General features: G+C 61.8%; 173 protein-coding genes, 1 tRNA gene, 3 rRNA genes and 3 pseudogenes (2 of these 180 cut by a window edge). 85 read left to right on the forward strand and 95 right to left on the reverse strand.

The window, feature by feature from the left end; translation table 11 throughout:
• The 3 genes from K3F44_RS18265 to K3F44_RS18275 form a co-directional block, all read left to right on the forward strand.
• Positions 1 to 348, forward strand: partial view of a sigma-70 family RNA polymerase sigma factor gene (locus K3F44_RS18265; RefSeq protein ID WP_220632741.1) — the 3' portion only. It extends 153 nt beyond the left edge of the window; 348 of the gene's 501 nt are visible here — the last part of the coding sequence; its start codon lies off the left edge, out of view; its stop codon occupies positions 346 to 348.
• Positions 348 to 1,295 carry a FecR domain-containing protein gene (locus K3F44_RS18270; RefSeq protein WP_220632742.1) on the forward strand — a complete coding sequence of 316 codons (948 nt, stop codon included), beginning with the start codon at positions 348 to 350 and terminating at the stop codon, positions 1,293 to 1,295. The genes K3F44_RS18265 and K3F44_RS18270 overlap by 1 nt, the downstream gene beginning before the upstream one ends.
• Before the next feature lie 111 nt (positions 1,296 to 1,406).
• On the forward strand, positions 1,407 to 3,824 hold the full coding sequence (locus tag K3F44_RS18275; protein WP_220632743.1) for a TonB-dependent siderophore receptor: 2,418 nt from the start codon (positions 1,407 to 1,409) through the stop codon (positions 3,822 to 3,824).
• Between the two features lie 224 nt (positions 3,825 to 4,048).
• Here the strand turns inward: K3F44_RS18275 and K3F44_RS18280 are convergent, their stop codons facing one another.
• The 3 genes from K3F44_RS18280 to K3F44_RS18290 form a co-directional block, all read right to left on the reverse strand.
• Positions 4,049 to 6,478 carry a TonB-dependent siderophore receptor gene (locus tag K3F44_RS18280; protein WP_220632744.1) on the reverse strand — a complete coding sequence of 810 codons (2,430 nt, stop codon included), beginning with the start codon at positions 6,476 to 6,478 and terminating at the stop codon, positions 4,049 to 4,051.
• A gap of 105 nt (positions 6,479 to 6,583) precedes the next feature.
• Positions 6,584 to 7,549 carry a DUF4880 domain-containing protein gene (locus K3F44_RS18285; protein WP_220632745.1) on the reverse strand — a complete coding sequence of 322 codons (966 nt, stop codon included), beginning with the start codon at positions 7,547 to 7,549 and terminating at the stop codon, positions 6,584 to 6,586.
• Entirely contained in the window at positions 7,546 to 8,055 is a 510-nt protein-coding gene (locus K3F44_RS18290; RefSeq protein ID WP_150573246.1) for a sigma-70 family RNA polymerase sigma factor, read from the reverse strand. Before K3F44_RS18290 ends, K3F44_RS18285 begins: the two co-directional genes overlap by 4 nt.
• Positions 8,056 to 8,470: 415 nt before the next feature.
• Between K3F44_RS18290 and K3F44_RS18295 the strand changes: the two genes are divergently transcribed.
• The 3 genes from K3F44_RS18295 to K3F44_RS18305 all read left to right on the forward strand — a co-directional run bounded on the left by K3F44_RS18295 (position 8,471) and on the right by K3F44_RS18305 (position 9,388).
• Positions 8,471 to 8,740 (forward strand): hypothetical protein, encoded by a 270-nt coding sequence (locus K3F44_RS18295; RefSeq protein WP_220632746.1) that lies wholly within the window; start codon positions 8,471 to 8,473, stop codon positions 8,738 to 8,740.
• 1 nt (position 8,741) lies between these two features.
• Entirely contained in the window at positions 8,742 to 9,026 is a 285-nt protein-coding gene (locus tag K3F44_RS18300; RefSeq protein WP_150573244.1) for a DUF3077 domain-containing protein, read from the forward strand.
• A 143-nt stretch (positions 9,027 to 9,169) separates the two neighbouring features.
• Positions 9,170 to 9,388 carry a DUF3079 domain-containing protein gene (locus K3F44_RS18305; protein ID WP_103435299.1) on the forward strand — a complete coding sequence of 73 codons (219 nt, stop codon included), beginning with the start codon at positions 9,170 to 9,172 and terminating at the stop codon, positions 9,386 to 9,388.
• A gap of 9 nt (positions 9,389 to 9,397) precedes the next feature.
• Here the strand turns inward: K3F44_RS18305 and K3F44_RS18310 are convergent, their stop codons facing one another.
• From K3F44_RS18310 to K3F44_RS18325, 4 genes are all read right to left on the reverse strand, one after another.
• Complete coding sequence (locus tag K3F44_RS18310; RefSeq protein WP_220632747.1) at positions 9,398 to 10,597, reverse strand: type II toxin-antitoxin system HipA family toxin; 1,200 nt, start codon at positions 10,595 to 10,597, stop codon at positions 9,398 to 9,400.
• Entirely contained in the window at positions 10,594 to 10,845 is a 252-nt protein-coding gene (locus K3F44_RS18315; protein ID WP_101323130.1) for a helix-turn-helix transcriptional regulator, read from the reverse strand. Before K3F44_RS18315 ends, K3F44_RS18310 begins: the two co-directional genes overlap by 4 nt.
• Positions 10,846 to 11,077: 232 nt before the next feature.
• A complete protein-coding gene (locus tag K3F44_RS18320; protein WP_188036827.1) occupies positions 11,078 to 11,503 on the reverse strand; it encodes a hypothetical protein in 426 nt (141 codons plus the stop codon).
• Between the two features lie 100 nt (positions 11,504 to 11,603).
• Positions 11,604 to 12,923, reverse strand: coding sequence for an OprD family porin (locus K3F44_RS18325; protein WP_150573241.1), 1,320 nt, complete (start codon positions 12,921 to 12,923; stop codon positions 11,604 to 11,606).
• A 470-nt stretch (positions 12,924 to 13,393) separates the two neighbouring features.
• Here K3F44_RS18325 and K3F44_RS18330 point away from each other — a divergent pair, with 470 nt between their 5' ends.
• On the forward strand, positions 13,394 to 15,496 hold the full coding sequence (locus K3F44_RS18330) for a TonB-dependent siderophore receptor (RefSeq protein ID WP_220632748.1): 2,103 nt from the start codon (positions 13,394 to 13,396) through the stop codon (positions 15,494 to 15,496).
• A 456-nt stretch (positions 15,497 to 15,952) separates the two neighbouring features.
• Here the strand turns inward: K3F44_RS18330 and aguA are convergent, their stop codons facing one another.
• Both aguA and K3F44_RS18340 read right to left on the reverse strand, forming a co-directional pair.
• Positions 15,953 to 17,059, reverse strand: a complete 1,107-nt coding sequence (aguA, locus tag K3F44_RS18335; protein WP_220632749.1) for an agmatine deiminase — start codon at positions 17,057 to 17,059, stop codon at positions 15,953 to 15,955.
• Positions 17,060 to 17,235: 176 nt separating this feature from the next.
• Positions 17,236 to 20,136: an aminotransferase gene (locus K3F44_RS18340; RefSeq protein WP_220632750.1), complete on the reverse strand. Its 2,901-nt coding sequence runs from the start codon at positions 20,134 to 20,136 to the stop codon at positions 17,236 to 17,238.
• 178 nt (positions 20,137 to 20,314) lie between these two features.
• Here K3F44_RS18340 and rfbB point away from each other — a divergent pair, with 178 nt between their 5' ends.
• The 7 genes from rfbB to K3F44_RS18375 are packed head-to-tail and all read left to right on the forward strand — an operon-like array spanning position 20,315 to position 27,386.
• The gene (gene rfbB / locus K3F44_RS18345; protein WP_101322530.1) at positions 20,315 to 21,397 is read left to right on the forward strand and encodes a dTDP-glucose 4,6-dehydratase; all 1,083 of its coding nucleotides are present in this window, start codon (positions 20,315 to 20,317) and stop codon (positions 21,395 to 21,397) included.
• A complete protein-coding gene (gene rfbA / locus K3F44_RS18350) occupies positions 21,394 to 22,269 on the forward strand; it encodes a glucose-1-phosphate thymidylyltransferase RfbA (RefSeq protein WP_101322531.1) in 876 nt (291 codons plus the stop codon). The genes rfbB and rfbA overlap by 4 nt, the downstream gene beginning before the upstream one ends.
• On the forward strand, positions 22,266 to 22,805 hold the full coding sequence (gene rfbC, locus K3F44_RS18355; protein ID WP_150570501.1) for a dTDP-4-dehydrorhamnose 3,5-epimerase: 540 nt from the start codon (positions 22,266 to 22,268) through the stop codon (positions 22,803 to 22,805). The genes rfbA and rfbC overlap by 4 nt, the downstream gene beginning before the upstream one ends.
• A 5-nt stretch (positions 22,806 to 22,810) precedes the next feature.
• Positions 22,811 to 23,671, forward strand: a complete 861-nt coding sequence (gene rfbD, locus K3F44_RS18360; protein ID WP_220634206.1) for a dTDP-4-dehydrorhamnose reductase — start codon at positions 22,811 to 22,813, stop codon at positions 23,669 to 23,671.
• 39 nt (positions 23,672 to 23,710) lie between these two features.
• Positions 23,711 to 25,525 carry an ATP-binding protein gene (locus K3F44_RS18365; RefSeq protein ID WP_101322533.1) on the forward strand — a complete coding sequence of 605 codons (1,815 nt, stop codon included), beginning with the start codon at positions 23,711 to 23,713 and terminating at the stop codon, positions 25,523 to 25,525.
• Positions 25,522 to 26,934 carry a sigma-54 dependent transcriptional regulator gene (locus K3F44_RS18370; protein ID WP_150573328.1) on the forward strand — a complete coding sequence of 471 codons (1,413 nt, stop codon included), beginning with the start codon at positions 25,522 to 25,524 and terminating at the stop codon, positions 26,932 to 26,934. The genes K3F44_RS18365 and K3F44_RS18370 overlap by 4 nt, the downstream gene beginning before the upstream one ends.
• The gene (locus K3F44_RS18375; protein ID WP_220632751.1) at positions 26,931 to 27,386 is read left to right on the forward strand and encodes a YiiD C-terminal domain-containing protein; all 456 of its coding nucleotides are present in this window, start codon (positions 26,931 to 26,933) and stop codon (positions 27,384 to 27,386) included. The genes K3F44_RS18370 and K3F44_RS18375 overlap by 4 nt, the downstream gene beginning before the upstream one ends.
• Here the strand turns inward: K3F44_RS18375 and cysQ are convergent.
• Both cysQ and nudE read right to left on the reverse strand, forming a co-directional pair.
• A complete protein-coding gene (gene cysQ, locus K3F44_RS18380; RefSeq protein WP_220632752.1) occupies positions 27,375 to 28,202 on the reverse strand; it encodes a 3'(2'),5'-bisphosphate nucleotidase CysQ in 828 nt (275 codons plus the stop codon). The genes K3F44_RS18375 and cysQ overlap by 12 nt on opposite strands.
• Entirely contained in the window at positions 28,199 to 28,765 is a 567-nt protein-coding gene (gene nudE, locus K3F44_RS18385) for an ADP compounds hydrolase NudE (RefSeq protein ID WP_150570505.1), read from the reverse strand. The genes cysQ and nudE overlap by 4 nt, the downstream gene beginning before the upstream one ends.
• 64 nt (positions 28,766 to 28,829) lie before the next feature.
• On the opposite strand from nudE, the gene yrfG reads away from it, so the two are divergent.
• The 3 genes from yrfG (at position 28,830) to K3F44_RS18400 (ending at position 30,505) form a co-directional block, all read left to right on the forward strand.
• Positions 28,830 to 29,492, forward strand: coding sequence for a GMP/IMP nucleotidase (gene yrfG, locus K3F44_RS18390; RefSeq protein ID WP_101322538.1), 663 nt, complete (start codon positions 28,830 to 28,832; stop codon positions 29,490 to 29,492).
• 480 nt (positions 29,493 to 29,972) lie between these two features.
• Positions 29,973 to 30,236, forward strand: a complete 264-nt coding sequence (locus K3F44_RS18395; RefSeq protein ID WP_150570507.1) for a hypothetical protein — start codon at positions 29,973 to 29,975, stop codon at positions 30,234 to 30,236.
• The gene (locus K3F44_RS18400) at positions 30,233 to 30,505 is read left to right on the forward strand and encodes a DUF3077 domain-containing protein (RefSeq protein WP_181089032.1); all 273 of its coding nucleotides are present in this window, start codon (positions 30,233 to 30,235) and stop codon (positions 30,503 to 30,505) included. The genes K3F44_RS18395 and K3F44_RS18400 overlap by 4 nt, the downstream gene beginning before the upstream one ends.
• A 165-nt stretch (positions 30,506 to 30,670) precedes the next feature.
• On the opposite strand, the gene lysM is transcribed toward K3F44_RS18400, so the two are convergent.
• A complete protein-coding gene (lysM, locus tag K3F44_RS18405) occupies positions 30,671 to 31,111 on the reverse strand; it encodes a peptidoglycan-binding protein LysM (RefSeq protein ID WP_101322541.1) in 441 nt (146 codons plus the stop codon).
• 173 nt (positions 31,112 to 31,284) lie between these two features.
• Here lysM and fdhD point away from each other — a divergent pair, with 173 nt between their 5' ends.
• From fdhD to K3F44_RS18420, 3 genes are all read left to right on the forward strand, one after another.
• Positions 31,285 to 32,124, forward strand: a complete 840-nt coding sequence (gene fdhD, locus K3F44_RS18410) for a formate dehydrogenase accessory sulfurtransferase FdhD (protein WP_220632753.1) — start codon at positions 31,285 to 31,287, stop codon at positions 32,122 to 32,124.
• Positions 32,121 to 34,460: an FdhF/YdeP family oxidoreductase gene (locus K3F44_RS18415; protein ID WP_101322542.1), complete on the forward strand. Its 2,340-nt coding sequence runs from the start codon at positions 32,121 to 32,123 to the stop codon at positions 34,458 to 34,460. The genes fdhD and K3F44_RS18415 overlap by 4 nt, the downstream gene beginning before the upstream one ends.
• Before the next feature lie 222 nt (positions 34,461 to 34,682).
• On the forward strand, positions 34,683 to 35,165 hold the full coding sequence (locus K3F44_RS18420) for a glycine zipper domain-containing protein (protein WP_220632754.1): 483 nt from the start codon (positions 34,683 to 34,685) through the stop codon (positions 35,163 to 35,165).
• A gap of 69 nt (positions 35,166 to 35,234) precedes the next feature.
• Here the strand turns inward: K3F44_RS18420 and K3F44_RS18425 are convergent, their stop codons facing one another.
• Positions 35,235 to 35,669 (reverse strand): thioesterase family protein, encoded by a 435-nt coding sequence (locus tag K3F44_RS18425; RefSeq protein WP_101322544.1) that lies wholly within the window; start codon positions 35,667 to 35,669, stop codon positions 35,235 to 35,237.
• Positions 35,670 to 35,892: 223 nt separating this feature from the next.
• Here K3F44_RS18425 and K3F44_RS18430 point away from each other — a divergent pair, with 223 nt between their 5' ends.
• Together K3F44_RS18430 and K3F44_RS18435 are read left to right on the forward strand one after the other, a co-directional pair.
• Positions 35,893 to 36,237, forward strand: coding sequence for a hypothetical protein (locus K3F44_RS18430; protein ID WP_224785581.1), 345 nt, complete (start codon positions 35,893 to 35,895; stop codon positions 36,235 to 36,237).
• On the forward strand, positions 36,237 to 36,509 hold the full coding sequence (locus tag K3F44_RS18435; RefSeq protein WP_220632755.1) for a type II toxin-antitoxin system RelE/ParE family toxin: 273 nt from the start codon (positions 36,237 to 36,239) through the stop codon (positions 36,507 to 36,509). Before K3F44_RS18430 ends, K3F44_RS18435 begins: the two co-directional genes overlap by 1 nt.
• Positions 36,510 to 36,574: 65 nt before the next feature.
• Here K3F44_RS18435 and K3F44_RS18440 read toward each other — a convergent pair whose 3' ends face one another.
• The 3 genes from K3F44_RS18440 to K3F44_RS18450 form a co-directional block, all read right to left on the reverse strand.
• The gene (locus K3F44_RS18440) at positions 36,575 to 38,119 is read right to left on the reverse strand and encodes a phosphoenolpyruvate carboxykinase (RefSeq protein WP_150573324.1); all 1,545 of its coding nucleotides are present in this window, start codon (positions 38,117 to 38,119) and stop codon (positions 36,575 to 36,577) included.
• A 179-nt stretch (positions 38,120 to 38,298) separates the two neighbouring features.
• A complete protein-coding gene (gene hslO / locus K3F44_RS18445) occupies positions 38,299 to 39,201 on the reverse strand; it encodes an Hsp33 family molecular chaperone HslO (protein WP_101322546.1) in 903 nt (300 codons plus the stop codon).
• Between the two features lie 101 nt (positions 39,202 to 39,302).
• Positions 39,303 to 39,704 (reverse strand): RNA-binding S4 domain-containing protein, encoded by a 402-nt coding sequence (locus K3F44_RS18450; protein WP_101322547.1) that lies wholly within the window; start codon positions 39,702 to 39,704, stop codon positions 39,303 to 39,305.
• Between the two features lie 142 nt (positions 39,705 to 39,846).
• On the opposite strand from K3F44_RS18450, the gene K3F44_RS18455 reads away from it, so the two are divergent.
• Together K3F44_RS18455 and rimK are read left to right on the forward strand one after the other, a co-directional pair.
• Positions 39,847 to 40,296, forward strand: a complete 450-nt coding sequence (locus K3F44_RS18455; protein ID WP_224785582.1) for an ATP-dependent zinc protease — start codon at positions 39,847 to 39,849, stop codon at positions 40,294 to 40,296.
• Positions 40,293 to 41,198 carry a 30S ribosomal protein S6--L-glutamate ligase gene (rimK, locus tag K3F44_RS18460; protein WP_101322549.1) on the forward strand — a complete coding sequence of 302 codons (906 nt, stop codon included), beginning with the start codon at positions 40,293 to 40,295 and terminating at the stop codon, positions 41,196 to 41,198. Before K3F44_RS18455 ends, rimK begins: the two co-directional genes overlap by 4 nt.
• A gap of 31 nt (positions 41,199 to 41,229) precedes the next feature.
• Here rimK and K3F44_RS18465 read toward each other — a convergent pair whose 3' ends face one another.
• Positions 41,230 to 42,543 (reverse strand): ATP-binding protein, encoded by a 1,314-nt coding sequence (locus K3F44_RS18465; protein ID WP_178080802.1) that lies wholly within the window; start codon positions 42,541 to 42,543, stop codon positions 41,230 to 41,232.
• A 118-nt stretch (positions 42,544 to 42,661) separates the two neighbouring features.
• Positions 42,662 to 43,402 (reverse strand): two-component system response regulator OmpR, encoded by a 741-nt coding sequence (gene ompR / locus K3F44_RS18470; protein ID WP_101322551.1) that lies wholly within the window; start codon positions 43,400 to 43,402, stop codon positions 42,662 to 42,664.
• Positions 43,403 to 43,632: 230 nt separating this feature from the next.
• Between ompR and K3F44_RS18475 the strand changes: the two genes are divergently transcribed.
• The 4 genes from K3F44_RS18475 to K3F44_RS18490 all read left to right on the forward strand — a co-directional run bounded on the left by K3F44_RS18475 (position 43,633) and on the right by K3F44_RS18490 (position 48,696).
• On the forward strand, positions 43,633 to 45,957 hold the full coding sequence (locus K3F44_RS18475; protein WP_220632756.1) for a Tex family protein: 2,325 nt from the start codon (positions 43,633 to 43,635) through the stop codon (positions 45,955 to 45,957).
• On the forward strand, positions 45,954 to 46,340 hold the full coding sequence (locus K3F44_RS18480; protein WP_101322553.1) for a PaaI family thioesterase: 387 nt from the start codon (positions 45,954 to 45,956) through the stop codon (positions 46,338 to 46,340). The genes K3F44_RS18475 and K3F44_RS18480 overlap by 4 nt, the downstream gene beginning before the upstream one ends.
• Before the next feature lie 152 nt (positions 46,341 to 46,492).
• Positions 46,493 to 48,070, forward strand: a complete 1,578-nt coding sequence (gshA, locus tag K3F44_RS18485; RefSeq protein WP_409077653.1) for a glutamate--cysteine ligase — start codon at positions 46,493 to 46,495, stop codon at positions 48,068 to 48,070.
• On the forward strand, positions 48,070 to 48,696 hold the full coding sequence (locus K3F44_RS18490; protein WP_101322555.1) for a TetR/AcrR family transcriptional regulator: 627 nt from the start codon (positions 48,070 to 48,072) through the stop codon (positions 48,694 to 48,696). The genes gshA and K3F44_RS18490 overlap by 1 nt, the downstream gene beginning before the upstream one ends.
• A gap of 113 nt (positions 48,697 to 48,809) precedes the next feature.
• On the opposite strand, the gene K3F44_RS18495 is transcribed toward K3F44_RS18490, so the two are convergent.
• From K3F44_RS18495 to K3F44_RS18530, 8 genes are all read right to left on the reverse strand, one after another.
• Positions 48,810 to 49,025 (reverse strand): molybdopterin-binding protein, encoded by a 216-nt coding sequence (locus K3F44_RS18495; protein ID WP_101322556.1) that lies wholly within the window; start codon positions 49,023 to 49,025, stop codon positions 48,810 to 48,812.
• A 31-nt stretch (positions 49,026 to 49,056) separates the two neighbouring features.
• Entirely contained in the window at positions 49,057 to 49,869 is an 813-nt protein-coding gene (ssuB, locus tag K3F44_RS18500; RefSeq protein WP_181108090.1) for an aliphatic sulfonates ABC transporter ATP-binding protein, read from the reverse strand.
• Complete coding sequence (gene ssuC, locus K3F44_RS18505; RefSeq protein WP_101322558.1) at positions 49,866 to 50,663, reverse strand: aliphatic sulfonate ABC transporter permease SsuC; 798 nt, start codon at positions 50,661 to 50,663, stop codon at positions 49,866 to 49,868. The genes ssuB and ssuC overlap by 4 nt, the downstream gene beginning before the upstream one ends.
• A gap of 10 nt (positions 50,664 to 50,673) precedes the next feature.
• Complete coding sequence (gene ssuD / locus K3F44_RS18510; RefSeq protein ID WP_101322559.1) at positions 50,674 to 51,822, reverse strand: FMNH2-dependent alkanesulfonate monooxygenase; 1,149 nt, start codon at positions 51,820 to 51,822, stop codon at positions 50,674 to 50,676.
• Positions 51,823 to 51,882: 60 nt separating this feature from the next.
• The gene (locus K3F44_RS18515; RefSeq protein WP_101322560.1) at positions 51,883 to 52,848 is read right to left on the reverse strand and encodes a sulfonate ABC transporter substrate-binding protein; all 966 of its coding nucleotides are present in this window, start codon (positions 52,846 to 52,848) and stop codon (positions 51,883 to 51,885) included.
• Between the two features lie 81 nt (positions 52,849 to 52,929).
• Positions 52,930 to 53,523, reverse strand: coding sequence for an NADPH-dependent FMN reductase (gene ssuE / locus K3F44_RS18520; protein ID WP_101322561.1), 594 nt, complete (start codon positions 53,521 to 53,523; stop codon positions 52,930 to 52,932).
• A gap of 360 nt (positions 53,524 to 53,883) precedes the next feature.
• A complete protein-coding gene (locus tag K3F44_RS18525; protein WP_101322562.1) occupies positions 53,884 to 54,522 on the reverse strand; it encodes a peroxiredoxin in 639 nt (212 codons plus the stop codon).
• A 158-nt stretch (positions 54,523 to 54,680) separates the two neighbouring features.
• Complete coding sequence (locus tag K3F44_RS18530; RefSeq protein WP_220632758.1) at positions 54,681 to 56,027, reverse strand: OprD family porin; 1,347 nt, start codon at positions 56,025 to 56,027, stop codon at positions 54,681 to 54,683.
• A gap of 553 nt (positions 56,028 to 56,580) precedes the next feature.
• Here K3F44_RS18530 and tauA point away from each other — a divergent pair.
• Genes tauA through tauD form a run of 4 tightly spaced genes read left to right on the forward strand, consistent with a single transcriptional unit; the run spans position 56,581 to position 60,068 of the window.
• Positions 56,581 to 57,552: a taurine ABC transporter substrate-binding protein gene (gene tauA / locus K3F44_RS18535; protein ID WP_150573321.1), complete on the forward strand. Its 972-nt coding sequence runs from the start codon at positions 56,581 to 56,583 to the stop codon at positions 57,550 to 57,552.
• 13 nt (positions 57,553 to 57,565) lie between these two features.
• Positions 57,566 to 58,360, forward strand: a complete 795-nt coding sequence (gene tauB / locus K3F44_RS18540; RefSeq protein WP_220632759.1) for a taurine ABC transporter ATP-binding subunit — start codon at positions 57,566 to 57,568, stop codon at positions 58,358 to 58,360.
• Entirely contained in the window at positions 58,357 to 59,187 is an 831-nt protein-coding gene (gene tauC, locus K3F44_RS18545; protein WP_220632760.1) for a taurine ABC transporter permease TauC, read from the forward strand. Before tauB ends, tauC begins: the two co-directional genes overlap by 4 nt.
• A gap of 47 nt (positions 59,188 to 59,234) precedes the next feature.
• Positions 59,235 to 60,068 (forward strand): taurine dioxygenase, encoded by an 834-nt coding sequence (gene tauD, locus K3F44_RS18550; protein WP_220632761.1) that lies wholly within the window; start codon positions 59,235 to 59,237, stop codon positions 60,066 to 60,068.
• 36 nt (positions 60,069 to 60,104) lie between these two features.
• Here tauD and betT read toward each other — a convergent pair whose 3' ends face one another.
• Both betT and epsC read right to left on the reverse strand, forming a co-directional pair.
• On the reverse strand, positions 60,105 to 62,108 hold the full coding sequence (betT, locus tag K3F44_RS18555; protein ID WP_150570521.1) for a choline transporter BetT: 2,004 nt from the start codon (positions 62,106 to 62,108) through the stop codon (positions 60,105 to 60,107).
• Between the two features lie 207 nt (positions 62,109 to 62,315).
• A complete protein-coding gene (gene epsC / locus K3F44_RS18560; RefSeq protein ID WP_101322569.1) occupies positions 62,316 to 63,248 on the reverse strand; it encodes a serine O-acetyltransferase EpsC in 933 nt (310 codons plus the stop codon).
• Positions 63,249 to 63,495: 247 nt separating this feature from the next.
• Here epsC and tcyJ point away from each other — a divergent pair, with 247 nt between their 5' ends.
• From tcyJ to K3F44_RS18605, 9 genes are all read left to right on the forward strand, one after another.
• A complete protein-coding gene (gene tcyJ, locus K3F44_RS18565) occupies positions 63,496 to 64,290 on the forward strand; it encodes a cystine ABC transporter substrate-binding protein (RefSeq protein ID WP_101322570.1) in 795 nt (264 codons plus the stop codon).
• A complete protein-coding gene (tcyL, locus tag K3F44_RS18570) occupies positions 64,287 to 64,955 on the forward strand; it encodes a cystine ABC transporter permease (RefSeq protein ID WP_101322571.1) in 669 nt (222 codons plus the stop codon). The genes tcyJ and tcyL overlap by 4 nt, the downstream gene beginning before the upstream one ends.
• Before the next feature lie 2 nt (positions 64,956 to 64,957).
• Positions 64,958 to 65,713, forward strand: a complete 756-nt coding sequence (gene tcyN, locus K3F44_RS18575; protein ID WP_101322572.1) for an L-cystine ABC transporter ATP-binding protein TcyN — start codon at positions 64,958 to 64,960, stop codon at positions 65,711 to 65,713.
• Between the two features lie 403 nt (positions 65,714 to 66,116).
• Positions 66,117 to 67,358 (forward strand): SfnB family sulfur acquisition oxidoreductase, encoded by a 1,242-nt coding sequence (locus K3F44_RS18580; protein WP_220632762.1) that lies wholly within the window; start codon positions 66,117 to 66,119, stop codon positions 67,356 to 67,358.
• A gap of 128 nt (positions 67,359 to 67,486) precedes the next feature.
• A complete protein-coding gene (locus K3F44_RS18585; protein ID WP_220632763.1) occupies positions 67,487 to 68,677 on the forward strand; it encodes an SfnB family sulfur acquisition oxidoreductase in 1,191 nt (396 codons plus the stop codon).
• Complete coding sequence (locus K3F44_RS18590) at positions 68,677 to 70,071, forward strand: LLM class flavin-dependent oxidoreductase (RefSeq protein ID WP_220632764.1); 1,395 nt, start codon at positions 68,677 to 68,679, stop codon at positions 70,069 to 70,071. Before K3F44_RS18585 ends, K3F44_RS18590 begins: the two co-directional genes overlap by 1 nt.
• Positions 70,064 to 70,864, forward strand: a complete 801-nt coding sequence (locus K3F44_RS18595; RefSeq protein ID WP_181089013.1) for a MetQ/NlpA family ABC transporter substrate-binding protein — start codon at positions 70,064 to 70,066, stop codon at positions 70,862 to 70,864. Before K3F44_RS18590 ends, K3F44_RS18595 begins: the two co-directional genes overlap by 8 nt.
• 1 nt (position 70,865) lies before the next feature.
• Positions 70,866 to 71,975 (forward strand): methionine ABC transporter ATP-binding protein, encoded by a 1,110-nt coding sequence (locus K3F44_RS18600; RefSeq protein WP_220632765.1) that lies wholly within the window; start codon positions 70,866 to 70,868, stop codon positions 71,973 to 71,975.
• Positions 71,965 to 72,609, forward strand: coding sequence for a methionine ABC transporter permease (locus K3F44_RS18605; protein WP_101322578.1), 645 nt, complete (start codon positions 71,965 to 71,967; stop codon positions 72,607 to 72,609). The genes K3F44_RS18600 and K3F44_RS18605 overlap by 11 nt, the downstream gene beginning before the upstream one ends.
• Positions 72,610 to 72,744: 135 nt before the next feature.
• Here K3F44_RS18605 and dibA read toward each other — a convergent pair whose 3' ends face one another.
• Positions 72,745 to 74,640, reverse strand: coding sequence for a phosphodiesterase DibA (gene dibA, locus K3F44_RS18610; RefSeq protein ID WP_220632766.1), 1,896 nt, complete (start codon positions 74,638 to 74,640; stop codon positions 72,745 to 72,747).
• Between the two features lie 145 nt (positions 74,641 to 74,785).
• Between dibA and desA the strand changes: the two genes are divergently transcribed.
• Both desA and K3F44_RS18620 read left to right on the forward strand, forming a co-directional pair.
• Positions 74,786 to 75,967: a delta-9 fatty acid desaturase DesA gene (desA, locus tag K3F44_RS18615; protein WP_101322580.1), complete on the forward strand. Its 1,182-nt coding sequence runs from the start codon at positions 74,786 to 74,788 to the stop codon at positions 75,965 to 75,967.
• Positions 75,968 to 76,106: 139 nt separating this feature from the next.
• A complete protein-coding gene (locus tag K3F44_RS18620; RefSeq protein WP_101322581.1) occupies positions 76,107 to 77,084 on the forward strand; it encodes a sensor domain-containing diguanylate cyclase in 978 nt (325 codons plus the stop codon).
• Here K3F44_RS18620 and K3F44_RS18625 read toward each other — a convergent pair.
• From K3F44_RS18625 to K3F44_RS18715, 19 genes are all read right to left on the reverse strand, one after another.
• Positions 77,071 to 77,286 carry a DUF3077 domain-containing protein gene (locus K3F44_RS18625; RefSeq protein ID WP_150570550.1) on the reverse strand — a complete coding sequence of 72 codons (216 nt, stop codon included), beginning with the start codon at positions 77,284 to 77,286 and terminating at the stop codon, positions 77,071 to 77,073. The two genes, K3F44_RS18620 and K3F44_RS18625, sit on opposite strands and share 14 nt — an antisense overlap.
• A 188-nt stretch (positions 77,287 to 77,474) precedes the next feature.
• Positions 77,475 to 77,714: a hypothetical protein gene (locus tag K3F44_RS18630; protein ID WP_101322582.1), complete on the reverse strand. Its 240-nt coding sequence runs from the start codon at positions 77,712 to 77,714 to the stop codon at positions 77,475 to 77,477.
• A 524-nt stretch (positions 77,715 to 78,238) separates the two neighbouring features.
• The gene (locus K3F44_RS18635; RefSeq protein ID WP_220632767.1) at positions 78,239 to 78,856 is read right to left on the reverse strand and encodes a GAD-like domain-containing protein; all 618 of its coding nucleotides are present in this window, start codon (positions 78,854 to 78,856) and stop codon (positions 78,239 to 78,241) included.
• 256 nt (positions 78,857 to 79,112) lie between these two features.
• Positions 79,113 to 79,703 (reverse strand): GAD-like domain-containing protein, encoded by a 591-nt coding sequence (locus K3F44_RS18640; RefSeq protein WP_220632768.1) that lies wholly within the window; start codon positions 79,701 to 79,703, stop codon positions 79,113 to 79,115.
• 74 nt (positions 79,704 to 79,777) lie between these two features.
• Positions 79,778 to 80,110 (reverse strand): hypothetical protein, encoded by a 333-nt coding sequence (locus K3F44_RS18645; protein WP_150570532.1) that lies wholly within the window; start codon positions 80,108 to 80,110, stop codon positions 79,778 to 79,780.
• Positions 80,111 to 80,276: 166 nt separating this feature from the next.
• Positions 80,277 to 81,155, reverse strand: coding sequence for a PoNe immunity protein domain-containing protein (locus tag K3F44_RS18650; protein ID WP_220632769.1), 879 nt, complete (start codon positions 81,153 to 81,155; stop codon positions 80,277 to 80,279).
• A 139-nt stretch (positions 81,156 to 81,294) separates the two neighbouring features.
• Positions 81,295 to 81,672, reverse strand: coding sequence for a hypothetical protein (locus K3F44_RS18655; RefSeq protein ID WP_224785597.1), 378 nt, complete (start codon positions 81,670 to 81,672; stop codon positions 81,295 to 81,297).
• 17 nt (positions 81,673 to 81,689) lie between these two features.
• Positions 81,690 to 82,556 carry a hypothetical protein gene (locus tag K3F44_RS18660; protein WP_220632770.1) on the reverse strand — a complete coding sequence of 289 codons (867 nt, stop codon included), beginning with the start codon at positions 82,554 to 82,556 and terminating at the stop codon, positions 81,690 to 81,692.
• Between the two features lie 310 nt (positions 82,557 to 82,866).
• Positions 82,867 to 83,430: a hypothetical protein gene (locus tag K3F44_RS18665; RefSeq protein WP_310794576.1), complete on the reverse strand. Its 564-nt coding sequence runs from the start codon at positions 83,428 to 83,430 to the stop codon at positions 82,867 to 82,869.
• A 1,027-nt stretch (positions 83,431 to 84,457) separates the two neighbouring features.
• Positions 84,458 to 84,787: a hypothetical protein gene (locus K3F44_RS18670; protein WP_224785598.1), complete on the reverse strand. Its 330-nt coding sequence runs from the start codon at positions 84,785 to 84,787 to the stop codon at positions 84,458 to 84,460.
• A 143-nt stretch (positions 84,788 to 84,930) separates the two neighbouring features.
• The gene (locus K3F44_RS18675; RefSeq protein WP_150573684.1) at positions 84,931 to 85,242 is read right to left on the reverse strand and encodes a hypothetical protein; all 312 of its coding nucleotides are present in this window, start codon (positions 85,240 to 85,242) and stop codon (positions 84,931 to 84,933) included.
• Positions 85,242 to 94,370 (reverse strand): hemagglutinin repeat-containing protein, encoded by a 9,129-nt coding sequence (locus tag K3F44_RS18680; protein ID WP_220632771.1) that lies wholly within the window; start codon positions 94,368 to 94,370, stop codon positions 85,242 to 85,244. The genes K3F44_RS18675 and K3F44_RS18680 overlap by 1 nt, the downstream gene beginning before the upstream one ends.
• Positions 94,371 to 94,386: 16 nt before the next feature.
• Positions 94,387 to 94,905 carry a toxin-activating lysine-acyltransferase gene (locus tag K3F44_RS18685; protein ID WP_101322589.1) on the reverse strand — a complete coding sequence of 173 codons (519 nt, stop codon included), beginning with the start codon at positions 94,903 to 94,905 and terminating at the stop codon, positions 94,387 to 94,389.
• Between the two features lie 10 nt (positions 94,906 to 94,915).
• Positions 94,916 to 96,664 (reverse strand): ShlB/FhaC/HecB family hemolysin secretion/activation protein, encoded by a 1,749-nt coding sequence (locus K3F44_RS18690; RefSeq protein WP_181089001.1) that lies wholly within the window; start codon positions 96,662 to 96,664, stop codon positions 94,916 to 94,918.
• Positions 96,665 to 96,853: 189 nt separating this feature from the next.
• Complete coding sequence (locus K3F44_RS18695) at positions 96,854 to 98,137, reverse strand: response regulator (RefSeq protein WP_220632772.1); 1,284 nt, start codon at positions 98,135 to 98,137, stop codon at positions 96,854 to 96,856.
• A gap of 137 nt (positions 98,138 to 98,274) precedes the next feature.
• Complete coding sequence (gabT, locus tag K3F44_RS18700) at positions 98,275 to 99,555, reverse strand: 4-aminobutyrate--2-oxoglutarate transaminase (protein WP_101322592.1); 1,281 nt, start codon at positions 99,553 to 99,555, stop codon at positions 98,275 to 98,277.
• 177 nt (positions 99,556 to 99,732) lie between these two features.
• The gene (gabD, locus tag K3F44_RS18705) at positions 99,733 to 101,175 is read right to left on the reverse strand and encodes an NADP-dependent succinate-semialdehyde dehydrogenase (RefSeq protein ID WP_101322593.1); all 1,443 of its coding nucleotides are present in this window, start codon (positions 101,173 to 101,175) and stop codon (positions 99,733 to 99,735) included.
• 428 nt (positions 101,176 to 101,603) lie between these two features.
• Positions 101,604 to 103,280 (reverse strand): aryl-sulfate sulfotransferase, encoded by a 1,677-nt coding sequence (locus tag K3F44_RS18710; RefSeq protein ID WP_220632773.1) that lies wholly within the window; start codon positions 103,278 to 103,280, stop codon positions 101,604 to 101,606.
• Positions 103,281 to 103,297: 17 nt separating this feature from the next.
• Positions 103,298 to 105,670: a TonB-dependent receptor gene (locus K3F44_RS18715; RefSeq protein ID WP_409077654.1), complete on the reverse strand. Its 2,373-nt coding sequence runs from the start codon at positions 105,668 to 105,670 to the stop codon at positions 103,298 to 103,300.
• Between the two features lie 156 nt (positions 105,671 to 105,826).
• Between K3F44_RS18715 and K3F44_RS18720 the strand changes: the two genes are divergently transcribed.
• A complete protein-coding gene (locus K3F44_RS18720; protein WP_101322596.1) occupies positions 105,827 to 106,741 on the forward strand; it encodes a LysR family transcriptional regulator in 915 nt (304 codons plus the stop codon).
• 136 nt (positions 106,742 to 106,877) lie between these two features.
• On the opposite strand, the gene K3F44_RS18725 is transcribed toward K3F44_RS18720, so the two are convergent.
• Both K3F44_RS18725 and K3F44_RS18730 read right to left on the reverse strand, forming a co-directional pair.
• Complete coding sequence (locus K3F44_RS18725) at positions 106,878 to 107,783, reverse strand: TauD/TfdA family dioxygenase (RefSeq protein WP_150573567.1); 906 nt, start codon at positions 107,781 to 107,783, stop codon at positions 106,878 to 106,880.
• A 41-nt stretch (positions 107,784 to 107,824) separates the two neighbouring features.
• The gene (locus K3F44_RS18730) at positions 107,825 to 108,877 is read right to left on the reverse strand and encodes an ABC transporter substrate-binding protein (RefSeq protein WP_220632775.1); all 1,053 of its coding nucleotides are present in this window, start codon (positions 108,875 to 108,877) and stop codon (positions 107,825 to 107,827) included.
• Between the two features lie 364 nt (positions 108,878 to 109,241).
• On the opposite strand from K3F44_RS18730, the gene K3F44_RS18735 reads away from it, so the two are divergent.
• From K3F44_RS18735 to K3F44_RS18750, 4 genes are all read left to right on the forward strand, one after another.
• Positions 109,242 to 110,780 carry an ABC transporter permease gene (locus K3F44_RS18735; RefSeq protein WP_259407003.1) on the forward strand — a complete coding sequence of 513 codons (1,539 nt, stop codon included), beginning with the start codon at positions 109,242 to 109,244 and terminating at the stop codon, positions 110,778 to 110,780.
• The gene (locus tag K3F44_RS18740) at positions 110,777 to 111,640 is read left to right on the forward strand and encodes an ABC transporter ATP-binding protein (RefSeq protein ID WP_101322600.1); all 864 of its coding nucleotides are present in this window, start codon (positions 110,777 to 110,779) and stop codon (positions 111,638 to 111,640) included. The genes K3F44_RS18735 and K3F44_RS18740 overlap by 4 nt, the downstream gene beginning before the upstream one ends.
• A 119-nt stretch (positions 111,641 to 111,759) precedes the next feature.
• Positions 111,760 to 111,836, forward strand: a tRNA-Arg gene (locus tag K3F44_RS18745).
• Between the two features lie 97 nt (positions 111,837 to 111,933).
• Positions 111,934 to 112,161, forward strand: coding sequence for a hypothetical protein (locus tag K3F44_RS18750; protein WP_220632777.1), 228 nt, complete (start codon positions 111,934 to 111,936; stop codon positions 112,159 to 112,161).
• Between the two features lie 17 nt (positions 112,162 to 112,178).
• On the opposite strand, the gene K3F44_RS18755 is transcribed toward K3F44_RS18750, so the two are convergent.
• Together K3F44_RS18755 and K3F44_RS18760 are read right to left on the reverse strand one after the other, a co-directional pair.
• Positions 112,179 to 113,147, reverse strand: coding sequence for an LppP/LprE family lipoprotein (locus K3F44_RS18755; protein ID WP_220632778.1), 969 nt, complete (start codon positions 113,145 to 113,147; stop codon positions 112,179 to 112,181).
• Positions 113,148 to 113,192: 45 nt separating this feature from the next.
• Positions 113,193 to 114,098 carry a hypothetical protein gene (locus K3F44_RS18760; protein WP_150573571.1) on the reverse strand — a complete coding sequence of 302 codons (906 nt, stop codon included), beginning with the start codon at positions 114,096 to 114,098 and terminating at the stop codon, positions 113,193 to 113,195.
• A gap of 210 nt (positions 114,099 to 114,308) precedes the next feature.
• Between K3F44_RS18760 and K3F44_RS18765 the strand changes: the two genes are divergently transcribed.
• From K3F44_RS18765 to K3F44_RS18825, 13 genes are all read left to right on the forward strand, one after another.
• Positions 114,309 to 115,760 (forward strand): SrfA family protein, encoded by a 1,452-nt coding sequence (locus K3F44_RS18765; protein WP_220632779.1) that lies wholly within the window; start codon positions 114,309 to 114,311, stop codon positions 115,758 to 115,760.
• A gap of 15 nt (positions 115,761 to 115,775) precedes the next feature.
• On the forward strand, positions 115,776 to 118,856 hold the full coding sequence (locus K3F44_RS18770; protein WP_101322605.1) for a virulence factor SrfB: 3,081 nt from the start codon (positions 115,776 to 115,778) through the stop codon (positions 118,854 to 118,856).
• Positions 118,853 to 121,564, forward strand: a complete 2,712-nt coding sequence (locus tag K3F44_RS18775) for a virulence factor SrfC family protein (RefSeq protein ID WP_220632780.1) — start codon at positions 118,853 to 118,855, stop codon at positions 121,562 to 121,564. The genes K3F44_RS18770 and K3F44_RS18775 overlap by 4 nt, the downstream gene beginning before the upstream one ends.
• Positions 121,565 to 121,569: 5 nt before the next feature.
• Entirely contained in the window at positions 121,570 to 122,610 is a 1,041-nt protein-coding gene (locus K3F44_RS18780; protein ID WP_220632781.1) for a hypothetical protein, read from the forward strand.
• Entirely contained in the window at positions 122,607 to 124,565 is a 1,959-nt protein-coding gene (locus K3F44_RS18785; RefSeq protein WP_220632782.1) for a vWA domain-containing protein, read from the forward strand. The genes K3F44_RS18780 and K3F44_RS18785 overlap by 4 nt, the downstream gene beginning before the upstream one ends.
• 6 nt (positions 124,566 to 124,571) lie before the next feature.
• The gene (locus K3F44_RS18790; RefSeq protein WP_103435361.1) at positions 124,572 to 125,270 is read left to right on the forward strand and encodes an ABC transporter ATP-binding protein; all 699 of its coding nucleotides are present in this window, start codon (positions 124,572 to 124,574) and stop codon (positions 125,268 to 125,270) included.
• The gene (locus K3F44_RS18795; protein ID WP_101322610.1) at positions 125,254 to 126,477 is read left to right on the forward strand and encodes an ABC transporter permease; all 1,224 of its coding nucleotides are present in this window, start codon (positions 125,254 to 125,256) and stop codon (positions 126,475 to 126,477) included. Before K3F44_RS18790 ends, K3F44_RS18795 begins: the two co-directional genes overlap by 17 nt.
• A gap of 91 nt (positions 126,478 to 126,568) precedes the next feature.
• On the forward strand, positions 126,569 to 128,017 hold the full coding sequence (locus K3F44_RS18800) for a formylglycine-generating enzyme family protein (protein WP_262500185.1): 1,449 nt from the start codon (positions 126,569 to 126,571) through the stop codon (positions 128,015 to 128,017).
• 20 nt (positions 128,018 to 128,037) lie between these two features.
• Positions 128,038 to 128,778: a hypothetical protein gene (locus tag K3F44_RS18805; RefSeq protein WP_409035108.1), complete on the forward strand. Its 741-nt coding sequence runs from the start codon at positions 128,038 to 128,040 to the stop codon at positions 128,776 to 128,778.
• 10 nt (positions 128,779 to 128,788) lie between these two features.
• Complete coding sequence (locus K3F44_RS18810) at positions 128,789 to 129,292, forward strand: hypothetical protein (protein ID WP_101322613.1); 504 nt, start codon at positions 128,789 to 128,791, stop codon at positions 129,290 to 129,292.
• Positions 129,293 to 129,337: 45 nt separating this feature from the next.
• Positions 129,338 to 130,567: a hypothetical protein gene (locus K3F44_RS18815; RefSeq protein ID WP_220632783.1), complete on the forward strand. Its 1,230-nt coding sequence runs from the start codon at positions 129,338 to 129,340 to the stop codon at positions 130,565 to 130,567.
• Positions 130,568 to 130,575: 8 nt separating this feature from the next.
• Positions 130,576 to 131,868 carry a VWA domain-containing protein gene (locus K3F44_RS18820; RefSeq protein ID WP_220632784.1) on the forward strand — a complete coding sequence of 431 codons (1,293 nt, stop codon included), beginning with the start codon at positions 130,576 to 130,578 and terminating at the stop codon, positions 131,866 to 131,868.
• 146 nt (positions 131,869 to 132,014) lie between these two features.
• Positions 132,015 to 132,452, forward strand: coding sequence for a CBS domain-containing protein (locus K3F44_RS18825; RefSeq protein WP_101322616.1), 438 nt, complete (start codon positions 132,015 to 132,017; stop codon positions 132,450 to 132,452).
• A gap of 8 nt (positions 132,453 to 132,460) precedes the next feature.
• Here the strand turns inward: K3F44_RS18825 and K3F44_RS18830 are convergent, their stop codons facing one another.
• The 5 genes from K3F44_RS18830 to K3F44_RS18850 form a co-directional block, all read right to left on the reverse strand.
• Positions 132,461 to 133,099 carry an NADH:ubiquinone oxidoreductase subunit N gene (locus tag K3F44_RS18830; protein WP_188036872.1) on the reverse strand — a complete coding sequence of 213 codons (639 nt, stop codon included), beginning with the start codon at positions 133,097 to 133,099 and terminating at the stop codon, positions 132,461 to 132,463.
• A gap of 70 nt (positions 133,100 to 133,169) precedes the next feature.
• Complete coding sequence (locus K3F44_RS18835; protein WP_101322618.1) at positions 133,170 to 133,412, reverse strand: DUF2789 domain-containing protein; 243 nt, start codon at positions 133,410 to 133,412, stop codon at positions 133,170 to 133,172.
• 149 nt (positions 133,413 to 133,561) lie between these two features.
• Entirely contained in the window at positions 133,562 to 134,194 is a 633-nt protein-coding gene (locus K3F44_RS18840; RefSeq protein ID WP_150573204.1) for a LysE family transporter, read from the reverse strand.
• Between the two features lie 100 nt (positions 134,195 to 134,294).
• Positions 134,295 to 134,882 (reverse strand): mechanosensitive ion channel family protein, encoded by a 588-nt coding sequence (locus K3F44_RS18845; protein WP_101322620.1) that lies wholly within the window; start codon positions 134,880 to 134,882, stop codon positions 134,295 to 134,297.
• Entirely contained in the window at positions 134,882 to 136,792 is a 1,911-nt protein-coding gene (locus K3F44_RS18850; RefSeq protein WP_101322621.1) for an ATP-binding cassette domain-containing protein, read from the reverse strand. The genes K3F44_RS18845 and K3F44_RS18850 overlap by 1 nt, the downstream gene beginning before the upstream one ends.
• Before the next feature lie 50 nt (positions 136,793 to 136,842).
• On the opposite strand from K3F44_RS18850, the gene K3F44_RS18855 reads away from it, so the two are divergent.
• Positions 136,843 to 137,325 (forward strand): TIGR02444 family protein, encoded by a 483-nt coding sequence (locus K3F44_RS18855; protein ID WP_220632785.1) that lies wholly within the window; start codon positions 136,843 to 136,845, stop codon positions 137,323 to 137,325.
• Here the strand turns inward: K3F44_RS18855 and K3F44_RS18860 are convergent.
• Complete coding sequence (locus K3F44_RS18860) at positions 137,301 to 138,290, reverse strand: AlgP family protein (RefSeq protein WP_220632786.1); 990 nt, start codon at positions 138,288 to 138,290, stop codon at positions 137,301 to 137,303. The genes K3F44_RS18855 and K3F44_RS18860 overlap by 25 nt on opposite strands.
• 188 nt (positions 138,291 to 138,478) lie before the next feature.
• Here K3F44_RS18860 and K3F44_RS18865 point away from each other — a divergent pair, with 188 nt between their 5' ends.
• Positions 138,479 to 139,117 (forward strand): FKBP-type peptidyl-prolyl cis-trans isomerase, encoded by a 639-nt coding sequence (locus tag K3F44_RS18865; protein WP_150573208.1) that lies wholly within the window; start codon positions 138,479 to 138,481, stop codon positions 139,115 to 139,117.
• Positions 139,118 to 139,126: 9 nt separating this feature from the next.
• Here K3F44_RS18865 and rsd read toward each other — a convergent pair whose 3' ends face one another.
• The 7 genes from rsd to K3F44_RS18895 form a co-directional block, all read right to left on the reverse strand.
• Positions 139,127 to 139,597: a sigma D regulator gene (gene rsd / locus K3F44_RS18870; protein ID WP_101322625.1), complete on the reverse strand. Its 471-nt coding sequence runs from the start codon at positions 139,595 to 139,597 to the stop codon at positions 139,127 to 139,129.
• A gap of 228 nt (positions 139,598 to 139,825) precedes the next feature.
• Positions 139,826 to 140,332: a disulfide bond formation protein B gene (locus K3F44_RS18875; protein ID WP_188036877.1), complete on the reverse strand. Its 507-nt coding sequence runs from the start codon at positions 140,330 to 140,332 to the stop codon at positions 139,826 to 139,828.
• A 222-nt stretch (positions 140,333 to 140,554) separates the two neighbouring features.
• On the reverse strand, positions 140,555 to 141,793 hold the full coding sequence (locus tag K3F44_RS18880; RefSeq protein ID WP_188036878.1) for a heme biosynthesis HemY N-terminal domain-containing protein: 1,239 nt from the start codon (positions 141,791 to 141,793) through the stop codon (positions 140,555 to 140,557).
• The gene (locus tag K3F44_RS24880; RefSeq protein WP_224785570.1) at positions 141,790 to 142,890 is read right to left on the reverse strand and encodes a uroporphyrinogen-III C-methyltransferase; all 1,101 of its coding nucleotides are present in this window, start codon (positions 142,888 to 142,890) and stop codon (positions 141,790 to 141,792) included. The genes K3F44_RS18880 and K3F44_RS24880 overlap by 4 nt, the downstream gene beginning before the upstream one ends.
• A gap of 45 nt (positions 142,891 to 142,935) precedes the next feature.
• Positions 142,936 to 143,703 (reverse strand): uroporphyrinogen-III synthase, encoded by a 768-nt coding sequence (locus tag K3F44_RS24885; protein WP_224785571.1) that lies wholly within the window; start codon positions 143,701 to 143,703, stop codon positions 142,936 to 142,938.
• The gene (gene hemC, locus K3F44_RS18890; protein WP_101322628.1) at positions 143,700 to 144,641 is read right to left on the reverse strand and encodes a hydroxymethylbilane synthase; all 942 of its coding nucleotides are present in this window, start codon (positions 144,639 to 144,641) and stop codon (positions 143,700 to 143,702) included. The genes K3F44_RS24885 and hemC overlap by 4 nt, the downstream gene beginning before the upstream one ends.
• A 127-nt stretch (positions 144,642 to 144,768) precedes the next feature.
• Positions 144,769 to 145,518: a LytTR family DNA-binding domain-containing protein gene (locus tag K3F44_RS18895; protein ID WP_101322629.1), complete on the reverse strand. Its 750-nt coding sequence runs from the start codon at positions 145,516 to 145,518 to the stop codon at positions 144,769 to 144,771.
• A 313-nt stretch (positions 145,519 to 145,831) separates the two neighbouring features.
• Between K3F44_RS18895 and argH the strand changes: the two genes are divergently transcribed.
• Complete coding sequence (gene argH / locus K3F44_RS18900) at positions 145,832 to 147,226, forward strand: argininosuccinate lyase (protein WP_101322630.1); 1,395 nt, start codon at positions 145,832 to 145,834, stop codon at positions 147,224 to 147,226.
• Between the two features lie 39 nt (positions 147,227 to 147,265).
• On the opposite strand, the gene K3F44_RS18905 is transcribed toward argH, so the two are convergent.
• The gene (locus K3F44_RS18905) at positions 147,266 to 147,925 is read right to left on the reverse strand and encodes a glutathione S-transferase (protein WP_220632787.1); all 660 of its coding nucleotides are present in this window, start codon (positions 147,923 to 147,925) and stop codon (positions 147,266 to 147,268) included.
• Positions 147,926 to 148,070: 145 nt separating this feature from the next.
• Between K3F44_RS18905 and K3F44_RS18910 the strand changes: the two genes are divergently transcribed.
• The 3 genes from K3F44_RS18910 (at position 148,071) to K3F44_RS18920 (ending at position 151,696) form a co-directional block, all read left to right on the forward strand.
• Positions 148,071 to 148,370 (forward strand): hypothetical protein, encoded by a 300-nt coding sequence (locus K3F44_RS18910; protein WP_101322632.1) that lies wholly within the window; start codon positions 148,071 to 148,073, stop codon positions 148,368 to 148,370.
• A gap of 73 nt (positions 148,371 to 148,443) precedes the next feature.
• A complete protein-coding gene (locus K3F44_RS18915; RefSeq protein WP_101322633.1) occupies positions 148,444 to 148,689 on the forward strand; it encodes a TIGR02647 family protein in 246 nt (81 codons plus the stop codon).
• A 151-nt stretch (positions 148,690 to 148,840) separates the two neighbouring features.
• Positions 148,841 to 151,696, forward strand: coding sequence for a class I adenylate cyclase (locus tag K3F44_RS18920; RefSeq protein WP_220632788.1), 2,856 nt, complete (start codon positions 148,841 to 148,843; stop codon positions 151,694 to 151,696).
• A gap of 15 nt (positions 151,697 to 151,711) precedes the next feature.
• On the opposite strand, the gene rnk is transcribed toward K3F44_RS18920, so the two are convergent.
• The 3 genes from rnk to cyaY all read right to left on the reverse strand — a co-directional run bounded on the left by rnk (position 151,712) and on the right by cyaY (position 152,804).
• Positions 151,712 to 152,122 carry a nucleoside diphosphate kinase regulator gene (rnk, locus tag K3F44_RS18925; RefSeq protein WP_101322635.1) on the reverse strand — a complete coding sequence of 137 codons (411 nt, stop codon included), beginning with the start codon at positions 152,120 to 152,122 and terminating at the stop codon, positions 151,712 to 151,714.
• A gap of 135 nt (positions 152,123 to 152,257) precedes the next feature.
• On the reverse strand, positions 152,258 to 152,470 hold the full coding sequence (locus K3F44_RS18930; RefSeq protein ID WP_101322636.1) for a DUF1289 domain-containing protein: 213 nt from the start codon (positions 152,468 to 152,470) through the stop codon (positions 152,258 to 152,260).
• 1 nt (position 152,471) lies between these two features.
• Positions 152,472 to 152,804: an iron donor protein CyaY gene (gene cyaY / locus K3F44_RS18935; protein ID WP_101322637.1), complete on the reverse strand. Its 333-nt coding sequence runs from the start codon at positions 152,802 to 152,804 to the stop codon at positions 152,472 to 152,474.
• Between the two features lie 221 nt (positions 152,805 to 153,025).
• Between cyaY and lptM the strand changes: the two genes are divergently transcribed.
• Genes lptM through K3F44_RS18965 form a run of 6 tightly spaced genes read left to right on the forward strand, consistent with a single transcriptional unit; the run spans position 153,026 to position 157,645 of the window.
• Positions 153,026 to 153,238, forward strand: a complete 213-nt coding sequence (lptM, locus tag K3F44_RS18940) for an LPS translocon maturation chaperone LptM (protein WP_220632789.1) — start codon at positions 153,026 to 153,028, stop codon at positions 153,236 to 153,238.
• A 9-nt stretch (positions 153,239 to 153,247) separates the two neighbouring features.
• Complete coding sequence (gene lysA, locus K3F44_RS18945; RefSeq protein WP_150571421.1) at positions 153,248 to 154,495, forward strand: diaminopimelate decarboxylase; 1,248 nt, start codon at positions 153,248 to 153,250, stop codon at positions 154,493 to 154,495.
• A gap of 4 nt (positions 154,496 to 154,499) precedes the next feature.
• Positions 154,500 to 155,330 (forward strand): diaminopimelate epimerase, encoded by an 831-nt coding sequence (gene dapF, locus K3F44_RS18950; RefSeq protein ID WP_101322640.1) that lies wholly within the window; start codon positions 154,500 to 154,502, stop codon positions 155,328 to 155,330.
• Between the two features lie 13 nt (positions 155,331 to 155,343).
• Positions 155,344 to 156,054 (forward strand): DUF484 family protein, encoded by a 711-nt coding sequence (locus tag K3F44_RS18955; protein WP_101322641.1) that lies wholly within the window; start codon positions 155,344 to 155,346, stop codon positions 156,052 to 156,054.
• The gene (xerC, locus tag K3F44_RS18960; RefSeq protein ID WP_101322642.1) at positions 156,054 to 156,953 is read left to right on the forward strand and encodes a tyrosine recombinase XerC; all 900 of its coding nucleotides are present in this window, start codon (positions 156,054 to 156,056) and stop codon (positions 156,951 to 156,953) included. Before K3F44_RS18955 ends, xerC begins: the two co-directional genes overlap by 1 nt.
• A complete protein-coding gene (locus K3F44_RS18965; RefSeq protein ID WP_150571423.1) occupies positions 156,950 to 157,645 on the forward strand; it encodes an HAD family hydrolase in 696 nt (231 codons plus the stop codon). The genes xerC and K3F44_RS18965 overlap by 4 nt, the downstream gene beginning before the upstream one ends.
• Positions 157,646 to 157,699: 54 nt before the next feature.
• On the opposite strand, the gene sutA is transcribed toward K3F44_RS18965, so the two are convergent.
• The 3 genes from sutA to glnK form a co-directional block, all read right to left on the reverse strand.
• A complete protein-coding gene (gene sutA, locus K3F44_RS18970) occupies positions 157,700 to 158,023 on the reverse strand; it encodes a transcriptional regulator SutA (RefSeq protein ID WP_101322644.1) in 324 nt (107 codons plus the stop codon).
• Between the two features lie 428 nt (positions 158,024 to 158,451).
• A complete protein-coding gene (locus K3F44_RS18975) occupies positions 158,452 to 159,774 on the reverse strand; it encodes an ammonium transporter (protein ID WP_101322645.1) in 1,323 nt (440 codons plus the stop codon).
• Positions 159,775 to 159,822: 48 nt separating this feature from the next.
• A complete protein-coding gene (gene glnK / locus K3F44_RS18980; protein ID WP_002555808.1) occupies positions 159,823 to 160,161 on the reverse strand; it encodes a P-II family nitrogen regulator in 339 nt (112 codons plus the stop codon).
• 404 nt (positions 160,162 to 160,565) lie between these two features.
• Here glnK and K3F44_RS18985 point away from each other — a divergent pair, with 404 nt between their 5' ends.
• The 3 genes and pseudogenes from K3F44_RS18985 to K3F44_RS18990 form a co-directional block, all read left to right on the forward strand.
• Entirely contained in the window at positions 160,566 to 160,865 is a 300-nt protein-coding gene (locus K3F44_RS18985) for an accessory factor UbiK family protein (protein WP_150571425.1), read from the forward strand.
• 110 nt (positions 160,866 to 160,975) lie between these two features.
• Positions 160,976 to 161,623: pseudogene (locus K3F44_RS24890) on the forward strand (magnesium chelatase domain-containing protein); the annotation flags it as partial.
• A 63-nt stretch (positions 161,624 to 161,686) separates the two neighbouring features.
• Positions 161,687 to 163,378 (forward strand): annotated as a pseudogene (locus K3F44_RS18990) (recombinase family protein); the annotation flags it as partial.
• Positions 163,379 to 163,392: 14 nt separating this feature from the next.
• Here the strand turns inward: K3F44_RS18990 and K3F44_RS18995 are convergent.
• The 6 genes from K3F44_RS18995 to K3F44_RS19020 all read right to left on the reverse strand — a co-directional run bounded on the left by K3F44_RS18995 (position 163,393) and on the right by K3F44_RS19020 (position 171,307).
• Entirely contained in the window at positions 163,393 to 164,112 is a 720-nt protein-coding gene (locus K3F44_RS18995; protein WP_220632791.1) for a hypothetical protein, read from the reverse strand.
• Positions 164,113 to 164,613: 501 nt separating this feature from the next.
• Positions 164,614 to 165,186, reverse strand: coding sequence for a recombinase family protein (locus tag K3F44_RS19000; protein WP_220632792.1), 573 nt, complete (start codon positions 165,184 to 165,186; stop codon positions 164,614 to 164,616).
• Positions 165,187 to 166,116: 930 nt separating this feature from the next.
• Positions 166,117 to 167,964 carry an AAA family ATPase gene (locus tag K3F44_RS19005; RefSeq protein WP_220632793.1) on the reverse strand — a complete coding sequence of 616 codons (1,848 nt, stop codon included), beginning with the start codon at positions 167,962 to 167,964 and terminating at the stop codon, positions 166,117 to 166,119.
• A 471-nt stretch (positions 167,965 to 168,435) separates the two neighbouring features.
• Entirely contained in the window at positions 168,436 to 168,666 is a 231-nt protein-coding gene (locus tag K3F44_RS19010; protein ID WP_220632794.1) for a helix-turn-helix domain-containing protein, read from the reverse strand.
• A gap of 495 nt (positions 168,667 to 169,161) precedes the next feature.
• On the reverse strand, positions 169,162 to 170,703 hold the full coding sequence (locus K3F44_RS19015; RefSeq protein ID WP_220632795.1) for a hypothetical protein: 1,542 nt from the start codon (positions 170,701 to 170,703) through the stop codon (positions 169,162 to 169,164).
• 241 nt (positions 170,704 to 170,944) lie between these two features.
• Entirely contained in the window at positions 170,945 to 171,307 is a 363-nt protein-coding gene (locus K3F44_RS19020) for a hypothetical protein (protein WP_220632796.1), read from the reverse strand.
• A gap of 782 nt (positions 171,308 to 172,089) precedes the next feature.
• On the opposite strand from K3F44_RS19020, the pseudogene K3F44_RS19025 reads away from it, so the two are divergent.
• Positions 172,090 to 172,944 (forward strand): annotated as a pseudogene (locus K3F44_RS19025) (YifB family Mg chelatase-like AAA ATPase); the annotation flags it as partial.
• Positions 172,945 to 172,964: 20 nt separating this feature from the next.
• Here K3F44_RS19025 and K3F44_RS19030 read toward each other — a convergent pair.
• The 6 genes from K3F44_RS19030 to K3F44_RS19055 form a co-directional block, all read right to left on the reverse strand.
• The gene (locus K3F44_RS19030; RefSeq protein WP_220632797.1) at positions 172,965 to 174,383 is read right to left on the reverse strand and encodes an efflux transporter outer membrane subunit; all 1,419 of its coding nucleotides are present in this window, start codon (positions 174,381 to 174,383) and stop codon (positions 172,965 to 172,967) included.
• Positions 174,380 to 175,255, reverse strand: coding sequence for an HlyD family secretion protein (locus K3F44_RS19035; protein WP_150571428.1), 876 nt, complete (start codon positions 175,253 to 175,255; stop codon positions 174,380 to 174,382). The genes K3F44_RS19030 and K3F44_RS19035 overlap by 4 nt, the downstream gene beginning before the upstream one ends.
• Complete coding sequence (locus K3F44_RS19040) at positions 175,252 to 175,464, reverse strand: DUF1656 domain-containing protein (protein ID WP_101322650.1); 213 nt, start codon at positions 175,462 to 175,464, stop codon at positions 175,252 to 175,254. Before K3F44_RS19040 ends, K3F44_RS19035 begins: the two co-directional genes overlap by 4 nt.
• A complete protein-coding gene (locus K3F44_RS19045; RefSeq protein WP_220632798.1) occupies positions 175,461 to 177,548 on the reverse strand; it encodes an FUSC family protein in 2,088 nt (695 codons plus the stop codon). The genes K3F44_RS19040 and K3F44_RS19045 overlap by 4 nt, the downstream gene beginning before the upstream one ends.
• Positions 177,545 to 177,997 (reverse strand): MarR family winged helix-turn-helix transcriptional regulator, encoded by a 453-nt coding sequence (locus K3F44_RS19050; RefSeq protein WP_101322652.1) that lies wholly within the window; start codon positions 177,995 to 177,997, stop codon positions 177,545 to 177,547. The genes K3F44_RS19045 and K3F44_RS19050 overlap by 4 nt, the downstream gene beginning before the upstream one ends.
• 112 nt (positions 177,998 to 178,109) lie before the next feature.
• Positions 178,110 to 178,922 (reverse strand): tetratricopeptide repeat protein, encoded by an 813-nt coding sequence (locus tag K3F44_RS19055; protein ID WP_220632799.1) that lies wholly within the window; start codon positions 178,920 to 178,922, stop codon positions 178,110 to 178,112.
• Positions 178,923 to 179,127: 205 nt separating this feature from the next.
• Here K3F44_RS19055 and K3F44_RS19060 point away from each other — a divergent pair, with 205 nt between their 5' ends.
• A complete protein-coding gene (locus K3F44_RS19060; protein ID WP_101322654.1) occupies positions 179,128 to 179,685 on the forward strand; it encodes a WYL domain-containing protein in 558 nt (185 codons plus the stop codon).
• Positions 179,686 to 179,707: 22 nt separating this feature from the next.
• On the opposite strand, the gene K3F44_RS19065 is transcribed toward K3F44_RS19060, so the two are convergent.
• From K3F44_RS19065 to K3F44_RS19090, 6 genes are all read right to left on the reverse strand, one after another.
• The gene (locus K3F44_RS19065; RefSeq protein ID WP_220632800.1) at positions 179,708 to 180,571 is read right to left on the reverse strand and encodes an ABC transporter permease; all 864 of its coding nucleotides are present in this window, start codon (positions 180,569 to 180,571) and stop codon (positions 179,708 to 179,710) included.
• A gap of 13 nt (positions 180,572 to 180,584) precedes the next feature.
• Positions 180,585 to 181,448 carry an ABC transporter ATP-binding protein gene (locus K3F44_RS19070; protein WP_220632801.1) on the reverse strand — a complete coding sequence of 288 codons (864 nt, stop codon included), beginning with the start codon at positions 181,446 to 181,448 and terminating at the stop codon, positions 180,585 to 180,587.
• 6 nt (positions 181,449 to 181,454) lie between these two features.
• Positions 181,455 to 182,474, reverse strand: a complete 1,020-nt coding sequence (locus K3F44_RS19075) for an ABC transporter substrate-binding protein (protein WP_101322657.1) — start codon at positions 182,472 to 182,474, stop codon at positions 181,455 to 181,457.
• A gap of 18 nt (positions 182,475 to 182,492) precedes the next feature.
• Positions 182,493 to 183,392, reverse strand: coding sequence for a TauD/TfdA dioxygenase family protein (locus K3F44_RS19080; RefSeq protein ID WP_375140317.1), 900 nt, complete (start codon positions 183,390 to 183,392; stop codon positions 182,493 to 182,495).
• A 183-nt stretch (positions 183,393 to 183,575) separates the two neighbouring features.
• A complete protein-coding gene (locus K3F44_RS19085; protein WP_101323136.1) occupies positions 183,576 to 183,917 on the reverse strand; it encodes a tryptophan synthase subunit beta in 342 nt (113 codons plus the stop codon).
• Positions 183,918 to 184,081: 164 nt separating this feature from the next.
• Positions 184,082 to 200,296, reverse strand: coding sequence for a retention module-containing protein (locus tag K3F44_RS19090; RefSeq protein ID WP_220632802.1), 16,215 nt, complete (start codon positions 200,294 to 200,296; stop codon positions 184,082 to 184,084).
• 697 nt (positions 200,297 to 200,993) lie between these two features.
• Here K3F44_RS19090 and K3F44_RS19095 point away from each other — a divergent pair.
• From K3F44_RS19095 to K3F44_RS19105, 3 genes are all read left to right on the forward strand, one after another.
• Entirely contained in the window at positions 200,994 to 203,150 is a 2,157-nt protein-coding gene (locus K3F44_RS19095) for a type I secretion system permease/ATPase (RefSeq protein WP_101322660.1), read from the forward strand.
• Positions 203,140 to 204,516, forward strand: a complete 1,377-nt coding sequence (locus K3F44_RS19100; RefSeq protein ID WP_101322661.1) for an HlyD family type I secretion periplasmic adaptor subunit — start codon at positions 203,140 to 203,142, stop codon at positions 204,514 to 204,516. The genes K3F44_RS19095 and K3F44_RS19100 overlap by 11 nt, the downstream gene beginning before the upstream one ends.
• Positions 204,517 to 204,622: 106 nt before the next feature.
• Positions 204,623 to 204,964: a tryptophan synthase subunit beta gene (locus tag K3F44_RS19105; protein ID WP_220632803.1), complete on the forward strand. Its 342-nt coding sequence runs from the start codon at positions 204,623 to 204,625 to the stop codon at positions 204,962 to 204,964.
• A 25-nt stretch (positions 204,965 to 204,989) separates the two neighbouring features.
• Here the strand turns inward: K3F44_RS19105 and lapD are convergent, their stop codons facing one another.
• Both lapD and lapG read right to left on the reverse strand, forming a co-directional pair.
• Complete coding sequence (gene lapD, locus K3F44_RS19110) at positions 204,990 to 206,936, reverse strand: cyclic di-GMP receptor LapD (protein ID WP_220632804.1); 1,947 nt, start codon at positions 206,934 to 206,936, stop codon at positions 204,990 to 204,992.
• 10 nt (positions 206,937 to 206,946) lie between these two features.
• A complete protein-coding gene (gene lapG / locus K3F44_RS19115; protein ID WP_224785603.1) occupies positions 206,947 to 207,708 on the reverse strand; it encodes a cysteine protease LapG in 762 nt (253 codons plus the stop codon).
• A gap of 195 nt (positions 207,709 to 207,903) precedes the next feature.
• Here lapG and K3F44_RS19120 point away from each other — a divergent pair, with 195 nt between their 5' ends.
• From K3F44_RS19120 to K3F44_RS19135, 4 genes are all read left to right on the forward strand, one after another.
• The gene (locus tag K3F44_RS19120) at positions 207,904 to 208,593 is read left to right on the forward strand and encodes a GntR family transcriptional regulator (protein ID WP_220632805.1); all 690 of its coding nucleotides are present in this window, start codon (positions 207,904 to 207,906) and stop codon (positions 208,591 to 208,593) included.
• A gap of 81 nt (positions 208,594 to 208,674) precedes the next feature.
• A complete protein-coding gene (locus tag K3F44_RS19125) occupies positions 208,675 to 209,178 on the forward strand; it encodes a sigma-70 family RNA polymerase sigma factor (protein ID WP_220632806.1) in 504 nt (167 codons plus the stop codon).
• A 4-nt stretch (positions 209,179 to 209,182) separates the two neighbouring features.
• Positions 209,183 to 210,151 carry a FecR domain-containing protein gene (locus tag K3F44_RS19130; protein ID WP_220632807.1) on the forward strand — a complete coding sequence of 323 codons (969 nt, stop codon included), beginning with the start codon at positions 209,183 to 209,185 and terminating at the stop codon, positions 210,149 to 210,151.
• A gap of 201 nt (positions 210,152 to 210,352) precedes the next feature.
• Positions 210,353 to 212,722, forward strand: coding sequence for a TonB-dependent siderophore receptor (locus K3F44_RS19135; protein WP_259407005.1), 2,370 nt, complete (start codon positions 210,353 to 210,355; stop codon positions 212,720 to 212,722).
• A gap of 152 nt (positions 212,723 to 212,874) precedes the next feature.
• On the opposite strand, the gene rrf (K3F44_RS19140) is transcribed toward K3F44_RS19135, so the two are convergent.
• The 3 genes from rrf (K3F44_RS19140) to K3F44_RS19150 all read right to left on the reverse strand — a co-directional run.
• Positions 212,875 to 212,990 (reverse strand): 5S ribosomal RNA (gene rrf / locus K3F44_RS19140).
• Between the two features lie 108 nt (positions 212,991 to 213,098).
• Positions 213,099 to 213,214: ribosomal RNA gene (gene rrf / locus K3F44_RS19145) — 5S ribosomal RNA — on the reverse strand.
• A 126-nt stretch (positions 213,215 to 213,340) separates the two neighbouring features.
• Positions 213,341 to 215,392 (reverse strand): 23S ribosomal RNA (locus tag K3F44_RS19150); it runs 841 nt beyond the window's last position.

The raw sequence follows: 215,392 nt of genomic DNA on the forward strand, positions 1-215,392 counted from the left end.
GCACCCATTCGCGAACCTCGTGGCTACCTGAGCGCCATCGCCCGTTCGCTGCTGATCGATAAATGCCGTCGCCGCGCCATTGAGCAGGCTTACTTGCATGCGTTGGCCCAACGGCCAGAACCGGTGGATGTTTCGCCGGAGATTCGCTTGTCCATCATCGAGATGCTGGTGGCGGTCGATAGCCTGCTAGATGAGCTGGGCCAGCGCACGCGGGAGATTTTCCTGGCGGTGCAGCTCGAAGGTCTGAGCTACGTGGCGGCGGCCGAGCGGTTTGGGGTGTCGGTGACCACGGTGAAGAATCATCTGATTCGCGCCATGACGCGCTGCCTGTTGCTGGTGGATAACTGATGTCTGCGTCGCCCAACCTGGAGACGCTGGAGGCGGCCGCCACCTGGTATGTGCAGCTCAATGACGGCACCGCCAGCGAGGCGCGCACGCGGGCGTGGCAGGCGTGGGTACAGGCCAGCCCTGACCATGCGGCGGCATGGTCGCGGGTTGAAAAGCTTCAGCAGCAGTGGGCGACAATACCGCAGCAGGCGGCGTTGTCTGGCCTCGGTGCAGCGCAGGCACAACGCCGTGATGTACTGAAGATTCTCGGTATGCTGATAGCGGTCGGCGGTGGTACATGGATGGCCGTTGAGCAGGTGCCGTACCGCTCGATGCTAGCGCAACAGCGCACGGGCATCCGGGAACGTCGCTCGCTGCGCTTGGACGATGGCTCGCAACTGGAACTGAACGCCGACACCGCACTGGACATCCATTTCGACTCCAGACAGCGGCTAATCCAGCTACTCCGTGGCGAAATTATTGTGCAAACCGCCAAGGATCCCGCCCAGCGCCCCTTCATGGTTCAGACCGCGCAAGGGGGCGTGCGCGCGCTCGGCACCCGGTTCAGTGTGCGCCAACTGCCCGAGCAAACCCTTGTCGGTGTGCTAGAGGCGGCGGTTGAAGTCAGCCCGCAAAGGCATGCCGATCACCCGCTGCGCCTGGAAACCGGCCAGCAGGTCACGTTCGATCGTGATCGAGTAGGCAGCGTCCGCCCCCTGCCAGCGGGTTCGACCGCCTGGGTGCAGGGCATGCTCAGCGTCGATGATTGGCGGCTGGGCGACTTCATCGAGGAGTTGGGGCGCTATCGACCGGGCGTCCTGCGCTGTGCTGCCGAGGTTCGGGGGTTGAGCATTTCCGGCGCTTTTCGCATCGATGATACCGACACCGTGCTGGAGAACCTGGGCAAATCCTTGCCGGTGAAAGTGCGTTATCTGACGCGTTACTGGGCCAGCATTGAAGCGGCGTGAAGCCGCGTCGCAGAATCTTCAGCGGCAACCTTGCTGATTCAGATTCTCATCCGTCAATGACATAAGCCGCGATACAGCGGGTTTCTGCCAAGACAACGGAAGGATCATCGAATGCCCCCGCTTTCCCACAACACTCCGACGCTGCTGAGGCGCGCCGTGCGCCTGGCCGTTCTGGGCGCTTCCCTTGCCAGCCTGTCTGGCCTGGCGCTGATGCCGGCTCAGGTCATGGCGCAGAGCCTGACCGCTTACCAGGTCGCCCCCGGGCCGCTGAGTAGCGCCCTGGCCGAGTTCGGTGTGCAGGCGGGGGTTACCATTTCGTTCGACACCGAGCAGGCTCGGCATCTCACAACTGACGGGATCAAAGGCTCATACAGTGTCGAGGAAGGACTGTCGCGCCTGCTCGCCAACAGTGGCCTGCAAGCGCAACGTCAGAGCAATGGCGGGTACGTTCTGGTCGCGAACAGTACCGACGATGCCCTGGAACTGGGGGCTACGCAAATCACTGCCAACCAGTTGGGCACAGTGACTGAAGGCACCGGTTCGTACACCCCCGGCACTATCGCTACGGCGACGCGCATGGTGCTGACGCCTCGAGAAACACCGCAATCGATCTCGGTAGTAACCCGCCAGGCGATGGATGACTTCGGGCTTGTAGCCATCGATGACGTGATGCGCCATACCCCGGGCATCACCGTATCGACCTATGACACCGAGCGTACCAACTACTATTCCCGCGGGTTCTCCATCGTCAACTTCCAGTACGACGGTATCCCTACTCTGCGCGACGCCCAATATTCGGCGGGCCAGACCCTGACCGACATGGCGATCTATGATCGCGTCGAAGTTCTCAAGGGCGCTACAGGTCTGCTCACCGGGGCAGGCGGCCCAGGGGGTACCATCAACCTCATTCGCAAGAAACCGACCTCCGCGTTCAAGAGCAGCATCGAACTGGGCGCCGGCTCCTGGGACAACTATCGCTCCCAAGCCGACGTCAGCGGCCCCCTGACCGAAACCGGCAACGTCCGCGGCCGTGTCGTAGCGGCGTATCAGGACAAACAATCGTTCCTTGATCATTACTCGCGTAAGACCGGTGTGCTATACGGCATCCTGGAGGTCGACTTGGATGAAAACACTCTGCTGACCCTCGGTGCCGATTATCAGGACAGCGATCCGAAAGGCTCCAGTTGGACCGGTACACGCACCATCTTTGATGCGACCGGCAAAAAGCTGGACCTGCCGCGTTCGTTCAACAACGGCCCAAAATGGGGCTCTTGGGAACAGTACAGCCGCACGGCCTTCGCGAGCCTGGAACATACCTTTGATAATGGCTGGGTCACCAAAGGCCAATACAACCACCAGATCAACGGCTATGACGCTCCCCTGGGCTACATCTCCCAGGACTCCGCCACCGCCAGCTCCATCTACGCGCGCAAATACGTGGGCAAGACCACCAGCGACAGTCTCGATGTGTACGCCTCGGGGCCATTCGAGCTGTTCGGCCGCGACCACGAACTGGTGATCGGTCAGTCTCTGTCCATTTCCAAATGGAAAGCCAAGGACTACACCGCAACCACCTACTTCAACAACTCCTATGATTTCTACAACTGGGACGGCGATGCCGCCGAGCCGCTGTGGACCGCCACCAAGTTCAACGACGAAACGACCCGCCAGACCGGCACCTACGTCACCGGTCGCTTCAGCCTGACGGATGAACTGCACCTGTTGCTCGGCTCACGTATTGCCAACTACCAGGTGACTGGGACCAGCGACACTCAGGAAAGCGGTAAGGTGGTACCGTATGCAGGCCTGACATATGACCTGAACGACAATTTCACCGCATACGCCAGCTATACCGAAATCTTCCAGCCACAGACTCAGTACCGCACCCGCACCCGTGCCATGCTAGCCCCCAACGAAGGCAAGAACTATGAGTTCGGCCTCAAGGGTGAGTTCTTCGGTGGCCGCTTGAATTCCAGCCTCGCCTACTTCGAGGTGCACGAAGAAAACCGTCCGCTGGCCGACACGGCCTGGAACTCGCAGCCGGGCGTCGACTACTCGTACATCGGCACCAAGACCAAGACCAAGGGCTACGAAGCGGAAATCTCCGGCGAATTGGCCAAGGGCTGGCAGTTGCAAGCGGGGTATACCCATAAGATCGCCCGCAATAGCGATGGTGATAAAGTCGCCACCTGGGAACCGGAAGACCAGGTCAGCTTCTACAGCACCTACAAACTCCAGGGCAGCCTGGACAAGCTCACCGTCGGTGGCGGCGCGCGTTGGCAAAGCGCTGGCTGGCAGACCGTCAACAACTGGGGCTACCCCGGTGGTGGCCGCTACGAGAAATTCACCCAAGACCCCTACTGGCTGGTTGATCTAATGACCCGCTACCAAGTGACCGATAATCTTTCGGTCACCTTCAACGTCAACAACCTGTTCGACAAGCACTATTACACCAACATTGGTTTCTATGACTCGGCCTACCCTGGTGACCCACGCAACATGATGGTCACCACACGCTGGGATTTCTGATCTCTGCGATCAAACCGGTCTCCTTTCTGCTGCTCATGCAACACAGCCCTCGTATCGCTACGAGGGCTGTGTTTTTCCGCAGCCCGCGTGGAAAACCGGCATCAAGTACTCGATGGCTTTCTCTCCTTCGGGCGGCATGTTCTGGTTCAGCTCGACCGGCTTGAATACAGGCCACCTCGATAAAAGGGAGTCCCCTTATGTCGCGTACCTGCATCAACCCGCGGCTAGAAATTCCACCGAGTAGAGAGCATCACGTTCCGCGGATCGCCGTAATACACCGAGTTGTAGAAACCAATATTGGTGTAGTACTTCTTATCGAACACGTTATTGACGTTAAGCGTGGCCGAGACGTTGTCGGTGACTTGATAGCGGGCCATTGCATCCACCACCCAAAGCGGGTCTTGGGAGAACTTGTCGGTGGTCATGGTGGTGTAGTTATTGGTCAGCAGTTTCCAGCCGGTACTCTGCCAGCGTACGCCGCTGCCCAGGGTGAGCTTGTCCAGCGGGCCGGTCAGTTTGTAGGTGGTGTAGAGGTTGACCTGGTCTTCCGGTTCCCAGGTGGAGAGTTTCTCACCTTGATTGTCGCGCATGATCTTGTGGGTGTAGCCCGCCTGCAATTGCCAGCCGGGGGCCAGTTCGCCGGAGATTTCCGCTTCATAGCCCTTGGTCTTGGATTCAACGCCCTTATAGGCACCGTCCAGCCCGGGGATGCTGCCTCGCACGTAGCGGTCGTCGGTGACTGCGCGGTTGTCTTCGTGGACTTCAAAGTAGGCAATGCTGGCGTTGAGGCGGCCGTCAAAGAATTCACCCTTGAGGCCTAGCTCATAGTTCTTGCCTTCATCCGGCTCGACCGGTTTGTCATTGATGTCGCGATACTCACGCTGCGGCAGGTAGATATCGGAGTAGCTGGCATACGCCGAGAAATTCTCGTTGAGGTCGTAGGTGATGCCGGCATAAGGCAGTACCTTGCCAGTGTCCTTGACCTGGCTGGTGCCGGTGACTTCGAAGTTGTTCACGCGAGTGCCGAGCATCAGGTGCAGGTCATCCGTCACGTTGAAGCGCGCGGTCATGTAGCCGGCGCTCTGGCGCGTGGTTTCGTCGTTGTAGGCGGTTTCCGGACCTCGGCCCGGCTTGGCGGCGTCGCCGTCCCAGTTGAAATAGTCGTGGCTGTTGCCATCGCTGTAGACGGCGCTGGTGTAGTTGCTGCCGGTCCAGCGCGAGCGCGATACCGAGGTGCCGACCACCAATTCATGCTCGCGGCCAAACAGGCTGAACGGTCCGGTGGCGTACAAGTCGCCGGTGTCGCTGATGGTTTCGCCGTCGTAGGCACGGGTCAGCAGCGACGCTTTGCCGGTGGCGGCGTTTGGCGACAGCAGGGCAGAGAGCGGCGCATTGTAGCCGTTGATCTGGTGGTTGAACTGCGCCTTGCCGACCCAGCCATTGTCGAATGTGTGCTCCAACGTCGCGAAGCCGGTACGGGTGTACTGCTCCCATTTGCTGAACTTGGTGCCGTTGTTGAAGCCGCGGTGGGTGCTGATGCGATTGCCGTCCGAGTCATATAGCGAGGCCGAGCCAGACCAGCTGGAACCCTGCGGGTCGCTGTCCTGGTAGTCGGCGCCAATCGTCAGCAGCGTATCAGGCGCCAGATCGAACTCGAGGATGCCGTAGTACACGGCGGTCTGGCGTTGGTAGTGGTCGAGGAACGAGTGCTTGTCCTGATAGGCCGCGACGGCGCGACCACGGATGTTGCCGGAGTCGGTCAACGAGCCGCTGACATCGACTTCCGAGCGATAGTTGTCCCATGAGCCCGCGCCCAGGTCGATGTAACCCTTGAACTCGGACGTGGGCTTTTTGCGCACCATGTTGATGGTGCCGCCAGGGCCGCCGGCGCCGGTGAGCAGGCCGGTAGCGCCCTTGAGCACTTCGACACGGTCGTAGATCACCGTGTCAGTGAGGGTGTGACCAGAAGAATACTGCGCATCCTGCAGGATCGGGATGCCGTCGTACTGGAAGTTGCGAATGGCGAACCCGCGCGAATAATACGACGTACGCTCACTGTCATAGGCCGCGACCGTGATACCCGGCGTGTGACGCATCACGTCGTCGATCGACTTGAGGCTGAAGTCATCCATGGCCTGGCGCGTCACTACGGAAATCGACTGCGGCGTTTCCCGTGGCGTCAGTACCAGGCGCGTCGCGGTGGCGATGGTGCCGGGGGTATAGGAACCAGAGCCTTCGGTAATGGTGCCCAACTGGTTGGCACTCACCTGCGTCGCTTGCAACTCGACCTTGCCATCCTGGGACACGGGTTTGGCAACCACCCGATACCCGCCTTCTGCAGGTTCAGCCTGCAGCCCTACCGGGCCCAGCAAGCGCTCAAGGCCTTCTTCCACTGCGAAGCTACCTTGCAAACCGCTGCTTTGCACGCCGGAGGAAAGCGCTGAATCAATGCCAACCATCACACCGGCCTGCTGCCCGAACGCACCCAACACGCGGTCGAGGTTACCGGCGGGAATGTCAAAGGCCTGAGCCTGGGAGTGTTCCCCGGTGGTTACCGGGCTGGCGGCAATCGCGCTGTGACTGGCAGTAACCAACGATAAACCGAAGATCGCGGTGCGTAACGCGCTGGCGAGGGGTGTGACGCGGATGAGCATAAAGACTGTCCTGTCGAGAAGGTTGGCGGGCGCTTTTTCAGCGTCTTGCCTGTCTTGATGCTCGAGAACGGAAATACTGCCGGCCACCGTGAAAAATACTCAAAACTAAGCCGGCACCACGCTGGCCAGGTAACCCCACACCCGTTGCACACGCACCGGCAGTACCTTGGCCAGCAGGTCGAGACTGGCCTCGGGTTGGTCCAGCGAGAACGAACCCGACACCTGCAAGCCCGCCACAGCCGGGTCGCAGCGCAGCAGCCCGCGCCGGTAGCGATCAAGTTGCTCAAGCACCTCGCCCAGTGGCATGCGCTCGGCGATCAACAGGCCTTGGCTCCAGGCTTCGGCGGTGGCTGGCACGCGGGTCGGCTGCCCGCTCAGCAGGTTGTTGAAGCTCAGCTGCTGGCCGGCTTCCACCTGGGTGCGGGGGCCACGCGATGGCTCGACCTGCGCACTGCCGGAGAGCATTTGCACCTGCGTACCCGGCTGGCCTGGCAGGCCGTGGCTGATGATCAACCGCGACAGCGCGGCTGGCCGTATCCAACCATCCGCGGTCTTGATCGCCCGACTGTCGCTGGCACCGTTGGCCAGCAACAGCCTGCCCAGGTTAAGCGTCAGGCGAGCCCCCTCGACATCCATCGCGGTGCGGGTATCCAGCTGCAATGCAGCGCCATCGGCCAGCCGTACATGGCGCCGCTCCCCGGTGGCGGTGTGGTAATCGCTGAACAACTCCGGCAGCAACACCCGCTCGCGCACCCCCAAGCCGAGGGCGCTGGCCACACTCAGGCCGGCAAAGCCCTTGAGCAAGGTGCGTCGCGAAACAGCACTGCGCGCCTGCAGCAATTGCCGCGCACCGGGGGCCGTGAGCACCTGGTTGAGGCGCATGTCGCGGCTCAGCCCGACCAAACGCTGCCAGGCCAGTTCGTGCTGGGGGCTCTCGTTGCGCCAGTGCTGGCACGCCTGCTGCTCGGCAGCACTGCTGGTGCCCGACTGCAGGGCAACCATCCAGTTCAAGGCCTGGTCCAGCACGCTTTCGTCCAGGGGCTGATCGTTGGCGACCTTGAAGCGACTCATGGCGCGTACACCGCCAGGTAGCAATGGCGATAGGCCTTGAGCATGGCTTTTTGCACCACATTCACGCTGAGGCCCATGCGCGCTGCGATCTGTGGATAAGTCAGGCCATCGAGCTGCGACAGCAGGAATATCTCCCGCACCTTGCTGCCCAACCCGTCCAGTACCTGCCCTACCGCGTCCAGCGCTTCGAGCACCAGCAAGCGGGTTTCCGGCGACGGCATATGTTCCGGCTCCAGGATCGCCAGCGACTGTTCATACGCCCGCTCCAGGGCCTGGCGGCGGAAATACTGCACGCACAAGCGGCTGGCGACGGTGGTGAGGTAGGCGCGAGGCTCGCGGAAAACCGGCACGCTGCCGCTGCTCAAAATACGCAGGAAAGTGTCCTGCGCCAGATCCACGGCCTGCTCATGCCCGCCCAGCTTGCGCCGCAGTAACTGCACCACCCAGCTGTGATGCTGAGCATAGAGTTCGCCCACCATTTGATGGGTTGTCGAGGATGAGGCCATGAGTGCGATATCCGACGGGAGACTTGAATGAGTCGCACATGGTAATACTTCTCATTAGAAACGGGTTAGGCGTTTCTTCTCTGCTGCGCAGCAGCGCCGTAGGACATTTCCCAACCTGCAACCAAATGCTTCAGCCGAGGGCTCTTCGGAACTATCCTACGCACCTTGCCGAACCTTCGCTGTTGTCGGGGAAATGCCTCAGGGATAACGTCTCTGGGTCGCCAGTTTCCGGTGACCGGGTGTGAGAACCCGCATGAAATGCAGCGGCAAGTCGTTATGGCAGCCGTGCGCGGGCAGACTTCGGTCTGGCCGGGTTTTGCTCGTTTCCTCGGTTTCTCACCCTGCGTACGGCTGCCACCTTGATCCGTGAGAAAGGTCGAGCTGGTGGCTCCTGTCACGAAATGAGAGATCCACCATGAAGAAACTCGTCACCGACCCACCCCGCCAAGACTTCACCCAACGGTCCTCCTTCAGCCTCCATCCAAACGTCACTACTTCTGAAATCCTTGCCCATGCCAGCGAACTGCTGCTTGGCGTAGCCGAAACCATCGACCAACACCGCCGCGCCCATCCTTACCAGGCCGGGCTGAACATGCTGGCGAACGCCGCCCATACCGCCGATGCCTCACGCGCTCTGATTGACTACGCATTGACCTGCCTGCCCGCCAAGCCGGAGGAATGCTGAGATGAGCGACGATCAAAAAACCAACGTCACGGCCGGCGTCGAAACGTTTTTCGAATCGGGTGAAAGGTCCTCTCACATATTTCGGGTCATGCCCGGAGTGCCGTTCGAGCATGCCTATGAACACGTGTCAGTACTGCTGGGCTACATCAAGCATCTGGTCCGCGAGGGCGATATGGAGAATGACCACAAGCTGCTCGGCGCAGCGGATTACCTGAGCACCTTCGCCAAGGCGATCATGGACGACATCGAGATCGCGCGAAACCGAGCTCAACGCGCGACATCATAGGCGCAGCTAGGGTCGCTCGGCGGCCCTCACACTGCGCAGCAAGACGAGGCACAGGGTAAGCAGCATCAAGTTGATTCCGATCAAAATCCGCACTCACGGCAGCAGTAACCTAAGCGCAATGACCGCCACAACGAGGGCGCTGCATGGCCAAGAAATTCCCCCTCAACCCGAGCCATCCCGAACGCATTTGCTGGGGATGCGACCTGTACTGCCCGGCCAAAGCGCTGGCCTGCGGAAATGGTGCCGATCGGACGATGCACCCAGCTGAGTTGTTTGGTGAGGATTGGTACGAGCATGAAGCGTGGTCGCGAGAGACGGACGTTCACAGCGGTGAGAACCTGCCGCAAAATTCAAGCATCTGACCGTGCGTCTCAGCTGCCAAAGCTCCGAATAAACGGCCCTGCACTCTGCTTGATCGCCGCAACTACGTGCGGCGCCTGCTCGCATAGCTCCGGCGATTTCGCCAGTACTTGCTCAAGCGCCTGCAACTGCTTGCGGATAATTTCACCCGGTTGCGCTACACCACACGTCTCGGCAAAGTCCAGCAAGCCCTGACGGGATGCAAACATCGACTTATTGCCGGCGAGCGTAAGCGCGAGCACATCTTCGGGGATGTAAGCCGTGGTGTTGACGATATCGTAAGCGGGCGCCAGGCGGGCATCGCGCATCACGGGGTCAGAATAGAGCAGGCCAAAGTTTTTCAGATGGGCATCGCCGTTACCGACGATGCAGCTCAGCGTAACCATCTCGAACAGTTGCGTGAGCGAGGCATTGAGGTGCTCGGGTGCGCAGAACACGCGGATTGCCTTGGCAATCGCTGCATAGCTCTTGCTGTACTTCTGCTCTGCTGGCAGTCCCATCAACGCCGTCATGTCTTCAAAACCGATTGGGTTGTGCTGCTCGTCGCGGTCGAAGCGGCGCATGACGAACAACTTGGCGTTGTCCGAGAGGAAGAACGGCGGCACGGGCAGCCCTGAGGCCTGCGCGATGGTCATGCACAGGTACTCATTGATGGCCAGGCCGGGATATTCGTCGCGGCCACTTTTGATGATCAATTCCGAAGTCTTCGAGGTGAACCGCTGTGGTGTTGAATTTCGTTGTTCAGGCACCAGGACTTTAGGCTGCACACCCGAGATACCGGCACGCAGGATGTAGCGATCCACCAGGTCGGCGAAGATGTCGTGCGAGCCGTCCCAAGATAAAATTTCGTCCAGCTTTTCGCCAGGAAACTGCTCACGCTCAAGCAACGCATCAACCGTGCGCGAGCTGACGTACACCCGGCCTATGGGAGAGCTGCTGCCAGATAACGCCAGTAGCAACATGGGGTCGACTTTGGCGATCTTTGCCAGGCGGTTGCGTAGCTGCTCGAGCACATAACCTTCCGGCAGGTTCATCTGAAATACCGGATGCAAATCTCGATGGCGGTACTCTTCCGTGCGAGTAGGCATGAGCAGGCTGACTGCAGCGCGCGGCTCAGCCTCCGCAGCGTAACGAAACAGGTAATCAGCAGCGCTGGTAAGGATTGTTCCGCTGATACCTTGGGGTGTCGTTACAGTCAGTGAAGCGCTCATTCAAACATCCCCTGGATCTCTTCCAACGTAGGCATGGCTGCAGCAATCACTCGCAACTCGCAATCCATTGCGCCAAGAGCTTTAGCATAGGCGGCGATAGCAACGGATAGGCTACCTTTCTCCACAGCGATGATTTTCTGACGAGTAAGGTTTGCCAGCTCTGCAAGCTGTTGCTGGGTGAGCCCTCGATGAAGGCGCCGTGTGCGTATTTGTCGCCCTAAGCGCTGAGTTAGCAGTTCGTGGTCCATGTTTAGAATACGAGACAATTGGATTGACATGTAACGTATACGTGACCAGATAGAAAATCAATTGATATGTGGTGAACTGCTGGCCTCGGCCATATGCCGGACCGTTTTGGCAGTTTGCTGAGCCGGTGATCTTCGCTCAAAGCGCAGGTTCAGGGAGGCCGGGTTTGTATACCTCGAGAAGCGAGTAGAAGACGGGTTCTCGGCCCTCGCGGCGCTCATGCTCGTAGCTGAATCAGCGCAAACTACTGCTGATCGCCTCATCTTCAATCAGGTCAGTGAGCAAATACTGGAGGTGATTGCCCTCGCCAACCTTCGAGCCCATCAATTCCAGCTGACGTTTGGTTGTATGTCGGTCGCATTCTGCAACGGCCATATGCATGGCGGGCGTGTGCAGATAACAGCACTGATAAGCAGGCTCGCCGAGCATCAGCGTCGGGGTGAGTTGAACGCTTCTCGCACGTTTTATGAGAGACCAAGCCAATGTGGCATCCAGCCCAGCAGGAAGCCGAAACCGCCACTCGTCAAAGTGCAGGTAACTGCCTTTCGGATCGAACGGATGGGCCAGCGCGAAATATTGCGCTGCCTGATCCTGGTGCTGTGCGCTGATGAGCGCGAGCGGGTCCGTGATGACCTCGGGCGGGCGCTTGATGATGCTCATTCCAGATGTCCCTCGATTTGGAATGAGACTACAGCACTAATCCAACTCCCTAAAACGCAAAAAGGGCCGCTAAGCGGCCCTTTCCGTCACCCAACCAGAATCAGAAGATGCTGATCGGATACTCAACAAACACACGAACTTCGTTGCCGTCGTCGTTGTAGCCGTTCTGCTGTACCGCGTTGTTGGTACGCAGGAACGAGCCACGCAGTTTGACCGACAGGTCCTTGGCCGGGCCGTCTTGAACGACGTAACGGACCTGGCTGAAGATCTCGCGCTCTTTGCCTTCGCCGAAGCCTTGTGGGTTGGTGACGTTGCGGGTGTTGATGTTGTCGCCGACAACGTAGGCCAGCTTGTAGGTCAGGCCAGGCACGCCGAAGGTGCTGAAGTCCAGGCCGTAGCCGAGCTGCCAGGAGCGCTCGTCTTCAGCGTTGAAGTCAGACCAGTACGAGTTGGCCAGGTAGATGGTCGAACCACCGTCACCCACGCCGCCTTCGTTCTGGTACCAGCCGTAGTTGTAGCCGGTGCTGCCGGTGCTGCGCTGGTGCGCCAGGGTGAACGAGTGCGCGCCGTAGGCGTAGGTAGCGGCCAGGCTCCAGATGGTGTTGGAGTCGCCGTTCAGGCCTGCAGCCTGGACGAACTTCTTGTCGATGTCCGACTTGTAGCCGTTGAAATCGAGGGTCAGCGACTGGTCAGCAGCGATCGGGAAGACGTAGTTCAAACCCAGGTAGTGCTTCTTCATGACGTCTTCGTTGTCGGCTGTGTACAGCGACGCGGTGAAGTTGTCGGTGAACTTGTAGCTACCACCCAACACGTTGATCGACTTCAGGCCACCGCTGTCGCGGTGCTCGGCGCTCTTGCGCACTTCCTGAGTGAAGCGACCGGCGTTCAGCTCGAGGCCTTCGATCTCCTTGGAGGTGATCATGGTACCGGTGAAGCTTTCTGGCAGCAGGCGCGAGTCGTCGTACTGCAGCACTGGCAGGGCCGGCATCTGGTCACCGTACTTCAGCACGGTGTTGGAGATGCGGAACTTGACCGCAGCGCCAGCACGGGCGAGGTCGTTGGCAGCAGCGCTCTGGCCATCTGCGTCAACGGTGTTTTCCCGCTTGAAGAAGTCGATACCGCCGCCGCCGTTACGGCCTTTGCCGCCGTCCAGGCGCAGTGCGTACAGGCCGAAGGCGTCAACGCCTACGCCGACGGTGCCTTGGGTGAAGCCGGAGGAGAAGTTACCGATGAATGCCTGGCCCCATTGGGACTGGTCATTGGTGCCGTGTTTCTTGTCACGGTTGATGAAACCGTTGCGCAGCAGGATGTTGGCGTGGCTGTCTTCAACAAAGCCCTTGCTCTCGGCCTGGTCATTGGCCTGTGCCTGGGTCGCGGCAACGAGTGCCAGGGCGATCAGGCTGATCCTGGTTTTCAACATTTTCTTTTCCTTTATTTTTAATCAAAAACACTGTGCATTTTTACGCCCGGAAACCAACGCCCCTTCGTAGGTTCGACGTTATGCGGATCCAACTGACAAGCCGTGCCGATGCTCAACTGGCGGGCTTTCGCAGCCGCATGGCCATGTCATGGCCAGCAAGCGATGGCGAATCCTAGCCGCCCCTGCTTCTCAATGTCAAAAAATCGTGAAAGGCAGGTGTATATAACCAAAAAAACACCTCGCAATAGTGCATTTCAATGCGTATCTGCCCTTGCGTGGGGCATTTTTTCCCACAAGGCGGTGATTCAACCTACATACAGCGACAAATGTCTCTACGATCAGCGCCGCCGCCCCTGTTACATCGAGATACACATGTAAAGACAGGGCTTTACGAATTACCCGAGCAAGCGCTAATAGCAAGCATTACCATCCGCATCCATTTTTCATTAACTGCTTGTTTGGATGCCGTCATGCGTGTGCCTCGCCGCCTTTCGCCCCTGTCCCTGAGCCTGTCGCTGCTGTGCGGCGCGGGCGTTGCCACTGCCGCCACCACTACCCTGCCAGAGCTCTCGGTCACCGCCGATGGCGAGCGTGAACGGGACAACCCCCGGGTCAAGGAAGTCAGCACGGCGACTCGCACCTCCACAGCGGTGCGCGACGTACCGCAAGCCATCGACACAGTGAAGACCAGCAACCTGCTGGATTACGGCAGCAACAACCTGGGCAAGGCGCTGGAAGGCATCCCCAACGTCAGCAGCGGTGCCGATACGCGTTTCGACAGCGTGCGTATCCGCGGCTTCGAGAGCAGCAACGACTTCTATCTGGACGGCATTCGCGACGACAGCCAATACATACGCGATCTGCACAATATCGAGCGGGTCGAGGTGCTCAAGGGCCCGGCCGCGGTGCTGTATGGCCGTGGCGGCCAAGGCGGTATCGTCAACCGGGTGAGCAAGGCGCCAGAGCATGGCCGTCGCTCGAGCATCGAAGCCCAGGCGGGCAGCGAAGATATGCGCAGCCTTTACGCCGACCTCAGCGCCGACCCAAGCGACACCATCAGCCTGCGTTTGAACATGGGCAACCTCGACTACAACAGCTTTCGCGATGGCGTCGATGGCAACCGCCAGCTGTTCGCGCCGTCGATGAGCTGGCAACTGACGCCAGACCTGAACTGGCTGGTGCAGTACGAATACAGCCGCTTCAACCGCACCCCTGATCGCGGCATCCCGGGTGTGAATGGCCGCCCGGCCGACGTCGACCGGGGCACGACTTACAGCGATACCCAGCGCGACTTCATCGATGACCAGGCGCAGTCGCTGCGCTCGCGCTTGAACTATCAGCTCAGCGACAACTGGCAGTTGCGCCACACGCTGGGCCTGTTCCAGCTCGACAGCCAGTTCGACAATACCTACGCCACCGGCTACAACGCCGCCAGCAACACGGTGACTCGCCAGCGGTGGCAGCAGGATCTGAAAACTCGCAACCTGTTCAACAACCTTGAAGCCGAAGGCGAGTTCGCCACCTGGGGCCTGCACCACACCGTGCTGGTCGGCCTGGAGCTGGGCCACCAGCGCCGCGACCCGCTGTTGCGCAACGCCTTGCCGACCAACCAAGGCGGCACAGCGGTGCCGAGCCTTGACCTGGACAACCCTGATCGCAGCCTGCAACACAACGGCCGCATGCGCGTGTCGAGCAACAACCACACCGTGGTCGACAGCCGCGGCCTGTACCTGCAAGACCAGATCCGCCTGAACGAGCAATGGCAGATTCTGGCGGGACTGCGCTTTGACCGCTTCGAGGTCGAGACCACCAACCGCCTTAACAGCGCCAGCGAGCCGCAAACCAGCACCAGCACCAGCCCGCGCATCGGCGTGGTGTACTCACCGTGGCGCGAGCACTCGTTCTACGCCTCGTGGAGCAAGACCTTTTCGCCAGTCGGCGGTGGCCTGATCGGTATCACGCCGGGCGCCGCCGGCAATACCAACAAAACCGACCCTGAGCTGAGCCGGCAGAAGGAAATCGGGGTCAAGAGCGACTGGTTCGACGAGCGCCTGAGCACCACCCTGGCCATCTATGAACTGGAGCTGTACAACCGTCGTACCCGCGATGCCGATAACCCTGAACTGTTCCTGCTCAGCGGCCTGCAACGCTCACGCGGCATCGAGCTGACCGCGACCGGCAACATCGTTGGCAACTGGTATGTGCGCGGTGGCATCGGCCTTCAGGATGCGACCATCGTCAAGGACAACAGCAACCAGCAAGGCAACCGCATCAATGATGTGGCCAAGCGCAACGGCAGTCTGTTCATCAGCTGGAAACCGCAACTGGGCTGGTACGCCGAAACCGGCCTGACAATGGTTGGCGAGCGCTTTGCCGACAACCAGAACACCACCCTGCTGCCAGGCTATGGCCGCTGGGACGCACTGGTCGGCCTGCGCACCACGGACTGGGATGTGCGCGCCGCACTGAACAACCTGACCGACAAGACTTACTACGCCTCCGCCACCAGCGCCGCACAGATCCAGCTGGGCGACCCGCGCAGCCTGGTCGTGACCGGCACCTACAACTTCTGATTCACTCGCCCAATAAAAACGCCACCGCAATCAGCGGTGGCGTTCTTGTTCAACAGCTCGGGAGCACTGCCTGCTCAATGCCAGATGGCTACCAGCGCCTCAAGCTCAGCATCGCTGATCAGTCCTCGTGGATAGCGCTCATGCAACAGACGTCGGGTATCGGTCGTCCTGACCCGCTTGCTTCCATGGTGCTTCAACCACTGCGTCAGCATTTTGAGCGATTGGTGATTTACTGCCGATGGGTGCAAAACCGACTCACTTGCTGCATTCATTTCAACACGTACTCCCTGGGCCCGTGAGCGGCTAACTTACGTTGAGTTTGTGACAGATCGGTTTAAACCTATCTGCTTGAAACACAATGGGAAACGATACAAGAGGTGTGCCATTTACCGCGTCTGCCGTCGGCCGCGCATAAAAAAAGCCCGTCAATCGACGGGCTTCTTTTCTATCAGAGAGTTAGCGCTTGTGCGGCGCCGGTTGTTGCTGAGTCAGGCAGTGGATGTTACCGCCACCGAGCAGCAGCTCGCGTCCGGGGATCATCACCACCTCATGGTTGGGGAAGATCTTCGCCAGGATGGCTCTAGCTTCGGCATCTGCCGGGTCATCGAAGCTCGGCGCGATGATGCCGCCGTTGACGATCAGGAAGTTCACGTACGAGCCCGCCAGGCGCTCGGCAGGGCTACGCTCCTGGCTACCGGCCACCTGGTCGACGCCTGCGCACTCTTCTTCGGTTGCGTAAAGCGGGCCTGGGATCGGCATCTTGTGCACTACAAAGGTGCGGCCTTTGGCGTCACGGGTGTTTTCCAGCACTGCCAATGCGGCGTGGCAGCGCGCGTAGTTGGGGTCGTTGGAATCATCGGTCCAGGCCAGTAACACCTCACCTGGGGCGACGTAACAGCAGAAGTTGTCGACGTGGCCATCGGTCTCGTCGTTGAACAGGCCGTCAGGCAGCCAGACAATGGTGTCTACCGCCAACTGGTCGCGCAGGATCTGTTCGATCTGCTCGCGGCTCAGGTGCGGGTTGCGGTTACGGTTGAGCAGGCATTCTTCGGTGGTGATCAGCGTGCCTTCACCGTCGACGTGGATCGAGCCGCCTTCAAGCACGAAGCCTTCAGTCTGATACCGCTGGCAGCGTTCCATTTCGAGAATTTTGGTGGCGACGTCTTCGTCACGGTTCCACGGTGCATACAAGCCACCATCAAAACCGCCCCAGGCGTTGAAAGCCCAATCGACACCGCGCACTTCGCCGTGGTCGTTGATCACGAAGGTCGGGCCGGTGTCACGCACCCAGGCGTCGTCGTTGCTCAGCTCGACCACGCGGATGTTAGGCAGGTCGAGCTGGCGCCGGGCGTTCTGGTATTGAGCAGCAGACACCCCAACCGTCACCGGCTCAAAGCGGGCGATTGCCTTGGCCAGGGTCACGTGCGCCGCCTGCACCGGCTTGCCACCGAGGCGCCAGTTGTCCGGGCGCTCGGGCCAGATCATCCAGGCCTGGGTCTGTGGCGCCCACTCGGCAGGCATATGGAAGCCATCGGCGCGGGGAGTCGAGGTGAGGGTTTTCATCGGTGTCCTCTGCATTACAGTTGAGGTATGTGCGGGCGTACAGGGTAGCCCGGCATGCACTGAGAGCAGTTATAGCCGATAATTATCTGTAATTATAGTGACGAGGAAGAAAATACAGACGAAGGGCCGCCTCAATAACCGATAACAATCGAGTATTGAGACGACCCAGTTCGCTGCTAGAGGCCTTCTTGCAGGATGCGATCCACACAATCGACGAAGTAATCGACGCTGGCCCGGGTGGTGCACATCGGTGGTTTGATCTTGAGAATGTTCAGGTAATCGCCGGTTGGCTGCATGAAGATGCCCAGATCGCGCAGGCGATTGCACAAGGTAGTGGTTTCTTCAGTGGCCGGTTCAAGGGTGTGCCGATCACGTACCAGCTCCAGCCCCAGATAGAACCCTGAGCCATGGGTAGCACCCGCCAGCGGATGTTTATCGACCAATGCCTGCAAGCGCGCCTTGAAGTAGCCGCCGACCTTGCGGGTGTTGTCCCACAGGCCCTCCTCCTGCATCACGTCGAGCACGGCCAGGCCGATCCGGCAACTGACCGGGCTGCCGCCGGCGGAAGAGAAGAAGTACCCCTCGGCTTCCAGCGCCTCGGCGATCTCACGACGGGTGATCACCGCACCCAGCGGCTGGCCGTTGCCCATGCCTTTGGCCATGGTGATGATGTCCGGGGCAACACCCTGTTGCTCGAAGCCCCAGAAGTAATCACCGAGGCGGCCATAACCGACCTGCACCTCATCGGCGATGCACACCCCACCACGGGCACGGACCTTGGCGTAGGCCTCGCGCAGGTAGCCCGGCGGCAGCGAAATACCGCCGGCGTTGCCGTACACCGGCTCGCAGATCATTCCCGCCAGCTGACGGCCGCGGGCGTCGAGGTCGGCCAGCTTGGCATCGACGTCACGCAGGTAGTCAGCGGTGCTGTCATCGCCGCGATAGCGACCGCGGAAGGTGTTCGGCGCCTCGACCGGATGCACCCAGTCCGGGCGGGTTTGCAGCGCTTGCGGGTTGTCGGCGATCGAGGTGGAAATCGCATCGGTAGCCACCGACCAGCCGTGATAAGCCTCCAGCACGCTGATCAGGTCACGCCCGCCACTGTAAGCCCAGGCCAGACGGATGGCGAGGTCGTTGGCCTCGGTGCCGCTGTTGACCAGAAACACCCGATCAAAGCCTTCCGGCGCCAGCGCCAGCAAGCGCTCGGAGAACTCCGCGACAGCGGCGTAGTGGAAGCGCGAGTTGGTGTTGAGCAGCGACCACTGCCGTGCCGACTCGGCGGCCATGCGCGGGTGGCCGTGGCCAAGCACGGCGACGTTGTTGAGCATGTCCAGGTACGAGCGGCCCTGCATGTCGATCAGGTAGTTGCGCCAGCCGCGCTCGATATGCGGCGGCTGTGCGTAGTAGTGTTTCTGCGAGCGGGCGAAGCTGGCATCACGGCGCGCCAGCAGCGCTTGCGCATCGGGCAGCGGCTCGGCGTCGCAGGCAAACCCCAGCAAGGCTTGCGGTGACGGGCACAGCGCCAGCCAGGCGGCCGCCGCTGAAGGCGTGGCGAAGAACGGCGGCTGCACGCTGCTATCGCGGCACAGCTGCACGCTGAGCAGGCTGCCAGTAGTGCCGAGCGCCTCACCCAGATTCAGCGCTTGGCCATCCTCCGGCATGCTCTGCAAGCCTTGCAGCCACAGGCTGAAATGCTCGCTGCGCAGGCAGCCATGGTTGGCGCTCACACGCTGCCATACACCAGCATGCGGCGCTTGCAGCGGGCTGCCCTCAGGTAGCTTCAGCTCGACACCGAGGGCACAGGTGGCCGGCTCGTCGGGACGGTCGATGTGGGTTTGCGACAGCCGATATTGCCCATGCAGGCTGCAAGCAAGGCCAGGTTCGGCGGCCAGCACAGCCTGATCAAAACCAGGCTGCTGCCAGTTGCCCGCCTCGCAGTGCCTGCTGAGCACGCCGAGGTCGACGCGGGTGACTGCCTGGCCTGCCAGCGCCGGCAGTAAAGGTGCGCAGTCGGTCAATGCAAGCGCCGGCAATTGCTGGCCAGCGGCTTGCAGAATCGCCGCTTCCATCAATGCTGCTGGCACACGGGTGGCGGTCTCGAAGATCTGCCACTCGTGGGCGATGTTGTCGCGGATGTATTGATTGTCCGGATCGACCGTCAGTTGCTGCTCGCTGCTCAGCACCAGCACCGCAGCACGCATCAACACCAGCGGCCACAGCGCCAGCAGCTCGGCCTCGCTGAGCAGATTGACCTCGTGATAGGCGCTGACCACCGGCAGAATCCGCAGCGGATCACCTTCGGCATGGTGCAGTAGCGCAGCACAGGTCACCGACAAGTCAGCGATGCGCCAGGTGCGTACCAGGTCGCCAAAGTCGATCACACCTTGCAACTGCCACTCGCGCTGGGCATCGCGCTGCCAGACCACATTGTCATCGGTGATATCCAGATGCACCGCTTGGCTCGGCAGTTGCGCCTGCACCTTGGCCAACACCTCAACTGCCTGCGCAACCACCGCCTGCAGCTGGGCGCGGCGCGGCGTATCGCCCAGCACCGGCAACAGGTGCTCGATCAACGCCTGGGCATGTTGCGGGTCCCACTGCAGGGTGCGCGCAAGGCCCGGATGGTCGAAGTCGACCAGGGCCAGGTCAACCTTCGCGCACAAGGCGCCGAGCTCGGCCATCAAACTGGCCGGCATATGCTTGAGGCGGGTCAGCGATTGCCCTTCGATATACTCGAGCACGCGCACGCGCAGAGGCTGGCCGTCGACGTCCAGCGCCAGCAGCGTCTCGCCGTTGCGCGCAGCGCGCACACCCGGCACCGGCACGCCCTGCTCGGCCAGATAGGCCAGCGCCGCATGCTGCGCCTGCAGCTCGATCTCGGCATAGCTGCCGTGGCAGGCCTTGAGCACGAAGCGGCCTTGGTCGCTGTCCAGGCGCAGGTTCAGGTCCTGTTGGCTGCCCAGCGCCTGCAGGTTGCCGTCGAGGTCAAAATGCGCCCTGAGCAAAGCATGTGCCTGCGCTTCGCTGAGCGAAGGGCTGGGCTGGCTGGAACGCTGAATCAGGGTGCTGAGGGGCATTTTGCGTGTGACCTCGGTTTTTTGGTCGCTTATATCGCCACTGCTGCGGCCGATATACAAGGGGCAGCTGCAAACAAGCCGACAGAACAGCTGCGCAAATCAATGCGCTTGTCAGTACCGGCGGCAATCGACAAGCTACGCTCCATCCGACGTCAACCGGTTTTACAGAGGCAGACTGATGCGCATACTCGTCACCGGCGGTGCCGGCTTTATCGGCTCGGCGCTGATCCGCCACCTGATCACCCACACCGAACACGATGTGCTCAACCTCGACAAGCTGACCTACGCCGGCAACCTTGAGTCGTTGCAGCCGATCGCCAGCAACACCCGTTACGAGTTCGTCCAGGCCGATATCGCCGACCAGCCGCTGGTCAGCGCCGTGCTCGAGCGGTTCCAGCCAGACGCGATCATGCACCTGGCGGCCGAGTCGCACGTGGACCGTTCGATTGACGGCCCGGCAGCGTTCATCCAGACCAACATCGTTGGCACCTACGCCCTGCTCGAGGCCACCCGCGCCTGGTGGAGCAAGCTGCCGGCGGCGCGGCGCGAAGCGTTTCGCTTTCATCACATTTCTACCGACGAGGTCTACGGCGACCTGCACGGTGTCGATGACCTGTTCAGCGAAACCACCCCCTACGCGCCCAGCTCGCCCTATTCGGCCAGCAAGGCGGCGTCCGACCACCTGGTCCGCGCCTGGCAGCGTACCTATGGCCTGCCGGTGCTGCTGACCAACTGCTCGAACAACTACGGCCCGTATCACTTCCCGGAAAAACTGATTCCACTGGTGATCCTCAACGCCCTCGCCGGCAAGCCGCTGCCGGTATATGGCAACGGCCAGCAAGTGCGCGACTGGCTGTTTGTCGAGGATCATGCCCGCGCCTTGCTCACTGTGGTCAGCCAGGGTCAGGTCGGCGAGACCTACAACATCGGTGGCCACAACGAGCAGACCAACCTCGACGTGGTCCGCGCCATCTGCGCCCTGCTCGATGAGCTGGCACCCCAGCATCCGGCCGGGGTCAGCCAGTACGCTGACCTGATCACCTTCGTCCAGGACCGCCCAGGCCACGACCTGCGCTATGCCATCGACGCCAGCAAGATCGAGCGCGAACTCGGCTGGGTGCCGGCCGAGACCTTCGCCAGCGGCCTGCGCAAGACCGTGCAGTGGTACCTCGACAACCGCGAGTGGTGCCGTAACGTCCAGGATGGCAGTTACCAGGGCGAGCGGCTGGGCAACACCCAATTCAAGGATCTGATCTCATGACCAAAGGCATTGTCCTGGCGGGCGGCTCCGGCACCCGTCTGCACCCGATCACCCTCGGCGTGTCCAAGCAGCTGCTGCCGATCTACGACAAACCGATGATCTACTACCCGATCTCGGTACTGATGCTCGCCGGCATCCGCGACATCCTGCTGATTTCCACCCCGCAGGACTTGCCGCAGTACCGCCAGCTGTTCGGCGACGGCAGCCAGTTCGGCATCCACCTGAGCTATGCCGAGCAGCCTTCGCCGGATGGCCTCGCCCAGGCGTTCATTATCGGCGAAGAATTCATCGGAAAAGACCCGGTGTGCCTGATCCTCGGCGACAACATCTTCCACGGCCAAGGCTTCAGCGAGCAGCTGCTGCGCGCAGTCAGCCAGCCGTCCGGAGCAACGGTGTTCGGCTACCTGGTGAAAGATCCGGAGCGCTTTGGCGTGGTCGAGTTCGACGAGCAGGGCCGCGCCCTGTCGATCGAAGAAAAACCCGCTGTGGCCAAGTCCAACTACGCCGTCACCGGCCTGTATTTCTACGACAACGATGTGGTCGAGATCGCCAAGGCCGTGCGCCCCTCGGCACGCGGCGAGCTGGAAATCACCGACATCACCAATGCCTACCTGCAACGCGGCGACCTGCGCGTCGAGCGCTTTGGCCGTGGTTTCGCCTGGCTCGACACCGGCACCCACGAGAGCCTGCTGGAAGCGTCGCAATATGTGCAGACCATCGAAAACCGCCAAGGCCTGAAGGTCGCCTGCCTGGAAGAAATCGCCTTCCAGAAGGGCTGGATCTGCCGTGAGCAACTGCTGGCCAAGGCTGAAGGCTTGAAGAAAACCGGCTACGGCCAGTACCTGCGCAAACTGGCTGAAGAGTACCCATGAACGTCATCGCTACCGACATCCCTGATGTATTGATCATCGAGCCAAAGCTGTTTGGCGACAGCCGTGGCTTTTTCTTCGAAAGCTTCAATGAGCGCGCCTTCAAGGAGCAGACCGGGGTCAGCATCAACTTCGTTCAGGACAACCACTCGCGCTCGCAAAAAAACGTGCTGCGCGGCTTGCACTATCAAGTGGAAAACCCACAAGGCAAACTGGTGCGCGTGGTCCAGGGCGAAGTGCTCGACGTTGCGGTAGACGTGCGCGTTGATTCGCCGACCTTTGGCCGCTGGGTGGCCACCCGGTTGAGCGCCGAAAGCCATCGCCAGTTCTGGATTCCACCGGGCCTGGCCCACGGCTTTTTGGTGCTGAGCGAGTCGGCCGACTTCCTCTACAAGACCACCGACTACTTCAACCCGACTGCCGAGCGCTGCATCCGCTGGGACGACCCGGACCTGGCAATCGACTGGGGGCTGGTCGAAGCGCCGTTGCTGTCGGCCAAAGACCAGCAAGGGCTGAGCTTTCGTGAGCTGTTCCCATGAAGCCACTGAAGATTCTCATCTGCGGCCACAACGGTCAGGTCGCGCAGGCCCTACAGGCACAATTCAAAGGCCGAGCTGACGTGCACGCCCTGGGCCGCGATCGGCTCGATCTGGCCCGTCCCGAACAGCTGCGCACGCCGCTGCGCGAGCTGGCTCCGGACTTGATCATCAACGCCGCTGCCCACACTGCCGTCGACCAGGCCGAAAGCGAGCCGGAGCTGGCTTTCGCGATCAATGCCCAAGCCCCGCAGGTGCTGGCTGAAGAAGCCGCCCAGCTCGGTGTGCCGTTGATCCACTACTCCACCGATTACGTCTTCGACGGCAGCAAAGCCACGCCCTACACCGAGCACGACGCGCCCAACCCTTTGGGCGTGTACGGCAGCAGCAAGCTGGCCGGTGAACAGGCGATCACCGCCGTTGGCGGCCAGCACCTGATCCTGCGCACCAGCTGGGTCTACTCGCAGCACGGGCGCAACTTCCTCCTGACCATGCAACGCCTGTTGCAGGAGAAACCGCAACTGCGGGTGGTCGCCGACCAGATCGGCGCGCCCACCTGGGCCGGCACCATTGCCGCCAGCACCCTGGCCTTGTTCGAGCGCTGGCAGGCCGGCGATGCGGGGGCCTGGAGCACTTACCACCTGAGCGCCCAAGGTGAAACCTCGTGGTTCGGCTTTGCCGAGGCGATCGCCGCGCAGCTCAAGGCGCGCGGCCTGCCTTGCGCCGAGCTGATCCCGATCAGCTCCAGTGAGTACCCAACCCCTGCGCAGCGCCCAGCCAATTCGCGGCTGGACTGCTCGCTTCTGGCGCAACAGTGGCACGTCAGCCAGGCGCATTGGCGGGACGCGCTCAACGACTGCCTGAACTAGCGCATAATTGCGCCAGACTCTTTCTGGCGCAGTTGGCACATGATGCACACCCCGACCTCCCCGCGACGCCCCCGCTGGCGCAGCCTGGCCCTTCTGGCAGTGTGCCTGGCGCCGCTGCTGTGGCCGCTGCATCACCTGGCCGAACGCTATTACCAGGACCAGCTCGCCTCGCAGAATCGCCAGACCCTCGACCTGTACGTGGCCAACCTGCTCGGCACCCTGCACCGCTACGAAACCTTGCCGCAGATCCTCGGCGAGCTGCCGGCGCTACGCCAGGCGTTGGCCGATCCGTTCAAGATCGAAGCAATCACCAACGCCAACCGCCTGCTCAAGGACATCACCCGCCAGACCGGGGCCGAGGTGATGTACCTGATGGACGTCAGCGGCAACACCCTGGCCGGCTCCAACTGGGATAAACGCGACAGTTTCGTCGGTCGTAACTTCGCCTTCAGGCCGTATTTCATCGAAGCCATGGAAGGCCGCCTGGGGCGCTTCTTTGGCCAAGGCACGACCTCAGCCAAGCGCGGCTACTTCTTCGCGGCTGCGGTGCGCGATGGCGAGCGGGTGATCGGCGTGCTGGTGGTCAAGGTCGACCTCGACCACACCGAAACGCTCTGGGGCAATACCCCCGAGCAACTGCTGCTGACCGATCAGAACGGCGTAGTGGTGCTGACCTCGCGCCCGGACTGGCGCTTCCGTGCCACCCGCCCGCTGACTCCGGCGGAGCGCTCGGCGATGCTCGCCATCCAGCCCTACCCGACCCAGGCACCGCAGCCGCTGAACCTCAACCCCGAGGCCTGGCTGATCCAGACCCGCGACATCAAGGAAACCGGCTGGCAGGTGAGCATCCTTGCCCCGCACATCCTCATCGACCGCTCGGTGCAGACGGTCATGGCAATTGGCGCCGGCGCACTGCTGGTGTTGATCCTGCTGACCGGTTTGGTGATGCAGCGCCGGCGCCACTATATCGACCGCATCGACCTCGAAGCCCGCGGCCGGCAGGACCTGGAAAACCGCGTGGTGGCCCGGACCGCCGACCTCGAAGGCCTTAATACCCTGCTGAAAAGCGCCGTGCTCGAGCGCGAGAGCGCCCAGCAGGAACTGGTCCGCGCTCAGGACGAGTTGGTCCAGGCCGGCAAGCTGTCGGTGCTCGGCACCATGTCGGCAAGCATCAGCCACGAGCTCAACCAGCCGCTGGCGGCGATCCGCAGCTACGCCGAAAACGCCGAAGTGCTGCTCGACCATGAACGTACCGAAGACGCCCGCGGCAACCTCAAGCTGATCGGCGAGCTGACCGGGCGCATGGCCTCGATCATCGCCCACCTGCGTGCCTTTGCCCGGCGTGATCGCCATGCGCCGGAAAGCGTCGCCCTGCAACCGGCGCTGGACGACGCCCTGGCCCTGCTGGCCAAGCGTCGCCGGGCGATGGCGGTGGAGCTGGTTCGCGACCTGCCGGACGCGCCGCTGTGGGTTCAGGCCGGCGAAACGCGCCTGCGCCAGGTGCTCGGCAACCTGCTCGCCAACGCCCTCGATGCGCTCACCGAAAAAGCCAACCCGCGCAAGCTGTGGCTGAGTGCCGAACGGCGCGACGAGCACGTCTATCTGTACATTCGCGACAACGGCCCAGGCTTTACCCGCCAAGCGCTGGAGCGCGCCAAGGAGCCGTTCTTCACCACCAAGACCCGCACCCAAGGCCTCGGCCTGGGCCTGGCGATCTGCGAGAGCCTGATGCTCGCGCTGGACGGTGAACTGCTGCTCGGCAACCACCCTGAAGGTGGCGCCCTGCTGACCTTGCGCATGCGCGTGGCCAAGCCCGGCGCGACCCTGCCCACTTCGGAGGACCCCTCGGCATGACGCCCGAGACGACACTGATCGACAGCCGTACCCAGGTGATCCTGGTCGACGATGATCCGCACCTGCGTCAGGCCCTGGGCCAGACCCTCGACCTGGCCGGGCTCAAGGTAGTCACCCTGGCCGATGCCCAGGGCCTGGCCGAGCGCATCGAGCCAGACTGGCCGGGCGTCGTCGTCAGTGATATCCGCATGCCCGGGATCGACGGCCTGCAACTGCTCGAGCACCTGCGTGGCCGCGATCAGGAGCTGCCGGTGCTGCTGATCACCGGCCACGGCGACGTGCCGCTGGCGGTGCAGGCGATGCGCGCCGGCGCTTACGACTTCCTTGAAAAACCCTTCGCCAGCGACGCCCTGCTCGACAGCGTGCGCCGCGCCCTGGCTCTGCGCCGGTTGGTGCTGGACAACCGCAGCCTGCGTCTGGCCTTGAGTGATCGCCAGCAACTGTCGACCCGCCTGGTGGGCCAGTCGCCGTCGATGCAGCGCCTGCGCGACCAGATCGGCGCCCTCGCCGGCACCCGCGCCGATGTGCTGATTCTCGGTGAGACCGGTGCCGGCAAAGAGGTCGTCGCCCGCGCCCTGCATGATCTGTCGAGCCGCCGCGATGGCCCGTTTGTGGCAATCAACGCCGGCGCCCTGGCAGAGTCAGTGGTCGAGAGCGAGCTGTTCGGCCACGAGCCTGGCGCGTTCACCGGCGCGCAGAAGCGCCGCATCGGCAAGTTCGAATTCGCCAATGGCGGCACGCTGTTCCTCGACGAGATCGAGAGCATGAGCCTGGATGTGCAGGTGAAACTGCTACGCATGCTGCAGGAACGGGTGGTCGAACGCCTGGGCGGCAATCAGCTGATCCCGCTGGATATCCGCGTGATCGCCGCCACCAAGGAAGACCTGCGCCAGGCTGCTGACCAGGGCCGGTTCCGTGCTGACCTGTATTACCGCCTGAACGTCGCACCGCTGCGCATCCCTGCACTACGCGAGCGCGGCGACGATATCCTGGTGTTGTTCCAGCACTTCGCCGATGCCGCCAGCCAGCGCCACGGCCTCGCCCCGCACAGCCTGCAACCGGCGCAACGGGCACTGCTGCTGCGCCATGACTGGCCGGGTAACGTCCGCGAGCTGCAAAACGCCGCGGAACGCTTTGCCCTCGGCCTGGAACTGGCCCTCGACGGCCAGCAGCCGCCCGCCACGGCCAGCGCCGCGCCGCTGCTCAGCGGCAACCTCAGCGATCAGGTCGAGCAGTTCGAGCGCTCATTGATTGCTGCCGAACTGACCCAGCCACACAGCTCCATGCGCAGCCTCGCCGAAGCGCTGGGCGTGCCGCGCAAAACCCTGCACGACAAGTTGCGCAAGCACGGCCTGAGCTTTGCTGATCATGCCGGCGGCGCTGACGATCACGAGGACTCGCGCCCATGAGCGACGACCGCCAATATCTGCAAGAAGTACTGCACAGCGACATCCCGTTGACCCGCGAGATGGGCCTGCAAGTGCTCAGCTGGCAAGACCAGTGCCTGCAACTGCAGCTGCCGCTGGAGGCCAACGTCAATCACAAAAGCACCATGTTTGGCGGCAGCCTGTACTGCGCGGCGGTGCTGGTGGGTTGGGGCTGGCTGCACCTGCGCTTGCGCGAGGCGGGCATCGATGACGGCCATATCGTCATTCAGGAAGGCCAGATCAGCTATCCGCTGCCGGTCACCGGCGCCGCGGTCGCCCGGTGCCAGCCGCCGCAAGACAAGGCCTGGGAGCGCTTCGTGACGATGTACCAGCGCCGAGGGCGAGCGCGCCTGACGCTGGATACGGTGGTCAGCAACAGTGGCAGCACGGAGCCCGCCGTCACGTTCAGCGGGCAGTACGTGCTACATCGCTGAAGCGAGCTTGATCAGTGCCTGGCGCCACGGGGCGGCGCTGGGCAAGGCCAGGAAGAATGGGTTGAGCAGCGACTCCCGCGCCGGGTACCGGAACGGCTGGCCGTCCAGGCCGATCACCTCACCGCCAGCGCCTTCGAGCACGCCTTGTGCAGCAGCAGTGTCCCACTGCGAGGTCGGTGCCAGGCGCGGATAACAATCGGCTTCACCCTCTGCCAGCAGGCAGAACTTCAGCGAGCTGCCGACGCTGACCAAGTCCAGCTCACCCACTGCACCGCTCAAGCCAGCCAGCAGCGCTTCCTGCTGTGGGCTGGAATGACGGCGGCTGGCGACCACCGTGAATTGGGCGTCAGCAGGCGGCGCAGTGCGCACCCGGATTGGCGCAGCTGGCGCGTCCTGATCGGCGCGCCAGGCGCCCAGCTCGCGGCCACCGAAGTAGCAGCGGTTGTTGGTCGGCATGCTGACCACGCCAAACACCACTTCGCCCTGCTCGATCAGGGCGATGTTGACAGTGAACTCTTCGCTGCCGGCAATGAATTCCTTGGTCCCGTCCAGCGGATCGACCAGCCACCAGCGGCTCCAGCCGGCGCGTTCGGCGAGGGCAATGTCGCAGTCTTCTTCCGACAGCACCGGGATCTGCGGCGCCAGCGCCTGCAAGCATGCAGCGATGACGTGATGGGCCGCCAGATCGGCAGCGGTGACCGGCGAATCATCCGCCTTGGACATTACCGCCACATCAGCGCGCCAGTGCGGCAGGATCGCTTCGCCGGCAGCCAGCGCCAGCTTGACCACTTCGTGCATCAGTTGTTGATCGTTCATACGCTGAGCAACCCGCGCTGGGTGAGCATGTCCCGTACCAGGTACAGCGCCGCCAGTGCGCGGCCTTCGCTGAACTGCGGGTGCATCGCCAGGGCCGACAGCTCGCGCAGGTTTACCTTGTCGACACCCATCGGCTCCGGCTCGTCGCCTTCGAGGCGTTCCTCAAAGAGGTCGGTCGCCAGCACCACCTGGATCTTCTGGCTCATGTAGCCCGGCGACAGCGACAGCTCGGTCAAGTGTTCCAGCTGGCGTGCGCCAAAACCGGCTTCTTCCTTGAGCTCGCGGTTGGCCGCCGCCAGCACATCCTCGCCCGGCTCGATCAGGCCCTTGGGCAGCGACAGCTCGTATTCGTCGGTGCCGCCGCAGTATTCCTCGACCAGCACTGCATGCTCGGCGTCGAGCATCGCCACGATCATCACCGCGCCATAGCCATTACCGCGCCCGACCAACCGTTCGTAGGTCCGCTCGACACCGTTGGAAAAGCGCAGCTCGACGGATTCGACCCGGAACAAACGGCTATTGGCGACGATTTCGCGGCTGAGGACGGTGGGTTTCTGGCGCATGGGGCAGCTCCTTGGCGTGAACGGGTTACTATACCGTGGCTAGCCGACTGATCGAGAGTTTCCCATGCCTGTTCTTCCCTGGTCTGCCATCGACACCGTTCTGCTCGACATGGACGGCACCCTGCTCGACCTGCACTACGACAACCAGTTCTGGCTGCAACACCTGCCCCAGCGCTACGCCGAGCTGCACGGTATCAGCCGGGCGATGGCCGAGCTCGAGCTGCAGCCGCTGTTCGAGCGTAACGCCGGCACGCTGAACTGGTACTGCCTGGACTTCTGGAGCCAGGAGCTGAACCTGCCGATCCGCGAGCTGAAGCAAGAGATCGCCGACTTGATTGCCCTGCGCCCGGATGCCGATACGTTTTTGGCGGCGATTCGCAAAGCGGGCAAGCGTGTGGTGATGATCACCAATGCCCATCGTGATTCGTTGTCGTTGAAGTTGGAGCGGGTGGAGCTGGCGGGGTATTTCGAGCGTTTGATCAGCTCGCATGATTACGGCTATCCCAAGGAAAGCCCGCTGTTCTGGGATGCCTTGCAGGCCGATATCGGTTTCGATCCGGCGCGCAGCTTGTTCATTGATGACACCCTGGCGATTTTGCGCAGTGCGCAGCGGTATGGGGTCGGGCATTTGCTCGCGGTGCGGCAGCCGGACAGCAAGGCAGCGCCGCGGGATACTCAGGAGTTTGCGGCGGTTGATGATTATCGGGAGTTGTTGGCGGGGTTGTGAGCAAGGCGCGAGATTGCCGGGGGCGCTCTGCGCCCCTTTCGCGACACAAGGCCGCTCCTACAGGGGACCGCGCAGGTCGACACTACGCGGTCACTGTAGGAGCGGCCTTGTGTCGCGAAAGGGCCGCAAAGCGGCCCCAATCCACCGATCCAAAGCCGTAAGACATTTCCCAAACTGCAACCAAATGCTTCAAATCGACGTCGCTTCGGAACTATCCTACGCGCCTTGCCGAACCTTCGCTGTTGTCGGGGAAATGGCTCAGGGATAACGTCCTTGGGTTGCCGTTTTCCGGTGACCGGGTGTGAGAACCCGTTGAATGAATCACGCGGCAAGCCGTTATGGCGGCCGTGCGCGGGCGGACTTCGGTCCGGCCGAGTTTTCCTTGATTCCCTCGGTTTCTCACCCCGCGCACGGCTGCCACCCTCGATCCCTGAGAAAGTCGAGCGGCAGCCTCCGTCAATGGAATTGAGGAGTTTTGCCATGAAAAAAATCGTCCCCGACCCACCCACCGCCAGCGTCTTCTACGCCTCCATCCAACCCGACCTGTACCCACCCGACGCCCTCGCCCACGCCAGCGAACTATTGCGCGGAGTTTCAGCAACCCTGGAGCAACACTGCCGCACCCATACCGGTGAGCCAGGTACCCACTTGCTGATCAATGCCGGCCACTGTACCGATACCGCACGCGGGTTGGTCGAGCACGTATTCCATCGGCTACAGGCACGTCAGGAGGCAACGGCATGAGCGACCACCCACGTACAGACGTTACCGTTGGCGTCGAAACGTTTTTCGAGGCAGGCGACAAGCCCTGTCATATTTTCCGGGTAATGCCGGGGGTGCCGTTTGAACATGCCTATGAGCAGGTGTCGGTGTTGCTTGGCTATATCAAGCACCTGGTCCGCGAGGGCGACATGGAGAATGATCACAAGCTGTTGGGGGCAGCGGATTATCTGAGTGCGTTTGCCAAGGCGATCATGGATGACATCGAGATAGCGCGGAACAGGATGCACTGATAGAGGGTGTGATATTCGGGATTTTGGGGGCGCTCTGCGCCCCTTTCGCGACACAAGGCCGCTCCTACAGGGGACCGCGCAGGTCGACACGACGCGGTCACTGTAGGAGCGGCCTTGTGTCGCGAAAGGGCTGCAAAGCAGCCCCAATACGCGGACCTGAATTCCTTACTCAGGAATCCGCAAAACCTGCCCCACATAAATCTTGTCCGGATGCGACAACATCGGCTTGTTAGCCTCAAAAATCTTGTTGTACTTGTTCGCGTCACCATAAACCCGCTTGGAGATCGCGCTCAGCGTGTCACCCTTCACGACAGTGACGAAAACAGCCGCCTTAACCACCGGACCGGTCACGGTAATCTGGTCGTCAACGCTGGCCACACCTTCGATGTTTCCCGCCGCGAGAATGATCTTTTCCTTCTCCTCCTGGCTGGCCACGTCGCCCGTGAGGGTAATCTTGTCCCCATCAACCGTAGCGGTGATATTGGGGTTACCCAGCCCCACCTTGCTCACGTGCTCCTTGATCTGCTCTTCGGCCTTGGCATTGCCAGGCGTGAGCAGGTCGATCAACTTCTCGCCGGCTTCCTTCACGAAACTGAATAGGCTCATTGCGCGCTCCATGTTGATAAATCCTCGGAACGGCAAGTCTAGGACAGGTTTGCCCAAACCGCCCGGGTGCGACCAATCGACGCGCTCTATCACGGCATAGAACCTTGCGATTAGACGTCGCCGACGCACAAGCCTAGGCTTGTGCACTAATGAGCCAGACGGTACTGCGCCCGATGAACAGCAAACCTCCGGTCTGCGCGGCGTCCACTGCACTGTCCCTGCCTGCCGCCAGCAACACCTACGACTACGTCCAACTCAGCGATGCCGAGCGTGCCAGCACGCCGCTTGCCGAAGAAGTCGCGCTGGCGATCGCCTACAACGGCTTGAGCCAGGCCGTAATGCTGGTCAGCCCGACCGATCTGGAAGATTTTGCCGTCGGTTTCAGTGTCGGCAGCGGCATCGTCGAAAGCACCGATGAAATCTACGGCGTAAAGCTTTCTGGCAGTGGCTCGGCGCTGTATGCCGACCTGGAGATTGCCAGCCGGGCGTTCTGGAACCTGAAAAACCAGCGCCGCCAGTTGGCCGGTACCAGTGGCTGCGGCCTGTGCGGTGTCGAAGCGTTGGAGCAAGCGCTGCCAGAACTGGCCAGCCTGCCCGGCGCGCCGCTGCCGCCGGTCGAGTGGCTGCACGACCTGCGCCGGCGCATCGATCAGTTTCAACCGCTGGGCCAGCACTGCGGTGCAGTCCATGCGGCGTTGTTCATGAATAGCCAAGGTGAGCTGTTGCTGGGCCGTGAAGACATCGGCCGGCACAACGCGCTGGACAAGTTGATCGGCGCCTTGCTGCGCGAGCAGATCGACACCCAGGGCGGCCTGGCCATCGTCACCAGCCGCTGCAGCCTGGAACTGATCCAGAAGGTGCTGCGCGCAGGCATCCAGACCCTGGTCAGTTTGTCGGCGCCCACCGGCCTTGCCCTGCAATGGGCGCGCAAGCATCAGCTCAACCTTATTCATTTGCCCAAACACAGTGCACCACGGGTGTTCAGCCCCGTGGCGGAGTCGAAATCGCCGTGACCTCCCATCAGAAGCTTCCGCAAGAACAAACCCCACCTCGCTACAAGCCCTACAACGGCGCCGCCGGCGGCTGGGGTGCGCTGCGCAGTGTGGCCAAGGCTTGGGTTGGCAGCGACAACGCACTGAAGAACATCCGCGCTCTGCTCAAGACCAACCAGAACGGCGGTTTCGACTGCCCGGGCTGTGCCTGGGGCGACTCGCCTGAAAGCGGCATGGTCAAGTTCTGCGAGAACGGCGCCAAGGCAGTCAACTGGGAAGCCACCAAGCGCCGTGTCGATGCGGCCTTCTTCGCTCGCCACAGCGTGACCTCGCTGCTTGAGCAGAGCGATTACTGGCTCGAGTACCAGGGTCGCCTGACCGAGCCGATGCTGTACAACCCGGCCAGCGACCGTTACCAGCCGATCGACTGGGACAGCGCCTTCGCCCTGATCGCCCAGCACCTGAACGGCCTCACCAGCCCGGACCAGGCCGAGTTCTACACCTCGGGCCGGGCCAGCAACGAAGCGGCCTACCTGTATCAGCTGTTTGTCCGCGCGTTCGGCACCAACAACTTCCCGGACTGCTCGAACATGTGCCACGAAGCCAGCGGCGTGGCCCTGGGCCAGAGCGTCGGGGTCGGCAAGGGCACGGTGACCTTCGATGATTTCGAGCACGCCGATGCGATCTTCGTCTGGGGCCAGAACCCCGGCACCAACCACCCACGCATGCTCGACCCGCTGCGCGATGCGGTCAAACGCGGCGCACAGGTGATCTGCGTCAACCCGCTCAAGGAGCGTGGCCTGGAGCGCTTCCAGCACCCGCAGAACGCGCTGGAGATGCTCACCAACAGCGACCGCCCAACCAACTCGGCGTATTTCCGCCCGGCCCTGGGCGGCGACATGGCCCTGCTGCGCGGTATGGCCAAGTTCCTCCTGCAGTGGGAGCGCGAGGCCCAGGCCAAGGGCGAGCCGGCGATCTTCGATCATGTGTTCATTGCCGAGCACGGCCACGGCATCAACGAGTACCTGGCGGTGGTCGATGCCACCCCGTGGGATCAGCTGCAGGCCCAGTCGGGCCTGGAGCTGGCCGAGATCGAACAGGCTGCGCGCATGTACTGCAAGGGCAAGCGCGTGATCATGTGCTGGGCGATGGGCATCACCCAGCATCGCCACTCAGTGCCGACCATTCAGGAAATGGTCAACGTGATGCTGCTGCGCGGCAACATCGGCCAGCCCGGTGCCGGCCTGTGCCCGGTGCGCGGCCACAGTAACGTGCAGGGCGACCGCACCATGGGCATCAACGAGCGGCCGCCAGCAGCGCTGCTCAATGCCCTGCAACAACGCTTCGCCTTCCCGGTGCCGCGCGCCAACGGCCACAACACCGTCGAGGCGATCCACGCCATGCTCGATGGCCGTTCCAAGGTGTTCATCGGCCTGGGTGGCAACTTCGCCCAAGCCACGCCAGACACCGCGCGCACCGCTCAGGCGCTGCGCAACTGCGACCTGACCGTGCAGATCAGTACCAAGCTCAACCGCAGCCATCTGATGCATGGCAAGCAGGCGTTGATCCTGCCGTGCCTGGGCCGTACCGATATCGACATGCAGGCCGATGGCCCGCAGGCGGTCACGGTGGAAGACTCGTTCAGCATGGTCCACGCCTCCAATGGCCAGCTCAAGCCGCTGTCGAAACAGATGCGTTCCGAGCCTGCAGTGATTGCCGGTATTGCCGCCGCAACGCTGGGCAAGCGCCCGGTCGACTGGCACTGGCTGGTGGCTGACTACGACCGCATTCGCCAGCTGATCGCCGACACCATCCCCGGTTTTGCCGACTTCAATCAGCGCCTTAAACACCCGGGCGGTTTCTACCTGGGCAACAGCGCTGGCAGCCGCAAGTGGCAAACCGCGAACGGGCGCGCCAACTTCAAGGCCAATCTGCTGCCCGACTCGCTGCTCGATGAGCGCGTACGCGCCAGCGGCCAGTTGCCGGACCTGATCATGCAATCGATGCGCTCGCACGATCAGTACAACACCACCATCTATGGCCTGGATGACCGTTACCGCGGGGTCAAGGCGCAGCGCGACGTGCTGTTCGTCAACGAAGCCGACATCATTCGTCTGGGCTTCGCGCCTGGGCAGAAGGCCGATATCGTGTCGCTGTGGGACGATGGCATCGAGCGCCGGGTACGTGGCTTCACTCTGCTGGCCTACGATATTCCGGCTGGGCAGGCGGCGGCCTACTATCCAGAGGTGAACCCGCTGGTGCCGCTGGAGAGCATTGGCGACGGCAGCCACACGCCGACTTCCAAGTTCATCGCGATCAAGCTGGAACGTGCCAGCGACACCGGTCGAATCCTCTGACGGCATAGCCTCATCGGCTTTCTGGAGACCAAAAAAAGCCCTGTCCGCAATGGTCAGGGCTTTGTCTCAAGTAGCGTATGACAGGCAAAAAACGATTAAGTTTCATATTGAAAACAGTAACTTAGAGAATTGTGTACAACTCGTGTTACTCGTCGGATTTCAATTGCCAGAGTGCTCGCCGAGCCTCAAATTCGCCCTCGTCATCCCTCTGAGGTTCTCTTGATGAAGAAGTACTCCTCGATTCTGTTGTTGTCTTTTGGCTTGCTCAGCGGCGTTGCCATGGCAGGCGGCACGACTGAAGCAGGTATTGGCGGCGCACTGGGTGGGGTACTCGGCTCAGTGGTCGGCCAGCAGCTTGGCGGCAGCACCGGCGGCGCGATTGGCGCAGGCCTGGGCGGCGCAGCCGGCAGTGCGGTCGGTGCCGATAAACGTCAACGCGGTGAAGCCGCAATCGGTGGTGCCCTGGGCGCAGCCGGCGGTAACGTGATTGGTCGCAGCGTAGGCGGCACCAACGGCAGCTACATCGGTGCAGCCGCAGGCGGCGGCGCAGGTGGCGCGCTGGGTAACTACATGGGCAACAAGGCCGATGAAGACGAGCGCGACGAGCGTCGTTACCGTCGCGGCTACGATGACCGTCGTCACTACGACCGCGGCCACCACTATGGCCATCGCAAGCACAAGCCGAAACGCCACTGGCGTCACTGACAGCCAAGGGCTTAGCCCAGGCATCAAAAGGCCCCGCCCCTCCCGGTGGGGCCTTTGCATTTGCGCCCTTTAAAGGTTGGGCCGCAGGCCTGCGAGGGTCGCCTGCATGGCCTCAGGCAGCACGGCAGGCTGGCCTGAGCTGCGCTCGATGAACACCTGCACCAGGCTGCCCGCCGCACACGCCTGGGTCTCGCCTGGGCGGAACAGCGCCAAACGGTACTCAACGGTACTGCCAGCCAGCCGCGTCACGCCCAGGCCCACCTCGAGCACATCCGGAAACGCCGGCAAGGCGTAGAAGTCGGCTGCCGAGCTGATCACCAGGCCCGCCAGCGCGCCGTCGCGCAGGTCGAGCTCAGCCTGCTCTACCAGAAATGCCTGGATCGCGGTTTCAAAAAAGCCATGCACAGTAGCGCCAGCGATGTGACCGTTGACGTCGTTGTCTTGCGGACGGGTGAGGATTGGGTGGAAGTGGTTGAAGTCGGAGCGCAGGGGGGATTCGGTCATGGTTTGCCACGCGGGTTGGTTACATGAAGGCGAAGCTTCCCACAAAGGCTTGGGAAGTCATATAGTCGCAATCAATTGTAGATCGCATAGCATGGTCGCTCCTATGAAACCGAGACATACCCCCGTGCCTACACTACAACTCAATCATGCCGAGCTTCGGCGGATAGCAGAGACCGGCCGCGTCCATGCGACACATGTAGTAGGCCAGCCGGGTGGCTGGGCCGTGCAGATCAATGTCGATGAAAGCGAGCATCTGCTTACCGCCCAACGCAGCGGCAGTGTCAGGCTATTCAAGAAGCTGGAGACCTTGGTCGTTTATCTACATGAACTGGGCATTGATCACTTCGAGATCGACAGTTCCAATTACGATCCTCGCCAATTGAGCACTTATCAACGGCCTGATCGAGCTGAAGCGCTGAAGAGGGTGCATGATGCAGCCGCCTACGAGACTTGGTTTTTTGAACAAGTTGAGGCCAGCCTGAGTGATACAACGCCGGCGACGGATGACGAAGACGCCGAGAGCGCCTTCGCCGCCCGCCGGGCCGCGCTCAGGGCCAAACCGCACTGATGCGTCTGGTTTGGTTGAATATGGCTCTGGAAGACCGCTTGCGAATCATGAATATCATTGCCGAAAGCAACCCTGGCGCGGCCATCACGCTGGATACTGAATTCAGAGACAAAGCAAGGCAAGCGGCTCAGCAACCCAATCTATACAAGCAGGGGCGTTATCCCGGCACCAGAAAGATCGTGGTTCGCCCCAATTACGTGATGGTCTACCGCTGCGCAGGTGAAAAACTCGAGATTATTCGCATCCTGCATGCACGGCAGCAGTGGCCCTGAACAAAACCACAGTCAAAAAAAAGCCGCCCCTAAGGGCGGCTTCTATCCAGCGTACCGGTTAAAGCTTACAGCTTCGGCCCGGCAGCCTTGATTGCGTCGGAAACTTCAAACTTCTTGAAGTTCTCGATGAACAGCTTGGCCAGACCTTTGGCAGCCTCGTCGTAGGCAGCCTTGTCTTCCCAGTTGGTGCGTGGGTTGAGCAGGCTGGTATCAACACCTTCAACGGCTTTCGGCACGTCGAGGTTGATGATGTCCAGGTGTTCGGTTTCGGCACCCACCAGCGCGCCGCTCTGGATCGCAGCGATCACAGCACGGGTGGTCGGGATGCTGAAGCGCTTGCCAACGCCGTAGCCGCCGCCGGTCCAGCCGGTGTTGACCAGGTAGACCTTGGAGCCGAAGCCGTTGATGCGCTTGATCAGCAGCTCAGCGTATTCGCCAGCAGGACGCGGGAAGAACGGCGCGCCGAAGCAGGTGGAGAAGGTCGACTTGATGCCGCCGCCCGAACCCATCTCAGTCGAACCGACCAGCGCGGTGTAACCCGACAGGAAGTGGTAGGCCGCTTGCTCGTTGTTCAGGATCGACACTGGCGGCAGCACGCCGGTCAGGTCGCAGGTCAGGAAGATAACGGCATTTGGCTCGCCGCCCAGGTTCTTCTCGGAACGCTTGGCAACGTGCTCCAGCGGATAGGCCGCGCGGCTGTTCTGGGTCAGGCTGACATCGGCGTAGTCGGCGTGCTTGGAGGCGTCGTCGATGACCACGTTTTCCAGAACTGCGCCGTGCTTGATGGCTTTCCAGATGACCGGTTCGTTCTTCTCGGACAGGTCGATGCACTTGGCGTAGCAGCCGCCTTCGATGTTGAAGACAACGCCTTCGCCCCAGCCGTGTTCGTCGTCACCGATCAGGTAACGGCTTTCATCGGCCGACAGAGTGGTCTTGCCAGTGCCGGACAGGCCGAAGAACAAGGTGACATCGCCTTCTTCGCCGATGTTGGCTGCGCAGTGCATAGGCAGTACGTCAGCGGCCGGCAGCAGGAAGTTCTGCACCGAGAACATGGCTTTCTTCATTTCGCCGGCGTAACGCATGCCAGCGATCAGCACCTTCTTCTGGGCGAAGTTGATGATCACGCAACCGTCGGAGTTGGTGCCATCGCGCTCAGGCGAGCATTCGAAGTTGGCAACGTTGAGCACTTGCCACTCATCACGACCGGCCGGGTTGTACTGCTCCGGGTTGATGAACAGGCAACGACCGAACAGGTTCTGCCAGGCAGTCTGGGTGGTCATGCGCACTGGCAGGTAGTGCTCGGCGGCAGCACCTACATGAACGTAGGACACAAAATGGTCCTGGGCGTTGTTGAACGCTTCAACGCGAGCCCACAAGGCATCGAACTTGTCGGCCGGGAACTTGCGGTTGATCGGGCCCCAGGCAATTGCCTCGGTGGTGCTGGGTTCGTCGACGATGAAACGGTCAGCTGGCGAACGGCCGGTGCGGTGACCGGTTTTCACGACCAGCGCGCCAGTATCGGCCAGCTCGCCTTCACCGCGGGACAGCGCTTCTTTTACCAGCTCATCGACGCTCAGGTCGGTGTACACGGTGTTGTTGGCTTGCGTCATGAGATACCCCATCCGGCCCGAGGCCGAGTGCTCCAAACGTTTTGTAGTGGTCCGAAAAAAACGACTACAGCGAAAAAAGTGGCCGGATTATGCCAGAAAAGCCCAAAAAAAGTAGACCCCTCCTGTCAGAACTGCGGTTTATCGCAGAACGACAGGAGAATCCACTGCAATTAAACGTTTCAGTGACGTGTTTCTGCTGCGCCGCTTGTGCCGCCGCCAGCAAACAATTGCGTAACGTCGGTCGCATCAAACAGATAACGCTGATTGCAGAACTGGCAATCGACCTCGATTTGGCCACCATGTTCGACTACCAGCTGCTGAGCGTCTTCCTGACCGAGACTGACCAAGGCATTGCCTGAACGTTCCCGTGAGCAGCTGCAGCGGAACTGCAACGGCTGCAGGTCGAACAGGCGCACAGCCTCTTCGTGGTACAGGCGATGGAGCATGGTTTCGTTGTCCAGGCCCAGTAATTCCTCGGCTTTGACAGTGTTCGCCAAAGCCTTGACGTGGTTCCAGCTTTCATCGCGCTCATCGCTGTCTTTCTGACGGTCGGCAGGCAACTGCTGCACCAGCAAGCCACGGGCACGCGAGCCGTCGGCAGCCAGGGTGATGGTAGTGTTGATCTGCTGCGACATGACGAAGTAGTTGGTGAAGCACTCCGACAGGTCCTTGCCGTGCAGGTCGACCATGCCCTGGTAGCGCTGACCGTTGATCGGGTCGACGGTCAAGGCCAGCACGCCGTCTGGCATCAGGTCGGTGAGGGTTGCATCGGCGGCAATCTGGTCCGCCTCATAACGGGCCAGGCCACGGATGTCATGCTCGCTGGAGCATTCGATCATCAGCAACGGCACTGGGCCTTCAGAGCGCGCCTGCAGGATCAACAGGCCGTCGAACTTGAGGGTGCCCACCAGTAGCGCGGCGGCGGCCATCAACTCACCGAGCAGGAGCGCGACCGGCTGCGGGTAGGGGTGCTTGGCCAGCACTTCGGCATAACTGCGCTCCAGCCCGACCATCTCGCCACGCACGTCGCGGTCGTCGAACAGGAAACGTTGAGTGAAATCGGTAGCAGGGAGGTCGCTCATAAGGTTCTGGCTATCTGGAAAAATAATGTCCACATATTAACAGGCCTGGTACGGCCCACGCATGAGGCGCTCCCTGTCTCATCCTCTTACAACAGCACAGATCAGTCGAAGCTGCCGTGCAGCTGGTGGATCTGCCGGCGCTGTTTCTTGTTGGGCCGACCATCGGTCGTCATCCCCAGGGCGCCATCCTTGCGCTGCTGCGCGGCCTGCTCGCGGCGGCGGATGCTCTCTTCGGTTTCGCCATACAGCAGCTGCGCCTCAGGCGCGCCACGGCGTACCACCGACAGCGCCTTGACGACGATGGTGCGCTCGTCAAAGCCGGTACGCAGGACGAACTCGTCGCCCACCCGTGGCTCCTTGCCGGGCTTGCAGCGCTCGCCGCGGCAGTGCACCTTGCCGCTTTCGATGGCCGCCTTGGCCAGGGCGCGGGTCTTGTAGAACCGCGCGGCCCACAGCCATTTGTCCAGGCGTACCTTGTCGTCTTCTTCCGACTTTTGTGCCATCTCTTTACCTCGAATTCTGTCTTTAACCGAACTGTACTACCGTCACTGACGGATGCAAAAATTCTGCGCGGTGCTTAAAGTTCACCACCTTATCCCCAGGGTGTGATTAGTGAAGACATTTGACCATCTGAGTGTGATCGGCCTGCGCGAGTGGGTGGCGCTGCCCGAGCTCGGGCTGGCCGGCCTGCGCGCCAAGATCGACACCGGCGCCAGCACCTCGAGCCTGCACGCCACCGATGTCGAGCCGTTTGAACGCGACGGTGAGCAGTGGGTCCGATTTACTGCACACCTCGGCTCCGTGGTGCAGCTGCGCCATCGCCGCTGTGAAGCCCCGCTGGTGACCATGAAAAGCATCAAGAGCTCCAACGGCCATGCCCAGGTCCGCTATGTGATCCGCACGCCGCTGGCGCTGGGAGACCGGGTCTGGGAGGTCGAATTCACCCTGGCCTGTCGCAAGGCCATGCGCTACCGCTTGCTGCTCGGTTCCAAGGCATTGATCCACGGCCAACTGGTGGTGGACCCAAGCTCGAAATACGTTCAGGAAAAACCGGCCTTTCCGGTCAACCCTCTCCCTGTCACAGGTGCTGCATGAAGATCGCTGTGCTGTCGCGGAACCCGCGTCTGTATTCCACCCGCCGCCTGGTTGAAGCCGGTACCCAGCGTGGCCACGAGATGGTTGTGATCGATACCCTGCGTGCCTACATGAACATCGCCAGCCACAAGCCGCAGATCCACTACCGTGGGCGGCCGCTGGAGGGCTTTGATGCCGTGATCCCGCGGATCGGCGCGTCCGTTACCTTCTATGGCTGCGCAGTGCTGCGCCAGTTCGAGATGATGGGCGTGAATCCGCTCAACGAATCGGTGGCAATCGCCCGCTCGCGGGACAAGCTGCGCTCGTTGCAACTGCTGTCGCGGCGCGGTATCGGCTTGCCGATTACCGGCTTTGCCCACTCGCCGGACGATATCCCCGACCTGATCCAGATGGTCAACGGCGCGCCCCTGGTAATCAAAGTACTGGAAGGCACCCAGGGCATTGGCGTGGTGCTGTGCGAGACCACCCAGGCCGCCGAATCGGTGATCGAGGCGTTCATGGGCCTGAAGCAGAACATCATGGTCCAGGAATACATCAAGGAAGCCGGCGGCGCCGATATCCGCTGCTTCGTGGTTGGCGACAAGGTAATTGCCTCGATGAAGCGTCAGGCCAAGCCGGGTGAATTCCGTTCCAACCTGCATCGTGGCGGTGTTGCCAGCCTGATCAAGATCACCCCTGAAGAGCGCATCACCGCCATTCGCGCGGCGAAGGTCATGGGTTTGAGCGTGGCTGGCGTCGACATCCTGCGCTCCAACCACGGCCCACTGGTGATGGAGGTCAACTCATCGCCAGGCCTGGAAGGCATCGAGGTCACCACCAGCAAGGACGTTGCCGGGATGATCATCGAGCACCTGGAGAAGAACGGCGGGCCGAATCAGACCCGCACCAAGGGTAAGGGCTGACATTGTCGGGGCCGCTGAGCGGCCCCGACAATCACACTGCGTTGCGCGGTAGCAGCAAGCCCAACGGCAAACGCACCCGCGCTTCAATGCCGCCGCCAGAGCGGTTACGCAACTCGACATTGCCGCCATGCTGCGCCGCAATCCGTTTGACGATGGCCAGGCCCAGCCCCGTACCCTTGCCACCGCGCGCACGGTCGCCCCGGATGAACGGGTTGAAGATGGTTTCCAGCTCCGACTCGTCGATCCCCGCGCCGCGGTCGAGCACGCTCAACACCACATACGGCGCGCTGTCGTCGCCCGATACATAAGCTGCTACTTCAACGCCCTGGCCCGCATGGTGCAAGGCATTGCCGATCAGGTTGCCGAGCATACGCTTGAGCGAAACACGGCGCAGCGGGAACGGCGGAATAGGCTCCAGGCACAAGCGCACGCGTTCTTCCGGCTGGTTGTACGGCGCAACCACCTCACGCACCAGGTCGGAGAAGTCGATTTCTTCCAACGGCTCGTCACGGCCATCACGGATAAACGCCAGAAACTGATCGAGAATCGCGTCCATGTCTTCGATGTCGCGGACCATGTCGTCGGTCAGGTCGTTGTCGTTGTCCATCAGTGACAGCGACAGGCGCAAGCGCGTCAGCGGCGTGCGCAGGTCATGCGAAACCCCCGCCAGCATCAGCTCACGCTCGCGCCCGGCCTGTTCGACGTCTTCAGCCATCTGGTTGAACGAGCGGTACACCTCGGCCATCTCGCTTGGCGTGTCGCTGACCGGCAAGCGCACACTGCGCCCCTGGCCAAGCTGACGGGCGGCAAACACCAGGCGCTTGAGCGGCTGGTTGAGCTGACGGACGAAGATCCACGCCGACGCTGTCGACAGCAAACCAATGGCCAGGAACCAGCCGAGTACGTTCCAGATTTTTTGCCCGCGCAACGGGTGCGGGTACAGCGGCACCTTCAGCCAGCCCGGGCCCAGGCTCGGCGCATTGACCCACAGCGCCGGCGGCGCATGCACGCGCAGGCGCACTTCGGTGTCCTCGCCCAGCTCGGCCTGCATCTGCCGCTGATAAATTTCGCTGTACGGCCAGTGCTGTTCGCCTTCCGGCACGCCGGCCCCGGTTACCCGGATCAGGCCGGCCGCTTCGGCGATCTTCTCGCGGTTTTCTTCATCGGCTGCCCAATAGGCGCGCAAGGTCAGGGCCACGCCATGGCTGTACTGACGGTCGACCAGCACGTCTTCGTTCATCAGCAGGTAGACCAGGGTCAGCGCCTTGGAGAACAGCACGACGATAAGCACCAGCCACAGGGTGCGGGCGAAGAAGCTTTGCGGGAACCAAACAGGGGTTTTCATCGAGGACATCTACTGCAGAACAGGCGCGAGCAGAGCCCGCCAGATTGCCGGCTGGCCACAGACGCAAACAGGGCGGCCCGTTCGGGTCGCCCTGCAGCGTAGTGGCAAGCCTGCAGACTCATTTGCCGGAGTTTCCGTCCGGCACGAACACGTAGCCCACGCCCCAGACCGTCTGGATATAGCGCGGCTTGGACGGGTCCGGTTCAATCATGCGGCGCAAGCGCGAGATCTGCACATCGATGGAGCGCTCTAGCGCATCCCACTCGCGGCCACGGGCGAGGTTCATCAGCTTGTCGCGGGTGAGCGGCTCGCGGGCGTGCATCACCAGCGCCTTGAGCACGGCGAATTCGCCGGTGGTGAGCATGTGCACTTCATTGCCACGCTTGAGCTCGCGGGTGGCCAGCGACAGCTCGTAGTCACCGAAGGTCACGGTCTCGTCTTCGCTGCCAGGCGCACCAGGCACCGGCGCCGACTGGCGGCGCAGCACGGCCTTGACCCGCGCCATCAGCTCGTCGGGGTTGAACGGCTTGGCCAGGTAATCGTCGGCGCCCAGTTCCAGGCCCTTGATTCGGCTCAACTCGTCGCCCTTGGCGGTAAGCATGATGATCGGGATCTGGTTGTTCGCTGCGCGCAGGCGGCGGCAGGCAGACAAGCCATCTTCGCCAGGCAGCATCAGGTCGAGCACAACCAGGTTGAACACCTCACGGGCCAGCAGCCGGTCCATCTGTTCGACATTGGGTACTGCCCGGGTGCGGTAGCCCTTGCTGGTGAAAAAACGCTCCAGCAGGCTGCTGAGCCCCGGATCGTCGTCGACGATGAGAATCTTGTCACCTTCAACTGTGTTAGGCGTGCTGGTCATCAATAACTCCTCTGAGATCGCTGCGCATTATGGCGTAGCCATTGCAGCGCGTGCCGTGTGCATTGTTAGCAGATTTTTCCCCGGGCGCCACTTCCACGCGGCCGCCGATGGCGCGGCGCTATCACCGCAAGCCCGGCGCGATGGGTATAATGCGCGCCTTTCACCCAGCGCCGCCGGGCACGAATGCCCACCTGCGGCCTCCAGTATTCACATATTGTCAGGTGGTTTTCATGGACAGCATCAACAGCCGTATTGCCGCAGAACTCGGCGTTCGCCCGCAACAGGTCGAGGCGGCCGTGGCCCTGTTGGACGAAGGCTCGACGGTGCCCTTCATCGCCCGTTACCGCAAGGAAGTCACCGGCAGCCTCGACGACACCCAGCTGCGCCACCTGGATGAGCGCCTGCGCTACCTGCGCGAGCTGGATGACCGTCGCGCGAGCATCCTTGCCAGCATCGACGAGCAAGGCAAGCTGACCCCGGAGCTGGCCCGCGAGATCAAGCTGGCCGACACCAAGACCCGCCTCGAAGACCTGTACCTGCCATACAAGCAAAAGCGCCGCACCAAGGGCCAGATCGCCCTCGAAGCCGGCCTCGGCGAGCTGGCCGATGGCCTGTTCAACGACCCGCAACTGACCCCGGAAAGCGAAGCCGCGCGCTTCGTCGATGCCGACAAGGGCGTAGCTGACGTCAAGGCCGCGCTGGAAGGCGCCAAGTACATCCTCATGGAGCGCTTCGCCGAAGACGCCGGCCTGCTGGAAAAACTGCGCAACTTCCTCAAGCAGGAAGCCGTACTCAGTGCCCGCCTGGTACCAGGCAAGGAAGAGGAAGGCGCCAAGTTCCGCGATTACTTCGCCCATGACGAGCTGCTGCGCAGCGCGCCGTCGCACCGTGCGCTGGCAATCTTCCGTGGCCGCAACGAAGGCGTACTCAGCGCCGCGCTGAAAGTCGGCGAAGAGCTGCCGGGCACCCTGCACCCGTGCGAGCTGATGATCGGCCAGCACTTCGGCGTGGAAAACCGCGCCCGCCCGGCCGACAAATGGCTCGGCGAAGTGGTGCGCTGGACCTGGAAGGTCAAGCTCTACACCCACCTTGAAACCGACCTGTTCGGCGAGCTGCGTGAAGCCGCCGAGAGCGAAGCGATCAACGTCTTCGCGCATAACCTGCACGACCTGCTGCTCGCCGCCCCGGCAGGCCCACGCGCTACCCTGGGCCTCGACCCGGGCCTGCGTACCGGCTGCAAGGTTGCCGTGGTGGATGCCACCGGCAAACTGCTCGACACCGCCACGGTCTACCCGCACGTGCCGCGCAACGACTGGGACCGCACCATCGCCGTGCTGGCCGCACTGTGCGCCAAGCATTCGGTGGAGCTGATCGCGATCGGCAACGGCACCGCCAGCCGCGAAACCGACAAGCTTGCCGCTGAACTGATCAAAAAATACCCAGCATTGAAGATGACCAAGGTGATGGTCTCCGAAGCCGGCGCTTCGGTGTACTCCGCCTCGGAGTTGGCAGCACGCGAGTTCCCGGACCTGGACGTATCGATCCGTGGCGCGGTGTCGATTGCCCGACGCCTGCAGGACCCGCTCGCCGAGCTGGTCAAGATCGACCCGAAATCGATCGGCGTCGGCCAGTACCAGCATGATGTCTCCCAGTTGAAGCTGGCCCGCGGCCTGGACGCGGTAGTGGAAGACTGCGTGAACGCCGTTGGCGTCGACGTCAACACCGCCTCGGTGGCGCTGCTGACGCGCATCTCTGGGCTGAACGCGACCCTGGCGCAGAATATCGTTGCCCACCGCGACGCCAATGGCCCCTTCGCCACCCGCGCTGCACTGAAAAAGGTCAGCCGCCTCGGCGAAAAAACCTTCGAACAGGCCGCCGGCTTCCTCCGTGTGATGAACGGCGACAACCCGCTGGACGGCTCCGCCGTGCACCCGGAAGCCTACCCGCTGGTGCAGCGGATTGCCGCCGGCACCGACCGCGACATCCGCTCGCTGATCGGCGACAGCGCCTTCCTCAAGCGCCTCGACCCGAAAAACTTCACCGACGAGACCTTCGGCCTGCCGACCGTCACCGACATCCTGCAAGAGCTGGACAAGCCCGGCCGTGACCCGCGCCCGGAGTTCAAGACCGCCTCGTTCCAGGACGGCGTCGAAGAGCTCAAGGACCTTGAGCCTGGGATGATCCTCGAGGGTGTGGTCACCAACGTCACCAACTTCGGTGCCTTCGTTGATATCGGCGTGCATCAGGATGGCCTGGTGCACATCTCGTCGCTGTCGGAGAAGTTCATCAAGGACCCGCGTGAAGCGGTCAAGGCCGGCGATGTGATCAAGGTCAAGGTGATGGAGGTGGATATCCCGCGCAAACGTATCGCCCTGTCGATGCGCATGGGCGACACCCCGGGCGAGAAGGTCGAAGGCAACCGCGGTGGTGGCCGGGCCAATGGCGGCAACCGCCCGCAGCAGCCAGCGCGCCCGCGTGAAACTGCCACGGCCGCGCCAGCCAACAACGCCATGGCCTCGTTGTTCGCCAACGCCAAGCAGTTGAAGAAGAAATGACCAACCTGCCCAGCGAATACGTCGAAAGCGCCTTCAGCCAGTTGCTTGGCTGCCGCCTGCAGCGCCTTGAAGAGGGTGTTGCGACGGTGGCCCTGACACTGACGCCACAGCTGCGTAATCGCGGCCAGAAGCTGCACGGCGGGGCGATCTTCAGCCTGGTCGACATCGCCATGGGCCTGGCCTGCTCGGCCAGCCATGGCTTTGACCAGCAAAGCGTGACCATCGAATGCAAGATCAACTACATGCGCGCCGTCAGCGACGGCGAGGTGCTATGCACCGCGCGCGTGCTGCACGCGGGCCGGCGCACACTGGTGGTCGACGCCGACGTAGTCCAAGACGACAAGCTGGTTGCGAAAGCTCAGGGAACCTTCGCGGTTCTCTAGCTCACAAAGCGCTATCTGCGGTATTTTCGGCAGTGTGATGGCACTGCCGAAACCGCGTAACCAGGCGACAACGCCAGTTCCTTTGTCCCTACCCTTGTAGACCGTTATTTCTACCCCCATATTGGGGCGACTGACGCGTGAAGGAATACATCTTGAGCGAACTCCTCAACAGCCGCCTGAGCCTGCTCAGTGCCAATCTCCCCTTGCTCAAGCAGTGCCTGCACGGTATTGAGCGCGAATGCCTGCGCGTGACCGATCAAGGTCGCCTGGCCCAGACCCCGCATCCCGAGGCCCTGGGATCGGCGCTGACCAACGAGCAGATCACCACCGATTATTCAGAATCGCTGCTGGAGTTCATTACTCCGGCCCTGGCCGACCCGGCAGCGGTGCTGGATAACCTCGAAGAGGTGCATCGCTTCGTCCAGTCCAAGCTGGGTAACGAATACCTGTGGAGCCCGTCGATGCCCTGTGCATTGCCGGCCGAAGAGGATATTCCGATCGGCTATTACGGCACCTCCAATATCGGCCAGCTCAAGTATGTCTACCGCAAGGGCCTGGCCCTGCGTTACGGCCGTACCATGCAGTGCATTGCCGGTATTCACTACAACTTCTCGCTGCCCGAGGCCCTGTGGCCTCTGCTGCGCGAAAAGGAAGGCGGCGCCGATAGCGACCGTGACTTCCAGTCGGCGGCGTACATCGCCCTGATTCGTAACTTCCGCCGCTACAGCTGGCTGCTGATGTACCTGTTCGGCGCTTCTCCGGCGCTGGATGCAGGCTTCATGCGTGGCCGTGCGCACCAGCTCGAACAGCTCGACCCCGACACCCTTTACCTGCCCTACGCGACCAGCCTGCGCATGAGCGACCTGGGTTACCAGAGCAACGCCCAGGCCGGCCTGACGCCGTGCTACAACGACCTCGCCAGCTACACCGACAGCCTGCGCAAGGCGGTCGGCACGCCGTACCCGCCATACGTCGAGATCGGTACGCACAAGGATGGCGAGTGGGTTCAGCTCAACACCAATATCCTGCAGATCGAAAACGAGTACTACTCGAACATCCGCCCCAAGCGCGTGACCTACACCGGCGAGCGGCCGATCCAGGCGCTGGCCTCGCGCGGCGTGCAGTACGTCGAAGTGCGCTGCCTGGACATCAACCCGTTCCTGCCGGTCGGTATCGACCTGCAGCAGTCGCGCTTCCTCGATGCATTCCTGCTGCTGTGCGCGCTGGACGACAGCCCGCAGCTGAGCAACGGCGAATGCGGCCAGTGCACCAGCAACTTCCTCAGCGTGGTCAAGCAAGGCCGCAAGCCGGGCCTGGAGCTGCAGCGCAATGGCCAACCGGTGACGCTCAAGGAGTGGGCCGGCGAGCTGATCCAGCGTATCGCGCCGCTGGCCGCGTTGCTCGATCAAGCCAACGGCGGCGACGCCCACGCCAAAGCGGTTGAAGCGCAGCAGGCCAAGGTCGATGATCCCGAACTGACACCGTCGGCGCAGGTGCTGGCGCGCATGACCGAGCACGATGAGAGCTTTGTCGAATTCTCCATGCGTCAGAGCCGTCTGCATGCCGAAACCTTCCGTGAGCAGCCGTTGAGCCCCGAGCGCCAGCAAGCTTTCGAGACGCTGGCACGTGACTCGCTGGCCGAGCAGGCGCGCCTGGAGCAGGACGAGGTGGGTGACTTCGACCTGTTCGTCGGTGCCTACCAGGCCAGCATCCTGGCCATCAGCAACTGATGACCCGCACGCCTACACCACGCAAGCCGCGCGCCAGCAGCCAGGCCAGGATCGTCACGATCCTGGCGGCAGCCCGCGAGTTGCTTGCGGCGCACGGTGTGGCCGGGCTGTCGATCTACAGCGTGGCTGAACACGCGCAGATCCCGCCGTCGTCGGTGTACCACTTCTTTGCCAGCGTGCCGGCCCTGCTCGAAGCGCTGACGGCAGATGTGCACCGGGCCTTTCGTGAGGCACTGCGCGCGCCGATCGACAGCAGCGCGCTGACCACCTGGCATGACCTGTCGCGGCTGATCGAGCAACGTATGTTGGAGATCTATCAGGAGGATGCCGCAGCGCGGCAGTTGATTCTGGCCCAGCATGGCTTGAGCGAAGTGACCCAGGCGGATCGCAAGCATGATCTGGAGTTGGGCGAGCTGATGCACAAGCTGTTCGATCAGCATTTCCAGCTACCGGCAATGCCCCACGACGTCGATGTGTTTGCCCTGGCGATGGAACTGAGCGACCGGGTCTATGCCCGTTCGGTGCAGTTGCACGAGCAGATCACCCCGCGCATGGCCGAGGAAGGCAAGCGGGTGTGTGAGGCGTATCTGGGGTTGTATTTGCCGCTGTTCCTGCCTAAACGATGATAGTTTTGGGCGCTTTGCGATCCTTCGCGGGCAAGCCCGCTCCCACAACGATCCCTGTGGGAGCGGGCTTGCCCGCGAAGGGCCGCAAAACGGCCCCGACACACCAAACGCCATCACAGCTTGGCGATAGAGACTTCGGTCGATTTGACGAAGGCAATCACTTCACTGCCCACCTGCAATTCCAACTCTTTTACCGAACGCGTGGTGATCACCGAGGTGACCACACCGGAGGCGGTCTGCACGTCGATTTCCGACAATACCGGGCCTTCGAGGATTTCTTTCACAGTGCCTTTGAACTGGTTGCGGACGTTGATCGCTTTGATAGTCATGGTGTGATTCCTTTGTGCTGGTTTCAGGGGTTCAGTGAGCCCAACGCAACTGCGTGGGCAAAGGTGCTACAGGGTCCGGCTCGGGCGCAGCGCCCGGTACAGACAAAACTCGGTTGAGAACTTCGCTTTCCAGTGCGGCCAGACGGTGCGAGCCGCGCACCCGGGGCCGCGCCAGCTCGACGTTGAGGTCGAGGCCGACCGCACCGTCTTCGATCAGGATCACCCGGTCGGCCACGGCAACCGCCTCGCTGACGTCATGGGTGACCAGCAACACGGTGAAGCCATGCTGGCGCCACAGGCGTTCGATCAGTTGCTGCATCTCGATCCGGGTCAGCGCATCCAGCGCGCCAAGTGGCTCGTCGAGCAGCAGCAGGCGTGGCTGGTGAATCAGTGCGCGGGCCAGGGCCACACGCTGCTTCTGCCCGCCAGATAACGCCGCTGGCCACTCATTGGCGCGGTCGGCCAGGCCGACGGCTTCCAGTGCGTCCAGCGCCTTTTGCCGCCAGTCGCCCTTGAGGCCGAGGCCGACGTTGTCGATGACCTTTTTCCACGGCAGCAGGCGCGCGTCCTGGAACATCAAGCGGGTTTCTTCGCGGGCCTCGGCCAGCGGCGCAGCGCCGGCCAGCAACTGGCCGCCGGTGGGCTGGTCGAGGCCCGCCAGCAAGCGCAGCAAGGTGCTCTTGCCGCAGCCACTGCGGCCAACGATGGCGACGAACTGCCCGGCCGGGATGTGCAGATCAATGCCGCGCAGCACTTCGCGCTGGCCAAAGCTCTTGCGCACACCCTGGGTGGCCAGCGGGATGCCACGCAGCAAGCGCGGCGGTTGTTCCTTGAGCACGGTCATGCGCCCTCCTTCTTGGCCACTTGATAGGCCGGGTGCCAGCGCAGCCAGGCGCGTTCCAGGCCGCGGGCGGCGAGGTCAGCAAGCTTGCCGAGCACGGCGTAGAGCACGATTGCCAGCACCACCACGTCGGTCTGCAGAAACTCCCGAGCGTTCATCGCCAGGTAACCGATACCGGCGTTGGCCGAGATGGTTTCGGCGACGATCAAGGTCAGCCACATGAAGCCCAGAGCAAAGCGCACACCGACCAGAATCGATGGCAGCGCACCCGGCAGGATCACCTGGCGGAACAGGCTGAAGCCGGACAGGCCGTAGCTGCGGGCCATTTCCACCAGGGCCGGGTCAACGTTGCGGATACCGTGGTAGGTGTTCAGGTAGATCGGGAACAGCGTGCCCAGCGCGACCAGAAAGATCTTCGCCGACTCATCGATACCGAACCACAGGATCACCAGTGGGATCAGCGCCAGGTGCGGCACGTTACGAATCATCTGCACCGAGCTGTCGAGCAGGCGTTCACCCCAGTTCGACAGGCCGGTGATAAAACCCAGCACCAGGCCGATGCTGCCGCCGATGGCAAAACCCAGCCCCGCACGCCAGCCGCTGATGGCCAGGTGAGTCCAGATCTCGCCGCTGCGTACCAGCTCGACACCAGCGCTGACCACTGCGCTGGGGGCGGGCAGGATGCGCGTCGACAGCCAGCCAGCGCTGACCGCCAGTTGCCAGATCGCCAGCAGCAGTACCGGCAGTGCCCAGGGGGCCAGGCGCTGAGCCAGGGTGGATGAGGTTGCACGACTCATGGTCCGGTCCTCAGCTCTGCGACACGGACTTGGGCAGGATGTCGTTGGCGACCATCTCGCCAAACGGGCTGACGTAGCCACCCGCTTTCGGTTGCTCCGGGCGCTGTACATCCAGGTGCGGGAACAGCAGCTCGGCCACGCGGTATGACTCTTCCAGGTGCGGGTAGCCAGAGAAGATGAAGGTGTCGATGCCCAGCGCTGCGTATTCCTTGACCCGCGCTGCCACGGTCGGGCCATCGCCGACCAGCGCGGTGCCAGCACCGCCGCGCACCAGGCCAACCCCGGCCCACAGGTTTGGGCTGACTTCAAGGTTGTCGCGGCTGCCGCCGTGCAGAGCGGCCATGCGTTGCTGGCCAACCGAGTCGAAGCGCGCCAACGAGGCCTGGGCACGGGCAATGGTGGCGTCGTCCAGGTGCGAGATCAGCTTGTCGGCGGCGGCCCAGGCTTCTTCGTTGGTTTCCCGCACGATCACATGCAGGCGGATGCCAAAGCGTACTTCGCGGCCTTGCGCGGCGGCCTTCTCGCGCACCTGGGCGATCTTCTCGGCCACTGCTGCAGGCGGTTCGCCCCAGGTCAGGTACAGCTCGACCTGCTCGGCAGCCAGGTCCTGCGCGGCCTCCGAAGAGCCGCCGAAGTACAGCGGCGGACGTGGTTGCTGGATCGGTGGGTAGAGCAGCTTGGCGCCCTTGACCTGAATGTGTTTGCCTTCGTAGTCGACGTTTTCGCCTTCGAGCACTTTGCGCCAGATACGGGTGAACTCGACCGAGGCTTCGTAACGCTCCTGGTGGTTGAGGTGCAAGCCATCGCCGGCCAGCTCATCCGGATCACCACCAGTGACCAGGTTGAACAGCGCCCGGCCATTGGACAGCCGATCCAGCGTGGCTGCCTGACGCGCCGCCACGGTCGGCGAAATGATGCCGGGACGCAGCGCGACCAGAAACTTCAGGTTCTGCGTGACCGGGATCAGCGACGCGGCCACCAGCCAGGAGTCTTCGCAGGAGCGTCCGGTCGGGATCAGCACGCCGCCGAAACCAAGGCGGTCCGCCGCCTGGGCAATCTGTTGCAGGTAACCGTGGTCGACCGCACGGGCGCCATCGGAAGTACCCAGGTACTTGCCGTCACCGTGGGTTGGAAGGAACCAGAAAATATTAAGGCTCACTGGAGTTGTCTCCTCAAAGGTGGCTCAAGCCGGAGCGGCGCCCCGGCGCAGGCAGATCAATCAAGGCGCAGTTGCGACCTTGGCCGGGGGTGTCCAGATCACGTCCTTGATGCTCAGCGGCTTGGGGATCAGCTTGAGCGCCTGGAAGGTGTCGGCAATTTTCTGTTGTGCCGCGACCACTTCGGGGGTCAGCGGCGCTGCGCCGTAGCCCTGACGTTTGACCGAGGTCAGGGTGATGTCGGCCGGCAGGCCCAGCAGCGGTGCGACCTGATCGGTGACCTCCTGCGGATTGGCCTGGGACCACTGGCCAACCGCGCGGACTTCTTCGATCAAGGTGTTGATCACCGCGGGGTGCTGGGTCGCATAGTCGCGAGTCGCCAGGTAGAACTGGTGGTTGTCGACCAGGCCCTGGCCGTCACGCAGGGTACGCGCCTGCAGCTGCTTTTCGGCGGCGGCCTGGTACGGGTCCCAGATCACCCAGGCGTCGACGCTGCCACGCTCGAACGCGGCGCGGGCATCTGAGGGCGGCAGGTAAACCGGTTGGATATCGCTGTACTTGAGGCCGGCATCTTCCAGCGCACGCACCAGCAGGTAGTGCACGTTGGAGCCTTTGTTGAGGGCGACTTTCTTGCCCTTGAGGTCTTTTACCGACTGCACCGTGGAGCCCTTCGGCACCAGGATCGCTTCGCTGTGCGGCGCTGGCGGCTCGTAGGCGACGTAGAGCAGGTCGGCGCCGGCGGCCTGGGCAAACACCGGCGGCGTTTCGCCAGTGACGCCGAAGTCGATCGAGCCGACGTTGAGCCCTTCAAGCAGCTGCGGGCCGCCGGGGAATTCGGTCCACTGCACCTGAATGCCTTGCTCGGCCAGGCGCTTTTCCAACGTGCCCTTGGCCTTGAGCAGCACCAGCGTGCCGTATTTCTGATAACCGATGCGCAGGCTCTCGGCCTGGGCTTGAGTAATGGCGCCGAAGGATACAGCCGCCGCAAACAGGGCGACCAGACCGCGACGCAAGAAGACTGTGCGCATGGCGCTCTCCAAGACGTATAGGGTTCGGGTTGCACCTGCTTGCCTCGTTGACGGGCGAGTAAGGTGGAAAAACGTGTGGCTTCAGATGCTCCAGCGAGCACTGATCAAGCGTTCATTGAGCACGCCTGGGGCGACCGGTTGTGGCCGGCGAACCAAGGCGCTGTGAAACGTGTCGAGCGAGTCCAGCAGGCGCGCTTCGAGGCTGGCCGCGAGCTGCGCCGGGGCGCTGCCTTCGCCATAGGCGATCTGGCTGTCGTCGGCGAAGATCCCTTGCAGGGTCTCTTGCGCCTTGAGTGCCGACAGCACGGGCTTGAGGGCGTAGTCCACCGCCAGCATGTGGGCGATGCTGCCGCCGGTTGCGATTGGCAGCACCACCTTGTGTTCCAGAGCGCGCTCGGGCAGCAGATCGAGCAGGGTTTTCAGGGCGCCGGCAAACGACGCCTTGTACACCGGGGTGGCGACGATAAGGCCATCGGCCTGCGCTACCAACTGCTGAAAGTGCTGCACCTGCGGGCTGTCGAAGCGCGCATGGAGGAGGTCTTCGGCGGCAAACTCGCGGACCTGAAAGGTCACGACCTCGACCCCACGCTCTTGCAGCCACTGGCGTGAACGCTCCAGCAACACGCCGGAGCGGGAACGGGTACTTGGGCTACCACCTACCGAGACAACCAACATGAGCAACGCTTCCTTCGATTCGTGGCGGGGCCTGTTCAGTAGTGCTCCCGCTTGATGTAAGTGACCTTAACAGCAGTCTATATATATCTATAAATCATATTTTTTCATTTGTTTATTCTTTTAATGCATATAAAGCCAAGCCTCGCACAATCCTCTGTAGGAGCGGCCTTGTGTCGCGAAAGGGTCGCGTAGCGGCCCCAAGATTTATGCAGCAGCACAGATGGCTGGGGCCGCTACGCAGCCCTTTCGCGACACAAGGCCGCTCCTACAGGGGCCGGGAGGGGGCGAATAAAAAAGGGCCGCGTGAGCGGCCCGAATATCCCTGCTTGGCTAAGAGCATGTGCAACGAGGATTCTGTATTCAGCGGTTGGGCTGCGGTGTCAGGCGCAGGTAGGGCTTCACGGCGCGATAGCCTTTGGGGAAGCGTTCCTTGATCTCGGCTTCATCCTTGAGCGAGGGCACGATCACTACTTCGTCGCCGTCCTGCCAGTTGCCTGGCGTGGCGACCTTGTAGTTGTCGGTCAGCTGCAGCGAGTCGATCACCCGCAGGATTTCGTTGAAGTTGCGCCCGGTGCTGGCCGGATAGGTAATGGTCAGACGCACCTTCTTGTTCGGGTCGATGACGAACAGCGAGCGCACGGTGAGGGTGTCGTTGGCGTTGGGGTGGATCAGGTCGTACAGGTCGGAGACCTTGCGATCAGCATCGGCAATGATCGGGAAGTTGACCACGGTGTTCTGGGTTTCATTGATGTCATCGATCCACTTGTGGTGCGAATCGACCGGGTCGACCGACAGCGCGATGGCCTTGACCCCGCGCTTGGCGAAGTCGTCCTTGAGCTTGGCGGTCAGGCCCAGCTCGGTGGTGCACACCGGGGTGAAGTCGGCAGGGTGCGAGAACAGCACGCCCCAGCTATTGCCCAACCACTCGTGGAAACGAATCTTGCCTTCGCTGGAATCCTGTTCGAAATCGGGGGCGATGTCGCCGAGTTTGAGGCTCATGGTGCGGCTCCTGTGTCTGCGTTATGGGTCCAATGTGCCTGCAATCGAAAGAGATTAAAAAGAATAAATATCGATTTATTTATAACCATAATGCATTACGAATTGCAGGCATAAAAAAGCCTCGCACTAGGCGAGGCTTTTTGGCGTGCAGCTACGACTTACTTGAAAGCGTAAGTGTAGTTGACGATGAAGCGGGTCTGGTCCTGGTCAGCCAGCGAGCTGGTGCCAGTGCCGCGGTACATACCATGGCGCAGGGTAGCGCCCAGGCCTTTCAGGGTGCCTTGCTGGATCACGTAGTCGATCCGGGCGTCGCGTTCCCATTCAGAGAAGGTGCCGTTGCCGTTGGCGTTGCGGCCATCTTCACCGCGCAGGTACGAAACAGCCGCTTTCAGACCCGGCACGCCAACGCGCGCGAAGTCATAGGAGTACTGACCGAAGGTGGTGTTTTCACCGGCCTTGGCGAACTGGTTGATCATGCTGTCGGTGAACAGGTAGAAGCTCGCGCCGCCTGCGCCTTCCGGACGGCCATTGCCATCACGTACCGAACCTTGGTTCAACCAGACGAAACCGCCGTCATCGCTGACGCGTTGATGACCGAGCAAGAAGGCATGACCACCCAGGGTGTAGGTGAACATGGCAGACCAGGTCTTGTTGTCGACCTCGCCCAGGTTCTTGGCGTAGCCACCGTTGTTGTTGAAGTTGTAACCACCGCCGTTGCCGTTTTTGCCGTCGCTGCTGCTGTCGAAGTAGCGCAGGTCGGTTTTGAACGACTGGTCGTCAGCGATCTTGAAGACGTGAGTCGCGCCCAGGAAGTGCTGCTTGTAGAAGTCTTCCAGGTTCGAGTAGTAGTACTGCAGGGTCAGGTCTGGGGTGAGCTTGTAGTCCAGACCACCGTAGCGGAACTTGTTGCTGTCAGCGGTAGCACCGTTGACCGACAGACCAGTCCGGTTGCTGGACGCACGGCCCATGGCGTGAGTCATCTGACCGGCGTTGATGGTCAGGTTGTCGATTTCCTTGGAGGAAATGGTGGCACCTTCGAAGGTCTGCGGCAGCAGACGGCCATCGTTGGCAACCAGGATCGGCAAGGCTGGCGACAGCGCGCTACCGAAGTGAGCTTCGGTCTTGGAGAAACGAGCCTTGGCGTTGGCGCCAAAGCGTGCCCATTGCTTCTCGGACGAACCGTCGGAGTCGCTTGGGAAGAAGCTGCTGCCATCAGGGTGGTAGCCCTTGCCGCCGTCAAGGTGGATGCCCCACAGCGCCTGAGCATCTACACCAAAACCAACGGTGCCTTCGGTGAAGCCGGAAATGAAGTCAAGCTTGAAGCCCTGACCCGACTCGCGGTTGTCAGGACGTGGCTTGTTGCCGCCGGCTTCACGGTTATCGTTGTTGAAGTACATGGTACGCGAGCTTACGGACAGCTTGCTGTCCTCGACGAAGCCAGCAGCACCTGCTTGTTGGGCGAGAACCCCCAGTGCCACGGCCAGAGCCAGGCTTGACTTGTACATGTTTTGCTCCTCTACGTTCTAATTTTTGTATATCAGTGGCGGCGAGGTCTATTGCCTCACTCACCATGGACTGGCGATTTAGTCGCAGAGCGTGACCGTCCAGTCAATCATTTCCGAACGTTTCACGACTAAGGTCTAAGCCACCACCCTGGGCTACAGGATAATGACAATCCTATAAATCCAAAATGACTGTTTTATGAATTGCTAAGACTATTGCGGCATATCATAGGAACCTTTACTACCATTTGCGGTATCGGCAGGGCCCCTTAAGAGCTTTAGGTTATTTGCAAACGTTTGCTCATAACCTTATTTCCTTTTGCTCTAGGCCGGAGGAGCGTAGCAGTGAACGGTCATTACGCCAGCCCGCTCCTACGCCGACCGCGCAACGTGCAGGCAACGCGGTCCCTGTAGGAGCGGCCTTGTGTCGCGAAAGGGGCGCGCAGCGCCCCCAAAAGGCACCTAAGCTAATACCAAAAAGTTATTTATTTGAAGATTCTTAGATCATTTAGTCTCTCGCCATCAACTACCCAGATTGCTGACGAGAGGCAAACCCATGATCCCGCACGCTCCGCTGCGCCTGTTCGCCGCCCTGACCCTCGCCAGCAGCAGCTGGTTAGCCCAGGCCGCTGACCTTACCGTGGCCTACCAGACCACCGTCGACCCAGCCAAGGTTGCCCAAGTCGATGGCGCCTACGAAAAAGCCAGCAAGGCCGATATCGACTGGCGCAAATTCGATAACGGCGCCGACGTGATCACGGCCGTGGCCTCGGGCGATGTACAGATCGGCTACCTCGGCTCCAGCCCGCTGGCCGCAGCCGCGACCCGCAAGCTGCCGGTCGAAACCTTTTTGATCGCCACCCAGATCGGCGCCGGTGAAGCGCTGGTTGCCCGCGACAGCATCAAGACCCCGCAGGACCTGATCGGCAAAAAGGTCGCCGTACCGTTCGTTTCGACCGGCCACTACAGCCTGCTCGCTGCGCTCAAAGCGTGGAACATCGATGCGTCCAAGGTGCAGATCCTCAACCTCGCCCCGCCGGCCATCATCGCCGCCTGGAAGCGTGGCGATATCGACGCGACCTATGTCTGGGACCCAGCGCTGGGCGTCGCCAAGGAGAACGGCAAGGTGCTGATCACCTCCGGTGAGCTGGCACAAAAAGGCGCGCCGACCTTCGACGCCTGGATCGTGCGCAAAGACTTTGCCGCCAAACACCCGGACGTGGTCAAGGCCTTCGCCAAGGTCACCCTGGATGCCTACGCCGACTACCGCAAGGACCCGGCAGCCTGGCTGGCCAACCCGGACAACGTCGCCAAACTGGCCAAGCTCTCGGGCGCCAAGAGCAGCGATATCCCGGTGCTGCTGCAAGGCAACGTCTACCCGCTGGCCGCCGACCAGGCCAGCGCCCTCGGCGCGCCGACCACCCAGGCCCTGAGCAACACCGCAGCCTTCCTCAAGGAGCAAGGCAAGGTCGACGCCGTGCTGCCTGACTACGCCCCATACGTCACCGCCAAATACCTGCCCAACTGATCCGGAGCCCGTCATGGCCTTGCTCGAGCTGGAGCGCATCAGCGCACAGTACCCCGGTGCCGACACCCCGGTGCTGGCCGATATCAACCTGAGCCTGGGCCCGCGCCAGCTGCTGGTGGCCCTTGGGCCATCGGGCAGCGGCAAGACCTCGCTGCTCAACCTGATCGCCGGCTTCGTGCCTCCCAGTGCTGGCCGTATCAGCCTCGACGGCGTGCCGGTGCAAGGCCCGAGTGCCGAGCGCGGCGTGGTGTTTCAGGACGACGCCCTGCTGCCCTGGCAAAACGTGCTCGGCAACGTCGCCTTCGGCCTGGAGCTGGCCGGCGTAAGCCGCGTCGAGCGCGAAGCCAAGGCGCGCGAAATGCTCGCACTGGTCGACCTCGCAGGTTTCGCCGAGCGGCGCATCTGGCAGCTTTCGGGCGGCCAGAAGCAGCGCGTCGGCCTGGCCCGCGCCCTGGCCGCCAACCCGCGTGTGCTGTTGATGGACGAGCCGTTCGGCGCCCTCGATGCGTTTACCCGCGAGCAGATGCAGGAGTTGTTGCTGCAGGTGTGGCAACGCACAGCCAAACCAGTATTCCTGATTACCCATGACATCGAAGAAGCGGTGTTTCTCGCCAGCGAACTGGTGCTGCTTGCGCCCAACCCAGGGCGTGTCGTCGAACGGCTGCAACTGGACTTCGGCCAACGCTACGCCGCCGGCGAATCGGCGCGGGCGATCAAGTCCGACCCGCGCTTTATCGAAACCCGCGAACACGTGCTGGCGAGAGTCTTCTCGCAACGCGAAGACGCCCGCCGGGAGCACTCAGCATGAGCACTGTCGAACTGCCGCTGGCCGCCAAACCGGCCAACCTCAAACCGCTGCCGCGCAAACCACTGTCGACCCGCTGGATCAGCGCCCTGACCCTGGCCAGCCTGTTACTGCTGTGGTGGGCGGTGACCGCCGCCGAGCTGGTCGAACCGCTGTTTCTGCCACCACCGGCAGACATCCTCGGCAAAGCCTGGGTGCTGCTGACCCAGGGCTACATGGACGCCAGCCTGTGGCAGCACCTGGGCGCAAGCCTTGGGCGGAGTGGCCTGGCGCTCGGCGCAGCCATCCTCACGGCGATCCCGATCGGCATTGCCATCGGCTCCAACCGCATTGCCCGGGGCATTTTCGACCCACTGATCGAGTTCTACCGGCCAATTCCGCCGCTGGCCTACCTGCCGCTGATCGTGATCTGGTGCGGCATCGGTGAGCTGTCCAAGGTGCTGCTGATCTACCTGGCGATCTTCGCCCCGATTGCCATCGCCACCGCCACCGGCGTGCGCACCGTCGACCCGGCCAAACTGCGCGCCGCGCAGTCGCTGGGCGCCACCAAGGCCCAGCTGATTCGCCATGTGATATTGCCCAGCGCCCTGCCCGACATCCTCACCGGCGTGCGTATCGGCCTGGGCGTCGGCTGGTCGACCCTGGTTGCAGCGGAATTGATCGCCGCCACCAGCGGCCTCGGCTTCATGGTCCAGTCAGCGGCGCAGTTTCTGGTCACTGACGTGGTGGTGCTGGGGATCCTGCTGATTGCCCTGATCGCCTTCGCCCTGGAAATGGGCCTGCGCGCCCTGCAACGCAAGCTGGTGCCTTGGCACGGCCAGACCCACTAAGCACGACTGATCACGCCGGCACTCCGGCGCCCGACAAAGAGACTGCCATGAGCCTGACCATTACTCCGTTAAGCCCGGCCCTCGGCGCGCAGATCACTGGCGTCGACATCAGCCGTGAAATCACAGCCGAACAACGCGACGCCATCGAGCAGGCGCTGCTCAAGCATCAAGTGCTGTTCTTCCGCGAGCAGCCGCTCAACCCGCAGCAGCAAGCCCGCTTCGCCGCACGTTTTGGTGATCTGCATATCCACCCGATCTACCCCAATGTGCCGCAAACGCCACAAGTGCTGATCCTCGATACCGCCGTCACCGACGTGCGCGACAATGCCGTGTGGCACACCGACGTGACCTTTCTGCCGACCCCGGCGCTGGGCGCGGTACTGAGTGCCAAGCAGCTGCCGGCCTACGGCGGCGATACCTTGTGGGCCAGTGGCGTAGCGGCATTCGAAGGCTTGTCGGCGCCCCTGCGAACGATGCTCGACGGCCTCACCGCCACCCATGACTTCACCAAGTCATTCCCGCTGGAGCGCTTCGGCACCACCGCCGACGACCTCGCCCGCTGGGAAGCGACCCGGCGCAACAACCCGCCGCTGACGCACCCGGTGGTGCGTACGCATCCGGTCAGCGGGCGCAAGGCGTTGTTCGTCAATGAAGGGTTTACCACGCGCATCAACGAGCTCAACGAGCAGGAAAGCGAGGCCCTGCTCAAGCTGCTGTTTGCCCATGCGACGCGGCCGGAGTACAGCATCCGCTGGCGCTGGCAGGAAAACGACGTGGCCTTTTGGGACAACCGCGTCACCCAGCATTACGCCGTCGATGACTACCGCCCGCAGCGGCGGGTCATGCACCGCGCCACCATCCTTGGCGACGCGCCGTTCTAGCGCAGGCAAGGGGCTGCCCGGCAGCCCCTCACGCAACTACCTGACCATGTGCAGGAACTGCATGTGCCGTTCGTACTGGTCGAGGATGTCGTTGATGATCTGCTCCTTGCTGTAGCCGACCAGATCGTAATCCTGGCTGCCTTCTGACAGATGCACCTCGGCGCGGTAATAGCGACGGTTTTTCAGCTCTTGCGCGCCCAACCCACCCAAGGCGAATGACGGCGTGAAATAACCGCGCATCTGCACCTGGTAGATGAACGGCTGCTCTTCACCATGGCCGACTTTCAGGCTGACGTTGTCGTGGCTCGGGTCGTCCTGGGTGATCAGCACCAGGCCTTTCTGCTCGAACACCTCGCGCACGTCATTGATCGCCGGGCGCACCACGTCATCCATGAAGCGGTACACCTCATCGCGCGATGGGAAGTGCACAGCCTGGCTCAAGCGCTGACGCCAGCCGCCGCGACCACGGCGGCTCTGGGCGACCGGTGCCAGCGAGTGCAACTGGGCAATCCGCCGCTGCGACTCTAGGTAGAACGCCTTGTGCAGGCCCCACATCATGCACAGCAGGATCAGCGAGAACGGCAATGAGGTCAGCACCACCGCAGACTTCAGCGAATCGATGCTGCCAGCGAACAGCAAGGCACTGGTGATCAACGCAGTCATCGCTCCCCAGAAGATCCGCAGCCAGTTCGGGCCGTCTTCGTCAGGGCTGCCGCCCTTCGCCGACAAGGTCGACAGCACCACGGTGCCGGAGTCGGCCGAGGTGACGAAGAAGACGAAGCTGATGAACACCGTCACAGCGATTACCGCCTTGCTCCACGGATAGGTTTCGAGCAGCAGGTACAGGCTCATCGACGGGTTTTCCAGCGCCGACTGGCCGAGCGCGACCAGGCCGTGGTTGAGCACCTGGTCCATCGCGCTGTTGGCGAAGATCGACATCCACGCGAGGGTGAAACCAAGCGGGATCAACAGCACGCCGAAGACGAATTCACGAATGGTCCGGCCACGGGAAATCCGCGCGATGAACAGGCCCACGAACGGCGCCCAGGCAATCCACCAGGCCCAGTAGAACACTGTCCAGCCACCCAGCCAGTCGCGGTTCTCGCCGTAGGCATAGACGTCGAAGCTCTTGCCTGGCAAGGCGCCAAGGTAGTCACCGAGGTTCTGGATCAGGGTATTGAACAAGTGCTGGGTCGGCCCGGCAAACAGCACGAACAGCAGCAGCGCACAGGCTAGGAACAGGTTGATGTCGGACATCACCCGCACGCCCTTCTCGACCCCGGCCACGGCAACCGCGACTGCGGCGCCCATCATCAGCGTGATCAGCGCGACCTGCACCCACTGGCTGTGCGGGATGCCGAACAGGTAATCCAGACCGGAGTTGAGGTGCAGCACACCAAAGCCCATGTCGGCGCCCAGGCCGAACACAGTGGCAATGATGCCGAAGCCATCCACCGCGTAACCGATCGGGCCGTTGATACGCTTGCCGATCAGCGGGTACAGCGCCGAACGCAGCGCCAGCGGCAGGTTGTGCCGGTAAGCAAAGTAGGCCAGCGCCATGCCGACAAAGGCAAACACGCCCCAGCCATGCAGGCCCCAGTGCAGAAACAGCAGCTTCATCGCCTCGCGCCCGGCCTCGGCGGTGCCGCCCTCGCCCTGGGGCGGTTGCAGCATGTGCGTCAGCGGCTCGGAAACGCAGAAGAAGAACAGCGTGATGCTGATACCGGCGGCGAACAGCATGCCGGCCCAGGACAGGTAACTGAACTCGGGTTCGTCATGATCGGCACCGAGTTTGATCTTGCCGTAGCCCGACAAGGCGGTGACCACCACGAACACCAGGTACAGGGTCATGGCCAGCATGTAGTACCAGCCCACCGTGTTGGCAGCCCAGTTTTGCGCGGCCAGCAACCAGGCACCGGAGGCCTCGGGGTTGACGATCACCACCAGCCCGAAGAGCAGGATAAAACTGGCGGCGAAGTAGAACACCGGGGCGTTCATGCGCATCTTGCTGTCAGCAAGTTCAGGGGTGGGAGTACTCATGCAACCTGCACCCCGCTGTGGGAATCAGGCATAGGATTTAACGGGTTCAGCAAAGGCATATCCTCCTGTTGAACACCGGCAGCGACCAGCGTTTTTATGTTGAACAAGCGTTCAAGTTAAACATGGATCGGCCTTCGATGCGACCTGCCCCGCTGAGCGGGGCAGGTATATAGAGGAGCTGACAACGGCTTTTGCTCGGCGCTTTTGCTATTTTTTTGCCTGGCAGTCGAGCTGCAGATTGGCCTGGGTGATGTTGCTGTCGGCCGGCACGCTGCGGGTCAGCCAGACGTTGCCGCCGATGGTCGAGCCCTTGCCGATGGTGATCCGGCCGAGGATGGTTGCGCCGGCATAGATCACCACATCGTCTTCGACGATCGGGTGGCGCGGCTGGCCCTTGTGCAGGCTGCCGGTTTCGTCGGCGGTGAAGCGTTTGGCGCCCAGAGTCACGGCCTGATAGATGCGCACGCGCTCGCCGATGATCGCGGTTTCGCCGATCACCACGCCAGTACCGTGGTCGATGAAGAAGCTCGGGCCAATCCGTGCGCCGGGGTGGATATCGATACCGGTGGCCGAATGCGCCAGCTCCGAGCTGATCCGCGCCAGCAATGGCAGGCCGGCCAGGTACAGATGGTGAGCCAGGCGGTGGTGGATGATCGCCAGGATTCCTGGGTAGCACAGCAGCACTTCATCCACGCTGCGCGCGGCCGGGTCGCCGTGGTAGGCGGCGAGCACGTCGGTGTCGAGCAGCACGCGCATCTCTGGCAGGGCCGCAGCGAAGCCCTGGATCAGGCGCAAGGCCTCGCTGTCGGCGTTGGCCTGGTCAGTCTGGCTCTGCCGTGCGGCGTAGCGCAGCTCCAGCCGTGCTTGCGCGAGCAGTGCAGTGAGGGCGGTGTCGAGGGTGTGACCGACGTAGAAATCCTCGCTCTCTTCACGTAGGTCGACCGGGCCCAGGCGCATCGGGAACAAGGCCCCGCACAGTTGCTCGAGAATGCGCTGCATTGCTTCACGCGACGGCAGCTCGCGGCCTCCCTTCTCGCCGCTGCTGCGGCCATTTTGCGTGCGCCATTGCTCACGGGCGCCGCGCAGGCCGGTCACGATCGACTGCAACTGCCATTTGCCGGGGGATGATTGTTCGCTCACGATGTGCTCCTGACTGTCGTATAGATCCACTCTACGACAAATCCAGCCCTTGGAAAAAACAACGCTTTATTCCATCCTGCGCTAAGTCGGGCATAAGCCACGCTGACGGGCTACCCTCAACGCAGCCGGCCAACGGCTCAATGCACAAAAATGGAATAACAAAATACTTTTTTAGTATTTCATGAGCTAAACAGCCCACCCTTATAGTCGCCACCCACTACTTCCACCAAAAGCGCGGGGCCCTGCCATGTCGATCTTTGCCAAACCGCTACTCAATGCCAGCCTTGCCATCGTGCTTGGCACCGGTCTGTTCAGCCAGGCGTTTGCCGGCGAGCAGCTGCAGACTATCAAGGACAAGGGCGTGCTCAACGTCGGCGTCGAAGGCACTTACCCGCCGTTCAGCTTTGTCGATGACAGCGGCAAGCTGTCGGGCTTTGAGGTAGAGCTGTCGGAGCTGATCGCCAAAGAGCTTGGGGTCAAGGCCAAGGTCCAGCCGACCAAATGGGACGGCATCCTCGCGGCGCTGGAGTCCAAGCGCCTGGACGTGGTCGTCAACCAGGTGACCATCTCCGACGAGCGCAAGAAGAAGTACGACTTCTCCGAGCCGTACACCGTCTCCGGCATTCAGGCACTGGTGCTGAAGAAGAAAGAAAAAGATCTGAACATCAAGTCTGCAGCTGACCTGGCCGGCAAGAAGGTCGGTGTCGGTCTGGGCACCAACTACGAGCAATGGGTCAAAGCCAACGTGCCGACCGCCGACGTCCGCACCTATGAAGACGACCCGACCAAGTTCCAGGACCTGCGCGTGGGCCGCACCGACGCTATCCTGATCGACCGCCTGGCTGCGCTTGAGTACGCCAAAAAAGCCCAGGATACCGTTGCCGCTGGGGACGCCTTCTCGCGTCTCGAGTCGGGCATTGCCCTGCGCAAGGGTGAACCGGAACTGCTCGCGGCCATCAACCAGGCCCTGGACAAGCTGCGCGCCGACGGCAGCCTGGCCAAGCTGTCCGAGAAGTACTTCGGCGCTGACGTGACTAAATGATTGAAGAAAGCCTGCAACTGGTAGCCGACTCCGCGCCCTTTCTGCTCAAGGGCGCTGGCTACACCATCCTGCTCAGTGTCGGCGGTATGTTCTTTGGCTTGCTGCTGGGCTTTGCCCTGGCGTTGATGCGCTTGTCCAAGGTGCTGCCGCTGGACTGGCTGGCGCGTATTTACGTGTCGTTCTTCCGCGGCACGCCGCTGTTGGTGCAACTGTTCGTGATCTACTTCGGCCTGCCGCAGATCGGCCTTGAGCTTGACCCGATCCCGGCAGCGCTGATTGGCCTGTCGCTGAACATGGCAGCCTACGTTTGCGAAATCCTGCGGGCGGCGATCTCGTCGATCGAGCGCGGCCAGTGGGAAGCCTGCGCCAGCATCGGCATGACCCGCGCCCAGGCCATGCGCCGGGCGATCCTGCCGCAAGCCATGCGCACCGCCCTGCCGCCGCTGGGCAACAGTTTTATCTCGCTGGTCAAGGACACCGCGCTGGCGGCCACCATTCAGGTGCCGGAGCTGTTCCGCCAGGCGCAGCTGGTCACCGCGCGGACCTTCGAAGTGTTCACCATGTACCTGGCCGTTGCGGTTATCTACTGGATCCTGGCGAGCATCCTCGCCCACTTCCAGAACCGCCTGGAAGCACGGGTCAACCAGCATGACCAGGAGCGTTGAGCATGATCGTAGTTGAAGGCCTGACCAAGCGGTTCAACGGCCAGACCGTACTCGACGGCATCAACCTGACCGTCCAGCCCGGTGAAGTGATCGCCATCATCGGCCCCAGCGGCTCGGGCAAGACCACCTTTCTGCGCTGCCTCAACCTGCTCGAGACCCCCGACGCCGGACGCATCCAGATCGGCGACATCAGCATCGACGCCAACCGCTCGCTGGGTAACCAGCAGAGCGCCATCCGCCGCTTGCGCCAGCAGGCCGGGTTTGTCTTCCAGAACTTCAACCTGTTCCCCCATCGCACGGCGTTGGATAACGTCATCGAAGGGCCGCTGGTGGTCAAGAAGACCCCGCGCGCCACAGCCCTGGAGCTGGGCCGACGTTTGCTGGCCAAGGTCGGCCTGGCCGGCAAAGAAGACGCCTACCCACGACGCTTGTCCGGTGGCCAGCAACAGCGCGTGGCGATTGCTCGGGCGTTGGCCATGGAGCCGGATGTGATCCTGTTCGACGAGCCGACTTCAGCGCTGGACCCGGAACTGGTGGGTGAAGTGCTGGAGACCATTCGTGGCCTGGCCGAAGAGCAGCGCACGATGATCATCGTTACCCACGAGATGAGCTTTGCCCGGGATGTCGCCAATCGGGTGATCTTCTTCGACAAAGGGGTGATTGTTGAGCAGGGTGAGGCCAAGGCGTTGTTTGCCAATCCGAAGGAAGAGCGGACTCGGCAGTTTTTGCGCAAGTTTCTTGGGACTGCCGCCTCCTAGCGCCCTGCCTTTCGCGGCACTGGTCAGAATTGCTGGGGGCGCTACGCACCCCCGCCCCGGCAAGGCCGCTCCTACAGTGACCGCGCATGTCGATGGTACGCGGCCCCTGTAGGAGCGGCCTTGCGTCGCGAAAGGGCTGCAAAGCAGCCCCGATGTACTAAAACCAGCCGCAGTATTCAAACCCCCGCCGCCCGCCTAAGCACTTCTATCCATATTCCTAAATGATCGTTCTAAATTATTTGATAAGCCTTTAGGGTATATAAACCGGACCACCGGACCAGCACATGCGCAGCGCAACCACCAAGCGCCGCCGCCACTTTTTTGTGAGGTCAGGAATGGTCAGGAATGCAATCACCCCAGTGCATAACGCCAGGGCATTGAGTACAGCCAAGGAGCGGTACTAATGTCCAGCCAGGCACAAACCCTTCACGCCAGCGACCTCGACAGCCCGCCAGCACTGCTGCCGGCCAAGGTCCTGCGCAACGACGCCGAAGCCCTGCAAGCCGCCCATGAGCTGGCCGCAGTCGCTCGCGCAAACGCCTCCAAACGCGACCAGCAGCGCAAGCTGCCGTGGGCCGAGATCGAGCTGTTCACCCGCAGCGGACTGGGCAGCATCAGCATCCCCAAAGCCTTCGGTGGTGCCGACGTGTCCTTTGTCACGGTCGCCGAGGTGTTTCGCGTCATCAGCGCTGCCGACCCGGCGCTGGGGCAGATCCCGCAGAACCAGTTCGGCATGCTGCAACTGCTGCGCCTGACCGCCAGCGAAGCCCAGCAGGCGCTGATTTTCGGCTCGGTGTTGAACGGCTGGCGGATCGGCAATGCCGGCCCCGAGCGCGGCAGCAAAGACACCCTCACCCTGAAGGCGCGGATCAGCCGTGACGGCGACACCTATCGCATCAGCGGCGAGAAGTTCTATTCCACTGGCGCCCTGTTCGCCCACTGGGTTGCGGTCAAGGCGCTGGATGACGAAGGCCGCCAACGCCTGGCTTTTGTCCGCCGTGGCAGCCCGGGCCTGCGCATCGTTGACGACTGGTCAGGCTTTGGCCAGCGCACCACCGCTAGCGGCACCGTGCTGCTCGACCAAGTACCGGTGGAGGCTGAGCTGGTGATCGACAACTGGCGCCAGCGCGACCTGCCCAACATCCAGGGCGCGGCGTCGCAGTTGATTCAGGCAGCCATCGACGCCGGTATCGCCGAAGCAGCCATCGATGACGCGATCAGCTTTGTGCGCGAGAAGTCCCGGCCGTTTATCGACGCCAACGTCGAGCGCGCCAGCGATGACCCTTATGTGATCGCCGACATCGGCCGGCTCAAGCTCGAGCTGCACGCCGCCGAGGCGCTGCTGCGCAAGGCAGCGCGGGTGCTGGACGAGGTCAACGCTGGGGCCATCGATGCTGACGCCGCCGCGCGCGCTTCGATTGCCGTGGCCGAAGCCAAGGTGCTCACCACCGAGATCGCCCTGCAGGCCAGCGAGAAGCTGTTCGAACTGGCCGGCAGCCGCGCCACCCTCGCCGAGTTCAACCTCGACCGGCACTGGCGCAATGCCCGCGTGCACACCCTGCACGACCCGGTGCGCTGGAAATACCACGCTGTGGGCGCCTGGCATCTGAACGGCACCCGGCCTGCCCGACATTCCTGGATTTGAGGGCCTCTGGGGCTGTTTTGCAGCCCTTCGCGGGTAAACCCGCTCCCACAGGTGACTGAGCTGAACCTTGTGGGAGCGGGTTTACCCGCGAAGGGGCGCGAAGCGGCCCCAAGGCCCCGGAGAACACAATGAACGCAACTGTCATCCGCACTGACGGCGAGGCCCTGGCCGTCGCTGACGAACTCGCCAGGCAACTGCGCCGCGACAGCGCCCTGCGCGACCGCGAGCGGCGCCTGCCGCACGCCGAGCTGGAGCTGTTCAGCCGCTCCGGGCTGTGGGCCATCAGCGTGCCCAAGGCCTTTGGTGGCGCCGGCGTGTCGTATGTCACCCTGGCCAAGATCATCGCCCGGATTGCCCAGGCCGACGGCTCGCTGGGGCAGATCCCGCAGAACCACTTCTACGCCCTGGAAGTGCTGCGGGTAAACGGCACGCCCGAGCAACAGCAGCGGCTGTACGCCGAAGTGCTGGCCGGGCGGCGCTTCGGCAACGCCCTGGCCGAACTCGGTACCAAGACCGCCCACGACCGCACCACCCGGCTCAGCCGCGAGGGCGACGGTTATCGCATCAATGGCCGCAAGTTCTACTCCACCGGCGCGCTGTATGCGCAGCGCATCCCCACTTCGGTGATCGATGACGACGGCGTTCAGCGGCTGGCCTTCGTGCCGGCCGATGCGCCGGGCCTGCAAGTGATCGACGACTGGAGCGGCTTTGGCCAGCGCACCACCGGTAGCGGCTCGGTGGTGTTCGATAACGTCTGGGTAGCCGCTGCCGACGTGGTGGCGTTCCAGAGCGCATTCGAGCGGCCGACACCGGTCGGCCCACTGGCGCAGATCCTCCACGCTGCAATCGATACCGGCATCGCCCGCGCTGCTTTCGAAGACGCGCTGCACTTCGTGCGTACCCGCAGCCGGCCATGGGTCGATTCGGGCCACGACAAGGCCGTCGACGACCCGCTGACCCTGAAGAGCTTCGGCCAGCTGTCGATCCGCCTGCATGCCAGCGAAGCACTGCTGGAACGTGCTGGCGAATTCCTCGACCAGGCCGCGGCAGCCACGCCGGAGACTGCCGCCGAGCGGGTCGCCGCGGCCTCGATTGCGGTCGCCGAGGCTCGCGCCATCAGCACCGAAATCGCCCTCGCCGCCGGCACCACGCTGTTCGAGTTGGCCGGCAGCCAGGCCACCCTGGCCGAGCACAACCTCGACCGCCACTGGCGCAACGCCCGCGTGCATACCCTGCACGACCCGGTGCGCTGGAAGTATCACGCCATCGGCAACTACTACCTCAACGACGTCAACCCACCGCGGCGGGGGACGATCTGATGAGCAAGCAAATCCTCCTCAACGCCTTCAACATGAACTGCGTCGGCCACATCAACCATGGCCTGTGGACCCACCCACGCGACACCTCGACCCAGTACAAGACGCTGGACTACTGGACCGACCTGGCCAAGCTGCTTGAGCGCGGGTTGTTCGATGGCCTGTTCATCGCCGATATCGTCGGCACCTACGACGTCTATGGCCAGTCGGTCGATGTAACGCTGAAGGAGTCGATCCAGCTGCCGGTCAACGACCCGCTGCTGCTGGTCTCGGCCATGGCTGCCGTCACCCGCCACCTGGGTTTTGGCCTGACCGCCAACCTCACCTACGAGGCGCCGTATCTGTTCGCCCGCCGGCTGTCGACCCTTGACCACCTGAGCAACGGCCGGGTCGGCTGGAACATCGTCACCGGCTACCTCGACAGCGCCGCGCGCGCCATGGGCCTGGAGCAACAGCCCGAGCACGACCGCCGTTACGACCAGGCCGACGAATACCTGCAAGTGCTGTACAAGCTGCTCGAAGGCAGCTGGGATGACGACGCAGTGGTCGCCGACCGCGAGCAGCGGGTCTACGCCCGCCCCGACAAAGTGCGCAAGGTCGAGCACCACGGCGAGTTCTACAAGGTCGAGGGCTACCACCTCTGCGAACCCTCACCGCAGCGCACGCCGGTGCTATTCCAGGCTGGCAGCTCGCCACGCGGCCTGAGCTTTGCCGGCAACCACGCCGAATGCGTATTCATCAGCGGCCAGGACAAAGCCTCCACCCGTATTCAAGTCGACAAGGTGCGTGCCGCAGCCAAGGCGGCCGGGCGTGATCCGCAGGCAATCAAGGTATTCATGGGCATTACCGTGATCGTCGCCGCCAGCGAAGCCGAAGCCCAGGCCAAGCATGCCGAATATGTGCGCTACGCCAGCCCTGAGGCCGGCGTCGCCCACTTCGCCAGCTCGACCGGGATTGACTTCGCCGCCTTCGAGCTGGACGAGCCGATCGGCTTCGCCAAAGGCAACGCCATCCAGTCCGCGACCCGCCAGTTGCAGGACAGCGCCTGGACCCGCCGCCGCCTGCTCGACCAGCACAGCCTCGGCGGCCGCTACGTGACCCTGATCGGCACCGCCGCGCAGGTCGCCGATGAGCTGATCGGCTGGATCGACGAAACCGGACTCGACGGCTTCAACCTGACCCGCACCGTCACCCCGGAAAGCTTCGAAGACTTCATCGACCTGGTCGTCCCCGAACTGCAACGCCGCGGCCGCTACAAGACCGCTTACCAGGACGGCAGCCTGCGCGAGAAACTATTCGCCAGCGACCTGCCGCACCTGCCTGCCGACCATCCCGGTGCCCGCTACCGCAACAACACCCCAATCCCTGCCCCGACTGGAGCCCTGCACCATGCTTGATAAACTGTTCCGGCCCGTCGCGGCCGCCGTACTGTCACTGGCCATCAGCGCCAACGTGTTCGCTGCCGAGCCGCTTAAAGTCGGCACCACCGCAGCCTTTGCCATTCCCCTTGAAGCCGCTGTCGAAGAGGCGCACAAGCAGGGCCTGGAAGTGAAGCTGATCGAGTTCAGCGACTGGATCGCGCCGAACGTCAGCCTCAACAGCGGCGATATCGACGTCAATTACTTCCAGCACATCCCGTTCCTGGAAAACGCCAAGGCCGCTGCCGGCTTTGACCTGGTGCCGTACAAGCCGGGGATCATCAACAACGTTGGCCTGTACTCGAAAAAGTACAAGAGCTTTGCCGAGCTGCCGACCGGCGCCAGCGTGGCCATCGCCAACGACCCGATCAACAGCGGCCGTGGTTTGCAGCTGCTGGCCAAGGCCGGGCTGATCACGCTCAAACCCGGCGTTGGCTACAAGGCCACCGAAGACGACATCGTCGCCAACCCGAAAAAACTGAAGATTCTGCAGGTTGAAGCAGTGCAGCTGGTGCGCGCCTACGACGATGCCGATCTGGTCCAGGGCTACCCGGCCTATATCCGCCTGGCGAACACCTTCGATGCCACCTCGGCACTGCTGTTCGACGGCCTGGAAAACAAGGAATACGTGATCCAGTTCGTTATCCGCCCACAGGAAAAGGACGATCCTCGCCTGGCCAAGTTCGTCGACATCTACCAGCACTCGCCTGCGGTAAAGGCTGCGCTGGACAAGGCACACGGCAGCCTCTACCAGGCCGGTTGGGAAGGCTGACATGAGCAGCGCCAGCGCCCTCAGGGTGCCCACTGCCCTAGCCGTCCCGGCGCCCACCCGAGAGCAGGCGTTGCGGCCCGAGGTCAATCAGGCCCATGTGCGCTTCATCGGCCTGGGCAAGACCTACCCCGGCCAGGCCCAGCCTGCCCTGCAAGGTATCGACCTGAACATCCGCCGGGGCGAGATCTTTGGCATCATTGGCCGCAGCGGCGCCGGCAAGTCGTCGCTGCTGCGTACCATCAACCGCCTGGAACAGCCGAGCCAGGGCCGGGTGCTGATCGATCAGGTCGACATCGCCCCGTTCGACGAAGACCGCCTGGTGGGCCTGCGTCGGCGCATCGGCATGATCTTCCAGCACTTCAACCTGATGTCGGCGAAGACCGTGTGGGACAACGTCGAGCTGCCGCTCAAGGTTGCCGGCGTAGCCAAGGCCGAGCGCCAGCAAAAGGTTCGCGCACTGCTTGATCTGGTCGGCCTGGCCGACAAGCATCAGGTGTACCCGGCGCAACTGTCCGGCGGGCAGAAGCAGCGCGTCGGCATCGCCCGGGCGCTGGTGCATGACCCGGAAATTCTACTGTGTGATGAAGCCACCTCGGCCCTCGACCCGGAAACCACCGCGTCGATCCTCGAACTACTGCGCGACATCAACCAGCGCCTCGGCCTGACCGTGGTGCTGATCACCCATGAAATGGCGGTGATCCGCGATATCTGCCAGCGCGTGGTGGTGCTGGAGCGCGGTCAGGTGGTGGAGCAAGGCGAGGTCTGGCAGGTGTTCGGCAGCCCGCAGCATGCAGTGACCCGCACCTTGCTCGCGCCGTTGCAGGGCAAGTTGCCGGCAGCATTGCAGAGCAGTTTGCTGCCGACTGCAAGCAACCGCGGTGCGGCCCTGGTGCTCAAATTGGTGGTGTTTGGCGAGCCACAGTTATCCGGCTTGTTTGACGACCTTGGCGGTCAGGTCAGCCTGCTCCAGGGCGGCGTCGAAACCATCGGTGAACATGCGCTGGGGCGGTTGATCGTGTCAGTGCGGGGTTCAGCGCATGACACCCATGGCGTGCTCGAGCGCGCACGGCGTTGGGCAGATGATGTGGAGGTGTTGGGCTATGTGGACTGAGCGATTGCTGCAAGGCTTGTGGGACACCTTGCTGATGGTGGGCGTATCGTCGCTGGTGGCGTTGCTGCTCGGCATCCCGATGGCGGTGCTGCTGGTCACCAGCGACAAGGGCGGGATTTACCAGGCGCCGTTGCTCAACCGGGTGGTGGGCGCTTTCGTTAACCTGTTTCGCTCGATCCCGTTTCTGATTCTGATGGTGGCGCTGATCCCCTTCACCCGGTTGGTGGTTGGCACCACCTATGGCGTGTGGGCTGCCGTGGTGCCGCTGACCATCGCCGCCACACCGTTTTTTGCGCGGATAGCCGAGGTCAGTTTGCGCGAGGTTGACCATGGTTTGATCGAAGCGGCGCAGGCGATGGGGTGCCGGCGCTGGCATATCGTTTGGCATGTGTTGCTGCCCGAAGCGCTGCCGGGGATTGTTGGCGGGTTCACCATTACCGTGGTGGCGCTGATCAACTCATCGGCCATGGCAGGCGCGATTGGTGCTGGCGGCTTGGGCGATATTGCCTACCGCTATGGCTATCAGCGGTTTGACAGCCAGGTGATGTTGACTGTGATTGCCATGCTGGTGGTGTTGGTGGCGGTGATTCAGTTGGGCGGGGATCGGTTGGCGCGCGGGCTGAACAAGCGGTGACCGGATTGGGCCCGCTGCGCGCGCCTTTCGCGACACAAGGCCGCTCCTACAGGGACCGCGTATCCGGGTCGGACGCGGTCAACCTGTAGGAGCGGCCTTGTGTCGCGATAGGGCTGCAAAGCAGCCCCAAAAATCTCACCCCCACCCCAGATCCGCAGCGGGCACCGGCCGCCCAAACCAGTAGCCCTGCCCTAACTGACACTCCTGCGCCAACAAGAACAGCGCCTGCTCCGCCTGTTCGACCCCTTCGGCATGCACCTGCATGCCCATGCTCCGAGCCAGGGCGATGATCACCCGTACAATCGCCACATCATCCTCATCCTGCGGCAACCCCGAGACAAACCCCTTGTCGATCTTCAGCTTCTGCACCGGCAAGCGCTTGAGCCGCAGCAGCGACGAATAGCCCGTACCGAAATCATCGATGGCCAGGCGTAAGCCCAGCTCGCGCAAGCGATGCAGCTGCTCCAGCGCCACCTCGGGGTCTTCCATCACCGCGCTTTCGGTCACTTCCAACTCCAGCAGCGCCGGGTTCAAGCCGGTGTCGTGCAGCACCTTGGCCACCTGCAGATACAAATCCCGCTGAGCAAACAGCCGGCTGGAGATATTCACCGCAATGAAGTCCAGCAACTGCCCCGCGGCCTGCCATTCGACCATCTGCCGACACGCCTGGCGCAGCACCCAGCCATCGATCTCGGCAATCAGCCCGCTGGCCTCGGCAATCGGGATGAACTCACCCGGCGGCACCAGCCCGCGCTCGGGGTGCTGCCAGCGCACCAGCGCTTCAACTCCAACCATCTTGCCGCTGGCCAGGTCATGCACCGGCTGGAAGAACAGCCGCAGTTCCTCCTGCTCCAGTGCCCGGCGCAGCTCGGTGGCAATTTCCACCCGCTGCTGGGCATGCGCAGTCAGCTCTTCGGTGTACAACGCATAACCACCGCGACCGTTGCTCTTGGCCTTGAACAGCGCGGCATCGGCATTGCGCAGCAGCTGCGCGGCGCTGAGGGCATCGCTGGGGAACAGGCTGATGCCGACGCTGACCCCGATGAACAGGCTGTGCCCCTCGCAGCTGAACGGCTCGCGCATCTGCTCGATCAGCGTCTGCCCCAGGGTTGCCGCCTGGCCGACCTGCTGGCAGTTCTCCAGCAGCACGGCGAATTCGTCGCCGCCGAGCCGGGCCAAGGTCAAGCCCTTGTCCAAGGCCGCACGCAGGCGTTCGCCAACCAATTTGAGCAATTGGTCGCCAACCGGGTGGCCAAGGCCATCGTTGATGCTTTGAAAATGATCCAGGTCGAGCAGCAACAGCGCACAGCCGCGCTTGTGGCTCTGCGCCGCGGCCAGGGCCTGCTCGGCGCGATCATTGAACAGCAGCCGGTTGGGCAAGCCGGTCAGCGGGTCGTGGTGGGCGAGGTAAGCCAGCTCCTGCTCGGAATGCTTGATCGCACTGATGTCGCTGAATACCGCAACGTAATGGCTGAGCTCGCCGCTGTCGTCGCGTACGGCGCAAATCGTCTGCCATTGCGGGTAGATTTCGCCGCTTTTGCGCCGGTTCCAGATCTCGCCGCTCCACTGCCCCTGCTCGCGCAAGGTGGCGTAGATCTGCTGATAGAAGTCCGCCCCATGCCGCCCCGACTTGAACTTGCTCGGGCGCTGGCCGAGCACTTCGTCCTGCTGATAGCCGGTAATACGCATGAACGCGCGGTTAACGTGCACAATCAGGCCCTGCCGGTCCGTCACCAGCACGCCCTCCAGGGTGCTGTCGAACACCGCCGCTGCCATGCGCAGGCGCTCGCGGTCCTCACTGCGCAGGCGCGCGCCGATACCGATGAAGTTGAGCAGGCGCGCCCGTGAGATAAAGATCACCAGCGCACTGAGCAACACCCATACCAGCACATTGATGCAGCGCCCCAGGTACAACGCCAACGGATCCTCGGACAACTGTTGCAACAGCTGCTCACTGAGCACCAGCCACAGGATCGATAACACCACGTACAGCGCGGCCATGCGCAAGGCGTCGCGAACAGAACCAGTCATGTCGGGTACTAATGCCCTTAAAAAAAATTGGGGCATTATAGGGCCCGAAACATGTCTTGATGCATTCCCGCTCTGGTTTTATTTCCCGGTCAATGGATAATGCAAAGCGCAGTTCCCCCCCGCGTTTCCGAGGGCTTTTACATTTATGTGGTACTACGGCTTACTCGACCTGTCGGCCTGGCAACTGGTCGCGGTCACCCTGCTGATGACCCACGTGACCATCATCAGCGTCACGATCTACCTGCATCGCTATTCGGCGCACCGCTCGCTTGAGCTGAACGCCGGCCTCAAACACTTCTTCCGCTTCTGGCTGTGGTTGACCACGGCGCAGAACACCCGCGAGTGGACCGCCATCCACCGCAAACACCACGCCAAGTGCGAAACCGTCGATGACCCGCACAGCCCGGTCATCAAAGGCCTGAGCACCGTGCTGCGCAAAGGCGCCGAGCTCTACCGCGAAGAGGCGCAAAACCCCGAAACCCTGCGCATCTACGGCAAGAACTGCCCGGATGACTGGATCGAGCGCAACCTCTACTCGCGCTACAAGCTGGGCGGCATTGCCTTGATGGCAGTGCTCGACCTGCTGCTGTTCGGCACTATCGGTATTACCATCTGGGCGATCCAGATGATGTGGATCCCGTTCTGGGCCGCAGGCGTGGTCAACGGCCTTGGCCATGCCGTCGGCTACCGCAACTTCGAGTGCCGCGACGCCGCCACCAACCTGGTGCCGTGGGGCATCATCATTGGCGGCGAAGAGCTGCACAACAATCACCACACCTACCCCAACTCGGCCAAGCTGTCGGTCAAGCGCTGGGAGTTCGATATGGGCTGGGCGTGGATACGGGTGCTGAGCCTGCTGCGTCTAGCCAAGGTGCAGCGGGTCGCGCCAATCGCCCACCGCGTCGAGGGCAAGGCCAGCCTGGACATGGACACGGCCATGGCGATCCTCAACAACCGCTTCCAGATCATGGCCCAGTACCGCAAGCTGGTCATCGCCCCGCTGGTCAAGCAGGAGCTGGATGTGGTCGACGCCTCGCTGCGCCACCGCTTCCGCCGCGCCAAGCGCCTGCTCTCGCGGGAAACCAGCCTGCTGCAGGACCGCCACCACGTACGGATCGAGTCGATGCTCGCCCACAGCCAGGCGCTCAAGACCATCTACGAAAAGCGCCTGGCGCTGCAACAGATCTGGGCGCGAACCAGCGCCAATGGCCACGACATGCTCGCCGCCATGAAAGACTGGGTCCACGAAGCCGAGGCCAGCGGCATCCAATCGCTGCGCGATTTCGCCAGCCAGCTGAAAACCTACTCGCTGCGCCCAACCGCCTGATCCCCGTTGATCGGCATGCCCTGTTCTGGGGCATGCCGAGCGGAACTTCACCCCACCTCCTTACTCAAATCCGGCACATCGCCCGCGTGGCGGGCCGGATCGTGGCCGCACGCCCTCAGCCGAGAATCGCTCCGTGCACATGGCCAAACACATACAGCCCCGCGACCCGCCACCTGCCGCTGCGCAAACCCTGCTCGCGCTGTTTCATGCGCAAGGTGAAGTGGCGCGCCTGAGCGAGCGCGAGCAGCTGTTCAGTTCCCTGCTCGAAACCGTCAACGCAGTGCTCTGGGCGTTCGACTGGAAAACCCGCCAGGTGCTCTATGTCAGCCCCGCCTTCGAGCGCATCTTCGGCCGCCAGGTCAGCCGGGTGCTGGCTGACTTCAACGAATGGCGCGACAGCATCTACCCCGACGACCTCGAGTACGCCGAGCGCAGCCTGGCCCAGGTGCTGCTGCAGGGCGCTGTGGAAGACCGCGAGTACCGCATCATCAACGCCGCCGGCGAAATCCGCTGGTTGAGCGACAAGTGCTATATCAACCAGCAGCAGAACGGCGACCGCGTGATTGTGGTCGGCATCGCCGAAGACATCACCGAAAAGAAGCAGCTCGAAGGCGAACTGCAGCGTCTGGCCACCACCGACGTGCTGACCCAAAGCAGCAACCGCCGGCACTTCTTCGAGTGCGCCAACCAAGCCTTTACCGCCGCCCGCGAAGACGGCACGCCGTTGTCGTTTCTGCTGCTCGACATCGATGACTTCAAACTGATCAACGACACCTATGGCCACCAGCAAGGTGACGAGGTGCTGCAGCACATCGCCGACAGCGGCAAGGCCGTACTGCGCCGCGGCGATGTGTTCGGGCGGATTGGTGGTGAAGAGTTTGCTGCAGTGTTCCCCGGCTGCGAGGCCGAGGTCGCCGAGCAGATCGCCGAACGCCTGCAGCGCGAGATCCAGCGCCTGAGCTTCAGCCATGGTCAGGAACGTTTCGGCGTGACCATCAGCCAGGGCCTGACCAGCCTGCACGACGACGACCTCAGCCTGGACAGCCTGTTCGCCCGTGCTGACGCGGCGATGTATCAGGCCAAGCGTCTGGGCAAGAATCAGATTATTTGCGGCTGACCAGAGCCTTGCGCAGTCCCAACTCCATATCGTCGATCAGTGCTTTGGCCAAACCGCTGAGAATGCGCGCCGCACTCCCCGCCTGCCGGTCATTTTCCATCTCTGCCTCGGTGGTCAGATGGCGGATGCAGCCGAGCATGACCGACAACTCCGAGAAAGCCTGCTCGAACGGCACATCGCCCTGCACGGCAAACAACGCCAGACATTGATCTTGCGCGCCCTCCTGTAGGAGCGGCCTTGCGTCGCGAAAGGCCCGCGAAGCGGGCCCGGCAATATCAGCGGCGGAGCTGAAATCTGGGGCCGCTACGCGACCCTTTCGCGACACAAGGCCGCTCCTACACAGATCGCAGCACATGCTTTCAGCGTTGGTGGATTGAGTGGGTTCGTCCGTCATGGCGCCACCTGCTTGGCCACGGCGTGGTCGATCAAGGCCCGCATCAGTTGGTTGAGGATATCGACGTTTTCCAGCAGGTAACTGTCGACGCCGATGGGCTCGGTGCCGAGGTAAGCTTCGAGGGTGCGGTTCATGCAGTCCATCAACTTGGAAACCTGGGTGAGAGCCTCTTCGCGGCTCAGGTCGCTGATGACTGAGAAGTAGGAAATTGGGGGGTCGGGGACGATCTTTTTCATGGACAACCTCACGTCAACTTGAGGGCTGTCACCCGTCCTTTCTCACGGGAATTGGGTGGCAGCTGCGCGCGGGGTGAGAAACCGAGGACGTGAAAACCCGGCCAGACCGAAGTCTGCCCGCGCACAGCTACCATGACGGTTGCCGCATTCACGCTTTCGGGTTCTCACACCCGGTCACCAAACCTGGCGACCCCGTGACGTTATCCCTGAGACATTTCCCCGACAACAGAGCTGCTTCCGCAAGTCGCGTAGGATAATTCCCAAGCTACCCCGATTAGAAGCATTTGGTTTCAAGTTCGGAAACGTCTTACGCAAACACCCGCAAATCTATCGCCAAGCACCCTCCCTGTAGGAGCGGCCTTGTGTCGCGAAAGGCCCGCGAAGCGGGCCCAGCGATATCAGCGGTGAAGCTGAGATCTGGGGCCGCTGCGCAGCCCTTTCCGACCGGTCCGGCGCCCCGGCAAGGCCGCTCCTACAGAGACCGCACACTACCCGGTACCAACACTAGGCTGCATGCCACCAACTCAGCCATGACTAAGCTGATGCAAAATCATCAGATGAACACTCATGTCCATTTTTTGAAGGCTCTCAATCCGCGCTTGACCGCCCGCACTCAGCGCTGGCACGAATCCGTACATTTCGGATTCGCTGAGCGGCCCTAGCCTTTGCACCGCACGCTCGAAGAGATAGTTTTCTTCGATATCTTCGAAATCAAAATCATCAGGCTCGGCCATGGCAAAGAAAACACCCAAACTCCGATCTGGATCGGGATTCGGCGTGTGAACCTCACCTTTCATGGCCAGTACCCAATTGTCCGCGCAAGAGACGGTGACCTTGCGATGATAGCGCTGGCCCCACAGGTAGAACGTGCCAAAGCCCGTGCGGCCGATAACGTGATAATCATCGATATCTGCCAGCTCGCTACGTTTGATCCACTCGCGCAACAGCGGCGTGTACTCATCCGGATCAACCGTCCAGAAACGACCGCCGGCATAACCCGCCCAACCTTCCTGCTGCCAATAGGCCAGCAAACGATCAGGCAAAACGCCGCGATACTTGTCGATGCTCGAAGCCGGCACCTCACGCCGCGAGGTGGCCTCGCCCATATTGTCGATGAACAGCTCGAGGTATTCGTCTCTCATGATGTAAGCGTCCTTGGCCTTACCATCCGGGATCAAATTCTAGGTATTTGCACCCCGCGTACTGCACTGGTGCGCGGTCTGTGTAGGAGCGGCCTTGTGTCGCGAAAGGGGTGCGCAGCGCCCCCAAAAATTCCAGCTCCGCCGCTGCCATCGCCGGGCCAGCTACGCTGGCCTTTCGCGACACAAGGCCGCTCCTACAAAGGCCTTGCCGCCACTGATATCCGCACCCGACATCACAACGCTCGCAGCCATCACCTCACCAACGCAACTGATCCAGAATCATCAGCTGCTCAACCATCTTCACCTTCACCATATGCTCAAGGTCAGCCTTGCCGCCAATGCACAGCGCCGGTTCGAAAGCATACATCTCGTCCTCGGCAACCGGCCCCAGCTTGGCGAGTGCACGCTGGAACAGCGGCTTGCCGTGGCTATCGTCAAAGTCCAGGCTGTCACGTCGGGTAGAACCGAGAAAGATACCGAGGCTGCGGTCTGGTTGTGGGTTGGGTTTTTGCAGCTGGTTTTTCAGCGCGACAATGCCGCCAGCCAAACTCGATACAGTGATCTTGCGCTGATAACGCTCGCCCCAGGCATACAGCGAACCGAAGGCATCCCTGGCAATCACGTGGTAATTGTCGACCTCAGCCAGGCCGCTGCCTTGCAGCCACATATCCAGCGTGGCCTTGTATGCATCTGGGTCCACGATCCAGAACAAGCCATCAGCGAAAGAACACCAGCCTTCTTCGCGCCAGTAGCCCAGCAATGCAGGCGGCAGTTTTGACTGGTATTTGTCGATGCTCGCTGCAGGCACCTCACGACGTGAGGTGGCTTCACCAAGGTTGTCGATCATTGACTGGAAAAACTCATCCCGCACCGGTTAAGCCCCCTTGATCCGTTTGCAGATGACGTACCGGCCGCCACCCATCATTCGTATTTGAAGTCTGCCGCAAACTTGCCGGTCTGCAGATCCAGCTTGATCATGCAGCGTGTCCAAGGTTTGCCTTGCTCGAACAAATTGTTGCCAGCGAAATACGCCCGCAACTTTATCAACAAGAGGCGGATGTCGTGATCAACCCGCGCAGGTTCAGGCACGAACCACTGCGGCTCACTCCCCTCGGTCTGATAGTCATAAAACAGCTTGGCGTGGTCGCCGGTCGGCGACAGCTCTACCTCAACAGAAACCCACTGAGCCTGCTGGGGCGCGATCGCCGAGAGTATTTCACCCAAGCCCTGGTAAATTCCCTGATCTGTACTCATAAGCCCCCAGAGTGTTCGCTACGTTTCGACCCACTGCCTGCTGGCAAAGTCCGGATGACTCTTCTCCCTAGTCACCAATTCGACTCTGACAAAGACGGCACCTAACCGTAGTCCGGTCTTCCCTTGCGCGTTTGAGCGCACCTTGCAACCAGGCGTGGACCGGTCCTTACCTATCCTCAGCGCCGAAAAACCTGGTCCAAAGGCCGCGCCTTTGGCTGCTATCCTTGGCCACTACCATCACCTCTGCAGCGGGCTCCAGCAGGTCGCGCGGGTAATGCTCGTGGCCACGGCACAGCGAATCGTCCAGACCGAACGCCTTGACGGCAGCAGCCGCCTCAATACACCAGCGGCCAAAGTAAGCACCACCTGCGAAATTCTCGTCGCCATAACGGTACCAGTAAGGATGCTTGAAGGGCGCTGCTTGCTTCTTAGTCCCCGAACGAGCACCGCTGCCAACTTCGGCATACCAATGCGCGACAAATCCCTTAAGGAGCGCGCCTTGCTGGCCAGGAGGCGCATCGACAGCTGCAAGCAACCGAGCATACGGTTTGGGGTAAAGCAGCACAGTACCGATCCGACGTTGCGGGGACCGGGTAGCGATAACGCGGTCGAGCAAAATGTCCTCGCCCTCATTGTCGATCAGCGCCAACAGACGCAGCCACTGCTCGTCGGGGATATCGAGCGTCAACGCCAAGCCGACGAGCCAGAAACACACAATGTAATGATCGTAGTTGACCGCCCACATGGTGCGGCTTGTCACCTGCTGCGCAGTCCACTGCTCCGCGCCCAAGTGCTGTGATCGCTCCCAGGCGTCAAGCAAACCCGGAAAGTACCCTGCCAGCTCTGCCACCGGCAGGCCCGCAGAATAGCGACGCAGCATCTGATGCCAATGATCCTGGGCCAACTCGAACAGATACTGGGGCGCATAACTCGGGTCGCCGAATGGACGACTTGCAGTGTCCCAGCCGAGGGTGATGGATTCGTCACCAAAAGCGACCCATTCTGACCAATAGGCCGGATCACCCAACGGCGCGCGCTTGCTCATCATTTGCTCCCTAATAATCTGGAAGTGGCCGTCGGGTCCTTTCGCTCCCAGCCATCACCTCACCGACGCAACTGCTCCAGAATCATCAGGTGCGCATCCATGTTCTACTTAAATCGCCTAGAGCTTGTTTCGACCCAGCTTAAAATTTGATAAAGGTAAAGACCTCTCTGAATAAATTTTCAATGTGCGGAGAAGCGCCGAGGTGGGTAAGCGCTTCGCGGGTGGTAATAGGCATGTCATAAGGTTTGAAACCTCGACGAACAGCGATACCGTATAGAGCGTATTCGTCGCTATCTGAATGTTCCCAATGAGGCACGTAGCCAATCACCTTATAGACCTTAAAAATCTCATCTTGAAAACCCATCAGATCATATAGGTAACTTGGCGCATTATTTAGCGACAATGCTTGAGCGCACCATATGTTGAGCTCATCTTTGCTGATAGCAGTGCAGAACAAACATGCAATCACAAAAGCCAGCAGAACATCATTGAAACCATCAACTTTAATAGCATTCACACCCCACCCCATGGCCTTTAGCCGAAGAACTTTCTGTAGGCCGCCTCAACCTTTACAGAGACTTCATCAGGCTTGAAAGTAAGATTCTCCAATGCAGCCACATCAACAGATAACAAGGGATGAGCAACTGCAGGCGACTTCAACCAGCACTGTTGGCGAACCTTAAAAATTGCAAAAACCTCCAAAGGCAGCAAATCAAATGGTGGGTTTTTGAACTCCGGGTCCCAAGCCCCGCCCTTATCTTCGGAGTTAGCCAAGTGATATTGGCACACCGCGTCCAGTACACCGGCAAGCCTTTGCTCATCTGCCCAACTGTCTATCACTTCCTGGTAAATGCCGAGATCCATAGACTCAATCAGGGCAGGTGTGCTCCCACCCGAATAGACGGAATAGAGCCACAGCATGAAAGGCTCGAATCGACGCTCTTTCAGATAGGCGGGATCAACAGCTCCATCAACAGTTAACATGCCGACAAGCACGTCGGCAACCGACTCCGCTAGATCATGCCTATCCGCAGCAATGAAACCTGCAAGTAAGCAACCTGCATTGCTCAACTGATTGGTCAGATTCGGGGCGTTTCTAATGCCTTGAAGAAAGCTCGTATTAGAAAAGTTCTTGGCTCTGAGCATGAGCACCCAATAGCGGTACACCATCGCGCGGGATACTTCCTCCCAGCCAGAAATATCACCGGCATAAATGGAAACCTCTCCCTGTATACCGTGACAAACTGCAAGCATCCCCAATGAATCAGACACATTGCCCAAACCCTCCAAGGAGTCACGGGCAAGATCTTCTTCAAGGTACTCAAGCTCTTGAGCCACCATCCCATCAGACTGAGACAGCCAGTGGCGATGCTGCTCAAGGATTCTTCCTATTTTTTTCATTCTGGCACGCTCTATCAGTCAATTACGCGCCCAAGGTGAGACCCGCAATACTTCACCCTGCCGCAGCTCTGGCTGCTGGCGGCCGCACCGGCGCAGGCGAGGATGCCGTGTAGGGCGGCGTGCACTGGCGTGTCTTCGACCAAGGTGCCGTCGGCTTGTCATTGAACCCGTGCTGAACATCAGAAAGTTGATATGCGCTCCCTACTCTTTTCTTGGCGTTGGCTGAGTTAGCAGATATCTTGAGTCTTACAGGCCGGTGTAGAGGGTGCCAGATCAGGTCTGAGACTTTTACATTATGTACCTGCAGGCCTCATTCATGAATTACACAAATAGCTGTAATGAGCTGGTTCGGCTGGTCCTCCAGAGGTGTCCCCCACCCCGTAACTTCAATGACTCCATAATCACGGCCGGTATAAAACCACTCCTCGGCCTCATCAAACTCCAGGCTAGTGAATGGCAAAATGTCAGACACATGACTTCCTAGGCCTATATACCCTGACAAAAGCCCCTTGTAAACAAATTTGTGTGCAGGCTCGCATGGAAAGCTAAAATCATAAACCTTAATTGCGCAAATCCTGTCGTTACGTATAAGAATAGATAATGCAGGAACCCCTTGCCTTAACTCGCCGACGACTTCATCCTCAAAAACTGAAAAAGAATAACCACCATTACCGCACTCATCCAAACCATACCCGCTCAAACGAAGATCTGGCGACCCTTCAAAGCTATACCGCGAAGAGTTCTCATCAGTCAAATATCTCGAAAGCATCGCCTCCAAACCAACAACACTGGCATGCAACGGTATTCCTGCAAGTGATACACCAGGAATAATGGGAGCATCCCAAACTACAGAAAAACTATCGAGCGATATCATTTGGAAATCCACGCATTGGTGGCAGGGTTAAATTTCACTTCCTGACCCTGCGGATTAAAGTATGTCGTATTTGCATCATACATGGACTGAGAGGGCCCCTGAAATGTCGATCTGTAGCTCGCAGATTCAATAACCTTAGCCTTACCACTATCAACGCACGTAATTTTATAGCACTTACCCAAATATGTTTATTTAACCGTGGCACCAACAACACCGGGCTATATTGAACCTCTCTAATGCAAGTTGTGCCACATCCAACTTTGTACACATGCGCATTGCCAGACGATCCAGCTTTCGGCGGCGTATATGTCAGCGCGGCACCATCCATTTTGAACGACTGCTCAATATCATCTGTGGATTCCCCCCAGACATTCGCCGGAGCTTCCACCATATGTCGAGAAATTCAGCCCTGCGCGGCAAGGTATTCCCGCAGTCCTACCGTTACTGGTATGGAATCCGCGCCAGCGATGGGCATAGACAGATTTGAACTGAGCGTACCGCATTGCTTTTTTCTTAAGGAGGCTTGTGATCTTTTTCACCAACCCATCAACTATCGTTCTGATCCAAAACCTTCACCTCGCGCCAATAAGCACTTTCTGGTAAAGGCCGACCCTGATGGAATCGCGAGAAAACCTCGATTACATCGTCAATATTAAACCACTCATCTTTTTTAATTGAACTCGCCCTGCCCCAAATGACAGTCAACTCCCATCTTCAAAATTTGTACTGGAATTCGAATGACATCCCCTAAACAGAGGTTTACTTTTTGCGTCATACATCTCAATAAAGCAAGCGAATCTGCCTCCTGCCACTTGCACATAATTACCGTCGTCGTCAGTTAAGCAGGCGTATGAGCTAGGACCATAGCTTTTTAATTTCTTTAATATGTTTACAAGCTGGGACTGATTGACGTCAATGATTGCGGGACTATTTTCGACTTCGAACTTCATATAGCCCACCTTCATCGCACCTAATGTGCCGCAGCAATATAGAGAATTTCCGCCGGCACGCGTTCCAGGTGCCAGTCCTAATTGAAGTCATAGGAATTCTTCTGGCTCTCTTTACCGGTTTGCCAAGTGTGGCGGTCGCACGCGGCCAACAGGCAGGGCATCAGGTCGTCGGAGCTAGACGCGCGCCACTTGGCCAACAAGGCTTCGTAGATGGGTTCGTCATAAGCATAAGCAGGCCATTGATGCGAGACATCGCCCACCCAATCGGCAAACACACGCAGCATGAAAGGCTGAGCGCGGCGGTGCCGCTCTTCGTACTCGATTACCAACTGATGCCTGCGAATAAGCGCCGCATGGGTGAGATAGCCCTGATGGATGACGGCAGGCTTCCAACCCAAAATCGCCAATTGCGCCCATCATGTTAGTATCGGTTTGGATGCTGTAATTTTGTTGGCATCTGTCATTACCTACGGCTTTAGCCAAACCGTCAAATTGCCCCGCCCAAAAAAACAACTGCCCAATGCCTACTGAGCTAGTAGTATTCCGCCAATTATTTCTCGCCATACGTGAACTTTGTTTTTACTTGCTCACCCTTTTTGTAAGACAACACAAAGGATTTCCAAGGTTCACCTCTGGACTCGGCGTTTGCCCGAAGCCTCCTTATTAGATCAGACAATAAATCTTCATCAACTTCCATTTTGGCGTTTTTGATAGTGGCGCCATCTTTATGCAAGACCACCCCGTAATCAACATAACCATCACCAACCTCTACATCAAAGCCAAACGAATCATACTCCTCAAATATATTGGAACTAATATTCGAAAAAATCTGTTTAATTAACTCAAAGTCATCAGCAATCATCAAATGTCCTCTGGCACACTATGGGCTTCATTTTTGAACTCCCTACGCCTAGGAGCTCCGTCGATTGTATACGTAACACGTAGCATATCAGGTCGTGGCGAGTCTGGACTAGACCTGACGAATTTGATAGTGGTCGGCCCTACTATTTGCTTGGGATCATCAAGCGCCTTTTTAATAACGTTTTCGTAGAATTTCCGATAAGCAGATACATTGAAATTTTTGTCCTGTGGAAAAAGATTGTATCCGTCACATGTGCCACCTTGGCTACATGCTTGCGCATGGCCACCGACGTCGGTATCGCGCCCCTGCTTTCCTGCCTCCGTTTGCCTTGAATCACGCTTTACCTTGACGTCGACTGGGGTAAACGTAAGCTCGTCGACCTGACCCGCGCTATTGGTTGTAAAGGAGTTACCATTATCGAGTTCATAGCGAGTATTCGCTGCCCTAGCGCTTGGATTGTTTAGAATCTCGAACTCCGGCGTACCTTTTACGGCGCCAGCTGAGTTTACCTTGACTACAGGAAGCTCGCCGTGAGGGTTGATCACCTTCGGATCAGCCCCCCCTTCCACCTTGCCAGCAGGCTTGGGCAGCGAAGCTGAGAAGTCTCCTGCATTCTCGACCGCCTGACCATTGTGGGTCACGGTCGACGGCGAGCCGTAGCCCCCACCAGGTTTAGCGCTGTAATCGCCTTTGCCCGCCTTCCACTCGAGATTCTTCACAACCTGCCGTTCAGCCATCTGCTCAAGCTTTTCAGTACTCAGCTTGATCCCGACCGTAGCCAGCTTGACGCTGCCTTTGGCAACCCCGCCAACCCCGGTGACAAGGCCGCCAACGTCCCACACCAGTTCGCCAATGTCGTATCCCAACTGCTCGGCATTGGCGTCACCGCCGACAGTAAGCGCGTTCTCGATGCGGGCGACCTTGGCTTTGATGTTCTGTTTGAACTCTTCCGGATACCCGGCCAGCACGCTCGGATCGTCGATCAAGCCACCGATAGCCTTGACCGTCTCGACCGGATGCAGAAGCATCTGCGCCAGCCCCGAGATATCGTCAAATCCGGCCTTGATCAAGCCTTGGCCAACGCCACTCTGGGTCAGCAGGTCCTGCTTCTTGCTGATATAGGCCCACTTGGCCAGCACCTTGAGTTCATCCAGGCGGCCTTCGGCTTCCTTCAGCTCCTTGCGTGCCTGCACGTACTGCTGAGTCGCCAGCCAGTTGTTATCCACAGCCCCCGAGGCCGCCGCGGTAGCGGTGGCGGCATCGAGGCTGGTGGTGGCGGCGATGCCGGTGACCAGGCTGACGATGAGGTTGCGCTTGGCTTCGCGCTGGCTTTCAGTTTCGGTCGGGCTGGCTTCGGAGAACAGCCCGGTGAGCAGGCTCGACGCCGCCGCGCCGGCCGCACCACTGCCGCAGCTCTGGCTGCTGGCGGCCGCACCGGCGCAGGCGAGGATGCCGTGCAGGGCAGCGTGCATCGGCGTGCCTTCGACCAGGGTGCCGTCGGCGACCAGGTCACCGAGGTAACCGGCGCCTTGCTGCTGCACGTAGTTGACGACCATGCCTTGCATGAACGCGCCGTTGCCGGCACTGATGTTGCCGCTTGCTGCGGCAACCAGCGCGGTAGTGATCTGCCGGTAGGTGCCGCCGGCGCCCCAGTTGCCGGCCACGCCATCCGCTTCGTTGCGCAGCCTGATGGCCTGGTCGCGCAGGGCCTGGCTGAGCTCGGCGTCGCTGGTTTCGAGGGCCTTGGCGTCGGCTGCATCGGCCGCGTTGCGCTTGGCGTCGACTTCCTTGGCCTTGTTGGCGAGCAGGGTGCCGGCCTCGTTGGCGAAGGCGTTGACGATTTCGAAGCCGGCGCGGATCTGCTCTTCGTCGAAGATCGGCTTGAGCGCGTTGGTGTTGTCGCGGTCACTGGAGACATCGCGATTGAGCCCGGCGAGGGTCTCGTCGACGCTCTGGCCGGTGCGCTCGCGCTGGGCAGCGGCGTCGGTGATGAGGATGCTGCCGCCACTGATGCCGCTGCGGGTCACGCTGCTGGCGCTGTCGCTGGCACTGATGGCAATCGGCAGGCTGGCGCCGATCTGTTTGTCGTTGGTGGGGATCTCGGTGCCGGGGGTAATCGCGCCGCCGGTCTGCACCTTGCCGTCCTGGGACTTGCCGATCTCGCTGTAGCCGCCGCCGATGCTGAAGGTGCTGGCGTCGTACTCGGCTTTGTTGCGGATGTCGCTGGTGGTCAGGCTGGCGGTTTCGAGGCGGTTCTTGCCGTCAGCCACAGCCTTGTCGCTGCTGGCGATGACCGCGCCTTTGAGGTCGGTGTTGCCGCCGACCCGGATGTCGAAGCCGCCGTCGCCGGCCTTGATCCCGGACTGCTCGGTAACGCTGGCAAAGTCCGAGTCCATGTCGGTGCCGCCGAGGTTGGCGCTGCCGCCGCTGACCGTGCTCATGCCGTAGCAGAACGGCGGGATGCACAGGCTGATGCCGACACCCATGCTCTTCTCGTCGACCTTGAAGGTGTCGGTGTCTTGCAGGCTCTCGATGTTGAGGTCGCCGCCAACGTCTGCCAGCACCTGACGGCCACTGACCACGGCGCCGCGCAGGTTGGTGTCACCGCCGGAAACCAGCGTGGTGGTGTTGCCTGCGGCGATCTGGGTGTTGGTGTGGGTCAGGGTGTCGCCATCGGCGTCGCCGCGGTTGCCGCTGACGCCCAGGTCGAGGGTGAAGCCGTTGCGCGAGCCGCCCAGCGACAGGCCGATGCCGACGCTGGCGCTCATGCCTTTGCTGTCGCTGTCCTGCTTGCTGGTGTTCTGCGCGGCGAGCAGGTCGATGTTGCCGTCGGCGGCGAGGGTGGCGTTGTTGCCGGCGCGCACCTCGCTGCCCTGGACGAGAATGTTGCTGTCGCTGCCCGCACCGGTGGCGCGCAGACGCACGTCGTTGCCGGCAATGATGGTCGAGCCGGCAGCGGCGTCGCTTTGCTGCACGGTGGTGCTCTGTTGCTGCTTGGTGCCCAGCGACAGGCTGATGTTGATCCCGCCGGCAGCGCCCGGGTCCTGGGCGACTGCAGTGGCGGCGTTGTTGACCGCCAGTGCGGTGGTGGCCGCAGCCAGCGCCTGCATGCGGCCGTCTTCGGTCTTGCTCGACGCCTGCTGCATCTGCTGGGTAGTCTGGATCGCGCTGATCACCGGGTTGGTGATGGTCACGGTGAAGCCGGTCTGCTTGAACAGCGTCTCGCGGGTGCGCTCGCTGGTCTCGCGAGCTTCGGTGATGGCGATCTGTTGAGCGAGGATGTCGACGTCGCCTTTCGGCGCGACCACATCGCTGCCGACCTGGCGGTACTGGCGCCCGGCTTCGATCATGACATCGCCTTCGGTGCTGCCGATGGTGCTGGCGCGGGCGGTTTCACGGGTGGTGAGGTCTTTGACGCTCTGCTGCTGGGTACCCATGGTCAGGGCGATGCCGCCGCCGCTGAACAGGCCGCTCTTTTTCTCCGACTTGTCGTGGCGTTCGCTACTGCTTTCGGTGGCCGCCTCGATGTTCACATCGCGCTCGGCGACCAGCACCGTTTGCTGGGTCGAGACCACGTCGCTGCCGCGCACGCTGATATCGCGGCCGGCCTGCAGGTAGGTCTGCTCGCCGCTCAAGGTGGTGCCGCTGGCCTGGGTCTGGCTGACGGTGTCGCGCAAGGTGGTGGTCTTGCTCGACAGCATGCCGTTGCTGCCCTTGAACTTGTGCGCTTCGTCGGCGAACTGGTACTGCTCGGCGGCCGTCAGGTTGATGTCGCGGCGCGCTTCGGCAAGGACCATGCCTTGGTCGCTGGTGACCGTGGCGCCGCGGGCGTTGAGGTCCTGGCCGGCGGTGATGCGCAGGTCACCGTTGGTTTGCACGGTGCTGCCGACTTCGCCGCGGCTGGCTTCGTTGCGCCAGTTGCTGGCATCCCAGCGGATCGCCTGCTGCGAACTTTCGCTGACGGTGCCGAGGTTGACGTCGCGCCCGGCCTGCAACTGGGTAGCGCCGCCCTGGCCGGCGTTGACCACCTGGCTGCCTTGCAGGTTGAGGTCATTGCCGGCGGCGACTTTCATGCTGCCGCCATCACCGCTGACAAACAGCCCGGCGACCCGCGACAGGTTGCTGCGGGTGCCTTGCTCGCTGCTGCTGTCGCGGCTCAGCGAGCGGCTGTTGATGTCCTGCCCGGCGTCGATGGCGAGGCTGTCGGTGGCGCCGATCAGGCCGCCAAGGTTGTTCAGGTTGTCGCGGGTCTGCAAGGCGACGTTGTTGCCCTGGATGCGGCCACCGAGGTTGTCGATGTTCTGCGCGGTCAGCGCGACCACGCTGCGCCCGCCGAGGCTGCCGCTGTTGATCAGGTCACCAGACAGGTCGAGCTTGAGCTGCTGGCCGGCGATCAGCGCGCCATTGCCGTTGATGTCGCCCTCTTGCACGCGCACGTAGACCTGCGGCACCAGCACCTTGCGCGATTCGCCGTTGGCCAGGGTGACGTTGCGCTCGACCAGCCAGACGATGTCGCTGGTCAGCTGGGCCATCTGCTCGGCGCTCAAAGCAACACCCGGCACCAGGTTCCAGTCGCTGGCCAGGGTCACGGCGTTGTCGATCAGGGCGCGGTACTGCGCTTCGTCGTTGGCAAAGCCGTCGAGGAAGCGCCGGCCGGTGAGCTGGGCGATCTGTTCGCGGATCAGCTTCTGCTCGTAGAAGCCGTCGCCAAGGCGTTGCTGAGTCTGCGCCGGGTCGAACTGCAGGCGCTCGAGCATGTAGTCCGACGACAGCCATTTGCGGTAGCTGGTAAAGCGCGCGTCGGTCTCGATCAGGTAGTTACTGGTGCCTGCGGGGTTGGTCTGGAACAGGCTGTTGTTGGGCAGCGCCAGGTTCAGGCCGCCGGTGCGCACCTGGTCGGCAATGCCCTGGCCGTCGTTGAGCTTGACCTCAACTACGGCGCCGACCCGGTACTGCTCGCCAACCTCGGCGTTGACTGCACCAACCGTAGCCACCTGCTGGCCGACCTGGAGCAGCTCGCGACCGCTCAGCTGAGTGCCGCTGCCGTTGACCACGGCGTACTGGCCGTACTCAGTGGGGGTCAGGTCGATGTCCTGGATCAGCGGCGCCGGGCGGTAATCGGTGATTCTGCGGCCCTGGCTGTCACGGCCCTTGCGCTGGATGCGGTAGAAGTTGGTCGCGGTGCCGGCATCGGTGGTCACCCGCTGGCCGTCCACCTCGGTGTTGATCACTTGCGCGGCGCCGGCCTGGAGCAAGCCACCGGCTAGAATCCGGCTCTTGTCGTTGAGTATGGTGTCGCCGCTGAAGGTCAGGTTGCCGCCGGCCAGAATCTGCCCAGGCGCTGAGCTGGCGATACGGGTTTCGACCACGCTGCGGGTGTAGTCGTAGCGATTGAAGTTGTCGCGCACGCCATCCGGGGCGACCAGATGATCGACTTCGTCGCGGTAGACCGAGACCTGATCAGGGCGGTAGCGGTTGGGCGAGCCGGTGATCTGGAATTCCTGCAACTGCTCGCGGCTGACTTCTACGTCGACGGTGCTGAAGTGTTCGTTGGTGTTGCGCAGCTCGCGGATGTTCAGGCTCATGGCGCCCAGCGATTCGACCGTGGCGCTGGCGTTGGCCAGCAGGTCGGCGCGGCCGCTGGCCTGATCGTTGCCATCCAGCGTGCCGCCGATGGCGAGGTCGCCGGCACTGAAGATCAGCGCCTGCTCGCGGTTGTCGATGCGCTGGCTGCCGATGTCCAGCCGCTCACGGGCGGCGATGACCGCCGCCGGGCCTGCTTCGTCGAGGTTGGCCAGGGTGCGGCTGGCGATGGCCAGACGGTCGCCGTAAATGCGCCCGGTGCCAAGGTTGAACAGCTCATCGGCTTGCAGACGCACCTGCTGACCGTCGATCAGGCCGCGGTTGTGCAGTTGGCCGTTGACCCGCAGGTCGACCTGGGTGGCGGCCATTTCGCCGCTGGCGGCGTTGTCCAGCGCCTGGCCGCGCACGATAAGCGCTTGCCCGGCGAGCAGTTTGCCGCTGTTGTACAGGGCCCCGCCGATATCGATATCGACCTTGCCGTTGGCTTGCACCTGGCCGCCGAGGCTGAGGTTGCCCTGCTGGCGCAGGATCAGGTCACCGAGGCTGAGCAGGCGGCCACTGCCGCTGAAGTACGCCGCATTGAGCGACAGCAGGCTGCCGCCGAGCAAGGTGCCACTGCCGTTGTCGACGGCCAGGCGGTTCTGCGCCGGGTCGCGATCGGCCAGGCGCAATTCGCTGCCAGCCGAGATCAGGCCGGCGTCGTTGTACAGCGCCTGGGCCAGGCCGAGGTCGATGCCGGCGTCAGCGCGCAGGGCGCCTTGCTGGTTTTCCAGAGTGTCAGCGCGCAGCAGCAGCGACTGGCCTTCGATGCCTTGCTCGTTGCCCTGGCTGGTGCGGTTGTCGAGCTGCGCGGTGGTCAGCCGGGTTTGCCCAGCGCTGCGCAGCAGGCCGCCGCGGTTGTCGATGCGCTCGTTCTGTTCAACGATCAACGCACCTTTGGCCTGCACCTTGCCGCCCTGGTTGTCGAGGCGGTTACCGAGCAACTGCACCTGGCTTTCGCCGGCGATCTGGCCCTGATTGTTGAGGGTGGTGGCTGCCAGCAGCAGGTTGCCCTTGGCGCCGATAAAGCCCTGCTGGTTATCCAGTTGCGCGCTGCGCAGCTCGACTTCGGCCTGGCCGACGATGCCTCTGTCAGCGCCTGAGGCGCTGTTGTGCAGGGCGGCGCTGCCGGTGTCGACGAACAGCCGGCCACCGGCCTGGATCAGCCCGCCGCTGTTGTGCAGCTCGCCGCTGCGCAGGTCGAGCCTGGCCTGTGCATCGAGGGTGCCGCCGTTGTTGTTGACGCTTTGCCCACGGCTGTCGAGCAGCAGCTCGCGGCCACTGATCACGCCCTGGCTGTTGTTGAGGCCAAGTGCGCCGAGTTGAATATCGCCAGCCGCTTCGAGGCGCCCGCCCTGGTTCTGCAGCTGACCCTTGCTGACTTCCACGAATAACCCCGCCTCGACCGAGCCGAGGGTGCCGCCGCTGTTGTCGAGCTGGCCGGCAATCACTTGCATGGCCTGGGTCGCGGCGAGGGTGCCGGCGAGGTTGCTGAGGCTGTCGGCGTTCAGGTTGAGGGTATTGCCGGCGCTGAGCGTGCCGCCGTCGTTGAGCACTTCGCCGGCAGTGACGGTCATGGCGCCGCCAGCAGCCAGGGTGCCGCCACGGTTGTCCAGGCGCTGCGCGTCGCGCACTTGCAAAGTGCCGCCGTGGGTGGCGATCACGGTGCCGCCGCTGGTATCAAGGTCACGGCTGTCGAGCAACACTTGCCGGCCTTGGGTCTGGCCGTTGGCAAGCTGGGCCTTTTGCGCGCTGATCTGCAGGGCGCCATTACTGGCCAGGGTGCCGCCGTTACCGTCGATTTCGCTGGCGCGGACGTCGAGTTTGCCGCTGCCAGCGTGCTCGACCTTGCCTTTGCGGTTGGCCAGGGTGCCTGCGTCGAGGCTGAGCTCGCGGGCGTTGCTGGCGATGCGGCCGTCGCTGTTGTCGAGCTGGCCGGCGACTTTGATGAGGCTTGCTGCGGTGCCGGTCTGGACCAGTTCGCCGCCGTTGTTCGAGAGCTTGTCGGCGTTGACCTGCAGGTTGCCGACATTGACCTTGGCGCTGTCGCTGCGCACGGTTGCGCTGGCTTTGGCGTCGAGGCGGCCAGCGCTGTCGATGGTGCTCGAGCTGAGGTCAAGGTCGCCGTTGTTGGCGGTCAGGTTGAGGTTGCCGGCGTAGCTGCGGCTGTGGCTGAGGTCGACCGTATCGCCTTGCAGATCAAGGGCGCCGCTGGCGTGGTTCTGGCCGTGGGCGGCAATCTGCTTAGCCTTGACCGTGAGCGTGGCGTTGCCGCTGGAGGTACCTTGGGCGTCAACGCCGGCTGCCAGCAGCGAGTCGCGGCTGCTGTCGAGTTTGGCCGCGTCGATGTTCAGATTGCCCTGAGCGGCCAGCTCGCCGGTGTTGGTGACAGTGCCCTGGCTGCTGGCGTGCAGGTCGCCTTTGGCGTACAGGCTGCCGCTGTTGTCCACTGCCGTGGCACTGGCTACGCGGGTCGCCCCAGCACTGCTGATGGCGCCCTGGTTGAGCAGCTTGCCGTCGGCGCTGATCACCACGTCACCGGCCATGGCGCCGATCTGCCCGGCGTTGCGTACGCCAACCCCGGCCTCGGTGCCGACCAGCTTGATCTTGCCGGCGTACATGCCGCCCAGCTCGGCGACGTCGATGGCCACCTCGGGCTGGGCGCTGTCGTCCTTGGCCAGGGCGGTGGCCTGGGTATTGTCGGCGTTGACCTGATTACGCCCGGTGGTGACCTTGAGGTCGTTGGCCCAGATCCCGGCGTTGACCTCGACGCTGCGCGCGATCAGGTCGGTGTAGTCGCTGCCGCGGGCATCCAGGCCCTTGCCGGTAATGCTCAGGGTGCCGCCTTCGACGCGGTAGCCAGTGATGCGGCCGTTCTCCATCTGCGCGCGGCCGGTGGTCAGGGTCGAGCGGTCGGCATTGATGAAGCCGCAGCCGTCACACGTGATCCCGGCCGGGTTGGCGATGACCACTTCGGCGCGCTGGCCGGCGACTTCGACGTAGCCACGCAACTGGCTCGGGTTGCTCGAATTGACTTCGTTGAGGATGACCTTGGCACTGCCCCGGCCAAGGTACGGGTTGCCCTCGATCCAGCCGCCCAACTGGGTTTTGCTGTTGCCGACCGCGTTGTTGAGGATCGCGCCACGGCCGTCGACGTCGAACTGGCTGTAGTTGTTGCGCGACACCCCGCCAGCGCTCGGCGCGCGGATGTTGACCTGCGGCGTGCCGTTGGCGCTGTTGATCACCATCGGCTGCTGCCCGCTGGGCGCGCCACGGTCGGCGACGATGCCAGCGGCCCAGGCCGGGGCCACGCTGAGGCTGATCAGCCCAAGCGCGCCCATCAGGGCGTAGCGCAGGCCGTTGAGGCTGGCGACGCAGGGCTTGGCCACCACGCCGCTGCCACTGCTGACGCCGGGCGCCTTGCCGGCGCTGCTGACGGTTTCGGCGACGACCATGAGCAGGCCGCGCGCCTTGTTGAAGATGATGCGATACAGATGCTTGTTCATTGCAAATCCCTTTGCGTCAGGCGTCGGTGGCCAATGGGTGAGCGGCAAACCAGGCGCGCGCCTGCTCCGGGATCACCCCGATGCCATGAAAAGTGTTGACCCTGAGCCCTTGCTCTTCGCCGCGGTGGTGCAACGCACGCGCGCAACGGTCAGTGAACAGGCGCCGCGCCAGCAGGCGGCTGAGGGCGACGCTGTGGCCGAACGGGGTGACCCAGTCGTTGATCCACATGCGCTCGCCGCTGCACCAGTCGGCTTCGTCCAGCTCGATCGGTGAGCGGGTCAGGTAGCGCTGTTCGGCGGCCTCGCTGAGGTTCAGCCAGGAGACGAAAAACACCGGGCGACCGCCCTCGCTGCCCAGCACGAACTGGCGGTGCTTGAGCGCCGGCAACAGCAGGCTGGCGAGGCTGTGCAACGGGGCGTCGCGGTGGGCCGTGGAGTGCATCCACAGCCAGGTCGCAGCGCCCAGCGCGGTGGCTTCGTTCCACGGTTCGTCGATCAGGCCTGGGGCGGTGATGTCGAAGGTGTCGATGCGCATGGCAGCCTCCTCAGAACGACAGCGCGACGGTAAACGCGCTGGTGAAGTTGGCGGTTTCGAAGCCATCGGGCTTTTTCAACGGCGTACCCCACGACCAGTCGTAGGAGAGGTTGCGATAACCGCCGCGCACACCGACCACGGCACCGGCCAGGCGTCGGCCGATCAGGTAGTCGGCGGAGTTGCCGCCGACTTCGCCGTAGTCGACCCCGGCGTACAGCTCCTGGCCGCTGCTGCCCAGGGCCAGGCCGAGTTCGTTGCTCAAGGTCCAGCCGCGGTCGGCCGAGAGGATGTTCTCGCCATCGAAACCACGCACCGAATAGCGCGTGCCGATGCTGAAGCGGTCTTGCGGGACCAGTTCGGTGCGGTTCCACTGCGCGCGCCAGCCGCCGATGTAGCGCAGGCGCTGGCCATAGGCGTCGAACGGCACTTGCAGCTGGGCGTCGGCCTGGATGATTTTCGAGCGGGCGGTGCCGTCGCCGAAGGCTTCTTCCGGCGCCTCCAAGGCGCTGTGGGCGCCGGTGCCACGGCGGTAGCTCAGGCCAAGATCAAGGGTTGAAGCGCCGATGAACTCACGATGACCAATGCCCGCCTGCCAACCGGCCATGCGCCGGTGTTGCTGGAGCAGTTCGGTGTCGTCGATGAAGTTTTCCGAAGAGCGCGTCCACAGGCTGCCCCACATCGTGGTCTTGCGCACCGCATCGCGGTACACCAGGCGCGACAGGCGCAGCTCGTTGTTGCGGCTTTCGCCGCGGTAGAGGAAGTCCTGGTTAACCCCGGCCACCGTCTGGTGGTAGTCGTACTCGCTGCTGGTGAACGCCAGTTGCCAGTACCCGAACGGCAGCGAGTAATGCAGGGTGTGCCCTTTCGAGCCTTTGTCGCCGGAGGTGCCGCCGCCCAGGTCGTGGTTGAAGCTGGCGTAGAACAGGTCATTGAGCGACAGCGGGTTGTCCAGCGACAGCGCCACGGCGCCCTGGTATTTGCCGGTGGTCTTGCTGCCGCTGTTGTCCACCGACAGGCTCAGGCGCGCCGGGAAGCGCTGGCGCCAGGCAATGATCACGTCGCTCTCGCCCGGCTTGGCGGTGCTGCTGGCGGCAGGCGCGATGCGGATATCGGCTTCGGCAGTGGGCACCCGCTTGAAGTTTTCCAGCGCTTGTTCGATGTCGCGCAGGTTGAGCAGATCGCCAGGCTTGGCCGGCATCGCGTTCCAGGCGTTGGCGCGCCCGCTGGTGCCCTCGGCAAAGCGCACCTGGCCGATGCGGCCGGGCAGCAGGGTCAGCACCAGAATGCCGCTGTTGAGGTCTTGCGCTTCGGCCAGGACACGGGTGGTGACGTAGCCCTTGGCGATGATCGCGTTCTGCATGCGCTTCATCGTCAGGTTGATGCCGGCACCGCCCAGGCACTGGCCCAGCGCTGGGTCGTCGCTGGGGTTGGCGGCCTGCAGCGCCCACTGGAACTGCTCGGCAGCCTCGCCGATCAGGCGGATATCGTTGATCTTGAAGCAGGGTTTTTCATCACGCGGCAGGCGTGCCTGGGCCTCGGCCACAGGTGCAGCTTCCAGGCGCACGTCGGGGCGGGTGTCGAGTTGCTCGCGCAGGATTCGCTCGCGCTCGCGTTGGCGCAATTCTTCATCGGCAACGGCTGCCGAAGCTGACTGGCTGACCACCAGACCTGCCAGCAGCAGGCATAGTGGAGGGACAAGCGAGGCGAATGAGCGGGCGACAGCAACAGTCACCGCGCCGCGTTGCGCGAGTGGAGGCATGACACGTCCTTGTGAACCGGAAACGGGTAAAGGCTTGGGACAGGGGATGTCCTGCAGGCCTGAAATCGAACGGTCTGACGTGTCATTCGCAGAAAAGTTGCGTGGTGAAGTAGGAAAAATCAGCACAGCTGAGCGATTTGTGAAACAAATCGCACTCTGAGCGTCGGGTTTTGTCGCGCGGCCCTGTAGTTACTCTTTGCTGACCGTGGGTGATTCATCGGTCGAAGGCGGCTCGCTGGCGGCAGCCTCCTGGCCTGGCGCGGCGTCGACTCTGCGCAGCCGATTCAGCTCTGGCAGGCCGAGTTTCAACAACCGTGCAGTCTTGTTGCTGGCGACCTTTTCCAGGCCTTGATCTGCCGGCACCCGCGCCAGCTGCCCGGCCAGGCTCATGGCCAGAATCTCCCGCGAGTAGACCCCGCCACCCAGGGCATACACCGCCGCAATCAGCTCGCGCAGCGGCAGTGGCAAGCGCCAGCGGGTGCGCAGCGCCGAGCCGAATGGGGCGCCGAATTCGTTGAGCGACAGTTGCACCTGATCTTCATCCAGCTCACCGCCGGCCAGGCGCCACTCCTGCAGGCAACGCAACACCGCTAGGTCGCCCAGACAATGCAGCAGGCCGGCGCAGTAGCAACGACCTTCATCAACTTCAAGCATGCGCGCCAGGGTGCGGCCGTACTCTGCGGTGTGCAGCGACAAGTCCCAGTAGTGCGCGGCATGCCGGGCCAGCAGTGGGTCGCTCAGCCGCGCGCTGCGCTTGAGGGTCAGGCCGAGCACCAGGTTCATGCTCTGGGTGCTGCCGAGTTTGTTCAGCGCCTGCAGCAAAGTCTGCGCCGGGGCATCGCTGTGCATCGCCGCGCTGTTGGCGGCGGCGATCAACACCGCAGTGATCTGCGGGTCGCTGCGCACCTCTTCTTCAAGCACGCGCAGGTCCAGCCCTTGCGGATTGAGCGCGCGCTTGATGGCTTGCTCGACGTCGGCCAAAAGCGGCCCACCGTCGGCACTGGCGCGGCGCTGCTCAAGATACGCCGGCAGCTTGGCTCCGGGGCTGAGCGGCGGCACCGGGCAGGCGATCTCCTCGCCGGCGCTGGTCAGCAGCACTTCGAGGCGCTTGCGCAGTTTGTCGATGTTGAGCGGTTTGCTCAGGTATTCGGTGGGTTGCAACGGCAGCACTTCACGCACGCTGGCGCTGTCGCTGCGGTTGCTCAGCAAAATGAACGGCAGGCTCGGCGTCTGGCTCTTGCCACGCACTCTGCGCAGCAAGTCGAGGCCGTCAATGTCACCCACCAACTCACGGTCGGCGATGATCAGGTCAGGCTTGCTGGCCAGTGCCGCCAGCGCCTGGGCACCATCGGCGCAGATCTGCAGGCGGGCGTCGCAGCGCACGCTTAGCAGGGTTTCGCGCAGCATGTCGCGCACCCATGGGTCGCCTTCGGCAATCAAAACGCAAGGCGCGGTGGGGTTTGCAACGCTCATGGGCTACTCCTGAGTAATCGTGTCACGCAATCCGTTGCAGCTTCCAAAACAGGTCCGTGGGCTAACCATAGCGTCTAGCCCGCTCGACAGGCATAAAAAAACCCGCCTAGGCGGGTTTTTTTCTGACGCGGGTCACATTACGCGAGTTCAGCGAAGCACTCTTCGATGATCGCCAGGCCCTTGTCGAGCAGCGCGTCTTCGGCGGTCAGCGGCACCAGGATGCGCAGGACGTTGCCGTAAGTACCGCACGACAGCAGGATCAGGCCCTTGTCGCGCGCCTTGGCCACGACCTGGTTGACTGCTGCAGCGTTTGGCGTGTGCGAGCCAGCGGCGTCGAACACTTCAACTGCAATCATCGAACCCAGTGCACGCACATCACCGATGATCGGGTGCTTGGCCTGGATCTGGCGCAGGCCAGCGACCAGGTGCTCGCCAACAGCCTTGCTGCGGTCGAGCAGTTTTTCTTCTTCGAACACCTGGATCACGGCCAGGGCCGCGGCGCAGGCGATCGGCGAACCGGCGTAGGTGCCGCCCAGGCCGCCTGGAGCGATGGCGTCCATGTACTCGGCCTTGCCGCACACACCGGCCAGCGGGAAGCCGCCAGCGATGGATTTGGCGAAGGTGGTCAGGTCAGGCGCAACGCCCATCTGTTCCATGGCGAAGAAGGTGCCAGTACGGCCAGCGCCGGTCTGCACTTCGTCGGCGATCAGCAGGATGCCGTGCTGGTCGCACAGGGCGCGCAGGCGCTGCATGAACGGCTTGGTCACCGGGATGAAACCACCTTCGCCCTGAACTGGCTCGATGATGATTGCAGCGATGTCTTTTGGCTCGGCGTCGTTCTTGAAGATGCGTTCGATGGAAGCGATCGAGTCGTCGATGCTCACGCCGTGCAGCTCGTTCGGGAAGATCGCGCGGAAGATGCCGCCTGGCATCAGGCCCATGCCGGCCGAGTATGGTACGACTTTACCGGTCAGACCCAGGGTCATCATGGTACGGCCGTGGTAGCCGCCGGTGAAGGCGATCACGCCAGCACGGCCAGTGGCAGCGCGGGCGATCTTGACGGCGTTTTCAACCGCTTCGGAGCCGGTGGTGACCAGCAGGGTCTTCTTGTCGAAGTCGCCTGGGACCAGCTCGTTGATTTTTTCGCACAGCTCGACGTAAGGCTCGTAGGCCAGCACCTGGAAGCAGGTGTGGCTGACCTTGGTCAGCTGGTGCTGAACAGCGGCAACCACTTTCGGGTGCAGGTGGCCGGTGTTGAGTACGGCGATGCCGCCGGCGAAGTCGATCAGTTCGCGGCCTTCAACGTCGATCACGGTAGCGTTCTTCGCGGTGTCGACGAAGATCGGGTGGATCTGGCCAACGCCACGTGGGACGGCGGCGACACGACGTTGCATCAAGGATTCGTTGGTCTTGCTCATAGTGCCCTCAATTGCGCCGACTGATAGCGGCGCTTGGGGGTGGCTGGGTCTGTTCGCGATCAGTATTCGTTGATCGACTGGCGCGAGCGCCCGGGCCACCAGGTCCTGCAATATAAAAAGACCAGCGAGACGTCGCTCTCGCGCCCCGCTGGCAGAGGTAAAAACCTTGCTACTGGATCAGACGCTGATGCACAGGTACTTGATCTCGAGGTAGTCCTCGATACCGTACTTGGAACCTTCGCGGCCCAGGCCCGAAGCCTTGATGCCGCCGAATGGCGCAACTTCGTTGGAGATCAAGCCGGTGTTGATGCCGACCATGCCGTATTCCAGCGCTTCGGCAACACGGAACACACGGCTCATGTCGCGGGCGTAGAAGTACGAGGCCAGGCCGAATTCGGTGTCGTTGGACATGGCGATGACTTCGGCTTCGTCTTTGAAGCGGAACAGCGGCGCCAGTGGGCCGAAGGTCTCTTCCTTGGCTACGGCTGCAGTTTTCGGCACGTCGACGAGGATGGTCGGTTCGAAGAAGTTGCCTTCGATCAGCTTGCCGCCGGAAAGGATCTTGGCGCCTTTGCTGACTGCGTCCTGGATGTGCTCCTGGACCTTGGCTACAGCCTTGCCGTCGATCAGCGGGCCGGTGGTGGTGCCGTCTTCCAGACCGTTACCGATCTTGAGCTTGGCCACAGCGGCCTTGAGCTTCTCGGCGAACGCGTCGTAGACGCCGTCCTGCACGTAGATACGGTTGGCGCAGACGCAGGTCTGGCCGTTGTTGCGGTACTTGGAGATGATCGCGCCTTCGACTGCCTTGTCCAGGTCAGCGTCGTCGAACACGATGAACGGAGCGTTGCCACCCAGCTCCAGCGAGACTTTTTTGATGTCCTTGGCGCATTCCTGCATCAGCTGGCGGCCGATTTCGGTCGAGCCGGTGAAGGACAGCTTGCGCACGATCGAGTTGCCGGTCAGCTCGGTGCCGATGTCGCCGGCGCTGCCGGTGACAACGCTGAACACGCCAGCCGGGATGCCGGCGCGGGTGGCCAGCTCGGCCAGGGCCAGAGCGGAATACGGGGTCTGCGAAGCAGGCTTGAGCACCATGGTGCAGCCAGCGGCCAGGGCCGGGCCGGCTTTACGGGTGATCATCGCGGCCGGGAAGTTCCACGGGGTGATGGCCGCGGTAACGCCGATTGGCTGCTTGATGACGATCAGGCGCTTGTCTGGCTGATGGCCCGGGATGGTGTCGCCATAGACGCGCTTGGCTTCTTCGGCGAACCACTCGATGAACGAGGCGGCGTAGGCGATTTCGCCCTTGGCTTCAGCCAGCGGCTTGCCTTGCTCGGTGGTCATCAGGCGAGCCAGGTCGTCCTGGTTCTCGATCATCAGCTCGAACCAGCGACGCAGCTTGTTCGAACGCTCTTTGGCAGTCAGGGCACGCCAGGCCGGCAGGGCCTTGTCGGCAGCTTCGATGGCGCGGCGGGTTTCAGCGGCGCCCATCTTTGGCACGGTGCCGATGACTTCACCGGTAGCCGGGTTGGTCACCTGGATGGTCTGGCCGTTGTCCGCATCCAGCCATTCACCGTTGACGAAGGCTTGCTGGCGGAACAACTGAGCGTCTTTGAGCTGCATGTCGGCTTCCCTTGAGCACCGTGAGCGCACGGAGCGAATTATTGATTGTTGAACACGCACCCCAACACGGAAAACGGCCGTTACGGGGCTTGAGCGTTTGAAATCTCAAACGAATCGTAAGGGTCTGTTGGGTCTTGGACAATAGGCTGTTCGAAAAAAAGAACGAGTGGTTGAACACCTCGTCCGATTTTCGCCAGCGTTGCGTGGCCCGCGCAGGGCCCGACAACAGTAGCCCCGTGCGTCGTGAAAGGCCAGCGACGCTGGCGCGGCGGATATTTGGGGAATGGCGCAGTCTTGATGTAGGAGCGGCCTTGTGTCGCGAAAGGCCCGCAAAGCGGGCCCGGCGATGTCAGCGGCAAAGCTGATAATGTGGGGCCGCTGCGCAGCCCTTCGCGGGTGAACCCGCTCCCACAGGTACTTGTACGCTTTTAGAATGCCTTGTCGAGTTCGATGACCAGCGCGCGGTAGCCGACGCTGCCTGGCTGGCGGCTGAGCACTTTGAGCTCGACCAGCACTTCTTGGGTGCCGCGGCGCACTTCGTTGAGGGTGGTGGTGGTGAGTTTGTCTTTGGTGAGGAAGCCGACCGAGGCCGAATAGATGAACTGGGTGTCGGTTTCCGGGCGGTAGGCGACCACCGAGGTGACCGGGCTGTACCACTCGTCTCCGCGCTCCTTGCCGTATTCCCAGACCTGCTCGACAGTGCCTTTGGCTTCATCGATACGGTATTCGACGGCGCGGCTGTAGTTGCCGCTGAGCTTGGTCGCGGCAAAGTCGCGGCCCCAGCCGTTATCGAACACAGTCAGCGTGCCTTTGCCGGTGAGCCAGGCGGTGTGCTGGGTCCACGACCAGTCGAAGCCTTCGCTGGCGATCGGCGTCAGCACCTTGTCGCGCAGGCGCTGCGGCCAGCCCTGCGGTGAGGCCAGAATCCACTTCACCTGCTTGTCGCGACCGATCTTAACCACGCCTTGGTGGCGTGCTGAAATGATAATGCTGTCGTCATCTGCGTCGTAGTCGATGGCATTGACGTGGGCCCAGTTGCGCCCGGTGCCGACTCCGGGGATGTCGCCGAACGGCAGGTCGCCCTCGGCCAGTTCATTGGCCAGGTTGCTGTCCTGCCGAGCCACGCCGGCGGGTAATTGCACGGCGGCCTTGCCGAGGGTTTCCAGTAGGTCGCCGCGATACGGGTCGAGGATCTGGTTGAGGTCCCAGAACTCCAGCACATCGCCGGCTTCGTTGACCTCGATGATGTGGTCGCGCACCGAGCGCACGCGCTTGCCGTCAGGGCGGCGATAGTCGCTGGTGCCGACCCGCAGCAGGTAGGTGCCATGGGGTGTTTCGCGAATCTCGTGGGAGAAGTCGGCGAACTTGTCCGGCAGGTTGCGCTGCCACACCTGGCGGCCGAGCAGGTCGTACTTGGAGTAGGTCTGGCCCTGGCCCCAGATCAGTTTGCCGTCGCGGGTCTGCTGGAAGCCCATGGTCCCACCAAGGCCATCGCGGCGGTTAGAGTCGTGGATCTGTTCGATGTCCAGATACCAGCGCACGTCGCCATTGCTGTCGGAAATCCAGTTGTTGCCGACCTGGTCCCACTCGGCAGCGCCGCCCAGGGCATTCCACTTCAGGGCACGACCACCGGGGATATCGCCGAGCAGGTGGTTGAACAAGTAGAGGCGCTGCTCGAAGCCCGGCGCGACCTTGACCGGTACTACTTCAGGCAGGGCGGCGGTCTGCTTGGCCACCACCGGCAGGCGCACGGCCGGGGCGTAGATCTGGTACTGCTCGCGGATGCGCTCGCCGTCGAGCTTGTAACTGACCTCGACCTGGTTGACGTGGTCCGGGTACAGGCCAAACACTGGGATGCCGCCGTAGGTCCACAGCGAGCGGTCGCTGACGTCGTAGCTGATATCCACCCCGCGCTCGCCACGGCCGCGCACGCGCACATGGGCGGCGCTGATCGCGCGGCCGCCATCGCGGATGATCGCGGTCAGCGGCGCCAGCCGGTACGGGTTGACCACCACGTCGCCGAGCAGCGCTTCGTCACGGTCGGGGACCTTGGCAGTCAGGCAAGCGCCTTCGGGCAGGTCGAGGGTTTCGGTCTTGGCATTCATGGCAAAGCTCCTTGTACTTAGAAGTCGTAACGGGCGGTGGCACCGAAGGTGCGTGGGGTGCCGAGCACGCCGGCATAACCGCCGTTGGCGGAGTTCCACAGGCTGGTGAAGTAGGTTTTGTCGCCGGCGTTTTTCACCCACAGCGACAGGTCGACGACGCCGTCACCTTGGTCCAGGCGCACGCCGGTAGAGAGGTTGACCAGCGCGTAGCTGGGGATCTGGCCGAAGTCGGAGTCATCGATGGTGCCCACCGCCCGCGAGCGGAAGGCGTAGCTGGCGGTGACGTAGGGCTCGATGCGATCCGTCAGCTGCCATTTGTACTGGCCGTTGAAGTTGGCGATGTACTTGGAGGCGCCGACCACTTGATGGCCAGACAAGTCGCAGGTGGCGGTGGCATTGGCCAGGCTCACTTCCGGCGGGCATGGCGCGTCCTTGTAGTCGGTGTAGCGCACGTCGTTCCACGAGCCGTTGAAATTCAGGGTCAGCCCCTGGATCGGCAGCGCCGTGGCTTCGAACTCGACCCCGCGCGAACGCACGCTGCCGGCGTTGGCCAGGTACTGCACGCGGTTGACCTGGTCGTAGACGTTGGCCTGGTAGCCGTGCACCTGGGCCCAGAACAGGTTGCTGTTGAGCTGCAGGCGGTTGTCGAACAGGGTGGTCTTGAGCCCGACTTCGGCGTTGTTGACCCGCTCGGTACCGACCAGCAACGAGTCGGTGCCCAGCCTTGGCGCGGCGCCGACGGTAAGGTTGACCCCGCCGGATTTCTCGCCGTGGGTGAGGCTGGCGTAGCCGAGCACGGCATCGCTGAAGCGGTAGCTCAGGCTGAGCAGGCCGGTCGGGCTGAAGCTGTACTGGTTGAGGTCGCCCGAGTCGTAGGCGCCGACCCGGCCATTGCGCGCCGCAGCGGCCGCACCGGTAACCGCCGCGCCACCGCTGGGCGCAGCGCGGTCGACCCAGGCGCTTTTCTCTTCATAGGTGCCGCGTACGCCGGCGGTGAAGTCGAGGCGGTCGGTCAGGTGCCAGGTGCCCTGGGCGAACAGCGCGTAACTGTCGGTATCGATGTGGCCGTTGCCGATCGTGGTGACGTTGGCCAGCGCGCCCGCTGGGGTGGCGTTCCAGATGTCCGCCTGCGGGCCGTAATAGTTGAACGATTTGTTGTCCAGGTCCTGCTTGAAGTAGTAGGCACCGAGCACGTAATCGAAGAAGCCGCCGGTCGGCGAGGCCAGGCGAATTTCCTGCGAGTACTGCTTGTCGCGCACCGACACGCCGGCGTTGTAGCTGGCCGCCACGTTGAGGCCGTCGTCGTTGCGCGGGGTGAAGTCCCACCAGCGGTAAGCGCTGATCGAGGTCAGGGTGAAATCGTTGGGCAGGGTCCAGTTGGCCTCGACCGAGGTGCCGCCCTGGAACACCGTTACCTGCTGATCCGAGTCGAAGTTGACCTTGCGGTCCTTGCCCGACACCAGCGTCGCACCGGCCTGGTTGGCCAGGCTTTCATAGCGGTTGACCCCATTGATGGTCGGGCCGGTGCTGTACAGGCTGAGGATGCCGTTGTTGGAGTCCTCTTCGTTGTACTCGCCGATCCAGCGCAGGTTGAACGCCTCGTTGGGCTTGAACAGCAACTGGGTACGAAAGCCCTGACGCTTGCCGCCATTGAGGTCGTCGCCGTTGTAGACGTTCTTCACATAGCCGTCGTCTTCGGTGCGGTAAGCGCTGATGCGCCCGGCCAGGGTGTCGCTGAGCGGGCCGGAGTAGCTGGCCTGGGTCTGCCAGTAGCCATCTTCGGCCAGCGAGGTCTGCACGCTGCCCTCTGTATGGAAGGTAGGTTTGCGCGTGGTGATGTTGAGCACGCCAGCGGTGGTGTTCTTGCCGAACAAGGTACCTTGCGGGCCGCGCAGCACTTCCAGTTGCTCGACGTCGAGCAGGTCGAATACGGCCATGCCCGGGCGGCCGAGGTAGACGTTGTCCAGATAGATGCCGACGCTGCCTTCGAGGCCATCGCTGGCCGGGTTGTTGCCCAGGCCTCGGATGGAAATGCTCGACTGGCGTGCATGCACGTAGGAGACGTTGGTACTCGGTACCAGCTGTTGCAGATCCTGCACGCGGTAGATGCGCTGGGTTTCGAGGGTTTCGCTGCTGAGCACACTGATCGGGGTCGGCACGCTTTGCGCTGTTTCTACGCGGCGGCGGGCGTTGACCGTGACCGTACCGAGTTGGGCACCCGCCTCCACCGCGGGCGTGGCGCCGACGGGTTGGTCAGCAAAACTGCTGTTGGCCGCCGCAAGCAACACCCCGGCGGCAAGCGGCTGCAGGGCAAACAGTGTGGCCCGGGCGGGCCAGCGGGAAAGTCGAGACATACGGGTGCTCCTAGAGGCGTGGGCCTTGGCGAGCATTTCCGTTGGCGGAACCGAATCGCGGTCTGGCAGGCTTATATTCTTATTTGATCTATAAATATGTTTAATTCATATTTTGTGGAATAAGTAACACCCTTTATAAGGTTCACAACCCTTCCTGCCAATTGCATTTCACCGAAAGTTTCCATGTAGAAAATGCATATAGATCTGCGCCAACTGCGCCACTTCATCGCCCTGGTCGAGCACCGCAGCTTCGTTGCTGCGGCCGTTGCCGTGAGCCTGTCGCAATCGGCCTTCAGCCGGAGCATTCAGACCCTCGAGCACAACGTCGGCTGTCGCCTGATCGACCGCGCCAGCAAGGAGCTGGCACCGACCCGGCAGGGTTTGCTGGTGCTGGAGCACGCGCGTCGGCTGGTGCATGGCGCGCACAACCTGGCCAACGAGATCAACCAGTTCAACGGCGCGACGACCGGCCTGGTGCGCTTCGGCTCAGGGCCGGCGCCGGCCGGCGGGTTGGTACCGCGGGCGGTGGCGCGGTTCGTTGCCGAATACCCGGCGGCGCGCACCTGTTTTCAGGTGGATAACTGGCAGGCGCTGAACCGCCGGTTGATGGCCGAAGAGATCGAGTTCTTTGTCGCCGACACGCGTCAGTTCGAAGCCGACCCGGACTACCGCGTGCACAAGCTGACGCCGCAGCGCTGGCACTTCTGCTGCCGCGCCGGGCATCCGCTCACGGCTCAAGCCGAGGTGCGCGCGCGGGACCTGTTCGACTATCCGCTGGCGACCACCTTCCGCCCGCCGAACATCCGCAAGATCCTCAGCGACCTCAGTGGCCGGCAAGATTTTTTGCCCAGCGTCGAGTGTGAGCATGGTTACGCGCTGCTCAATGTGGTCGCGCACTCGGACACCATCGGCATCGCCTGCAGCGCCAATCTGCGGCCGTATCAGGGGGAAGGTGGGCTGGTGGCGCTGGAGCTGGTTGACCTCAGCCAGGAGCAGGAAGATGAGTGCTATACACGGTATGGCGTGGTTAGCCGAGTGGGGTATGGTTTGTCGCCGTTGGCGCAGGGGTTGGTCAGGCAGTTGCTTGCCTGTGATAGCGAGACTTGAGTGTTTCAGGTCGATCTTGGGGCCGCTTTGCGGCCCTTCGCGGGGCAAGCCCGCTCCCACAGGAATTTGCAGCGCCGCCGTAATCCTGTGGGAGCGGGTTCACCCGCGAAGGGCCGCAAAGCGGCCCCCGGCCATATCAGCCCTTGCGAGTAGTGCGGCTCAACTGGCCATCCACCCCCACCGGCACTTCGCCGGCCAAGGTCACCCGGCGCACGATGCGCGGCTGGGTGCCGTAGTCGTCCAGCGCGTAATGCTGGGTGGCGCGGTTGTCCCAGATCGCCACATCGCCGACCTGCCAACGCCAGCGCACAGTGTTTTCCAGGCGAGTGACATGCCCTTGCAACACAGCGAACAGGTGCGCCGAATCGGCCTGTGAATAACCTTTGATGCGTTTGACGAACTGGCCCAGTTGCAGCACGCGCTCGCCACTGATGGGGTGCACACGCACCACCGGGTGTTCGGTCTCGTAAACGGTCGAGGTGAACACCTTGCGGTGGCGCTCGAGCTTCTCCGGGCTGACATCCGGTTTGGCCGTGGCGTAGTCGTATTCGTTGCTGTGCACGGCCCAGAGCTTGTCGGCCAGCTCGCGCAGCGGCTCAGGCAGCTCGCGGTAGGCGGCTGCGGTATTGGCCCAGACGGTGTCGCCGCCCGAGGCGGGAGCGACCACGCTGCGCAGGATCGAAGCTTTCGGGTAGGCATCGACGAAGGTCACGTCGGTGTGCCAGGCATTGGCCCGCTGGCCTTCCGCGCCGTCGAGCTGGAACAGGTAATGGCTGCCGTCGAGTACCGGCACGGTCGGGTGTGCGACTGGTTCGCCGAGGCGCTTGGCAAAGGCTTCCTGGGCAGCATCGTCGAGGTGATGCTGGGCGCGGAAGAAGATCACCTTGTGTTCCACCAGGGCAGCCTGGATGGCATCGATGCTGGCGGCGTCCAGCTCGGCCGACAGCGCGATGCCGCGAATCTCGGCGCCGATACGGCCGCCAATCGGCAGGATTTCCAGTGCAGCGGTGTGTGGCGCGGTAGCCAGTGCGGCGTTGCTCATAGCGGTGGTCCTCACGGTCATATGACGGGCGTTGTGATGATTCAGCGGGCGGCCTGGGTGGCCTGGGTCTGTTGCAGGGCAGCGTCGAGGAAGCGTGGCTCGATCCATTCGGAGACTTGGAAGCCGCGGCGGATCAGGCGCTCTTTGGCAGCCAGATCGACGCCTTGCTGGAGCAAGCCGACAAACTCGGCGTCCAGCCGTGGATCGAAGTACTCGGCGAGGTTTTCCTCAGCCAGGTCGCCTTCGAGAATCACCCGCGGGTAATTGGCGGTGGTGGCCACCAGCTCGATGTAGGCCTGGCGGTTGTGCTCGTCGCGCAGCCATTGGCTGGCCTGCTCCTGGGCCTTGACCAAACGTGCAGTCAGCTCGGGGTGCTGACGGATGAATTCGCCGGTGCCCAGCAGCACCGCCTGGGTGCTGCCGGCGCCCTTGAGGTCGCGCGAACTGACCGGCAGCTCGACCAGCCCGCGCTCACGCAGCGAGAGCAGGTTGGACAGGCCCCAGGTGGCGTCGATCTGCTTGGCGGCGATGGCGGCATTGGCGGCGTTGAAATCCAGGTTGATGACTTTCAGGTCGCGTTCGGACAAGCCCTGGCTGGCCAACGCGCTGGCGAACGACAGCTGGTTGGCCGTGCCGCGGAACACCGCCACGCGCTTGCCCTTGAGGTCGGCCAGGGTCTTGATGCCTGAGCCCGGCACCACGCCGAGGTAACTCTTGACCCCCCGCACACCAGCCGACAGCACCCGCGTATCGAGGCCATTGGCCTTGCCGATGATCGCTGCCAGGTCGCCGAGGTAGGCGAAGTCAGCCTGGCCGTTGGCCAGCGCTTCGTTGATCACCGGGCCGGCGCCCTTGAAGAAGTGCCAGTCGATTTTGATGCCGTCTTTGGCGAATTCCTTTTCCAGCAGTTGCTGGCTGCGCAGCACGTCGACCACGCCACCGGCGCTGGGCTTGCTGCCGGCGCTGAGGTCGGGCACGGCGATACGGATGCTGTCGACTTCGGCAGCCTGAGTAGTCAGGGCGAGGCCGCTCAGCAGGCCGGCCAGCACGGTCGGGGCGAAGCGGGTGAGTAGGTGACGTAGCGGGGTTTTCATGGCACGGCTCCTTGGCAGGCTGCCACCGGCAAGGGCCGGCGCTTTGGGCAGAAGCTAGGCAAGGATGGTTAGAAGTAACAAAGACTGAATGTGCATGCTTTAGTAACTAAAAGGCATAAATCAGGGTTGGCGGGGTGTGTCGCCGGGGTTGCGGAACGTGCATTTGAAATATGAGTAGAACGCATTGCCTGGGGGGTTCTCGATGCGTGGCCTGCATGCTCTTATGTCTTGAAATTATCTATGCGTAATTTTTTATTCTTTTATTGAATATGTTAATTGCGGTTTGTTGGAGGGCGCGATGGGCGACATTTTGCGACAGGGACGGGGATTGCTGGGGCAGCTGCGCAGCCCTGTTGCGTCCGGCATGGCGCCCCGTCATGACCGTTCCGGCCAAGGGTGGCTGGCCTGGATAGTGCCAGTGGGTTTGGCGTTGTTGTGGGTGGTGGCCAGCCGTTGGCATTGGATGAGCGAGCAGATTCTGCCGGGGCCGGCGCTGGTTTGGCAGAGTGCGCTGGAGTTTGGCAGTGCCGAGCTTTGGGGGCACCTGTGGATAAGTTTGCAGCGGCTGCTTTACGGGTTGCTCGCGGGGATTGCCGGCGGATTGCTGCTGGGGACTTGGCTGGGCGCTTCGCGCAGGGCGCAGACGTTGGTGATGCCGACGTTCATCGCACTGGCACAGATCCCGACGCTGGCCTGGATCCCGCTGTTCATGCTGTTTTTCGGCATCGGCGAGCTGCTCAAGCTGGTGGTGCTGATCAAGGCGGTAGTGGTGCCGGTGACCTTGCACACGCTAGTGGGCGTGCGCGATGCACAACCCAAACTGCGGGAAGCCGCAGCGACCTTGCGCCTGCCGGCACATTTGCTGTTCCGTCGGCTGCTGTTGCCGGCTGCCCTGCCGTTGTTTCTGGCGGGAGTGCGGCTGGCGCTGGCGACAGGCTGGACCTCGCTGCTGGCCGTCGAGCTGCTGGCCTCCAGCGAGGGCATCGGCTACCTGATGGTGTGGGGTCGGCAGCTGTTCATGCTCGATCTGGTATTCCTCTGCATCGTACTGATCGGCGCGGTCGGGTTCTTGATGGACCGCGGTTTCAGCAGCCTGGAGCGGCGCCTGTTGTTCTGGCCGCAAGCGGCTACCGGCGAGCAAGGCCGGGCGCAGTTACCACGGGCCTGGCAAGGATTGTTGTTGCCGCTGGGCCTGCTGGCGCTGTGGCAGGCCGCCAGCAGCTTTGGCTGGGTCGACGACAATATTCTTACTTCGCCACTGGGCGTGCTGGCCAGCCTGCAGGCAGGCATCGCCGATGGCTCGCTGCTGGAGGCGCTGCGCTTGAGTCTGCAGCGGGCACTGAGCGGCTTGCTGCTGGGCGGCGGTGCAGGCTTTGCGCTGGGGGTACTGCTGGGCTTGTCGAAACCCGCCGAACGAACCCTCGGGCCGACCCTGTCAGCCCTGCGCCAGGTGGCGATCTTTGCCTGGGTGCCATTGCTCACCGCGTGGTTCGGCCTGGGCGAAGCGGCCAAGCTGGTGTTTGTCAGCCTGGCGGCGTTCTTCCCGCTGTTCATTGCAACCCAGCGCGGCATCGCCAGCCTGTCGCCGCAGTTGGGAGAGGCTGCCCAAGTGATGGGCCTGAACCTGCCCAAGCGCTTGCGCTTGCTGATTTTGCCCGGCGCTGCCCCCGCAATATTTGCCGGCCTGCGCCTGTCGCTGATCTACGCCTGGCTGGGCACCATCGGCGCGGAATACTTCATGCCGTCCGATGGCGGTATCGCCAGCCTGATGCTCGGCGCACAGCAGCTGTTCCGCATGGACCAGGTGATGGCGGCGATGGTCCTGATCGGCCTGATCGGCGCCCTGCTCGGCAACCTTGGACAACGCCTCGAATCGCGCGCCACGCGCTGGAGAACTGCATGAACGCCTTCAACACCTCGACCCTGCACGCCGCCAATCAAGCCGACACCACGCCAGCGCTGGTGAGCTTCGAGCAAGTCGGCAAAACCTTTACGGTCGATGGCCAGGCCTTCGAGGCCATCAACAACTTCAATCTGGCCATCAACGAAGGCGAGTTCATTGCCATCGTCGGCGCCTCCGGGTGCGGTAAGTCGACTTTGCTGCGGCTGTTGGTGGGCCTGGATACCGACTACAGCGGCAGCATTCACGTCGATGGCAAGCCGGTGCAGGGCATCGGCGGCGAACGCGGCATTGTCTTTCAGGAGCACCGGCTGTTCCCGTGGCTGACGGTCGAGCAGAACATCGGCCTGGGGCTGGTCAACGAGAAACTGAGCCAGGGCGAACGCGCCCGCCGCGTGCATGAGTTCGTGCAGTTGGTGGGTCTGGTTGGCTTCGAGACGGCGTATCCGCACCAGCTGTCTGGCGGCATGGCCCAGCGTGTGGCAATCGCCCGAGGGCTGGTCGCCAGCCCGCGCATCCTGCTGTTGGACGAGCCGTTTGGCGCGCTCGACGCCTTGACCCGACAGCAGTTGCAGGACGAACTGCTGGCGATCCGCGAGCGCTCCGGCATCACCACCTTGCTGGTCACCCACGATGCCGAAGAGGCCACCTATCTGGCGGATCGGGTGGTGGTGCTGGAGCCGCGCCCGGGGCGGATCAAGGCGGTGGTCGAGATAGACCTGCCGCACCCGCGCCAGCGCACCGGGGTGGCGCTGCATGGTTTGCGCGAGCGGGTGCTGCATCAGATCACCGGCGACGGCGGTTACTTCAAGCCCGCGTCGCAGCGGGTGGAGGGCTTGCGCCCGGAGTTGATTGCCTTGTGAGGTAAGCACCGCTCCGACATTCGTGCCCGTAGTGCCGCTGGGCATGTTTCACAACGAAAACGGCTACAGATCAAGGCGATGGACGCGCTAGGCCAAGATGGGTATCATTGCGCCGCGTTGCACTCGTAGCTCAGCTGGATAGAGTACTGCCCTCCGAAGGCAGGGGTCGTGGGTTCGAATCCCGCCGAGTGCGCCATATCAAGAAAAAGCCCTGGGACTTGTCCCGGGGCTTTTTCGTTTGTGCGGACCTCACCTGCCAAGCAGCGACAAGCCCATTGCAGGGGCGAACCTGGTTGATGTGGCCTGAGGGCTGCCCGTACCGGCAGTCGCTGCAACGCTGGCTGACGCCGCACGGGCTAGAGGTGAACATCACCAGCATTGCCAGCTACGGCATCAGCGGCTTCAGCTTCGCCGACCTGGCGCCAGTGCAGAACTACTTCATCTGCAACAAGCACACTGGCAGCCACCCTGCCAAAGACAGCTTTGCGGCGCTGCTTGGCGCTGAATATCACTTAGCTTGAGCGAAGCGCACCAAGCGTCAACCCGCTGACTTAACCGTATCCGGCAGCTCGGCAAAGGCTGCACCATTCCACTGATACTTGACCACACTCTCCTGGCTCGGGCAGCAGCGTGGATCTTCGTCGCTGTGAGTCAACACGGTCACGCCGATCAGGTTCGGGCCGAGCAGCTGTAGGTCGGTGGCGCCGCCGAGGATGGTCTTGCCTTTGGCGCTCCAGCTGTTGCCATCACGGTACAGCGCCGCAAGGGTCTGGAACGAGCCATTGCCACCGCCCTGGCCTTCGATGGTGTAAAGCACCACGGCATCTTCGACGCCATCTCCATCGAGATCCACTTCCAGCACCTGACGGCCTTCGTCGTATTCACTGCCGCCATCGGTTGCAATTTCGTCCGCAACCATCTGGTCGATGGCGACCTTGAGCAGCGCATCAGTTGCGCCTGGCGGCTGCACGGCTGGCTGCTGTTCTGGAGCAATAACGGTGCTGGTGGCCGGTTGGCTGGCTGCGCTGTAGTGCGCCATTGCCTGGGCATTCGGGGTCAGGCCAGCAGCTTTGATCCTGGCGATGTATACCTCGCTTATGCGCTTGCGAATAGGCTCCAGTTCGCTCTGGGAAAACTCCATCACCCCTTTGCCATCGAACGGCTGTGCATCGCCAAGAATCCAGCGTGAAAACATCCCGGGGCGGCTCGCTTCGAGCGCACTGACGACGTCATCCTTGACCTCACGCACTGCCTGTTCATAGAGGTCCCAGCCGGCATCGCCAAACATCGCGAGAATGGCCTGCTTGTCTTCCGGCCCGGCGAACGGCACTGCTTCAACCAGACCAATGTTGTAATCAATGGTCTTGCTGACACAGCTGTTGGTGAAATTGCCAAAACACTCCTGGCGCAGCTCCTGCAGCGCTCGCGCCTGCTGGAACTGGCTGACTGCATCGCAACCGGCCAGCCCCAGTACCCCACCCATCGCTACGGCCCATTTCAACTTCATGTTGCTTTCCTTGTGTGACGGGCCGCTCAAGCGACCCGCAGTCGATCAATCCTGTTCTGCCTCGATCACTTGCCCATTACGGCGGTCGCCGTGCACTGCCATGTAGCGCACCAGTTGACCAATCCGCAGGTCGAGTGCCTGCAACAGCCGGTGGCGGGTGTCGTTGACTTCACGCTGATTGAAGAACCCCGGCGCCTGGGTGTAGAGGTCGAACGCCTGGTTGATCTGCGCCGGGGTGAGGACGGTGAAGTTTTCCCCGGCATTGTGGTTGTACAGCGCGACCAGGGTGCCGTTCTGGTTGCCGGCGTTATGCACGAACAGCAGGCTGACGTGCTGGCCGGGGCGGATGCGCACCTGGGTATTGTTGAGCTGGAAGCACGACTCTTTGCCATTTTCCAGGCGCACCCAGAACTCATGCTCCTGCACGTTGTGGGTGCTCACCTGCATGCTCGACGAACTGCTGCCAGTCGAGCCGGTGCCCTGCCACATCGTGCCGCCAGTGGTGCGGTGCGAGTGGTAGGCGTCGAGGTGGGTCTGGTTGCGCTTCTGGCTGTCGAGCACTTCGCCATTGAAGACAAAGAACCCCAACTGGCGCTCGAAGTGGTTGAACGGCTCTTCGATGAAGTTGACGTCGTCGGGCGCCAGGGTGATGTCGTACATGGTGCGGATCATTTCGGCGCGAGCGGCCTTGTCGCGCTTGGCCTGCTCTTGCAACTGGGCGCGGCGCAGCTTGGCGTCGTCGATGGCCTTGAGCGCCTGGGCCTTGAGAATCGGGGTTTTCTCCTGGGCGTAGACGGTGGCCTTGTCGCTGGCCTGCTTGAGGATCGGCGCAGCTTTTTGCCCGGCCTCGACAGCCAGGTCACGGGCTTTGTCCAGCGCCTGGGCGGCTTTGGCAGCCAGCTCGGGGTTGGCGTCGTAGGCCTTTTTCTTCAGGTCATCCCAGAGACTCATCGTGGTCACGCTCCATTGTGCAAGGGCAGATCAGCCGGTACCGCTGACCGGGTGCGGGCAGTTTAACCGCAAGCCGGGGCAATGACGTCAAAAAGCCATCTAACTTAAATTGACGGCTAAATGACTTTGCAAGTAGTGTTGCGCGGCTATTCAGTATCAAGGTGTGATTACTGAAACGGATCGATACAAGACTAGGTAGGGTCTACAAGGATGCGCGGAGTATTGCTACGCAGTGGTAAGAGTGAAAACTTTACCGCTTTGGGAGAGACTGGCCAGCCGGTCTATCGTGCCGCTTTGCAGCTGCGCGAGGCGATCCGCCGCAAGTACCCGGAGCATCCGCACCTGGTCGAGCACCTGGCCATCCCGCAGCCGGATGCGCTGGGCAGCACCCTTGACTGGTACAGCGAGCGCCCGGGCGATGTGATCCCTTGGAGCAGCGCTACCGAAGAAGAGCGAGCGCCTGCCCGAGCCCAGCTCGAAGTACTGCAGCTGCGCATCAATGACCTGAGCAACAGCATGCTCGGCCTGGATGCCAACGGCGCGCCGTTGCCCGGCGCCCGCAATGCCGTGCAGGGCGACAACACAGTGTTCGGCAAGCTGCTGACCTGTGTGGTGCCGTTTCCCGACGAAAACTTCGTGTATCTGGTGGATGGCCGCCCGGTCCTGACCTTCTGGGGCTTTATCCATGCCGGCGCCGAGCGCAGCCGCCAGCCCTTGCATTGCCTGTATCCGCGTGCTGCCAAAGCCGCCGAGCCAGTGATCGCACCGCCACCCGTGCCACCGATTGCTCCTGCGCCAGTACCGCCGGTTGCGCCGCCAGTGCCGGTTGCCGCCGCGCCGTGGTGGCGTCGGCTGGGTTGGTGGTGGCTGCTGCCATTTTTGCTGCTGTTGCTGCTGTTGTTCGGCCTGCGCAGCTGCTGGCCGGGCCTGAATGTGCCGGGCCTGCAGCTGCCTGACCCGAATCCGAAAGCGCCGGTGATCGACACTGGAACGCATAGCGGCAGCGGCACTGGCAACCTGGGTACTGGCACCGGTCAAGTGCCGGGCACCGGTGCTGGCCTGCCAGACGCTGGCGGCACTGGCCCAGGGGCCGGCAACCCAGATGCAACGCCACCTGCACCCGAGCCAACACCTGAACCGCCAGTGTCGGGCGAGACCACCGCGCCTGAGCCTGCGCCTGAGCCTGAACCCGCCCCAGCGCCAGCGCCGGAACCCGCGCCTGCACCCGAGCCAGGCCCGAGCACGACGCCACCCGAACTGCCAACAGAACCCCCTGCGCCCGCTCCCCAGGCGAACCTGCTCAGCATTCCGCCTGACGCCGCCGAAGGCACCGCCAGCTTCCTCAATGGCGACTGGGCCGGTGCCGGCATCCAGGAAGTCGGCACCAGCAAGCCGCTGCGCCTGAAGTACGACTTCAAGGACGGCAAAGGCAATGCCACCGTCAGCCGCTCCGATGGCGTGCGCTGCCAGGCACCGGTTTCGGCGGCCATGAATCAAGGTCAGCTGTCGATCACCAGTGCCGGCCAAGCCGCCTGTGCTGACGGCAGCAGCTACGACCTGCCCCAGGTCAATTGCAAGCCAGGCGCATCCGGCCCGGCTGACTGCGCCGGCAACTATGGCGCCGACGCCTTCCCGATGCTGATGAAACAAGCCGGCCAATAATACGAGACGCAGAAGATGTTGCCCGAAATCACCCAGTTCGAAGAAACGGTCACGCTGGTCAGCGATACCGGCATTCAATTCATGGATTTCGCCCTGCGTCTCGGCCCGGACGGCGAGCAAGCGGGCAAGTTCGTCCAGCTCAACAACGGCATGGTGCCGACGCGCCTGCTGTGGTCGCGCGAGTACAAGGACTTCTACGAGCCGGAGCCGGACAAGGTCGTCCAGGTCGAATTCGACAGCAGCGACGACAACCACTTCCGCGTCGCCATGGAAGAAAGCCTGAAGCTGTTCGATGGCGTCTGGCTGCCATTGCCGTTCCTGCGCTTCATGGCGCCGCATCGGTTTGACGAAGGCCCCAACAACTGGTCGCGGATGCGCCTGGTCAAGCTGGCCGAGCCGGACCTGGACGGCAATACCCATCGCCTGACGCTGGCCTTCGATACGCGCATCATGGCCGCAGTGGCCGGTGCTCATTACCTGGCGCCGAACGAAGAAGACGTGCGCTCCGGGGTCGATTTCAAGCTGGCCTGCAGCGCCCGTGAATACGGCTGGTTCCTGACCCACGGCTGGATCCGCGAGTGGCTTGCCGAGCTGTATGGCGAAGCCCGCGCCGAGTGGACCCGCGAGCGCCTCGAACGTGATCTGCAGGGCAACCGTCACCTGGCCCACTACCTCAACCTGCTGAGCCTGTTGCGTCGGCCAGTGCCGGCTGAGCAGAGCGTCGAGAAGCCCAAGGTCGAAATCCCGGAAATCAAGGTTGTCGCCAACGAGATTCAGGGTGTGGTGCAGCCAATCCCGGTCGACCTGGTACTCGATGTGGGCAACTCGCGCACCTGCGGCATCCTCATCGAGGACCACGGCCAGGCAGGCTCCGGTATGCGCCACAACTACGTGCTCGAACTGCGCGACCTGAGCGAGCCGGAGAAGGTCTACAACGAAGCCTTCGAAAGCCGCGTCGAGTTCACCCAGGCCTACTTCGGCAAGGATAATTTCTCGGTCAAGAGCGGCCGCCACAATGCCTTCCAGTGGCCGACCATCGCCCGCGTCGGTGGCGAAGCCGGACGCCTGGCCAGCCGTCGCCGCGGTACCGAAGGCTCGACCGGGCTGTCCAGCCCCAAGCGTTACCTGTGGGATGAAAAGGCCTACGGCCATGGCTGGCGCTTCAATACCTCCTACGTCAAGAGCGACAAGGAGCCGCTGGCCACCGCCGCACCGTTCGCGCACCTGATCAACGACCTCGGCCAGGCCCTGTACCTGCCGCCGAAGAACGACATGCCGGTGTTCACCCCGCGCTATTCGCGCAGCAACCTGATGACCTTCATGCTGGCCGAAGTGGTCACCCAGGCGCTGGCCCAGATCAACAGCCCGGCGCAGCGTTCGCGCCAGGGCCACGCGCGCGTGCCGCGCCGCCTCAACAGCATCACCCTGACCGTGCCGCCAGGCATGCCTCAAGCCGAGCGCAGCATCCTCAGCAACCGCATGTACGAAGCCGTCGGCCTGGTCTGGAAGAGCTTTGGCTGGCATGCCGGCGAGAGCAACCCGTTCAAAGACAAGAGCATCGTCCCGCGCACGCCGCTGCCAAGCATCCGCGTCGATTGGGATGAAGCCAGCTGCGGCCAGCTGGTGTACCTGTACAACGAGGTCAACGAGAACTTCGCCGGTCATCCGGAAGAATTCTTCGCCGCCCTCGCCCGCCCGGACAAGCAGGAAGCCGAGCAGATCACCCTGGCCACCATCGATATCGGCGGCGGCACCACTGACCTGGTGATCACCGACTACCGCCTCGACCGTGGCAACAACGGCGGCGCCGGGGCCAACGCGCACATCGTGCCGAACCAGCGTTTCCGCGATGGCTTCAAGGTGGCTGGCGACGACATCCTCCTCGACGTGATCCAGGAGTTCATCCTGCCGTCGTTCCGCAAGGCCCTGCAGGGCGCTGGCGTGAGTGCGCCGGACGCGATGATGTCGCGCCTGTGCGGCAACGGTGATGCCTCGGCGCAAGAGCGCATCCTGCGTCAGCAGCTCAACCTGCAGATCTTCGTGCCGCTGGGTCTGGCCCTGCTCAAGGCGTACGAGAACTACGACCCGGCGCAGCCGCAGGACGTCGTCGAGCAGACCTGGCAAGAGGTGTTGGGCACTGCCGTGATCAACGACAGCGTGCTCGAGTTCGTCAATGCCGCAGTGCGCCGCGAAGTCGGCCGCGAAGGCACGCTGGAGCTGCTGCAGACGCCGATCACGTTTGACCTTGAGCAGGTCCATGCGGCCTTCATCGGCGGCCAGATCAACATCACCCGGATCCTCGCCGAGCTGTGCGAAGTGATCTCGCACTACCCTTGCGACATGCTCCTGCTGACCGGCCGACCGTCGCGCCTGCCGGGCATTCAGGCGTTCATCCGCCAGCGCCTGCCGCTGCCGCCAGGGCGCATCCTGCCGCTGCAGAACTACCGCACCGGCGGCTGGTACCCGTTCCACCGCAACGGCCTGATCGATGACCCGAAGAGCACCGCTTCGGTCGGCGCGATGATCTGCCTGCTGTGCTCCAAGCACAGCGTGCCGAACTTCTATTTCCGCACCGTCGAGCTCAAGCCGTACTCGATCATCAAGCACTTCGGCCAGATCGACACCGCCGGCACCATCAAGCATGCCGACGTGCTCTACCACAACCTGCAGTCGGCCAAAGGCCGGATCGAACTGCCGATTGTTGGCGAAGGCGAGCAGCGCGGCACGCCGTGGCTGGAAATGCGCGGCGACATGCACCTGGGCTATCGGCAGTTGTCGGCCGAGCGCTGGTCGGCCTCGCCGCTGTACACCTTGCGCTTCACCCCGCGCGGCAGCAGCGCGTTCTCCAAGGCACTCGGCAAGGGCGGCGAAGCGCCGGTACTGCGCGTGCGCCTGGAGGTCGAGGAGCCGTCGGACCAACTGCTGGAGCAGGGTTTGATCAGCGACAAGCTGATCATCTGCGACCTGCAATCGAATATTCAGGATGCCGATTTCGATTACGACCGGGATCTGGAGCTTGCCCTCAATACCATGCCAACCATGAGCTTGAGTGACAGCGACTATTGGCTCGACAGCGGGAACGTCAAAGGAAAATGAGCGACCTTACGCCGAAGCAACAACAGTTGATGAACGCCTGGGGCGCTGTCCATGAAGGCGCCGGCCAGGCCCTGTCGTGGATCGACCAGGTGCGTGGCAACGCCGCCAGCGTGGAAGCCGAGGCCGATGGCCTGAGCCTGCGTCTGCGCCAGGCGCGCAACCGCGCCAAGGACCTGCGCAAGGCCGCGTCGACGCCAATGGTGATCGGCTTCTTCGGCCTGTCCCAGGCGGGCAAGTCGTACCTGATCTCGGCCCTGGCGGCAGATCAGCGCGGCCGGCTTGAAACCGACTTTGGTGGCAAGACCCTGGACTTCATCGAGCACATCAACCCGACCGGGTTGGGCAAGGAAGCCACCGGCCTGGTTACCCGCTTCAGCCGCCTGGCCAAGCCCAGCCCGGATGCCAACTACCCGGTCGAGCTGAAGCTGTTCAGCGAAGTTGAAGTGGCGAAGATTCTCGCCAACGCCTGGTTCGAGGATTTCGATCAGGAGAAGCTCGACTACAGCCTCACCGACGATAGCCTGCAAGCGCTGCTCAAAAGCTTCGAAGGCCGCGAGCAGGAGCAACTGCATCCCGGCGTCAACGGTGACGACGTGGTCGCCTTGTGGGACTACCTCAAGGGCAACTACGAAAAATCGGTACGCAAGCTCGATGACCACTACTGGCCACGAGCAATCAAGCTCGCGCCGCACCTGAGCTATCGCCAGCGCGCCAAGCTGTTCTCGGTGCTGTGGGGCGAGCAGCCAGCGCTCACCGAAGTGTATGAACTGCTGGTCGGCGGCCTGCACAAGCTGGGCTTCCCCGACACCGTATATGCGCCTTTGAGCGTGTTGGTGAAGGACGACAACGGCAGCTACACGCCGACCAACAGCATCATGAACGTGGATATTCTTGGCCGTCTCGGCACCAGCCGCGATTTGCCGGTAAGCGTGCTGCCACTGCACGGCGACAAGGTTCAGAGCAGTGTCGGCCTGACCGTCGCCCAGCTCGCCGCGCTGACTGCCGAGATGACCTTCCGCCTGATCAACAGCCCCAAGGACCCGGTGGTCGAAGCGGTCGATCTGCTCGACTTCCCTGGCTACCGGACCCGGCAAAAGCTGCTGCGCCTGGAAGACGCTGCCAGCCCGGACGCAGTCGAAGAGGTCAACCCGGCCTCCAGCCTGATCCTGCGCGGCAAGGTCGCCTACCTGTTCGAGCGCTACACCGACGCCCAGCAGATGAATGGCCTGGTGCTGTGCACCAGTTCGTTCAAGCAGAGTGAAGTGGTCAGCGTCGGCCCGGTGCTGACCCGCTGGATCCACAAGACCCAGGGCGCCACGCCAAAAGAACGCGGCCAGCGCACTCCGGGCCTGATCTGGGCGCTGACCATGCTCGACGGTTTCATCGGCAACACCCTCGGCCTCAGCGAAGGGCAGCTGCCTGAAGGCTGCGAGAACATGATGAAGCTGACCATGATCGAGCGCTTCGGCGCTCAGGAATGGATGAAAGAGTGGGCCGACAGGCCGTTCAACAACACCTACCTGGTGCGCAAGCCGCGCCTGGACACCGCGTTCATCGAGCGCGACAGCGGCAGCGGCGAAGAAACCCACTTCAACGAGCGCCACGAGTTGCGCCTGCAGCAGCTGCAGCAGTGCTTTGCGCAAAGCCCCTCGGTACAGCGCCATATCAAAGACCCGGCCGATGCCTGGCAAGCCATGCTCGCCCTCAACGACGGTGGCATCAGCCGCTTCAGCGCCAGCTTCCAAGGCATCAGCGACATCGACTTCAAGCTGACGCGCATCGACGAACAGCTGCGCCAGTGCCGCGCCGATCTGCTCGAACACGGCCTGCATGCATGGCGCGAAGAGGACTTCGAGCAGCTGCTGAACAAGAAGCGCGAGAAGACCCAATATCTGGTCGACAACCTCGGTGCCGATCCGGACGCGATCAGCGAGCTGATCAACGCCCTGCAATTGCCCGATGAAGAACTGCGCGAGCTGTACCTGGGCGGCGTGTATGACATCGACGGTATCGATGGCGAGGCAGAGCCCGAGCCGGAAAGTGCCGCCAAGGCGCCGGCCAACAAAGCCCCGGCGATCAATTTCGGCAACCTGTTTGCCAGCCCCGCAGCCGCGCCCGCTGCAGTCACCGCGGCCAAACCGCTGGCCCAGCGCTTGAACTCGGAACAACGCTTTGCCCGCGCCGCACTTAAAGCGTGGATCCGCCACATGCGCGAGCTGGGCACGCAGACCTTGCGCCTGAACAGCATGCGCATCAGCCGCGATCTGGCCGATGCCTTGACCGAAGAGCTGATCAGCGCCGTGCGCCGACCGGCCTTCCTCGCACAGCTCGACCAGGCCGTGACCCGGCGCATCCTCGGTGGCGCCCGGCGCGACCAATTGGTGCAGCGCCAGGTGATGAACGTGCAGCTGTTGATGCGCGACTTCCTGTCCTGGTTCGGCCTGCTTGCGCAGCCACTCAGCCAGCGCCCGAATTGTCTGATCGGCGAGCGCCAGCCAGTGTTCGGCTTCTACCAGAACGTGGCCCTAGGCGAACTGCCGGAGCTGCCGGCGCAGCCGTCACACCAGGAGCAGCGCTTCCTCGTCGACTGGCTGTCGGGCCTGGCCTGGCTGACCCAGGAAAATGCCAAGAACGGCGCCGACCCCGAAATCACCACCGAGCAACGTCGCCAGTTGGCGGTGTTGCTGAACACCTTTGAAGCGAGCTGACTGTAATGGGTATCAGAGTTGATGTGCTGCCACTGACCGTGAACACGCCGGGCCATGCCGTGCTGCGGATCACCGGCTGGGAGGGCGCGAGTGACGGCCTGGAGCTGTCCCTGCAGAGCAGCCAGACCCACGAGTTCCTCCACCCTGGCGCACGCTGGGGCAACGTCGCCCATGGTTTCAAGCTCGATGCCTTGCAGCCGGTGGACGGCGCGCCGGGCCTGGAAACGCGCATTGGTCCTGAGCTGATCGACCCCTTGCTGGAAGCCAGCGGCACCGCCAACTTCCGCGTGGAGCTGAGCGATCCGCAGCAAGGCCAGAGCGACATGGGCATGCTGCGCATCAACAACGAGGTACTGCCGTCGACTTCAGGTGCACCACAGCAGACGCCGCCCCCGCTGCCGGTTCCACCCGCACCTGAGCCGGTCGCGCCAGCGCCAGTCAGCGTGCCTGAAGAACCTGTAACCACAGCCGTTGAACCGGAGCCGACCCCAGAGCCGGTAATCAATATAAGCAAGCCGATCTCCCCTGCTCCGGCCAAGACCGGCAACCGCTGGCTGCTGCCGCTGTTGCTGGTGGTTTTGTTGCTGCTCGCCGCAGGCGGCGCCTGGTGGTGGTTCAACAAACAACCAACCGCATCGGTCGAAGCACCGAAGCCCGAGCCCAAGACCGAACAGCCAGCGCCCCCTGCGCCCACTGCCGCCCTGCCCTGCACCCTGGAAAGCATGCAGAGCGAAGGCGAGATCCCGTTCGTCCAGGCCTGCATCCAGAACGCCCCAGGCTCGGCCGCGCTGCTGGAAGTGATCAACCAGGCCAAGGCCAGCAACCACTGCGGCGTTGCCCAGCGGCTTTACGCCAACCGCGCCCAGGGCGGCGACATCGAAATCGCCAGTGCCTATGCCCGCGAGTACGACCCCAAGTACCACCAGCCCAGCGAATGCTTCAAGGCGCCAGACAACGCCACCGCAGCCTACTGGTACGAGACCATTCTCGGTTTCGATGAGAACAACGCCGAAGCCAAGCAACGCTTCGAGGAGCTCAAGCCATGAGCCTGCGCAGCCTTGGCGCCGCCCTGCTGGCCTTGAGCCTGAGCCCGGTGCTGCACGCGGCCGACAAGCCGCTGCTGCAAGAGGGCAAGAAAACCCTGTTCCAGCGCGTGCTGACCACCCCCGGCTGCAAGCTCAGCGATGCCGCCGGCGCGGCGCCGGGCAGCGCCCAGCCGACCTTCAGCCGCTTTTATGTGTACGAGCGCGCGGCGGTGGACAACCGCCAGTGGCTGCGCGTCGGCCCGGATACCCAGGGCAAGAGCATCGGCTGGCTGCCGGGTGACTGCACTGTCGAATGGAAAATGCAGCTGACCCTGGCCTTCACCAACCCGGCCAACCGCGACCGGCTGATGTTCTTCAAAGACCGCAGCCAGCTCGAAGGCATCCTCGATGCGCCCGACCCGGTCAGCAAGGTGGCGCCATTGCGCGCCCAGCTCAAGAACGGCAAGGAAGCGCCTGGGGTATTGGCCCAGGAGCCGGAGTACTTCGTCGACCTGCAGAAAAACTTCTACCTGCTGCCGGTCCTGAGCGGCGAAGAAGTGATGACTGAAGAAGGCTTCCGCACGCGCATCCTCAACGTCGCCTCGGTGAGCAAGGCCGACGTGGCCAGCAGCGCGGCACCTGCGGCCGGCAGTGCTGCCAGCCAGGCCGCCGCCAACACCCAGATGAAAGCGTTCAGCGCGGCGGTAGTATTCGTCATCGACTCGACCATTTCGATGGACCCGTACATCGACCGCACCCGCGAAGCGATCAAGCGTGTCTACGCCCAGATCGAGAAGGAGAACCTCGGCCAGCAGGTCAAGTTCGGCCTGATCGCCTACCGTTCCAGCACCCAGGCAGTGCCGGGGCTGGAGTACGTCAGCAAGATGTACGCCGACCCGAACACGGTCAAGGACGGTGCCGACTTCCTCAGCAAGGTGGCGGATCTGAAGCAGGCCAAGGTCTCCAGCAAGGTCTTCGATGAAGACGCCTATGCCGGGGTCATGCATGCGGTCGACAAGGTCGACTGGAGCCAGTTTGGCGCGCGCTACGTGGTGCTGATCACCGATGCCGGCGCGCTGGATGGCAGCGACAAACTGTCCAGCACCGGCCTTGGCGCCGAGCAGGTCAAGATCGAAGCCAGCAACCCTGGCGTTGCTCTGTACACCTTGCACCTGAAGACCCCAAGCGGGGCCAAGAACCACGGCAGCGCCGAAGCGCAGTACCGCGCCCTGTCGACCTACCCCGGCACCAACACCTCGCTGTACTACCCGGTCAATGCCGGTGATGTCGACGAGTTCGGCCGCAAGGTCGACAGCCTCGCTGGCGCCATCACCCAGCAGGTCCGTTCGGCGTACATGGGCGAAGACGCCGTTGGCAGCGCCACCAATGCCAAGGCCAGCCCCGCCGAGCAGAAGATGCTCGAAGACGCCGCGCTGATTGGCCACGCGATGCAGCTGGCGTACCTGGGCAAGGCCAGCGGCACCCAGGCGCCGCCGGTGTTCGAGGCGTGGATCAGCGACCGTGACCCGATCAAGCAGAACGTGCCCACCACCGATGTGCGGGTGCTGCTGACCAAGGCGCAGCTGAGCGACCTCAGCGACGTGCTCAAGCAGATCCTCGACGCCGCCAACGAAGGCATGATCTCGCCCAGCGAGATGTTCACCCGCCTGCGCGCCGTGGCTGCGACCATGGGCGCCGACCCTAACCAGCTCAAGCAAGACGCCCGCGTGGCCGACCTCGGTGTGCTCGGCGAGTACCTCGATGGCCTGCCGTACCAGAGCGAAGTGCTCAACCTCGATGAAGAAACCTGGAAAGGCTGGGACGGCCTGGCCCAGGAGAAATTCATCCGCAACCTGAGCACCAAGCTGCGCCACTACCAGCGTTACAACGCCGATGTTGACCGCTGGGTGGCGCTGGCCCCGGGCGCCGACAGCCGCGACAACGTCTACCCGGTTCCTCTGGAAATGATGCCCTGACCACTTATGCTCGAGATCAAGGGATTGCGTGTGGTCCGCGGCCAGGGACCACAGTCACACGCCGTGCGCCTGGATGCGCTGCAGTTGCGCGCGGGCGAGGTGTGGGCGGTAACCGGCGAGAGCGGCTGCGGCAAGAGCACACTGCTCGAAGCCATCGGCCTGCTGCTCAAGCCTGAGCGACTGGACTGTTACCTCCTCGGCAGCGAGCAGCACGACGTTGCCCGGCTGCTGGCCGGCGAGCAGCATGCGGCCTTGGCTGCACTGCGCTCGCGCGAGCTGGGTTTCGTCCTGCAGAGCGGCGGCTTGCTGCCGTTTCTCAGCGTGCGCGACAACATCCTCTTGCCGCGCCGTCTGCTCGGTCTGGACGCGCACAGCCATGCGGTCGACAAAGCCGTCGCAGCGCTGAGCCTGACGCCATTGCTGGACAAACTGCCGCAGGCACTGTCGATCGGTGAGCGCCAGCGGGTCGCCTGCGTGCGCGCCATCGCCCACGAACCGCGGGTGCTGCTGGCCGACGAACCAACCGCCGCGCTTGACCCACACAACGCGCAGCGGCTGTTCGAGTTGCTGCTGGAGCTGGTTGCCGAACTGGGCCTGAGCGCCTTGCTGGTGTCGCACGACTGGGCGCTGGTCGAGCGCTTTGGCCTGCCGCGTCTGGGCGCGATCAATGGCCAGGGGGAGACCCGTTTTGAACCCTTGGTATAAGCGCCTGGCGCTGCTGGTCAGGCTGTCGCTGGCAGACCTCTGGCATGACCGCAACGTGTCGCTTTGCATGGCCGCGTCGCTGGTGGCGGTGATCGCGCCGTTGCTGTTGCTGTTCGGCCTCAAGCATGGGGTAGTCAGCCAATTGCAGCAGGAGCTGCTCAGCGACCCGCGCAACCTCGAAGTGAAGATGCTCAGCAGCGGCCATTACGACCAGGCCTGGCTGCAACGCCTGCAACAACGGCCCGAGGTTGGCTTTGCGATTGGCCAGACCCGCTCGCTGAATACCCAGGCCGACCTGCTTGGCGAGCGTGGGCGCTTTGTCGACAACGTCGAAGTGATCCCGACCGCGGCCAACGACCCGCTGCTGGCCAGCGAATTCAGCGCACTGCAAGCCGATCAACTGATCCTCAGCGAGCGCGCGGCACAGCGCCTCGAAGCCAAGGTCGGCGACAGCGTGCGACTGCGCGTCAGCCGCCGCCTCAACGAAGTCAATGAACGTGGCGAGCGCACTCTGCGCGTGCAGGCGATTGTCGCCGCTGTGCGCTTTGCCCGCCCGGCGGCGTTCGTCAGCCCTGAGCTGCTGCTGGATCTTGAGCATTACCGCGACGGCTATCTGGTGCCTGCGTTGGGCGCCGGCAGCGGCCAGTCGCTGGAGGCGGTCGGAGTCGGCTATGCCCGTGCGCGGGTCTATGCACGCGATATCGACAGCGTCGCGCCGCTGGAGCAGTGGCTCAATCAACAGCGCATCGAGACCAGCAGCCGGCTGGCTGAAATCGACAGCGTCAAAGCCATCAACCATGTGCTGGGGCTGATCTTCGGAGTCATCGCCGGCGCTGCCCTGATCGGCTGCATTGCCTCGTTGGTGGGGGCGTTTCTGGCCAACATAGACCGCAAACGCCGCGACCTGGCGGTGCTGCGCCTGCTCGGTTTCACCAGCAGCGCGGTGGCCGTCTACGTGGTGCTGCAAGCGCTGCTGCTGAGCCTGACCGGGTTTGTCGGCGGGCTGGCCTGTTATTACCTGGGCAGTCTGCTGTTCGACCAGTTGCTCGGCAGCAGCCAGGCGACCGGCGCCTTTATTTGCCATATCACTGTCTGGCATGGCCTGGTGGCCCTGCTGCTGGCCTTGCTGGTCGCTGGCCTGGTTGCCTTGATCGGCGCCGTGCGGGCGATACGGATCCAACCTGCGGAGAGTCTGCGTGAACTGTAAAACCTTTGCTCGCCTGGCCCTGGCGCCCCTCGCGCTTGGCTTCGCCCTGGACGCCGCGGCAGCGAGCTGGGACGAAAAATTCTACAACCCCATGGCCGATGCCGACGATGTCGTGCTACCGATGCCGTGTGACGGCGCGATGGTGTTTCGCAAGGTGCTGATCCCGGTGGTCGGGCCGCTCGACGACTACCCGATCAACATCGGCGCCGACAGTGCCGAGTACGGCTATGTCGAGCAGACCCGACCAGCCTTCATCGCCGGCAGCTTCACCAGCGCCAAAGGCGACAAGTCGCGCTATTACCTGCTGGCCAAGTACGAAATGACCCAGCTGCAATACCGCGCCCTGACCGACGAAACCTGCCCGACGCCATCCAACAAACAGCGCCTGCCGGTGGTTTCGATCAGCTGGCTGGACGCCTTGCAGGCCGCCGACAAGTACAACCGCTGGTTGCGCGCCAATGCTGCCGACAAGCTGCCCCGCGAAGACGGCGCGCAGGGCTTCGTGCGCCTGCCGACCGAAGTCGAGTGGGAGTTCGCCGCACGCGGCGGGTTGCAGGTCAGCACTGCCGAATTCCGCGACATTCGCTACCCGATGGCTGACGGCCTGAACGCCCACGAATGGTTTGCCGGTGCGCAATCGGCCAACGGCCAGTTGCAGTTGAGCGGCCTGCTCAAGCCCAATCCACTGGGCCTGCATGACATGCTCGGCAACGCCAGCGAGATGATGTTCGAACCGTTCCGCCTGAACAAACTCGACCGCCAGCACGGCCAGGCCGGCGGCTATGTCGTGCGTGGCGGCAACTACCTGACCAGCGAAGCCGAGCTGCGCACTGCCCTGCGTCAGGAAGAGCCCTACTACAACGCCGAAGGCGCGGTGACCAAGAAAACCAACGGCATGCGCCTGGCGCTGGTGTCGCCGACCCTGACCTCACGCGAACGGGTCAAGGCCATCGAGAAGAGCTGGAGCAGCCTGGGTAACGACCAGCCGGCCGCCGACAGCAAGGACAAAGGCACGGTCAAGGCCCTCGAAGCGCTGGCCTCGAGCGTGCAGGACGAGGCCCTCAAGGGTCAGTTGAAAACCGTCGAAAACCAGCTGCGCGCGAGCAACCAGCAGCAACAGGAAGCCCGCGACCAGGCCATCCGCGCCAGCCTCAACCTGGGTGCGTTCCTTTGCACCAAGATGCTCGACGACGGCCAGTACCTGGACTTCCTGCAGAAAAACTACGCCGCCAACTGCAAGGCCGGCGAAGAAGACCCAACCTGCGGCATGCGCAAGAGCAAGCTCGACGAGCAAAGCGCGCGCCTGCACAAGCTCAGCCGTTACTACGCAAGCTCGCTGGTCGAATCCGGCTCGCTGTATGGCAAGAGCCTGCTCGAAGCGCAGGTGCCGGTGCTCGAAGGGGTGCTTACCGCCAACAACAATCTCAAGGAACTGACGCCGTACCTGCGCGCCCATTGGGCCAACCAGGTGTCGTTCCTCAAGTCGCAGAAAATTGATACCAACGCCTGGCTGAACAGCTGCAAAGCCGTCGCCCACTGACACCACAAGGAAGCGTAATCGTGATGCACAGCAAAACCGCTCGTAGCAGCTCCTGGATGAGCCTGATGATGGCCGCCTGCCTGGTCCTGACCGGCTGCGCCAGCACCGGCAGCTCGATGCTTGGCGACAGCGGCGGCGGCAAGGCCGACCCGCGCCTGACCTCGGGCGCCGACGCCAAGTTCTTCAGCACTTCGGGATACCAGGCCTGCGCCATGGCCGCCGGTGCCGGCGTGCTCGCCTGCGTACTGTCCAACTCGGGCAACAAGGCTGCCTGCGCGGTGATCGCCGGGGTTGCCGCCTGCGGTGTGGCCATGGGCGCCAACTACTACCTCGACCAGCGCCGCACGCAGTACGCCGACACTACCCAGCGGCTGAACGCGATGACCGGCGAAGTGCAGAAAGAAAACGCCAAGGTGGTCGAGCGCAGCAACACCCTGCAGCGGGTGATTGCCGACGACAAACAGCAGATTGCCGACATCCAGAAGAGCATCAAGGCCAAGACTGTCGACAAGGCCAAGGCGCAGCAGGAGATCGCCAATGTCGATACCAACATCGGCCTGATGCGCAAAGACCTGGGCAACATGAAAAGCCGCGTCACCGAGTTCGAGAAGGTCGCCAAACTCGAGCGTGACGGTGGTGCCAGCCCGGCCGAAGTGCAAAAGGTCGAGGCCGAGATCGCCAAGATGAACAACAAAGTCGTCGCCCTGCAGCAGGAAGTCGACGGCCTCTACAACCAGCGCTCCGCGATCACCCTCGGTTAAGGAACAGCCCATGTCACTTCGTCATTGCCTGGGCCTTGCCCTGCTCGCCAGCCTCGGCGGTTGCGCCACCACTGCCTCGCAGTGCAACGCTACCGACAATAGCGCCAGCCTGGTCAGCAAGCTCAATTGCGACTACGGCGGCGGCTATGCCGAAGGCGTGCGCAACAGCGAGCAGCAGTTGGTCACCGCGCAGGAGCAGAACCGCCAGTTCAATCAGGTGTTCAGCGAGCTCAGCGCCCTGCAGAGCTCCACCCGCCAGGACCTGGCCGGCCAGCAACGCCAGCAGGCCAACCTGGAGAAATCCCTGAACGGGCTGCTGGCCACGCTCAAGAGCCGCCATGGCAACAAGCAGGAGGTGCAGCAGCAGATCGCCAGCCTCGAGCAACAGCTGAAGAACCGCCAGGCAGCGCCAATGCAGAACGCCAGCAGCGCGCAGGTCGAAGCGCGCAAGCAGGAGCTCAAGGCCCTGCAGCAACAGGTCAGCCGTTTGCAGCTGAGCCTGGGTTACGAGTAAGCCCTTCGGCAGCTACGGCTGCCGATCCTTTTTCAGGATATCCACATGCAGCGGGTCACCCGCGATACCCGACCCGCGCAGGACGATCCGCGGGTGTTGGAACAGGCCATGGCGATCATCGTCAGGCACTTCCCGGCCAGCATCGCTCATCTCTACGCCACCCCGCGCACCGGCCAGGACGGTGTGCGTGAATGGTGGTCGCCGCTGGAAGGCCAGCCGCAGCGCTATCACGACCTCACAGGCGAACAGCAGACGACCTTGCTGCGCGTCTATGACCAGCGCCAGGACGCCCTGCGCCAGTTGGTCGGCGAGCTGAAGGAACGCGGCCAGGAGCAGGAGGCGAGCGTGCTGCGCGCGCTGATCGGCCCGGCCAACCTTGAGCACCTGTACAGCGTCAATGGCGAGCCACTGCTGGTGCGCTGGGCACAGCCGGCGCCGGTCAAGCCAGCACCGGTGGCGGCAGCGCCAGTGCCCGCACCGCGCCCGCGCCGCTGGATCTGGTTGCCGTGGTTCCTGCTGCCCCTGCTTGGCCTGTTGCTGCTGGCCCTGGCCTTGTGGTTTGGCTGGCCGTACCTGCAACGCTGGTATGAACAGCGCGAGCCGGCCAAATTTGCCTGCATGAAAGACGATCAGGCGCTGCCTCCGGAGTTCTCGGTGGTGCTGGATACCTCCGGTTCGATGCTACTGAGCGTCGCAGCGACGGCGGAGGACGAGCAGTGGTTCTTCCAGAACATCGCCGACCCCGCCATCGATCAGGCGCGAGTCGCCGAGGTTACCCGCGCGCCGGTACGCATCGATGTCGCCAAGCAGAGCCTCAAGCAGATGGTCGATGATCTGCACCCGGCCATCGACACGCGCTTCATCACCTTCGACGGCTGCCGAGCGCCGCTCGACCATGGCCTGTTCACCCCGGCCCAGCGCCCGGCGCTGATCAGCGGCATAGAGGGCCTGGTGCCGAACGACGGCACCGCCTTGAGCGCCAGCCTCGACCTTGCCGCAAAAAGCATGAACGGCCGCGACCGCGATGGCGTGATCGTGATGTTCGTCGACGGCGCCGATGGCTGTGGCGAGGATGTCTGTGCAGTCGCTCAGCGCATCGCCCAGGAGCAGCCGCGGCTGCGGGTCAATCTGGTCAACATCAGCAACAACAGCCTGGCCAACTGCATTGCCGACAGCACCGGCGGCCGGGTCTACAGCGGCGATAACGCCGTGCAAGTGGCGGCCGCGCTGAAACAGGCGAGCCAGGAAGTTTCCAGCAGCAACAACTGCAACTAGGACGATCGATGCAACGGGTAATCCGCGACAGCCACGCCAGCCAGGACGCCGCCGCTGCACTCGAGCAGCGGGTAGCGTTGATCCGCCAGCACTTCCCGCCGGCCATTGCTCACCTATATGCCATTCCCCGCCAGGGGCGTGATGGTGTGCTGGAGTGGTGGTCGCCGCTGGAAGGCCAGCCGCATGTGTATGCCGAGCTGGGCCGCGACCAGCAGGCAGCGCTGCTACAACGCTATGAAGAGCGCCAGGCCGCAGTCGGTCAGTTGGCCAACGAGCTGCAGCAGCGTGGTCAGACCCAGGCAGCAGGCGCCTTGCGCAGCCTGATCGCGCCGCCTGATCTGGGCAACCTCTACAGCATCAACGGCGAACCGCTGGTGATCCGCTGGGGGCAGACCGTGCCGGTGGCCGCGCCACCGCCGCCACCGCCACCGCCACCGCCTGCATCAGCACCCAAGCCGGCGCCGCCCGCAGCCAGGCCGGCACCGCAGCCCAGGCCTGCGCCACCGCCCAGGGCCGTACCTGCGCGGCGCCTGCGGCTGTGGCCATGGCTGCTGTTCGGCCTGCTGCTGGCGTTGCTCTATGCGCTGTGGTTGAACTGGCCAATGCTGTGGGCACGCTGGCAGGCCGATCACAGCGCCATGTGCACGCCGGGCGCTGGCTTTCAGGCTTCGGAGTTCGCCGTGGTGCTGGACACCTCCGGCTCGATGAACGAACGCATCCGCGTCAAGCGCGCAGACGACCCGTGGTACATCAGCCTGCTGGCGAAGATCCCGGTGGTCGAGCAGTTTCTGCCGTCGGGCAAGGCCCCGCCGACGACCCGCCTGAACGTGGCCAAGACGGCCCTGGGCGCGGTCATCGAAGACCTCGACCCGAAGGTGGCGATGCGCCTGGTGACCTTCAATGGCTGCAAGTCGCCCGTCGATCATGGCGTGTTCGCACGTGACCAGCGCGCAGATCTGATCGACCGTATCGCCACGCTCAACGCACGCGGCGGCACGGCGCTCGGGGTCAGCCTGGAGGCGGCAGCGGCCAGCATGGACGGGCGTGAGCGCGACGGCGTCATCGTGATGTTCGTCGACGGCCGCGACAGCTGTGGCACCAGCATCTGCAAGGTCTCCGAGCAGATCGCCCAGAACCAGCCACGGCTGCGGATCAACATCGTCAACATCAGTGCCAGCACCGGTTCCAACTGCGCTGCCAGCAATACCGGTGGCCGGGTGTATACCGCTGATGATGCAGCTGCGGTGGCCGCCGCGTTGGAACAAGCCAGCCGCGAAGTCTCGCAGGGCAACGGCTGCTGAAGCGCAAACGGGCGCACGCCGTGCGCCCGTTTGCAGCCATGACGTTTTTCAATCGACTCCATGCCGTTTTCCGCGTTGCCGTGCAAGGCGCCTTGGCGGATGCTTTATTTACCTGAGCATCCCCCCATTCGCGCACCGAGGCCTGCATGAAAACCGTCGACGAAATCCTCAAGAGCAAGGCACAACACCAGACCGTCTACACCATCGGCCCAACCGAGTCGGTGCTGGCGGCGCTGAAGCTGCTCGCGGAAAAAAACATCGGTGCCTTGCCGGTGGTTGAAGACGGGCGCGTGGTGGGCATCGTCAGCGAACGTGACTATGCGCGCAAGCTGATGCTCAAAGGCCGCTCGTCGCCGTTCACTACAGTGGCCGAGATCATGACCGCAGCGGTGATCACGGTTGAGCCCAAAACCAAGCTCGATGAGTGCATGCAACTGATGACCGACCGCCATCTGCGCCACCTGCCGGTGGTCAGCGAGGGCAAGCTACTCGGCTTGCTGTCGATCGGCGACCTGGTCAAGGAAACCATTACCGAGCAGGCCAACCTGATCAGCCAGCTGCAACAGTACATTCGCGGCGAGTGAAGGTTGTTTCAGTGATAGGCGCTTTCCAGCTCGTCCAGCTGATGGTCGAAGCTGCGCAGGCGCGCTGACCAGGTGTACACCAGCACTTCCAGATCACGGTTGAGCACTGCCGTGCCGCCCTTGCCGGCCACCGGCCCGTCGCCCAGATCCAGCTGGTAGCGCTCACGGGCCATGGCCGTAGCCACGCTGGAAAGGTCGCGGGCAAATGCCAGCCAGTGCTGGTGAGGGTCGTGGATTTCACGGTCGAGCTCGCGGCATTGGCACTTCAGCGCATCCAGGCTTTGTTCAAGCGGCGTGCCCTTGAGCTCGCCCATGACCTCTTCGAAGGTGCGCCCAGAGTGCCAGTAACTGCCCCAGAAATAGCGGTCGAACACGGTTTCGACCCGGCGCAGGGCAACTTTGGTGTTCCAGATGGTGACCAGGGTATGGCCCTGGCTGAGTTCGCGCCTGTTCAGCTGCAAGTGCTGCCAGGCGATCCAGGCCAGCCCGCAGAGCGCCGCTGCCGCGGTGACCGCAGCAGCGGCGTACAGAAACTGCACGGCCTGGTTCAGCTGATGGGTGTGCCGGATACCGTAGAAGTAGCCGGTGGTCAGGGTGCCGAGGATTGCCACGATGCACCAGAAACCGGCTGCATAGGGATCTTTCATCACGCTATCCCCTTGTTGTTTTACCTCAGCATAGCAACGCCACTTCACCCATCAGGTGCCGCTCGGCGCTTTATTTGCGGGGGCGACGCAGGGCTTCGTTGAGTTGATCAAAGGGGATTGCCCAGTCGGCGTCCTCAAGCACCGCTTCTTTGAGGAATGCGCGCTGCGAGTCGCTCCAGAACGGCGCATCGACCAGCTTGATTTCGTTTTTCAGCGGCGAGTGCGAGGTGATGAACTGATCGATGCTCTGCGCATCGTGGTCCAGCCCCAGTTGCATGAACAGTTCGGCAAACTGATGAGTCGGTGCTTCCATGGGTGCCTCCTCGCCAAGCTGGCCGTCGACGACGCCGGCCCGGCGCTGGTTGAGTGAGAGATGAGGTGGCCGCAGCCACCTTGCTCAAAGATAGACACCAGCCAGGCCACTCAAGGTCGAAGCAATTTGCACTTTTTATCCGACAAGCGTCACAGCGGCGCCCGGCGCAGGGTGGCGAGGAAAGCTGCAGCGCCGACAAACAACCCGGCAAAGGTACGGTTCAGGCGCTTCTGCTGTTTAGGCGTGCGCAGCATCCGCAGCACCCGCGAGGCCAGCCCGGTGTAACCAGCCATCACCAGCAGGTCGACGCAGACCATGGTCGCGGCAATCGTCAGATACTGCGGCAGCAGCGCCTGATGCGGGTCGATGAACTGCGGCAGCACGGCGAGCATGAACACCAGCGCCTTGGGGTTGCTGACATTGACCAGCAAACCACGGAACACCAGGCTCAGCGGCTTGCCGATCGGGCGTATCGGCGACTCGGCACTCATATCCATTGGCAGCGCGCGCCATTGCTTGTAGGCGAGGTACACGAGGTAGAACACGCCGAACCACTTGATCACCTGAAACGCCGTAGACGAGGCGGCGAGGATGGCGCCGACGCCGGCTGCAATGATCGCGATCTGCAGCAACAGACCGAGTTGCAGGCCCAGGGCGTTCCAGTAACCGCGCCAGAAACCGTACTGCAGGCCGCTGGACATCGAGGCAATCGCCCCCGCCCCCGGCGACAGGCTGATCACCCAGCACGCGGCAAAGAACGCCAACCACGTTTCCATCGACATGTAGCACCTCATAGCGGATATGTTGCAAAACATTAAGCTAAGAGGTTAGCGGCGAAATCACCAGCGTTTTTTTGTGGGTTTGCAGCAGGTGCGGCTAACGTCAGTCAGCCTGGACAGCAACATCCTTGGCCACACCCGGCACCTCGCTGCCACGCCAGCGCCGTACGCACTTCTGGAAGAACTGGCTATTCGGCACCTGCACCAGCGCGCCGCCGGCATCGGGCATTTCCATCAGGGTGGTGAACAGCAGGTTGATCGCAATCACTCGGCCCTTCACGCCCGGCTTGTCGAGGGTTTCCACCAGCTCGACGACGTCACCGATACGAAACGGGCCGACAGTAAAGATCAGCACGGCGCAGAGCAGGTTGGACAACACGCTCCACATGGCGAAGAACGCCACCGCCGCTACGGCGACAAAGCCTGAAAGCGCGGTCCAGAGCACGGTGGCCGAGACGCCAAGACGCTCCAGCACAAACAGCAGAGCACTGCCCATGATCAGCCAGCGCAGGCCGCCACGTACCGGTACCAGCAATTCTGGTGGCAGTGGATAGCGTTCGCCCAGCCGGCTCAGGCAACGGCCGACAAAACGTTGCAGGATGAACGCTGCGGCGAGGATCAGCAGAATCTGCGCGCCTAGCCACAGCGAGTCCATCCATTGCCCCGGCAGCAGGCCGTGCAGGTCTTCCATCAGGACAACGCCTCAAGTTCGGCCTGCATGCTTTCGAGCAGCTCAAGTGCCTCCATCCAGGCTTCTTCAAGCTCGGCTTCGCGCTGCTTGAGTTTGCTCTGACGCCCGAGCAGATCACGCAGAGCATCCTTGCGCGATTGCTCGTAGAGGCCGCTATCGGCCAGGGCCGTGTCGATCTCGGCCAGCTGACTGTGCACCTGGCCCAGCTCGGCTTCGAGCTTGTCGGCAGCGCGCTTGTGCGGCGCCAGTTGCTGGCGCAGGGCTGCGGCGGCCTGACGCTGGGCCTTTTTGTCGGTCTTGTCCGGGTTGACCGGGGTGCTGCTGACCGGCGCGTTGCGCTGGCGGTAGTCGATCAGCCAGCGGCTGTAGTCATCGAGGTCACCGTCGAAGGTGTCGACCTTGCCGTCGGCAACCAGCAGGAAGTCGTCGGTGGTGCTCTTGAGCAGGTGACGATCGTGAGAGACCACCACCACTGCCCCGCTGAACTCCTGCAAAGCCATGGTCAGCGCCAGGCGCATTTCCAGGTCGAGGTGGTTGGTCGGTTCGTCGAGCAGCAGCAGGTTGGGCCGTTCCCAGGCGATCAGGGCCAGGGCCAGCCGGGCTTTTTCACCACCGGAGAAGTTCACCACCGGCTCCTCGGCACGCGGGCCGTGGAAGTCGAAGCCGCCGAGGAAGTCGCGCAGGGTTTGCTCGCGCTCGGTCGGGGCAATCCGCTGCAGGTGCAGCAGCGGGCTGGCCTTGTCGTCCAGCGAGTCCAGCTGATGCTGGGCGAAATAGCCAACCGAAAGGTTCTCACCGCGCACCAGGCGCCCGCCCAGCGGCTGCAGTTCGCCGGCAAGGTTCTTGATCAGGGTCGACTTGCCGGCGCCGTTGGGCCCGAGCAGGCCGATCCGCGCACCCGGCGTGAGCTGCAGCTTGACCTTCTCCAGCACGGCGGTGTCGCCGTAGCCCAGACGGCCTTCGGAAAGATCGAGCAATGGGCTGGAGATTTTTTGCGATTCGCGGAAGACGAAGTCGAACGGCGAGTCGACGTGCGCTGCCGACAGTTCTTCCATGCGTTCCAGGGCCTTGATCCGGCTCTGCGCCTGACGGGCCTTGGTCGCTTGCGCCTTGAAGCGGGCGATGTACTTTTCCATGTGCGCGCGCTGCGCCTGCTGCTTCTCGTAGGCCTGTTGCTGCTGGGCCAGACGTTCGGCGCGGGTGCGTTCGAAGGCGCTGTAGCCACCCTTGTACAGGGTCAGCTTGCGCTGCTCGACGTGGAGCACGTGGTCGACCACCGAATCGAGGAAGTCGCGATCGTGGGAGATCAGCAGCAGCGTGCCCGGGTAGCCCTTGAGCCAGTCTTCCAGCCAGAGGATGGCGTCCAGGTCCAAGTGGTTGGTCGGCTCGTCGAGCAGCAGCAGGTCGGACGGGCACATCAGGGCCTGCGCCAGGTTCAGGCGCATCCGCCAGCCACCGGAGAAGTCGCCGACGCGGCGGTCCATCTGCTCGTTGCTGAAGCCAAGGCCGGCCAGCAACTTCCGTGCACGGGCATCGGCGGTATAACCGTCGGCGCCCTCCAGCTCGCTGTGCAAGCGGGCCAGCGCAGTGCCGTCGTGGGCTTGCTCGGCCACTGCCAGCTCGGCCTGGACCTGACGCAGGCGCAGGTCGCCATCGAGCACATAGTCGACTGCCACGCGCTCGAGGGTATCGACCTCCTGACGCATGTGCGCGATGCGCCAGTCGCCGGGCAGCTGGCAGTCGCCGCCGTCGGGCGTGAGCTCGCCGCGCAGCAAGGCGAACAGGCTGGATTTGCCGGCGCCGTTGGCACCGATGAGGCCGGCTTTATGACCGGCGTGCAGCGTCATCTCGGCGCTATCTAGCAGGCGCTGCGGACCACGCTGTAAAGTGAGGTTGGTTAGTCTGATCATGATGGTCGCGGAGTCTACCAGCTTCCTCGGCCGCTAGCGCGAGTGGAACCATGCACACCGACCTGTGGAATTACGCCCTGGCCCTGTACGCCCGGCCCGGAGTTGAAGCGGCTTGCCTGCAACTGCAGGAGGACGGCGCCGACGTGTGCCTGCTGCTCTGCGCAAGCTGGCTGCAAGCGCGCCGGGCACGCGTCAGCGATGAGCGCGTGTGCGCCCTGCTGGGGTTAGCTGAGCCGTGGCGAATCGAGGTTGTCCAACCACTGCGCACGCTGCGTCAGCAATGGCGTATGGCAGCGCAGGGCGATGCCGCGCTGGCACTGTTGCGGGAGCAGTTGAAGGGCTTGGAACTACAGGCTGAAAGAACCTTGCTCGAGCGTTTGCAGGCGTGCTCGCAGCAATGGCCCGCAGGCTCGGACGAGACCGCGGACGATTGGCTGGTCCGGGTGGCGCCGGACCTGTGCCGCGACCACGGCGCGCTGGATCAATTGCGCGCCGCAGCGTCAGCCCTTCAGGACGCCGAAGACGGCGACTGAGCTGGGGTGTTGGCCGCTCCAGCAGGCGTTGCCGCTGGTGCTGCCGAGTTGGTGCTGGTTGCTGCGGTGCTGGCTTTGGCGTCGTCTGTTTTCGCAGCGGCTGGCTTGGCGGCAGCTGGCTTGGCAGCCGGTTTGGTTGCTGCGGCCTTGGCCGGTGCTTTGGCAACGGCGGGTTTGGCTGCAGCGGCTTTAGCTGGCGCCTTGCTGGCTGCAGGCTTGGCAGCAGCAGGTTTGGCTGCAGCCTTGGCGGCAACGGGTTTGGCAGCGGCAGGTTTGGCTGGCGCTTTGGCAGCCGCCGGTTTGGCAGCGGCAGTCCTCGCTGGGGCTTTGCTGGCAGTGGGCTTGGCAGCTACCTTGGCCGGTGCTTTGGCAACGGCAGGCTTGGCTGCAGCGGCCTTGGCTGGTGCCTTGCTGGCAGCCGGCTTGGCGACAGCTTTAACAGGCGCTTTGGCAGCAGCTGGCTTGGCGGCGGGTTTGACCGCAGCGACTTTGGCTGGAGCTTTGCTGGCAGTGGTCTTGCCGGCTGCCTTGGCTGGCGCCTTGTTGGCAGCAGGTTCGGCAACAGTGCGTTGCTCGAGGGCCTTGGCGGCTGCTTCACGGACCTTGCCTACGCCTTGAGCGATTTTCAGGCTCTGCTGCGCATCGCGCTTGAGCTGCTGGATGTAGATGCGGGTCTGCGATTGACGCTCTTTGAGCGAGTCGAGCACTTCTTCAAGTTCGCTGGCAGCCTTGTGCGCCTTGTTCTGCGCCTTGGCTTTTCCAGCCTGGGCAGCGTCTTGCAGTTTCAGCCGCGAACCGTGCAGTTTTTCCTGCGCCTTGCCGCGTTGTTTTTCCAACTTTGCCAACAGTTTCTCTGCATCCGCCAGCGCTTGCGAGCAGGCATCTTCCAGATGTTCGAGCAGGCTACCGGAAAGTTGCTGGAGCAGGTGCAACGGCGTACTTACTGGCTTCTTCTTGGCCGACATGGTTTACCTCCTGGCTGATGAGATTGCGGCTCATACTATGCTTCTGCTGCTACCGCCGCTAGGGCATCTTGACAGTATTGCTGGGGCCGCGTTGCATGCCTGGGCAAAGTTGTTATGGTGCAGCTCGAGCAAGTGTAGTTGGCCCTTGTTCGGCTGTTGCTACTTGGCCATCGCGTCCGGAGTCGATCGTGTCCCGTTATCTTCTGCTCAGCCTCTGCCTGCTCGCGCCACTGAGTGTTGCCGCGCCGGCCAGCAATACCGATCAGGATATGGCCTACAGCCTGGGCGCGAGCCTCGGTGAGCGGCTGCGTCAGGAGGTCCCTGACCTGCAACTGGAAGCCCTGGTCGAAGGCCTGCGCCAGGCCTACCAAGGCAAGCCGCTGCGGCTCGATCAAGCACAGATGCAAAGCCTGCTCGAGCAGCATGAAACCGAGGCCCAGGGCAGCCAGGCACAAGCGGCTGAAATCCGCTTCATGGCCAATGAACGCGGCCGAGTCGGCACCCATGAGTTACCTGAAGGAATTCTTTACAGCGAGTTACAGGCAGGCACTGGCGCGCAGCCCAAGCCCGGCGGCAAGGTGCAAGTGCGCTACGTAGGACGTCTGCCGGATGGCTCGGTGTTCGACCAGAACCAGCAACCGCAGTGGTTCAGTCTGGACTCGGTGATCGAAGGCTGGCAGGCGGCGCTGCCAAAAATGAAGGCGGGAGCCAAATGGCGTTTGGTGATCCCTTCGGCGCAGGCTTACGGCGCCGACGGGGCGGGCGACCTGATCGCACCCTATACCCCGTTGGTATTTGAAATCGAATTGCTGGCAGTGGCCGACTGATCGAGAAGATCAGGCCTGCAGTGCAGCTTCCTGTTTGTGTGCGGTGTGCAGCACTTCGATCAGGCAGTCTTCCAGCTCGAAGCGTTCGCGCAGATGGCCGCCCAGTGCTTGCAGGGTCTGGGCGAAGCGCTCAGGGTCGTTGCACTCGGCCTTGTCACAGTGATCGTTGAAGTCCAGCGCGATCTGGGTGATGTCGGTGATGCGTGGGGTCATGTCTTCGGCCAGCGCCAGGGCGCGCTTGTCGTCGAAGGCCTTGGCCTCGCTGAGCAGCTGCTCGAACACTTCGAAATGCCAAGCCGATACATAGTCGACCAACACGCCACAGAAATCACGGCTCTGCGCCTTGTCAGCGAAGGCTGGCTTGGCGTCGCGCAGTGCGCGGAAAGCCACCACCAGCTCCTGGCGTTCCAGCAGCCAGCGATCGATCAGCTTGTGGACCCCGCCCCAGCGTTCCTGGGCATTCTGGCAACTATCGAGCATGGCAGTTCTTCCCTTCTGGGTAGATGCCGCTGCACCTCGTTGCGCAAAGGTGCGCGACAAAGGGACGTCAGCAGTACGGCATCGAGCAGTTGTGTTTTCAGTGTCCGTGCTGGGAGATTATTCCCGCACGTGCTACCCATCAAGGTACGCATCGGACAAAGTTCATACAAGCGTTTCATCCCTTGATAGCGCGCCGCCGGTCGAACCATGCGCCAAGCTTGCGCTGGATCAATGTTGGGCGAGGCGGCGCAAACGATCAGCCACCAGCCGCGACAGCGGCAGCGCTGCCAGCAGCAGGAAGGCCAGCAGGCTCCACTCGGGCAAGGTCAGGTCGAGAAAGCTCCAGGACAACGCGCCGCAGTCAGGGCCACCCTTGAGCAGGGTTTCCAACGCTTGCCGCCACGGCTGCTCAAACACCGTCGGCAGCGGCTGCAGGCAGGCGCCATGAGCAAACTCCGAGCCCTGCAGCCAGACCTGCCGCGCCGCCAACAGCGCGCCGCTGGCGGAGCAGGCCAATGCCAGCATCGTGTAGACCAGCCAACCGAGACGCTGCGGGGCATGCACCAGCGCAACCAGGCAGACCAGCGCATACAGGCCCAGCAGCAGGCGCTGGCCGGAACACAGCGAGCAAGGCAGCAACCCCAGGTTTCTTTCGAGGGCGAAAGCGGCAAACAGGATCGCCAGCGAGGCCAGCAAGCCTGGGGAAAATAGAGTACGAAAACGGGCCAGCGGCATGGCGATGGGGTCCCGGAGGAGTCAATGACGTGGCTTGAGACGGTAGAGGAAATGGGTACTTTGTTTCAAGGCAATACAGTCGGGACAAGTCTCTGATTGCTGAGGAAAGTTTACCGATTGCTGTGGGAAATTTCCGAAGGGGGTCATCGCAAATTGACTTCACCGCTTCAGATTAGATACCAGCCCTTGGGCCTGCGCGGCTTGCGCAGACCCAAGGGTCGGTCAAGCTCGGGCGCCGTCTGGCAACGGCAGCGCCAGCAGGCGCTCGTCGAGCAGGCCAAGGCCTTCCTGGAACAATTGGTTGCTGCGTTCGGTTTCACCCAGGCTCGCCAGCAACCGCGCCAGCTCGGCACAGGTTTCCGGGTTGCGCTCAAAACGCAGGCTGCTCTCAAGATAATCGCGCGCCTTGCCCCACAGGCGGTTCTGCAGGCTCAAGCGGCCTAGGGTCAACAGCAGGCTCGGGTCCTGAGCGTGCTCTTTGAGCCAGCCTTCGGCGGTTTGCAGCTGGCGCGCTGGGTCATCACCACGGATCAGCCCGTACAGCCGGGCCAGATGGCTTTCGTACTGGCGTTTGAGTGCCGCACGCAAGACCTGCTCGGCTTCGCCCTGAGCGCCGACCTGACGCAGCTGTTCAGCGTAGGCGAGCACCAACTGCGGCTCCTGGCGCTGCGCGGCGGTCAGCTGCTGCCAGGCGCGTTCCAGCGCCTGCCGGGCGGCTACCGCATCATCACCACGTGTCGCGGCGATGCTCAGGTTCTGGCCCCAGGCACGCTGCTCCAGTGCAGCCAACTCAGTGGCTGGCAATACCTTGCCCTTGCGCAGGTCAGGCAGCAGCCGAATCAGCGCCGGCCAGTCGCCACGCTGCAGGTGCAACTGCTGCAGCAGGCGCAGCACCTGGCCGTTATGCGGGTGGCGCTGTTGCATCGCCAGCAGGGTTTCGAGGGCACCGTCGCTGTCGCCGCGATCCATCTGCAGTTGGGCGTGGGTCAATGCCACCGCCAGTTCGGCCTGGGGCTGACGCTCGAGCGCGCGCTCCAGCAGGTTGTCGCTTTCTTCAGTGCGGCCCAGCTCGTTCGCCGCGCGGGCGGCGCCGAGGTAATACAACAGCGGCTGGCGCTCGGCTTCAGCGGCGCGGTGCAGGTGACGCTGCGCGCTGGCCCAACGACCTTCGGCCAGGTCCAGTTGGCCCTGTTCGATGGCGATGCGCGTGCGCCGGCGGCGATTGCGCCGCGACCATGGGTTGACCACCCCGGTCGAACTCAGGATCAGGCCAAGCAAGTAGCGCAACAGCCACAGCACTACGATCAGGCCGATCAAGCCACCCAAGGCGGCCCACAGACCGGACTGATAGCGGAAGCTGCCGTAGGACACCATCACGTAGCCGCTGTGCTTGGCCACGGCGATGCCCAGCGCTGCGGCAACCACGATTGCCAGCACCGCGAGCAGATAGACTCGCTTCATGGCTTGCCCCCTTCGGCGTTGGCCGGCAGGTGGCGGCGCTGAATGTAGGCCTGTACCGCCGCCAGGCTTTCGCTGAGGTCAGGGGTGACCACCGACACTGGCTGCTCGGCCAGGGCGTTGAGACTGTCGAGCATGGCCTTGCTTTGCGGGTTGTCGGCGTTGAAGTTGGCCAGCAGTACGCTGCGAGCATCATCCAGCGCCTGGGTATAAACCTTGGCTTCGCCATTCAGGGCCGCCCATTGGGCCTGCTCGATGGTCAGGCTCAGGGCCAGGCGCAGTTGATTCAGCGACTGCCCAGCCAGCAGTGGGCGAACATTGTTGTCGGCATCGAATTCGATCTGGAAGTACTTGGAGATCTCGGCCCACCAGCGCGACCAGCGACTGCTGGCATCGCCATCCGCAGTCAGCGCGCCCATGGCGTCTGCGCTGCTGTCGAATTCAGGCGACTGGGCACTGAGCTGCTGCACCTGCTCACGCTGCGCCGCCAGCTTGAGGAACAGGCCAGTGCGGTCTGGCTGCTGTGTGCTGTTGAGTGTGGCCAGGCTGCGGGCCAGCTGCTCGCGGGCGGCGAATGAACCTGGGTCGCTCTGTTCGCGGAGAATCTCGTCGGCACCTTCTACCAGCGCTTTGGCGCTGGTCACATCCTGCAGTGCAGACAAGCGCAAGGTCGCCAGGCGCAGCAGGTGCTCGGCTTCGGCCAGGCGCCATTCCTTGCGGCTTTCGCCCATTACCGTATCGAGCCGCTGGCTCAAGCGCTGCTGGTCGCCCTGCAACTGTGCCACCAGGCGCCGGCGGTCTTCCAGCTCGCTGGCCGGCGGCAAGCTGGCAAGTTGTGCGCTGATCTGCTGATCTCGCTGTTGCAACGCTGCGGTCTGCTCGCTGAAGGTTTCCATGCGCTGGCTTTGACCCAGCTCATTGCCCTGCAGTTGGCGCACTTGCCAGACACCCCAGCCGCCTACCGCAACACCGGCTGCGCCGAGCAGCAGGGCAACGACGGCAATGCCATTGCCTGAGCGCTTGGCCGGCGGGCTGACAGGGGTTTGCGGCGCGTCGAGCACCGAAGGCTGTTCATTCTGCGACAAGACAGTTTCGCTCACGTATCCATCCTTTGCATGGGGGCGCGTCGCTCTGAGCTTAGCGCCTTAAGAGGCAGGTGCAGCGCTGCGCTGCACAGCTGCCAGCAAGGCCGCGGCACTGGCGCCACGGCAATCCACAATCTGTTGTGCACCCAGCGCGCGGGCCTGCTCGGCTACGCGCGGGCTCGGCACGAACAACGGCAAGCGCGCCAGGCGCGGCCAATCGGCGTCTGCCAACTGGCGCAAATGTTCAAGACCCTGCCCACTGCTGACCACCAAGCCGTTTAAGCGTTCCCGATCGACCCGCTCGCGCAGGGTATCGGGCGGGTAATCCGGCAGGCAGCGACGATACAGTTGCAGATAATCGACACTAGCACCTAGCTCGGCAAGACGCTCTGCCAGCAGTTCACGACCCCCTACCCCGCGGACAATCAGGACACGCGGCGTAGGAACGGCGACAGCCTTGCGCAACTCGGGCAAGCCAAGCAAGGCCTCACTGTCGTCTCCCTGGGAAGGGAATGTCACCAAAAGCCCGGCGTTCTGCAATACCTGCGCGGTCGCCTCACCGACGCTGAACCAGGCGTTGGACGGCGGCACCAGGCCGGCTTTGGCCAAGTTGGCCAGCAGCAAGCGCGCAGCGGGCTTGCTCACCACGATGAATGCCTGGTAATTCGCCAGCTGGCTCAGCAGCTGGCGTTGCGCGTCATCCACAGTGACCGGCTCGATCGCCAGCAAGGGCAGGCTGCTGCTGGCGATGCCGGCGGCCGCCAAGGTCTGCGCCAGTGCCGCACAGTCCTCTTCAGGCCGGGTCAGCAGCAGGCGCCAGCCGCTCACGGATGGCCGGCCTCGCCGTAGACTTCCTTGAGGATCGCCTCGGCGCCCTGCTCAAGCAGGTCTTTGGCAACCTGAACGCCAAGCGCTTCGGCATGCAGCCGCGGCGCCCGTGCTTCGGCTGCCAGCAGCAGCCCGCCGCTGGGTTGGCCAACCAGCCCGCGCAGCCACAACTGCTCGCCTTCAAGCACGGCGTAGCAGGCGATCGGCACCTGGCAACCGCCGTTGAGGTGCTTGTTCAAGGCACGTTCGGCCACCACCCGGTCGGCGGTGTCGACATGGTGCAGCGGCGCAAGCAGGGCGTGGATTTCGCTGTCGGCGCTGCGGCACTCGATGCCGACTGCGCCCTGGCCACCGGCCGGCAGGCTGTCGTCGACACTGATGCTGGCGCTGATGCGGTCTTCGAAGCCGAGGCGGATCAGGCCCGCCGCGGCCAGAATGATCGCGTCATATTCACCGGCATCAAGCTTGGCCAGACGGGTATTGACGTTACCGCGCAGGAAGCGAATTTGCAGATCCGGTCGGCGCGCCAGCAACTGCGCCTGGCGGCGCAGGCTGGAGGTGCCGACGATGCTGCCTGCAGGCAATGCGTCAAGGCTTGCGTAGGTATTGGAAACGAAGGCATCGCGCGGGTCTTCACGCTCACAGATGCAGTACAGGCCCAGGCCTTCAGGAAAGTCCATGGGCACGTCTTTCATCGAATGCACGGCGATGTCGGCTTCGTTCTCGAGCAGGGCGGTTTCCAGCTCTTTGACGAACAGGCCCTTGCCGCCGATCTTCGCCAGCGGCGCGTCGAGCAGCTTGTCGCCACGGCTGACCATCGGCACCAGGCTGACGATCAGGCCTGGATGAGCCTGCTCCAGACGTGCTTTGACGTACTCGGCCTGCCACAGGGCAAGGGCACTTTTACGGGTGGCAATGCGGATTTCGCGAGTGGACATGAAACGCCCCGATGCAGAGAAATGCTGCCGATGATAACAGCTACTCGGGACCTGCCTGCAGACTCAGGTCAGCAATCGGTGGTGCCGCGCCAGTGCGCGCGAGCGCAGCGGCGCCGAGGGCGAGCGATCAGTGCAAGCCCTGCATCATCTTGCGCACGCCTGCTACATGGCGGCGGCTGACGATCAATGCATCCTCGCCCATGCCCTTGAGGTAGAGCTGGAAATGCCCCAGCGGCGTACGCTGCAGCTTCTCGATACGTTCCCGGGCAACCAGCGCGTTGCGGTGGATGCGCACGAAACGCTCGCCGAACTCGTCTTCCAGCGCTTTGAGCGGCTCATCCAGCAGCACTTCACCGGCCTCATGGCGCAAGGTCACGTATTTGTGGTCGGCAATGAAATAGATCACCTGTGACAGCGGGATCAGCTCGATGCCTTTGCGGGTGCGCGCACTGATGTGGTTGCGCGGGTTGCCGCCGTCTTCAGTGGCTGGCCGGGTCAGCGCCGCCAGCAGCGCGCGGTTGGGTTTTTCTGCCTTGCGCAGGGCATCGCGCAGGGCCTGCGGCTGCACCGGCTTGCTGACATGGCTGAGGGTGCTGTCCTTGAACGCTTCGCTGCCGTATTCGTCATCACCGGTACAGAACACCACCGCTGGCGGCGCTTCGCGCTCGCACAGGCGAGCAGCAACCTGCAGGCCGTCCAGGCCGGGCATGCCGATATCAAGCAGGACCACGTCAGGCTTGAGGCTGTCGATCAAGGCAAGAGCTTCCTCGCCATTGGTGGCGCTGGGCTCCAGTACCGTGTAGCCCTCCTGCCCGCCGAGCAAGCGGCTGAGGTCTTCGCGGGCTTTGGGTTCGTCATCAACGATCAGGACATTCATAGTTGCGCTGGATTCCTGAATGAGTCTCGCACAAGTAATAAGCGTAAACCGGGCTCGGTAGCCCGACGCCGCAGTCACGCTCTAGACCCATGCAATGGCCAAAGATTCACTGGTCTGACAGATTCAGCGCCAGCCTATTGTCAAACTGTAGACGCTTCGTGGAACGCTGCCGTTCAATCGGTAAATATCCTTTGCAGTAACTTCGCCGGTTGATTTCCTGCTGTTTCTAGCGACCGATGCCCTGCGGCGGGCAGTGCAACCCTGTTATTATCGGCGCCACTTTTTATCGTTCACGCCTTCAACGAGTGAATCCATGAGCACTGACAAGACCAATCAGTCCTGGGGCGGCCGCTTCAGTGAACCCGTCGACGCCTTCGTCGCCCGCTTCACCGCTTCGGTAGACTTCGACAAGCGCCTGTACCGCCACGACATCATGGGTTCGATTGCCCACGCGACCATGCTGGCGCAGGTCGGCGTACTCAGCGACGCCGAGCGCGACACCATCATCGACGGCCTGAAGACCATTCAGACCGAGATCGAGGCCGGCAACTTCGACTGGCGCGTCGACCTTGAAGACGTGCACATGAACATCGAAGCGCGCCTGACTGATCGCATCGGTGTCACCGGCAAAAAACTGCACACCGGACGCAGCCGCAACGACCAGGTCGCCACCGACATCCGCCTGTGGCTGCGTGACGAAATCGACCTGATCCTAGGCGAAATCACACGCCTGCAGAAGGGCCTGCTGGAGCAGGCAGAGCGTGAAGCCGAGACCATCATGCCCGGCTTCACCCACCTGCAGACCGCGCAGCCAGTGACCTTCGGCCACCACCTGCTGGCCTGGTTCGAAATGCTCAGCCGTGACTACGAGCGCCTGGTCGACTGCCGCAAGCGCACCAACCGCATGCCTCTGGGCAGCGCCGCGCTGGCTGGCACCACCTACCCGATCGACCGCGAGCTGACCTGCAAGCTGCTGGGCTTCGAAGCGGTTGCCGGCAACTCGCTGGACGGCGTTTCCGATCGCGACTTCGCCATCGAATTCTGCGCCGCGGCCAGCGTGGCGATGATGCACCTGTCGCGCTTCTCCGAAGAGCTGGTGCTGTGGACCAGCGCCCAGTTCCAGTTCATTGATCTGCCGGATCGCTTCTGCACCGGCAGCTCGATCATGCCGCAAAAGAAAAACCCCGACGTACCTGAGCTGGTGCGTGGCAAGAGCGGCCGTGTGTTCGGCGCCCTGATGGGCCTGCTGACCTTGATGAAAGGCCAGCCACTGGCCTACAACAAGGACAACCAGGAAGACAAGGAACCGTTGTTCGACGCCGCCGACACCCTGCGCGATTCGCTGCGGGCGTTTGCCGACATGATCCCGGCAATCAAACCGCGTCACGCGATCATGCGCGAAGCGGCCCTGCGCGGTTTCTCCACCGCGACCGACCTGGCCGATTACCTGGTACGCCGTGGCCTGCCGTTCCGTGATTGCCACGAGATCGTCGGCCATGCCGTGAAATACGGCGTCGACAGCGGCAAAGACCTGGCCGAAATGAGCCTTGAAGAGCTGCGCCGCTTCAGCGATCAGATCGAACAGGATGTGTTTGCCGTGCTGACCCTGGAAGGCTCGGTAAATGCACGTAATCACATTGGTGGGACTGCACCTGCCCAGGTGCGTGCGGCCGTGGTCCGTGGCCAGGCGTTGTTGGCTTCGCGCTAAGCGTCATGGCGGGCTGCCCGGCAGCCCGCCTTTTCACCCTCATTTGCGTTTGCTGATCATCTCCAGGAATGCCGGCATCGCCGCTTCCTTGTCTGCACGAATTTTCGCCATGTGCGGGTTCTCGCCAAGCAACTCCAGCAGCGCCCTCGCCTGCGGGAAGTCCTCGAGAAAGTCCAGGTTCAATACCTTCTTGCCGACCGCGCAGGCAAGGTCGACCGAAAACACGAACATCAAGTCAGCCAGGGTCATCTGCTCACCGGCAACGTACGGCGCGAACTTGCCATTGCGCTTGAGCGTGGCAAAGCCTGCCAGCAGCTCGGTGCGGGCGCGCTCCTTGATCAGCGGCTCGACGGCCTGGCCGAAGAACGCTTCGGCGTAGCAGGTACGCGCCGGCAACTCGATGTACAGCTCGATTTCCTTGAACAGCTCGCGCACCTTGGCCTGGCCGAAGGCATCAGCCGGCAGCAGGGCTTTGCCCGGCTGAGTCTGCTCGATGTAGTCGAGCATCACGCTGGTTTCGCTGATAAAGCCATGCTCGGTCTCCAGCACCGGCACCTTGCCGCGCGGGCTGATGGCCAGCACTTGTGGGGTCTGGCCGGAAACGAACGGCACCTCTTCGAACGGCAGGGCTTTTTCCAGCAACGCCAGCTTGACCATGTTGTAGTAGTTGCTGACAGGGAATCCGTAGAGCTTGAGCATTGCGACAGCCTCCAGGCCGTGAGGGGATGGCCCGGCTGTTATAACCACTCCCTTACGCCATGACCAGCGTCATGCATGGCATAGATGGCCAGGCATTGCCGGCGCGGGCATGGCAAACTAGCCCCCTCACTACAGGAGCACTGCCATGAGCGAACCCCAAGACATCGACAACGAAGATGAAGAAGCCTTCGCCGAAGCTACCCTGACCCAGGCCATCGAAAACCAGATCGAAAGCGGCGAGCCGCCGGCGGCCCTGGCGACTTTCAACAAGCTGAAGCTGGTTGGCTATGAGCGCGAAGATATTCTCAACCTGATGGCCCATGTACTGGCCTTCGAGATTGACGCCATGCTCGATGCCGACCGCCCGTTCGATACCGAGTGGTATGAAACGGCACTGCGCGCCCTGCCGGAGCTGCCACCTGAGGCGGATCAAGGCAACGCTTGAAAAGTCTGTCTACACTCCATGATCAAGCACCCGCAGTGGTGCCTAAATCCTTGTCTGGAAGTCAGGAGTTGCCATGTCGCTTACCCCCGAACTGATCGCCGAGCTGGAAGTTCTTGCGCTGTTCAATCTCGATAGCAGCCAGGAAGGCATCCAGGTCCACCAATCCGCTTCGCCAGATAAAGTCGCTGCTGCCAAGCGCCTCTTTGACAAGCAACTGACCGACCAGCCCGATGGTGGTTATCTGACCAGCCTGGGCCGTGACGCGGCGCAGAGCGTGCAGATTGTGCTGAACATTCTCAAAGCCCCAGAAACCGCCTGAAGCCTTCGCGCCTGTTCGCGGGCCAGGTTGCTGGTCGCGAACAGGCCAACCGCCTTGCTATTAATTTGGCGTCAAAAAACCATAAATTACCCTCTATTGCCCCTTGCTCAGGCTAAACTCGGCACTGCCCTGGCCTGCCCCTGAGTGCGCAATGAACCACCCTCATGAAATCCGCCCAGACCTGGACGACGGTATCGACCGCAAAGTCCTGGCCACGCTGCGCGCGCGCTTCATGCAGATCAATCAGGGCCGCCTCGGGCGTGCACGGGAGGGCTTGTCAACGCGCCAGCAGCAGGTGCTGACGCTGTTGCCGCTGTTGTTTCATGTCAATCACCCGCTGCTGCCCGGGTATGTCTCCGGCACCACTCCAGCCGGGGTGTGCAGGTATGAGCCGGATGCCGAGCTGATTGCCGAGGGCCAGCGCCTGGCGCGCTCGTTCAGCTACAAACCGCGGCTGGGCAATGCGCCGCTACCGATTCAGGGCCTGTACCTGATGGGCAGCCTGGGCACCCTGGCCCAGGCCGAACAGAGCGACATGGATGTGTGGGTCTGCCACGCCGCCGGCCTGGCCGAGTGGGCGCTGGCCGAGCTCAGGCGCAAATGCCAGTTGCTCGAAGCGTGGGCGGCGAGCCTCGGCGCCGAGGCGCATTTCTTTCTGATCGAACCGCAGGCCTTTACCGTCGGTGAGCGCGATGGCCAGCTCAGCTCTGACGACTGCGGTACTACCCAGCACTATCTGCTGCTCGACGAGTTCTACCGCACCGCGATCTGGCTGGCCGGGCGCACGCCACTGTGGTGGCTGGTGCCGGTGTATGAAGAGCACAACTATCAGGCCTACACGCAAACCCTGCTGAGCAAGCGCTTTATCCGCACCGACCATGACCTCGACCTCGGCCACCTGGCGCATATCCCGGTCGGCGAGTTTGTCGGCGCCGGCCTGTGGCAGTTGTTCAAAGGCATCGACTCACCTTACAAATCGCTGCTCAAGCTGCTGTTGACCGAGGCCTACGCCAGCGAGCATCCACAGGTGCGCTGCCTGAGTCTGGAGTTCAAGCAGGCGGTGTTTGCCAACCAGCTCGACCTCGATGCGCTGGACCCGTACGTGATGGTCTATCGGCGCATCGAGCAGTATTTGCTACGCCGCGGCGATGTCGCGCGGCTGGAGCTGGTACGGCGCAGCTTGTATCTGAAGGTCAACAAAAAGCTCAGCGGCCGCTCGCGCAACGGCGGCTGGCAACGCCAGCTATTGGCTCGCCTGGTTCGCGAATGGGGCTGGGACGAGCGCCAGCTGACGCTGCTCGACAGCCGCAGCCAGTGGAAGGTGCGCCAGGTCGCGCTCCAGCGCCGGGCGCTGGTGGCCGAGCTCAATCACAGCTATCGCTTCCTCAATCAGTTCGCCCGTGAACAGCAGGCCAGCAGCCGCGCCGACCAACGCGACCTGAACGTGCTCGGCCGACGCCTTTACGCCGCCTTCGAGCGCCGTGCCGGCAAGATCGAAGTGATCAACCCGGGGATTGCCCCGGACCTTGCCGAAGACACTCTGACGTTGGTCCATGCGAGCAATCGCAAGGAGCCTGGCGCGTTCCACTGGAGCCTGTACCAGGGCAACCTGAGCGTGGATGAGCTGGACCACTCCAGCCCGCTCAAGCGCTGCCGCGAACTGCTCGAGCTGCTGACCTGGGCGCACCGCAACGGCGTGATCGACAGCAGCACACGGCTGGCCCTGCATCCGGGCGCCAGCGACCTGAGCGAGTTCGAGCTGTTCAACCTGCTCGGCAGCCTGCAACAGAGTATTGCCCTGCCCTTGGAGCCCGTCAGCGAGTTGCGCCTACTGCAGCCAAGTGTGGCGGACGAGGTCCTGTTGCTGGTCAATGTCGGCGTCGACCCGCTGCGCCATCAGCGTGAACTGAACATCCTCATGACCACCGCCCGCACCGACTCGCTGAGTTACGCCGGCGTGCGCGAGAACCTGGTGCTGACCCTCGATCAGATCACCTTGAACAGCTGGAACGAGGTGCTGGTCCAGCGCTATGACGGCGAGCATGCGCTGATGCGTTGCCTGCGTGACTTTCTCAACACCCCGGGCCAGCGCCAGCAACCGCCACGGCTGCAGGTGCGCAGCTTCTGTCACAACCGCGCCCAGGCCATTGCGCAGCGGGTCGAGGATGTGTTCGCCACGGCTCGCACGTTGCTCCAACAGCGGCTGAACTACCGATACCTGGTGCAGATCGCACAGGACACCCATGTGCTTGAGCTACAGCCTGGTGAAGTCAAGCTGGTCACCTTGACCAACCACGAGCAACTGCTGGCTTATCTGGGCGAGGAGCGCAGCGAGTACAGCCCGCTGCACCTGGACGACAACGCGCTGGACGATGAAGATCTGGTATGGGTTCTGCCCCAAGGCCAGCCGCAGTGCATCCAGGTGTTCTACCGCCTGCTCGACGGCTGGGCCGACCTGTACGTGCTGGATGAATTCAATGCGCTGTGGCAGCAGCGCCTGCCGCTGGAAGATGAGGCGCACCTGTTGCTGCCGTTGCAGCGTTTTCTGCAATCGCTGGGCATGCGCCGCGATGCCCGGCTGCCGCTGACCAGTCTGCAACAGGGCTCATTGGATATTCTCTACTACCAGCTGCTGCCTGCAGGCCTGGGCAAGGTGCGCAGCCTGGAGTCACGCCGGGCACCGAGCGACAATGGCAGCCAGCCCTATTACGAGGTGCAGGCGATCGTACAGAGCGGGATCGGCGATGAGGTGCATATCACCCTGTACTGCGATCAGCAGGAATATTCGCAGCTTGAATACGGCGATCAGTTGTACGCCGTGGTGGCGCGGCAGATCCTCGGCCAGCGGCGCAGTGCCGGGCGTTATCGCTGCTATATCACCGATCTGGATTTGTCCGAGCTGCTCGCCGACGAGCAGGGCTCGACGTGCCTGCATCTGAGGTACAAGCGCGAGCTGGAGCAGGCGCTGAATGACGGCGTCGAGCAGTTGCAGGCCTCACTGCAGTGAGGCCTGCGTGACACCTCAGAGGTCGAAGTCGCCTGCAGCTTCTGGCTGATACTCGACCGCCAGCAAGGTCAGCTTGAGGGTCTTGCCACCCGGCGCCGGCCAGTCGATCTGGTCACCTACCGACAGGCCGAGCAAAGCGCAGCCAATCGGCGCCAGGATCGAGACCTTGCCTTCACCGCTGACGTCTTTCGGATAGACCAGAGTCAGGTGGTAGTCCTTGCCGCTGGCCTCTTCGCGGCAGTGCACCCGCGAATTCATGGTCACCACACCGGCCGGGACCTCCTCGTGACCGACTACCTTCTCGGCGCGGTCTAGCTCGTCCTGCAAGGCGGCGACACCCGGCGCGTTCTCATCGAGGCTATCGATCAGGCGCTCGAGACGTTGCACGTCCAGGCGGGTGAGGATGAGGGAAGGTTTGCGGCTCATGTTCCAGTCAGACTCCATGTTCAACAGACAATTTGCGGCGCACGAATAAAGCAAAACCCCGCCCAAGGGCGGGGTTTGTGCAGGCATTCGGCAGCGCCGACGCAGAGTCCGACAGTATCACAGCCGGGCGAATACTCAAGCCCGGGCGCGCAGGGCCTCGGCTTCCCGGCAGATCTGCCGGCGGCGTTCGTCGTCGGCAGAGCGCCACTCGCGGATGTGCTCGACATGGCGCTGGCAACCGGTGCAGACCCGTTCGGCGTCCAGTCGGCAAACATTGATGCAGGGCGATTTCACCGCTGGGCTGACGTTACTGTAAAGCGGCTTGGGCGGCCGCGGCTGCTCGCTCATGTCAGATCTCGTCGAAGTCCAGCTTCTCGCCAACGTGCCCCCAGACGATGCGCTCAAGCATCTCGCCGAGCAGCTCCTCAGTCTTTTCGCAGGTCCATTTACCGCTTTCTTCGTCATAGTCGAAGTGGAAACCGCCAGACTTGTCTGCCAGCCACAACTGGCGCAGCGGCTCCTGCCGGCTGAAGATCAGCTGGCTGCCGTTTTCGAACTTGATGGTGAGTACGCCGGCGGAGTTTTCCATGTCCAGATCAAGATCGGCTTCATCGAACAGGTCTTCCAGCGCCTGTTGGGTGGCATCGACCAGGTCGTGAAAACGCGCTTCGCTCAAACTCATTGCAAGAACCTCGAAATTGGCTGCATACAGGCAAGCCGGGGAAGATACGGACGCTGGCGCAAGAATGCAAAGCCTCAGACCATCTGCCAATGTTGCAAGGATAACGCAGCAGCGGCCCCGCCAGCGTTGCTTACCGCCAGGCGGACCGGCCCTTGCATAGGCAATCAGGCAGGCGCTGGGTATACTCGGGCGCAATACTGCTTATTTCAAGGATTTCACCAATGAAGCGCCTGATTTCCTCCCTCGCGGCGCTGGTCGCGGTTGCCTGCCTCGTTTCGGCCTGCGGTCAGAAAGGCCCCCTGTTCCTGCCTGAAGACGGCAAGGACGGCAAGGACGGCAAGGCCAACAAGTCGCACCAGCACCAGCACGCTCAGCCCTCGCCGCAGCCAGCGCCGCAGCAAGAGCAAGACCCAGAGCAGCCGCCAGCGCAGTAAGGAAATCCAATGGACGCTTTCAACTACCGCGACGGCCAGCTGTTCGCGGAAGGCGTGGCCCTGTCGGCCATTGCTGAACAGTTCGGCACCCCGACCTACGTCTACTCGCGTGCCCACATCGAGGCGCAGTACCGCAGCTATGCCGATGCCCTGCAAGGCGTCGAGCACCTGGTGTGCTTTGCGGTCAAGGCCAACTCCAACATTGGTGTGCTGAATGTGCTGGCCCGTCTGGGCGCAGGTTTCGACATCGTCTCCGGCGGCGAGCTGGAGCGCGTGCTGGCCGCTGGCGGGCGCGCCGACCGCGTGGTCTTCTCCGGCGTCGGCAAGACCCGCGAAGACATGCGCCGTGCGCTGGAAGTGGGCGTGCACTGCTTCAACGTCGAGTCCACCGATGAGCTCGAGCGCCTGCAGGTCGTGGCTGCCGAGATGGGCAAAGTGGCGCCGGTGTCGCTGCGGGTCAACCCGGATGTCGATGCTGGCACCCACCCGTACATCTCCACCGGCCTCAAGGAAAACAAGTTTGGTATCGCCATTGCCGATGCCGAAGAAGTCTATGTGCGCGCCGCACAGTTGCCGAACCTGGAAGTGGTCGGCGTCGACTGCCATATCGGCTCGCAGCTGACCACGCTGGAGCCGTTCCTCGATGCCCTCGACCGCCTGCTGGTACTGGTCGACCGCCTCGGCGAGTGTGGGATCCTGTTGCGCCACCTGGACCTGGGCGGCGGTATCGGTGTGCGTTACTGCGACGAACAGCCGCCATCGGCCGGTGAATACGTCAAGGCCATCCGCGAGCGCGTTGGCGATCGCGACCTGGCCCTGGTGTTCGAGCCCGGCCGCTACATCGTGGCCAACGCCGGCGTCCTGCTGACCCGCGTCGAGTACCTCAAGCACACCGAGCACAAAGACTTCGCTGTGGTCGATGCAGCCATGAACGACCTGATCCGCCCGGCCCTGTACCAGGCCTGGATGGGTGTCAGTGCCGTGCAGCCGCGTGCCGGTGATGGTCGTGCCTACGATATCGTCGGGCCGATCTGCGAGACCGGCGACTTCCTCGCCAAGGACCGCACGCTGAACCTGGCCGAGGGCGATCTGCTGGCCGTCGAGTCGGCGGGCGCCTATGGTTTTGTCATGAGCTCGAACTACAACACCCGCGGTCGTTGCGCCGAGGTGCTGGTCGACGCTGACCAGGCCTTCGAAGTGCGCCGTCGCGAGACCGTCGCCGAACTGTTCGCCGGCGAAAGCCTGCTGCCGGAGTGAACCCATGCTGCTGCGTTTTACCAAAATGCACGGCCTGGGCAACGACTTCATGGTCCTCGACCTGGTCAGCCAGCACGCGCACATCCAGCCCAAGCACGCCAAGCAATGGGGTGATCGGCACACCGGGATCGGTTTCGACCAGTTGCTGATCGTCGAAGCACCGAACAATCCGGACGTGGACTTCCGCTACCGGATCTTCAATGCCGATGGCTCCGAGGTCGAGCAGTGCGGCAACGGTGCGCGCTGCTTTGCGCGCTTCGTGCTGGACAAGCGCCTGACCGCGAAAAAGCTCATCCGCGTCGAAACCAAAGGCGGCATCATCGAGCTGGACGTGCGCAACGACGGCCAGATCTGCGTCGACATGGGCCCGCCGCGGCTGGACCCGGAGCAGATCCCGTTCCAGGCTGCCGAGCAGGCGCTGAGCTACGCGCTGGAAGTCGACGGCCAGAACTACTCGATTGCCGCCGTTTCGATGGGCAACCCTCACTCCGTGCTGCGCGTCGACGATGTCCTGACCGCACCGGTGCACGAGCTGGGGCCGAAGATCGAACACCACCCGCGCTTCCCGCAGCGGGTCAACGCCGGCTTTATCCAGATTGTCGACCGCCACCGCGCCAACCTGCGAGTATGGGAACGTGGCGCCGGTGAAACCCAAGCCTGCGGTACCGGCGCCTGCGCCGCTGCCGTGGCCGCTATCAGCCAGGGCTGGATGGATTCGCCCGTGTCCATCGACCTGCCAGGCGGGCGCCTGAGCATCGAGTGGGCAGGCCCCGGCCAACCGGTATTGATGACCGGCCCTGCCGTGCGCGTCTATGAAGGACAGGTTCGCCTCTAACCGAGTAAGCGCCATGACCGATCAGCCACAGGTTTTACCCGAACAGGCCACCGACCTCGATGCCGAGGCGGTGGTTGCCTACCTGCGTGCGCACCCGGCGTTTTTTGCCGAGCACGACGAACTGCTGCTCGAACAGCAGATCCCGCACCAGCGCGGCGACAGCGTGTCGCTGGTGGAGCGCCAGCTGAAGCTGTTGCGCGACCGCAACATCGAGATGCGCCATCGCTTGTCGCAACTGATGGACGTCGCCCGCGACAACGACCGGCTGTTCGACAAGACCCGCCGGCTGATCCTCGACCTGCTCGATGCCAGCAGCCTGGAAGAAGTGGTGATGGCCGTCGAAGACAGCCTGCGCCAGGAATTCAAAGTGCCCTTCGTCAGCCTGATCCTGTTTGGTGAAAACGCCACACCGGTCGGCCGCTGGGTCAGCAATGCCGAGGCGCAACAAGCCATCGGCGCCCTGCTGGGCAGCGGCAAGACGGTCAGCGGCAACCTGCGTGAGCACGAGCTGGCGTTCCTGTTTGGCGAAGAGCAACGCAAGGACGTCGGCTCCAGCGCGGTGGCCACCCTGGAATATCAGGGCCTGCATGGCGTGCTGGCGATCGGCAGCCACGACCCGCAGCACTACAAGAGCAGCGTCGGTACATTGTTCCTCAGCTACATCGCTGAAGTGCTTGGCCGGGTGGTTCCACGGCTCACCCAGACCCTGCGACCGGTGCGCTGATGGAGCGCCAGCTGGAGGCTTATTGCGCGCATCTGCGCAATGAGCGCCAGGTATCGCCGCACACCCAGCAAGCGTACCGTCGCGACCTGGAGAAAGTCCTCGAATACTGCGGTGCCCAAGGCATTACCAACTGGGGCGCACTGCACATCCAGCAACTGCGCCAGTTGGTTGCCCGCCAGCATCATCACGGGCAGTCCTCGCGCAGCATCGCCCGGCTGCTCTCGGCGGTGCGCGGGCTGTACCGCTACCTGAACCGCGAAGGCCTCTGCGAGCACGACCCGGCCAATGGCCTGGCGCCGCCCAAGGGCGAGCGCCGCCTGCCCAAGGCGTTGGATGCCGACCGCGCTTTGCAACTGTTGGACGGTGGCGTCGACGACGACTTCATTGCCCGCCGCGACCAGGCCATTCTCGAGCTGTTCTATTCCTCTGGTTTGCGCTTGTCCGAGCTGACCAACCTCGATCTCGAGCACCTCGACCTCGCCGACGGCCTGGTGCAGGTGCAGGGCAAGGGCAGCAAGACCCGCGTGCTGCCGGTCGGCCGCAAGGCCCGCGAGGCGCTGCAGGAGTGGCTCAAGCTACGCGGCATCAGCGCGCCGCAGGACAACGCGGTGTTTGTCAGCCGCCAGGGCCGGCGACTCGGCCCGCGGGCCATTCAGTTACGGGTCAAGGCGGCCGGCGAGCGCGAGCTGGGCCAGCACCTGCACCCGCACATGCTTCGCCATTCCTTCGCCAGCCATATGCTGGAATCGTCCCAGGACCTGCGGGCGGTGCAGGAGATGCTCGGCCATGCCGACATCAGCACCACGCAGATCTATACCCACCTGGACTTCCAGCACCTGGCAGCGGTCTACGACAGCGCCCATCCCCGGGCCAAACGCAGCAAGGGCAACGACTCATGAGCATCCAGCTGATCACCTTCGACCTCGACGATACCTTGTGGGACACCGCGCCAGTGATCCTCAGCGCCGAGACCGTGCTGCGCGACTGGCTCGAAGCCAACGCCCCGCGCCTGGGCGGCGTGGCAGTCGAGCACCTGTACGCCATCCGTGAACGCCTGGTGCAAGCCGAGCCCGGCCTGAAGCACCGCATCAGCGCCCTGCGTCGGCGCGTACTCAACCACGCCCTGCGTGACGTCGGCTACAGCGACCAGCAAGCGCAGCAATTGGCCAACGAAGGCTTCGAGGTGTTTTTACACGCGCGTAATCAGGTCGAGGTGTTCCCTGAAGTGCAGCCGGTGCTGGAGATCCTGCGCCAGCGCTACACCCTGGGTGTGGTCACCAATGGCAACGCCGACGTCGCCCGCATTGGCCTGGCCGATTACTTCAAGTTTGCCCTGTGCGCCGAGGACCTTGGCATCGGCAAGCCGGACCCGGCGCCGTTTCTTGAGGCCTTGAAGCGCGGTGATGCGCCGGCTGAAGCCGCAGTGCACGTTGGCGATCACCCTGGCGACGATATCGCCGGGGCCCAGCGGGCCGGCCTGCGCGCGGTATGGTTCAACCCGCAGGGTAAGGCCTGGACCGGCGATAAAGCGCCTGATGCGCAGATTCAGCGGCTGTCGCAGCTGCCTGAAGTACTCGCCCGCTGGCGCTGAACAGCAGCCACAAAAAAGCCCGCAGCGACGGCGGGCTTTCTTGCAGACAACCACTCAGATAGGGCGGCTGCCGTACTTGTTGTCGGGCTTCTTGGGCGGATCGGCCACCACATTGGCCTCCACTTCCTGCACCTTGCCACCGCGATTCAAGAACTCTTCCATGGCACGGGCCAGGGCGTCGCGCTCTTTCTGCTTGGCCTCCATGCTCGGCATGTCGTCTACCGTCACGGCAGCCTTGGACTTGCCTTTGGCAGCAGGTACCGGGGTGTCGTCGCCAGCGTCTTCGACGCCGTCATCGGCAGCAGCCTCAAGACCTTCATCAGCCTCGTCTTCGTCGCCTACTTCGAGGTCGTCAGTTTCCAGATCGTCGTCGCTCATGTTCTACCTCATGGCTTGCGAAAAGCAGGTTGGTTATAGACCAGTGTTGCCGTAGACCGGCAGCCACCAGTGAAAATTCAACTGGCCGTGGGTTTGGCCACTGCCCTTGAGCATGCGCTGCTGGATGAGCAGCGCTACCCTGCAGGCCCTGCTGCTGGCAGAGCCTGACGAAATCCCTGAGCCGGTGCTGGCCATACGATATTGGCAAGCCTAGCAAAGGCTGGAAGAAGCGCGAGATTAACTCTTCAGCACTCTCCGGCGCGCATTCTAGCGTGCTCGCAGAAAAAGCAAAGCTCCATAAACGCACTGCAGGTTGTAAGTTTTTGGCATCCGTCGCGAACGTAACGGATAAACCGTTTGCTCTGCACGAAACTGCGAAATTCAGACAAAAAAATGCCCGGCGAACCGGGCAATTTTTTTCGTCGTGATTACAGGTTGTAACCACGCTCGTTGTGTTGCGCCAGGTCGAGGCCGACCGACTCTTCTTCTTCGGTGACCCGCAGGCCCATCACCATATCCAGCACCTTTAGGATGATGTAGGTGACGATAGCGGTGTAGACCACGGTGAAGATCACGCCCTTGGCCTGAATCCAGAACTGCGCGCCGATGTCGTCCACCGCGCCGAAGCCGCCCAGAGCCGGTGCCGCGAAGATACCGGTGAGCAAGGCGCCGACGATGCCGCCGATACCGTGTACACCGAATGCATCCAGCGAGTCGTCATAGCCCAGCTTGCGCTTGAGGCTGGTGGCGCAGAAGTAGCAGATCACACCCGAGGCCAGGCCGATCACCAGAGCGCCCATCGGGCCCACGGTGCCGGCTGCCGGGGTAATTGCCACCAGGCCTGCCACTACACCCGAAGCGATGCCCAGTGCGCTTGGTTTGCCGTGGAAGATCCACTCGGCGAACATCCAGCCCAGCGCCGCAGCGGCGGTGGCGATCTGGGTGACCAGCATGGCCATGCCGGCGGTGCCGTTGGCAGCTGCGGCGGAGCCTGCGTTGAAGCCGAACCAGCCGATCCACAGCATGGCTGCGCCGATCAGGGTGTAGCCCAGGTTGTGCGGTGCCATTGGCGTGGTTGGGTAGCCTTTACGCTTGCCCAGCACCAGGCAGCAGACCAGGCCCGCGATACCGGCGTTGATGTGCACCACAGTGCCACCAGCGAAGTCGAGTACGCCCCAGTCCCACATCAATGCGCCGTCGCCGCTCCAGACCATGTGCGCGATAGGCGCATAGACCAGGGTGAACCACACTGCCATGAAGATCAGCATCGCCGAAAACTTCATCCGCTCGGCGAAGGCACCGACGATCAGCGCGGGAGTGATGATGGCGAAGGTCATCTGGAAGGTGATGAACACTGCTTCCGGGAAGGCCGCCGTCAGGCTGGCTGGGGTCACGCCGTTGAGGAAGGCTTTGGAGAAGCCGCCCACGAACGAGCTGAAGTTGAGCACGCCTTTTTCCATACCGGTGGTATCGAAGGCCAGGCTATAGCCGTACACCATCCACAGGATGCTGATCAGGCCGGTGATGGCGAAGCACTGCATCATCACCGAAAGCACGTTCTTGGAGCGGACCATGCCGCCGTAGAACAGGGCCAGACCTGGAATGGTCATGAACAGTACCAACGCCGTCGCAGTGAGCATCCATGCGGTGTCGCCGGAGTTCAGCGTAGGGACAGCTTCCTCGGCCAGCGCGAGGCCTGGCATTGCGAGGGACAATAGGGCGCCTAGCCCTGCGATCTGACGCAGAGTCATGTTGTTTTCTCCTGGGGCGTTGGGTTTGGTGAGGCTTTGTTGTGTCGCTTAGATCGCGTCGGTATCGGTTTCGCCGGTACGGATGCGGATCGCCTGCTCCAGATTGACTACGAAAATCTTGCCATCACCGATCTTGCCGGTGTTGGCGGCCTTGGTGATGGCCTCGATTACCCGGTCCAGATCCTTGTCGTCGATGGCGACGTCGATCTTCACTTTGGGCAGGAAGTCGACCACGTATTCAGCACCGCGATACAGCTCGGTGTGGCCCTTCTGCCGACCGAAGCCTTTGACTTCAGTGACGGTGATGCCCTGCACGCCGATTTCCGACAGCGACTCGCGAACGTCGTCCAGTTTGAACGGCTTGATGATGGCAGTGACTAGCTTCATGAAACTCTCCCGATTTGGTGGACTTGCCCCAGGAAAACAAACCCGTCTCAAGTCTAAGCGCAGTGCTCGGCTTTGTAACGCATCGTTGGCATGGCTCGGCGTCGATCTCGCAAGTGACGCTGAACAAACGCCTCGCGGCGCGGCCTGCGCACTGCCTGGTCACAAGGACCCGCATCAGTGCATGGCTCGTAAAGGTCATTGCAGAAACCTTGCCAAAACCTGGAAATGCTCGGGAAACAGCGAGTTGCGTGGAATGTTCAGATTGGGCCAGTCGCCATCAGTGAAAACCTGCACGGTTTTGGTGCGCAGGTTATCTCCTGAATGCGCGAAAAGCGTGCGGCAAAGGGCCTTTATACCGGCGTGCTACACTTGGGCTCTTTTTTCGATCAAGCGGACAGCCCACCATGCTCGCGCCCAAAGCATTCCTAGACGCCCTTAGCGACCAGGCCTCGCGCCTGTTCAACGGTGACACTGCCCAGCCCCGCGCTGAACTGGAAAGCCAGTTCAAGGTGCTTATGCAGGGCGCCTTCAGCAAGCTCGACCTGGTCAGCCGGGAAGAATTCGACAGCCAGATGGTTGTGCTTGCACGCACCCGTGCGCGGCTCGAGGCGCTGGAGAAGCAGGTTGCTGAGCTGGATGCACGGATGAGTGCGGCGCCAGCGGCGCAGGCGGCTGAACCGGCGGCGGATCAAGCGGTTTCCTAAAGGCCCCCTGCAAAACCCCGAAGCACTCTTCCCGAAGCAGCCACCCAACACCCCGCTACGCTGATGACGTGCCGCAGGACGCGGCTTTCATCAGCGACTACGGAGTGTCCATGTCCCTCGCCCTTGTTCACAGCCGCGCCCAGGTCGGCGTCGAGGCGCCTGCCGTCAGTGTCGAGACCCATCTCGCCAATGGCCTGCCCACGCTGACGCTGGTCGGCCTGCCGGAAACCACCGTCAAAGAGAGCAAGGACCGGGTGCGCAGCGCCATCGTCAACTCGGGCCTGAACTACCCCGCCAGGCGCATTACCCAGAGCCTCGCCCCTGCCGACCTGCCCAAGGACGGCGGGCGCTACGACCTGGCCATTGCCCTGGGCATTCTGGCGGCCGATGCGCAGGTGCCGGTTGCCCAGCTAAGCGAGATCGAGTGCCTGGGCGAGTTGGCCTTGTCCGGTGCCGTGCGTGCGGTGCAGGGCGTCCTGCCTGCAGCGCTGGCGGCACGCGATGCCGGCCGGGCACTGGTGGTGCCGCGGGACAATGCCGAGGAGGCGAGCCTGGCCAGTGGATTGGTGGTGTATGCGGTTGCCCATCTACAGGAGCTGGTCGCCCACCTCAACGGCCAGGTGCCGTTGGCGCCTTACGCGGCCAATGGGTTGGTGCTGCAGAGCAAGCCTTACCCGGATTTGAGCGAAGTGCAGGGCCAGGTGGCGGCCAAACGGGCGCTGCTGCTGGCGGCGGCGGGTGCCCACAATCTGCTTGTGTTGTGTGATAATACACCAACACGAATCAGGACCAGCCCGATGAAGCCGAAAGCGTACAGTTATATTCGTTTCAGCAGCCCTGACCAGGCTAAGGGCGATAGTTACAGGCGGCAGCGAGTCGAAGCGGAAGAATATTGTGCAGCCGAGGGCATTGACCTGGCCAAAGAGAAAGAGTACCTGTTCTTCGATCATGGCAAGTCTGCGTACACGAAAGAACACGTCGGTGACAAAGGGCAGCTCAGACGATTTATCGACCTTGTCGATAGCGGCGAAATCAAGCCGGGGTCCTACTTGCTAGTTGAGTCACTGGACCGCTTGAGCCGTGACAAGGTGATGGCGGCATTAAGCCAGTTCACTGATCTGCTCCGCAAAGGCATCAAGATTGTTACGCTCTCTGACAAGCGAATTTACTCGGAAGATTCGCCCAGCATTGCCATGGAGCTAATCGTTAGCATTACGGTAATGATGCGAGCACATGAAGAGAGCGCCACCAAGGGTAAGCGGGTGGCCGCCGCTTGGAAAAATAAGCGTACGCTTGCTCGCTCCAATGGTATACCACTTGGTGCTGCCTGCCCGTACTGGCTGAAACTTGTTGACGGCGACTACGCCGAAGTCAAGGACCGTACTGATGTGATCCGCAGAATCTTCGACATGACGATTCAAGGGTACGGGCAAGCTGCCATCTCACGGCGACTAAACGAAGATGGCGTTCCCGTATTCGGCAGCACGCGAGCAACGCAAGAGAAGCCGAGAAACAAGAGCGGCTTATGGGGTACTAGCTCCGTGCAGAAAATCCTACACAACAGAGCATTGCTGGGCGAATACCAACCAACGCACCTTGTAGGCCGTGTACGAGAAAACGATGGCGAACCTGTAACAGGCTTCTACCCGGAAATCATCACCTTGGATGTGTTCCTGCAAGCTAAGGCTGCACGAGCACAACGGCAAACCAGCGGCTCTACCAAGCAGTCGAAGCACTTCAACATCTGGCAGGGCATTGCTAAGTGCCGACTCTGCGGCGATGCCATGCACTTGATTAACAAGGGCCGACCACCCAAGGGCTACACCTACCTTCAGTGCTACTCGGCCAAGAAGGGCAATTGTCGTAACGGCAGTATTCGAATCGAACAGACCGAAGCCGTCTTCAAGGAAACCCTAACCAATGTGGACAGCATGTCGCTGATTCATGGGCGAAGTGCCGGAGTTCGCAAGCACCTAGAGGTCGAAGAAGGCAAGTTGGCCACGATAGCCAGCAAGCTTGAGCAGGCTACCGAAGCTCAAATCGCATACCCATCCATCAAAGGTGCCAAGCTCCTCCACGACTTGGAGAACGAACACATCCAGACACTGGCGGCACGAGATGAACTAAGAGGGCAGCTCGCATCGCACCGCGTCATCAACAAAGAAGACTACTTCAAACAACTGGACCTTGTGACCTACGAAGGGAGGGCGGCTGCCAACAGCCTGCTAAAACGGCTGGGCATTCAGGTGCAGTTCAAACGCGATAACCCGAGCCGGTTCCAATGCTGGATACTCGACAAGTCTGACGAAGCCGTGACCGAAGAAATCCAGCAGATGCTATTCGGTGTTCTATATGACGATGGGACGGTTGCCACCCAAGCCCTAGACGCTGATATCCATGGCAGACAAGTCGAGCAGGGTTTAATCACTAATGCCATTGCCTTCCGCGAACTGGAAGATGATGGTATCGGCTGGCAGTGGTTCGGCGGCAAGCTGAGGAAGTCATGGAGCTAAGCACCTCATGTATCTCAGCCCCCCAAAGCAGCAAAGTTCACTTCCCACCAACGCCACAAGGCGATGCCTGTGCTGAAGCCGCCCAGTACCAGTGGTGCAACGTAGTCAGTGAACCAGGGGGTGATGAAAGCGCCCTTCAAAACTGCGAAGCCCTTAGCCGCCCAAGCCAGCGCTAGGTTAGGTTGGTAAGGAGTACTAGATTGCCCGGTGCTTGGGTGCCATTTACCATCTGTAGCGAATCTAAAGTCAACCAAGAGGCGCATTTGGGTGCGGTATTTCCGACTTATCTGATGTAGCTCTGCGGCTTCATCACCATTACGGCGCTGATCTTCAGCTAGGGATTGCCTTCCCATCGCCTCAGCATAGAAGCAACCCACCTGTATCTGATCCGGTCGCTTGGGAAAATCCGCGATCCTAGTTTCTACCAGAGCGTTCGCCTGACGATAATTCCATTTTACGGCGAGCCAGACCAAAGCTTTGTCATAGAGGTCGTTCATCGCATCGTCGAAATAGAGCGCGTTGCTGGGCAAGCGTTGGTAGAAGCGGAACCAGAAGTAAGCGTTGACGACAGCGACCACCAGCCAGATGCTTTCTTTGCGATGGGCGAACGCAAGGGTGACGCCCATCAGGTTGAACTGGGTTAGTTCAGCCTTGAAGTACCACAAGCCAATCACAAGGCACGAATATGTGAACAGGAAGCCTCTGGCCTTCTTGAAATCACCTTCATCATCCATCGCCAATCCCCTACCCAGTGAAGGCGATATGCTAGCACGATGGCCAGCCCTTCCATCTAACGCTGCTGCCGGCCAAAACGTCTCAACTGAACGCTGTCCCAGACGAATATCACTGTGCTTACTGGGGCCGAAATATCACTGGGCTGAGTTTTCAGCCCAGTGGGTGCCGGTGCCTGACCCCTAAGCCGATTTCCAGACTACCTACCTACCAGAACCCTGAAATATCTGACACGAAAAAGCCGCCCGTAGGCGGCTATGTGCGAAGTATCTCAATGGCTGAAGCAATGGAGCCGGCGTTAGCATCAAGGGCCTGAAGGCAGGACATTGTGTTTTCGTGGGCATTGACAGACCCACGCTGCCTGATCCATGTACTGACTTCTTCGATGGCTGCCCTCAAAGCAGTCTGATTCATATGCAGCAGCTCTAGGATGTCCGCTATTGCCGCGTTCCGATCTTCCATGTGGGTGTTCTCGCTATAGGCAGATACCGCAGAGTAGGGCCTTACAGGACCTTGTTCCAGTGCCGTTTGACCGTGGCGATGCCGATGTCCAGTTCGGCTGCCACTTCCGCCTGTGTCATATTCTTGGCCTTGGCCTCCTGTACAGCCTTGGTGGTATCAACGGCTTCTGGGCGACCCAGCTTCTTGCCATTTGCTTTGGCACGCTTCAGGCCGGACTGTGTACGTTCGATCAGCAAATCCCGCTCAAACTCTGCGACAGCGCCTAGCACCTGCATAGTCATCTTGCCTGCTGCACTGGTCAAGTCTACGCCGCCAAGGGCGAGGCAGTGAACGCGGATGTCGGTGGCTGACAGTTGCTCGACCGTCTGCCGTACATCCATAGCGTTGCGTCCAAGGCGGTCCAGCTTGGTGACGATCAGCACATCACCTGATTCTATCCGCTCAAGCAGCTTCTGGAAGCCGGGACGTTCACTGGCAGGGACGCTACCGGATATCGTCTCTTCAATTACCCGGCTGGCCTGTACATCGAAGCCGGCGTTCTTTACGTCCTGTACTTGGTTCTCAGTGAACTGGTTGGACGTGCTGACGCGGCAGTAAAGGAAGGTACGGGACATCGGCATTACCCAAGGGATCATTTAACGTGGGATCATTGTATCGGTATCACAATAGCTAGTAAAGCCTATTTTGTTGATACCAAAACGAGCTGGATTCTATGGCATCGTTTAACGGTCGTTTGTTGATCCCACGGGGAGTGCCAACCGATCCAACCTAGTAACAAGAGCAGGTAGTCACCTTTAGTTACCGCTTCGATACGACAGCAATCGACCCATTGCGGACACTAACGTCCGACTACAGCGGTATGCCGTAGGCATGTCCTTTTCAAGGAATTGTCAGGGCGTATTCATTAGTAGAAGCGAACATTCATCCCATAGTTCTCGGTCTTGCTCATAGCGCTGTGCAATCTGGCGCGGTGTGTTGTCTCCGCCTGAAGTGCCCTGCCCCATCGGATACGCACCGTAGTGAAGCAAGTGACAGTTCAGAAGTACTCGCTCGGCGCTTTTCGTTGTACGACCATCAGTGACCCGAAAAACTTGGAGTCGGAGTGAAACACCCGAATGGTAATAGACGGAGAGCGTGTGGTTGATTAGCGTGCTCAAGCCCTCAGTCAGGCTGCTAGAAACATGGTGCCCAAAGCGCTTTCCAGCCCCGGTCTCGCGTTGCGTTTCGCCGATATAGACGACTCGACCGCCTCTGCGGGGATAGGGGATTTCGTGGCTAGAGTCGGTTAGGGAGTAGATGTATACGAGCTGCGCTCGGCTTCCCATTTCGGCGTGTTTAGCGAGCGCTTGGAGAGCCTTCCTATCTTTTACTGTGTCCCGCGCAATTGTCTCGGAGTAAATCTCGACTAGCATAGGCGGCCTAAAGTTCTGGTTAAGGACCGCGGAGCGCGGTCCCGGTGACATTGAGCAGGATGAAATACTTGAACCGCATAGGAGGCAGAATCGACCCAAAGTTTTCTCTTGAGAAGCTACAAGAATCTCAAATTACTGAGGAAGAAACGCTTCACTCCAACCCTGCGCTCGGAGCTGGCCCGTCACGGTGTATATTCTATTGTCCGATGCCTGCGAAGATCCTCCAACGTGGTGATGGATTTTCGGCCGAAGCCCATCCATAAGCATCTTGCCGTGAGAATGCTGGAACGAGACTGGTATCAGTCCGTTTGCGGGAATGAAAGCATTGTCCTGCGGAGGATTGTTGGGCATTCCTGATGCGGCCCACTCTGGCTTCCCGCGCTTGCGCGGAACATCGTAAAGAGATGAGAAAATCTGTCCGCGGGCGACGCGGGCAGCATTCACTAGATTGTCACGCTTGAACACGGTCACGTCCGTAATCGCGGCGTCGATTAGTTCAGGAGCAAGGTCGTTGAAGACCTCTTTCAGATGTGCCGCCTGAGCAAACGAATGTTCGACGTCGTTCAGAGGCGTGAAAACCTCCGTGACACGGGTCACGCCGTTGCGTTGGCGTTCCGAAGCAGCAGTTAATAACTCGAATTGCATTTCTTGTTCAGTCCGGAAGTCTCGATCTCGGTGCAAGATGATTCGGGCGTCTGGGCGCATATCAGTGATCATGTTTGCAAGTAACCTTGCTGCCGGAAGATTTCCGCACCCGTTGTAGGAGAGTACAACGAGGTTATCAGGTGCGCCGTTCGCCTTCGCCAGCACTGTAACTGGTCGTGACAGTTTGTCCTCTGTCATCAAGATAACGGGTCTTGCAGGATCGAATGCTTCGGCGCCGGCTGATAGCGCTCCGAGGGTCATCAAAATGGGAATGGCGGGACGTTGAGAATCGTCGACTGGAACCTGTGCGCCTTCGCTCATCCATGCAACACCAGCGTCTGGATCATACATAAGGCGCTGGATCAGTTGGGGTGAATGGCTGGCGAACAAAATACGGGTTTGAGTCTCGGTGGCGACGCTTTTGAGCGCATCATAGAGTCGCGCCTGGCTATCGGCATGCAAGTGCGCGTCTGGCTCGTCCAGCAGGATCAGAGGCGGCGCATAGAAGCAGGCGTAAGCGATGATCTGAATAACTTGCAACATCCCTGTCGACGCCATGTCAAGGGTGACAGTAGCGTCAAGTGTTTCGATTTCGACATTGACGTAGCGATCTCTTTGCTGATCATGACTTACTATGACGCGTGCACCGGCGTAGCAGCGCTCAAGAAGCTTGGAAAAGGTCTTCCAACCGCAGTCCGGTAATAGGGCAATGTTGCGGTCCTGGCACCAGGCAGTCCTCGCCATTCCATCCAGGTCTCGTGTGAAGAGATGATCAAGTACGGTGCGTAGATAGAGATTGGCGTCGCCATGCATGACTGCGGCGTCCATTGCCCCCTTAGATCGCCATTCTTCTCGGATCGGGATTCCAGATAAACCAGGTGTAAATATTGAGAAAGGGCGGGTGCTACTAGCAAGGACGGCAGCCAAGTCGTCATCCCCCCGGCGGGTGATGGCAATATTCGCGTTCTTTCCGCGGCGGATCTCAATCGTTACAGCCTTATCCGCATTTGTCTCGAGATCTACGCCGCAGTAGGTGATCGAATAGCCTAGATTCTGTGTCGCGCTATCCCCGCGCCTTAAATCTAGCAGTCGCTCGGTGGGCCGGAACAGCACCGCATCGTTGGCGACCGTGCCAGCGAAATCAGGGGCGCCATTAGCGCGAATACCGCGAAAGGCCGCCTGCAAGAGTGATACGCCGAGTTGCGCCGCCTGCAATGCGCTGCTTTTACCACTCGTGTTACCGCCTACAAGAGCAGTAAGTGGTCGTAAGTCGATTTCGAGTGACTCTATCCGCTTGAAGTCATTGATGACTATTTTATCGAGCCGAACTTGCATGTTTCTTCCCTAGACCCTGCCGACTAACCGCGCTCGTTGATGAGCGCCTGTTTTTACACAAACAGTCGCAGAAGATCAAACATTGACGGCGATCCAGTGGCCTCTCATGGTCCAAAACTAATGATTGAGGATGGCAGCTATTGGCCGGTTCCGGCCCTCCTTGATCATCACCAATTGGACCGCCGCTGTCCATGGTGAAGGGCTACTTAGTGTCGATAGCAGCCAGTCCTGCTGCGAACTGTGCAAGGTTTCACGGCGGTAATAGGACCGCAGCAACGCCTCGTACCGCATAGCCATGTTTTTAGTATGGTTTTAGCAGCGATGGCGCTGCCTGCTTAACCTCTCAGCTGCGAATGCCAATGTTTCCGGGGCTCAGTAGTAGAGCAACGGCTGGGAGGCTGCTGCGGCGACGGGCTGGCGGCTAGTTGTGTATTAGTTCGAGCAATAGATATCCGAGCCAGAGCATTCCGCTCACATTCCCTCAAACAGTGCTGAGATGCTCACCCCCAAGGCATCTGCTAAGACCTTGACGGCGTTGATTGAAGGGTTGGCACCGCCCGTCTCAATGCGGGACATGTACGTCCTGGCGAAGCCACACCGATCCGCGAACGCCTCTTGGCTCATGCCCATAGCCACACGCAGCTCCCTGACTCGGGTGCCGAACTGGTGTTGAAGCGCAGGGGACGGGGGTGGCGCGGGCATTCCCCAATGCTCCGGGGATGTGATCTAATCGGACACACACTAATCGTGACATTCGTTGAAGGGTCAGCCCTCGCGGATGCCTAAGGATCGAGTCGATGACCGAGGTAGCTTCAAATCCCCCTGCATCCCAGGGCTCCGTGTACTTCACGCCTGAAGCCATGAGGTGCGCCCTTAAGCTGGTGCTTTCACACCGTACTTGTGGTGCCATCCTTCTTGCCCTTTGGTCGAACGTGGGAGACGGCGGAGTAGTGCGGGTGTCACAGGCTGCTATCGCCCATGAGTGCGACGTTACCCTCCGTAAGCTCACCAAGGAACTCGCTCACCTTGTCGATGGGGGCTGGATCGATTTGGTAAATGTGAGTATCGAGCCGGGCGGTTCGCTTGAGTGCGTCATTAGCCCTCTTGTTCTTCAGACGATCAGGCCCTAAGAACGGGGTTGAAGGGGCCTTTGAGACTTAGGCTTATACGAACGCGTTGAGCGCCCGCAGTTACGCACTATGCGGCGCGGGCTACCGGCTCTATGGCTAGTGGCGGAAACTCAAGGTGTGCCGGGTAGCGGGTGAACGGCCTTCGGTAAACCGTGAACTGACGTTGTTCGCGATAGTGCTTTCGGGACTGCTCGACGGCCCTATCAAGGTTCACCAGCACGGCATCGTGTGCATCAAGCACCTGACTCTCAGTGCAAAGGCCGACATCCAGCAGGGCTTGCCACGTTGGTTCAAGCGATGCGTACAAGTTGTCTATGTAGGCCAGCCAGTCTGACCCGTTGGCTTCCCAGCTCCACTGCTCGGGGGCGGCAACTACCGGGTTCAAGGTGTTGATGACAAGGCGCTTCAACAACCGGTTGCTGATGTAATCATGATCAATGTCCAACCCCTGTAGTGCAGCTTGGGCCATCGGAACCATGCCCGGTTTCAGCTCCCGGCCCTTGGCATCATATTCGCCATTGAGCAACCCGTCTAAGTCGTCGGCAAGCAGGTGGGCTGGTGTACGCCACGGCTGGACCTGATATAGATGCGACAGTGGTGCCCAAGTGGCATTGTCCTGGGCAAGGAATCGGCTGTGGGCCTTGCCTTCTGTACGGCCAATCTGGGCAAGGTAGATGCCCATGACCTGTACCAGCTTTAACATGAACAGGCAGTTGTCTCGATGCGACCCTTCCGACAATACAGCAGAGAACCGCACTAGCTCGTCATGAAGCACGCCCAGTTTTGAGTCTGCTTTACCGCCAGCGCCAGCATAACTGCTGATACCAGTGGTGCCCTGCTGGATGGCATTAAGCAGCTGTAGTTCTTCTGCCTTCAGCGACTCAAGTTCAGCTAGCGTATACGAGCGGTCCAGCGGTTCGCACAGTTCGTTGCTCTGCTGGTTGAAGACTGTCTTGGCAAGACGAAGCCGGAATGTCCGCTGGGGTATCTTGTCCAGCTCATCCAGAAAGGTGTCCAGCTCTGGGCCGATGAAGTCAGCCAACTTCTGTAGCACCTGATCGCGGGTCATCTCTTTGGTGATGTTCCACTTCCGCTTGAGGGCGGTGACAGGGAGCGAGGCACCAGCCCAAGTGTTCACTGGTTTGTTACCCTGCTTCTGGTTCAGCTCTGCGATGCCAGTAAACAGGTTCTGTGGGGTGGTCAGGCCGATGCTGCCATCACGGCCCTTCAAAGGCTGGACGTGGCAAAGGTGATATACATCTTTACCGTGTCCGCTATCCAGCCAGCCTAACCGCATCTTGCGGTAGTTGTGTTGGTCGTATAGCTGATGAAGGCCAGCCGCGCTGATGCCGTGGTAAGTCTGGACTGTGCCCGCTCGGACGGCCTGTTCAAGTAGCCAGTAGCCAAAGGCGCATTCAAGTAACCGCTGTTTACGCCGTTCTACTTTCCGTTGCTTAGCTGTGAGCTTGGGGGCCTTCTGCTTCCGCTCCGCTGCTTTGGCACAAGTACGAGTGCATGTATCTCGTCCACCCGGCCTGCGTTTGAACGTCGTCCCGCAGTGGGTGCAGGGGTACTCAAGTTGGTTGTTGCTGTTCTCGGCTACTGCCATTGTTGTCCACGCTTGTTGGGATCAATTTGTTAAGGCTGGCTAGTGTGATAAGCACGTTCAGGCCGTGGGTTGGGTTGCTAATGCCACGCAAGGCCATGAAGGCAAGCAGGCGGGCACTAGCAGTTTCATTCAGTGAAATCCGCATGTTGGTAGTTCCTAGAAAGGAGAATTCCGTAAAGGTGGAAAGGAGTGAGGCCGCGTGGCACAAGGGCTACAGCCACATATTGCGACAAGAATGTACCTACTTCACGCGGGTTTCTTCCTCGTAATCCGTATCGGCTAGCATGTCACTAATAGTCTGCTCCGACACTCGCCACTTGTAAGCCATCCGCTCAACGCTCTCCCAGCGATGGTTATTGGCGACATACTCTCTAAGGTCTTCTTCCAACTTGGATGTGAGTGGCAGAACATCTGGAATCACTGGCGGGGGAAGAATGGAATAGATACTGACAGGTGCATCATGATTAAGCCGTGCCAGGTATTGGTTCACTTGATTCCTGGGTGCGGGATAGAATGCCAGCTCGTCAGTATCGGCTGGCGGAGCAGCGGAATGAATGACGCGTAGAATGATGCTGGACTGCTTACTTACTGCATGGTAGTTCAAAGTTACTTCCTAGTATGGGTGTGGAGCGATCAATTCGTTCCGTTGTTTGTGAATAGGTCCTAACGAGATCAGCCAAGACCGCTTCGTTGTGCATGATGAGTCTGATAACGTTCCCATCGTGTTTATGCTTGATGTCTTTCATTGTGGAGTAGCTTCCTGTGGTGTTGCGTTACTTACGGCTTCCTGGGTGGCACAGAGTTGCCCTGCCTGTTCCTGGGTTGCCTTACCACTTTCTCTAAAGTTCCTTGACTGGCACGAGCGACTGCACCAGCGGGAACGATACGAGCGGCTAAAATAAGTCGTATTGCAGAGGTCGCAAGACTTCCGCTGCAATAGACGTCCCTTTTGCATATATGTGTTCTCTTTTTACGTCGATACTTCTTTGAGGCAATAGAATGCCCGCAACCCATTACCGGTCTCGGGCTGGAACTCTATCGATTTGTTTAACCGCGTACTGTTTTAGGTAAGTACTTATCGCCCACGCTGAACAGAAACACGAATACGAGCACGTGCAGGACCTGGGCGGCCTAACGGTGTATTGAGATTTAAGAAGTGGCGGATGATATTGCGGGGAGTTGGCCATACCGCCCAACTGACAAGAATCGTCTCACGGAATCCCATCCTGTCAAGTGTTTTTTGCGATTCTCTCTAAAATAAAGTTTCTGCCACCTTGAGGCAAGTCGGTAAGCACTGGGCCTACGCCTTATTGAAGAGAGTACCGACCTGTCACGCCTAGTGGGCCGGGACGCGGGAATGCACCCAGGAATTTTGGTGTATATGGTTACAATCTGCTGTTCACCGGCCCGCCAGGCACCGGCAAGACCTTGCTTGCGAGCCGCCTGCCTGGCTTGCTGCCGCCGCTGGATGAGCATGAGGCGCTGGAGGTGGCGGCGATTCAATCGGTGAGCGGGCGCACGCCGTTGAGCAGTTGGCCGCAGCGGCCGTTCCGACATCCGCATCACTCGGCCTCCGGGCCGGCCCTGGTCGGTGGCGGCAGTCGGCCACAGCCGGGGGAGATCACCCTCGCCCACCACGGTGTGCTGTTTCTTGATGAACTACCGGAGTTCGAGCGGCGCGTGCTGGAGGTGCTGCGCGAGCCACTGGAGAGCGGCGAGATCGTGGTGGCGCGGGCTAAGGACAAAGTGCGCTTCCCTGCCCGCTTTCAGTTGGTGGCAGCGATGAACCCGTGCCCCTGCGGCTATCTGGGCGACCCCACCGGCCGCTGCCGCTGCAGTACCGAGCTGATCCAGCGTTACCGCAACAAGTTGTCCGGGCCGCTGCTAGATAGGATTGACCTGCATCTGACCGTAGCCCGCGAGAGCACGGTGCTGACCAACCAGCCCAGCGGCGAAACCAGTGCCGGCGTCGCTGCTGTGGTGGCCGAGGCCCGCGAGCGCCAACAACGCCGGCAGGGCTGTGCCAATGCGTTTCTCGACCTCAATGGCCTGCGCCGTTATTGCGGTTTGAGTGCAGAGGACCAGAGCTGGCTGGAGAACGCCTGCGAGCGCCTGACCTTGTCGCTGCGCGCGGCCCATCGGCTGCTCAAGGTAGCGCGGACCTTGGCTGATCTGGAGCAGTTGGACAGCATAGGCCGCGCCCATCTGGCTGAGGCGTTGCAGTACCGGCCAGGTTCGTAGATCAGCCCAGCGTGCCGGCATCACTTGCCGGCTGGGTCTTTCCAGCCACCACCCAACGCCAGAAACACGCTGATCTGCCCCATCGCCACCTGGCTGTTGGCCGCAGCCAGTTGCCCGCGCATGTCGGTGTAGGTGCGGGTCGCCTGCAGGTCCGCCAGGAACGACTCGCGCCCGGCCTGGAAGTAGCGGTGAGTCTGCTCGGCCGCTTGCTGGGCCGAACGTTCGGCCTCGGCCAACGCATCACGGCGGTCGAGCAGTGCGCTGTACTGCGCCAGCCGGGTCTGGGTTTCGCGGATGGCGTTGAGCACCACCCCGTCGAAGTGCGCCAGCGCTGCTTGCGTCGAGGCCTCGGCCTCGCGAATGCGGGCACGGGTGCCGTTGGTGGGGATGGTCCAGCTGACCAGCGGGCCAAAGCCCCAGCGGTTGGTAGACGGCTCGCCGAGGTTGTCGAGGATGCCGATGGTGCCGACCTGAGCGCCGATGCTGATATTCGGGTACAACGCGCCCGTAGCGACACCGATGCTCGCTGTAGCGGCTGCCAACTGGCGTTCGGCCTGGCGCACGTCGGGGCGGCGCTTGAGCAGCGCAGCGCCATCACCGACTGGGATCAACTGGGCCAGATGCGGCAGCTCGGCGCAATCGGCAGTGCCTGCCGGCAGTTGCTCGACAGGTTTCGCCAGCAGCGCCGCCAGGGTGTACAGGCCGGTCTCGCGTTCAGCCTGAAAACGCGGTAACTCAGCGCTCAACGACTTGAGCTGGGTTTGCGAGCGAGTGACCTGGGTTTCATCACCACGGCCGGCATCACGCAGGCGCTGGGTCAGTTGCACGCCTTGCTGTTGCAGGTCCAGCGACTGGCGAGCGATGTGCAGCTCTTCGTTGGCCGAGCACACCTGCGTGTAAGCCTTGACCACGTCGGCCACCAAAGTGATGCGGGCAGTGTCGGCGGCGGCCTGGACGGCGTCGGCGTTGGCCTGGGCGGCTTCGGTGCCGCGCTTGAAGGTGCCCCACAGGTCGAACTGGTAGGAGGCGCTGATGATCGCTTCGCCGATGTTTGCGACCGGGACTTTTTCCGGTTGCAGGAAGGCTTCGCCAGACTCCTGCAGGCGTTGCGCAGCAAGCTTGCCGGAACCCCCAAAGCCGCCCTGCGATTCAGCGACCTCAAGCTGGGCGCGGGCCTTGGCGATGTTGGCTGCCGCCACGCGCAGTTCGCTGTTGCTGGCCAGGGCCTGGCGTACCAGCTGGTTCAGACGCGGGTCCTGGTACAGCTGCCACCAGTCCTCCGGCACCGGTGCCGAGACCACGCTGTCGGCGTCCTGGCGCAGGGCGCCGTTAAGGTCGCTGCGCTGGACCGCAGCGTCCTCTGGTAACTGATAGTCGGGGCCGACCATCTGGCAGGCGCCGAGTGACAGGCTCAGGCCAAGCAGCAACAGGCGTTTCATGGGCGCTGGCCCTCGAGGATAGTCACTGTGGCCGTGCGCCCGGCGATCATGCGGAAGTCGGCTGGCACCTGATCGAAGGCAATCCGCACCGGGATGCGCTGGGCCAGGCGTACCCAGCTGAACGCCGGGTTGACGTTGGGCAGCAGGTTGGCGCCGCTGCTACGGTCACGGTCTTCGATGCCGGCGGCAAAGCTTTCGACGTGGCCACGCAGGCGGGTGTCGTCACCCATCACGCGGATGTCGACGGCATCGCCGATATGGATGCCGCCGAGCTTGGTCTCTTCGAAATAACCATCGACGTGGTACGAGCCGCTATCGACCACCGACAGCACTGCACGGCCGGCGGTAACGAACTCATGGGCACGCGGGGCGCGGTCGTTGAGGTAGCCGTCGACCGGGCTGCGCACTACCGATCGATCAAGGTTGAGTTGCGCGCTGTCGACCGCGACCTGAGCCTGATTGACCGCCGAGCGGGCGCGGGCTTCGCGCGATTGGCTTTCTTCCAGTTGCTCGGCCGCGACCAGATTGCCCAGCTTTTTATTGCGCCGGGTTTCGCGGGTGGCCTGGGCGAGGGTTTCCTGACGCTCGCTCAGGGTCGCCTGGGCGTGGCGCAGGGCCAGGCTGAAGCGGTCCTGGTCGATGCTGAAGAGCACGTCGCCGCGCTTGATCACCTGGTTGTCGCGCACCTCGACGCGCTGGATCAGCCCGGACACATCGGGAGCGATCTGGATCACGTCGGCGCGGATGTGGCCGTCGCGGGTCCACGGGGCGAACATGTAGTACACCACCATCTGCCAGATCAGCACGGCGGCAAAGGTCACTACCAGCAGGGTCAGGACCACACGGCCCAAGGTCAACAAAGGTTTTTTCATGGCAGCATCAGGCTTCGGCAAAAGTGGTCTACCGCGCCAAGCAGCACGGCATACAGGGCAACGTTGAACAACGCCCGGTGCCAGACCAGGCGGTAGAAATGCAGGCGCACCAGCACAGCGTGCACGCCAAGAAACAGCAGGTAGGTGCCGATCATCATCACCAGTAGCGTGGGCAGGAACACCCCGCTGATATCCAGTTCACCAATCACAGCGGGGCTCCATCGATGCCATCAGGCAGTTGCGCGGGGGCACTGGGCTCAAGCATCACCTCGACACCCGGCAGCAAGGCCAGGCGCAGGCCGCTCAAGGCGTGCAGCAAATGCACGCGGGCATCGCCACGGTCGTGCAGATCGTCCAGCGCCAGGCTTTGCCGGGCACGTTCCATGTTGCGCAGCAGGGCTGGCGGCGCATGCAGGCGTTCGCCGGCGCGCAGGCACTGGGCGTAGTGGGCGCCGACTTCTTCGATCACCGTTTGCAGTGCCTTGCGTGCTTGCAGGCCAGTCCGCGGCAGGTAGGCCTGTAAGTCCAGCAGGTTCAGGCCCACGCGCAGGTCACGCAGGGCCACGCCGCTGTCCTGGCCAGTCTGCGACAGCCGCGGCAGGTGTTGCATGAGGCGGTCGAGCATCTGCACACCGACTTTGCGCTGCTCAGCCAGCGGCGCTGGCTGGGTGATTTCGACGATGTCGCGCCAGGCAAAACGGGTCAGCCGTTTGGCCGCCAGCTCGACGCCGAACGGGCGCATCAGCAAGGTCCAGATAAACGCGAACAGCAAGCCCACCGGGCCTGCCAGGTTGGCATTGAGGAAGGTGAAGAAGTCGGCATCGTAGGCACCCTGGATGCTGACAAAGGTCGCGGTGTTGACGATGGTCAGCAAGGTGCCGAGGTAGAAGCGCGGCTGCACGGTGAGGGTGCCGACGCAGATGAACGGCACGGCGAAGGCCAGCACCAGCATCGGAAAGTCGTGCAGGTTGGGCAGGACCAGGAACAAGTACAGGCTGGAGAAGATCACCGACAGCATAGTCCAGAAGAAGAACCGGTAGATCTGCGGCGCGGGGTCGTCCATGGCGGCGAAGAAGCTGCAGGCGACCGCGGCGAGGATCACTGCGCTGGCGCCGTCGTGCCAGCCCAGGCCAATCCACAATGCGCAGGCGACGATGATCGCTGTAACCGTAGAGAACACCGAGTAGAGCATCAGCCCACGGTCGAAAAACGGCGTCAGGCGGCCCAGCCGCCAATGCCGGTAGACCGCCCGCCAGGGCGTAGCGTCATCGGTGCGCAAAGCATGTTGCAGGGCGCAGCAGTCCTGCCACAGGTCGACCCATTCGGTCAGTCGGTAAAGCGCGTTGGAGAGCAGCAGTTCGGGCCGCTGATCGAGCGCGGCAGCGCTTGGTTGCCGAGATTCGAGTTTGTCTCTGAGGGTGCGCCAGCGCAGCACCGAAGCATCCTCGGCGCTGCCTTGCAGCCAATCGCGAGCATCGGCCAGCAGCGGCTGAATCAGGTTGAACTGCGCTGGCGCGCGGCCTTCGAGGGCGTGCAGGGCGTCGTCGAGGGCATCAATGACCGGCAGCAGGTGGATCATCCGGCCACGCAGTTCGCGGGCATTCTTCAAGGTATGCGGGCCGGCGCCTTCGTGACCGAGCTGGCCGATCATCAGCTCGAGGCTGTTGAAGGTGGCAACCATCGAGGCGCGCAGGGCGGCGACATTGTCGACCGCGACATCACGGGCCAGGTAGCTGTCGCTGTAGCGGATCGCTTCGGCGAACCAATTGCCGGTAGAACCGACCACCACCGGCGCCAGCCGCCGCGGCCAGAAGATCGCGCCCACCACCGCTGCGCAAACGATGCCCAGGCAGATCTCCTGGGCCCGCGACGAGGCGACGTCGAACACCGCCAGCGGGTCGTCGACTACCGCCAGAGCAATCATCGGCAAGGTATAGCCCGCCAGCATCAGCACGTAGTTGTTGGCGGTGCGCAGGTTCAGCGAGAGGAACAGCAAGGTCCCTGTCCACAGGGCGATGGCCCCCGACAGCAACAACGGCGACTGGACCAGCGGCGGTACCAGCAGGATCGCCCCGCCTGCGCCGAGCAGCGTGCCGAGGGCGCGATACAGGGCCTTGGAGCTGGTGGGGCCAACGAAAGGGCTGGAGACGATGTACACCGTAGCCATCGCCCAGTACGGGCGCGGCAGCTGCATCAGCAGGGCGATGTACAGGGCGATCATCGACGCGGCAAAGGTGCGCACGCCGTAGAACCAGTCGCGGGCGGGCGGCATCGAGCTGAAGAAGCCGTTCATGCCAGGCCCTCAATGGGCCCTTGAGCGGCGGCTTCGAAGGCCCGGATCACTCGCAGCGAGGCCTCCAGATCAGCCTGGCTGATGCCCTTGAGGATGTCACGCCGCAGACGCACCAACTCGCCTTCGATCGACTCGGCGAGTACCCGGCCCTCGGCAGACAGGCTCAGCGCCTTGGCCCGGCGATCGAGCGGATCTTCACTGCGACAGACCAGCCCGGCTCGGCACAGCTGATCGAGCAGGCGCACCAGTGACGGGCTCTCCAGGCCGGCAGCGTTGGCCACCGCAACCTGATGCACGCCATCGCCCAGGCGCACGATCATCAGCAGCGGCACCGCGCAGGCTTCGGAAATACCATAGCTGGTCAGGGCTGTATGGCAGATACGCCGCCAGTGGCGTGCGCCAACCACCATGCCGCTGCTGACTTGCAGGTGCAGTGAATCGAGTGTCATGGAGTAACCGGAAATATATTCATAGTTTGCTAACTATCAATATACGCCCTGCCCCACCCCCCGCGTCAACCGCCGGCGATGAACTGCGAGGATGAAAGGTTATTCATGCACTTCAGCGCTGAACCTGGTCTTCAAGCTTCATGGTCAAGGCCAGGTTGCTGCCCATCTGGATCGCCTGATCACGCCAACCCTTGTAGCGGGCCATGTTGCGGCTGCTGAAATGCACCGCCAGCTCTTCTGCTGCCTGCATCACCCCGGCGGCTGCCGCCAGCTCCAGCCAGTACAGTGCGGCCTTGATATCGGCCTCGACATACAACCCATGCAGAAAACGATGGCCGACCTCAAACCGACAGCGTGCCTCGCCCAGTTTGGCCCCGCGCATGAACCAGCGCAGCGCCTCGACCGGGTCAACCATCCATTCCTGCTCAGCGTCGCAGACTTCCTCTTCGAACAGGTCGCCCAACGCTGCGGCAGCGTGCAGCAGGCCGCCCTCGAATGCCTGGCGATAGCATTCGGCGGCTTGCTCGTAACACACCGCCACGCCTTTGCCGAAGTAGTGCTGCTGGCCAAGATTGAACCAGGCGGCAGCATTGCCCTGCAGCGCGGCCATGCGCAGCAGATGCCCAGCCAGGAGCGTATCTGCCAGCCAGTACTTGCCGTTGAGCCAGATCCAGCCAAGGTCGTTCAGTGCAGCGATGTTGCCCGCCAGCGCGAGCCGGCGCAGGTCGGCATACACCGCCTGCAGGTCGACGGCTTCATCCAGGCGATTGACCAGACCAGGGCGCTCGCCCAACTGCCCGCAGTAGCTGGGTAGACCGACACCGGTGAACAGCTGCTGACGCTGGCGCGGAGGAATCGGCACAGGGATTATCCGCGCCGGTAAAAGACGCGCGAGCAGCGAATGGATATTGCTGGCAGCAGACATGTTCATCCTCATTGAACGCTTCACAACCCAACCACAGCCGTGGTGAGGCGTGATTCTGCGGCATGCTACGACGAAACCTGTCGCGAACGATCCGAACCCAGGCAACCAAATGCAGGTTCATTGATCTGAGCGAGGTGTGGCTAATTGCCATGCGCGCCCTGTGCCGCCATTCTGGTGCGGCAAGCCTAGACAAGGACGTTTACCTTTGCCGTTCGCCACTACTCGCGCCACCCTCAGCCGTCAATGGGCCCTGCTACGTCAGCTGCCTAGCCGCTCGCCCGGCATTACCAGCGCCGAGTTGGTCTGGGGATTGCGTGACGTCGGCTTTATCGTCAGCAAGCGCACGGTCGAGCGCGATCTCAACGAGCTTGCGTTGATCTTCCCGCTTGAGCGCAATGACAAGAGCATCCCGTTTGGCTGGCACTGGTCAGCGGCAGCGGTAAGCGAGCTGCGCGGCAATTTCGATTTGCAGGCGTACCTGCGCGGGGATGCGCTGCAGCCGGTGCAGGGTGATGGCATTGAGCTGCAGGCGTGGATCAGCGATCTGCTCGCTCGGCAGTTGCGTGACGCGCCGTTGACCCCGGACATGCAGTTGACCGCGCTGGAACACGGCCACCGCCTGCGCGCGACGGTCAGCGACGGCTGGCCGCTGCGCTGGTGGCTGCTGAGTCAGGGCGACAGCCTGGTGGTCGAGCTGCCGCAGTCACTGCGTGAGGAAATCGGGCGTACCTTGAGCAGCGCTGCGGCTCAATATCAGGACTGAGCCACAGCGCCTGGCGCAGCCCTTAGCGTTGCATCCCCCAGCGACGCACGGTAACGCGCTCCAGCGTGTTGAACACCAGCCCCTCGACCAGCAAGCCGATCAAGATCACCACCGCCAGCCCGGCAAACACCTTGTCGGTGTACAGCTCGTTGCGGTTCTGGAAAATATACCAACCCAATCCGCCCTTGCCGCTGCTGGCGCCGAATACCAGCTCGGCAGCGATCAGCGTGCGCCAGGCGAACGCCCAGCCAATCTTCAAGCCAGACAGGATCGACGGCAGCGCTGCGGGCACGAGGATGTGTACGACCAGGCGCAGGCCGCGCAGGCCGTAGTTGCGCCCGGCCATGCGCAGGGTTTCGGATACCCCCATGAAGCCTGCGTAGGTGTTGAGTGCCAGTGCCCACAGTACCGAGTGCACCAGCACGAAGATCAGGCTGTTGTCGCCCAGGCCGAACCACAGCAGGGCCAATGGCAGCAGAGCGATTGCCGGCAGCGGGTTGAACATCGAGGTCAGGCTGCTGAGCAGGTCGCGGCCAAACTGGGTCGATACGGCGAGGCTGGTCAGGCCGAAGGCCAGCACGATGCCCAACAGATAGCCCTTGAGCAGTACCACCAACGAGACGCCGACCTTTTCAGGCAGTTCGCCGCTGAGCAGAGAATCCCAGAGTGCCGCAGCCGTGTGCAGGAAGCTGGGCAGCAGCAGGTCGTTGTCGGTATAGCGGGCAGCCAGCTCCCAGGCGACTGCCAGCACCAGCAGAATCACTGTCTTGCGCAGCCAGCCTTGCTGCCACAAGCGTTGGCTTAACGGTAACTGCCTTTGCAGCGGCACACTGAGCAAAGGCTCCAGCTGCACTTCATATTCCTGGCGAACAGGTGTCGTGGTCATGCCCTGTCTCCCCTCAGTAGGCGATGCGAATGTCGTTGAAGCCCAGCTCGGCGCTGTGTTCAGGCTCTGATGCCTCGTCGAACAGCAGCCGGTGAATACGCCTGGCACTGGCCTGGAAGTCGCTGGCGCCCAGGCTGCCCAGGTCGTACTGATGGCTGTGTACTTCAGCGCGAACTCGCCCTGGATGCGGCGACAACAGCAGGATGCGGTTGCCTACAATCAGTGCTTCTTCGATCGAATGGGTGACGAACAAGAGGGTGAAACGCACCTCCTCCCACAACAGCAGCAGCTCTTCCTGCATCTTGCGTCGGGTGAGGGCATCGAGTGCAGCGAACGGCTCGTCCATCAACAGAATCTTCGGCTGGGTTGCCAGCGCACGGGCAATCGCCACCCGCGCTTTCATGCCTCCCGAGAGTGTGTGCGGGTAGGCATCGGCAAACGCAGCCAGGCCAACTTTGTCCAGGTAGTGCAAAGCCCGCTGCTCGGCCTCGTTGCGTTTGAGCTGACCGGATACCAGCAGCGGGAACATGACGTTCTGCTTCACCGTCTTCCAGGGTGGCAGTTGGTCAAACTCCTGAAACACCACGATGCGATCAGCACCTGGTCCGCGCACCACTTCGCCCTGCAGACGGATCTGTCCTTCGCTGGGTTCGATAAAGCCGGCAACTGCCTTGAGCAAGGTCGACTTGCCGCAGCCGGAGGGCCCAAGCAGAACGAAACGATCCGCCTGGTCGACCTCGAAACTGACCTGGTGGGTGGCGCGCACTACCTGCTGCGCGGTGCGGTATTCAAGGCTCACGTTATTCACAGTCAGCAATGCCGGCGTAGCGACATGGCTCAGCTTGCTGGCCGCGTGGCCTGGCAATTGGGCGGTCATTGGCGATCAGCTCCCCTGCAGAGGACGAGCGTCCTCGAAGAAATAGTCCTGCCAGGATGCGGGCTTGTTCTTGATCGCGCCGACCCGGTAGAGGAATTCAGCCAAGGGATAGGTGTTTTTCGGCGTGATGGTGAATTCGTACTGCGGGTTGTCGATCAGCCGGATCAGCGCGTCGCGGTCGATCTTGGCCTTGGTCACGCGGATATAGGTATCGGCTGCGGCGGCCTTGTCGTGCTGAGCAAACTCGGCGGCTTCGGCCAGTGCGGCGACAAAGGCTTTGTAGGTTTTCGGGTTGTCGTTGCGGAATTTTTCGGTGGCGAACAGCAGAGTCGGCGAGTTAGGCCCAAGCAAGTCATAACTGTTGAGCACAATGTGCACGTTCTTGTTGGCCAGCACCTGGTCCTGGAACGGCGGGTTGGAGAAATGCCCGTTCAGTTCCGTGCCGCCGGCCAGCAGTGCTGCGGTGGCATCGGGATGGGGTACCGCGAGGGTGTATTTGTCGAGGCGGTTGTATTCCTTGTCACCCCACTGCTTGGCGGCGGCGTACTGGAGGAAACGCGACTGCACCGAGACGCCCACGGCAGGTACCGCGATGCGGTCTTTCTCGGACAGGTCGGCAATGGTTTTCACATTCGGGTTGCTGCTGACCAGGTAGTACGGGAAGTTGCCCAGCGAGGCCACAGCCTTGACGTTCTGCCGGCCTTTGGTCCGATCCCAGACGGTCAGCAGTGGGCCGACGCCGGCGCCGGCGATATCCACCGAGCCGGACAACAATGCGTCGTTGATCGCCGCACCCCCTGATAACTGTGCCCAGTCGACCTTGATGTCGAGGCCTTCTTCCTTGCCGTGCTTTTCGATCAGTTGCTGGTCACGCACTACGTTGAGCAGCAGATAGACGATACCGAACTGCTCGGCGATGCGAATCTTGCCTTCGGCATGTGCCGCGACCGGCGCTGCCAGGGTGCCAACGGCCAGGGTCGCGCCCAGGGTGATGCTTGCCGCCAGGCGGCTGATGGATTTGCGCATGGTGAGTTCTCTCGGTCGTCAGAACGGGGCATCGCCCTGGATGGTGGTGCGGAAAAGTTTGCGCCGCAGGTGTGCTGGGCAGCCGGCGGCCAGATGGATCAGCGAGCGGTTGTCCCAGAACACCAGATCATGCGGCTGCCACTGATGGCGGTAGATGTTCTGTTCAAGAACACTCAGGGCGTACAGCTGCTGCAGCACATCACGGCTCTCGTCTGCCGGCAGGCCAACGATGCGGGTGGTGAAGCCTTCGCTGACGAACAGCGCCTTGCGGTGGTTTTCCGGATGGGTGCGTACAACCGGGTGGATCACCTCCTGAACCTGCGCGAGCTGCTCGGCAGTAAGGGTCGGGCGCCAGTTGCCTTCAAACTTGGTCTCGGCATACCGCGCTGTATACGAATGCGCGGCATCACGGCCGGAGATGACCTTGCGCAGGGCATCGGGCACGGCGTCCCAGGCTTTGTGCATATCAGCGAACAGGGTATCGCCGCCTTCGCTGGGCAACTCCTGGGCGTGCAGCATCGAACCGAGGCTGGGCAGCTCTTTATAGGAAAGATCGGAGTGCCAGAATTTACCCGCATCGCCCAAGCCAACGTTCTGGCCGTTTTCGACAATGTTGGAAACGATCAGTATCTCTGGATGACCCGGCAGCAGGAACTGTTTGAGCACATGGATCTGCAGCTCGCCGAAGCGTCGGCTGAACGCAATCTGTTGTTCGGGAACGATGCGCTGGTCACGGAAAACCAGCACGTGATGGTCGAGGTGAGCGCGATGGATACGCTGGAAGTCTTCGCTGTTGACCGGCTGAGCCAGGTTCAGGCCGATGACTTCGGCACCGACTGCGCCGGCAAATGGACGAACCTCGAAGGGTTGCGAGGGTGCGCTGTCGTTGCTCGACAAGGCGCTGGAGACGGCTGGCATGTGTCACTCCCACATAGTGCGCGATGCAAAAGGCGCGCAACGATCAGAAACGCACGGGGGACTCCCGTGTGGATTCACATCGTGCGGCGCGCCGATTGGTCGGCAGGTACGCAGTGGAGTGACTATAAAGTCATAAGAACATTATTTTAAATACCGTTAGTGCATATACATATGAACGGCTGCTCAGATCAAACCACCTTCAGGCTCTTCTTCGATCAGGTTACTCAATCCACCCAATGCACGCCGTGCGCTGGAGCGGCTGAGCAGCTTGGCCTGAGCGCCGGCCGGCAGGTCGGTAATGCTCAGCACGCCTTTGTTGGTCAGCACTTCGATCAAGTCCTCGAGCACCCGGATCATGTCCAGATCGCTCTGTTTGAGCTGGTTGAGGCTGTTGCCGACAACATCGTCGGCCAGCCAATGCAGGACCTCGACGTGGTCACCCGGCAGGGTTTCGGTATGGCCTTCAAAAGCCTTGGCGTCGACCCGCGACAGGCGCCCATCGGCGTCGCGCTGCACGTAATACAGGCTGTGATCCGTTGTCACGGTGAATCCTTCTGGTTGCGATAGGGGCAGGATAACGCTTGAGGTAGCCCAACACGACTCCGGCCTCGTTGCAGGCAAGCTGCGACGAGGCCGGAATCGAATCAGTGCAACGCCAGCTGCAGTTGCCTGCTGCTGGCGGGTGAACATCAGCCGTTGTGGTTGTCGACCTTGATCAGCGGATCGGCACCGCTGATCAGCGAGTTGATGGAGCTGTTCGACCAGTTGACGCCCTGCACGGTGATAGTGGTATCGACGTGATTGGTGCCATCTTGAACGTTGAGCTTGCCATCGCTGCTGATCTGCAGAACGGTGTCACCTTGCACGGTGGTCATCTTCAGATAGTTGTCGATGGTGCTGCCCTTCTCGCCCTGGAGCAGTTCGCTGAGGTCGATGCGGTCGCCTTCGGACGCCTTGAAGTCGGTGATCACATCGTTGCCGGTGTGACCCGCTTTCCAGACGAACAGGTCGGCACCGCTGCCGCCGGTGAGGATATCGTTGCCCTTGCCGCCGATCAGCGTGTCGTTGCCGGCACCGCCGAAGATGTTGTCGTTACCGTCGCCGCCCAGCAGCGTGTCGTTGCCGCTGGTCCACGCCGGTGCCGCCAGGCCAGCTGCGCCTGGGCCGGTACCTTGAATGGTCACGTACAGGTGCGCGGTGTCGGTATCGCCGTCCGGCTGGGTCAGCTTGTAATCGAACTGATCCATGTGGCCGACGCCGTCTTTGCTCGCAGTCGGGGTGTAGGTGTACGAGCCGTCCTTGGCGATCACCAGGCTGCCGTACTGACCGTTGACGGTGGTGCCGCCTGTCGGGACATCGACCCAGGCGCCGTTGACCTTGATTGCCAGGGTCGAGACTTCGCCGTCAGTGCCCCACGAGTCGTTGCCAGCCACAGTGCCAGTGACAGGGGTGGCAGTCCACTCGACCACGGGTGCGCCAGGTACGGTGACTTTGAAGTCGTCGAAGCTGACCGAGGCATTACCCGTGTAGAAGCTGCTGGTGTCGTCATGCACGCTCAGTTGCACGCGGTACTGGGCGTTCGCTTCCAGCGCATCGGTGGTGATGGTGGAGCTGCCGTTGGCGATCGAACCGCCACCCGCAACGGTCCAGTTGACACCGTCAGTGCTCTTGAGAAGCGTCCAGCTCGCGGTGTCTTTCTCGGTCGAAAGCCAGTAATTCACTGTCGACAGCGAAGCTACCGCCTTGAACGACATCGTCTCGCCGCCCACTGCTTTGTACAGCGGGGTCAGGATCGAGGCATCGCCGTTGCTATTACCGTTGCGATCCGTCAGCACGAGGGTCGGATTGCTGCCGCTGCTGACACTGGCATCCGCCGTGGTGCCGACCACCGAGCTCACCTGCCAGCGGCCGGTATCGGCTGCCGGGTTAGGCGTGTCGCGATCGACTGCGTTCTCGAACCGCCACTGGCTCTTCTCGCCGCTTGTGAAGCTGGCCAAGGTAACGTCGGTTGGCGCGCCCATGACCGTTTTCGAGGTCAGTGTGGCGGTCACGTCGTCGTTGCCAGCGATTGGGTCGCTGCGGTCGTTGACAGTCAGGGTCAGCGACGAGGACGCGGTGTTGCCAGCAGCATCCTTGACCGTGAACTTGACCACTGCCGACAGCGAATCGGCCGTGTCGAAGTTGTCCTTGCCCGAGAAGGTGTAACTGCCATCGGACTTGATCACTACCTTGCCGACATTGCCCAGGTCGAGGGTCTTGGAGTCGGTGGCACTGGTGAACGAGTAAGTAACGCCGTTGTACTCAACCGACGTCAGCTTCCAGCCGTTGCTGGCCCAGCCAGCGGTACCGCTGGTGGCGTTGTCGGTGACGTTGCCGGAAACCGCGCTGCCGCCAACGCTACCCACCAGCGCCTGAGTCAGGGCGCTGAGCGAGGTATCGACGACCAGTACGTGGTTGTCATTCACACCTTGAGTGATGGAACCGGCGGTTTCACCTGGCTTCCAGCCGATCGGCTCGAGGTAGTTCTTGTCGGTATTGCTCAGCCCGCCGAAGCCCACAGCGAAGGAGTCATTGAAGCCTTTCTGGTCAAGGAAGTTGATCCAGTTGTTTTCATTGGCGCCCTGGCCGCTGGTAGGCGCGCCGTCGGACATGAAGATGTTGACCAGCTTGTTGCCGCCCGGCGGCGGCGCTGTGTAGTTATTGATAACCGTGTTCAGCGCTGTGTTGTAGTAGGTCTGGGTGCCGGCCTTGAGGGCGTCGATGGCCGCGTAGGCGTCATCCAGATTGGTGAACCAGCCGCCGTCTTTACCGGAACTGTGGAAGGTGGCACTGGAGCCGAACGACACGATAAACACCGAATGCACAGTGCCGGAGTCGAACAGGTTCTTGACCGCTTCCTTGAGCATCTGCAGGCGCGAGGTATACGGCCCGCTACCATCCGGGTCGCTGCCGCCGTCGCCGTTGCCCTTCGGCCCCATACTGCCCGAGCGGTCGAGGACCAGGACCACATCAGCGCCACCTCCGGTGCCGCTCTCGATGATCGAAGCGCTGCCAGGCGCGGTGATGACCGGGCCTTTGTCGTTGTCGATGATGGTGCCAGTGGCGACGTTCTGGCTGCCCACCGCGAGGTTCTCGAACACCTGATTGGTGTCGTTGACCTGCTTGATGGTGGCGGTCAGCGTCTCGCTGCTTTCGATCTTGGTGTCGTCGAAGGTCTTGACGTTGAACTCGACGCTGCTCTTGCCGCCATTGATGGTCACGCTGGTTGGCAGCGTACCTTCAATGTCGCTGGCATCAGCATTGCCGGACCATTCCAGGTTGACCGAAACCGACTTGCCGGTTGGCACACTGATCGAGTTGCCCGACTTGTCGACCAGCTCGACCTTGTAGGTCAGGTTGCCGCCTTCGTTGACCGAACCGGTACCGACCATGCTGATCTTGGCGTAGACGGTATCGATGGTGTCGGCGATATCGGCAATCGCGGTTGCGCCGGTTTCGATCTTCTCGTAGTTGCCACCGGTGCCGCTGACCACGGTCGCAACCAGCTTGCTGGCGTCCTTGAAGACGTCTTCGGTGTTCGGATTAGGTACGCTCAGCGTGCCTTGGCCTTGGCTGTTGATCGAGACGTTGTAGTTGCTGGCGCCGACTTTGACGACCAGTACCACTGGGTCGCTGCCAGCCTGCGGCGGCTTGCTCATCTGGAAGTTGAAGATGACGTCGGAGTCAGCTTCAGTCGCAGCTTGCGGCGTGATGATTACGCTGACAGGGGTTTCGGTGTCAGCAATTTGTGCTGTGCCAGTCGCGCCGGATTCGATCTTCTCGAAGTTACCGCCGGTGCCGCCGGTGACGGTGGCGACCAACTCGCTAGCGTCTTTGTACACGTCTTCGCTGTTCGGGTTCGGGACCTGGATGGAGCCCTTGCCGTTGCTGTCGATGTTAACGGTGTAGTCGCTGCTGCCGATGCGCACGTTCAGTACGACTGGCGCGCTGCCGGCCTGAGGCTTGTCGCTCAGCTCGAAGTTGAAGGTGACCTTGGCATCAGCTTCGGTTGCCGGAACGCCGGTGACCTTGACGGTGACTGGGGTCTCGGTGTCAGCGATTTGCGCTGTGCCGGTCGCGCCAGTGGCGATCTTCTCGAAGTTGCCGCCAGTGCCGCCGGTGACGGTGGCGACCAGTTGGCTGGCGTCCTTGTACACGTCTTCGCTGTTCGGGTTCGGGACTTGGATGGAGCCCTTGCCGTTGCTGTCGATGTTGACGGTGTAGTCGGTGCTGCCGATACGTACGTTCAGTACGACGGGATCGCTGCCAACCTGAGGCTTGTCGCTCAGCTCGAAGTTGAAGGTGACCTTGGCATCAGCTTCGGTGGCCGGAACGCCGGTGACCTTGACGGTGACAGGGGTCTCGGTGTCAGCGATTTGCGCTGTGCCGGTCGCGCCAGTGGCGATCTTCTCGAAGTTGCCGCCAGTGCCGCCGGTGACGGTGGCGACCAGTTGGCTGGCGTCCTTGTACACGTCTTCGCTGTTCGGGTTCGGGACTTGGATGGAGCCCTTGCCGTTGCTGTCGATGTTGACGGTGTAGTCGGTGCTGCCGATGCGCACGTTCAGAACAACTGGATCGCTGCCGGCCTGAGGCTTGTCGCTCAGCTCGAAGTTGAAGGTGACCTTGGCATCAGCTTCGGTTGCCGGAACGCCAGTGACCTTAACGGTGACTGGGGTCTCGGTGTCAGCGATTTGGGCTGTGCCTGTCGCGCCAGTGGCAATCTTCTCGAAATTGCCGCCGGTGCCGCCAGTGACAGTGGCGACCAGTTGGCTGGCGTCCTTGTACACGTCTTCGCTGTTCGGGTTCGGGACCTGGATCGAGCCTTTGCCGTTGCTATCGATGTTGACGGTGTAGTCGGTGCTGCCGATGCGTACGTTCAGGACGACCGGATCGCTGCCAGCCTGAGGCTTGTCGCTCAGCTCGAAGTTGAAGGTGACCTTGGCATCAGCCTCGGTGGCCGGAACGCCGGTGACCTTGACGGTGACAGGGGTCTCGGTGTCAGCGATTTGCGCTGTGCCGGTCGCGCCAGTGGCGATCTTCTCGAAGTTACCGCCGGTGCCGCCGGTGACGGTGGCGACCAGTTGGCTCGCGTCCTTGTACACGTCCTCGCCGTTCGGGTTCGGGACCTGGATGGAGCCCTTGCCGTTGCTGTCGATGTTGACGGTGTAGTCGGTGCTGCCGATGCGCACGTTCAGGACGACTGGATCGCTGCCGGCCTGAGGCTTGTTGCTCAGTTCGAAGTTGAAGGTGACGTTAGCGTCGCCTTCTTTCGCAGGCACGCCGCTCACTGCAACAGTCACTGGAGTTTCGGTATCCGAGATCACCGCAGCGCCAGTACCGCCGGTTGCGATCTTCTCAAAGTTACCGCCAGTGCCGCCGGTGACAGTTGCAACCAGTTCGCTAGCGTCTTTGTAGACGTCTTCGCCGTTCGGGTTAGGAACCTGGATCGAACCCTTGCCGTCAGCGTCGATGTTGACGGTGTAGTCGGTGCTGCCGATGCGCACGTTCAGGACGACCGGATCGCTGCCAGCCTGAGGCTTGTTACTCAGCTCGAAGTTGAAGGTGACGTTGGCATCGCCTTCTTTCGCCGGTACGCCGGTGACTGTCACAGTCGTGGTATCGATGGTGTCTTCGACGGCAACAGTGGTGGTCGCGCCGGTCAGATCGATGGCTTCGAAGTTGCCGCCATTGACTGCGGTCACGGTTGCAGTGACTTCGCTGCCGTCTTTGTAGACGTCTTCAACGTTGGTGTTCGGGACCTGGAGAGTGCCCTTGCCATCAGCGCCAACGTTGACGGTGTAGTTAGTGCCACCGACATTTACAGTCAGAGTCGTGGTGCTGCCTGCCTGCGGCGGGTTGCTCAGCTGGAAGTTGAAGGTCAGGTTCGCATCCCCCTCCTTCGCAGCTTCAGCAGTGACGGCCACAGTCGTGGTATCGATGGTGTCTTCGACGGCAACAGTGGTGGTCGCGCCGGTCAGATCGACGGCTTCGAAGTTACCGCCGTTGACCGCGGTTACAGTCGCGGTGACTTCGCTACCGTCTTTGTAGACGTCTTCGATGTTGGTGTTAGGGACCTGGAGGGTGCCCTTGCCATCGGCGCCAACGTTGACGGTGTAGTTAGTGCCACCGACATTTACAGTCAGAGTCGTGGTGCTGCCAGCCTGCGGCGGGTTGCTCAACTGGAAGTTGAAGGTGAGGTTCGCATCACCTTCTTTCGCAGCTTCAGCAGTGACGGCCACAGTCGTGGTATCGATGGTGTCTTCGACGGCAACAGTGGTGGTCGCGCCGGTCAGATCGACGGCTTCGAAGTTACCGCCATTGACTGCGGTCACGGTTGCAGTGACTTCGCTACCGTCTTTGTAGACGTCTTCAACGTTGGTGTTCGGGACCTGGAGAGTGCCCTTGCCATCGGCGCCCACAGTGACGGTGTAATCAGTGCCACCGACGTTAACGGTCAAGGTAGCAGTGGTACCCGCCTGTGGCGGGTTGCTCAGCTGGAAGTTGAAGGTGAGGTTCGCATCACCTTCTTTCGCAGCTTCAGCAGTGACGGCCACAGTCGTGGTGTCGATGGTGTCTTCGACGGCAACAGTGGTGGTCGCGCCAGTCAGATCGACGGCTTCGAAGTTGCCGCCGGTGACGCCCGTGACGGTGGCAGTCACTTCGCTGCCATCTTTGTAGACGTCTTCAACGTTAGCATTCGGAACCAGCAGAGTACCCTTGCCGGATGCATCGATATCAACGGTGTAGTTTGTGCCACCGACGTTAACGGTCAGAGTCGTGGTGCTGCCGGCTTGCGGCGGATTGCTCAGCTGGAAGTTGAAGGTGAGGTTCGCATCACCCTCCTTCGCGGCATCGGCAGTGACGGCCACGGTGGTGGTGTCGATGGTGTCTTCGACAGCGACAGTGGTGGTCGCGCCGGTCAGATCGACCGCTTCGAAATTACCACCATTGACCGCAGTGACAGTCGCGGTGACTTCACTGCCGTCCTTGTAGACGTCTTCAACGTTGGTGTTCGGGACCTGGAGAGTGCCCTTGCCATCAGCGCCAACGTTGACGGTGTAGTTAGTGCCACCGACATTTACAGTCAGAGTCGTGGTGCTGCCTGCCTGCGGCGGGTTGCTCAGCTGGAAGTTGAAGGTGAGGTTGGCATCACCTTCCTTCGCAGGCTCGGCAGTCACAGCCACAGTGGTGGTGTCGATGGTGTCTTCGACAGCGACAGTAGTGGTCGCGCCGGTCAGATCCACAGCTTCGAAGTTACCGCCATTGACTGCGGTCACGGTTGCAGTGACTTCGCTGCCGTCTTTGTAGACGTCTTCGATGTTGGTGTTAGGGACCTCGAGGGTGCCCTTGCCATCAGCGCCAACAGTTACCGTGTAATCAGTACCACCGACATTTACAGTCAGAGTCGTGGTGCTGCCTGCCTGCGGCGGGTTGCTCAACTGGAAGTTGAAGGTGAGGTTGGCATCACCCTCCTTCGCTGCTTCAGCAGTGACGGCCACGGTCGTGGTGTCGATGGTGTCTTCGACAGCGACAGTAGTGGTCGCGCCGGTCAGATCCACAGCTTCGAAGTTACCGCCATTGACTGCGGTTACGGTTGCAGTGACTTCGCTGCCGTCTTTGTAGACGTCTTCAACGTTGGTGTTCGGGACCTGGAGAGTGCCCTTGCCATCGGCGCCCACAGTGACGGTGTAATCAGTACCACCGACGTTGACGGTCAAGGTAGCGGTGGTACCCGCCTGCGGTGGGTTGCTCAGCTGGAAGTTGAAGGTCAGGTTCGCATCACCCTCCTTCGCAGCTTCAGCAGTGACGGCCACAGTCGTGGTATCGATGGTGTCTTCGACGGCAACAGTGGTGGTCGCGCCAGTCAGATCGACGGCTTCGAAGTTGCCACCATTGACCGCAGTGACGGTCGCAGTGACTTCACTGCCGTCTTTGTAGACGTCTTCAACGTTGGTGTTCGGGACCTGGAGAGTGCCCTTGCCATCGGCGCCAACAGTTACCGTGTAATCAGTGCCACCGACGTTAACGGTCAAGGTAGCGGTGGTACCCGCCTGCGGCGGATTGCTCAGTTGGAAGTTGAAGGTGAGGTTGGCATCACCCTCCTTCGCTGCTTCGGCAGTCACAGCCACGGTGGTGGTGTCGATGGTGTCTTCGACAGCGACAGTAGTGGTCGCGCCAGTCAGATCGACGGCTTCGAAGTTACCGCCGTTGACCGCGGTTACAGTCGCGGTGACTTCGCTACCGTCTTTGTAGACGTCTTCAACGTTGGTATTCGGAACCGACAAGGTGCCCTTGCCATCAGCGCCAACAGTGACGGTGTAATCAGTGCCACCGACGTTAACGGTCAAGGTAGCAGTGGTACCCGCCTGCGGCGGATTGCTCAACTGGAAGTTGAAGGTGAGGTTTGCATCACCTTCCTTCGCAGCTTCGGCAGTAACGGCCACAGTCGTGGTATCGATGGTGTCTTCGACAGCGACAGTGGTAGTCGCGCCAGTCAGATCCACAGCTTCGAAATTACCGCCATTGACTGCGGTCACGGTTGCAGTGACTTCGCTGCCGTCTTTGTAGACGTCTTCGATGTTGGTGTTAGGTACCTGGAGCGTGCCCTTGCCATCAGCGCCAACTGTGACGGTGTAATCAGTGCCACCAACATTTACAGTCAGAGTCGTGGTGCTGCCTGCCTGCGGCGGGTTGCTCAGCTGGAAGTTGAAGGTCAGGTTCGCATCACCCTCCTTCGCAGCTTCAGCAGTGACGGCCACAGTCGTGGTATCGATGGTGTCTTCGACGGCAACAGTGGTGGTCGCGCCGGTCAGATCCACAGCTTCGAAGTTACCGCCATTGACCGCAGTGACGGTCGCAGTGACTTCGCTGCCGTCTTTGTAGACGTCTTCGATATTGGTGTTAGGTACCTGGAGCGTGCCCTTGCCATCAGCGCCAACTGTGACGGTGTAATCAGCGCCACCGACGTTAACGGTCAAGGTAGCAGTGGTGCCAGCCTGCGGCGGGTTACTCAGCTGGAAGTTGAAGGTGAGGTTCGCGTCACCTTCTTTCGCAGCTTCAGCAGTGACGGCCACAGTCGTGGTGTCGATGGTGTCTTCGACAGCGACAGTGGTGGTCGCGCCAGTCAGATCGACGGCTTCGAAATTGCCGCCATTGACCGCAGTGACAGTCGCGGTGACTTCGCTACCGTCTTTGTACACGTCTTCAACGTTGGTATTCGGGACCGACAAGGTGCCCTTGCCATCAGCGCCAACTGTGACGGTGTAATCAGTACCACCGACGTTGACGGTCAAGGTAGCAGTGGTACCCGCCTGCGGCGGATTGCTCAGCTGGAAGTTGAAGGTGAGGTTCGCATCACCCTCCTTCGCAGCTTCAGCAGTGACGGCCACGGTCGTGGTGTCGATGGTGTCTTCGACAGCGACAGTGGTGGTCGCGCCGGTCAGATCGACGGCTTCGAAATTGCCACCATTGACCGCGGTCACGGTCGCAGTGACTTCACTGCCGTCTTTGTAGACGTCTTCGATGTTGGTGTTCGGGACCGACAAGGTGCCCTTGCCATCAGCGCCAACAGTTACCGTGTAATCAGTGCCACCGACGTTGACGGTCAAGGTAGCAGTGGTACCCGCCTGCGGCGGATTGCTCAGCTGGAAGTTGAAGGTGAGGTTCGCGTCGCCTTCTTTCGCAGCTTCCGCAGTGACGGCCACGGTCGTGGTATCGATGGTGTCTTCGACGGCAACGGTAGTGGTCGCGCCAGTCAGATCGACGGCTTCGAAGTTGCCGCCGGTGACGCCCGTGACGGTGGCAGTCACTTCGCTGCCATCTTTGTAGACGTCTTCAACGTTGGTGTTCGGAACCAGCAGAGTACCTTTGCCGGAAGCATCGATATCAACGGTGTAGTTTGTGCCACCGACATTGACGGTCAGGGTGGTCGTGCTGCCAACCTGAGGCGGGTTGCTCAGCTGGAAGTTGAAGGTGAGGTTCGCATCACCTTCTTTCGCAGCTTCAGCAGTGACGGCCACGGTCGTGGTATCGATGGTGTCTTCGACGGCAACGGTGGTAGTCGCGCCAGTCAGATCGACGGCTTCGAAATTACCGCCATTGACCGCAGTGACGGTCGCAGTGACTTCGCTGCCATCTTTGTAGACGTCTTCAACGTTAGTATTCGGAACCAGCAGAGTACCCTTGCCGGATGCATCGATATCAACGGTGTAGTTTGTGCCACCGACGTTAACGGTCAGAGTCGTGGTGCTACCGGCTTGCGGCGGATTGCTCAGCTGGAAGTTGAAGGTCAGGTTCGCATCACCCTCCTTCGCAGCTTCAGCAGTGACGGCCACAGTCGTGGTATCGATGGTGTCTTCGACGGCAACAGTGGTGGTCGCGCCGGTCAGATCCACAGCTTCGAAATTACCACCATTGACCGCAGTGACAGTCGCGGTGACTTCGCTACCGTCTTTGTAGACGTCTTCAACGTTAGTATTCGGGACCTGGAGAGTGCCCTTGCCATCGGCGCCAACAGTGACGGTGTAATCAGTACCACCAACGTTAACGGTCAAGGTAGCAGTGGTACCCGCCTGCGGCGGATTGCTGAGCTGGAAGTTGAAGGTGAGGTTGGCATCCCCTTCTTTCGCAGCTTCAGCAGTGACGGCCACAGCCGTGGTGTCGATGGTGTCTTCGACGGCAACAGTGGTGGTCGCGCCAGTCAGGTCGACGGCTTCGAAGTTACCGCCATTGACTGCGGTCACGGTTGCAGTGACTTCGCTACCGTCTTTGTAGACGTCTTCAACGTTGGTGTTCGGGACCTGGAGAGTGCCCTTGCCATCGGCGCCCACAGTGACGGTGTAATCAGTGCCACCGACGTTAACGGTCAAGGTAGCAGTGGTACCCGCCTGCGGCGGGTTGCTGAGCTGGAAGTTAAAGGTGAGGTTGGCATCACCCTCCTTCGCTGCTTCAGCAGTGACGGCCACGGTGGTGGTGTCGATGGTGTCTTCGACAGCAACGGTGGTGGTCGCGCCAGTCAGATCGACCGCTTCGAAGTTACCACCGTTAACCGCGGTGACAGTCGCGGTGACTTCGCTGCCATCTTTGTAGACGTCTTCAACGTTGGTATTCGGGACCGACAAGGTGCCCTTGCCATCGGCGCCAACAGTTACCGTGTAATCAGTACCACCGACATTTACAGTCAGAGTCGTGGTGCTGCCAGCCTGCGGCGGATTGCTGAGCTGGAAGTTGAAGGTGAGGTTCGCATCACCCTCCTTCGCTGCTTCGGCAGTAACAGCCACAGTGGTGGTGTCGATGGTGTCTTCGACAGCAACGGTGGTAGTCGCGCCAGTCAGATCGACGGCTTCGAAATTGCCGCCATTGACGGCAGTGACGGTCGCAGTGACTTCGCTACCGTCTTTGTAGACGTCTTCGATATTGGTGTTAGGTACCTGGAGCGTGCCCTTGCCATCGGCGCCAACAGTTACCGTGTAATCAGTGCCACCGACATTTACAGTCAGAGTCGTGGTGCTGCCAGCCTGCGGCGGGTTGCTCAGCTGGAAGTTGAAGGTGAGGTTCGCATCACCTTCTTTCGCAGCTTCGGCAGTAACAGCCACGGTCGTAGTATCGATGGTGTCTTCGACGGCAACGGTAGTAGTCGCGCCAGTCAGATCGACGGCTTCGAAGTTACCGCCATTGACCGCAGTGACGGTCGCAGTGACTTCGCTGCCGTCTTTGTAGACATCTTCAACGTTGGTGTTCGGGACCGACAAGGTGCCCTTGCCATCGGCGCCCACAGTGACGGTGTAATCAGTGCCACCGACGTTAACGGTCAAGGTAGCAGTGGCACCCGCCTGCGGCGGGTTACTCAGCTGGAAGTTGAAGGTGAGGTTGGTATCCCCTTCTTTCGCAGCTTCAGCAGTGACGGCCACAGTCGTGGTGTCGATGGTGTCTTCGACAGCGACAGTGGTGGTCGCGCCGGTCAGATCGACGGCTTCGAAATTGCCACCATTGACCGCAGTGACGGTCGCGGTGACTTCGCTACCGTCTTTGTAGACATCTTCAACGTTGGTGTTCGGGACCGACAAGGTGCCCTTGCCATCAGCGCCAACAGTTACCGTGTAATCAGTGCCACCGACATTTACAGTCAGAGTCGTGGTGCTGCCAGCCTGCGGCGGGTTGCTCAACTGGAAGTTGAAGGTGAGGTTCGCATCACCTTCTTTCGCAGCTTCAGTAGTGACGGCCACAGTCGTGGTGTCGATGGTGTCTTCGACAGCGACAGTGGTGGTCGCGCCAGTCAGATCGACGGCTTCGAAATTGCCGCCATTGACCGCAGTGACAGTCGCGGTGACTTCGCTGCCGTCTTTGTAGACGTCTTCGATGTTGGTGTTAGGGACCTGGAGAGTGCCCTTGCCATCGGCGCCAACAGTTACCGTGTAATCAGTGCCACCGACATTTACAGTCAGAGTCGTGGTGCTGCCAGCCTGCGGCGGGTTGCTCAACTGGAAGTTGAAGGTGAGGTTTGCATCACCCTCCTTCGCAGTTTCAGCAGTGACGGCCACAGTCGTGGTGTCGATGGTGTCTTCGACGGCAACGGTAGTAGTCGCGCCAGTCAGGTCGACGGCTTCGAAGTTACCGCCATTGACTGCGGTCACGGTTGCAGTGACTTCACTGCCGTCTTTGTAGACGTCTTCGATGTTGGTGTTAGGGACCTCGAGGGTGCCCTTGCCATCGGCGCCAACGTTGACGGTGTAGTTAGTGCCACCGACATTTACAGTCAGAGTCGTGGTGCTGCCAGCCTGCGGCGGGTTGCTCAACTGGAAGTTGAAGGTGAGGTTTGCGTCACCTTCTTTCGCTGCTTCAGCAGTGACGGCCACAGTCGTGGTGTCGATGGTGTCTTCGACAGCAACGGTAGTGGTCGCGCCAGTCAGATCGACGGCTTCGAAATTGCCGCCATTGACCGCAGTGACAGTCGCGGTGACTTCGCTACCGTCTTTGTACACGTCTTCAACGTTGGTATTCGGGACCGACAAGGTGCCCTTGCCATCGGCGCCAACGTTGACGGTGTAGTTAGTGCCACCGACATTTACAGTCAGAGTCGTGGTGCTGCCTGCCTGCGGCGGATTGCTGAGCTGGAAGTTGAAGGTGAGGTTTGCATCACCTTCTTTAGCTGGCACCGCGGTCACGGCAACAGTCGTGGTGTCGATAGTATCTTCGACGGTGACGGTGGTGGTTGCACCACTCAGGTCAACAGCCTCGTAGTTGCCGCCGTTCACTTCAGTAACGGTTGCAGTGACCTGGCTTGGATCGATGTAAACGTCTGCGCCGTTGGTGTTAGGCACCAGCAAGGTGCCTTTACCCGAAGCGTCGATATCAACGGTGTAATTGGTGCCACCGACATTAACGGTCAGGGTGGTGCTGCTGCCAGCCTGAGGCGGGTTGCTCAGCTGGAAGTTGAACGTCAGGTTGGCATCACCTTCCTTCGCCGGTACAGCTGTTACAGCAACAGTGGTGGTGTCGATGGTGTCTTCGACGGTGACGGTGGTGGTTGCACCACTCAGGTCAACTGCCTCGAAGTTACCGCCGTTCACTTCTGTGACGGTCGCAGTGACTTTGCTTGGGTCAATGTAGACATCAGCGCCGTTGGTGTTTGGCACCAGTAAGGTGCCTTTGCCCGAAGCGTCGATATCAACGGTGTAATTGGTGCCACCGACGTTCACGGTCAGGGTGGTGGTGCTGCCGGCTTGAGGCGGATTGCTCAGCTGGAAGTTGAACGTCAGGTTGGCGTCACCTTCCTTCGCCGGCACAGCTGTTACAGCAACGGTCGTAGTGTCGATGGTGTCTTCGACAGTGACCGTGGTGGTTGCGCCAGCCAGGTCTACAGCCACGAAGTTACCGCCGTTCACCTCGGTGACAGTTGCGGTGACTTTACTTGGATCAATGTAGACGTCAGCGCCGTTGGTATTTGGTACCAGCAAGGTACCTTTACCAGACGCATCGATATCGACGGTGTAATTGGTGCCACCGACGTTAACGGTGATCGTGGTGGGGCTGCCGGCTTGAGGTGGATTGCTCAGCTGGAAGTTGAAGGTGAGATTCGCATCACCTTCTTTCGCTGGCTCAGCCGAGACTACAACAGTGGTGGTTTGGATAATGTCTTCGACAGTTACTGTAGCCGTAGCTCCGGAGAGGTCAACGGCCTCAAAATTACCGCCCCTCACTTCAGTGACGGTCGCGGTCACTTGGCTAGGGTCGATGTATGCGTCGGCGGCGTTGGTGTTGGGCACCAGCAAGGTGCCCTTGCCGGATGCGTCTACATTAACGGTGTAGATCGTGCCACCAACGTTAACGGTCAGGCTAGTGGCACTGCCCGCTTGCGGCGGATTGCTCAGCTGGAAGTTGAAGGTGAGGTTGGCATCACCCTCCTTAGCTGGCTCGGCAGTAACAGCCACCGTCGTGGTGTCGATGGTGTCCTGGACAGCAACCGTGGTGGTCGCGCCAGTCAGATCGACTGCTTCGAAGTTGCCACCGTTCACAGCAGTGACGGTTGCAGTGACTTCGCTGCCGTCTTTGTAAACGTCTTCAACGTTGGAGTTCGGCACCTGAAGGGTGCCCTTGCCATCGGCACCAATGCTGACGGTGTAGTTAGTGCCACCGACGTTCACGGTCAGTGTGGTGCTGCTGCCGGCCTGAGGCGGGTTGCTCAGCTGGAAGTTGAAGGTGAGATTCGCGTCACCCTCCTTTGCTGGCTCGGCAGTAACAGCCACGGTCGTGGTGTCGATCGTGTCCTGGACAGCAACCGTGGTGGTCGCGCCAGTCAGGTCGACGGCTTCGAAGTTGCCGCCGTTCACAGCAGTGACGGTTGCAGTGACTTCGCTGCCGTCTTTGTAAACGTCTTCAACGTTGGTGTTTGGCACCAGCAAGGTGCCTTTACCCGAAGCATCGATATCAACGGTGTAATTGGTGCCACCGACGTTCACGGTCAGTGTGGTGCTGCTGCCGGCCTGAGGCGGGTTGCTCAGCTGGAAGTTGAAGGTGAGATTCGCGTCACCCTCCTTCGCTGGCTCGGCAGTAACAGCCACGGTCGTGGTGTCGATCGTGTCCTGGACAGCAACCGTGGTGGTCGCGCCAGTCAGATCAACGGCTTCAAAGTTACCGCCATTGACCGCAGTGACAGTTGCAGTGACTTCGCTGCCGTCTTTGTAAACGTCTTCAACATTGGTGTTCGGCACCTGAAGGGTGCCCTTGCCATCGGCGCCAATGCTGACGGTGTAGTTAGTGCCACCGACGTTCACGGTCAGTGTGGTGCTGCTGCCGACCTGAGGCGGATTGCTCAGCTGGAAGTTGAAGGTGAGGTTGGCATCACCCTCCTTAGCTGGCTCGGCAGTAACAGCCACCGTGGTGGTGTCGATGGTGTCCTGGACAGCAACAGTGGTGGTCGCGCCAGTCAGGTCGACGGCTTCGAAGTTGCCGCCGTTCACAGCAGTGACGGTTGCAGTGACTTCGCTGCCGTCTTTGTAAACGTCTTCAACGTTGGAGTTCGGCACCAGCAAGGTGCCTTTACCCGAAGCATCGATATCAACGGTGTAGTTAGTGCCACCAACGTTAACGGTCAGAGTCGTGGTGCTGCCGGCTTGCGGCGGGTTGCTCAGCTGGAAATTGAAGGTGAGGTTGGTATCGCCTTCCTTTGCTGGCACCGCGGTCACGGCAACAGTCGTGGTGTCGATAGTGTCTTCGACAGTGACAGTGGTGGTCGCGCCCGCCAGGTCGACGGCCTCGAAGTTGCCACCATTTACGCCGGTCACAGTTGCGGTGACCGAAGACGGATCGATGTAGACATCGCTGCCGTTGGTATTCGGGATCACCAGCGTGCCTTTACCGCTGGCATCAACGGTAACGGTGTAGTTGGTACCGCCCACATTCACGGTCAAGGTGGTCGGGCTACTGGCCTGGGGCGGGTTGCTCAACTGGAAGTTGAAGGTGAGGTTAGGGTCGCCTTCCTTCGCAGGCTGGGCGGTCACCGATACCGTTGTGGTGTCAATGGTGTCGACGATCTGGGTGACCGCCGGGGTTGGGTTCGGCACAACGACCAAACCACCACCAGTGGTGCCGGTGATGGTGACGGAAATCTCGCTGCCGTCGATGTAAGGGGTATCGTTAGGCGCGATCGGGACATTGACAGAGCCGGTGGTCTGGCCTGCACCGATGATGATGACCTGGCCATTGGAGAGAGTAACGGTCAGGTCGGTCAGCGGCGGTTGGCCAACGGTCGCGGTGTAAACGATGACGCCACCCGCCTCGGTGATCGAAGGCGTAGCCGTCAGTGTCACCCCGGTGGTAACCGGCGTGGTCACCGGCGGAGTTACGGCAGGATCAGTCGTGGTGCCATCGTTGACATTGGTATCGACAGCGCCTGGCTCCAGGTCGGCGGCAAGCGTCTGGAAGCCGATCGGGCCAGTCGGGAAACCAATAGTCGGGTCGACCGCGCCTGCAGTCTCCTCAAGCATCACAAAGGAGTGACCGCCGCCAGCCGCGCCGCCATTACCGGCCGCAGTCGGGCCCGCCGCCGTTGCTTCAAGCTCGGTGGTCGGGTCGGCGCCAGCGGCGATGGCTTGCTGCAGTTCTTCGACCGAGGGCGCTGCCTGTGCGGTGGCCTGACTCAGATCGGCACTGCTGTCCGGAGTGTCCGCACTCCATTGCGAGTCGCGGCCCAGGTCGAGCATGCGGCCATCGGCCAGCTCCAGAGTTACCGCGCCACCTGGGCCGGTCAGGACTTGCTCGCCCGCCATCAGACGGTCGCCTTCAATCAGAACGCGACGAAAGCCCTCTGGGGATACCGCGATGACCTGGCCAACAATGCTTTTGACGATGGCAACAACACTGCTCATTGGACTCTCCGGATCTAGCCATTCTGTTGGCTTCATGCCTAGCAGACGAAAATTGCTGCTAATGCTGAGTAACTATGAATATAACTTTTTGACGTCAAATATATGTCTATTACTTTTAGCTATTAAGCATATGCCAAAGTATTGACCGAAACTGCGTCATCCTAAACAATCACGCGGGTAATGTCACATTGATATTTTCACCGCCCGTCAGCTGCTTCAAGTCCCCCTCTCAAAAAGCGCTTAGCCCCCGAATCACGAAGCCTTGGAGCCTGACGGGTAACAGGGAAAGACACCCCTGCAGATGATTTGGAACAAGCTTTGCAAACAATCAAAAAATAAAAAAAGAGCCATTGTTTTGACTGCTATAAGGTGCTGCCGATTACAAGCACTGGTCATGCCAGCTTCACACATGAATCGGCTGAAAAAACTGCATTACCCAACAGCCAAAAATGAAAGATTTCCTGTCTTCAGCCGATAGCACGTAAAGGGTGCTGAACCGCTAACCCACTGGCAAACCGACTGTTTTCAAGCGAAACATGGGTCAGCGCTGTAGTCACCAGCCCGCCGTATTGAAGCCACGGGGTGGTCGCGCCCATGGCCATCAGTGCAAAATGACATCAAACCGCATGTGCACCGCCCGGCCGAGAGCCAAGGTGGGCATCGTCCCAAACACCGCAAGGTCTGAAGAGAGCGCCGCGTGGAATCCGAAGTCAGTCGAGTCCAACTCAGTCACGATCCACGCAGCCAGCATGACGATCCTCTACTGGATAGCCTGCTGACCCTGTGTGTCCTGCACCAGAAGCCAGCCAGCCGGGCGATGTTGACCACCGGGCTGCCCTTGCCGTCCCAGCGCCTGAACGCTGAGCTGCTGCCGCGCGCCGCCGCTAGGGCCGGCCTGCAAGGGCGCCTGTTGCAACGCAAGCTGGAGCAGATCCCGGCCATTGCCATGCCAGCCATGTTGCTGCTCAACGAAGGGCGCAGCGCAGTTCTGCTGGGCTGGGAAAACGACGACACTGCGCGTCTGCTGCTCAGCGAGAGCGACGGTGGCGAAGTCCTGGTCAGCCGCGAGGCGCTACTGGGTGACTACAGTGGCAAGGTCTTCTTTGCCCAGCCACAGCACAAATTCGACGTTACCCACGGCAACCTGATCCCGCGTACCCGCTCGTGGTTCCGCGACACGCTGCTACGCAGCAAGTGGCTGTACATCGATGCAATCGCCGCCAGCCTGGTGATCAACATCATCGCTCTGGCTGCACCGTTGTTCGTGATGAACGTCTACGACCGGGTCGTACCCAACCAGGCCACCTCGACCTTGTGGGTGCTGGCCATCGGCATTGCCGGTGCCTACGTGTTCGACCTGGTGCTCAAGTTGCTGCGCAGCCTGTGCCTGGACCTGGCCGGCAAGAAAACCGACTTGATCGTGTCGGCCACGCTGTTCGAGCGCATCGTTGGCATGTCGATGAAGCATCGCCCGGCACGGGTGGGCAGCTTCGCCCAGAACATCCACGAGTTTCAGAGCCTGCGTGACTTCCTCGCCTCGCTGACCCTGACCAGCCTGATCGACCTGCCGTTCACCATTCTGATCCTGATCGTCATCGCCATGCTCGGCGGCCACCTGGTGTGGATCCCGATCATTGCCTTCCCGCTGGCATTGGGCATTGGCTATGCGCTGCAGAAGCCTTTGATGTCGACCATGGAGCGGACCATGGCGCTAGCCTCCGAGCGCCAGTCGAGCCTGATCGAAACCCTCGCCGGCCTCGATGCGGTCAAGGTCAACAATGCCGAGAGCGAGCGCCAGTACATGTGGGAGCAGACCCTGGGCACCCTCAGCCGCCTCGAGCTGCGGGTCAAGGTGTTGTCGGGCCTGGCAATGAATATCACCATGCTGATCCAGCAGCTGGCGGGCGTGGCGCTGATCTGCGTGGGCGTCTACCAGATCATTGATGGCAACCTGAGCATGGGCGGCCTGGTGGCCTGCTACATGCTCAGCGGCCGTGCACTGGGCCCGCTGGGCCAGCTCAACGGCTTGCTGGCACGTTATCAGCAGGCCAGGGTAACCATGGTCGCTACCGACCAGATGATGGACCTGCCGCAGGAGCGCAATTTCGAAGAGCGCCCGCTGAGCCGCCAGGTACTGCAGGGCTCGATCGAGTTCCGCGGGGTCGACTTCACCTACCCGAACCAGCAGAACCAGGCGCTCAAGGGCATCAACCTGAACATCCGCCCGGGCGAGAAAATCGGCATCATCGGCCGCAGCGGCTCGGGCAAGAGCTCGCTGGCCAAGCTGATCGTCGGCCTGTACGAAGCAGACAACGGTTCGCTGCTGGTCGATGGCGTGGACATCCGCCAGATCGACGTCAGCGAGCTGCGCCACAACATCGGTTACGTGCCGCAGGATATCCAGCTACTGGCCGGCACCCTGCGCGACAACCTGGTCAGCGGTGCGCGCTATGTCGAGGACGAACTGATCCTGCAGGCGGCTGAGCTGTCCGGAGTACACGAATTCGCCAGGCTGCACCCGGACGGTTACGAGCTGCAGGTTGGCGAGCGCGGGCAGAACCTGTCCGGCGGCCAGCGGCAGAACGTTACCCTGGGCCGGGCATTGCTGCTCAACCCGCAGATCCTGCTGCTCGACGAGCCTACCAGCGCCATGGACAACACTGGCGAAGAGCGCCTCAAACAGCGCTTGCAGGCGGTTATCGAACACAAGACCGTGGTTCTGGTCACCCACCGCGCCTCGCTGCTGTCGCTGGTCGACCGGCTGATCGTGATCGACCGTGGACAAGTAGTTGCCGACGGCCCGAAAGCCTCGGTCATGGATGCGCTGAAAAAGGGGCAGATCAGTGTCGCGTAAGTTGGATATAAACGGCTTCAAAGATAGCTTGCGCCGCTACTTCAAAGGTTCGGAGTCGTTGGCCGGCGCGCCTTTGCCAGAAGTGCGCAAGTCGCTGGTCGAGGATGCACCGCGGGTGGTGCGCATGACCATCTGGGGGGTGATCGCGTTTTTCCTGTTCCTCATCCTCTGGGCCAGCTTCGCTCACATCGACGAAGTGACCCGCGGGGAGGGCAAGGCCATCCCGTCGTCCAAGCTGCAGAAGATCCAGAACCTGGAAGGCGGCATCGTTTCCGAGATCTTCGCCAAGGAAGGGCAGATCGTCGAGATCGGCCAACCTTTGCTGCGTCTGGACGAGACCCGCTTCGCCTCCAACGTCGGCGAGACCGAAGCCGACCGCCTGGCCATGGCCATGCGGGTCGAGCGCTTGAACGCCGAGATCGAAGACCGTGCGCTGCAGATCGACGATGTTCTGCGCAAAGCCGCACCGCAACAGGCGAGCAACGAAGAGTCGCTGTTCCAGAGCCGCCGCCAGCAATTGCGCGATGAAATCGGCGGCCTCGAGCAGCAATTGGTCCAGCGCCAGCAAGAGCTGCGCGAGTTCACCTCCAAGCGTGCCCAGTACGCCAACAGCCTGCAGCTGCTGCGTCAGGAGATCGGCATGTCCGAGCCTTTGGTGGCCCAGGGTGCAGTGTCTCAGGTCGAGGTGCTGCGTCTGCGCCGCTCGGAAGTCGAGGTTCGCGGCCAGTTGGACGCCACCACGCTGGCGATACCGCGCGCTGAAGCGGCGATCAAGGAAGTGCAGAGCAAGATCGAAGAGACCCGGGGCAAGTTCCGCAGCGACGCGCTGACTCAGCTGAACGAGGCGCGTACCGAGCTGAGCAAGGCTACCGCCACCAGCAAGGCCCTGGATGACCGTGTCAACCGTACTCTGGTGACCTCGCCAGTGCGTGGCATCGTCAAGCAGCTGCTGGTCAATACCATCGGCGGCGTGATCCAGCCTGGCAGCGATATCGTCGAGATCGTGCCGCTGGACGATACCCTGGTGGTCGAGGCGAAGATTCTGCCCAAGGACATCGCCTTCCTCCACCCGGGCCAGGAAGCCACGGTCAAGTTCACCGCCTACGACTACACCGTATACGGCGGGCTCAAGGCCAAGCTGGAGCAGATCGGCGCCGACACCATCACCGACGAAGACAAGAAGACCACCTACTACCTGATCCGCCTGCGTACCGATCGCAGCCATCTGGGTACCGACGAGAAGCCACTGTTGATCATCCCGGGGATGGTCGCCACGGTCGACATCATGACCGGCAAGAAAACCATCATGAGCTACCTGCTCAAACCGATTGTCAAAGCTCGTGCAGAGGCGTTGCGCGAGCGCTGATCGGTAGCCGCAACAACGCAGGCCCACGCGAGCAGTTAGCTCAAGTGGGCCTTGTTGCCTATGCTGGCTAGTCAGGGCAGGGATTCAGGATAACCGGAGGCAGATCATGTTCTACGTGCAACGCGACGAAAAGGGCCAGCTGTTGCGGGTGGAAGCCGCCGAGTTCGAGCAGTACAACGAAATGGTCCCTGCCGACAGCGCCGAAATTCAGGAATGGTTTGCTGGCGATCAGGTTGAAAACAGCCTGAAGCAGCTCAAACAGAGCGACCTGGACATGATCCGTGTGCTCGAAGACCTGATCGAAGTACTGACCACCAAGGGCGTCCTCAGCATCACCGACCTGCCGGCAGGCGCGCAGTCCAAGCTGCTCAACCGCTCCACAGCGCGCAAGTCGCTGGGCAGCCTGAACAGCCTGATCGACGATGACGACACCAGCGGCTTGATCTGAGGGGGCCAGCAGCGGCCCCGGTCAGTCATCGCCAGGGCGCGGGCTCACCCACCAGTTGCCCCTGAATACCCTGCACGCCCATCTCGCGCAGTACCTGCAACTCACCCTCGGTTTCGACCCGCTCGGCAATCAGCGGCAGGTCGATGCTGTGCGCCGCACGCTGAATGGCCTCGATGAACAGGCGTTTGTGCTGCTCGCGGTCGATGCTGCGGATATAGCTGCCGTCGATCTTCAGATAGGCCAGGCCCAGATGGGCAAGGTTGCCGATCATGCTGAAACGACCACCGAAGCGTTGCAGCGCCAGGCCGAAGCCCAGTGCATGCAGGCGGCGGGTCAACTGCTCCAGGTCGGCCTGATCGGGCAATTGCTCTTCAGCCAGTTCAAAGGTCAGCCGCGGCCCCAGGGCACGGTGCTGGGCCAGCAGATCGAACACCCGCTGCAGCGTTTGCGGATCGGCCAGGGTTGCAGCCGACAGGCTCAGCGACAGCGACTCCTGATGACCTTGCACATGCTTGAGGACTTTCTCCAGCACCAGCAGGTCAAGCCGCGGCACCCAACCGAAGCGCTCCAGCCACGGCAGGAAGCGACCCGCCGCCAGCGCCTCGCCCTGCTCGTCATGCAGCCGCGAGATCACTTTGTAATGGAGGATCTGTGCAGGCGCCTCGCTGGCGACCACGGGCTGGAAGTACAGCTCGAACTGGCCGCCGCTCAGGGCCTGATCCAACCGCGCATGCCAGGCATGATGGCTGTCTGCAGCCTGAGCAGCGACGCCCTGCTCCAGGCACACCCAACCGGGTGCCGGCTGACTCTCGGCACGGGCCAACGCTTCGTCGGCAAGTTTCAGCAGCGCCTGCGGCGCATCACCGGGGCTGTAGGGCGCCAGGCCAATGCAGGCAACTGGGTCGACGTCACTGGCCCCTGTTTCGTGCAGGCTGTGCAGGGTAGCTTCCAGCGCCTGGGCCAGCTGGATCGCTTCTTCGTGGACCATGCCCGGCGCCAGCACGGCAAACTCACCGCCGCGGCTACGGGTGATCAGGTCATTGGTCTGCGGGAAGCTGGCACAGGTGCGGCGTAGCTGCTCACCTACTGCCTGCAGCAACTGGTCGGTGCGCTGGCCGCCCATGCGTGCGTTGAGGCCGGCCAGGTCCATTACCCGCAGCAACAGCAGGTAACCGGCGCGGGCTTCTTCCATATTGCTGACGCGGGCTGCCAGTTGCATCTCGAAGTAGCGCCGGTTGGCCAGCCCGGTCAGGCTGTCCTGGTAAGACTCGGCCCGCAGCTTGTCGCTGCGCTCGGCCTGTTCGGTGAACAGCGCCTTGAGCTTCTCGACCATCTGGTTCATCGCCTGCACCACGCGGCGCAGCTCGGGGGTGCGCGGCAGCTCGGGCAGGCTGAGGAATTCGCGCCGGGCGATCGCATGCGACTGCTCGACCATGTAATCCAGCGGGCGCAGTTGCCGGCGCAGCAGCAATGCGCCAAGCACTGCACTCACCGCGCCACACAGCAACAGCCAGCCCAGGCTGCCCAGCGCGCTCTGCCACAGCTTGGCCAGGGCAAACATCGGGTGGCTGATCACTTCGACTCGCGCCGCCTGCTGCCAGCCACGACTGACGATCGCGTCACCTCCCGCAGGCTCCAGGCCGATCATGCCGATGAACCAGGCCGGGACACCGCCGCGGTCAGGCTCGGCGTGGCGCTCGACCAACACCGCATTGGACTGCAGGTCGACCACCTTGATGCTGGAGTAATAGCCACTGTCGAAAATCGAGCTGACCATCAGCTCGACCATCGCCGGGTCGTCGATATTCGGCGTCAGCGACAAGGCCAGGGCGGTCGCCGCATCCTGAGCATGGGAACGCAGCTGGTTCACATACTGGCTACGTGAGCTTTCCAGGCTGACCATGAAGCTGCCGCTGAAGGCAACGACGAGGAACAAGCAAATGGCTAGCAGCAATTGTTTGAACAGTGACATCGGTGCTCCTTCAGTAGACCGGCTCCGCCGGGAAGCCTTCGGCCTGCATTTTTTTCAGCAAATCCTGCCAGCGCGACAGGCGCTTGGTATCACCGACCTTCTTGTTGCCCGCCGCGCCTGTCAGCCACAGCCCTTCACCGTTGAAGGAATACACCGGCAACAGGTCGGTACGCTGGCTGGCCGGTTTGATCGCATCCATCAGGCTGTCCAGTACCAGCGGCTGCGCCTGTGGGTTGGCATAGTAGGTCAGGACCATGTGCGCGCGGTTCTGGCGTAATGCCTTGACGTAGGTAATGCGCAGCTTGTCACTGGCAATGCCCATACGCCGCAGGCTGAAGTACTTGGCGATGGCGTAGTCTTCGCAATCGCCAGCGCCTTTGAGCAGAGACTGGATCGGGGTAGCCCAGTAATCGACCTCATGCCACAGGTCGATATCCTCGGTGTAGCGCAACTGCTGGTTGAAGAAGCGGTTGACCACTTGCAGACGCTCCAGCTCACTGCCCTGTTGTTGCGTCGCCAGCAGGTTCTGCCAGGCATCGATGCGTTCCTTGCCTGCACCTAGCGGCCCATATAGCTTTTGCGCCCGCTGGCTGATCTGAGCAAAGTCCCAATCCGCATGCAAGCCGCCCAGCAGCATGCATGCCAGCAAGGCAGCAAGGCCGAGCCGACGCATGACAACACTGAGCATGCTGGGTATCGCCACTGCGAAGACCTGTGCAGACCAATCGGGAGCCGCGATGGTGCGGCCTGTGGCGGGAAAAGACAATGGCACCTTGCAATCACTGCGTGCTGAATCAATAACAGCCCGAACGTCGCACCGGCTTCCCCTCGGCATGGACTTCCTTCACCATAGCCGCCTCCCGCAAAACGGGCGGCAAAACTGTTTTGTCACCCTGGTTTGACACCCCTCCAGCAAGCCCCTAACTTGATTGGATCCAATACCGCCAGTTGTAGAGGCAGACTCCCTGTGGCCGAAAAAATCAAACTGTTGTCTGCCGTGCTTGGCACTGAGCAAGTCCCGGCACATCTGGCTCGCAGTGTCATTGAAGAGCGCTTGCGTAGCGCGATCATCGACGGGCGCCTGCCTCCTGGCACTGCCGTGCGCCAGCAAGAGCTGGCGACACTGTTCGGCGTCAGCCGGATGCCCGTGCGCGAGGCGCTGCGCCAACTCGAAGCGCAGGGTTTGCTGCAAGTGGTCATGCACAAGGGTGCGGTGGTCGCGCCGCTGATCGGTGAGGATGCCGTCGACAGCTACGCCCTGCGTGTGCTGCTTGAGTCGGAGGCGCTGCGCCAGTCGGTTCCGCTGCTGGAGGCTACCGATATCGCCCTCGCCCGCAGCTACATCGAGCAACTGGAAAACCAGACCGGACACGCCGAGATCGGCCGCCTCAATCGTTTGTTGCACATGAGCCTGTACTGCAAGGCACACAATCAGAAACTACTGCGCTTGATCGACAGCGAGCTCAATGAAGAAGAACGCTTCCTGCGCTTTCACCTGTCTGCGATGGGCTTGGGCAAACTCACTCAGGATGATCACAACGCGTTGGTCGATGCAGCCAGTGAAAAGCGGGTGGATGACGCGGTCGAGATCCTCGCCGAGCATTTGAATAAAGGCGCCCGTACCATTCGCCGCTACCTGGATGCTCAGAGCAGCTGACATTGCGGTTGCAAAATCAGCGCTGACCGCAAACAATGAGACTAATTATCATTCATGCAGCAGTGCTGGCGGCGTATCTTCATGTCTTCTCACGACTCCGTGCACACGCTCTACAGCGAACATCACGGCTGGTTGCACAATTGGCTCCGGAGCAAGCTGGGTAACGCTGCCGATGCCGCTGACCTGGCGCAAGATACCTTCGTGCGCCTGCTCCAGCGCCGCGACCAGTTGCAGCTGAATACCCCACGAGCCTTTCTGCGCACAGTCGCCCGCGGCCTGGTCATCGACCATTGGCGCCGCGAAGAACTGGCTCGCGCCTACTGCGAGGCGCTGTCGCATTTCCCCGAAGCGCAGGCACCCTCGGCGGAAACTCGCGAGCTGCTGCTGGAGTTGCTCGAGCGTATTGCGCGCATGCTCGACGGCCTCAAACCGAAGGTACGCCGTGCGTTTCTGCTGGCCCAATGCGAAGGCCTGAGCCACAAGGCGATTGCCGAGCAGATGGGCATCTCGCTGCGCTCGGTCGAGCGTTACATCGCCGATGCGCTCTACCACTGCTATCAACTGCGCTTTGAGAACGAGCTATAGATCGATGAGCGCTGCGCAGCCTTCGGCAACCGTCGTCAAACAAGCGATCCAGTGGATGCTGCGGCTGCGCGAAAGCGGGCCAGATCAGCGTTTGCAGCGCAAGTGTGAACAATGGCGCGAGGCCCACCCGGAACATGAGCGCGCCTGGCAGCGAGTGCTCAGCCTGCACCACGATCTCGACCTGCGCGCCATCCCCGGCGCAGGCCTGGCGCTGCATACACTAGAAACCAGCGAGCGCCGTCTGCATCGGCGCCAAGCGTTGAAACTGCTGGGGGGCGCTGCGCTGATTGGCTCGGCGAGCTGGTTGAGCAAGGACCTGCAGTTGCTGAGTGACTGGAGTTCCGACTACAGCACTGGCACTGGCGAGCGGCGCAGCGTCACCCTGCCGGACGGCTCGCTGCTGCAACTCAACACACGCAGCGCTGCCGACCTTGCCTTTGATGCCCGCCAGCGCTTGATTCGCCTCAACCACGGCGAGCTGATGCTGACCTGCAGCGACGCTCAAGCCAACGGCCGACCGCTGCTGGTGCAAACGCGCGACGCTTTGCTTGAAGGCGTGAATGGTCGTTTTACGGTGCGTCAGCGTGACGACTGTACACAGGTGAGTGTCAGCGCCGGCCAAGTAGCGCTGCATGGCCCTGGCCCATCTGCTCTGCACTGGCTGGGCAGCGGCCAGCACTGGTCGATAGACGCGCATGGGCCCCGCGTGGTCGAGCAGCCCGACATGGACGCGGCCGCCTGGGCTGACGGCCTCATCGTGACTGGCAACATGCGCCTGGCGGACTTCGTCGCCGAGGTGGCCCGCTATCGACCCGGGTTCCTCAGTTGTAGCGACGACGTGGCCGATCTGCGCTTGTCCGGCGTGTACCGCCTGGCAGACACCGATGCGTTGCTTGAGCTACTGCCGCAGACGCTGCCGGTGCGCCTGCATCAACGCACCCGCTGGTGGGTGCGGCTGGAGCGGGCAGCCTGACGCCAGTTTTTTTGGCGGGAAGCGCTGACACGTCCGGCTTGGACAGTAAGCACCATCAACTGCCCTTAATCAGCCTACGGATCCCTCATGCCCGGCCAGCGTTCACCACACCGCATCAACGAGAATGATTTTCGACCTGTCTTGAATTCAGCCCTTCTAGGCAGAGCCATACGCGCCGCCTTGTTCGGCACGGCATTGGGCATGGCCGCTGTCGCGCCCCTGAGCCAGGCAGCAGAAACCGCCAGTGCCTCCCAGCAGTACAGCATCGCCGCCGGCAACCTCGATGATGTGCTCAATCAGTTCGCTCGCCAGGCTGGTATAACACTGTCGAGCACCCCGCAATTGACTGCCGAGCTGCAGTCACCTGGCCTGCAAGGCGCGTACTCGACCAACCAGGCACTGCGCCAGTTGCTCAACGGCACGGGCCTGCAAGCTGACAGCAGCGATGGCAGCCGCTACGTACTGCGCGAGCAAGCCGCAGACGCTGCGCTGGCCTTGCCTGACACCGATGTACGCGGTTTCACCCTCGGCAACGCGCTAGGCAGCATGGAGGGCTACAACGCCACCCACAGCCAGATCGCCACCAAGACCAGTACGCCTATTCTGGAGACCACCCAGTCGGTGTCAGTGGTTACCCGCCAGCAAATGGACGACCAGGGCTCGCAGACGGTTGCCCAGGCCATGCGCTACACGCCCGGGGTGCTGACCAACCCCTATGGCGCCACCCACCGCTATGACTATGTGGCCATGCGCGGCTTCAACGATGGCTCGGTGGATAACATCTATGTCGACGGCTTGAAGTCGATGGGTGATAACGGCACCTACAGCACCATGCAGGTCGATCCGTATTTCCTCGAGCGTATCGATATCCTCAAAGGACCATCCTCGGTGCTCTACGGCCGCAGCTCGCCAGGCGGGCTGGTTGCGCTGACCACCAAGAAACCGACCTTCGAGGCCTTCCACCAGGTTCAGGCAACCGTCGGCACCCAAGGCCAGCGCGGCATGGGCTTTGACTTGAGCGGGCCGCTGGATGACGACAAGCGGATTGCCTATCGCCTGACCGGCCTTGCTGATTCGGCTGACACCCAGTTCGACCACAACAAGGAAGAACGCTACGCCATCGCCCCAGCGATCAGCATCGACTTCAGCGAGGATACTTCGCTGACCTTGCAGGCCTACCTGCAGAAAGATCCCAACGGCGGCTACCACGGCGGCCTGCCTGCTTCTGGCGTGCTGCACAAGCGCAATGGTCAGCGGCTGTCAGATCACTTCTTCGAGGGTGAGCCGGGCATCGACAACTATGAACGCACCCAGCAGTCGTTCAGTTATCAGCTGGAGCACCGCTTCAACGATGTGTTCACCGCTCGACAGAACTTCCGCTACCAGGATTCCGACGTGTCGATGGATCAAGTCTACTTCGCCGGCTGGGGCGCGACCGACAGCAACATCATGAACCGGGCCTACACCGGCGGCGACGAGCGCCTGCATTCGTTCATCATCGACAACATGCTGCAGGCGGAATTCTTCACCGGGGCGGCCAAGCACACGGTGCTGCTGGGTACCGACTATCAGCGGCGTAAAGCCGACGTAGCCTGGCGCTATGGCAGCGTCGACAGCCTGAATGCGGCCAACCCGCAGTACGGCAACGGCAACTTGCAGATACTGGGTGAAAACAACTACACGCGGCGCCTGCAGCAGACCGGTGTGTACTTGCAGGACCTGGTCGAGCTCGACCAGTGGCGCTTTTCACTGGGGCTGCGCCAGGACTGGGTCAAGGTCTCCGAAGAAAACCGTGACAGCGACACCCGGGTCAGTGACGACCGTTCAAGCTTCACTACGCGCGCAGGCGTGCTCTACCTGTTTGAAAACGGTATCGCTCCGTATGTGAGCTATTCCGAGTCGTTCAACCCCAATACCGTTTCTGATCAGAACGGCCGGCCTCTGGCGCCGACCGAGGGCACCCAGTGGGAAGCCGGGGTCAAGTATCAGCCGCCGGGTAGCGACAACCTGTTCACGGCCTCGGTGTTCCGTATTGAACAGGAAAACCTCGCGTCCAAACAGCCCAACGAGGAGTTCTACCGGGCAGTAGGCCAGGTGCGCTCACAAGGCCTGGAACTGGAAGCGCATGTGCAGGTGACCGATAACCTGAAGCTGTTGGGTGGCTACACCTTCACCGACATCGAGTACGCCAAGTCGATGCCTAGCCTGGCTGCGGCAACTGTAGACAACAAGGGCAACTCGCCGACGCAGGCGCCCAAGCAGATGTTCTCGCTGTGGGCCGACTACGACTTCCGCCAGGGCGCTCTGGATGGCCTTAGGCTGGGCGGCGGCATACGCTATGTGGGGTACAGCTGGGTAGATGCTGAAAACAGCATGAAGGTGCCCTCCTACACCTTGTTCGACGCTTCCATCGGTTACGACCTGGGCAAGGTCGGCCTCAAGGGTGTAGATCTGCGCCTTAACGCCAACAACCTGACCAATGAGAGCTACATCGCTTCGTGTGCCAGCCTGAGCTACTGCTACATGGGTGAGGAACGCAATGTCAGCGCTACCGTCAGCTATCAGTTCTGACCGCACTGGCTGAAAGCCAAAAGGCCCGCTCCTGGATTCAGGAGCGGGCCTTTTTATTGGGCTGTTGTCTTGGCCGGGGCCTGACAGCAAAGCAGTCCGCCGAGAAAGACAAAGCCCCTGTCAGCAACGCTGACAGGGGCTTTGGATTTGAATCTTGACGATGACCTACTCTCACATGGGGAGACCCCACACTACCATCGGCGATGCATCGTTTCACTGCTGAGTTCGGGATGGGATCAGGTGGTTCCAATGCTCTATTGTCGTCAAGAAATTCTGTGTGCCGAACCGTCGGTAGACGTGTCAGCGAAACTTGAGTCTCTCTACTTAAAGACAAAACCCCTACCTGCTCGCGCAGATAGGGGTTTTGCGAAATGAATCTTGACGATGACCTACTCTCACATGGGGAGACCCCACACTACCATCGGCGATGCATCGTTTCACTACTGAGTTCGGGATGGGATCAGGTGGTTCCAATGCTCTATTGTCGTCAAGAAATTCTGTAGCCAGAACGTCCAGATGAACGGCCCAGCAAATTCGGATATGTGATGTTTGTGTACGAATCTTCAGCGTTTCGTCTTCACCACCGCAATCTGCATGAGCAAATTGCTTGGGTGTTATATGGTCAAGCCTCACGGGCAATTAGTATTGGTTAGCTCAACGCCTCACAGCGCTTACACACCCAACCTATCAACGTCGTAGTCTTCGACGGCCCTTCAGGGGATTCTAGATCCCAGTGAGATCTCATCTTGAGGCAAGTTTCCCGCTTAGATGCTTTCAGCGGTTATCTCTTCCGAACATAGCTACCCGGCAATGCCACTGGCGTGACAACCGGAACACCAGAGGTTCGTCCACTCCGGTCCTCTCGTACTAGGAGCAGCCCCTCTCAAATCTCAAACGTCCACGGCAGATAGGGACCGAACTGTCTCACGACGTTCTAAACCCAGCTCGCGTACCACTTTAAATGGCGAACAGCCATACCCTTGGGACCGGCTTCAGCCCCAGGATGTGATGAGCCGACATCGAGGTGCCAAACACCGCCGTCGATATGAACTCTTGGGCGGTATCAGCCTGTTATCCCCGGAGTACCTTTTATCCGTTGAGCGATGGCCCTTCCATACAGAACCACCGGATCACTAAGACCTACTTTCGTACCTGCTCGACGTGTGGGTCTCGCAGTCAAGCGCGCTTTTGCCTTTATACTCTACGACCGATTTCCGACCGGTCTGAGCGCACCTTCGTACTCCTCCGTTACTCTTTGGGAGGAGACCGCCCCAGTCAAACTACCCACCATACACTGTCCTCGATCCGGATAACGGACCTGAGTTAGAACCTCAAAGTTGCCAGGGTGGTATTTCAAGGATGGCTCCATGAGAACTGGCGTCCCCACTTCAAAGCCTCCCACCTATCCTACACAAGCAAATTCAAAGTCCAGTGCAAAGCTATAGTAAAGGTTCACGGGGTCTTTCCGTCTAGCCGCGGATACACTGCATCTTCACAGCGATTTCAATTTCACTGAGTCTCGGGTGGAGACAGCGCCGCCATCGTTACGCCATTCGTGCAGGTCGGAACTTACCCGACAAGGAATTTCGCTACCTTAGGACCGTTATAGTTACGGCCGCCGTTTACCGGGGCTTCGATCAAGAGCTTCGCTTGCGCTAACCCCATCAATTAACCTTCCGGCACCGGGCAGGCGTCACACCCTATACGTCCACTTTCGTGTTTGCAGAGTGCTGTGTTTTTAATAAACAGTCGCAGCGGCCTGGTATCTTCGACCGGCAAAAGCTTACGGGGTAAACCCTTCACCTTCGCCGGCGCACCTTCTCCCGAAGTTACGGTGCCATTTTGCCTAGTTCCTTCACCCGAGTTCTCTCAAGCGCCTTGGTATTCTCTACCTAACCACCTGTGTCGGTTTGGGGTACGGTTCCCGATTGTCTGAAGCTTAGGAGCTTTTCTTGGAAGCATGGCATCAACCACTTCGTCGCCTAAAGGCAACTCGTCATCAGCTCTCGGCCTTGGGATCCCGGATTTGCCTAAGATCCCAGCCTACCACCTTAAACTTGGACTACCAACGCCAAGCTGGCCTAGCCTTCTCCGTCCCTCCATCGCAACAATCGGAAGTACAGGAATATTAACCTGTTTTCCATCGACTACGCTTTTCAGCCTCGCCTTAGGGACCGACTAACCCTGCGTCGATTAACGTTGCGCAGGAAACCTTGGTCTTTCGGCGTGCAAGTTTTTCACTCGCATTGTCGTTACTCATGTCAGCATTCGCACTTCTGATACCTCCAGCAAGCTTCTCAACTCACCTTCACAGGCTTACAGAACGCTCCTCTACCGCATCACCAAAAGGTGATACCCGTAGCTTCGGTGCATGGTTTGAGCCCCGTTACATCTTCCGCGCAGGCCGACTCGACTAGTGAGCTATTACGCTTTCTTTAAAGGGTGGCTGCTTCTAAGCCAACCTCCTAGCTGTCTAAGCCTTCCCACATCGTTTCCCACTTAACCATGACTTTGGGACCTTAGCTGACGGTCTGGGTTGTTTCCCTTTTCACGACGGACGTTAGCACCCGCCGTGTGTCTCCCATGCTCGGCACTTGTAGGTATTCGGAGTTTGCATCGGTTTGGTAAGTCGGGATGACCCCCTAGCCGAAACAGTGCTCTACCCCCTAC

Source organism: Pseudomonas sp. S07E 245, assembly GCF_019599025.1.
Taxonomy (GTDB): domain Bacteria; phylum Pseudomonadota; class Gammaproteobacteria; order Pseudomonadales; family Pseudomonadaceae; genus Aquipseudomonas; species Aquipseudomonas shirazensis.

Bases quoted from the DNA above. Each gene is read 5' to 3' on its own strand.
- K3F44_RS18270 (WP_220632742.1), top strand. From the start codon at position 348: ATGTCTGCGTCGCCCAACCTGGAGACGCTGGAGGCGGCCGCCACCTGG.
- K3F44_RS18275 (WP_220632743.1), top strand. From the start codon at position 1,407: ATGCCCCCGCTTTCCCACAACACTCCGACGCTGCTGAGGCGCGCCGTG.
- K3F44_RS18280 (WP_220632744.1), bottom strand. From the start codon at position 6,478: ATGCTCATCCGCGTCACACCCCTCGCCAGCGCGTTACGCACCGCGATC.
- K3F44_RS18285 (WP_220632745.1), bottom strand. From the start codon at position 7,549: ATGAGTCGCTTCAAGGTCGCCAACGATCAGCCCCTGGACGAAAGCGTG.
- K3F44_RS18290 (WP_150573246.1), bottom strand. From the start codon at position 8,055: ATGGCCTCATCCTCGACAACCCATCAAATGGTGGGCGAACTCTATGCT.
- K3F44_RS18295 (WP_220632746.1), top strand. From the start codon at position 8,471: ATGAAGAAACTCGTCACCGACCCACCCCGCCAAGACTTCACCCAACGG.
- K3F44_RS18300 (WP_150573244.1), top strand. From the start codon at position 8,742: ATGAGCGACGATCAAAAAACCAACGTCACGGCCGGCGTCGAAACGTTT.
- K3F44_RS18305 (WP_103435299.1), top strand. From the start codon at position 9,170: ATGGCCAAGAAATTCCCCCTCAACCCGAGCCATCCCGAACGCATTTGC.
- K3F44_RS18310 (WP_220632747.1), bottom strand. From the start codon at position 10,597: ATGAGCGCTTCACTGACTGTAACGACACCCCAAGGTATCAGCGGAACA.
- K3F44_RS18315 (WP_101323130.1), bottom strand. From the start codon at position 10,845: ATGGACCACGAACTGCTAACTCAGCGCTTAGGGCGACAAATACGCACA.
- K3F44_RS18320 (WP_188036827.1), bottom strand. From the start codon at position 11,503: ATGAGCATCATCAAGCGCCCGCCCGAGGTCATCACGGACCCGCTCGCG.
- K3F44_RS18325 (WP_150573241.1), bottom strand. From the start codon at position 12,923: ATGTTGAAAACCAGGATCAGCCTGATCGCCCTGGCACTCGTTGCCGCG.
- K3F44_RS18330 (WP_220632748.1), top strand. From the start codon at position 13,394: ATGCGTGTGCCTCGCCGCCTTTCGCCCCTGTCCCTGAGCCTGTCGCTG.
- aguA (WP_220632749.1), bottom strand. From the start codon at position 17,059: ATGAAAACCCTCACCTCGACTCCCCGCGCCGATGGCTTCCATATGCCT.
- K3F44_RS18340 (WP_220632750.1), bottom strand. From the start codon at position 20,136: ATGCCCCTCAGCACCCTGATTCAGCGTTCCAGCCAGCCCAGCCCTTCG.
- rfbB (WP_101322530.1), top strand. From the start codon at position 20,315: ATGCGCATACTCGTCACCGGCGGTGCCGGCTTTATCGGCTCGGCGCTG.
- rfbA (WP_101322531.1), top strand. From the start codon at position 21,394: ATGACCAAAGGCATTGTCCTGGCGGGCGGCTCCGGCACCCGTCTGCAC.
- rfbC (WP_150570501.1), top strand. From the start codon at position 22,266: ATGAACGTCATCGCTACCGACATCCCTGATGTATTGATCATCGAGCCA.
- K3F44_RS18365 (WP_101322533.1), top strand. From the start codon at position 23,711: ATGATGCACACCCCGACCTCCCCGCGACGCCCCCGCTGGCGCAGCCTG.
- K3F44_RS18370 (WP_150573328.1), top strand. From the start codon at position 25,522: ATGACGCCCGAGACGACACTGATCGACAGCCGTACCCAGGTGATCCTG.
- K3F44_RS18375 (WP_220632751.1), top strand. From the start codon at position 26,931: ATGAGCGACGACCGCCAATATCTGCAAGAAGTACTGCACAGCGACATC.
- cysQ (WP_220632752.1), bottom strand. From the start codon at position 28,202: ATGAACGATCAACAACTGATGCACGAAGTGGTCAAGCTGGCGCTGGCT.
- nudE (WP_150570505.1), bottom strand. From the start codon at position 28,765: ATGCGCCAGAAACCCACCGTCCTCAGCCGCGAAATCGTCGCCAATAGC.
- yrfG (WP_101322538.1), top strand. From the start codon at position 28,830: ATGCCTGTTCTTCCCTGGTCTGCCATCGACACCGTTCTGCTCGACATG.
- K3F44_RS18395 (WP_150570507.1), top strand. From the start codon at position 29,973: ATGAAAAAAATCGTCCCCGACCCACCCACCGCCAGCGTCTTCTACGCC.
- K3F44_RS18400 (WP_181089032.1), top strand. From the start codon at position 30,233: ATGAGCGACCACCCACGTACAGACGTTACCGTTGGCGTCGAAACGTTT.
- lysM (WP_101322541.1), bottom strand. From the start codon at position 31,111: ATGAGCCTATTCAGTTTCGTGAAGGAAGCCGGCGAGAAGTTGATCGAC.
- fdhD (WP_220632753.1), top strand. From the start codon at position 31,285: ATGAACAGCAAACCTCCGGTCTGCGCGGCGTCCACTGCACTGTCCCTG.
- K3F44_RS18420 (WP_220632754.1), top strand. From the start codon at position 34,683: ATGAAGAAGTACTCCTCGATTCTGTTGTTGTCTTTTGGCTTGCTCAGC.
- K3F44_RS18425 (WP_101322544.1), bottom strand. From the start codon at position 35,669: ATGACCGAATCCCCCCTGCGCTCCGACTTCAACCACTTCCACCCAATC.
- K3F44_RS18435 (WP_220632755.1), top strand. From the start codon at position 36,237: ATGCGTCTGGTTTGGTTGAATATGGCTCTGGAAGACCGCTTGCGAATC.
- K3F44_RS18440 (WP_150573324.1), bottom strand. From the start codon at position 38,119: ATGACGCAAGCCAACAACACCGTGTACACCGACCTGAGCGTCGATGAG.
- hslO (WP_101322546.1), bottom strand. From the start codon at position 39,201: ATGAGCGACCTCCCTGCTACCGATTTCACTCAACGTTTCCTGTTCGAC.
- K3F44_RS18450 (WP_101322547.1), bottom strand. From the start codon at position 39,704: ATGGCACAAAAGTCGGAAGAAGACGACAAGGTACGCCTGGACAAATGG.
- rimK (WP_101322549.1), top strand. From the start codon at position 40,293: ATGAAGATCGCTGTGCTGTCGCGGAACCCGCGTCTGTATTCCACCCGC.
- K3F44_RS18465 (WP_178080802.1), bottom strand. From the start codon at position 42,543: ATGAAAACCCCTGTTTGGTTCCCGCAAAGCTTCTTCGCCCGCACCCTG.
- ompR (WP_101322551.1), bottom strand. From the start codon at position 43,402: ATGACCAGCACGCCTAACACAGTTGAAGGTGACAAGATTCTCATCGTC.
- K3F44_RS18475 (WP_220632756.1), top strand. From the start codon at position 43,633: ATGGACAGCATCAACAGCCGTATTGCCGCAGAACTCGGCGTTCGCCCG.
- K3F44_RS18480 (WP_101322553.1), top strand. From the start codon at position 45,954: ATGACCAACCTGCCCAGCGAATACGTCGAAAGCGCCTTCAGCCAGTTG.
- K3F44_RS18490 (WP_101322555.1), top strand. From the start codon at position 48,070: ATGACCCGCACGCCTACACCACGCAAGCCGCGCGCCAGCAGCCAGGCC.
- K3F44_RS18495 (WP_101322556.1), bottom strand. From the start codon at position 49,025: ATGACTATCAAAGCGATCAACGTCCGCAACCAGTTCAAAGGCACTGTG.
- ssuB (WP_181108090.1), bottom strand. From the start codon at position 49,869: ATGACCGTGCTCAAGGAACAACCGCCGCGCTTGCTGCGTGGCATCCCG.
- ssuC (WP_101322558.1), bottom strand. From the start codon at position 50,663: ATGAGTCGTGCAACCTCATCCACCCTGGCTCAGCGCCTGGCCCCCTGG.
- K3F44_RS18515 (WP_101322560.1), bottom strand. From the start codon at position 52,848: ATGCGCACAGTCTTCTTGCGTCGCGGTCTGGTCGCCCTGTTTGCGGCG.
- ssuE (WP_101322561.1), bottom strand. From the start codon at position 53,523: ATGTTGGTTGTCTCGGTAGGTGGTAGCCCAAGTACCCGTTCCCGCTCC.
- K3F44_RS18525 (WP_101322562.1), bottom strand. From the start codon at position 54,522: ATGAGCCTCAAACTCGGCGACATCGCCCCCGATTTCGAACAGGATTCC.
- K3F44_RS18530 (WP_220632758.1), bottom strand. From the start codon at position 56,027: ATGTACAAGTCAAGCCTGGCTCTGGCCGTGGCACTGGGGGTTCTCGCC.
- tauA (WP_150573321.1), top strand. From the start codon at position 56,581: ATGATCCCGCACGCTCCGCTGCGCCTGTTCGCCGCCCTGACCCTCGCC.
- tauB (WP_220632759.1), top strand. From the start codon at position 57,566: ATGGCCTTGCTCGAGCTGGAGCGCATCAGCGCACAGTACCCCGGTGCC.
- tauC (WP_220632760.1), top strand. From the start codon at position 58,357: ATGAGCACTGTCGAACTGCCGCTGGCCGCCAAACCGGCCAACCTCAAA.
- tauD (WP_220632761.1), top strand. From the start codon at position 59,235: ATGAGCCTGACCATTACTCCGTTAAGCCCGGCCCTCGGCGCGCAGATC.
- betT (WP_150570521.1), bottom strand. From the start codon at position 62,108: ATGAGTACTCCCACCCCTGAACTTGCTGACAGCAAGATGCGCATGAAC.
- tcyJ (WP_101322570.1), top strand. From the start codon at position 63,496: ATGTCGATCTTTGCCAAACCGCTACTCAATGCCAGCCTTGCCATCGTG.
- tcyL (WP_101322571.1), top strand. From the start codon at position 64,287: ATGATTGAAGAAAGCCTGCAACTGGTAGCCGACTCCGCGCCCTTTCTG.
- tcyN (WP_101322572.1), top strand. From the start codon at position 64,958: ATGATCGTAGTTGAAGGCCTGACCAAGCGGTTCAACGGCCAGACCGTA.
- K3F44_RS18580 (WP_220632762.1), top strand. From the start codon at position 66,117: ATGTCCAGCCAGGCACAAACCCTTCACGCCAGCGACCTCGACAGCCCG.
- K3F44_RS18585 (WP_220632763.1), top strand. From the start codon at position 67,487: ATGAACGCAACTGTCATCCGCACTGACGGCGAGGCCCTGGCCGTCGCT.
- K3F44_RS18590 (WP_220632764.1), top strand. From the start codon at position 68,677: ATGAGCAAGCAAATCCTCCTCAACGCCTTCAACATGAACTGCGTCGGC.
- K3F44_RS18595 (WP_181089013.1), top strand. From the start codon at position 70,064: ATGCTTGATAAACTGTTCCGGCCCGTCGCGGCCGCCGTACTGTCACTG.
- K3F44_RS18600 (WP_220632765.1), top strand. From the start codon at position 70,866: ATGAGCAGCGCCAGCGCCCTCAGGGTGCCCACTGCCCTAGCCGTCCCG.
- K3F44_RS18605 (WP_101322578.1), top strand. From the start codon at position 71,965: ATGTGGACTGAGCGATTGCTGCAAGGCTTGTGGGACACCTTGCTGATG.
- dibA (WP_220632766.1), bottom strand. From the start codon at position 74,640: ATGACTGGTTCTGTTCGCGACGCCTTGCGCATGGCCGCGCTGTACGTG.
- desA (WP_101322580.1), top strand. From the start codon at position 74,786: ATGTGGTACTACGGCTTACTCGACCTGTCGGCCTGGCAACTGGTCGCG.
- K3F44_RS18620 (WP_101322581.1), top strand. From the start codon at position 76,107: ATGGCCAAACACATACAGCCCCGCGACCCGCCACCTGCCGCTGCGCAA.
- K3F44_RS18630 (WP_101322582.1), bottom strand. From the start codon at position 77,714: ATGAAAAAGATCGTCCCCGACCCCCCAATTTCCTACTTCTCAGTCATC.
- K3F44_RS18635 (WP_220632767.1), bottom strand. From the start codon at position 78,856: ATGAGAGACGAATACCTCGAGCTGTTCATCGACAATATGGGCGAGGCC.
- K3F44_RS18640 (WP_220632768.1), bottom strand. From the start codon at position 79,703: ATGATCGACAACCTTGGTGAAGCCACCTCACGTCGTGAGGTGCCTGCA.
- K3F44_RS18645 (WP_150570532.1), bottom strand. From the start codon at position 80,110: ATGAGTACAGATCAGGGAATTTACCAGGGCTTGGGTGAAATACTCTCG.
- K3F44_RS18650 (WP_220632769.1), bottom strand. From the start codon at position 81,155: ATGAGCAAGCGCGCGCCGTTGGGTGATCCGGCCTATTGGTCAGAATGG.
- K3F44_RS18660 (WP_220632770.1), bottom strand. From the start codon at position 82,556: ATGAAAAAAATAGGAAGAATCCTTGAGCAGCATCGCCACTGGCTGTCT.
- K3F44_RS18665 (WP_310794576.1), bottom strand. From the start codon at position 83,430: ATGATATCGCTCGATAGTTTTTCTGTAGTTTGGGATGCTCCCATTATT.
- K3F44_RS18675 (WP_150573684.1), bottom strand. From the start codon at position 85,242: ATGATTGCTGATGACTTTGAGTTAATTAAACAGATTTTTTCGAATATT.
- K3F44_RS18680 (WP_220632771.1), bottom strand. From the start codon at position 94,370: ATGAACAAGCATCTGTATCGCATCATCTTCAACAAGGCGCGCGGCCTG.
- K3F44_RS18685 (WP_101322589.1), bottom strand. From the start codon at position 94,905: ATGCGCATCGACACCTTCGACATCACCGCCCCAGGCCTGATCGACGAA.
- K3F44_RS18690 (WP_181089001.1), bottom strand. From the start codon at position 96,664: ATGCCTCCACTCGCGCAACGCGGCGCGGTGACTGTTGCTGTCGCCCGC.
- K3F44_RS18695 (WP_220632772.1), bottom strand. From the start codon at position 98,137: ATGAGCGTTGCAAACCCCACCGCGCCTTGCGTTTTGATTGCCGAAGGC.
- gabT (WP_101322592.1), bottom strand. From the start codon at position 99,555: ATGAGCAAGACCAACGAATCCTTGATGCAACGTCGTGTCGCCGCCGTC.
- gabD (WP_101322593.1), bottom strand. From the start codon at position 101,175: ATGCAGCTCAAAGACGCTCAGTTGTTCCGCCAGCAAGCCTTCGTCAAC.
- K3F44_RS18710 (WP_220632773.1), bottom strand. From the start codon at position 103,280: ATGAATGCCAAGACCGAAACCCTCGACCTGCCCGAAGGCGCTTGCCTG.
- K3F44_RS18715 (WP_409077654.1), bottom strand. From the start codon at position 105,670: ATGCTCGCCAAGGCCCACGCCTCTAGGAGCACCCGTATGTCTCGACTT.
- K3F44_RS18720 (WP_101322596.1), top strand. From the start codon at position 105,827: ATGCATATAGATCTGCGCCAACTGCGCCACTTCATCGCCCTGGTCGAG.
- K3F44_RS18725 (WP_150573567.1), bottom strand. From the start codon at position 107,783: ATGAGCAACGCCGCACTGGCTACCGCGCCACACACCGCTGCACTGGAA.
- K3F44_RS18730 (WP_220632775.1), bottom strand. From the start codon at position 108,877: ATGAAAACCCCGCTACGTCACCTACTCACCCGCTTCGCCCCGACCGTG.
- K3F44_RS18735 (WP_259407003.1), top strand. From the start codon at position 109,242: ATGGCGCCCCGTCATGACCGTTCCGGCCAAGGGTGGCTGGCCTGGATA.
- K3F44_RS18740 (WP_101322600.1), top strand. From the start codon at position 110,777: ATGAACGCCTTCAACACCTCGACCCTGCACGCCGCCAATCAAGCCGAC.
- K3F44_RS18755 (WP_220632778.1), bottom strand. From the start codon at position 113,147: ATGAAGTTGAAATGGGCCGTAGCGATGGGTGGGGTACTGGGGCTGGCC.
- K3F44_RS18760 (WP_150573571.1), bottom strand. From the start codon at position 114,098: ATGAGTCTCTGGGATGACCTGAAGAAAAAGGCCTACGACGCCAACCCC.
- K3F44_RS18765 (WP_220632779.1), top strand. From the start codon at position 114,309: ATGCGCGGAGTATTGCTACGCAGTGGTAAGAGTGAAAACTTTACCGCT.
- K3F44_RS18770 (WP_101322605.1), top strand. From the start codon at position 115,776: ATGTTGCCCGAAATCACCCAGTTCGAAGAAACGGTCACGCTGGTCAGC.
- K3F44_RS18775 (WP_220632780.1), top strand. From the start codon at position 118,853: ATGAGCGACCTTACGCCGAAGCAACAACAGTTGATGAACGCCTGGGGC.
- K3F44_RS18780 (WP_220632781.1), top strand. From the start codon at position 121,570: ATGGGTATCAGAGTTGATGTGCTGCCACTGACCGTGAACACGCCGGGC.
- K3F44_RS18785 (WP_220632782.1), top strand. From the start codon at position 122,607: ATGAGCCTGCGCAGCCTTGGCGCCGCCCTGCTGGCCTTGAGCCTGAGC.
- K3F44_RS18790 (WP_103435361.1), top strand. From the start codon at position 124,572: ATGCTCGAGATCAAGGGATTGCGTGTGGTCCGCGGCCAGGGACCACAG.
- K3F44_RS18800 (WP_262500185.1), top strand. From the start codon at position 126,569: ATGGCCGATGCCGACGATGTCGTGCTACCGATGCCGTGTGACGGCGCG.
- K3F44_RS18810 (WP_101322613.1), top strand. From the start codon at position 128,789: ATGTCACTTCGTCATTGCCTGGGCCTTGCCCTGCTCGCCAGCCTCGGC.
- K3F44_RS18815 (WP_220632783.1), top strand. From the start codon at position 129,338: ATGCAGCGGGTCACCCGCGATACCCGACCCGCGCAGGACGATCCGCGG.
- K3F44_RS18820 (WP_220632784.1), top strand. From the start codon at position 130,576: ATGCAACGGGTAATCCGCGACAGCCACGCCAGCCAGGACGCCGCCGCT.
- K3F44_RS18825 (WP_101322616.1), top strand. From the start codon at position 132,015: ATGAAAACCGTCGACGAAATCCTCAAGAGCAAGGCACAACACCAGACC.
- K3F44_RS18830 (WP_188036872.1), bottom strand. From the start codon at position 133,099: ATGAAAGATCCCTATGCAGCCGGTTTCTGGTGCATCGTGGCAATCCTC.
- K3F44_RS18835 (WP_101322618.1), bottom strand. From the start codon at position 133,412: ATGGAAGCACCGACTCATCAGTTTGCCGAACTGTTCATGCAACTGGGG.
- K3F44_RS18840 (WP_150573204.1), bottom strand. From the start codon at position 134,194: ATGTCGATGGAAACGTGGTTGGCGTTCTTTGCCGCGTGCTGGGTGATC.
- K3F44_RS18845 (WP_101322620.1), bottom strand. From the start codon at position 134,882: ATGGAAGACCTGCACGGCCTGCTGCCGGGGCAATGGATGGACTCGCTG.
- K3F44_RS18850 (WP_101322621.1), bottom strand. From the start codon at position 136,792: ATGATCAGACTAACCAACCTCACTTTACAGCGTGGTCCGCAGCGCCTG.
- K3F44_RS18855 (WP_220632785.1), top strand. From the start codon at position 136,843: ATGCACACCGACCTGTGGAATTACGCCCTGGCCCTGTACGCCCGGCCC.
- K3F44_RS18860 (WP_220632786.1), bottom strand. From the start codon at position 138,290: ATGTCGGCCAAGAAGAAGCCAGTAAGTACGCCGTTGCACCTGCTCCAG.
- rsd (WP_101322625.1), bottom strand. From the start codon at position 139,597: ATGCTCGATAGTTGCCAGAATGCCCAGGAACGCTGGGGCGGGGTCCAC.
- K3F44_RS18875 (WP_188036877.1), bottom strand. From the start codon at position 140,332: ATGCCGCTGGCCCGTTTTCGTACTCTATTTTCCCCAGGCTTGCTGGCC.
- K3F44_RS18880 (WP_188036878.1), bottom strand. From the start codon at position 141,793: ATGAAGCGAGTCTATCTGCTCGCGGTGCTGGCAATCGTGGTTGCCGCA.
- hemC (WP_101322628.1), bottom strand. From the start codon at position 144,641: ATGTCCACTCGCGAAATCCGCATTGCCACCCGTAAAAGTGCCCTTGCC.
- K3F44_RS18895 (WP_101322629.1), bottom strand. From the start codon at position 145,518: ATGAATGTCCTGATCGTTGATGACGAACCCAAAGCCCGCGAAGACCTC.
- argH (WP_101322630.1), top strand. From the start codon at position 145,832: ATGAGCACTGACAAGACCAATCAGTCCTGGGGCGGCCGCTTCAGTGAA.
- K3F44_RS18905 (WP_220632787.1), bottom strand. From the start codon at position 147,925: ATGCTCAAGCTCTACGGATTCCCTGTCAGCAACTACTACAACATGGTC.
- K3F44_RS18910 (WP_101322632.1), top strand. From the start codon at position 148,071: ATGAGCGAACCCCAAGACATCGACAACGAAGATGAAGAAGCCTTCGCC.
- K3F44_RS18915 (WP_101322633.1), top strand. From the start codon at position 148,444: ATGTCGCTTACCCCCGAACTGATCGCCGAGCTGGAAGTTCTTGCGCTG.
- K3F44_RS18920 (WP_220632788.1), top strand. From the start codon at position 148,841: ATGAACCACCCTCATGAAATCCGCCCAGACCTGGACGACGGTATCGAC.
- rnk (WP_101322635.1), bottom strand. From the start codon at position 152,122: ATGAGCCGCAAACCTTCCCTCATCCTCACCCGCCTGGACGTGCAACGT.
- K3F44_RS18930 (WP_101322636.1), bottom strand. From the start codon at position 152,470: ATGAGCGAGCAGCCGCGGCCGCCCAAGCCGCTTTACAGTAACGTCAGC.
- cyaY (WP_101322637.1), bottom strand. From the start codon at position 152,804: ATGAGTTTGAGCGAAGCGCGTTTTCACGACCTGGTCGATGCCACCCAA.
- lptM (WP_220632789.1), top strand. From the start codon at position 153,026: ATGAAGCGCCTGATTTCCTCCCTCGCGGCGCTGGTCGCGGTTGCCTGC.
- lysA (WP_150571421.1), top strand. From the start codon at position 153,248: ATGGACGCTTTCAACTACCGCGACGGCCAGCTGTTCGCGGAAGGCGTG.
- dapF (WP_101322640.1), top strand. From the start codon at position 154,500: ATGCTGCTGCGTTTTACCAAAATGCACGGCCTGGGCAACGACTTCATG.
- K3F44_RS18955 (WP_101322641.1), top strand. From the start codon at position 155,344: ATGACCGATCAGCCACAGGTTTTACCCGAACAGGCCACCGACCTCGAT.
- xerC (WP_101322642.1), top strand. From the start codon at position 156,054: ATGGAGCGCCAGCTGGAGGCTTATTGCGCGCATCTGCGCAATGAGCGC.
- K3F44_RS18965 (WP_150571423.1), top strand. From the start codon at position 156,950: ATGAGCATCCAGCTGATCACCTTCGACCTCGACGATACCTTGTGGGAC.
- sutA (WP_101322644.1), bottom strand. From the start codon at position 158,023: ATGAGCGACGACGATCTGGAAACTGACGACCTCGAAGTAGGCGACGAA.
- K3F44_RS18975 (WP_101322645.1), bottom strand. From the start codon at position 159,774: ATGACTCTGCGTCAGATCGCAGGGCTAGGCGCCCTATTGTCCCTCGCA.
- glnK (WP_002555808.1), bottom strand. From the start codon at position 160,161: ATGAAGCTAGTCACTGCCATCATCAAGCCGTTCAAACTGGACGACGTT.
- K3F44_RS18985 (WP_150571425.1), top strand. From the start codon at position 160,566: ATGCTCGCGCCCAAAGCATTCCTAGACGCCCTTAGCGACCAGGCCTCG.
- K3F44_RS18995 (WP_220632791.1), bottom strand. From the start codon at position 164,112: ATGGATGATGAAGGTGATTTCAAGAAGGCCAGAGGCTTCCTGTTCACA.
- K3F44_RS19000 (WP_220632792.1), bottom strand. From the start codon at position 165,186: ATGTCCCGTACCTTCCTTTACTGCCGCGTCAGCACGTCCAACCAGTTC.
- K3F44_RS19005 (WP_220632793.1), bottom strand. From the start codon at position 167,964: ATGCAAGTTCGGCTCGATAAAATAGTCATCAATGACTTCAAGCGGATA.
- K3F44_RS19010 (WP_220632794.1), bottom strand. From the start codon at position 168,666: ATGCCCGCGCCACCCCCGTCCCCTGCGCTTCAACACCAGTTCGGCACC.
- K3F44_RS19015 (WP_220632795.1), bottom strand. From the start codon at position 170,703: ATGGCAGTAGCCGAGAACAGCAACAACCAACTTGAGTACCCCTGCACC.
- K3F44_RS19030 (WP_220632797.1), bottom strand. From the start codon at position 174,383: ATGAAACGCCTGTTGCTGCTTGGCCTGAGCCTGTCACTCGGCGCCTGC.
- K3F44_RS19035 (WP_150571428.1), bottom strand. From the start codon at position 175,255: ATGAAAAAACCTTTGTTGACCTTGGGCCGTGTGGTCCTGACCCTGCTG.
- K3F44_RS19045 (WP_220632798.1), bottom strand. From the start codon at position 177,548: ATGAACGGCTTCTTCAGCTCGATGCCGCCCGCCCGCGACTGGTTCTAC.
- K3F44_RS19050 (WP_101322652.1), bottom strand. From the start codon at position 177,997: ATGACACTCGATTCACTGCACCTGCAAGTCAGCAGCGGCATGGTGGTT.
- K3F44_RS19055 (WP_220632799.1), bottom strand. From the start codon at position 178,922: ATGTCTGCTGCCAGCAATATCCATTCGCTGCTCGCGCGTCTTTTACCG.
- K3F44_RS19065 (WP_220632800.1), bottom strand. From the start codon at position 180,571: ATGACCACGACACCTGTTCGCCAGGAATATGAAGTGCAGCTGGAGCCT.
- K3F44_RS19070 (WP_220632801.1), bottom strand. From the start codon at position 181,448: ATGACCGCCCAATTGCCAGGCCACGCGGCCAGCAAGCTGAGCCATGTC.
- K3F44_RS19075 (WP_101322657.1), bottom strand. From the start codon at position 182,474: ATGCGCAAATCCATCAGCCGCCTGGCGGCAAGCATCACCCTGGGCGCG.
- K3F44_RS19080 (WP_375140317.1), bottom strand. From the start codon at position 183,392: ATGCCAGCCGTCTCCAGCGCCTTGTCGAGCAACGACAGCGCACCCTCG.
- K3F44_RS19090 (WP_220632802.1), bottom strand. From the start codon at position 200,296: ATGAGCAGTGTTGTTGCCATCGTCAAAAGCATTGTTGGCCAGGTCATC.
- K3F44_RS19105 (WP_220632803.1), top strand. From the start codon at position 204,623: ATGTTCTACGTGCAACGCGACGAAAAGGGCCAGCTGTTGCGGGTGGAA.
- lapD (WP_220632804.1), bottom strand. From the start codon at position 206,936: ATGTCACTGTTCAAACAATTGCTGCTAGCCATTTGCTTGTTCCTCGTC.
- K3F44_RS19125 (WP_220632806.1), top strand. From the start codon at position 208,675: ATGTCTTCTCACGACTCCGTGCACACGCTCTACAGCGAACATCACGGC.
- K3F44_RS19130 (WP_220632807.1), top strand. From the start codon at position 209,183: ATGAGCGCTGCGCAGCCTTCGGCAACCGTCGTCAAACAAGCGATCCAG.
- K3F44_RS19135 (WP_259407005.1), top strand. From the start codon at position 210,353: ATGGCCGCTGTCGCGCCCCTGAGCCAGGCAGCAGAAACCGCCAGTGCC.